Annotated in this window: 210 protein-coding genes and 5 tRNA genes (2 of these 215 only partly in view); 58 read left to right on the top strand and 157 right to left on the bottom strand. The window is 69.3% G+C overall.

Annotated features, from left to right (window positions below):
• From dop to K3888_RS04180, 3 genes are all read right to left on the bottom strand, one after another.
• Positions 1-842 carry the 5' portion of a depupylase/deamidase Dop gene (gene dop, locus K3888_RS04190; protein WP_230928964.1) on the bottom strand. 667 nt of this gene lie to the left of the window's left edge, so the window shows 842 of its 1,509 coding nt (coding positions 1-842); the start codon lies at positions 840-842; its stop codon lies off the left edge, out of view.
• On the bottom strand, positions 839-2,476 hold the full coding sequence (arc, locus tag K3888_RS04185) for a proteasome ATPase (protein WP_443652043.1): 1,638 nt from the start codon (positions 2,474-2,476) through the stop codon (positions 839-841). Before arc ends, dop begins: the two co-directional genes overlap by 4 nt.
• 166 nt (positions 2,477-2,642) lie before the next feature.
• Complete coding sequence (locus K3888_RS04180) at positions 2,643-3,482, bottom strand: tRNA (adenine-N1)-methyltransferase (protein WP_230928962.1); 840 nt, start codon at positions 3,480-3,482, stop codon at positions 2,643-2,645.
• A 115-nt stretch (positions 3,483-3,597) separates the two neighbouring features.
• On the opposite strand from K3888_RS04180, the gene K3888_RS04175 reads away from it, so the two are divergent.
• A complete protein-coding gene (locus tag K3888_RS04175) occupies positions 3,598-4,500 on the top strand; it encodes a RecB family exonuclease (RefSeq protein WP_372459531.1) in 903 nt (300 codons plus the stop codon).
• The gene (locus K3888_RS04170) at positions 4,497-5,264 is read left to right on the top strand and encodes a thioesterase family protein (protein WP_230928960.1); all 768 of its coding nucleotides are present in this window, start codon (positions 4,497-4,499) and stop codon (positions 5,262-5,264) included. Before K3888_RS04175 ends, K3888_RS04170 begins: the two co-directional genes overlap by 4 nt.
• A 115-nt stretch (positions 5,265-5,379) precedes the next feature.
• Here K3888_RS04170 and hisG read toward each other — a convergent pair whose 3' ends face one another.
• The 4 genes from hisG to metH all read right to left on the bottom strand — a co-directional run bounded on the left by hisG (position 5,380) and on the right by metH (position 10,951).
• Positions 5,380-6,231 carry an ATP phosphoribosyltransferase gene (hisG, locus tag K3888_RS04165; protein WP_230928959.1) on the bottom strand — a complete coding sequence of 284 codons (852 nt, stop codon included), beginning with the start codon at positions 6,229-6,231 and terminating at the stop codon, positions 5,380-5,382.
• A 46-nt stretch (positions 6,232-6,277) separates the two neighbouring features.
• Complete coding sequence (locus K3888_RS04160; protein ID WP_230928958.1) at positions 6,278-6,541, bottom strand: phosphoribosyl-ATP diphosphatase; 264 nt, start codon at positions 6,539-6,541, stop codon at positions 6,278-6,280.
• Positions 6,538-7,254, bottom strand: a complete 717-nt coding sequence (locus tag K3888_RS04155; RefSeq protein ID WP_230928957.1) for an HAD family hydrolase — start codon at positions 7,252-7,254, stop codon at positions 6,538-6,540. Before K3888_RS04155 ends, K3888_RS04160 begins: the two co-directional genes overlap by 4 nt.
• A gap of 136 nt (positions 7,255-7,390) precedes the next feature.
• Positions 7,391-10,951: a methionine synthase gene (gene metH / locus K3888_RS04150; RefSeq protein WP_230928956.1), complete on the bottom strand. Its 3,561-nt coding sequence runs from the start codon at positions 10,949-10,951 to the stop codon at positions 7,391-7,393.
• 50 nt (positions 10,952-11,001) lie between these two features.
• On the opposite strand from metH, the gene K3888_RS04145 reads away from it, so the two are divergent.
• Positions 11,002-11,928, top strand: coding sequence for a PAC2 family protein (locus K3888_RS04145; protein WP_230928955.1), 927 nt, complete (start codon positions 11,002-11,004; stop codon positions 11,926-11,928).
• A 6-nt stretch (positions 11,929-11,934) separates the two neighbouring features.
• Here the strand turns inward: K3888_RS04145 and mshC are convergent, their stop codons facing one another.
• Genes mshC through K3888_RS04120 form a run of 5 tightly spaced genes read right to left on the bottom strand, consistent with a single transcriptional unit; the run spans position 11,935 to position 16,226 of the window.
• Positions 11,935-13,188 (bottom strand): cysteine--1-D-myo-inosityl 2-amino-2-deoxy-alpha-D-glucopyranoside ligase, encoded by a 1,254-nt coding sequence (gene mshC / locus K3888_RS04140; RefSeq protein WP_230928954.1) that lies wholly within the window; start codon positions 13,186-13,188, stop codon positions 11,935-11,937.
• A gap of 27 nt (positions 13,189-13,215) precedes the next feature.
• A complete protein-coding gene (locus tag K3888_RS04135) occupies positions 13,216-13,995 on the bottom strand; it encodes an SCO1664 family protein (RefSeq protein ID WP_230928953.1) in 780 nt (259 codons plus the stop codon).
• Positions 13,992-14,579 (bottom strand): DUF3090 domain-containing protein, encoded by a 588-nt coding sequence (locus tag K3888_RS04130; protein WP_230928952.1) that lies wholly within the window; start codon positions 14,577-14,579, stop codon positions 13,992-13,994. Before K3888_RS04130 ends, K3888_RS04135 begins: the two co-directional genes overlap by 4 nt.
• Before the next feature lie 55 nt (positions 14,580-14,634).
• A complete protein-coding gene (locus K3888_RS04125; protein WP_230928951.1) occupies positions 14,635-15,339 on the bottom strand; it encodes a histidine phosphatase family protein in 705 nt (234 codons plus the stop codon).
• Positions 15,340-15,380: 41 nt separating this feature from the next.
• Positions 15,381-16,226 (bottom strand): undecaprenyl-diphosphate phosphatase, encoded by an 846-nt coding sequence (locus K3888_RS04120; protein ID WP_230929088.1) that lies wholly within the window; start codon positions 16,224-16,226, stop codon positions 15,381-15,383.
• A gap of 186 nt (positions 16,227-16,412) precedes the next feature.
• Here K3888_RS04120 and K3888_RS04115 point away from each other — a divergent pair, with 186 nt between their 5' ends.
• Both K3888_RS04115 and K3888_RS04110 read left to right on the top strand, forming a co-directional pair.
• A complete protein-coding gene (locus tag K3888_RS04115; protein ID WP_230928950.1) occupies positions 16,413-17,441 on the top strand; it encodes a YncE family protein in 1,029 nt (342 codons plus the stop codon).
• Between the two features lie 37 nt (positions 17,442-17,478).
• Entirely contained in the window at positions 17,479-18,558 is a 1,080-nt protein-coding gene (locus K3888_RS04110) for a quinone-dependent dihydroorotate dehydrogenase (protein ID WP_230928949.1), read from the top strand.
• Between the two features lie 26 nt (positions 18,559-18,584).
• On the opposite strand, the gene K3888_RS04105 is transcribed toward K3888_RS04110, so the two are convergent.
• Positions 18,585-19,127 (bottom strand): YbhB/YbcL family Raf kinase inhibitor-like protein, encoded by a 543-nt coding sequence (locus K3888_RS04105; protein ID WP_230928948.1) that lies wholly within the window; start codon positions 19,125-19,127, stop codon positions 18,585-18,587.
• A 190-nt stretch (positions 19,128-19,317) separates the two neighbouring features.
• Here K3888_RS04105 and K3888_RS04100 point away from each other — a divergent pair.
• The 4 genes from K3888_RS04100 to K3888_RS04085 all read left to right on the top strand — a co-directional run bounded on the left by K3888_RS04100 (position 19,318) and on the right by K3888_RS04085 (position 22,635).
• A tRNA-Leu gene (locus K3888_RS04100) sits at positions 19,318-19,403 on the top strand.
• Between the two features lie 186 nt (positions 19,404-19,589).
• Entirely contained in the window at positions 19,590-21,038 is a 1,449-nt protein-coding gene (locus K3888_RS04095) for an SDR family oxidoreductase (RefSeq protein ID WP_230928947.1), read from the top strand.
• Positions 21,032-21,553, top strand: a complete 522-nt coding sequence (locus K3888_RS04090) for a mycothiol transferase (RefSeq protein ID WP_230928946.1) — start codon at positions 21,032-21,034, stop codon at positions 21,551-21,553. The genes K3888_RS04095 and K3888_RS04090 overlap by 7 nt, the downstream gene beginning before the upstream one ends.
• Positions 21,550-22,635 carry a nucleoside hydrolase gene (locus tag K3888_RS04085; RefSeq protein ID WP_230928945.1) on the top strand — a complete coding sequence of 362 codons (1,086 nt, stop codon included), beginning with the start codon at positions 21,550-21,552 and terminating at the stop codon, positions 22,633-22,635. The genes K3888_RS04090 and K3888_RS04085 overlap by 4 nt, the downstream gene beginning before the upstream one ends.
• A gap of 17 nt (positions 22,636-22,652) precedes the next feature.
• Here K3888_RS04085 and K3888_RS04080 read toward each other — a convergent pair whose 3' ends face one another.
• On the bottom strand, positions 22,653-23,690 hold the full coding sequence (locus K3888_RS04080; RefSeq protein ID WP_230928944.1) for an NAD(P)/FAD-dependent oxidoreductase: 1,038 nt from the start codon (positions 23,688-23,690) through the stop codon (positions 22,653-22,655).
• Between the two features lie 167 nt (positions 23,691-23,857).
• Between K3888_RS04080 and K3888_RS04075 the strand changes: the two genes are divergently transcribed.
• Complete coding sequence (locus K3888_RS04075; RefSeq protein WP_230928943.1) at positions 23,858-25,291, top strand: acyltransferase family protein; 1,434 nt, start codon at positions 23,858-23,860, stop codon at positions 25,289-25,291.
• 123 nt (positions 25,292-25,414) lie between these two features.
• The gene (locus K3888_RS04070; RefSeq protein ID WP_230928942.1) at positions 25,415-26,209 is read left to right on the top strand and encodes a class I SAM-dependent methyltransferase; all 795 of its coding nucleotides are present in this window, start codon (positions 25,415-25,417) and stop codon (positions 26,207-26,209) included.
• A 144-nt stretch (positions 26,210-26,353) separates the two neighbouring features.
• On the opposite strand, the gene meaB is transcribed toward K3888_RS04070, so the two are convergent.
• The 3 genes from meaB to K3888_RS04055 form a co-directional block, all read right to left on the bottom strand.
• Complete coding sequence (meaB, locus tag K3888_RS04065) at positions 26,354-27,373, bottom strand: methylmalonyl Co-A mutase-associated GTPase MeaB (protein ID WP_230928941.1); 1,020 nt, start codon at positions 27,371-27,373, stop codon at positions 26,354-26,356.
• 80 nt (positions 27,374-27,453) lie between these two features.
• Entirely contained in the window at positions 27,454-29,745 is a 2,292-nt protein-coding gene (gene scpA, locus K3888_RS04060) for a methylmalonyl-CoA mutase (RefSeq protein WP_230928940.1), read from the bottom strand.
• A 1-nt stretch (position 29,746) separates the two neighbouring features.
• Complete coding sequence (locus K3888_RS04055; RefSeq protein WP_230928939.1) at positions 29,747-31,492, bottom strand: methylmalonyl-CoA mutase family protein; 1,746 nt, start codon at positions 31,490-31,492, stop codon at positions 29,747-29,749.
• Between the two features lie 232 nt (positions 31,493-31,724).
• Here K3888_RS04055 and K3888_RS04050 point away from each other — a divergent pair, with 232 nt between their 5' ends.
• Positions 31,725-32,360 (top strand): TVP38/TMEM64 family protein, encoded by a 636-nt coding sequence (locus K3888_RS04050; protein WP_230928938.1) that lies wholly within the window; start codon positions 31,725-31,727, stop codon positions 32,358-32,360.
• Here the strand turns inward: K3888_RS04050 and K3888_RS04045 are convergent.
• On the bottom strand, positions 32,344-33,156 hold the full coding sequence (locus K3888_RS04045) for a DUF3097 domain-containing protein (protein ID WP_230929087.1): 813 nt from the start codon (positions 33,154-33,156) through the stop codon (positions 32,344-32,346). The genes K3888_RS04050 and K3888_RS04045 overlap by 17 nt on opposite strands.
• Before the next feature lie 76 nt (positions 33,157-33,232).
• On the opposite strand from K3888_RS04045, the gene K3888_RS04040 reads away from it, so the two are divergent.
• Positions 33,233-34,060: an Rv1486c family protein gene (locus K3888_RS04040; RefSeq protein ID WP_230928937.1), complete on the top strand. Its 828-nt coding sequence runs from the start codon at positions 33,233-33,235 to the stop codon at positions 34,058-34,060.
• A 10-nt stretch (positions 34,061-34,070) separates the two neighbouring features.
• Here K3888_RS04040 and K3888_RS04035 read toward each other — a convergent pair whose 3' ends face one another.
• From K3888_RS04035 to K3888_RS04000, 8 genes are all read right to left on the bottom strand, one after another.
• Positions 34,071-35,114, bottom strand: coding sequence for a ferrochelatase (locus K3888_RS04035; RefSeq protein WP_230928936.1), 1,044 nt, complete (start codon positions 35,112-35,114; stop codon positions 34,071-34,073).
• A 1-nt stretch (position 35,115) separates the two neighbouring features.
• Positions 35,116-35,955, bottom strand: a complete 840-nt coding sequence (gene inhA / locus K3888_RS04030; RefSeq protein ID WP_230928935.1) for an NADH-dependent enoyl-ACP reductase InhA — start codon at positions 35,953-35,955, stop codon at positions 35,116-35,118.
• Position 35,956: 1 nt separating this feature from the next.
• Entirely contained in the window at positions 35,957-36,688 is a 732-nt protein-coding gene (gene fabG1 / locus K3888_RS04025) for a 3-oxoacyl-ACP reductase FabG1 (protein WP_230928934.1), read from the bottom strand.
• Between the two features lie 67 nt (positions 36,689-36,755).
• Entirely contained in the window at positions 36,756-37,736 is a 981-nt protein-coding gene (locus tag K3888_RS04020) for a VWA domain-containing protein (RefSeq protein WP_230928933.1), read from the bottom strand.
• Entirely contained in the window at positions 37,733-38,710 is a 978-nt protein-coding gene (locus tag K3888_RS04015) for a DUF58 domain-containing protein (RefSeq protein WP_230928932.1), read from the bottom strand. The genes K3888_RS04020 and K3888_RS04015 overlap by 4 nt, the downstream gene beginning before the upstream one ends.
• Positions 38,707-39,771 carry an AAA family ATPase gene (locus tag K3888_RS04010; protein WP_372459525.1) on the bottom strand — a complete coding sequence of 355 codons (1,065 nt, stop codon included), beginning with the start codon at positions 39,769-39,771 and terminating at the stop codon, positions 38,707-38,709. Before K3888_RS04010 ends, K3888_RS04015 begins: the two co-directional genes overlap by 4 nt.
• Before the next feature lie 141 nt (positions 39,772-39,912).
• Entirely contained in the window at positions 39,913-41,472 is a 1,560-nt protein-coding gene (locus tag K3888_RS04005; RefSeq protein WP_230928931.1) for an NlpC/P60 family protein, read from the bottom strand.
• 348 nt (positions 41,473-41,820) lie between these two features.
• On the bottom strand, positions 41,821-42,360 hold the full coding sequence (locus K3888_RS04000) for an Rv1476 family membrane protein (protein WP_230928930.1): 540 nt from the start codon (positions 42,358-42,360) through the stop codon (positions 41,821-41,823).
• A 242-nt stretch (positions 42,361-42,602) separates the two neighbouring features.
• Here K3888_RS04000 and K3888_RS03995 point away from each other — a divergent pair, with 242 nt between their 5' ends.
• From K3888_RS03995 to K3888_RS03975, 5 genes are all read left to right on the top strand, one after another.
• On the top strand, positions 42,603-45,410 hold the full coding sequence (locus K3888_RS03995) for an aconitate hydratase (protein WP_230928929.1): 2,808 nt from the start codon (positions 42,603-42,605) through the stop codon (positions 45,408-45,410).
• Positions 45,411-45,502: 92 nt separating this feature from the next.
• Positions 45,503-46,072, top strand: a complete 570-nt coding sequence (locus tag K3888_RS03990) for a TetR/AcrR family transcriptional regulator (RefSeq protein WP_230928928.1) — start codon at positions 45,503-45,505, stop codon at positions 46,070-46,072.
• Positions 46,073-46,095: 23 nt separating this feature from the next.
• Positions 46,096-46,938 (top strand): aldo/keto reductase, encoded by an 843-nt coding sequence (locus K3888_RS03985; RefSeq protein ID WP_230928927.1) that lies wholly within the window; start codon positions 46,096-46,098, stop codon positions 46,936-46,938.
• A 60-nt stretch (positions 46,939-46,998) separates the two neighbouring features.
• Positions 46,999-48,369, top strand: coding sequence for an MFS transporter (locus K3888_RS03980; RefSeq protein WP_230928926.1), 1,371 nt, complete (start codon positions 46,999-47,001; stop codon positions 48,367-48,369).
• Complete coding sequence (locus tag K3888_RS03975; protein ID WP_230928925.1) at positions 48,366-49,880, top strand: pyridoxal phosphate-dependent decarboxylase family protein; 1,515 nt, start codon at positions 48,366-48,368, stop codon at positions 49,878-49,880. Before K3888_RS03980 ends, K3888_RS03975 begins: the two co-directional genes overlap by 4 nt.
• 42 nt (positions 49,881-49,922) lie before the next feature.
• On the opposite strand, the gene K3888_RS03970 is transcribed toward K3888_RS03975, so the two are convergent.
• Positions 49,923-50,672, bottom strand: a complete 750-nt coding sequence (locus K3888_RS03970; protein ID WP_230928924.1) for a GAP family protein — start codon at positions 50,670-50,672, stop codon at positions 49,923-49,925.
• 103 nt (positions 50,673-50,775) lie between these two features.
• On the opposite strand from K3888_RS03970, the gene K3888_RS03965 reads away from it, so the two are divergent.
• The gene (locus tag K3888_RS03965) at positions 50,776-51,987 is read left to right on the top strand and encodes an ATP-grasp domain-containing protein (RefSeq protein ID WP_230928923.1); all 1,212 of its coding nucleotides are present in this window, start codon (positions 50,776-50,778) and stop codon (positions 51,985-51,987) included.
• A gap of 52 nt (positions 51,988-52,039) precedes the next feature.
• On the top strand, positions 52,040-53,395 hold the full coding sequence (locus K3888_RS03960) for an alpha/beta fold hydrolase (RefSeq protein WP_230928922.1): 1,356 nt from the start codon (positions 52,040-52,042) through the stop codon (positions 53,393-53,395).
• Here K3888_RS03960 and K3888_RS03955 read toward each other — a convergent pair.
• The 3 genes from K3888_RS03955 to K3888_RS03945 all read right to left on the bottom strand — a co-directional run bounded on the left by K3888_RS03955 (position 53,376) and on the right by K3888_RS03945 (position 56,404).
• The gene (locus K3888_RS03955; protein WP_230928921.1) at positions 53,376-53,723 is read right to left on the bottom strand and encodes a hypothetical protein; all 348 of its coding nucleotides are present in this window, start codon (positions 53,721-53,723) and stop codon (positions 53,376-53,378) included. The two genes, K3888_RS03960 and K3888_RS03955, sit on opposite strands and share 20 nt — an antisense overlap.
• Before the next feature lie 137 nt (positions 53,724-53,860).
• The gene (locus K3888_RS03950) at positions 53,861-55,492 is read right to left on the bottom strand and encodes an ABC-F family ATP-binding cassette domain-containing protein (protein ID WP_230928920.1); all 1,632 of its coding nucleotides are present in this window, start codon (positions 55,490-55,492) and stop codon (positions 53,861-53,863) included.
• Positions 55,493-55,621: 129 nt separating this feature from the next.
• Positions 55,622-56,404, bottom strand: coding sequence for a thioesterase family protein (locus tag K3888_RS03945; protein WP_230928919.1), 783 nt, complete (start codon positions 56,402-56,404; stop codon positions 55,622-55,624).
• A 37-nt stretch (positions 56,405-56,441) separates the two neighbouring features.
• On the opposite strand from K3888_RS03945, the gene K3888_RS03940 reads away from it, so the two are divergent.
• Positions 56,442-57,611, top strand: a complete 1,170-nt coding sequence (locus K3888_RS03940; RefSeq protein ID WP_230928918.1) for a lycopene cyclase family protein — start codon at positions 56,442-56,444, stop codon at positions 57,609-57,611.
• Here K3888_RS03940 and K3888_RS03935 read toward each other — a convergent pair.
• From K3888_RS03935 to K3888_RS03905, 7 genes are read right to left on the bottom strand one after another with little or no spacing between them, the layout of a single operon-like run.
• Complete coding sequence (locus K3888_RS03935) at positions 57,608-58,078, bottom strand: metal-sulfur cluster assembly factor (protein ID WP_230928917.1); 471 nt, start codon at positions 58,076-58,078, stop codon at positions 57,608-57,610. The genes K3888_RS03940 and K3888_RS03935 overlap by 4 nt on opposite strands.
• A gap of 6 nt (positions 58,079-58,084) precedes the next feature.
• On the bottom strand, positions 58,085-58,534 hold the full coding sequence (gene sufU / locus K3888_RS03930) for a Fe-S cluster assembly sulfur transfer protein SufU (RefSeq protein ID WP_230928916.1): 450 nt from the start codon (positions 58,532-58,534) through the stop codon (positions 58,085-58,087).
• Positions 58,531-59,790 (bottom strand): cysteine desulfurase, encoded by a 1,260-nt coding sequence (locus tag K3888_RS03925; protein ID WP_230928915.1) that lies wholly within the window; start codon positions 59,788-59,790, stop codon positions 58,531-58,533. The genes sufU and K3888_RS03925 overlap by 4 nt, the downstream gene beginning before the upstream one ends.
• An 18-nt stretch (positions 59,791-59,808) precedes the next feature.
• Positions 59,809-60,579, bottom strand: a complete 771-nt coding sequence (gene sufC, locus K3888_RS03920) for a Fe-S cluster assembly ATPase SufC (RefSeq protein WP_230928914.1) — start codon at positions 60,577-60,579, stop codon at positions 59,809-59,811.
• Between the two features lie 54 nt (positions 60,580-60,633).
• Positions 60,634-61,842 (bottom strand): Fe-S cluster assembly protein SufD, encoded by a 1,209-nt coding sequence (sufD, locus tag K3888_RS03915; protein WP_230928913.1) that lies wholly within the window; start codon positions 61,840-61,842, stop codon positions 60,634-60,636.
• A gap of 5 nt (positions 61,843-61,847) precedes the next feature.
• Entirely contained in the window at positions 61,848-63,299 is a 1,452-nt protein-coding gene (gene sufB, locus K3888_RS03910) for a Fe-S cluster assembly protein SufB (protein WP_230928912.1), read from the bottom strand.
• Complete coding sequence (locus tag K3888_RS03905) at positions 63,296-64,033, bottom strand: helix-turn-helix transcriptional regulator (protein ID WP_230928911.1); 738 nt, start codon at positions 64,031-64,033, stop codon at positions 63,296-63,298. Before K3888_RS03905 ends, sufB begins: the two co-directional genes overlap by 4 nt.
• Before the next feature lie 163 nt (positions 64,034-64,196).
• Between K3888_RS03905 and mptB the strand changes: the two genes are divergently transcribed.
• From mptB to K3888_RS03885, 4 genes are all read left to right on the top strand, one after another.
• Positions 64,197-65,780, top strand: a complete 1,584-nt coding sequence (gene mptB / locus K3888_RS03900; protein ID WP_230928910.1) for a polyprenol phosphomannose-dependent alpha 1,6 mannosyltransferase MptB — start codon at positions 64,197-64,199, stop codon at positions 65,778-65,780.
• A gap of 25 nt (positions 65,781-65,805) precedes the next feature.
• Positions 65,806-66,741 (top strand): ABC transporter ATP-binding protein, encoded by a 936-nt coding sequence (locus tag K3888_RS03895; RefSeq protein ID WP_230928909.1) that lies wholly within the window; start codon positions 65,806-65,808, stop codon positions 66,739-66,741.
• The gene (locus tag K3888_RS03890; RefSeq protein WP_230928908.1) at positions 66,738-67,529 is read left to right on the top strand and encodes an ABC transporter permease; all 792 of its coding nucleotides are present in this window, start codon (positions 66,738-66,740) and stop codon (positions 67,527-67,529) included. The genes K3888_RS03895 and K3888_RS03890 overlap by 4 nt, the downstream gene beginning before the upstream one ends.
• 125 nt (positions 67,530-67,654) lie before the next feature.
• The gene (locus tag K3888_RS03885; protein WP_230929085.1) at positions 67,655-68,551 is read left to right on the top strand and encodes a COX15/CtaA family protein; all 897 of its coding nucleotides are present in this window, start codon (positions 67,655-67,657) and stop codon (positions 68,549-68,551) included.
• A gap of 117 nt (positions 68,552-68,668) precedes the next feature.
• On the opposite strand, the gene K3888_RS03880 is transcribed toward K3888_RS03885, so the two are convergent.
• Positions 68,669-70,042: a hypothetical protein gene (locus K3888_RS03880; RefSeq protein WP_230928907.1), complete on the bottom strand. Its 1,374-nt coding sequence runs from the start codon at positions 70,040-70,042 to the stop codon at positions 68,669-68,671.
• 114 nt (positions 70,043-70,156) lie between these two features.
• On the opposite strand from K3888_RS03880, the gene K3888_RS03875 reads away from it, so the two are divergent.
• Entirely contained in the window at positions 70,157-71,125 is a 969-nt protein-coding gene (locus K3888_RS03875; RefSeq protein WP_230928906.1) for a quinone oxidoreductase family protein, read from the top strand.
• An 85-nt stretch (positions 71,126-71,210) separates the two neighbouring features.
• On the opposite strand, the gene K3888_RS03870 is transcribed toward K3888_RS03875, so the two are convergent.
• The gene (locus K3888_RS03870; RefSeq protein ID WP_230928905.1) at positions 71,211-72,119 is read right to left on the bottom strand and encodes a heme o synthase; all 909 of its coding nucleotides are present in this window, start codon (positions 72,117-72,119) and stop codon (positions 71,211-71,213) included.
• A gap of 283 nt (positions 72,120-72,402) precedes the next feature.
• Here K3888_RS03870 and tkt point away from each other — a divergent pair, with 283 nt between their 5' ends.
• Genes tkt through pgl form a run of 5 tightly spaced genes read left to right on the top strand, consistent with a single transcriptional unit; the run spans position 72,403 to position 78,882 of the window.
• Positions 72,403-74,511, top strand: coding sequence for a transketolase (gene tkt, locus K3888_RS03865; RefSeq protein ID WP_230928904.1), 2,109 nt, complete (start codon positions 72,403-72,405; stop codon positions 74,509-74,511).
• A complete protein-coding gene (gene tal, locus K3888_RS03860; RefSeq protein ID WP_230928903.1) occupies positions 74,508-75,617 on the top strand; it encodes a transaldolase in 1,110 nt (369 codons plus the stop codon). Before tkt ends, tal begins: the two co-directional genes overlap by 4 nt.
• Before the next feature lie 41 nt (positions 75,618-75,658).
• Positions 75,659-77,188 carry a glucose-6-phosphate dehydrogenase gene (gene zwf / locus K3888_RS03855; RefSeq protein WP_230928902.1) on the top strand — a complete coding sequence of 510 codons (1,530 nt, stop codon included), beginning with the start codon at positions 75,659-75,661 and terminating at the stop codon, positions 77,186-77,188.
• A complete protein-coding gene (locus K3888_RS03850) occupies positions 77,185-78,105 on the top strand; it encodes a glucose-6-phosphate dehydrogenase assembly protein OpcA (protein WP_372459524.1) in 921 nt (306 codons plus the stop codon). The genes zwf and K3888_RS03850 overlap by 4 nt, the downstream gene beginning before the upstream one ends.
• Positions 78,106-78,159: 54 nt before the next feature.
• Positions 78,160-78,882 (top strand): 6-phosphogluconolactonase, encoded by a 723-nt coding sequence (gene pgl, locus K3888_RS03845; protein WP_230928900.1) that lies wholly within the window; start codon positions 78,160-78,162, stop codon positions 78,880-78,882.
• A gap of 129 nt (positions 78,883-79,011) precedes the next feature.
• On the opposite strand, the gene secG is transcribed toward pgl, so the two are convergent.
• The 41 genes from secG to K3888_RS03640 form a co-directional block, all read right to left on the bottom strand.
• A complete protein-coding gene (gene secG / locus K3888_RS03840) occupies positions 79,012-79,245 on the bottom strand; it encodes a preprotein translocase subunit SecG (protein ID WP_230928899.1) in 234 nt (77 codons plus the stop codon).
• Between the two features lie 126 nt (positions 79,246-79,371).
• Positions 79,372-80,157 carry a triose-phosphate isomerase gene (tpiA, locus tag K3888_RS03835; RefSeq protein WP_230928898.1) on the bottom strand — a complete coding sequence of 262 codons (786 nt, stop codon included), beginning with the start codon at positions 80,155-80,157 and terminating at the stop codon, positions 79,372-79,374.
• 27 nt (positions 80,158-80,184) lie between these two features.
• Complete coding sequence (locus K3888_RS03830) at positions 80,185-81,402, bottom strand: phosphoglycerate kinase (RefSeq protein ID WP_230928897.1); 1,218 nt, start codon at positions 81,400-81,402, stop codon at positions 80,185-80,187.
• A gap of 137 nt (positions 81,403-81,539) precedes the next feature.
• Positions 81,540-82,556, bottom strand: coding sequence for a type I glyceraldehyde-3-phosphate dehydrogenase (gap, locus tag K3888_RS03825; RefSeq protein WP_230928896.1), 1,017 nt, complete (start codon positions 82,554-82,556; stop codon positions 81,540-81,542).
• A gap of 119 nt (positions 82,557-82,675) precedes the next feature.
• Positions 82,676-83,659, bottom strand: a complete 984-nt coding sequence (whiA, locus tag K3888_RS03820) for a DNA-binding protein WhiA (protein ID WP_230928895.1) — start codon at positions 83,657-83,659, stop codon at positions 82,676-82,678.
• 23 nt (positions 83,660-83,682) lie between these two features.
• Complete coding sequence (locus tag K3888_RS03815) at positions 83,683-84,672, bottom strand: gluconeogenesis factor YvcK family protein (RefSeq protein ID WP_230928894.1); 990 nt, start codon at positions 84,670-84,672, stop codon at positions 83,683-83,685.
• A gap of 7 nt (positions 84,673-84,679) precedes the next feature.
• A complete protein-coding gene (gene rapZ, locus K3888_RS03810; RefSeq protein WP_230928893.1) occupies positions 84,680-85,567 on the bottom strand; it encodes an RNase adapter RapZ in 888 nt (295 codons plus the stop codon).
• Positions 85,557-87,638 (bottom strand): excinuclease ABC subunit UvrC, encoded by a 2,082-nt coding sequence (gene uvrC, locus K3888_RS03805; RefSeq protein WP_230928892.1) that lies wholly within the window; start codon positions 87,636-87,638, stop codon positions 85,557-85,559. The genes rapZ and uvrC overlap by 11 nt, the downstream gene beginning before the upstream one ends.
• Before the next feature lie 6 nt (positions 87,639-87,644).
• On the bottom strand, positions 87,645-88,196 hold the full coding sequence (locus K3888_RS03800) for a PH domain-containing protein (protein WP_230928891.1): 552 nt from the start codon (positions 88,194-88,196) through the stop codon (positions 87,645-87,647).
• The gene (gene ribH, locus K3888_RS03795; protein ID WP_230928890.1) at positions 88,193-88,669 is read right to left on the bottom strand and encodes a 6,7-dimethyl-8-ribityllumazine synthase; all 477 of its coding nucleotides are present in this window, start codon (positions 88,667-88,669) and stop codon (positions 88,193-88,195) included. Before ribH ends, K3888_RS03800 begins: the two co-directional genes overlap by 4 nt.
• Entirely contained in the window at positions 88,666-89,946 is a 1,281-nt protein-coding gene (locus tag K3888_RS03790; RefSeq protein WP_230928889.1) for a bifunctional 3,4-dihydroxy-2-butanone-4-phosphate synthase/GTP cyclohydrolase II, read from the bottom strand. The genes ribH and K3888_RS03790 overlap by 4 nt, the downstream gene beginning before the upstream one ends.
• Positions 89,947-90,021: 75 nt before the next feature.
• Positions 90,022-90,645 carry a riboflavin synthase gene (locus K3888_RS03785; protein WP_230928888.1) on the bottom strand — a complete coding sequence of 208 codons (624 nt, stop codon included), beginning with the start codon at positions 90,643-90,645 and terminating at the stop codon, positions 90,022-90,024.
• On the bottom strand, positions 90,645-91,724 hold the full coding sequence (ribD, locus tag K3888_RS03780) for a bifunctional diaminohydroxyphosphoribosylaminopyrimidine deaminase/5-amino-6-(5-phosphoribosylamino)uracil reductase RibD (RefSeq protein WP_230928887.1): 1,080 nt from the start codon (positions 91,722-91,724) through the stop codon (positions 90,645-90,647). Before ribD ends, K3888_RS03785 begins: the two co-directional genes overlap by 1 nt.
• A 2-nt stretch (positions 91,725-91,726) precedes the next feature.
• Positions 91,727-92,395, bottom strand: coding sequence for a ribulose-phosphate 3-epimerase (gene rpe, locus K3888_RS03775; protein ID WP_230928886.1), 669 nt, complete (start codon positions 92,393-92,395; stop codon positions 91,727-91,729).
• A 99-nt stretch (positions 92,396-92,494) separates the two neighbouring features.
• Positions 92,495-94,018, bottom strand: a complete 1,524-nt coding sequence (locus K3888_RS03770) for an RsmB/NOP family class I SAM-dependent RNA methyltransferase (RefSeq protein ID WP_269074743.1) — start codon at positions 94,016-94,018, stop codon at positions 92,495-92,497.
• A complete protein-coding gene (gene fmt, locus K3888_RS03765) occupies positions 94,015-94,968 on the bottom strand; it encodes a methionyl-tRNA formyltransferase (RefSeq protein WP_230928885.1) in 954 nt (317 codons plus the stop codon). Before fmt ends, K3888_RS03770 begins: the two co-directional genes overlap by 4 nt.
• Before the next feature lie 2 nt (positions 94,969-94,970).
• Positions 94,971-95,525, bottom strand: a complete 555-nt coding sequence (gene def / locus K3888_RS03760) for a peptide deformylase (protein WP_230928884.1) — start codon at positions 95,523-95,525, stop codon at positions 94,971-94,973.
• Between the two features lie 85 nt (positions 95,526-95,610).
• Positions 95,611-97,656, bottom strand: coding sequence for a primosomal protein N' (locus K3888_RS03755; RefSeq protein ID WP_230928883.1), 2,046 nt, complete (start codon positions 97,654-97,656; stop codon positions 95,611-95,613).
• 43 nt (positions 97,657-97,699) lie between these two features.
• A complete protein-coding gene (gene metK / locus K3888_RS03750; protein ID WP_230928882.1) occupies positions 97,700-98,932 on the bottom strand; it encodes a methionine adenosyltransferase in 1,233 nt (410 codons plus the stop codon).
• 78 nt (positions 98,933-99,010) lie between these two features.
• Complete coding sequence (gene coaBC, locus K3888_RS03745) at positions 99,011-100,255, bottom strand: bifunctional phosphopantothenoylcysteine decarboxylase/phosphopantothenate--cysteine ligase CoaBC (protein WP_504766132.1); 1,245 nt, start codon at positions 100,253-100,255, stop codon at positions 99,011-99,013.
• Positions 100,252-100,536 (bottom strand): DNA-directed RNA polymerase subunit omega, encoded by a 285-nt coding sequence (gene rpoZ / locus K3888_RS03740; RefSeq protein ID WP_230928881.1) that lies wholly within the window; start codon positions 100,534-100,536, stop codon positions 100,252-100,254. Before rpoZ ends, coaBC begins: the two co-directional genes overlap by 4 nt.
• 90 nt (positions 100,537-100,626) lie before the next feature.
• A complete protein-coding gene (gene gmk / locus K3888_RS03735; protein WP_230928880.1) occupies positions 100,627-101,226 on the bottom strand; it encodes a guanylate kinase in 600 nt (199 codons plus the stop codon).
• 7 nt (positions 101,227-101,233) lie between these two features.
• Positions 101,234-101,557 carry an integration host factor, actinobacterial type gene (mihF, locus tag K3888_RS03730; protein WP_182633042.1) on the bottom strand — a complete coding sequence of 108 codons (324 nt, stop codon included), beginning with the start codon at positions 101,555-101,557 and terminating at the stop codon, positions 101,234-101,236.
• 418 nt (positions 101,558-101,975) lie between these two features.
• Positions 101,976-102,827, bottom strand: a complete 852-nt coding sequence (gene pyrF / locus K3888_RS03725; protein WP_230928879.1) for an orotidine-5'-phosphate decarboxylase — start codon at positions 102,825-102,827, stop codon at positions 101,976-101,978.
• Positions 102,824-106,186 (bottom strand): carbamoyl-phosphate synthase large subunit, encoded by a 3,363-nt coding sequence (gene carB, locus K3888_RS03720; RefSeq protein ID WP_230928878.1) that lies wholly within the window; start codon positions 106,184-106,186, stop codon positions 102,824-102,826. The genes pyrF and carB overlap by 4 nt, the downstream gene beginning before the upstream one ends.
• Entirely contained in the window at positions 106,186-107,397 is a 1,212-nt protein-coding gene (carA, locus tag K3888_RS03715; RefSeq protein ID WP_230928877.1) for a glutamine-hydrolyzing carbamoyl-phosphate synthase small subunit, read from the bottom strand. Before carA ends, carB begins: the two co-directional genes overlap by 1 nt.
• Positions 107,394-107,942 (bottom strand): PH-like domain-containing protein, encoded by a 549-nt coding sequence (locus K3888_RS03710; RefSeq protein WP_230928876.1) that lies wholly within the window; start codon positions 107,940-107,942, stop codon positions 107,394-107,396. Before K3888_RS03710 ends, carA begins: the two co-directional genes overlap by 4 nt.
• On the bottom strand, positions 107,939-109,255 hold the full coding sequence (locus K3888_RS03705; protein WP_230928875.1) for a dihydroorotase: 1,317 nt from the start codon (positions 109,253-109,255) through the stop codon (positions 107,939-107,941). The genes K3888_RS03710 and K3888_RS03705 overlap by 4 nt, the downstream gene beginning before the upstream one ends.
• Complete coding sequence (locus tag K3888_RS03700) at positions 109,252-110,193, bottom strand: aspartate carbamoyltransferase catalytic subunit (RefSeq protein WP_230928874.1); 942 nt, start codon at positions 110,191-110,193, stop codon at positions 109,252-109,254. The genes K3888_RS03705 and K3888_RS03700 overlap by 4 nt, the downstream gene beginning before the upstream one ends.
• A complete protein-coding gene (gene pyrR / locus K3888_RS03695) occupies positions 110,190-110,780 on the bottom strand; it encodes a bifunctional pyr operon transcriptional regulator/uracil phosphoribosyltransferase PyrR (RefSeq protein WP_230928873.1) in 591 nt (196 codons plus the stop codon). The genes K3888_RS03700 and pyrR overlap by 4 nt, the downstream gene beginning before the upstream one ends.
• Before the next feature lie 69 nt (positions 110,781-110,849).
• Positions 110,850-111,452 (bottom strand): transcription antitermination factor NusB, encoded by a 603-nt coding sequence (gene nusB, locus K3888_RS03690; protein WP_230928872.1) that lies wholly within the window; start codon positions 111,450-111,452, stop codon positions 110,850-110,852.
• 2 nt (positions 111,453-111,454) lie between these two features.
• Positions 111,455-112,018, bottom strand: coding sequence for an elongation factor P (efp, locus tag K3888_RS03685; protein WP_230928871.1), 564 nt, complete (start codon positions 112,016-112,018; stop codon positions 111,455-111,457).
• A gap of 73 nt (positions 112,019-112,091) precedes the next feature.
• Positions 112,092-113,192 carry a M24 family metallopeptidase gene (locus K3888_RS03680; protein WP_230928870.1) on the bottom strand — a complete coding sequence of 367 codons (1,101 nt, stop codon included), beginning with the start codon at positions 113,190-113,192 and terminating at the stop codon, positions 112,092-112,094.
• On the bottom strand, positions 113,189-114,316 hold the full coding sequence (gene aroB / locus K3888_RS03675; protein ID WP_230928869.1) for a 3-dehydroquinate synthase: 1,128 nt from the start codon (positions 114,314-114,316) through the stop codon (positions 113,189-113,191). Before aroB ends, K3888_RS03680 begins: the two co-directional genes overlap by 4 nt.
• Positions 114,317-114,484: 168 nt before the next feature.
• The gene (locus K3888_RS03670; RefSeq protein ID WP_230928868.1) at positions 114,485-115,036 is read right to left on the bottom strand and encodes a shikimate kinase; all 552 of its coding nucleotides are present in this window, start codon (positions 115,034-115,036) and stop codon (positions 114,485-114,487) included.
• On the bottom strand, positions 115,033-116,235 hold the full coding sequence (gene aroC / locus K3888_RS03665; protein ID WP_230929082.1) for a chorismate synthase: 1,203 nt from the start codon (positions 116,233-116,235) through the stop codon (positions 115,033-115,035). The genes K3888_RS03670 and aroC overlap by 4 nt, the downstream gene beginning before the upstream one ends.
• 58 nt (positions 116,236-116,293) lie before the next feature.
• Positions 116,294-117,145, bottom strand: a complete 852-nt coding sequence (locus K3888_RS03660) for a shikimate dehydrogenase (protein ID WP_308281885.1) — start codon at positions 117,143-117,145, stop codon at positions 116,294-116,296.
• A 16-nt stretch (positions 117,146-117,161) separates the two neighbouring features.
• Positions 117,162-118,271: an endolytic transglycosylase MltG gene (locus K3888_RS03655; protein ID WP_230928866.1), complete on the bottom strand. Its 1,110-nt coding sequence runs from the start codon at positions 118,269-118,271 to the stop codon at positions 117,162-117,164.
• A gap of 156 nt (positions 118,272-118,427) precedes the next feature.
• Positions 118,428-118,928 (bottom strand): Holliday junction resolvase RuvX, encoded by a 501-nt coding sequence (ruvX, locus tag K3888_RS03650; protein WP_230928865.1) that lies wholly within the window; start codon positions 118,926-118,928, stop codon positions 118,428-118,430.
• Positions 118,925-121,585, bottom strand: coding sequence for an alanine--tRNA ligase (alaS, locus tag K3888_RS03645; RefSeq protein WP_230928864.1), 2,661 nt, complete (start codon positions 121,583-121,585; stop codon positions 118,925-118,927). The genes ruvX and alaS overlap by 4 nt, the downstream gene beginning before the upstream one ends.
• Before the next feature lie 127 nt (positions 121,586-121,712).
• A complete protein-coding gene (locus K3888_RS03640; protein WP_372459522.1) occupies positions 121,713-123,080 on the bottom strand; it encodes a replication-associated recombination protein A in 1,368 nt (455 codons plus the stop codon).
• 170 nt (positions 123,081-123,250) lie between these two features.
• On the opposite strand from K3888_RS03640, the gene K3888_RS03635 reads away from it, so the two are divergent.
• A complete protein-coding gene (locus K3888_RS03635) occupies positions 123,251-124,561 on the top strand; it encodes an alkaline phosphatase family protein (protein WP_230929080.1) in 1,311 nt (436 codons plus the stop codon).
• A 101-nt stretch (positions 124,562-124,662) separates the two neighbouring features.
• On the opposite strand, the gene aspS is transcribed toward K3888_RS03635, so the two are convergent.
• On the bottom strand, positions 124,663-126,459 hold the full coding sequence (gene aspS, locus K3888_RS03630) for an aspartate--tRNA ligase (protein WP_230928863.1): 1,797 nt from the start codon (positions 126,457-126,459) through the stop codon (positions 124,663-124,665).
• 229 nt (positions 126,460-126,688) lie between these two features.
• Between aspS and ypfJ the strand changes: the two genes are divergently transcribed.
• Complete coding sequence (gene ypfJ / locus K3888_RS03625) at positions 126,689-127,603, top strand: KPN_02809 family neutral zinc metallopeptidase (RefSeq protein ID WP_230928862.1); 915 nt, start codon at positions 126,689-126,691, stop codon at positions 127,601-127,603.
• Between the two features lie 69 nt (positions 127,604-127,672).
• On the opposite strand, the gene hisS is transcribed toward ypfJ, so the two are convergent.
• Together hisS and K3888_RS03615 are read right to left on the bottom strand one after the other, a co-directional pair.
• Positions 127,673-128,953, bottom strand: a complete 1,281-nt coding sequence (hisS, locus tag K3888_RS03620; RefSeq protein WP_230928861.1) for a histidine--tRNA ligase — start codon at positions 128,951-128,953, stop codon at positions 127,673-127,675.
• 45 nt (positions 128,954-128,998) lie between these two features.
• Positions 128,999-129,664 (bottom strand): MBL fold metallo-hydrolase, encoded by a 666-nt coding sequence (locus K3888_RS03615; protein WP_230928860.1) that lies wholly within the window; start codon positions 129,662-129,664, stop codon positions 128,999-129,001.
• Positions 129,665-129,870: 206 nt separating this feature from the next.
• Between K3888_RS03615 and K3888_RS03610 the strand changes: the two genes are divergently transcribed.
• A complete protein-coding gene (locus tag K3888_RS03610; protein ID WP_230928859.1) occupies positions 129,871-130,794 on the top strand; it encodes a peptidylprolyl isomerase in 924 nt (307 codons plus the stop codon).
• A 60-nt stretch (positions 130,795-130,854) separates the two neighbouring features.
• Here K3888_RS03610 and K3888_RS03605 read toward each other — a convergent pair whose 3' ends face one another.
• The 18 genes from K3888_RS03605 to thrS all read right to left on the bottom strand — a co-directional run bounded on the left by K3888_RS03605 (position 130,855) and on the right by thrS (position 149,007).
• Positions 130,855-133,218, bottom strand: a complete 2,364-nt coding sequence (locus tag K3888_RS03605; protein ID WP_230928858.1) for a RelA/SpoT family protein — start codon at positions 133,216-133,218, stop codon at positions 130,855-130,857.
• A gap of 48 nt (positions 133,219-133,266) precedes the next feature.
• Positions 133,267-133,824, bottom strand: a complete 558-nt coding sequence (locus K3888_RS03600) for an adenine phosphoribosyltransferase (RefSeq protein WP_230928857.1) — start codon at positions 133,822-133,824, stop codon at positions 133,267-133,269.
• Positions 133,821-134,882: a protein translocase subunit SecF gene (secF, locus tag K3888_RS03595; RefSeq protein ID WP_230928856.1), complete on the bottom strand. Its 1,062-nt coding sequence runs from the start codon at positions 134,880-134,882 to the stop codon at positions 133,821-133,823. The genes K3888_RS03600 and secF overlap by 4 nt, the downstream gene beginning before the upstream one ends.
• A complete protein-coding gene (secD, locus tag K3888_RS03590) occupies positions 134,879-136,579 on the bottom strand; it encodes a protein translocase subunit SecD (protein WP_230928855.1) in 1,701 nt (566 codons plus the stop codon). The genes secF and secD overlap by 4 nt, the downstream gene beginning before the upstream one ends.
• Before the next feature lie 78 nt (positions 136,580-136,657).
• The gene (gene yajC, locus K3888_RS03585) at positions 136,658-136,972 is read right to left on the bottom strand and encodes a preprotein translocase subunit YajC (RefSeq protein WP_230928854.1); all 315 of its coding nucleotides are present in this window, start codon (positions 136,970-136,972) and stop codon (positions 136,658-136,660) included.
• A 94-nt stretch (positions 136,973-137,066) separates the two neighbouring features.
• A complete protein-coding gene (gene ruvB / locus K3888_RS03580) occupies positions 137,067-138,155 on the bottom strand; it encodes a Holliday junction branch migration DNA helicase RuvB (RefSeq protein WP_230928853.1) in 1,089 nt (362 codons plus the stop codon).
• Positions 138,155-138,757, bottom strand: coding sequence for a Holliday junction branch migration protein RuvA (gene ruvA, locus K3888_RS03575; protein ID WP_230928852.1), 603 nt, complete (start codon positions 138,755-138,757; stop codon positions 138,155-138,157). Before ruvA ends, ruvB begins: the two co-directional genes overlap by 1 nt.
• Entirely contained in the window at positions 138,754-139,413 is a 660-nt protein-coding gene (ruvC, locus tag K3888_RS03570; RefSeq protein WP_230928851.1) for a crossover junction endodeoxyribonuclease RuvC, read from the bottom strand. Before ruvC ends, ruvA begins: the two co-directional genes overlap by 4 nt.
• Before the next feature lie 61 nt (positions 139,414-139,474).
• Positions 139,475-140,227, bottom strand: coding sequence for a YebC/PmpR family DNA-binding transcriptional regulator (locus tag K3888_RS03565; protein WP_230928850.1), 753 nt, complete (start codon positions 140,225-140,227; stop codon positions 139,475-139,477).
• An 84-nt stretch (positions 140,228-140,311) separates the two neighbouring features.
• A complete protein-coding gene (pdxT, locus tag K3888_RS03560; RefSeq protein ID WP_230928849.1) occupies positions 140,312-140,926 on the bottom strand; it encodes a pyridoxal 5'-phosphate synthase glutaminase subunit PdxT in 615 nt (204 codons plus the stop codon).
• On the bottom strand, positions 140,923-141,813 hold the full coding sequence (locus K3888_RS03555) for an acyl-CoA thioesterase (RefSeq protein WP_230928848.1): 891 nt from the start codon (positions 141,811-141,813) through the stop codon (positions 140,923-140,925). The genes pdxT and K3888_RS03555 overlap by 4 nt, the downstream gene beginning before the upstream one ends.
• A gap of 243 nt (positions 141,814-142,056) precedes the next feature.
• A complete protein-coding gene (pdxS, locus tag K3888_RS03550; RefSeq protein ID WP_308281879.1) occupies positions 142,057-142,956 on the bottom strand; it encodes a pyridoxal 5'-phosphate synthase lyase subunit PdxS in 900 nt (299 codons plus the stop codon).
• 117 nt (positions 142,957-143,073) lie between these two features.
• On the bottom strand, positions 143,074-143,667 hold the full coding sequence (locus K3888_RS03545; RefSeq protein WP_230928847.1) for an NUDIX hydrolase: 594 nt from the start codon (positions 143,665-143,667) through the stop codon (positions 143,074-143,076).
• The gene (locus K3888_RS03540; RefSeq protein WP_230928846.1) at positions 143,657-144,772 is read right to left on the bottom strand and encodes a glycosyltransferase family 4 protein; all 1,116 of its coding nucleotides are present in this window, start codon (positions 144,770-144,772) and stop codon (positions 143,657-143,659) included. The genes K3888_RS03545 and K3888_RS03540 overlap by 11 nt, the downstream gene beginning before the upstream one ends.
• A 7-nt stretch (positions 144,773-144,779) precedes the next feature.
• The gene (locus tag K3888_RS03535; RefSeq protein ID WP_230928845.1) at positions 144,780-145,688 is read right to left on the bottom strand and encodes a phosphatidylinositol mannoside acyltransferase; all 909 of its coding nucleotides are present in this window, start codon (positions 145,686-145,688) and stop codon (positions 144,780-144,782) included.
• Complete coding sequence (gene pgsA / locus K3888_RS03530; protein ID WP_230928844.1) at positions 145,685-146,329, bottom strand: phosphatidylinositol phosphate synthase; 645 nt, start codon at positions 146,327-146,329, stop codon at positions 145,685-145,687. The genes K3888_RS03535 and pgsA (K3888_RS03530) overlap by 4 nt, the downstream gene beginning before the upstream one ends.
• Positions 146,330-146,344: 15 nt before the next feature.
• Entirely contained in the window at positions 146,345-146,836 is a 492-nt protein-coding gene (locus tag K3888_RS03525) for an HIT family protein (protein WP_230929078.1), read from the bottom strand.
• Positions 146,837-146,922: 86 nt separating this feature from the next.
• A complete protein-coding gene (thrS, locus tag K3888_RS03520; protein WP_230929077.1) occupies positions 146,923-149,007 on the bottom strand; it encodes a threonine--tRNA ligase in 2,085 nt (694 codons plus the stop codon).
• Positions 149,008-149,163: 156 nt separating this feature from the next.
• On the opposite strand from thrS, the gene K3888_RS03515 reads away from it, so the two are divergent.
• Positions 149,164-149,826 carry a DsbA family oxidoreductase gene (locus K3888_RS03515; protein ID WP_230928843.1) on the top strand — a complete coding sequence of 221 codons (663 nt, stop codon included), beginning with the start codon at positions 149,164-149,166 and terminating at the stop codon, positions 149,824-149,826.
• 84 nt (positions 149,827-149,910) lie between these two features.
• Here K3888_RS03515 and K3888_RS03510 read toward each other — a convergent pair.
• Positions 149,911-149,985: transfer RNA gene (locus K3888_RS03510), tRNA-Val, on the bottom strand.
• Positions 149,986-150,364: 379 nt separating this feature from the next.
• Between K3888_RS03510 and K3888_RS03505 the strand changes: the two genes are divergently transcribed.
• From K3888_RS03505 to K3888_RS03495, 3 genes are all read left to right on the top strand, one after another.
• A tRNA-Gly gene (locus tag K3888_RS03505) sits at positions 150,365-150,437 on the top strand.
• Between the two features lie 50 nt (positions 150,438-150,487).
• Positions 150,488-150,561, top strand: a tRNA-Cys gene (locus K3888_RS03500).
• Between the two features lie 28 nt (positions 150,562-150,589).
• Positions 150,590-150,664, top strand: a tRNA-Val gene (locus tag K3888_RS03495).
• Positions 150,665-150,680: 16 nt separating this feature from the next.
• Here K3888_RS03495 and K3888_RS17560 read toward each other — a convergent pair.
• Positions 150,681-151,085, bottom strand: coding sequence for a glycosyltransferase (locus K3888_RS17560; protein ID WP_308281884.1), 405 nt, complete (start codon positions 151,083-151,085; stop codon positions 150,681-150,683).
• Here K3888_RS17560 and K3888_RS03485 point away from each other — a divergent pair.
• The gene (locus tag K3888_RS03485) at positions 151,050-151,583 is read left to right on the top strand and encodes a GNAT family N-acetyltransferase (protein WP_230928841.1); all 534 of its coding nucleotides are present in this window, start codon (positions 151,050-151,052) and stop codon (positions 151,581-151,583) included. The genes K3888_RS17560 and K3888_RS03485 overlap by 36 nt on opposite strands.
• 26 nt (positions 151,584-151,609) lie before the next feature.
• On the opposite strand, the gene zapE is transcribed toward K3888_RS03485, so the two are convergent.
• Positions 151,610-152,626 (bottom strand): cell division protein ZapE, encoded by a 1,017-nt coding sequence (gene zapE / locus K3888_RS03480; RefSeq protein WP_230928840.1) that lies wholly within the window; start codon positions 152,624-152,626, stop codon positions 151,610-151,612.
• A 51-nt stretch (positions 152,627-152,677) separates the two neighbouring features.
• Between zapE and K3888_RS03475 the strand changes: the two genes are divergently transcribed.
• Genes K3888_RS03475 through msrB form a run of 4 tightly spaced genes read left to right on the top strand, consistent with a single transcriptional unit; the run spans position 152,678 to position 156,686 of the window.
• The gene (locus K3888_RS03475) at positions 152,678-153,481 is read left to right on the top strand and encodes a dihydrofolate reductase family protein (RefSeq protein WP_230928839.1); all 804 of its coding nucleotides are present in this window, start codon (positions 152,678-152,680) and stop codon (positions 153,479-153,481) included.
• Positions 153,478-154,992 carry an alpha/beta hydrolase gene (locus K3888_RS03470; RefSeq protein ID WP_230928838.1) on the top strand — a complete coding sequence of 505 codons (1,515 nt, stop codon included), beginning with the start codon at positions 153,478-153,480 and terminating at the stop codon, positions 154,990-154,992. Before K3888_RS03475 ends, K3888_RS03470 begins: the two co-directional genes overlap by 4 nt.
• Positions 154,993-155,045: 53 nt before the next feature.
• On the top strand, positions 155,046-156,242 hold the full coding sequence (locus K3888_RS03465) for a glycosyltransferase family 87 protein (RefSeq protein ID WP_230928837.1): 1,197 nt from the start codon (positions 155,046-155,048) through the stop codon (positions 156,240-156,242).
• Between the two features lie 9 nt (positions 156,243-156,251).
• Positions 156,252-156,686 (top strand): peptide-methionine (R)-S-oxide reductase MsrB, encoded by a 435-nt coding sequence (gene msrB / locus K3888_RS03460; protein ID WP_230928836.1) that lies wholly within the window; start codon positions 156,252-156,254, stop codon positions 156,684-156,686.
• A gap of 78 nt (positions 156,687-156,764) precedes the next feature.
• Here the strand turns inward: msrB and hemQ are convergent, their stop codons facing one another.
• Genes hemQ through hemE form a run of 3 tightly spaced genes read right to left on the bottom strand, consistent with a single transcriptional unit; the run spans position 156,765 to position 159,949 of the window.
• Complete coding sequence (hemQ, locus tag K3888_RS03455; RefSeq protein WP_230928835.1) at positions 156,765-157,460, bottom strand: hydrogen peroxide-dependent heme synthase; 696 nt, start codon at positions 157,458-157,460, stop codon at positions 156,765-156,767.
• 3 nt (positions 157,461-157,463) lie between these two features.
• Positions 157,464-158,849: a protoporphyrinogen oxidase gene (hemG, locus tag K3888_RS03450; RefSeq protein WP_230928834.1), complete on the bottom strand. Its 1,386-nt coding sequence runs from the start codon at positions 158,847-158,849 to the stop codon at positions 157,464-157,466.
• Positions 158,849-159,949 (bottom strand): uroporphyrinogen decarboxylase, encoded by a 1,101-nt coding sequence (gene hemE / locus K3888_RS03445; protein WP_372459530.1) that lies wholly within the window; start codon positions 159,947-159,949, stop codon positions 158,849-158,851. The genes hemG and hemE overlap by 1 nt, the downstream gene beginning before the upstream one ends.
• Before the next feature lie 122 nt (positions 159,950-160,071).
• Here hemE and K3888_RS03440 point away from each other — a divergent pair, with 122 nt between their 5' ends.
• Both K3888_RS03440 and K3888_RS03435 read left to right on the top strand, forming a co-directional pair.
• A complete protein-coding gene (locus K3888_RS03440) occupies positions 160,072-160,659 on the top strand; it encodes a DUF3000 domain-containing protein (protein ID WP_230928832.1) in 588 nt (195 codons plus the stop codon).
• Positions 160,656-161,894, top strand: a complete 1,239-nt coding sequence (locus K3888_RS03435; protein ID WP_230928831.1) for an HRDC domain-containing protein — start codon at positions 160,656-160,658, stop codon at positions 161,892-161,894. Before K3888_RS03440 ends, K3888_RS03435 begins: the two co-directional genes overlap by 4 nt.
• A 48-nt stretch (positions 161,895-161,942) precedes the next feature.
• On the opposite strand, the gene dxs is transcribed toward K3888_RS03435, so the two are convergent.
• The 3 genes from dxs to K3888_RS03420 all read right to left on the bottom strand — a co-directional run bounded on the left by dxs (position 161,943) and on the right by K3888_RS03420 (position 167,250).
• Positions 161,943-163,820, bottom strand: coding sequence for a 1-deoxy-D-xylulose-5-phosphate synthase (dxs, locus tag K3888_RS03430; RefSeq protein WP_230928830.1), 1,878 nt, complete (start codon positions 163,818-163,820; stop codon positions 161,943-161,945).
• Between the two features lie 119 nt (positions 163,821-163,939).
• Positions 163,940-165,262 (bottom strand): class I SAM-dependent RNA methyltransferase, encoded by a 1,323-nt coding sequence (locus K3888_RS03425; RefSeq protein ID WP_230928829.1) that lies wholly within the window; start codon positions 165,260-165,262, stop codon positions 163,940-163,942.
• On the bottom strand, positions 165,259-167,250 hold the full coding sequence (locus K3888_RS03420; protein ID WP_230929076.1) for an APC family permease: 1,992 nt from the start codon (positions 167,248-167,250) through the stop codon (positions 165,259-165,261). The genes K3888_RS03425 and K3888_RS03420 overlap by 4 nt, the downstream gene beginning before the upstream one ends.
• Positions 167,251-167,364: 114 nt before the next feature.
• On the opposite strand from K3888_RS03420, the gene K3888_RS03415 reads away from it, so the two are divergent.
• Complete coding sequence (locus tag K3888_RS03415; protein ID WP_230928828.1) at positions 167,365-168,027, top strand: potassium channel family protein; 663 nt, start codon at positions 167,365-167,367, stop codon at positions 168,025-168,027.
• 76 nt (positions 168,028-168,103) lie between these two features.
• Positions 168,104-168,763, top strand: a complete 660-nt coding sequence (locus tag K3888_RS03410) for a potassium channel family protein (RefSeq protein ID WP_230929075.1) — start codon at positions 168,104-168,106, stop codon at positions 168,761-168,763.
• Here the strand turns inward: K3888_RS03410 and K3888_RS03405 are convergent.
• The gene (locus K3888_RS03405; protein ID WP_230928827.1) at positions 168,738-169,598 is read right to left on the bottom strand and encodes a hypothetical protein; all 861 of its coding nucleotides are present in this window, start codon (positions 169,596-169,598) and stop codon (positions 168,738-168,740) included. The two genes, K3888_RS03410 and K3888_RS03405, sit on opposite strands and share 26 nt — an antisense overlap.
• 47 nt (positions 169,599-169,645) lie before the next feature.
• Here K3888_RS03405 and K3888_RS03400 point away from each other — a divergent pair, with 47 nt between their 5' ends.
• Both K3888_RS03400 and hrpA read left to right on the top strand, forming a co-directional pair.
• Positions 169,646-169,834, top strand: coding sequence for a hypothetical protein (locus K3888_RS03400; RefSeq protein ID WP_230928826.1), 189 nt, complete (start codon positions 169,646-169,648; stop codon positions 169,832-169,834).
• Between the two features lie 34 nt (positions 169,835-169,868).
• Complete coding sequence (gene hrpA / locus K3888_RS03395) at positions 169,869-173,783, top strand: ATP-dependent RNA helicase HrpA (protein WP_230928825.1); 3,915 nt, start codon at positions 169,869-169,871, stop codon at positions 173,781-173,783.
• 9 nt (positions 173,784-173,792) lie between these two features.
• On the opposite strand, the gene nrdR is transcribed toward hrpA, so the two are convergent.
• Both nrdR and K3888_RS03385 read right to left on the bottom strand, forming a co-directional pair.
• A complete protein-coding gene (gene nrdR / locus K3888_RS03390) occupies positions 173,793-174,248 on the bottom strand; it encodes a transcriptional regulator NrdR (protein ID WP_230929074.1) in 456 nt (151 codons plus the stop codon).
• A gap of 111 nt (positions 174,249-174,359) precedes the next feature.
• The gene (locus tag K3888_RS03385; protein WP_230928824.1) at positions 174,360-174,851 is read right to left on the bottom strand and encodes a hypothetical protein; all 492 of its coding nucleotides are present in this window, start codon (positions 174,849-174,851) and stop codon (positions 174,360-174,362) included.
• A 230-nt stretch (positions 174,852-175,081) separates the two neighbouring features.
• Between K3888_RS03385 and lexA the strand changes: the two genes are divergently transcribed.
• On the top strand, positions 175,082-175,750 hold the full coding sequence (lexA, locus tag K3888_RS03380; protein WP_230928823.1) for a transcriptional repressor LexA: 669 nt from the start codon (positions 175,082-175,084) through the stop codon (positions 175,748-175,750).
• A 54-nt stretch (positions 175,751-175,804) separates the two neighbouring features.
• On the opposite strand, the gene hflX is transcribed toward lexA, so the two are convergent.
• Positions 175,805-177,253, bottom strand: a complete 1,449-nt coding sequence (gene hflX / locus K3888_RS03375; RefSeq protein WP_230928822.1) for a GTPase HflX — start codon at positions 177,251-177,253, stop codon at positions 175,805-175,807.
• Between the two features lie 73 nt (positions 177,254-177,326).
• Positions 177,327-178,211 (bottom strand): diaminopimelate epimerase, encoded by an 885-nt coding sequence (gene dapF / locus K3888_RS03370; protein ID WP_230928821.1) that lies wholly within the window; start codon positions 178,209-178,211, stop codon positions 177,327-177,329.
• Between the two features lie 119 nt (positions 178,212-178,330).
• On the opposite strand from dapF, the gene K3888_RS03365 reads away from it, so the two are divergent.
• Positions 178,331-180,511 (top strand): malate synthase G, encoded by a 2,181-nt coding sequence (locus K3888_RS03365; protein ID WP_230928820.1) that lies wholly within the window; start codon positions 178,331-178,333, stop codon positions 180,509-180,511.
• Positions 180,512-180,612: 101 nt separating this feature from the next.
• On the opposite strand, the gene K3888_RS03360 is transcribed toward K3888_RS03365, so the two are convergent.
• The 3 genes from K3888_RS03360 to K3888_RS03350 are packed head-to-tail and all read right to left on the bottom strand — an operon-like array spanning position 180,613 to position 183,052.
• Complete coding sequence (locus K3888_RS03360) at positions 180,613-181,359, bottom strand: IclR family transcriptional regulator (protein ID WP_230928819.1); 747 nt, start codon at positions 181,357-181,359, stop codon at positions 180,613-180,615.
• On the bottom strand, positions 181,356-182,309 hold the full coding sequence (gene miaA, locus K3888_RS03355; RefSeq protein ID WP_230928818.1) for a tRNA (adenosine(37)-N6)-dimethylallyltransferase MiaA: 954 nt from the start codon (positions 182,307-182,309) through the stop codon (positions 181,356-181,358). Before miaA ends, K3888_RS03360 begins: the two co-directional genes overlap by 4 nt.
• Positions 182,306-183,052: a class III extradiol ring-cleavage dioxygenase family protein gene (locus K3888_RS03350; protein WP_230928817.1), complete on the bottom strand. Its 747-nt coding sequence runs from the start codon at positions 183,050-183,052 to the stop codon at positions 182,306-182,308. Before K3888_RS03350 ends, miaA begins: the two co-directional genes overlap by 4 nt.
• A 256-nt stretch (positions 183,053-183,308) precedes the next feature.
• On the opposite strand from K3888_RS03350, the gene K3888_RS03345 reads away from it, so the two are divergent.
• Complete coding sequence (locus tag K3888_RS03345) at positions 183,309-184,700, top strand: DUF349 domain-containing protein (RefSeq protein ID WP_230928816.1); 1,392 nt, start codon at positions 183,309-183,311, stop codon at positions 184,698-184,700.
• Between the two features lie 87 nt (positions 184,701-184,787).
• Here the strand turns inward: K3888_RS03345 and K3888_RS03340 are convergent, their stop codons facing one another.
• The 9 genes from K3888_RS03340 to pgsA (K3888_RS03300) form a co-directional block, all read right to left on the bottom strand.
• On the bottom strand, positions 184,788-185,369 hold the full coding sequence (locus K3888_RS03340; RefSeq protein WP_230928815.1) for an Rv2732c family membrane protein: 582 nt from the start codon (positions 185,367-185,369) through the stop codon (positions 184,788-184,790).
• Entirely contained in the window at positions 185,357-186,889 is a 1,533-nt protein-coding gene (gene miaB, locus K3888_RS03335; protein WP_372459529.1) for a tRNA (N6-isopentenyl adenosine(37)-C2)-methylthiotransferase MiaB, read from the bottom strand. Before miaB ends, K3888_RS03340 begins: the two co-directional genes overlap by 13 nt.
• A gap of 62 nt (positions 186,890-186,951) precedes the next feature.
• On the bottom strand, positions 186,952-187,569 hold the full coding sequence (locus K3888_RS03330) for a regulatory protein RecX (RefSeq protein ID WP_230928814.1): 618 nt from the start codon (positions 187,567-187,569) through the stop codon (positions 186,952-186,954).
• A gap of 5 nt (positions 187,570-187,574) precedes the next feature.
• Positions 187,575-188,678, bottom strand: coding sequence for a recombinase RecA (gene recA / locus K3888_RS03325; protein ID WP_230928813.1), 1,104 nt, complete (start codon positions 188,676-188,678; stop codon positions 187,575-187,577).
• Positions 188,679-188,903: 225 nt separating this feature from the next.
• Positions 188,904-189,098: a DUF3046 domain-containing protein gene (locus tag K3888_RS03320; protein WP_230928812.1), complete on the bottom strand. Its 195-nt coding sequence runs from the start codon at positions 189,096-189,098 to the stop codon at positions 188,904-188,906.
• A gap of 70 nt (positions 189,099-189,168) precedes the next feature.
• The gene (locus tag K3888_RS03315; protein WP_230928811.1) at positions 189,169-189,996 is read right to left on the bottom strand and encodes a PspA/IM30 family protein; all 828 of its coding nucleotides are present in this window, start codon (positions 189,994-189,996) and stop codon (positions 189,169-189,171) included.
• A gap of 99 nt (positions 189,997-190,095) precedes the next feature.
• Positions 190,096-190,410, bottom strand: a complete 315-nt coding sequence (locus K3888_RS03310; RefSeq protein ID WP_230929072.1) for a helix-turn-helix domain-containing protein — start codon at positions 190,408-190,410, stop codon at positions 190,096-190,098.
• A gap of 71 nt (positions 190,411-190,481) precedes the next feature.
• Positions 190,482-191,021, bottom strand: coding sequence for a CinA family protein (locus K3888_RS03305; protein WP_230928810.1), 540 nt, complete (start codon positions 191,019-191,021; stop codon positions 190,482-190,484).
• Positions 191,018-191,605: a CDP-diacylglycerol--glycerol-3-phosphate 3-phosphatidyltransferase gene (gene pgsA / locus K3888_RS03300; protein WP_230928809.1), complete on the bottom strand. Its 588-nt coding sequence runs from the start codon at positions 191,603-191,605 to the stop codon at positions 191,018-191,020. The genes K3888_RS03305 and pgsA (K3888_RS03300) overlap by 4 nt, the downstream gene beginning before the upstream one ends.
• Positions 191,606-191,681: 76 nt before the next feature.
• Between pgsA (K3888_RS03300) and K3888_RS03295 the strand changes: the two genes are divergently transcribed.
• On the top strand, positions 191,682-191,963 hold the full coding sequence (locus tag K3888_RS03295) for a YciI family protein (RefSeq protein WP_230928808.1): 282 nt from the start codon (positions 191,682-191,684) through the stop codon (positions 191,961-191,963).
• Between the two features lie 32 nt (positions 191,964-191,995).
• On the opposite strand, the gene K3888_RS03290 is transcribed toward K3888_RS03295, so the two are convergent.
• The 22 genes from K3888_RS03290 to rimP all read right to left on the bottom strand — a co-directional run bounded on the left by K3888_RS03290 (position 191,996) and on the right by rimP (position 217,466).
• Positions 191,996-194,929 carry an FtsK/SpoIIIE family DNA translocase gene (locus K3888_RS03290; RefSeq protein ID WP_372459521.1) on the bottom strand — a complete coding sequence of 978 codons (2,934 nt, stop codon included), beginning with the start codon at positions 194,927-194,929 and terminating at the stop codon, positions 191,996-191,998.
• A 63-nt stretch (positions 194,930-194,992) separates the two neighbouring features.
• A complete protein-coding gene (locus K3888_RS03285; RefSeq protein WP_308281878.1) occupies positions 194,993-195,673 on the bottom strand; it encodes a TIGR03085 family metal-binding protein in 681 nt (226 codons plus the stop codon).
• Between the two features lie 10 nt (positions 195,674-195,683).
• A complete protein-coding gene (locus tag K3888_RS03280) occupies positions 195,684-197,930 on the bottom strand; it encodes a ribonuclease J (protein ID WP_230928805.1) in 2,247 nt (748 codons plus the stop codon).
• Entirely contained in the window at positions 197,927-198,874 is a 948-nt protein-coding gene (gene dapA, locus K3888_RS03275; RefSeq protein WP_269074738.1) for a 4-hydroxy-tetrahydrodipicolinate synthase, read from the bottom strand. The genes K3888_RS03280 and dapA overlap by 4 nt, the downstream gene beginning before the upstream one ends.
• Before the next feature lie 82 nt (positions 198,875-198,956).
• A complete protein-coding gene (thyX, locus tag K3888_RS03270; RefSeq protein WP_230928804.1) occupies positions 198,957-199,709 on the bottom strand; it encodes an FAD-dependent thymidylate synthase in 753 nt (250 codons plus the stop codon).
• Positions 199,710-199,745: 36 nt separating this feature from the next.
• Positions 199,746-200,198, bottom strand: coding sequence for a flavodoxin family protein (locus K3888_RS03265; protein WP_230928803.1), 453 nt, complete (start codon positions 200,196-200,198; stop codon positions 199,746-199,748).
• Entirely contained in the window at positions 200,195-200,647 is a 453-nt protein-coding gene (locus tag K3888_RS03260) for a hypothetical protein (RefSeq protein ID WP_269074788.1), read from the bottom strand. The genes K3888_RS03265 and K3888_RS03260 overlap by 4 nt, the downstream gene beginning before the upstream one ends.
• A 37-nt stretch (positions 200,648-200,684) precedes the next feature.
• On the bottom strand, positions 200,685-201,434 hold the full coding sequence (gene dapB, locus K3888_RS03255) for a 4-hydroxy-tetrahydrodipicolinate reductase (RefSeq protein WP_230928801.1): 750 nt from the start codon (positions 201,432-201,434) through the stop codon (positions 200,685-200,687).
• A gap of 36 nt (positions 201,435-201,470) precedes the next feature.
• Positions 201,471-202,817: a M16 family metallopeptidase gene (locus tag K3888_RS03250; RefSeq protein ID WP_230928800.1), complete on the bottom strand. Its 1,347-nt coding sequence runs from the start codon at positions 202,815-202,817 to the stop codon at positions 201,471-201,473.
• A gap of 100 nt (positions 202,818-202,917) precedes the next feature.
• Positions 202,918-205,188 carry a polyribonucleotide nucleotidyltransferase gene (locus tag K3888_RS03245; RefSeq protein WP_230928799.1) on the bottom strand — a complete coding sequence of 757 codons (2,271 nt, stop codon included), beginning with the start codon at positions 205,186-205,188 and terminating at the stop codon, positions 202,918-202,920.
• A gap of 357 nt (positions 205,189-205,545) precedes the next feature.
• Complete coding sequence (gene rpsO, locus K3888_RS03240) at positions 205,546-205,815, bottom strand: 30S ribosomal protein S15 (RefSeq protein WP_230928798.1); 270 nt, start codon at positions 205,813-205,815, stop codon at positions 205,546-205,548.
• Positions 205,816-205,927: 112 nt separating this feature from the next.
• Complete coding sequence (locus K3888_RS03235; protein ID WP_230928797.1) at positions 205,928-206,890, bottom strand: bifunctional riboflavin kinase/FAD synthetase; 963 nt, start codon at positions 206,888-206,890, stop codon at positions 205,928-205,930.
• 23 nt (positions 206,891-206,913) lie between these two features.
• Complete coding sequence (truB, locus tag K3888_RS03230; RefSeq protein WP_230928796.1) at positions 206,914-207,825, bottom strand: tRNA pseudouridine(55) synthase TruB; 912 nt, start codon at positions 207,823-207,825, stop codon at positions 206,914-206,916.
• A complete protein-coding gene (locus tag K3888_RS03225) occupies positions 207,822-208,631 on the bottom strand; it encodes a 4'-phosphopantetheinyl transferase family protein (protein WP_230928795.1) in 810 nt (269 codons plus the stop codon). The genes truB and K3888_RS03225 overlap by 4 nt, the downstream gene beginning before the upstream one ends.
• Positions 208,628-209,554: a metallophosphoesterase family protein gene (locus K3888_RS03220; RefSeq protein ID WP_230928794.1), complete on the bottom strand. Its 927-nt coding sequence runs from the start codon at positions 209,552-209,554 to the stop codon at positions 208,628-208,630. Before K3888_RS03220 ends, K3888_RS03225 begins: the two co-directional genes overlap by 4 nt.
• Positions 209,551-210,948, bottom strand: coding sequence for an MATE family efflux transporter (locus K3888_RS03215; RefSeq protein WP_230928793.1), 1,398 nt, complete (start codon positions 210,946-210,948; stop codon positions 209,551-209,553). Before K3888_RS03215 ends, K3888_RS03220 begins: the two co-directional genes overlap by 4 nt.
• Complete coding sequence (locus tag K3888_RS03210) at positions 210,932-211,912, bottom strand: DHH family phosphoesterase (RefSeq protein WP_230928792.1); 981 nt, start codon at positions 211,910-211,912, stop codon at positions 210,932-210,934. Before K3888_RS03210 ends, K3888_RS03215 begins: the two co-directional genes overlap by 17 nt.
• Positions 211,909-212,367, bottom strand: coding sequence for a 30S ribosome-binding factor RbfA (gene rbfA / locus K3888_RS03205; RefSeq protein ID WP_230928791.1), 459 nt, complete (start codon positions 212,365-212,367; stop codon positions 211,909-211,911). Before rbfA ends, K3888_RS03210 begins: the two co-directional genes overlap by 4 nt.
• A 115-nt stretch (positions 212,368-212,482) precedes the next feature.
• Positions 212,483-215,326 carry a translation initiation factor IF-2 gene (gene infB / locus K3888_RS03200; protein WP_230928790.1) on the bottom strand — a complete coding sequence of 948 codons (2,844 nt, stop codon included), beginning with the start codon at positions 215,324-215,326 and terminating at the stop codon, positions 212,483-212,485.
• 69 nt (positions 215,327-215,395) lie between these two features.
• The gene (locus tag K3888_RS03195) at positions 215,396-215,794 is read right to left on the bottom strand and encodes a YlxR family protein (RefSeq protein ID WP_230928789.1); all 399 of its coding nucleotides are present in this window, start codon (positions 215,792-215,794) and stop codon (positions 215,396-215,398) included.
• Positions 215,795-215,937: 143 nt separating this feature from the next.
• Positions 215,938-216,924, bottom strand: a complete 987-nt coding sequence (nusA, locus tag K3888_RS03190) for a transcription termination factor NusA (RefSeq protein ID WP_230928788.1) — start codon at positions 216,922-216,924, stop codon at positions 215,938-215,940.
• Entirely contained in the window at positions 216,921-217,466 is a 546-nt protein-coding gene (rimP, locus tag K3888_RS03185; RefSeq protein ID WP_230928787.1) for a ribosome maturation factor RimP, read from the bottom strand. Before rimP ends, nusA begins: the two co-directional genes overlap by 4 nt.
• A gap of 104 nt (positions 217,467-217,570) precedes the next feature.
• On the opposite strand from rimP, the gene K3888_RS03180 reads away from it, so the two are divergent.
• Both K3888_RS03180 and K3888_RS03175 read left to right on the top strand, forming a co-directional pair.
• Positions 217,571-218,044: a hypothetical protein gene (locus K3888_RS03180; RefSeq protein WP_230928786.1), complete on the top strand. Its 474-nt coding sequence runs from the start codon at positions 217,571-217,573 to the stop codon at positions 218,042-218,044.
• Positions 218,041-218,445: a DUF4439 domain-containing protein gene (locus K3888_RS03175; protein WP_230928785.1), complete on the top strand. Its 405-nt coding sequence runs from the start codon at positions 218,041-218,043 to the stop codon at positions 218,443-218,445. The genes K3888_RS03180 and K3888_RS03175 overlap by 4 nt, the downstream gene beginning before the upstream one ends.
• On the opposite strand, the gene K3888_RS03170 is transcribed toward K3888_RS03175, so the two are convergent.
• Positions 218,446-220,197, bottom strand: coding sequence for a proline--tRNA ligase (locus K3888_RS03170; RefSeq protein WP_230928784.1), 1,752 nt, complete (start codon positions 220,195-220,197; stop codon positions 218,446-218,448).
• Positions 220,198-220,255: 58 nt separating this feature from the next.
• Between K3888_RS03170 and K3888_RS03165 the strand changes: the two genes are divergently transcribed.
• Positions 220,256-221,005, top strand: a complete 750-nt coding sequence (locus K3888_RS03165) for a YaaA family protein (protein WP_230928783.1) — start codon at positions 220,256-220,258, stop codon at positions 221,003-221,005.
• A gap of 155 nt (positions 221,006-221,160) precedes the next feature.
• On the opposite strand, the gene cobA is transcribed toward K3888_RS03165, so the two are convergent.
• Both cobA and mqo read right to left on the bottom strand, forming a co-directional pair.
• Positions 221,161-222,387 carry a uroporphyrinogen-III C-methyltransferase gene (cobA, locus tag K3888_RS03160; RefSeq protein ID WP_230928782.1) on the bottom strand — a complete coding sequence of 409 codons (1,227 nt, stop codon included), beginning with the start codon at positions 222,385-222,387 and terminating at the stop codon, positions 221,161-221,163.
• A gap of 136 nt (positions 222,388-222,523) precedes the next feature.
• Positions 222,524-224,026, bottom strand: a complete 1,503-nt coding sequence (mqo, locus tag K3888_RS03155) for a malate dehydrogenase (quinone) (RefSeq protein WP_295651885.1) — start codon at positions 224,024-224,026, stop codon at positions 222,524-222,526.
• Positions 224,027-224,179: 153 nt separating this feature from the next.
• Between mqo and K3888_RS03150 the strand changes: the two genes are divergently transcribed.
• A complete protein-coding gene (locus K3888_RS03150) occupies positions 224,180-225,211 on the top strand; it encodes an alpha/beta hydrolase (protein WP_230928781.1) in 1,032 nt (343 codons plus the stop codon).
• Between the two features lie 5 nt (positions 225,212-225,216).
• Positions 225,217-226,617 (top strand): mycothione reductase, encoded by a 1,401-nt coding sequence (gene mtr / locus K3888_RS03145; protein WP_230928780.1) that lies wholly within the window; start codon positions 225,217-225,219, stop codon positions 226,615-226,617.
• 78 nt (positions 226,618-226,695) lie between these two features.
• Here mtr and K3888_RS03140 read toward each other — a convergent pair whose 3' ends face one another.
• The 5 genes from K3888_RS03140 to K3888_RS03120 all read right to left on the bottom strand — a co-directional run.
• Entirely contained in the window at positions 226,696-228,174 is a 1,479-nt protein-coding gene (locus K3888_RS03140) for a flavin-containing monooxygenase (protein ID WP_230928779.1), read from the bottom strand.
• Positions 228,175-228,278: 104 nt separating this feature from the next.
• Positions 228,279-229,154: a type I methionyl aminopeptidase gene (map, locus tag K3888_RS03135; RefSeq protein WP_230928778.1), complete on the bottom strand. Its 876-nt coding sequence runs from the start codon at positions 229,152-229,154 to the stop codon at positions 228,279-228,281.
• A gap of 112 nt (positions 229,155-229,266) precedes the next feature.
• Positions 229,267-229,410, bottom strand: a complete 144-nt coding sequence (locus tag K3888_RS03130) for a hypothetical protein (protein WP_230928777.1) — start codon at positions 229,408-229,410, stop codon at positions 229,267-229,269.
• Complete coding sequence (locus K3888_RS03125; RefSeq protein WP_230928776.1) at positions 229,410-229,847, bottom strand: hypothetical protein; 438 nt, start codon at positions 229,845-229,847, stop codon at positions 229,410-229,412. Before K3888_RS03125 ends, K3888_RS03130 begins: the two co-directional genes overlap by 1 nt.
• A gap of 144 nt (positions 229,848-229,991) precedes the next feature.
• A protein-coding gene (locus tag K3888_RS03120; RefSeq protein WP_230928775.1) for a GNAT family N-acetyltransferase crosses the window boundary here: on the bottom strand, positions 229,992-230,686 show its 3' portion. Its footprint extends 160 nt past the window's final position; the window shows 695 of its 855 coding nt (coding positions 161-855); the start codon falls outside the window, past its right edge; the stop codon is at positions 229,992-229,994.

The raw sequence follows: 230,686 nt of genomic DNA, 5'->3' as shown, positions 1-230,686 counted from the left end.
ACGCCGGCCTCGATCGCGTCCAGCACCAGGCAGGTGGTGCCGATCTTGAGGTAGGTGGACAGCTCCGCCATATTGGCGTCACCGATGATGACGTGCAGGCGTCGCCACGTCTCGTCGGTGGCGTGCGGCTCGTCGCGGGTGTTGATGATCCCGCGGCGCAGCGTGGTCTCGAGCCCGGTCAGAACCTCGATGTAGTCGGCCCGCTGGGAGATCTGGAACCCGGCGGTCTGCCCTTCCTGGCCGATGCCCACCCTGCCCGCGCCGGTGTACACCTGCCGCGACAGCAGGTGGGTGGCCAGACTGAGGGTCAGCGCGTCGAAGTCCACGTCGCGACGCACGAGGTAGTTCTCGTGGGCGCCGTACGAGGCGCCCTTGCCGTCCACGTTGTTCTTGTAGAGCTTGAGCTGCGCGTTGTCTTCCGTGGCCGAGGACTCCGCGCCGGCCCGGTGCATGATGACCTCGCCCGCCTTGTCCCAGATCACGGCGTCCCGCGGCGAGTCGACCTCCGGGGCCGAGTACTCGGGGTGGGCGTGATCGACGTAGAAGCGCGCGCCGTTGGTGAGCACCCGGTTGGTCACACCGAACTCGCTGGGGTCGTACGCCCGGGCGATGCCGAGGTCGAACCCGCGGGCGTCCCGGAGCGGCGACTCGGACTGGTAGTCCCAGCGCGCCTCGTCGGCGCCGCCCGCGCCCTCACCGGGGTCGGTGTAGGCCTTGATCACCTGGGTCGAGGTGACGACCGAGCTCAGCAGCGGCTGGCCCACGGCGACGATCCCGAACTCGATCTCGGTTCCGATGATTCGGCCGCGCACGGGGCCGGTCGGGCGGGCACTCGCGTTCATGCGCTCTCTTCCCTGTTCGGCACGGTGACCTCCACGACCCGCTCGCCACGAACGCCGGTCAGGCGCGCCCATTCCTGCGGGTTGGAGGTGCCCGGCAGGTCGGTGTTCTCCGCGAACTCGGCCTCGACGGCGTCCAGGAAGTCGTCCGTGGTCAGGCCCTTGCCGGTGCCGTGCACGATGTCCTTGATCGCGAGCTTCTTGGCGCGGTCCACGATATTGCGCAGCATGGCCCCCGACGTCAGATCTGCCAGGTACATCGAGGCGCGGCGGCCGGAGGCGAACACCAGGTGTGCGTACGTGGTCGAGACATCACGGGTGTAGAGGCGCTCGGTGACGCGCTGGATCAGAGCCGCCACGTGTTGGTCGGCGGCGGCCCCCGCCATGTCGTCGGGGTCGAAGCGCAGATCGGTGGTGACGTACTTGCCGAGGATGTCGATCGCCGCGTCCCGGTCCGGGCGGTCGATCCTGATCTTCAGGTCCAGCCGGCCCGGGCGCAGGATGGCCGGGTCGATCATGTCCTCCCGGTTGGAGGCGCCGATCACGATGACGTTGCGCAGGTCCTCCACGCCGTCGATCTCCGCGAGCAGCTGCGGGACGATCGTGGTCTCCATGTCCGAGGAGACGCCCGATCCACGGGTCCGGAAGATCGAGTCCATCTCGTCGAAGAAGACGATCACCGGATTACCCTCGGTGGCCTTCTCGCGGGCCCGCTCGAAGATCGAGCGGATGTGCCGCTCCGTCTCGCCCACGTACTTGTTGAGCAGCTCGGGGCCCTTGATCGACAGGAAGTACGAGTTGGGGTACCGGCCGTCGTCCACGTCGTCGCCCCGCGACACCGCCGCGGCCCGGGCCAGCGAATGCGCCACAGCCTTGGCGATGAGCGTCTTGCCGCAGCCGGGCGGACCGTAGAGCAGCACGCCCTTGGGCGGCGCGAGATGGAACTCGCGGTACAGGTCGTGGTGGATGAACGGGAGCTCGATCGCGTCGCGGATCTGCTCGATCTGCTGGCCGAGCCCGCCGATGTCCGAGTAGTCCACGGTCGGGACCTCCTCGAGCAGGAGCTCGTCGACCTCCGCCTTGGGCACCACCTCGTACGCCACGGCCGCCTTCGGGTCCACCAGGACCGCGTCACCGGGCCGCACCGGTGCCGGGTGGTCGGAGGTCCGGCCGCCCCGGAGGTGATCGGCCAGGTGCACGATGTGTTCCTCGTCGTTCCCCATGACGACCCGGGCACGCAGCCCGTCCGCCAGGACGTCGCGGAACATCGCGGTGACGCCGGTGGTGGGCAGCGCGGACGAGGCCTCCAGGACGGTCAGCGCCTCGTTGAGGCGGACCGTCGTGCCGACCGTGAGCGTCGCCGGTTCCACGCCGGGCGCGAGCGTCAGCAACATGCGGCGGCCGGAGGCCATGACCTCGACGGTGTCGCCGTCCACCGGCTTCGAGAGAACGACCCCGTAGGTGCTGGGCGGATTGCCGAGCCGCTCGACCTCGCCCTTGAGGGCCTCGAGCTGGTCCCGGGAGTCCTTCAGCAGCTCCGCGAGACGCACGTTGCGGGCGCCGAGGGCATCGATCTTGACCGCCTTCTCGCGATCCGACCGGGCCCACTCGTCGGCCGCCTTGCGCAGCCGCACCAGCTCCGCCCGGTCGACCGAGACCCGATCATCACCCTGTCCGGCCGGGGAACGTCCCTCGGTCACGCGATCACCTGCCCTCCGGTTCGCCGACGAGACCCCTCGTCGTCGTCACCTCCACCCTATCGCCGCGGTGAGGCGCGGGCGCGCCGGCCAGGCTGTTATCCGATCAGCCCTTTCCGGCGCGGCGTTTGGGCTTGAGGGTGGTCACACCCTCGGCGAGGCGACGCGCGGTCACCAGGAACGCGGTGTGGCCCTGCATACGGTGCTCGGGGCGCACGGCCAGACCCACCACGTGCCACCCGCGGTTGATCGACTCCCACGCGCGGGGCTCCGTCCAGCACTGCTGGCGGCGCAGGCCCTCCACCACATCCGACAGCTGCGTCGTGGTGGCCACATAGACCACCAGTACGCCGCCCGGGACCAGGACGTCCTTCACCGTGGGCAGGCACTCCCACGGCGCCAGCATATCCAGGATGACCCGGTCGACCTGACCGTCCAGCTGCTCGACCGACGTCTGTGCCAGATCCGCAACCCGCAGATCCCAGTTGTCGGGCAGGTCGCCGTAGAAGGTGCGGACGTTGCGTTCGGCGTGTTCGGCGTGGTCCTCGCGGATCTCGTAGGAGAACACCCGGCCCGACGGGCCGACCGCGCGCAGCAGCGAACACGTCAGCGCGCCCGAACCGGCTCCGGCCTCCAGGACGCGTGCGCCCGGGAAGATGTCGCCCTCGTGCACGATCTGCGCCGCGTCCTTGGGATAGATGACCTGGGCGCCACGGGGCATCGACAGCACATAGTCGGTGAGCAGCGGCCGCAGTGCCAGGTAGTCGGCGTCCTTGGTCGAGGTGATGATCGACCCCTCGGGCGCACCGATGAGATCGTCATGCTTCACCGCGCCGTGATGGGTGAAGAACTCCGCCCCCTCGACCAGGACGACGGTGTACTTGCGCCCCTTGGTGTCGGTGAGCTGCACGCGGTCGCCGATCGCGAACGGGCCGGATCGCTGCACTGTGGACCTCCAGGGTGACGGTGGGGGCCGGATGTCCGACCGGTTGTCTACCCTGCCAGGTGTGATTGATCCCCTCGAAATCGGTGACGGTAACAATGTGGGCGCCACCCGCGACATCGGCGGGGCCGAGGACGCCGGTGGCACCGGCCCGGTCGTCCCCGAGCGCAAGCCGCTGGCGCTCTCGGCCTCGCGCGCGTCGGACTTCCAGCGGTGCCCCCTGCAGTACCGGTTCCGTGCCGTGGACCGGATCCCGGAGCCCAAGACGCGCGCTCAGGTGCTCGGCACGGTCGTGCACTCCGTGCTCGAGGAGCTGTACGGACTCGAGCAGTCGGAGCGGGCCCCGCAGCGTGCCGCGCAGTTGGTGCCCGGCGCCGTGGAGCGCTTCTACGATGTCGAGGGCGGCGCGGAGGTCGTCCCGCTCGCGGGGCGGGACGAGTTCCAATCCGATGTCGCCGCGATGGTGGCCGGGCTCTACGGCGTCGAGGACCCGCAGCGCTTCTCCCCCGCCTCGTGCGAGCAGTACCTCGTCACGGCCACCTCCGCCGGCACCCCGCTCCACGGTTACCTCGACCGCGTGGACCTGGCGCCGACCGGTGAGGTGCGGGTGGTGGATTACAAGACGGGCAAGCCGCCGCACCCGCGTTTCCAGGACCAGGCCATGTTCCAGATGCGGTTCTACGCGCTGATGTACCAGCGCATCCACGGAGTCCTGCCCGCCCAGCTGAAGCTGATCTACCTGAAGAACGGCAGCTGGCTCACGCTCACACCGGATCTGGCCACGATGGTCGAGACGGAGTCCACGCTGGACGCCCTGTGGACGGAGATCGAGGAGGCCGGCAGGACCGGGGACTTCCGCCCCCGTACGTCGAAGCTCTGCGGCTGGTGCGATCATCAGGCGTTGTGTCCGGCGTTCGGGGGGACCCCGCCGGAGTACCCGGGCTGGCCCGGGTCGCGAGTGGTGCCGGTCGATGCCCCGAATCTGCTGGCCGGTGATCAACGAACCGAGGAGCGGTCATGACGGAGGCCTATTACGAGCGGCTGGGTGCTGAGGACGACTGGGAGGTGTTCCGGGCGTCCGAGCACACCGTGAGCGCGTGGGGGCCGGAGCTCCAGCACGGGGCGCCGCCGTCGGCCATTCTCACCCGCGCCATGGACCGACTCGAGGGAACCGACGGGACCCGCATCTCCCGGATCGCGGTGGACCTGCTGGGCCCGGTACCGCTCGGTGAACTGCGGACGCGGGCGCGGATCGCGCGCCCGGGCAAGCGGATCCAGCTCGTCGAGTCGGAACTCGAAGCGGGCGGCCGCGTGGTGGCCCGCGCCAGCGCGTGGCGGATGCGTGCCGGGGACACCTCGGCGGTGGAACAGACGGTCGACAGCCCACGGGTACTGCCCGCGGCCGACTTCGACAGCTCGTTTTTCACCCGGTGGACCAGCGGATACATCGACTCGCTGCAGATTCGCGGTGCCGAGGACGGAATCGTGTGGGCGCGCCCCCGGTATCCGCTGGTCGCCGGCGAGACCATGTCCCCGGTCGAGCACGTCATGTGCATCGCGGACATCGCCAACGGGGTCGGAGCGGTGCTGGAACCGACCGAGTGGCGCTTCCTCAACACCGATCTCGTCACGCACCTCCATCGCCTGCCCCGGGGCGAGTGGATCGGGGTGGACGCCCACGCCTCGATCGGACCCGACGGGGTCGGTGCGACGTCCGGAACGCTCTATGACGAGTCGGGCGCGCTCGGGCACACGCTCCAGGCATTGCTCATCGAGACGGTGTAGATCCCTGCCGGCGGGCGCCGTCGGAAGGGGCTGGGAAACCGGACAGCCCCGGAAGGCCTGACGCGTGGCGTCCGGTCCTCCGGGGCTGACGGCGATTCCCCGAGGGTTGTTGGCGTCAGCCCATCCGGCAGGAACGGATGTCGGTCGCGATGATCGACTTCGCGCCGGCCACGGCGAGTTGGTCCATGATCGAGTTGACCCGCTTGCGCGGCACCATCGACCGCACCGCTATCCACGCCGGGTCCGCCATCGGCGAGACCGTCGGCGACTCGAGGCCGGGCGTGATCGTCGAGACCTCGTCGAGCAGTTCACGAGGGCAGTTGTAGTCGAGCATCATGTACTGCTGCGCGAACACCACGCCCTGCAACCGCGCCCGCATCTGGGCCATCGCCGGCGACACATCGGCGTCGATCCGCGAGATGAGCACACCCGAGGAATCGCACAGGATGTCGCCGAACGCCTCGAGTCCGTGGACCTTGAGGGTTCGACCGGAGCCCACCACGTCTGCGATGCAGTCCGCCACGCCCAGCTGGATGGAGATCTCCACGGCGCCGTCGAGACGGATAACCTCGGCCTCGATCCCGCGGTCGGCGAGATCTCGTCGGACGATGTTGGGGTACGAGGTGGCGATCCGCGAGCCCGCGAGACGCTCGGCCGACCAGCCTTCGCCGGCCGGGCCCGCGTAGCGGAAGGTCGAACGGCCGAAGCCCATCTCTAGCAGTTCGTCGACCTCGGCCATCGAGTCGGCCGCGAGATCCCGGCCGGTGATACCCAGATCGAGACGGCCGGAGCCGACGTAGACGGCGATGTCCTTCGGGCGGAGGAAGTAGAACTCGACATCGTTCTCGCGGTCGATCAGCGAGAGATCCTTGCTGCCCTCCGGCCGGCGGCGGTACCCGGCCTCGGAGAGCATCTCGGAGGCGGACTCGGACAGGGCGCCCTTGTTGGGCACTGCGACGCGCAGCATGGTGGCTCCTGGGAATAGGTGCGTAGGGGTGGGCGTGGGTGACGGTCTACAGATGTCGGTAGACGTCTTCGAGGCCCAATCCCCGCTTGAGCATCATGACCTGCGTCCAGTAGAGAAGCTGGGAGATCTCCTCTGCCAGTTCGGCGTCCGACTGGTACTCCGCTGCGATCCAGACCTCGCCGGCCTCCTCGATGACCTTCTTGCCGAGGTGGTGTACGCCCTTGTCGAATGCGGTGACGGTCCCGGAGCCCTCAGGGCGCGCGGCGATCCGCTCGGACAGTTCGGCGAACAGCGAGTCGAAGGTCTTCACACGCCCGATTCTCCCACAGCGACAGCGGCGGGTGTCCCTGAGGTGAGCGTGTGCAGTGCGGAGACCCCGACACCCACGAGTGTCGGGTAGGTGTGTGCGCCGGTCACGTCGGGCTGACCATCAGTGGACGGCACGTACAGCACGCGGCAGCCGGCGGCCACGGCGGCGGTGGCGCCGGTGACGGAGTCCTCGATCGCCACCGAGGAGCGGGGGTCCACACCCAGACGCGCGCAGGCGAGGAGATAGGGGTCCGGCGCGGGCTTCGCGTCGGGGACCATGCACCCGGTCACCACCACGTCGAATCGCGACCGGTTGATGAACTCGAGGGGCACCTGCGCCACGTCTGCCGTCGTGTTGGTGACCAGCGCCACCGGAGTTCCGGTCTCCGCGATCTCCGCGAGGAGCTCCTCCGCCCCGGGTCGCCACCTCATGTCGGTCCGCATCAGTTCGGTGACGCGTGAATTGAGCCGGTGCGCGAGACGATCGAACTCCTCCCCCTCGATCCGGTGGCCCGTGTATTCACCGAGGATCTCGAAGAAGCCATGCAGCGAGTTTCCGAGCGTCCGCTCTCGATTCGACTCGTCCAGCGGGCGCCCCATGTGCTCGGCGAGCTCATAGACGGCGACGTCCCATAGTCGTTCGGTGTCGACGAGGGTCCCGTCCATGTCGAGACAGATGGCGGACGGGGCACGATCACACGCGATGCTGGTCACGGCCTACTGTCTACCCGAACGCCCGGGCCCCGGGAGCGACCGTGCGCGGACGGGGGCATGCCCACTCCCCCGGCGAGCACGCGGAAACGACGACGCGGCCCGGACCGCTGTGGGTCCGGGCCGCGTCGCACACCGATCAGGTGTTGAAGTACTTGGCCTCCGGGTGGTACAGCACGAACGCATCCGTGGACTGCTCGGGGTGCAGCTGGAGCTCCTCGGACAGTTCGACTCCGATCCGCTCCGGCTGAAGCAGGTCGATCACGACCTTGCGGGACTCCAGATCCGGGCACGCCCCGTAGCCAAAGCTGTACCTCGCGCCGCGGTACTTCAGGTTGAAGTACTCATCGATGCTGTCCGGGTCCTCGGCGGAGACGGCACCCTCCGGCAGTCGGAGCTCGTCGCGGACGCGGCGGTGCCAGAACTCGGCGAGGGCCTCGGTGAGCTGGACGGAGAGGCCGTGCACCTCGAGGTAGTCGCGGTAGTTGTCGCCCGCGAACAACTCGTTGGCGAAGTCCGCGATGGGGGTGCCCATCGTGACCAGCTGGAACGGGAGCACGTCGACCACACCCTCCGCCTGGCACCGCTCGCGGGATGCCAGGAAGTCGGGGATGGACAGGAATCGTGGTCGCTGCTGACGGGGGAAGGCGATCTTGTGGATCACCTCGGCGTCCGGCCGTGGTTCGGCCAGCACCCAGATCTCGTCGCCGACCGAGTACGCCGGGAAGTACCCATAGACCACGGCGGCGTGGGACAGGATGCCCTTGGTGGTCAGGCGGCTGATCCAGTCCCGCAGCCGCGGACGGCCCTCCGTGGCGACCAGCTCGTCGTAGTCGGGTCCGTCGCCGCCGCGGGTGCCGCGCAGTCCCCACTGGCCGAAGAAGAGTGCGCGCTCGTCCAGGTGGCCGGCGTAGTCGGCGACCGGGATGCCCTTGGCGATCCGCGTTCCCCAGAACGGCGGCGTCGCGATGGGCTGATCCGCCGCCACGTCCGACCGCTCCGGGACGAGCACGGGCTCGGCCTCCGCCGCGCGCTTGGCCGCGATCCGCTCCGAACGGGCGCGGCGCTCGCGACGCTCGGCGGCCTTGGCCGCGGACTCCGACGACTCGGCCATCGGGACACCGGTGCGCTTGGAGGTCATCACCTCGTCCATCAGACGCAGGCCCTCGAACGCGTCGCGGGCGTAGAACACGTCGCCCTTGTACATGTCGGCCAGGTCGACCTCGACGTACGCGCGCGTCAGTGCGGCTCCGCCCAGCAGCACCGGGAACTCGTCCGCGATCCCCTCCGTGTTGAGCTCGGACAGATTGTCCTTCATCACCACGGTGGACTTCACGAGTAGACCGGACATGCCGATCACGTCGGCCTTGTGCTCGCGGGCCGCGGAGATGATGTCCGCGATCGGCTGCTTGATGCCGATGTTGACGACGTCGTAACCGTTGTTGGACAGGATGATGTCCACCAGGTTCTTGCCGATGTCGTGGACGTCGCCCTTGACCGTCGCCAGAACGATCCGGCCCTTGCCGTCCTCGTCGCTGGCCTCCATGTGGGGCTCGAGGTGGGCGACCGCGGCCTTCATCGTCTCCGCGGACTGCAGCACGAACGGTAGCTGCATCTGCCCGGACCCGAACAGCTCGCCGACGGTCTTCATGCCGTTCAGCAGGTGCTCGTTGATGATCTGCAGCGGCGGGATCTGCTCCATCGCCGCGTCGAGGTCCGCCTCGAGGCCCTTGCGCTCGCCATCGACGATGCGTGCGGCAAGGCGCTCCATCAGCGGCATCGCCGCGAGTTCGGCGGCCCGGGCGTCCTTGGCACTGGCGGCGGAGACTCCCTCGAACAGCTCCATGAACACCTGGAGCGGGTCGTAGCCCTCGCGGCGGCGGTCGTAGACCAGGTCCAATGCGACCTCACGCTGGCGCTCGTCGATCTTGCTCATCGGCAGGATCTTGGAGCTGTGCGCGATCGCCGAGTCGAGGCCGGCCTGGATGCACTCGTGCAGGAACACGGAGTTGAGGACCTGACGGGCCGCGGGGTTCAGGCCGAACGAGATGTTCGACAGACCCAGCGTGGTGTGGATCGCCGGGTGCGCGTCGGTCAGTCGTCGGATGGCCTCGATCGTCTCGATACCGTCGCGACGCACCTCTTCCTGACCGGTGGATATGGGGAAGGTCAGGCAGTCGATGATGATGTCGTCCTCGGCCACCCCCCAGTTCGCGGTGAGGTCGGCGATGAGACGTTCCGCGATCTCGAGCTTGCGGTCCGCGGTGCGCGCCTGGCCCTCCTCGTCGATGGTGAGTGCGACCACGGCGGGACCGTGCTCGGCGACCAGACGCATGATCTTCTGGAACCGGGAGTCCGGCCCGGCACCGTCCTCGTAGTTCACCGAGTTGACCGCGCAGCGGCCGCCCAGGTGCTCTAGGCCCGCCTTGATCACCTCGGGCTCGGTGGAGTCGAGCATGATCGGCAGCGTGGAGGCGGTGGCGAAGCGGCCCGCGAGTTCCGCCATGTCGCCGGCGCCGTCGCGCCCGACGTAGTCGACACAGAGATCGACCATCTGGGCGCCGTCGCGCATCTGCTCCTTGGCGATATCCATGCAGGTGTCCCAGTCGGAGGCCAGCATGGCCTCACGGAACCGCTTGGAGCCGTTGGCGTTGGTGCGCTCGCCGATCATGATGATGCCGGCGTCGGCCCGCATCGGCGTGGAGGTGTAGAGCGAGGAGACGGCATTGATCGGCTCGACGGACCGCTCGGCCTTCGTGCGGGACAGGACCTGCTCCCTGAGCCGCGTGATGTGCTCGGGAGTGGTGCCACAGCAGCCACCGACCATCGTCAGGCCGAACTCGGAGACGAAGTCCGCGACCTGGGGCCCGAACTCCTCGGCACCGAGCGGGTAGACCGCACCGTTCGGGCCGAGCTCGGGCAGGCCGGCGTTGGGCATGACCGACACCGGGATCTCGGCGTGCTGGGACAGGTAGCGCAGATGCTCCACCATCTCGGACGGGCCGGTCGCGCAGTTGAGCCCGATCATGTCGATACCCAGGGGCTCGAGCGCGGTGAGGGCGGCGCCGATGTCCGAGCCGAGCAGCATCGTGCCGGTTGTCTCGATGGTCACGTGCGAGATGATCGGCAACCGACGGCCGGCGGCGGCCATTCCGTCTTTGCAGCCGAGCACGGCCGCCTTGACCTGGAGCAGGTCCTGGCTGGTCTCGATCAGGTAGGCGTCGGCGCCGCCGCGGGCGAGGCCCTCGGCGGCCTGGGCATAGGCGCTACGGATCTCCTCGAAGGTGGTCTGACCGAGCGAGGGCAGCTTGGTGCCCGGACCGAGTGACCCCAGGACCATGCGAGGGGTCCCGTCCTCGGACGGGCCCATCTCGTCGGCGACCTTGCGGGCGATGGCCGCCCCCTTCTCGGCGAGCTCGCCGATCCGGTCGACGATGTCGTAATCACCGAGGTTGGACAGGTTGCAGCCGAAGGTGTTGGTCTCGACGAGGTCGGCGCCGGCCTCGAAGAATGCGCGGTGGATGTTCTCGACGACGTCGGGCCGGGTGGCGTTGAGGATCTCGTTACAACCCTCGAGGCCGAGGAAGTCACCGTCGACGGTGAGGTCGACAGCCTGCAACATCGTGCCCATCGCCCCGTCGCCGATCAGCACCCGCCCGCGAGCGGCATCCAATAAGGGCGAATCGAAATCGACAGACATGGGCCCCAGTGTATGGGTGAGGCGGAATCGGACGTACGTAGGCTGTACTGATGACTGTCGAATGGAGTCCTGACGGGCATCTGGATCTGGAGAGCCCGGTCATGATCGTGGCCTTCGAGGGCTGGAACGACGCCGCGGATGTCGCGACCGGGACGATCGAGCATCTCGCCCTCAACCTGGAGGCGCGGGAGATCGCGGAGATCGGCGGCGACGAGTTCTTCGACTACCTGGATCAGCGCCCTGTCATCCGGCATTCGGGCGGGGTGTCGCGGTCGATCGAATGGCCGCGCATCGTCGTGTCCGCGTGTCGTCCCGATGGCGTGGCCAATGACGTGTTGCTCGTCCGCGGCCCGGAGCCGGCATTGAGGTGGCGCACGTTCGCCTCCCAGTTCGTCGACCTCGTGGACACTCTCGGGGTGTCCCAGGTGGTTCTGCTCGGGGCGTACCTGGCGGATGTCCCGCATACGCGTCCGGTGCCGCTGACCGGCACCGCGTTCAGCCGTCAGCGCATGTCGTCGATGGGGGTCGAGGCCTCCGACTACGAGGGGCCCACCGGGATGACCGGGGTGCTGCAGCAGATGCTGACCGAGGCAGGCGTCCCCACCCTGAGCCTGTGGGCGGGGGTCCCCCACTACGTGGCGTCGCCGCCCAATCCCCGCGGCACGGAGGCGATGCTGTCCTGGCTCGCGGAGAACCTCGGCATGGCCGTGACGATGGACGCCCTCCGGGCGCAGTCCAGGACCTGGGTGGAGAAGGTCGACACCGCCGCGGGCGAGGACGAGGACCTCCGTGACTACATCCGCTCCCTGGAGGAGCGGATGGACGAGGAGAACGAGATCGACCACGGGGACGACCCGGAGCCGGACCGGGGACGTGCCTCCAGCGGCGAGGCGATGCCGCTCGTCGACGGCGACGCGATCGCGGCGGAGTTCGAGCGCTTCCTGCGCGGGGACCGGGACGAGCCAGACGCGGGCTGACGCGGGTCAGCCCGCGTCTGCACGGACGCCCAGCAGGGTGTCCAGTGCGGTGGAGATCAGCTCTCCCGCCACGGGGTCGGTCGATTCCCCGGCCAGCGTCGCCGCCGCCCAGGAATCGATCGCCTCGAGAGCGCCCGGGGTGTCGAGGTCATCGGCCAGCCGCTCCCGCAGGATCGCGACAGTGGCACGGGCATCGGCACCGGCGCCCCGGGCGATGGCGGCGTTCCAGGTCGAGTAGCGGGCGCGGGCCTCGTCGAGGATCTCAGCGGACCACGAACGGTCGGTGCGATAGTGGCCGGCGGCCAGCCCCAGCCGGATGATCGCCGGGTCCACGCCCTCCTCGCGCAGTGCCTGCACGCGGACGAGGTTACCGAGCGACTTGCTCATCTTGACGCCGTCGAGGCCGATCATCGCCGCATGTACGTAGAACCGGGCGAAGGGACGCTCGTCACAGGCGGCCTCGGCGTGGGCAGCGGAGAACTCGTGGTGTGGGAACGCCAGGTCGCTGCCCCCGCCCTGGATGTCGAAGTTCATCCCGAGACGGTTGCGTGCGATCGCAGAACACTCGATGTGCCAGCCGGGGCGCCCCTGACCCCACGGCGAGGGCCACGTGGGCTCACCGGGTCGCTGCACCCGCCACAGCAGGGCGTCCAGGGGATGCTCCTTGCCACTGCGGTCCGGATCGCCCCCGCGCTCGGCGAATGCAGCCGCCATCTCGTCGTCGTCATATCCCGACTCGTAACCGAAATCCGGCGTCGCTCGATGGCGGTAGTAGACATCCGAGTATCCGTCGACCTCCGGGTCGATGCGGTAGGCGTGCCCGCGCTCGATCAGCTCGCCGACCATCTCGACCACCTCGTCGATCGTCTCGGTGGCGGCCACGTACTGCTGTGGTGGGAGGACGCGCAGCGCCTCCATGTCGGCACGGAACCGATCCGTCTCGGCGTCGCCGAGCTCGCGCCAGTCCACGCCGTCGCGGCCCGCCCGCTCGAACAGCGGATCGTCGACGTCGGTCGTGTTCTGGACGTAGTGGACGGCATGGCCCGCGTCCAGCAACTGTCGGTAGACCAGATCGAAGGTCAGGTACGTCGCGGCGTGACCGAGATGAGTCGTGTCATACGGGGTGATCCCGCAGACGTACATCCGTGCGAGAGGCCCGGCCGCCACCTCACGGACCGCACCGCCCGCGGTGTCGAACAACTTGAGGGGAACGCCGTCGCCGGGAAGTGAGGGGACGACAGGCGAGGACCACGAGTGCATGGGGCCGAGTCTAGAGACCCGGCCGGATCAGAAGAGCGGCCAGGGTAAGGGGTAACCCGGGCCCGGGACGGGGAACCGCCCGTCGGTGAGGAGCCCGTCCACGCGCCTGGCCAGCGCATCGATCTCGTCGGACGAGAGCAGGTGTGTCAGTCGGCTCGCGAGGCCGCCCTCCCGGGCCAACTCCCCGGCGAGACCCGTCAGGTCCGCCACGTCACCCCCGACGAGGGGTTGACCGGCCCACCCCCACAGGACGGTGCGGACCTTCGGGTCCACATGGAACGACAACCCGTGGTCGATCGCCCAGTAGCGACCGGCGCGGTCGACCAGGACGTGGCCGCCCTTGCGGTCGGCGTTGTTCACCACGAGGTCGAGCAGGGCGATACGGCGAAGTCTGTCGTCGGTGTCGTGGGCGACGACGACCTCCTCGCCCCGGGAGCCCTCACCCCGGAGGACCACCGCGCGGCCCTCCGGAACCGAGTCGACCGGATGGACATCCACGGGGTCGTAGGCGCCGCCCACGCTGTCGCGTTCGTCGATCCACCGCTGTGCCATCCCCCGGCCACCCGGGCCGTGTGCCGTGACCGTCTCGGGGATCAGATCCCACCCCAGAGCTGCGGACACCACAAAGGCCGCGACCTCCCGGGCCGCGAGGCTCCCGTCCGGGAAATCCATCAGGGGCCTCTCCCCCGCCGACGGCTTGTACACCCATCCGTCTCCGTGCTGATCCACACAGCGGTACACGGCGTTGCTGCCGGACGGGATCCGGTGCTGGACGGTGAGTTCGGGGCCGGCAGACGATCTGGTCACGGATCGATGAGCTCGGTCAGTGCCTCACCGGATCGTGGACGGTAACCGTTGAGCCGGACGCACAAGTGGCCGGTGGTGTCGATCGGCTCACCACACAACGGGCAGGGCTCGCGGCCCGCGGAGACCACCTTGTCGCTGCGCAGGACGAACTGCCGGGCGCGCTGCGGGGTGAGGAACACGCGGAGTGCATCGGGTGCGTCCTCGGAGTCCGACAGCACCACCGACTCGTCCGTGGCCGACGGGTCGATCGCCAGGAGCTCCACGACGACCTGGCCCCTGTCGCCGTCCCAGCCCAGACCCATCGTGCCCACGTTGAACTCGGGGTCGACCGGCATCTCTAGCGGGTCGAGGTCATCGACCATTCCCCCCGCCGGTGGTACCGAGAAGTCGGACTTGCTGGCGATCTCGTCGAGCAGATCCCCCATCCGGTCGGACAGGATTTTCGCCTGTTGCTTCTCACACCTCACGGTGATGGTGCGTCCGGACTCCGTGGCCTGGACGAAGAAGACCCGCTCGCCGGGCTGGCCGACCGTGCCCACCACGAACCGGCTCGGCTCGCGGAACTCGTGGACTGCCCTGCTCATGCCGGTCGTCTCCTCGTGTCGGTGTGTGGATCTGTGCGGGTGGTGGTGCGGTTCATCAGGGTACGTTCCCGCCCGGCACGGCATCGGATTCAGAGTGCCCGTCGGTCGGGGTGCCCACGTGTCCAGCCGGGTCGCCGTGAAGACCGGTCAGGTCGCCGCCGGTGTCGTTGACCCGGAGCACGAACGGGCGATGCGGGGTGTACCGCACCACCGAGAGGGACGCCGGCTCCACGACGATCCGTTGGAACTGGTCCAGGTGCATCCCGTACGCGTCGGCCAGGACCGACTTGATCACGTCGCCGTGGCTGCAGGCCACCCACAGCACATCCCTGCCTGCCTGCTCGGCGAGGTGCCGGTCATGGCGACGGACGGCGTCGACGGCCCTGGTCGCCATGGCCGCCAGCGACTCGCCCCGCGGGAACACCGCGGACGAGGGATGCTGCTGTACCACCGACCACATGTGTTCGGAGGCGAGTTCCTTGAGCGGCCGCCCGGTCCAACTCCCGTAGTCGACCTCGGTCAGACCGTCCTCGATCACGGGATCCAGACCGAGGGCGCCGGCGAGCGGTTCTACCGTCTGGCGGCATCGCATGAGCGGGGATCGGACGATCGCCCCGACCGGGAGTCCGGACAACCGACCGCCGAGCTCGGTCGCCTGGGCGAGGCCCGTCTCGTCGAGTCCGACCCCCGGCGTCCGCCCGGCGAGAGTGAGCGCGGTGTTGGCGGTGGAGCGGCCGTGCCGGAGCAGGATGACGGTCATAGGAGGCAGATTACCGACGCGGCATCGATCAGGCGGTCACGTCAGGTCGCGGGGATGGTGCCGGTGGCGAGCAGGCCCATGACCAGCAGGCCGAGAATGATGCGGTAGCCCGCGAACCACGCCAGCGAGTGCTTCTGGACGAAACGCAGGAGCCAGGCGATCGCGGCGTAACCGATGACGAAAGCGATCGCCGAGCCGACCAGTAGCTGGACGGCGCTCGCCGACTGTCCGACCGACGGCTCGAACGCGTCCGGAAGACTGAACAGCCCCGAGGCGAGCACGGCGGGAATGGCGAGGAGGAACGAGAACCTCGCCGCCGCCTCGCGGGACATGCCCAGGAACAGACCGGCGGAGATGGTGCCGCCCGAGCGGCTCACCCCCGGGATGAGCGCGAGGCATTGGGCCAGGCCCATCACGATCGCGTCCTTCATCTTCAACCCGGCAAGGGACTTTCCGTCGACGGGACGGTTCTGCCTGCCGACCTTCTCCGCGAGGAGGAACACGAAGGAGAAGAGGATCAACACGATCGCGGTGATCCAGAGGTTCCGCGCGGCGTCCCGGATGAGGTCCTTGCCGACGAACCCGATGATCGCGATCGGGATCGAACCCACGATGACGAACCACCCGAGGCGATAGTCCGGGTCGTCGCGACGCGACGAGTCGAACAACCCTCGGAACCACGCCACGAGGATTCGGACGATGTCCTTGAAGAAGAAGACGAGGACCGCGGCCTCGGTGCCCAGCTGCACCACCGCGGTGAACGACGCTCCGGCGTCGGCCCCGAACCACCAGGTCGAGAAGATCCGGAGGTGGCCGGAGGAGGAGACGGGGAGGAACTCGGTGAGTCCCTGGAGCGCTGACAGCACGATGACCTGGATCCAGGACATGCCTTCCAGCGTCGGTGCGGCGAGGACCGTTGTGTTCACGGTGCGGCTCTTTCTCCTAGAGGTCGGGCATGGGCGGGGTCACGACGCACACGTGTGCCGGTCGCACGCCGTGAGGGTAGTCGCCCGGCCCTGATCGGCGCCTGGTGACCTGCGTGGTGGACAATAGAGCGCGTCGAAAGGAACACCGTGACCCGTCGTGTCCTCCGCCGATCAGGCGTGCCCGCCGCACTTCTCGCGCTCGTTGTGGGGCTCTCCGCCTGCTCGTCCGCAACCAGCCAGCTCGAGGAGGGTCAGCTCGCCCAGGGCAGCGCGGCTCCGGCGGAGTCCCCGCAGGTCTTCGAACCCGAGGGCGGAGAGCTCGTTCCGGTCCCGGGATCGGTCCGGGCGGTCGTGGCGGTCGGTGATCGGGTCGCCGTCCAGTCGCAGACCGGGCGCGACCTCCAGATCGGCCGTGTCGACGGCACCAGGTGGATCCCCGAGCACTCCGTCGAACTCCCCGCGGACGCGGGTACCGCCACCGGGGGTGACGACGGGTCGTTCGTCGTCCCCTACCCCGACGGCGTCGTGGTGGTCTCCCCGGAGGGGCGGTCGAGGCAGATATCCGGGATTGGGCCTGTCACCGCCGCTGCGGTCACGCAGGAGGGGAAGCTGATCACGGGCACCGCAGAGGGGGAGGTGGTGATCCGCGACGCCGAGGGCGTCGAGGAGACGCGGCTCGAGGGTCTGACCTCGGTGGACTCACTCACCGTGGCACGGGACGGGTCGGTCACCGCACTGAGTCGTACGGACACCGTGATCGCCTCGATCGACCCGTCCGAGGAGGTCGCGGGCCCGCTGCTGCGGGCCGGACGCGGGGCCGGGATGATGAGCGACCTCGGGGAGGGGTCCCTGGTCGCCTCCGACACCGTGGGGAACACGCTCCTGGTCTATTCGACCTCCCCGGTGCGGCTCCATCAACAGTTCCCCGTCGGGGCTGCTCCGTGGGCGGTCGCCGAGGACCCCTCCCGGTCCGTCGTGTGGGTCACCTCTACCGGGACCAACACGGTCCAGGCGTACGATCTCGGCGACGGGATCGGTGTGCTTCGCGCGGAGATCCCGACGGTGCGCCAGCCCGAGGCCCTGGCGGTCACCGACTCCGGCACCGTGGTGGTGGGGTCCGCGGATGGCGCCGGGCTCCACCTGATCCGTCCGAACCTGGCCGGCCCGGCCGGCTGACCTTCGCCGACCGCAGACGTCTCACCTGAGGAGAACCGTGTACGCGCTGCTCAAGAAGCTGCTGTTCCGCTTTCCCGCGGAGCGGATCCACCACCTGGTGTTCGGTCTGATCAAACTCCTGACGCTGATCCCGCCGCTCGGGTCCCTTGTCCGGCGGATCCTCGGGGTGCGCGACCCTGTTCTCTCGCAGGAGGTGCTCGGCCGCACCTTCCCCGGCCCGCTAGGGCTGGCCGCCGGGTTCGACAAGAACGCTGCCGCAGTCGATTCCTGGGGCGCGATCGGGTTCGGGTTCAGTGAGGTCGGCACCGTCACGGCCTCCGCCCAGCCCGGCAATCCCGCCCCCCGTCTGTTCCGGCTGGCGGAGGACCGCGCGATCCTCAACCGGATGGGGTTCAACAACCACGGGGCCGGAAACGCGGCCAACAACCTGCGCCGACGACGCAGCAGCGATCCCGTGGGCATCAACATAGGCAAGACGAAGGTCGTCCCCGCGCAGGACGCGGTGCGTGACTACGTCGCCTCCGCGACCATGCTCACCGGGCTCGCCGACTACCTGGTCGTCAACGTCAGTTCCCCCAACACGCCCGGACTGCGGGACCTGCAGGCCGTCGAATCGCTGCGGCCCATCCTCGCGGCGGTACGCGACGTGGCGACGATTCCGGTCCTGGTGAAGATCGCTCCCGATCTCGACGACCGGGACATCGACTCGGTGACCGATCTCGTTTTGGAACTGGGTCTGTCCGGGATCGTCGCGACCAACACCACGATCTCGCGCGACGGGCTGCGCACGCGCGCGACAGACGTCGAGGCGCTGGGCGCCGGCGGCATCTCCGGGGCACCCGTCGCCGCACGCTCGCGTGAGGTGCTCTCGCGCATCTACTCCCGGGCCGGCGGCAGGATCGTCATCATCTCCGTGGGCGGGGTCGAGACGCCGGAGGACGTCTGGGATCGGATCACCCACGGTGCGGATCTCGTGCAGACCTACACGGGATTCATCTTCACCGGCCCGTCACTGCTGTGGGGGTCCAGCCGCCTGGTGGCACGACGCCTCCGCCAGGGCGGGTACAGCTCCCTGGCGGAGGCGGTCGGGTCGGCCGTGCGCTCCGGGCCCAGCTGATCGCTGAGCCCGCGCAGCGCGCCGTCTTACTGCTCGTAGAGCGCGGTGGTGGTTCCGCGGGCGAGGCCCTGGCCGAACAGATTGAAGCCGAGGAAGGCGCACGAGGCGTCATCGCCGAGTTCGATCACGTCCCCCACCGCATGGACGGCGAGGATGTAGCGGTGCGGTCCGTGGCCGGCCGGGGGCGCCGCACCCACGAAGCCCTTGAAGCCCGCGTCGTTGCGCAGCACGACGGCCCCCTCCGGCAGCCCCGAGACGTCGCCCGCGGTGCACGCCCCCTCCGGGAGGGACGTCACGTCCGCCGGGATGTTGGCCACGGCCCAGTGCCAGAATCCGGAGGCCGTCGGTGCGTCCGGGTCGAAGACGGTCACGGCGTAGCTCTTCGTGCCCTCGGGGCCTGCACTCCAACTCACCTGGGGTGACTTGTCCGCACCTCCCTCCACGCCCATGACGCCGCCCAGCTGCGCCGGTGCGAGGGTGGCGCCCTCGGCGTAGGACTCGCTGTTCACCTCCAACAACGGCAGATCCGGTAGTGCGAGGTAGGGATCGGGCACACGGAACTCGGTCATCGTCATCCTCCTGAATCGGACTCCACCGGAGGGTGTCCTCCAGCCGGTCACGTCCCTGTCTACCAGCGATGACCGGGACGCGCCGGGAGGATCCGGCGCCCGATTTGGTCAGCGGATCAGGCATCGGCTAATGTCATTCCTCGCACGGCCAAGGCGGGGAGATCCCCGCACCGGCGGAGCAGGTGTGCAAGCGCGAGTGGCGGAATGGCAGACGCGCTAGCTTGAGGTGCTAGTGTCCTATTAACGGACGTGGGGGTTCAAGTCCCCCCTCGCGCACACTGTGTCGAGACAGTAGAAGGGCCCCGGATCCGATTGGATCCGGGGCCCGCTCTCGTTTCGAGGGGATTCCCGGGCTGCGGCTCACGGGGACGTGGCAACACCGGTGTAGGACCGGAGTGACGGGGGCCGCACCCGCGGCGCTCGGTTTAGGGTCCGGCGACGTGGTCGTCGTACCGTGTCCTGGTGACCGGCATCGATCCAGACGACTTCGACACCTTCCTACAGGTCCTCGACCAGGCGGCGGCGCTCGACGTCGATCATCCCGACTCGATCCGCGTGCAGCGGTCGGTGGGCCACATGTTCAAGCTCCTCAAGAAGACCCGACGCTCCGAGGTGCGCCGCGCACGTCAGGAGGCCGACAAGGCGGTCATCGAGGCCACCGCGACCGGCTCGCCCACCCGCATCGACGACGAGACGGCCGGTATCCGCCTCGTCTCCACCACCCCGGGCGCCGTCGCGGGCCATCTGCAGCGCGCGATGGCCTGCTACGTCTGCAAGCAGCGCTTCACCCGCGTCGACGCCTTTTATCACCAGCTGTGTCCCGACTGCGCTGCCGCCAACCGGGCCCGGCGCGACCCGGCGATGAACCTGACCGGGCGGCGCGCGCTGCTCACCGGTGGTCGTGCGAAGATCGGCATGTACATCGCGCTGATGCTGCTGCGCGCTGGTGCGGACGTCACCATCACCACCCGCTTCCCCCGCGACGCGGTGCGCCGTTTCGCGAAGATGGACGACTACGCGGACTGGGCCGACCGGATCCACGTGATGGGCGTGGACCTGCGTGACCCGGCGCAGGTGGTGGCGCTGGCCGACGAGGTCGCCGCCGCCGGACCGCTGGACATCCTCATCAACAACGCGGCGCAGACGGTGCGCCGCTCCCCCGGCTCCTACTCCGGACTCGTGGAGGGTGAGAAGGCGCCGCTGACCGGCCGGGCCGCGGACATTCCCATGGTGACGATGGGACGCACCTCCGAGCTCCACCCCGCCGCCCTCATGGGTGGCGAATCGGCCCTCATCGGCAGCGCGGAGGCCGAACGGGAGGCCGACCACATCGCGACCCTCGCGCTACAGGCCGGGTCGTCGTCCCTCGAGCGGATGGCCGCGGGCACGGCCATCGACGCGGGCGGGCTCCTGCCGGACGTGGTGGACCACAACAGCTGGGTGGCGACCGTCGAGCAGGTCGAGCCGATGGAGATGCTCGAGGTGCAGCTGTGCAACTCGGTGGCGCCGTTCATCCTCGTCTCCCGCCTTCGCCCCGCGATGGCGGCGTCGAAGGCGCGGCGCAAGTACGTCGTCAACGTCTCGGCGATGGAGGGCCAGTTCTCGCGCCGCTACAAGGGGGCCGGCCACCCGCACACGAACATGGCCAAGGCGGGCCTGAACATGCTCACCCGCACGTCCGCGGAGGAGATGTTCGCCGAGCACGGCATCCTCATGACCGCCGTCGACACCGGCTGGATCACCGACGAGCGCCCGCACGTGACCAAGGTCCGCCTGCACGAAGAGGGCTTCCACGCGCCCCTGGACCTGGTCGACGGCGCCGCGCGCGTGGTCGACCCGATCGTGCGCGGCGAGGCCGGCGAGGACCTGTACGGCTGCTTCCTCAAGGACTTCGAGCCGAGCCCGTGGTGAGCGTGGACCCCGCTGCCGCCGCCGCGCACCTGGTGCTCGGCGCCGAGGTCGTCCCGGGCATCCGGTCCGCTATCGCCGACCTCGGTGGGGACGGGCCCGGCACGCTGGTCCACGTGGCGCCGACGGGCCCCGGGTCGAGGTGGCCGTCGAACAGCGCAGCCACCCTCGTCCACCACCTGTGCGGGGTGGTCACCTCGTGGGGCGCGGCCTGCCTGGGCGCCGAGGAGGTCGTCCGTGACCGGGCCGCGGAGTTCGAGTTCGCCGGGCCGGTGGGGCCGGAGCTGGACCGGCTCGCCGATCTGGTGGACCGGCTGCCCGGATGGGCGGCGGCCGCCCGCGACCGCGGGACCCTTGCGCACCCCACGGGGACGGCGTTCGACGTGGAGGCCGCGCGCCGGGCGGGGACGCTGACCGTCGACTGGGTGCTCGCGCACATCCTGCACGACGTCGCCGGGCACCTGGGACACCTCGAGGTGACGCGGGACGTGCTGCTGGACCGCGCGCCGGGCCCGTGAGCCGGCCCCCGACCCCGGTCCTGCTCGACTGCGACCCCGGCATCGACGACGCGCTGGCGATCGCCTACCTCGTGGCCGAGCACCTGGCCGGGCGTATCGAACTGGTCGGCGTGGTCTGTACGGCCGGCAACGTGGGGCTCGACGACACCGTGGCCAATGCGCTGGCGTGGCTGGACCTGGCCGGTGCTCCCCCGCTTCCGGTCTGCGCTGGTGCGGCCGGTGCGATCGCCGTCCCGCACGTGTTCACGCCCGAGACGCACGGCCCCCGCGGTGCGGGGTACGCCGTTCTCGAGGTCGGGACCGGGGCGGAGACGGCGACGAAGGCGACGACGGGAGCGCCTGGAATGACGACGACGACGAGGCGCGCCGATCCCCGCGACGGAGCCGAGCTCTGGGTGGACGCCGCACGCGCTCACTCCGGCGAGCTTGTGGCGATCGTGACCGGCCCCTCGTCCACGCTGGCCAGCGCGCTGGCGGCGGAACCCGCGTTGCCCGGACTGGTGGGCGACCTGGTGGTGATGGGCGGCACGTTCCGTGGCCATCCGGGCAACACGACTCCCGTCAGCGAATGGAACGTGGACGTCGACCCGGAAGCGGCCGACGCGGTGTCTCTGGCCTGGGAGGACGCTAACAACGCTCACGCACGCGTCCGGGGGCCGCTGTGGTGCGGGTTGAACCTCACCGAGCGGGCGGTGTGGACGCCGGAGCGGTCCGCGCGACTGGTCGCGGCGGCGGACACGTCATTGACGCGGGCGTTGGCCGAGGCGCTGCGGTTCTACTTCGAGTTCCACGAGTCCGTGGGCGAGGGGTACCTGGCGCAGGTGCACGACCCGTTCGTGGCCTGGCTGGCCCTGCATCCGGACGCGGTCGAGTCCGTACCGGCGAGCGTGCGGGTGGAGTGCCGCGGTAAGCACACACGCGGGATGACCGTCGAGGACCGGCGCGGTCACCGTGGGCGGGCGCCCAGCGCGCGGATCGCGACCGACGTGCGCACGCCGGGTGGCCCGAGCGCGGTGCTGGACGACATCTGCGCGGCGATCGCCTCGCTCGCCGGGTCGGGCTCGACGGGCGGACCGGGCTGAGTCAGTCGGTCGGCCTGTCAGTTGGTCGGCCTGGTGAAGTTCCGTGTCGGAGGCGCCGGGTTGGGGACGTCGGCGACGGTCGCGTGCCCGCGCAGTGAGGTCGCGCACGCCACGCCGGCCGCGGCGCCGGTGCCCACGGCAATCGGTACCAGCTGCAGTCCGGTCACGATATCGCCGGCGGCGTACACGCCGTCGACGCTGGTCAGTTGCAGCGCGTTGACGACCAGCCCGCCCTCGTCGTCCGTCTCGCAGCCCAGGGACGTGGCGAGTTCATTGGTCGGGTGATGCGCGTAGGAGAAGAACACCCTCGACCCCGCGATCACCCTTCCGTCGGCGAGCCGCACACCGTCCAGTGCGTCCGGTTCCCCGACCAGTTCGCGCGCGACGCCGTCGATCACCTCGATCTGGTGCTCGGCGCAGGCCGCGCGCTGATCGTCGTCGAAGGACGGGTCGGAGTCGCTCTCGGTGATGATCACGACCTCGGAGGCCCAGTCCAACAGTTCGGACGCATACGCGGGTATGTGTGCGCCGGCGCCGAGCACGATGACCCGCCGGCCCGCAGCTGTGAGGCCGTCACAGGCCGGGCAGTGGTGCACGTCGACCCCGTAGTGCTCGTCGATACCCGCGATGTCGGGCAGTCGGTCGCGCACCCCGGTGGCGAGGACGATCCGCTTGGCGGTCACGATGAACTGACCATCACCGTCAGAGGGGGCGATCCGGGCGACGAACCGGTCGTCGGAGTCCTTGATCAGACTGGTGACGGCCCCGCCGAGCCGGCGGACCGTCGGGTACTCGTCGAGACCTGTGTTGATGTCGGTGTAGAACTCGGCCGGAGTGGTGGGGCCGGTGCCGAGCATGCCGTGGATTCGCCGGGCCGAGAGATTCCGCTGAGCCCCGGCATCGACGAGCACGGTCGAGCGCTGGTACCGGCCCACCCAGGTGGCAGCGGACACCCCGGCCGGCCCGCCGCCCCCCACGAGAACGTCCACGGCGTCGGCCACCGCGTCGCTCGTGCCGGTAACGCCACGGTCGGCCTCGCCGGAGTCGTCGGTCATGGGCACTCCGATCTGGGGAGGGGTGTTGCCACCCTAGCGGGTGGCCGCCGGGCGGAACTAGAACCGGTGTTAGGCTCCTGCGGATGTGCCGGGCGGCCTGTGGAGGTGCCCGGGCGCTGGCGTCGTCGCACTTCGCCGTCGTCCCCTTCACCGCCCCGGGAGAGTCCATGAGGTCCGTCGCCGCCGCTCTGATCATCGTCGCGGGCGGGGCGTTCGCTGCCGGGGTCTCCACCCGGCGCGCGGCGGTGGTCCGGGGTGAAGTGGAGCCGCTGACGGCCTCGGTGCGAACAGCCGTGACGAACGCGAGAGAGAGCGTCCGCGGGTCCGTGCGACGCCGGGTGCGGCAGCGGGCGGAGTCGGCGGTGCCCGCGGCCGGGCCCCGCGTGGCGACGTCAGGCGGAGTCGGCCCGGCGACGCCGATCGCGGGCTCGTGGCGGCCTGTGACCGAGCAGGGGAAGACGGGCTCGGCATCGCGGCGGCCCGCGGGCGCCCGTGGCTTCGTGCCCGCACTCGAGGGCATCCGGGGCCTGGCTGCAGTGGGGGTGCTGACCACCCACGTCGCGTTCGTCACCCGGTCGTCCTCGGGGTCGCCACTCAAGCGCGTCTTCGGGCGTCTGGACCTCGCGGTGGCGGTGTTCTTCGCCAAATCAGGATTCCTCCTGTGGCGCACCCACGCCTCCCATGCCCGTCGGGACGAGCCCGGGACGGCCCGGCCGACCAGAGAGTATCTACGCTCCCGGTTGGTCCGGATCATGCCCGCGTACGTGGTGCTGGTGGCCGCCGCGATGCTGTTGCTCAAGCAGAACCACGTCAACGGCCCCACCTCTTGGCTGGTAAACCTCACCCTCACGCAGATCTACACCTCCGAGTTCCTGGTCGCCGGGTTGACCCACGCCTGGTCCCTGGCCGTGGAGATGGCGTACTACCTCGCCTTCCCCGTCCTGTGGACCGCGATGAAGGGTCTGCGCGGCAACGCCGCCGGTTGGCGGATCCCCGTGATCGCGGCGTTCGGCGCATCCGGCCTGGTGTTCCCGATGCTCCCCTGGCACGGACTCGGAATTCTGCCGCCGTATGTCAACGAGCAGATCCTGCCGCCCGCGTTCACTGCATGGTTCGCCGCCGGCATGCTGCTGGCCGAGGTGGCGACTGCGCCTCCCGGAACCCTCGTCCGTCTCTGTCGTGACCGTCTGGCCCGGTGGGGCTGGTGGGTCGTCGGCGGTGCGGCACTGGTGGCCACCACCGTGCCGGCGTGGTTCTCCGAGGGCTTCGTCCACCCCGGCCCCGTCGAGTTCGCGGCGCGCACCGGGCTCGCGGGGGCGATGGCGTTCCTAGTGCTCGCGCCGGTGGTCCTGGCGCCGGAGGGCACGCGGTTCCCGGTATTGGAATCGGCGCCCCTGCAGAAGGTCGGCGCGTGGTCGTACGGGATCTTCCTGTGGCACCAGCTGGTCCTGCTGGCCTCGTTCCCCCTGACCCGTACGCCGTTGTGGGCCCGCCGGATGTCCGTCATCTGGCCGGTCACGGTGGCCGGTTCGCTCGCTGCGGGCGCGGCGAGTCACCGCTTCCTCGAGGAGCCCGCGCGTCGGGCACTCGAGCGTCGCTGAAGCGCCCCCCGATCTCGGACCTCCGCCGGTGAGGTTCACCTATCGCGATAACTATAGGTCAGGGTAGCCTTCCCTAAAGAAGGCCTGCCTTGGTGGGCGCTGACGCAGACGAAGGGACCTCCCATGACCTCCAGCCCGCCGCTCCCCCAGCACGAGCGCGACTCAGAGTCCGTCGCGGGCCACTGGCTTCTCGCCCGGGTGGGCAAGAAGGTCCTACGCCCCGGCGGCCGCGAGTTGTCGGAGTGGATGGTCCACGCATCCACGGTCACCGGCAAGCGCGTCGTCGAGTTCGCGCCGGGCCTGGGCCTGACCGCGTCGCTGCTGCTGGACGAGTCCCCGTCGTCCTACACGGGGGTCGACTCCGACCCGGAGGCCGTCGAGGTCACGCGTTCCGCCATTGGCGGACGGGGTGCCATGGTCGTGGCCTCCGCGCAGGAGACCGGCCTCGAGTCGGCGTCAGCCGACGTCGTGGTGGGCGAGGCGATGCTCACGATGCAGGGCGATTCGACCAAGAAGCAGATCGTGGACGAAGCCGCCCGTGTGCTCGACTCGGACGGCCGCTACCTCGTTCATGAGCTGTGTCTGGTTCCCGATGACCTGGACGACTCGATCAAGACCGAGATCCGCAAGGACCTGGCCCGGTCGATCCGCGTCAACGCACGCCCGCTCACCGTCTCGGAGTGGAGCGAACTGTTCGAGACAGCCGGATTCGAGGTGGAGGCCACCGAGCTCCGCCCCATGGCGCTGCTCCAGCCGCGGCGCATGCTCGCCGACGAGGGCGTCGTAGGCCTCGCCCGGATAGTTCGCAACCTCCTCCGTGACGCCGACGCCCGAAAGCGGGTGCTGGCGATGCGCAAGACCTTCACCACCCATGACGAGCACATCAGCGCTGTCGGGTTCGTCCTGCGCAAGCGCTGACCCGCCCCGCTGCCCCCGGCTCTGCTGCATACCGGGACTCATGGCACGCCGTGCATGCCAGCATTCCTCGCTGTGCGTGTTGTGTACAGGCGCTGGCGCGGATGCCAGGGGTGGGACGAGGCTCGACCGGAAACGTGCGCGCGGTCAGGAGTCGAACGCGTCGATGATCGCCTGGGCCGCCAGCGCCGCCGTGAGGGTGCCCTCGCGGACCTGCCTCTCCACGTCCGTGGCGGTCTTCCGCACGTCGGGATCGGCCTCGAGCCGCGCCATGAGCGTGTCGCGCACCATCGACCAGGTCCACTCGACCTGCTGCCGTGCACGACGGCCGGCCACCTCCCCGACCTTGTCCATCTCGGACTGATGCCGTTGCACGGCGTCCCAGAAACCGTCTAGTCCGTCTCCCTCGAGACCGGACATGGTGAGGACCGGGACCTTCCACACCGCATCGGCGGGGCGGACCAGCCGGAGCGCGGCGCCGAGTTCACGCGCGGCCCGCTGGGCGTCCTTGACGTGCGGTCCGTCGGCCTTGTTGACGGCCACCAGGTCCGCGAGCTCGAGCACGCCCTTCTTGATGCCCTGCAACTGGTCGCCGGTGCGCGCGAGGGTGAGGAACGTGAAGCAGTCGACCATTCCGGCGACGGTGACCTCGGACTGGCCCACGCCGACGGTCTCCACGAGGATCACGTCGAAACCGGCGGCCTCCAGCAGCACCATCGACTCCCGGGTCGCCTTGGCGACGCCGCCGAGGGTTCCCGACGTCGGAGACGGCCGGATGTAGGCGCGAGGCTCCGTGGAGAGCGTCGCCATCCGGGTCTTGTCCCCGAGGATCGAGCCACCGGTCCGGGTGGATGACGGGTCGACCGCCAGGACCGCGACCTTGTGTCCCTGCTCGACGAGGTACAACCCGAACGACTCGATGAACGTCGACTTGCCGACCCCCGGTACCCCGGTGATCCCGATCCGTAGCGCGCCGCCCGAGTGGGGCAAGGCCCCGAGCAGGAGTTGCTGCGCCTTCTCCCGGTGCGTCGGGTTGGTGGACTCGAGCAGCGTGATCGCCCGGGCCAGAGTCGGGCGGCGATCCTCGAGGACGCCCGCCAGCAGGGCGTCGACGTCGATCTCACGACGCGGGCGCGGACCGGTCGCCGCCGGGACCGGCCCGCGCACCGTACCGGTGCCCAGGGTGGTGGACAGACTGCCCGAGAGATTGCCCGACCCCGCGGGGTCGGGTCCGGAGCCGAGGCGGGTCAGGACCCCACCTCCGTGCCGGCCTCCTCGCCCGAGGCGGTCAGCTCGTGCCCGAGCTCGCCCGCCAGCGAACCGAGCAACTCGATCGCGGCCTCCGCGATCACGGTTCCGGGCGGGTAGATCGCGGCCGCGCCGGCATCGTAGAGCTCCTGGAAGTCGCCCGGTGGGATGACACCACCGACGGTGACCATGATGTCCTCACGGCCCACCTCGGCCAGCGCCGCGCGCAGCGCCGGGACCAGCGTGAGGTGGCCGGCGGCAAGCGAGGACACACCCACGACGTGGACGTCGGCGTCGGCGGCCTGCTGGGCCACCTCCTCCGGTGTCTGGAACAGGGGGCCCATGTCCACGTCGAAGCCGAGGTCGGCGAACGCGGTGCCCACGACCTTCTGGCCGCGGTCGTGGCCGTCCTGACCCATCTTCGCCAGCAGGATGCGGGGACGGCGTCCCTCCTGCTCGGCGAAGGAGTCGGCCATCTGCATGGCCCGGGTGACGTTGTCCACGGCGCCCTCCTTGGTGACCTCCTGCCGGTACACACCGGACAGGGTCTTGATCTCGGCCTTGTGTCGACCGTAGACCTTCTCGAGAGCGTCCGAGATCTCACCGATACTGGCCTGGGCCCGGGCGGCGTCGATCGCGAGCGCGAGCAGGTTGTTCTCGAGGTCGCTGCTGGGGCCGCCCGAGGCGGCCTCGGTCAGGCGGGCGAGGGCGGCCTGGCAGGCCTGCTCGTCGCGCTGCGCACGGAGCTTCTCGAGCTTGGCGACCTGCTCGGCGCGCACCCGGGAGTTCTCGACCTTGAGGACCTCGATCTCCTGGTCCTCGTCGACGACGTACTTGTTGACGCCGATGACCGGCTGGCGGCCGGAGTCGATACGGGCCTGCGTGCGGGCCGCGGCCTCCTCGATACGCAGCTTGGGGATGCCCTCCCCGATCGCCTGCGCCATGCCGCCGGCCTCTTCGATCTCGAGGAGATGGAGCCGGGCCTTGTCGGCGAGCTGAGCCGTGAGCCACTCGATGTAGTAGGAGCCCGCCCACGGGTCGATCGGCCGGGTGGTGTTCGACTCCTGCTGCAGGAGCAGCTGGGTGTTGCGGGCGATTCGTGCGGAGAAGTCGGTCGGCAGCGCGAGCGCCTCGTCAAGGGCGTTGGTGTGCAGAGACTGCGTGTGGCCCTGCGTGGAGGCCATCGCCTCGATCGCCGTGCGGGCGACGTTGTTGAACACGTCCTGGGCGGTCAGCGACCAGCCGGAGGTCTGCGAGTGGGTACGCAGCGACTTGGACTTCTCATTCTTCGGACCGAACTTCTCGACGAGCTCGCTCCACAGCAGGCGGCCGGCACGCAGCTTGGCGATCTCCATCGAGAAGTTCATACCGATGGCCCAGAAGAAGGACAGCCGCGGCGCGAACTTGTCGATGTCGAGTCCGGCCTCGAGCCCGGCGCGGATGTACTCGACACCGTCGGCCAGCGTGTACGCGAGCTCGAGGTCGGCCGTCGCCCCGGCCTCCTGGATGTGGTAGCCGGAGATCGAGATCGAGTTGAACCGCGGCATCTTCTGCGAGGTGTACGCGAAGATGTCCGAGATGATCCGCATCGACGGCTTGGGCGGGTAGATGTAGGTGTTGCGGACCATGAACTCCTTGAGGATGTCGTTCTGGATGGTCCCCGCGAGCTGCTCCGGCGTCACCCCCTGCTCCTCTGCCGCCACGACGTAGAACGCCAGGATCGGTAGCACCGCGCCGTTCATCGTCATGGACACCGACACCGCCGACAGGTCGATGCCGTCGAACAGCTCACGCATGTCGAGGATGGAGTCGATCGCGACGCCGGCCATACCGACATCGCCCGCCACGCGCGGGTGATCGGAGTCGTAGCCACGGTGTGTGGCCAGGTCGAACGCGACCGACAGGCCCTTCTGGCCGGCGGCCAGGTTGCGACGATAGAAGGCGTTGGACTCTGCGGCGGTGGAGAAGCCCGCGTACTGGCGGATCGTCCACGGCTGGTTGACGTACATCGACGGGTACGGCCCGCGCAGGAACGGGGCGGCGCCGGGCACGGTGTCCAGCGGGAAGGGGGTGACCTCGTCGCCTGCGGCCTCCTCGGTCGCGGCGCCGGCCGTGCCCTTCTCCACGCCGTCACGGTCGGCCTTGGTGTACACGCGCTTGACGTCGATGCCCTCCGGGGTCTCCCAGTGTGCGTCTGCGGCGACGCCGCCCTCGACCGCGGTGCCCGCGGCCTCGGTGTCGGCGGCGGCCTCGCGGAGGGGGGCGGTGCTGAAATCGGGGAAGGTCGTCATCTCACTTCACTCCCAGTTGGTCGAGGAGGGTGGACAGGGCGGCGACGGCGTCGATGCCGAGACCCAGGTACCCGTCGGGGCGGTCGGTGGCGTCGGCGGGGAAGCCCTTCTCGGCACCCGCGAGGTACACGGTCGTCACACCGGCGGCGCGCAGGGCGGCGACGGCATCCGAGCCCTCGGCGGCGTAGCGCTTGTCGGCGCCACAGATCACGGCGACCTCGGCACCCTCGCGAGCATCGGCGTACTGACCAGCCTCGGTGACGCCCGGGTTGCGGGCCTCGATTCCGCCGGCGGCGAGAAGGTTGGCGACGAAGGTCACGCGGGGCGTGGTCTCCGCCTGCGGGCCGAGGCCGGCGACGAGGACCGTCGGACGCGATCCGGTTGATTCGAGATGGGCGTCGGAGCGGTCACGCAGGTCCTCGAAGGCGCGACCGTAACGGTAGCCCCCGCCTCCTCGACGGGACTCGTCGAACGCGGGCTCACCGAGGTTCGGGAACTCCGAGACACCGGTGATCGGGGCCTTGCGGTGCGCGATGTCGGCGTCACGGGCGTCCCGGACCCGGGCGATGGACTCGGCCACGGAGCCGGAGCCGATCGCGGCGGTGAGGCCGCCCGCGGCTTCGATGGTCTGCAGGACGGACCACGCGGCGTCGGCAAGCGAGTCGGTGAGCGACTCGACGTACCAGGAGCCACCGGCGGGGTCCACGACGTGGCCCAGGTGGGACTCCTCGAGAAGCAGCAGCTGGGTGTTGCGGGCGATGCGGTCGGCGAAGGAGCGGGACGTGCTCTGGAGACCGCCGGGAACCGAGGCGTCGAACGGCAGGACCGTGACGGAGGTGGCACCGCCGACGCCCGCCCCGAATGCGGCGAGCGTGGTGCGGAGCATGTTCACCCACGGGTCGCGACGCGACATCATCGCAGAGGAGGTGACCGCGTGCTGCGCGGCGCCGCCGGCCTCCGGGGCGCCGAGGAGCTCCGCGGCACGGGCCCACATGAGGCGACCGGCCCGGAACTTGGCGATCGAGGCGAACTGGTCGTCGGTCGCGGCCAACCGGAACGAGATCTGGCGGAGGGCGGCGTCGGCGGACATTCCCGCCGAGATCAGGGCACGCACGTACTCGAGCCCCGCCGCGACGGCGTAGGCGAGCTCCTGGGCGTCCCCGGCGCCCTCGGCGTGGAACACGGTGCCGTCAGCGACGAACGTCCGGATGGTCTCCTCGCGCTCTGAGACCCGGGCGGCCAGACGCACGGCGGCGTCCAGTCCGATGGAGCCGACCCCGGCGTAGGCGGCGGTGACCGGGGCGGCACCCAGATCGGCGACCACGGCCGAGCGGTCCTGCACCCCGTCACCGGCGGTCCGGCGCTGGTCGAGTAGTTCGAGGTAGGCCTCGGCGACCTCCACCAGATCGGTTCCCGACTCGAAGGTCACCGGCGCCAGATCCAGGTAGACGTCCTTGAGGACGGCGGCCAGATCGGCGGCCTCGACGGTGAGCCACAGTGCCGAGACACCCTGCTCGAGCTGGTCGAGGATCCGCGTGTTGACCTGCGAGACGTCGCCGGTGGCCTCGACGCGGGCACTGACGTGCCAGCCGTTCTCCGGAAGTCCCGCACGGTTCCCGCCACGGACGTAGGGGAACTCCCCCGGCGCCGGACGCTCTGCAATCTCGTCCGCCCGCGTGTACAGCGGGTTGATCTCAATCCCGTCCCGCGTGGTCGCGATCAGCGAACGCCAGGCGTCATCGGGCATGTCGGCGTGATCCTTGCGGGCGGCCTTCGCGAGGACGGCTCCCACAGATGCGTACCAGGAGTGAAGGTCAGGACCTGGGGTCGGACTGGTCACCGGTACCTCGTTCTCTTGTGGAGTGAAGGGGGTCACCTCGGGACTCTAGTGCAGCGCTTCACACCGCAGGAACACGCCCTGGAGTGCGGGGAGTCCTCGGGGGGAGAACCCCGGGGCCTGTGGGGCTACAGTCATCCCGGTGCGCGGACGGGTGATCGGTTGGGTGGTGGCGGTCGTTGTCGTCGTCGTCCTCGCGACCCTCGTCCCCGTCCCGGGGCTGGAACAGCTCCGCTCCTGGGCGGGCCAGCTCGGACCGTGGTTCGCCCCGGCGTTCTTCGCGGCGTACGCGGTGGTCACCGTCGTGCCGGTCCCCCGCTCGACGTTCACCTATTCGGCGGCGGTGCTCTTCCCGCCAGCCGTGGCCATACCGTGGTCCCTCGTGTCGACCGGCATCGCCGCAGCGCTCGCCTTCGAACTCGTGCGGCGGCTCGGACACGAACGCACCGCGGCACTGCGCGCCGACCCGCGGATCGCGAAGGTGGACGCGCGCCTGCAGCGCCGGGGTTGGCTGTCGGTGGGCAGCCTGCGACTCGTCCCGGTTGTGCCGTTCTCGGTCGTCAACTACGCCGCCGCGCTGACCTCGATCCGGCGACGGCAGTTCCTGCCGGCGACCGTGATCGGCAGCGCGCCCGGCACGGTCGCCGCGATCATGCTCGGCAACTCGCTCACCGCGGGCGAGGGCACCGCGGCATTGTGGGCGACCGCCGGGTTCGCCGCGGTGGGCCTGGTGGGGATGGCGCTGGATGCGCGGATGCCGGTCACGCGGGCTCCGTGACGAAATCCACCAGTCTTTCCACCGCGCCGAGCAACGTCGGCTCGACGTCGCGGTAGCTGCTGACCGACGACAGCACGTGACGGAACCCGTCGGCGGGCTCGCCCCAACCCAGGCGGGAGCAGATGCCGGTCTTCCAGTCCTCGCCGCGGGGGACGACCGGCCATTCGCGGATACCGACGGCGGCGGGCTTGACCGCCTGCCAGATGTCGACGTACGGGTGACCGGTCACCAGGACGTCCCCGCCCAGCCCGGCCACGATCCGCGACTCCTTGCTGCCCTCGACCAGGTGGTCCACCAGGACACCGAGGCGCGCCTGCGGCGTCGGGCCGAAGTCGGCCACGAGCCCGGGCAGGTCATCGATGCCGTGGAGCGGCTCCACCACGATGCCCTCGACCCGGAGGTCATGGCCCCAGATCTTCTCCACCAGCGCCGCGTCGTGGATTCCCTCCACCCAGATCCGGCCCGCACGGGCGGTCCGGGCGCGGAGTCCCTCGACCTTTCGCGAACCCGACGCCGTCACCGCGGGCCCGGTGGCGGCCCGGGGCGCGGGCTTGCGCAGTGTCACCGGTGAGCCGTCGAGGAGGAACGCCGACGGTGTAATGGCGAAGAGGCGAACCCGGCCGTGTCGGTCCTCGAGCTTGACGAACTCGCCGTCGTAGCTCCGGTCGAAGCCCACGACCGCGCCGCAGAACCCGGACCCGGCGTCCTCGACGACCAGATCCCGCTCGGCGTCCACGACGGGGACCTGCGGGCGGCGTCGCCGCGCAGTTCCGGACAGGACATCGGAGCCGTACATATCAGCCATGGCGTGACACCGTAGCCGCCGCGACGACGATCGGGGCGGTGGCGCACCGGCGGTAGGATCGATCGTCATGTCACGACCCCTCGCCACCAGTACCGCGCTCTCCCCCGCGTGGGCGCTGCCCCTGCACCTGCTGCGCACCGCGTGGGCGGACCAGCCGTTCGATGCCCTGAGCTCGTACGTCAGCGGCCTCGCCCAGTCGCACCTGGTCGAGATCGTCGGTGAGCCGGTCGCGGGGCTCGCCGACGTGGGCCCGGCGGCCGGGGCTGTGGGGATGCTGCCGGACATCGTGCGGCACCTGCGCCGTGTCGGCGCCTCCCACCCCGCCGCGGAGATCCTCTCGCTCCTCACCACCGCGCCCGGCGACTCGTCGAGCCTTCCGCCCGTTCCCGCGGTGCGTGCCGATGTGGCGGAGGCCGGTTGGGGCGTTCTGATCCGGGATCCGCAGAGCCGCGAGGGGCTGTGCCTGACCTGTGTGCGGCCGCATGTCGACGTCCTCCGGTGGCGGATCCGGGGCGTCGCAGACTGCCCGGTGGCGCCCCAGCCGGCCGGGCCGTCGGAGGCGTTGTACGAACTCGGCCGCGCAGTGGTGGACGCCGCCGAGCTCATCGAACGGTCCGCGGCCGCTCAGGGGGTGGGCGCCGCCGGCCCGATAGACGTGCACGCAGCCATCACCCGCGTTCCCGCGGGACTGCCCGCGCGCGTGCTCGAACTCGTCGATCGCATCGACAGGGTCGAGGCGATCACCTCGCTCGCCCTGGCCCGGCCGGGGCTCGGCGTCGACCCCGCGACGCGCGAGCCGATCCTGCGCCGCCTGGTGGCGGTGAAGGACGCGGCGCGTCGGTCCGCCGTGGCGGCCGCCGGCGAATCGGCGCTACGGGAGTGGGGACCCCGCTGAACGTCACTGTTCAGCGGGCGCAGCACCCGATCCCGCAGCGGGCCCCGTCGCGGTTGCGACCGAGCGCGGGAACGCTGCCCGGTCGTGGCTGCGTGGTGCCGGACTCGACCTCGTCGAGCAGCTCGACGACCATCCGGGCGAACTCCCGGCTCGGGCCGGGCGTCGCACAGCGGGTGACGGTCACACCCAGCTCGCGGACCTCGTCCACGAGCTCGGTGTCGAGGTCCCAGATGACCTCCACGTGATCGGAGATGAACCCGATCGGGACGACGACGACATCGCGGACGCCGCGACTGGTGGCGAGATCACGGACGTGGTCCACCACGTCCGGCTCGAGCCACGGGACGCCCGGCGGCCCGGAACGCGACTGCCACACGACGTCGTACTCCGCCACTCCGGCCGCCTCGGCGACGAGCCGCGAGGCCTCCTGGACCTGACGGCTGTAGAGGTGGCCGCCCAGCGCGGGCGGGCCAGCCACCTCGTCGGCCGCATCGGGGACGGAATGGGCGGTGAAGACCACCCGCGCACCCGGGACCGCGGCGTCGATCGCCCGGCGCAGATCCGCGGCGAAGCGCTCCACGAACAGCGGGTGGTCGTAGAACTGGCGTAGCCGGATCATCGTGGGCGCCCCCGCGACCTGCTGGCGGACGCGCTCGATGTCCTCGTTGTACTGGGCGCACCCGGAATAGCCGCCCCATGCGGAGGTGGCGAACACCGCGGCGTGGCGAACCCCGTCGGCCACCATCCGGCGGACGGTGTCCTCGGCCATCGGCGTCCAGTTCCGGTTGCCGAAGTACACCGGCAGGTCGCGTCCCTGATCGGCCAACTCGGCCTCGATGTTCGCGATGATCTCGCGGTTGAGGTCGTTGATAGGGCTACGCCCGCCCAGGTGCCGGTAATGCGTGGCCACCTCTTCGAGCCGCTCCCTCGGGATACCGCGACCCCGGGTGACGTTCTCGAGGAACGGGATCACGTCCTCCTGCCCCTCGGGGCCGCCGAAGGACAGGAGCAGCAGTGCGTCCACCGGGCCCCCGGCCGGGTTCGGGTCTGTCACGTCACTGTCCCTGTTCGCTGAACGACACGGTGCCGGCGCCACCGTCGGCATAGACGACGGTGCCGGTGGTCGCCGCCATCAGATCAGAGAGCAGGGCGACGGCGGTGGTGGCGACTGCGGTCGGGTCCTCGACGTTCCAGCCGAGGGGCGCCCGTCGCGCCCACTCCCCCTGCATCTGGTCGAGCTCCCCGCCCGGACCGAGCGCATCACCGGCGATCGCCTTGGCGGCGAGGGTCTTGATCGGCCCAGCTGCGATGAGGTTGGAGCGGACCCGATCCGGCCCCAGCTCCCGGGCGACGTAGCGGTTCACTGCTTCGAGAGCGTTCTTGGCGACCGACATCCAGTTGTAGAACGGCATCGAGAACCGCGGATCGAAATCCAGTCCGATGATCGACGCACCCGGGTTCAGGAGCGGTCGAACGGCCTTGGCCAGGGACGCGTAGGAATAGGCGGAGACCTCCAGCGCCACCGCCACGTCCTTCCACGGGGCGTCGAGGAACGGGTCGCCGAGACAGCTCGGCGGAGCGAAGCCGATCGAGTGCACCACGCCGTCCAGTGAACCCGTGTGCTCTCGGACCCGGTCGGCCAGAGCCACCAGGTCCTCGTCGCTCTGCACGTCCAGCTCGACCACCGGCGGGCGCTCCGGAAGTCGCTTGGAGATGGCCTTGACGAGCGACGGCCGTCCGAACGCGGTGAGGATGACCTTCGCACCGTGGAGCTGGCAGTGCTTGGCGATGTGGAAGGCGATCGACGCGTCGGTGATGACGCCGGTGACGAGGATCGTCTTACCGGCGAGCAGCCCGGTGCCCGCGCCTGTGTTGTCGGTGTCGGTCCGGCTCATGTCAGTGCCCCATTCCCATTCCGCCGTCGACCGGGATCACGGCCCCGGAGATATAACCGGCGTCGTCACCGGCGAGGAAGCTCACGGCCCCGGCGACGTCGTCCGCCGAGCCCTTGCGGCCGAGCGGGATCGCCGCGACCGCGAGCTCCTGCGTCTTGTCGTCGAGGTCCGCGGTCATGTCAGTGTCGATGAAACCGGGGGCCACGACGTTGGCCGTGATGTTGCGCGAACCGAGTTCGCGGGTCAGCGACCGGGCCATGCCGATCAGCCCGGCCTTCGAGGAGGCGTAGTTGACCTGGCCCGCGGTGCCGGACTGCCCGACCACCGAGCCGATGAAGATCATCCGCCCGAACCTGGCCCGCAGCATCCCGCGCGATGCGCGCTTGGCGACCCGGAACGCCCCGGCGAGGTTCGCTTCGACCACTCGTGTGAACTGCTCGTCCTTCATGCGCATCAGCAGCGTGTCGTCGGTGATGCCGGCGTTGGAGACGATCACCTCGACGGGCCCGAATTCCGCCTCGACCGCGGTGAACGCGGCATCGACCGAGTCGGCGTCGGTGACGTCGCACCGGACCCCGAACAGTCCCTCGGGGGCGCCGGAGCCGCGGTGGGTGACCGCGACCCGGTGGCCGTCCGCGCGGAGTCGTTCGGCGACCGCCCTGCCGATCCCGCGGTTACCGCCGGTGACGAGGACTGTCCGTGGCGCGGTGTCGCGCCTGCTCTCGGAAACCATGTGTCCACCCTAGCGAGCGGCTCCCCCGGGTCGGACCGCGAGTGCTCCGGTTACGCAGGGGTCGGTGTCACGGGATACGCCTGTGTGCGGTGAGCGAGCCGGCGGCGGCGAGCATCGCCAAGAGCGAACCGGCGATGAGCCACGGCCGGGAGGCGTCCGCCTTCTTCCACTCGTATCCGATCTGCTCCTCGAGGGTCCGGTAGACCGAGTCGAGCTCCTCGAGGCTGGAGGCGGTGAAGAAGTCGCCGCCGGACAACTCGGCGATGGTCTCGAGGGAGGCGTCATCGACCGGCACCGGCTGCGGGCGTCCCTGGATGTCGACGGTGCCGTACATGGTGCCGAACGAGATCGTGGACACGGGGATCCCGGCCTCCGCGGCGCGCTCGGCCGCGGTGAAGGCGCCCCGTTCCTCGGTCGGCTGTGCGGGGACCGTCTCCTTGCCGTCGGACAGGAGCACGATGCGCGCCGGCGGCGCCTGATCCGGGCCGCCGAGGCTCTCGGTGAAGGTCGTGATGGCCTGGGTGGCGGTGTAGATGGCCTCGCCGGTGGCTGTCCGCTCGTCGAGACGTAGTCGTTCGACCGCGCGCACCACGGGGCCCCGGTCGGTGGTGGGTGCCACGAGCATCGAGGCTGTCCCGGCGTACGAGACCAGGCCGAGGTTGACGCCCTGGGTGAGGTTGTTGGCGAAGGTCGTCGCCGCCTGCTGCGCGGCCTCGAGCCTCGACGGGGCGACGTCGGTGGCCTCCATGGAGAGGGAGACGTCGACGACGAGCATCACCGTCGCCCGGTTACGGGGGACCTTCTGCTCCTTCTGGGGTCCGGCCATCGCGATCACGAGACTGACCATCGACAGGATGAGCAGCACCGCCGGGACGTGCGTGAACCACCGCCGCCCCCGGGTGTTCACCGACCGGAGGACGCCGAAGTTGCCGAAGCGGACCGTCCTGCGCTTCTTGGACCGCAGGGCGATGATGTACCCGATCGTGATGGCCAACGGCGCGGCGAGCAGGAGCAGCCACAGCGGGTGCTGGAACTCGGACAAGCTCATGGGGTCGCCTCCTCCGCAGGCTGTTCACCGGGCAGGTCGCGGTCCAGGTTCTCCCCGGTGGGCAGCCCGCCCTGCCTGCGGACACCGACGAAGTCGATCACGTCACGGACCCAGTCGCGGTCGGTGCGCAGCGCCAGGACGGGGGCGCCGCAGCGGCGTAGCGCTGTGTGAACCGCGGCGCGATGCTCGGCGGCCGCACGCCGATAGTCCGCCGCGAGAGCGTCGTCCACCTCGAGTTCGAGGACCTCTCCGGTTGCGGGATCCTGCAGCAGCGCGACGCCGACGGCCGGGAGGGCGATGTCGAGTGGGTCGGCCACGTGCACGGCCAGGAACTCGTGACGGGTGCCGAGGAGGCGGAGCGAGCGTTCCCAGTCGATCTCGGACAGGAAATCCGAGATCACCACCACCAGTCCGTGCCGACGCGCCGCGTTGCGGACGGCGTGGAGGCAGTCGACGAGCGCACCTCCCGGTGCGACCTCCGGAGCGGAGCGGGAGACATCCTCGAGCAGCCGCCGGACGTGGTCCCGCCCCCCGGTGGCGCGCAGTACGCGGGGCCGACCGTCACCGGTCAGGATCATGCCCACCCGACTGCCGCCACCGGCGGAGAGGAATCCGACCGTCGCGACAGCGGCCTCCACGAGCCGGCGCTTGGCGCCGTACCGGCCCTCGATGTCCAGCGACGCGGACAGGTCGACGACGAGCCACGTCTCCAGCTCGCGGTCGGCGATGGTCTGGCGGATATGCGGGATGGTCGTCCGGGCGGTCACGGACCAGTCCATCGTCCGCACGTCGTCACCGGGCTCGTAGGCGCGGGCCTCCCCCGGCTCGGTACCGGGGCCGGGGAGCAGACCCCGGTGATCACCGTTGAGGACACCGTCCAGTCGCCGTGTGACGAGCAACTCGAGCTGGTTCAGGGCGGCACGGGACGACACGTCGACCCGGTCGTCGCGCCGATCCTCCTCCGCGGAGGTCACGGCGAGGGCGGCGGGCCGGCCTGGGCCGGGACCGCGCTGATCTGCGGCAGCGGGACGGCCTCGAGCACCCGGCGGACGACCGTGTCCGCGGTGATCTCGTCAGCGAGCGCGTCGTAGGTGAGGACGAGCCGATGGCGCAGGACGGCGGGGAGGACATCGACGATGTCCTGGGGCACCACGTAGTCGCGTCCGCGGACGAGAGCGAGGGCGCGCGCCGCGGTGACCGTTCCCAGGGTGGCTCGGGGCGAGGCGCCGTAGGCGAGCCACCGGGCCACGTCCTCGAGTCCGTGGCGCGCGGGCTCGCGTGTCGCGATCGTCACGCGCACCACGTAGTCGACGAGTGCGTGGTGGACGAAGACCTCGCGTACGGACGCTTGCAGTCGCTGCAGCGCGTCCACACCCAGGATCCGGGTCGGCTCCGGTGGGGTGGCGCCCATCCGGTAGACGATCTCCCGCTCCTCCTCTGGACTCGGGTAGTCCACGACGAGCTTGAACAGGAACCGGTCGCGCTGCGCTTCGGGGAGTTGGTAGACACCCTCGCTCTCGATCGGGTTCTGGGTGGCCATGACCAGGAACGGTGACGGCATGGGGAACGTCTGTCCGCCGATCGAGACATGCCCTTCGGCCATGACCTCCAGCAGCGCCGACTGGACCTTGGCGGGGGCGCGGTTGATCTCGTCGGCCAGCACGAAATTGGCCAGGATCGGTCCGAGCTCCACTTCGAACTCCTCGCGGCCCTGCCGGTAGATCCGGGTGCCGACGATGTCGGCGGGCACCAGGTCCGGGGTGAACTGGAGGCGCCGGAAGGACCCGCCCACCACCGTGGCGAAGGTCTCCACCGTCAGGGTCTTCGCCACGCCCGGCACACCTTCTAGAAGGATGTGTCCGCGGGAGAGCAGACCGACGAGGATCATCTCGATGAGCCGGTCCTGGCCCACCACGACCTTCTTGACCTCGTAGACCGCCCGCTCGAGCAGCCGCGCGTCCTCGGCCGCGGAGGCCGCGGATCCGGCGGGAGGCTCGCCCTGGGACGTCAACTGGTCGGGGTGGGTATCGCTCACCGCGGCGGGCTCCTTCGCATGATCGGATGATCCGGTCGCCCGGGGCGCTGCCGCCGGGCGGGCATGGGGACGACCCTACCGGGATGCGCCTGCCACCGACCGGTCACCGTCGCCCGGCGGGCGCGTCACCGCGGTGCGGCGTCAGACCAGTCGGACGGCCATCGGGCTGATGCCGGCCATACGGACGGGCGAGATCTTCACGACGTCGCCGGACTGCGGTGCCTCGACCATCTTCCCGTCGCCGAGGTAGAGGGCGACGTGCCCGGGCCAGAACAGCATGTCGCCGCGCTTGCGATCGGCCACGGGAACTTGCGGTCCCGCGGTGTACTGGTAACCGGTGTAGTGCGGCAGCGCCTTCCCGACACCTGCGAACGCGTAGATCATCAGTCCGGAGCAGTCGAAGCCGACCTTGTTGTAGTCCCCGTGACTGTCCGCCACACCGCCGTCGCGGATGCCCTTGGTGGGACCGTTGGCGTCGCCGCCGCCCCAGGCGTAGGTCACGCCGAGCTGTGACAGCGCACGGTTGACGACGGTCTCCACGCGGGCCGAGCTCGACGGTGTGCCGGCGTCGACGCCGCCGTTGCCCTGGCCCGGCCTGCTCGGGGCGGCCGGGCCGTCGGCGAGTGAGCCGAAGTCGGCCGCGCTGATCGCGTCGGCGACCTGCTGGACGATGGCCTCGGTGTCGCCGTTGATGCCGGCGTCCACGGCTGCCCCGACACTGCCGGCGTCGATCGCCCCGCCCGCAGCACGGGTGAGCTCATCCGAGGACCCGCCGGCGAACTGCCGGATGGCGCCGAGATCGAGGTGGGAGGGCAGGGCAAAGGCGATGTCAGCCGCCTGCCGGCCGGCTTCGGGCTGGTCGGCGAGCGCACGGACGGCCTGTTCGCGCATCGCGGTCTCGTCGACGGTGACCTCGTTCGCGCCGCCTGTGGCGGGCCCCGCCGGGGACGCCCCGGCGGCGGCGAGTGCGGTCTGCTGTTCTTCGAGGTCGCGGGTGAGCTGCTCGACCTCTGATTCGAGGGTGGTGACCTCGCTCGAGACCGACGTGACCTGGGCCGCTGCACCGTCACGGCGAGCCGAGGCATCGTCGTATCGCTGCGCTGCCGCCTCCCGGGCGCCGAGCGCTTCGCTCTCTCTGCGGGCGGCCTCATCGGCGGCGGCGACCATGTCGCCCACCACGCTCCGCTGATCGGCTGCTGCCCGCTGCAGGTACTCCTGGCGAAGGCCGGCGTCGGCCGGGCCGCCGGGGTCGAGTAGCGCTGATGCGGCGCCCGGGGCGGTGCCCTGGCGGTGTAGGAGCCGCGAGTAGTCGTCCAGGGTTCCGCGCGCCGACTCGACACCCGACTCGGCTTTCTCGCGTTCGGTCACGGTGCGGTCGACATCCGCGATGGCGCGATCGAGGTCGACGCGGGCCATCTGCAGATCAACCAGCGATTTGTTGACGTCCTCGCGCGCGACGGCGATCCCCTCGCGCTTCGCATCGAGACGAGCTGTGGCGTCGGCGACCGCACGGATCAGACCACTGATGTCACCCGGGGCGACCCGGGCGGCTTCCTGGGCGGTGGCGACAGGTACCTGGACGACGGCGGTGCCGGTCACCAGGACGAGAGCCGCGGCGACGGCGGCGCGCCCGGGCGCACGGCCGAGGCTTCTATGGTTGCGCACCCCACGGGTGCGCCGCAACGAATGGTCGGGCTCCACGTTTCACCTTCCGCTGACCGCACCGGGGTGCGGCGTCTCGCGCGGCCCGTTCGACGGGTCGCGTGCCCGAGTCGGTGGAGGACGTCCCGTGATGCCTTCCCCTGCGCCACTGGAGTCACAACCGGCTCGGTAGAATCTATGGTTCCTTAAGCACCGTAGGTCACAGCGAGCACATGTGAAACATCAGGCGGCAAAATACACTGCTGTAACTTGAAAAACCGGTTTCGCGACGGCGTGTCGCCGTGGATGTGGTATCGGTGGCCGTGCCTTCGGCGGCGGGCGAAACGCGGCGGGGCGGCCGTGCAGCGGCCGGTCGTGAACGCGGAGGTGAGACGTGCTCCGGGTGGGTCAGCGGCGTCGGCGGCGCAGGACCGTGGCGAACGCGATCACGGCCACGATGGCGAGGACGAGAGTGATCGCGGTGAGTGCACCCCAGGCCGGGGCGGGGGCGGCAACCTTGTGGGCGAAGACCGATGCCGAGGCGACCGGATCGAACTCCTCCCATGCGTCGTCCTGCCCTGCCTCGAGACGGTGGCGCGGGATCGTGTCGCTGGAGCTGCCCACGAATGCCGGCGTCCGGACGAAGATGGTGCCCTCGAACTCCTCGTTGAGGAACGCCGCCAGATCCCTGGCGTCGGTGTATACGGCGGCGGGCGCCTCGGTGTAAACGACCTTCAGGTCGAGGCCGCGACCGGCCGCGTCGTCCACCACGGTGCGGAGCCCGTCGACGAACGGCTCCGGCGCGGCCACCCCGTCGTCCGCGAGGTCGGCGACGACGGCCTGGTAGTCGAGCCAGTACGGGACCTCGCCCAGCTGCAACGACAACAGGGGCTCGTCCACATAGGCGAGGGTCGTCACGGCGTCATCGGGGTCGTCCACGTCGGACATGGTGCCACCTCGTCGTCGTCGTCCGGGAGCGCACGCGCCGAACGGCGTCAGATCCGGTACCGCTCCCCACGTTCGGGCGTGCCGGACGCTAAACAGGACGAGCGTACTGCTAAATTGGTGGTCGCAGACCGGGCAGAGGGTCCACAATGGATCCTGTGTCCGACCCGGCGTCGCCCGAAGTACGACACAGGCGACACCGGGAGGGATGACTAACCGACATTCACACCACGAGTGGAGCTGACGTGACAGCAAGCATTGACAGCTTTGGCGCCAAGGGGACCCTTGAGGTCGGCGGCGAGGCCTACGAGATCTACCGCCTCTCGGCGGTCGAGGGAGCCGAGAAGCTCCCCTATTCCCTCAAGGTACTGACGGAGAACCTCCTTCGTACCGAGGACGGCGCCAACGTCACCAAGGCGCACATCGAGGCGCTCGCCGGCTGGGATCCGAGCGCCGAGCCCGACACGGAGATCCAGTTCACGCCGGCGCGCGTGATCATGCAGGATTTCACCGGCGTGCCGTGCATCGTCGACCTGGCCACCATGCGTGAGGCCGTCGAGACCCTCGGTGGCGATCCGGACAAGGTCAACCCGCTCGCGCCCGCCGAGATGGTCATCGACCACTCGGTGATCATCGAGTCGTTCGGCGGACCGAACTCCTTCGAGAAGAACGTCGAGATCGAGTACCAGCGCAACGAGGAGCGGTACCAGTTCCTGCGCTGGGGCCAGGGCGCCTTCGACGACTTCAAGGTCGTCCCCCCGGGGACCGGCATCGTCCACCAGGTCAACATCGAGTACCTCGCCCGCTCGGTCATGGTGCGGGGCGGCCAAGCGTACCCGGACACCTGTGTCGGCACCGACTCGCACACGACCATGGAGAACGGGCTCGGCGTGCTCGGCTGGGGCGTCGGCGGCATCGAGGCCGAGGCCGCCATGCTGGGCCAGCCCATCTCGATGCTCATCCCGCGCGTCGTGGGCTTCAAGCTCACCGGCTCGATCAAGCCGGGCGTCACCGCGACCGACGTGGTGCTCACCATCACCGAGATGCTCCGCAAGCACGGTGTGGTGGGCAAGTTCGTGGAGTTCTACGGTGCGGGTGTCGCGGCCGTGCCGCTCGCCAACCGCGCCACCATCGGCAACATGAGCCCGGAGTTCGGTTCGACCTGCGCCATGTTCCCGATCGACGGCGAGACCATCGACTACCTGCGCCTGACCGGTCGCGACGAGGAGCAGCTCGCCCTCGTCGAGGCCTACGCCAAGGAGCAGGGCATGTGGCTCGACCCCGAGGCCGAGGAGCCGGTGTTCTCCGAATACCTCGAGCTGGACCTGGGCGAGGTCGTGCCGTCCATCGCCGGCCCCAAGCGCCCGCAGGACCGCATCGAGCTGTCCGACTCCAAGAGTGCGTTCCGCAAGGACATCCACAACTACGTCCACAGTGGCAGCGGGAACGACGATGTGCGCGACATGGTCGCCGAGGGCGGGGCCACCCCGCCCGTTCCCCACGGCGCCAAGCTGTCCTTCGCGGACGACGGTTCCGTGCGTGCCGACGCCTCCGTCGGGTCCGACGGCCGCCCCTCGCTGCCCGTGCCGGTCGCGATCGACGGCGGCGAGGAGATGATCCTGGACCACGGCATCGTCACGATCGCCTCGATCACCTCGTGCACCAACACCTCCAACCCGTCGGTCATGATCGGCGCCGGTCTGCTCGCGCGCAAGGCGCACGAGAAGGGCCTCACCGCCAAGCCGTGGGTCAAGACCTCCATGGCCCCGGGCTCGCAGGTCGTCACCGAGTACTACGAGCGCGCCGGCCTGTGGCCCGACCTCGAGGCGCTCGGCTTCTACCTGGTCGGCTACGGCTGCACCACCTGCATCGGCAACTCGGGTCCGCTGCCCGAGGAGATCTCGTCGGCGATCCAGGAGTACGACCTCACCGCCACCGCGGTGCTGTCCGGTAACCGCAACTTCGAGGGCCGGATCAACCAGGACGTCAAGATGAACTACCTGGCGTCCCCGCCCCTGGTCATCGCGTACGCGATCGCCGGCACGATGGACTTCGACTTCGAGGCCGACGCCCTGGGTAACGACAAGGACGGCAACCCCGTCTACCTCAAGGACATCTGGCCCTCCTCCGAGGAGATCGAGTCGACCATCAAGGCCTCCATCTCCTCCAAGGAGTACACGGAGAAGTACGCCGACGTGTTCGCCGGTGACGAGCGCTGGCGTGGCCTGAGCACTCCGGACGGCAAGACCTTCGAGTGGGACGACAAGTCGACCTACGTGCGCAAGGCCCCGTTCTTCGACGGCATGGAGATGGAGCCGGACCCGGTCTCGGACATCAAGGGCGCGCGCGTCCTGGCCAAGCTCGGCGACTCGGTCACCACCGACCACATCTCGCCGGCCTCGACCATCAAGCCGGGTACCCCGGCTGCGCAGTACCTCGACGCGAACGGCGTGGAGCGGAAGGACTACAACTCCTTCGGTTCGCGTCGTGGCAACCACGAGGTCATGATCCGCGGTACCTTCGCCAACATCCGTCTGCAGAACCAGCTGCTGGACGGTGTGTCGGGCGGCTACACCCGGGACTTCACCCAGGAGGGCTCGCCGCAGGCGTTCATCTACGACGCCGCCCAGAACTACGCCGAGCAGGACATCCCGCTCGTCGTGCTCGGCGGCAAGGAGTACGGCACCGGCTCGTCCCGTGACTGGGCCGCCAAGGGCACCCGCCTGCTCGGCGTGCGTGCCGTGATCACCGAGTCGTTCGAGCGTATCCACCGCTCCAACCTCATCGGCATGGGCGTCATCCCGCTGCAGTTCCCCGAGGGCGAGTCGCACGAGACCCTCGGCCTGGACGGCACCGAGTCGTTCGACATCTCGGGCATCGAGGAGCTGAACAACGGCACCACGCCCGAGACGGTCAAGGTCGTGGCCACCAAGCAGGACGGCGGAACCGTCGAGTTCGACGCCAAGGTGCGCATCGACACCCCGGGCGAGGCGGACTACTACCGCAACGGCGGCATCCTGCAGTACGTGCTGCGCAACATGATCAAGGGCTGATCCCCTCTCACATCGACGGCGGTGTGTGGTCGACCTGCTCGATGCGGGGCGACTGCGCACCGCCGCGGTGTATCTGAAGGAAGGTGACTGACATGCCCAGGGTCAGCCAGGACCACATCGACGCACGACGTCGCCAGATCCTGTCAGGAGCGCGCGGGTGCTTTGCGGAGTACGGGTTCGAAGGTGCCACCGTGCGCCGGCTGGAGGAGGCCACCGGGATGAGCCGGGGTGCGATCTTCCATCACTTCGACGACAAGGACGCGCTCTTCCTCGCGCTGGCGGACGACGATGCCGCGGCGATGGCAGCTACCGTGGCCGAGCAGGGGCTGGTCCAGGTGATGCGGGAGATCCTCGCCGACCCGCTGGAGTTCTCCTGGCTGGGCACTCGGCTGGAGATCGCCCGGCGGATCCGCACCGACCCCGAGTTCCGCGAGCGCTGGACGGACCGTCAGGCGGAGGTCGATGCCGCGATCGTCGCCCGGCTCCGCGAGCAGAAGGCCTCGGGCCGTATGCGCACTGACATTCCCGCCGACGTGCTACGGGTCTATCTCGACATCGTGTTGGACGGTCTCATCACCCACCTGGCCACCGGGCGCGGCACCGACCACGTGGCCGAGATGCTGGATCTGGTGGAGGCGTCGCTCCGCGTCACCCGCGACTGAGATGTCGGCGTAGGTTGGGGTGCATGAGCACCACGGAGCCGCAGATCCCGACCATCCTCCTCGACGACGGGCGTGCGATCCCGCAGTTGGGGTTCGGCACGTTCCAGGTCCCGCCCGAGGACACGGAGAGGGTGGTGTCCCTCGCGCTCGAGGCCGGGTACCGGCACCTCGACACCGCGCAGATGTACGGCAACGAGGAGGGAGTGGGGCGCGCTGTCGCGGCCTCGGGTCTGGATCGCGCGGATCTGTGGGTCACGACCAAGCTCAACAACCAGTTCCACGAGAAAAATGCCGCGCGCGAGGCCACCGAGCGTTCACTGGAGGCCCTCGGCGGTCGCATCGACCTGTACCTGGTGCACTGGCCGCTGGCCATGCACGAGGACGTCGCCCGGGTCTGGGAGGTCATGGAGGAGATCAAGGCCGACCTTCCCGTCGACTCGGTCGGTGTCTCCAACTTCACGGACGCGAACCTCGCGCGGCTGGCGGAGGCCGGCCTGAGTACGCCGGTCGTCGACCAGATCGAGTCCAACCCCTACTTCGTCAACGACGAACTGCGGGAGTCCTGCGCCGCCCGCGGGATCGCGGTGGAGGCCTGGAGCCCGCTGGCCCAGGGCACGGTGTTCGGTGATCCCCAGCTCGAGGCGCTGGCACGACAGGTCGATCGCAGCGTCTCACAGGTGGTCCTGCGCTGGACCGTGCAGCGCGGTGACATCGTCTTTCCCAAGTCCTCTGATCCGGCACGGATGCGCGAGAACCTCGAGGTGTTCGATTTCGAGCTGACCGAGGAACAGATGGCCTCGATCTCGTCGTTGCACAACGGGTCCCGATCGGGCCCGGACCCGGACTCCTTCGACTGGCGCGGCTGAGCCCGGCGGGGGGCGACGAATCGCGCTCGCCGGGGCCGCGGAGCGGCCTAGAGTCATGCCATGCCCACCTCCGATGCGGGCGCGCCCGGCCACGCGCCGCCGGACCGCTCCACGACCGCGCCCGTGCTGGCCGCCTACGCGGCGGGCAGCCTGGGCACCGGGGCGTTCGGCACGCTGCCCGGGCTGGTGTTGGCGTACTACCTCACCGATTCGATCGGGGTCGCCGCGGCGCTGGCCTCGGTTCTGGTGCTGGTTCCCAAGCTGATCGACGTTCTGGCGTACCCGCTCATCGGCGCGCTCTCCGATCGGGCCTCGCACAGCACCGGTTTTCGCACGGGGCTGATGCTGTTCGGGGCACTGGCGCTACCGCTGCTGTTCATCGCCACGTTCTCGGCGCCGGCGGACTGGAGCACGGGCGCCGCCGGCCTGTGGGTGATGGGTTTCTTCCTCGCGGCATCGCTGGCGTACTCGTGCTTTCAGGTGCCGTATCTGGCGCTGCCGGCCGAACTGACCGACGACTCCGCCCGTCGCGTGACGCTGCTGGCCTGGCGTGTGGCCGTGCTGGCGGCGGCGATCCTCGTCTCCGGCGGAGGCGGCCCGGCCCTGAGGGACGCCGCGGGTGGTGGCGCGCGCGGATATGTGGTGATGGCGATCGGTGTCGCCGCCCTGATGTTGCTCGGGATGCTGTGGTCCACGTTCGTCGCAGGTCGCCGCACGATCATGCGTGCCGACGCCCCCGCCCGGAATCTCGCCTTCGCCTATCGTGACGGAATCGACGCGCTGCGGGCGACCCGGCCGTTCCGACTGCTGGTCGCGGTGTTCTGCCTGCAGGCGGTGGCCACGGCGGTGATGCTCGCAGGTGGGCAGTACGTGGCCACGTATGTACTCGGAGACGAGTCCGCGCTGACGGGTCTGTTCCTGGCGCTGGTCGGTCCCGCGCTGGTGGTGATGCCCTTGTGGACCCGTCTGGCTCACGCGCGGGGGAAGGTGCGGGCGCTCGCAGCGTCGACCGGACTGTTCACCGTGGCCGCGCTGTTGTTGATCCCCGCCGGGTTCGCGCCCGGGGCGTGGGTGCACGTTCCGGTGGCGCTGGCGGGGGTCGCCTATGCGGGGATGCAGGCCCTACCGATGTCGATGCTGCCCGACGCGACCGACCTCGACCGTGCGTTGGGTGGTCGGCGACGAAGTGGCGCCATGAGCGGACTGTGGACCGCATCCGAGACCGGATCGATGGCACTGGGCCCGGTTCTCGTACTCGCATTGCTGGCAGTCGGTGGCTTCCGTTCCGGCAGGGTGGACGAACAGCCGGGGTCGGCGGTCTGGGCGATAGTCCTCGCCTTCTCACTGGTTCCGGCGCTGCTGGCGGGCGCCAGCCTGCTGATGATCCGTGCGCTGGGTGACTCCTACCCCCGATGGACGGAGAGAGCATGAGTTCCGATTCCCTGACCACCCGGGTCATCGACCGCGGCGAACACGCGCTCGCGCGACTGGCGGCCTTTCGGGAGGAGGATCCACCGACCACCGGCGGTCGGGTTCTCTCCTACGTATACGACTCGGGTCTACCGGAGTTGGACGACCTCGCGATCCGGGCCGCGCGCCTGGCTCATGGCGTGAACGGGCTGGACCCCACCGTCTTCGCCTCGGTCGCGCACATCCACAAAGGGATCGTCGCGCGAATCAGAGAACTTCTCAACGGCGATGACGGGGTCTTCGGCACCGTGACCTCGGGAGGGACCGAGAGTTGCCTCCTGGCGTGCCTCGCTGCCCGCGAGGTCATGGGCCGTGCCCCCGGGGACGGTGGGACGATCGTCGCGCCGGTGAGCGTGCATGCCGCGTTCAGGAAGGCCGCGCACCTGCTGGGCCTGCGATTCAAAGGCGTCGAGGTGGACCCGCGCAGTGGACGAGCCGCGGCAGCGGACCTCCTCGCGGCCGTCGATGAGGACACGGTGCTCGTCGTGTGCTCGGCTCCCGCCTATCCCAGCGGCGTGATCGATCCCGTCGCGGAGGTGGCGGCCGGACTCGAGGCTGCCCATGACGCCCGGATCGGTCTGCACGTGGACGCGTGCCTCGGCGGCCTCGTGCTCCCCCACTGGCCGGCCCCGCCGGGACGGACGGCGCCGGGGTGGGATCTACGTCTGAAGAGGGTCACCAGCATCTCTGCGGACCTGCACAAGTACGGGTTCGCACCCAAGGGAAGCTCGGTGCTGTTGTCCCGGGGAAGGGCACGGCACCGCGCCTCGTGGTTCGCGACCGTCGACTGGCCGGGGTACCCGGTCGTCAACCCCACCCTGGCCGGGTCCAAGCCTCTCGAACCCGCGGCGGCGGCGTGGGTCGTGATGGAGGCACTCGGCGAGGAGGGGCAGTCCGAACTGGTGGCGCGCACGGCCCGGGCCACCGACGAACTCCTGGAAGGGCTGGGCGCCATCGAGGGGCTGGCCATCCTGGATCGCGACCCCGGTCCGATCATCGCGGTGGCGATCGACGAATCAGTTCCCGACGATCGACGCGTTCATCCTCACCTGTGGGCGGATGCGTGCGGGCGTCTCGGCATAGCCGTACAGGCACAGCCGGCGTTCCGTCAGGAGCGGGGCACGTTGCCGTCGTCGTCGCACCTGACCATCACCCCCGTGACCCACCGGATGGTCGAGGAGATCCTCCGGGTCGCGGTCGTGGCGGCGGACGACGTCCGCGGCCTGGCAGCCCCCGCCCCACCGCCGGGATTGGCCGGCGTCCTGGACGCCCTCGGGTCCGGGGACCTCTCCCCGGCGGACGTGCTCGCACTGCCCGAGGACGACGTCCACGCGATGGTCGTCGATGTTCTGACCGGTGACGACGATGACGAGGCCGGGATGGCGACACTGATCGCCGCGATCGAGCGCCTCCCTGACGAGGTCGGGTCGCGGCTCGTCCGCGCCTATCTCGCGGCTGTCACGGAGGCGTGACAATGCGATCCGCGCATCGCCGAGGTGGGCTCGATGGCCGGTTCAGTGATGGCCGAACAAGGCGAGGGCGAGCAGGATCAGACCCACGATCACCATGACCACCACCGCGACGAGCCGTGAATCCCACGCCAGCATCCGGTCGTACGTCGCCGTGACCTTCCGCGTGGCGGCGGGGAAACGCGACCACACCCAGGCCAAGAGCACGAAAGGTGCGATCAGCGACACGAGGAAGACGGCGTAGACAAGGAGTCTGAGCGCGGGATCGGAGCTGACGCTCTCGACTGCCCGCCCGACCAGATAGGTGATCGGCAGGGTGGTGAACCCGACCACAGACGAGGTGGCTCCGAGAACGAACAGGCTGGTGGCCTTGGAATTCTGACGAGAATCGGGAGCCGGGTGGGACGTCGGACCGGACGCTCCCGCGGCGCCGTCGCGAGCTGTCGGGGCGGAGGCAGGAGCGGGCGCCAGACGAGCCCATACGGCGATCGCGCCCGCGGCAACCAGAACGATCACGCCGACGACCAGGTCGACCGCCCGATCCTCCACCACGGCGTACGTACGATGCTGGACCCGCGAGACCAGGTTCGCGGGATTGAGACCGTGGACGACCAACACCAGAACCGTCGCCCCGGTCATCACCCCGGCAAGCAGCGCGGCGAGTCCGGACCGGACACTCCGGCCACGCGCCAGCGTGTCGGCGGTGGCCCCGTAGAGCACCGGGTTCATACCCAGGGCGAGTCCCAGACCGACGAGCGTCGGTACAGCGGCGAACCAGGTCGTCACGTGCGTCATCTGCGCTCGCTCCCTTCAGGGGCGGTTAATACTCAAGGCGGAAGTGGACCCGCCGGTTCACAGTTAACCTAAGCGCATCAAACCCCACGTCGAGAGGTCGGCAATGCGCGTACTCGTCACCAGCTCCAGGAACACCTTCGCCCTGGACATCATCCGCAAGCTCGGCAGTCGTGGCCACACGATCGTGGCCGCGGACACCTACGGCGGTGCGTCGGGCAGCCACTCGAAGTACCTCGCGGGTCATGCGGTGACGGCCTCTCCCCGATACGACACCGATCAGTTCATCGCGGATGTGAACAAGATCGTCGCGGAGTACGACATCGAACTGATCATCCCGACGTTCGAGGAGGCCTTCTACCTCGCCGCCCGGGCGGCGGACCTGCCCGAGAGCGTGACACTGTTCGCCGGGAAGTTCGCGAAGCTCGCACGACTGCACGACAAGGCCAGTTTCCAGCGACTGGTGGAGGAAGCGGCTGTGCCGATCCCCGAGACGGTCGTCGCGACGGATCACGACTCGCTGACGGCCGCCATCGCCAGGTATCCCCGCTACTTCGCCCGGGCGGCGTTCTCGCGTGGCGGTGTCGCCCTCCTGACGAACACCGGGCCGCTGGCCGGGAAGATGACCGTGGAGGAGTGCCACCCGACCGAGGATCAGCCCTGGTTGGTCCAGCCGTTCGTGGACGGCCCGATGGTCTGCACCTACAGCACCGTCGTCAACGGCCGGGTGACCTCGCAGTGCACCTATCGGGCGCCGGAACAGTGGGCGCACAGTACCGGCATCGCGTTCCTGGCCGTGGACAGCACCGACACCCTCGATTACACGCAGCGCATCATCGACGCGCTCGATCCGACTTTCACGGGTCAGCTCTCGTTCGACTTCGTGGACAACGACGGTCAGCTCTACGCGATCGAATGCAACCCCCGTCCGACCAACGGCGTGATCCTCCTGGAAGCGGACCAGTTGGAGCAGGCACTCACCGGAGAGAATGCGGAGACGTTCGTCGTCGAGCCCGGCGTGGAGCGCCAGATCAGCCTGGCAGTGCTCGCCGATGCGTTCGCCGAGCCGCTCAAGCACCTGCCGATCTCGCTACACGACCTGACCCACGTGAAGAACGTGGGCGCCGGGTGGCACGACTCCATCGCGATGATGTGGAGCCCTGCCACCCTCGTCCACGGCGCCAAGCTCAGTCGCGGCCAGCACGAGGCCGTGCTCGAGGCGTTGGGCGACGACATCGTGTGGAACGGTGAGCCGATCAGCGGGATGACCGACGAGGACGCGGCCCTGCTCGAGGACGTTCACGAACAGAGGGTCTGACGATCTCCTCGATTCCTGCCACGGTCATCCCCCACCGAGGATCGGTGCGGGGATGACCGTGCGGAGCGGCCTTCTGCGCGCGTTGACAGCGCGAACTACGGGCCTCGACCGGGTCAGACGCCCGGCGGACGAGACCGGCCCCGCCTTCGATCTGGCCTATGTCCGAGTCGGTCCGCGGAACGGAGCGCCCCCGCTGGTCGTGGTGCCCGGAGGGCCCGGGCTCGGATCGGTGGTGCCCTACCGGTCGTTCCGACGGCGGGCCGCGAGCCTCGGACATGACGTGATCATGATCGAGCACCGCGGCGTCGGGCTGTCCCGGGTCGACCTCACCGGCCGGGACCTGCCGATGTCGGCGATGTGGATCCGGGCGGTCGTCGACGACATCGCCGCCGTCCTGGATCGCGAGTCGGTTGAGTCGGCGTTGCTGGTCGGGTCGTCCTACGGCAGCTACCTCGCCTCGAGTTTCGGTGCGCTGCACCCCGATCGTGTTGCCGCCATGGTGTTGGATTCGGCATTGCAGTCAGCGGCGGACATCGACGTCGAGCGGAGAGCGGTCAGATCGCTGTTCTGGGACGCCGACACCCACATCGCCGCGGACATCCGGCGGTTGCACGCCGACGGGGTGGGCGGGCGCGAGCTCCTCGATGTCTCCCGCGCGGTATACGAACTCGGCGGGCCGGAGCTACTGGGCCCGCTGCTCCGCGCGCAGGTTCGTCGTCGCGGCGGTGTGGCGTGGCGGACTGTGGAGACCTACGCCTCCCGGGGCGAGTCGATCGTCCACGTCCCCGGTGTCTACGAGTTCGACCCTGTCGGGGCGATCGGGTTCCGCGAACTGGGGTACGGGGCCGAGGCGGACGGACTGCCGCTGGATCCGGCGCTCACCTACGCACCGCTGGCGCCCACGTTCCCGACCTTCGAGGCGGAGCCGATGAACCTACAGTCCGCAGCCACCGGATTCACCTGGCCGATAGTGCTTCTCGCCGGTGATCGGGACCTGCGCACCCCGCCCGCGATCGCCGAGCGGGTGGCGTCGGCAGCCCCGGACACGACGCTGGTTCACATCGAGAACGGCCACAGCGCGCTGGAGACCCACCCCGAGGCCCTGCTCGCGGTGGCCGGGTCGCTGGCCGCAGGGACACACACGCAGCTCGAGCAGCAGGCGGTGGAATTGAACCGGCTTCCTCGCCGGGGGCTCGCCGCACGATCTCCGGCGCTTCTCGCAGCAATGGTTCGGGCAGGGCTCGGAGACGGTGGCTCGATCACATCGCCGGCGGCCAGCGCCGAGCCGGCCGGCGCATACCCCGGTCGGGTCTGGGCGACCGAGCCAAATGAAGCAACGCCCCCGGACGTGATGTCCGGGGGCGCGCGACGCCGAGACCTTCGAGGTGTCAGACGAACACCGCGATGATCACGTTGAGGATGGCGAGAAGGCCCGCAGACACCGCCAGAGTGCCGGTGCTGCCGGGAGCCTTGGCCTCCTTCTTGGTGCCGACGATGGCGAGCACCAGGATGACGATCGCGATGACCAGCTTGATGCCGATCTTCATGTGATTCACGTCGGCATCGTTCATCTCGTTCAGTCCGACGAGGATGAGGCCGGTGACGACCTGAAGGATGGAGCCGTGGAGAATTGCCTTGTTGACCGCGGGCGCCTTCATCGTGGCCATCCAGCCACCGATGATGCCGGCGAGACCGACGAAGTGCAGGATGAGAACTATCTTGATGGCGATGTCCATGCCCTCATAGTCTCAGGGCAACCACACTGCGCAGGAGGTAAGGGTCTGCTAAGTGTCGGAGGCTACACATCGCGTGGCCAGCTACGCACGCTCACGCCAGTTCGACGGTCACACGCGCGAACGTGGCGTTCGCACGCTCACGCCAGTTCGACGATCTCCATGTACTCCTGGCTCCACAAGTCCTCCGTGCCGTCCGGCAGGATGATCACCCGCTCGGGCTCCAGCGCCTCCACCGCACCCGGGTCGTGTGTCACCAGAACCACGGCGCCCTCGTAAGTGCGCAGCGCATCGAGGACCTGCTCACGCGAGATCGGGTCGAGGTTGTTCGTCGGCTCATCGAGCAGCAGCACGTTCGCGGCCGACGAGACCAGCCCGGCGAGCGCGAGGCGGGTCCGCTCACCGCCCGACAGCGTGCCGGCCGGCTGATCGAGTTGCGGACCGGAGAACATGAACGCGCCGAGCAGTCCCCGCAGGTCCTGCTCCCCCGCATCCGGGGCGGCGTGACGGATGTTCTCCCACACGCTCGTGGACATGTCGAGGGTGTCGTGCTCCTGCGCGAAGTAGCCGACCTTCAGACCATGGCCGGACACCACGCCGCCCTCGCCGTCGGTGCGCTCCACCCCGGCCAACAGCTTGAGAAGGGTCGTCTTGCCGGCGCCGTTGTACCCCAGCACCACAACGCGGCTACCGCGGTCGATGGCCAGGTCCACCCCGGCGAACACCTCGAGCGAGCCGTACATCTTGGTCAGGCCCTTGGCGAACATCGGCGTCTTGCCACACGCGGCGGGCGTGGGGAACTTGATCCGCGCCGCCTTGTCGGCCACCCGGACCTCGTCGAGATCGTCGATCATCGCATCGGCGCGACGAATCATCTGCTTGGCGGCCGCCGCCTTGGTGGCCTTCGCCCCGAGCTTGGCGGCCTGCATCTTGAGCTGCGACGCCTTCTTCTCCGCGTTCGCCTTCTCGCGCCTGCGCCGAGCCTCATCGGTGGCGCGGGCGTCGAGGTACTTCTTCCACCCCATGTTGTAGGCGTCGATCTCGCCGCGGACGGCGTCGAGGAACCACACCTTGTTCACGACGGCCTCGAGGAGTTCGACGTCGTGGGAGATGATGATCAATCCGCCCTCGTGCTTCTCCAGGAACTGGCGCAGCCAGGTGATGGAGTCGGCGTCGAGGTGGTTGGTCGGCTCGTCGAGGAGCAGCATCGTCCGCGACTTGCCGGCGCCGTCGGACGCGGCGAACAGGATCCGTGCCAACTCCACGCGTCGACGCTGTCCGCCGGACAGCGTTCCCAGGTTCTGGGTGAGGATGCGGTCCTCGAGCCCCAGGCTGCTGCAGATGCGGGCGGCCTCGCTCTCGGCCTCGTATCCGCCGCGCGCGGAGAATTCGTCCTCGAGCCGACCGTATCGACGGACGGCCTTGTCCATCGCCGCATCGTCCGGGGCGTCGACCATCTGCGCCTGCGCCGTGGCCATATCCGCCATGAGCACGTCGAGTCCGCGGGCGGAGAGCACGCGGGACCGGGCCAGCTGGTCCATGTTGCCCTCGCGGGGATCCTGCGGGAGGTAGCCCACCTCGCCGGAGCTCGTGACGGACCCCGCGTAGGGTTCACCCTCGCCGGCGAGGATCCTCATCGTCGTCGTCTTTCCCGCGCCGTTACGTCCCACCAGGCCGATCCGGTCGCCGGGCTGGACCCGCAACGAGGACCCGTCCATGTGGAGCAGGGTGCGTACGCCGGCGCGCACCTCCAGGTCGTCGATGGTGATCACGTGCGCGGGTACCTCATTTGTTCTCGGGGGGTTTTCGGGCCGACTCGCAAGTCTACCGGCGCTCCGAGCGCGGCGACGAGTCCGGTGACCTGGGTCTCCGCGCCGACGTCACGGGCCGCCGGCAGGGGGTCACCCCGAGCGTCGCCCGTACAGGTTCTGCACGCACCGCCCGAGGCTGCCGTGGTCGTCGGAGATCCTGGTGTCGGTGAGGACGCCCTGCTCCGGTGAGCCGATCGTCTCGGTGTCGAGGTGGACCCACCCGGGGCCGGGATCGCGGTGCAGCGACACGACCAGGTCGCAGTTGATCGCCGGGTGGGTCAGCGGATCACTGCCCATCGACACGCCGCTCGAGGAGTCCGCCACCACGACGGTGTGCTGCCAGCCGGTCATGGCCTCCCCCTCGATCAGGTCCGCGCGGGAGCGGCCCCAGGCCCGGGTGGGGCCGAGTTCGTCACCGCTGCCGGAGACGAACGCGAAATCCACCACCGACAGGTATCCGTCCTGATAGGCGTAACTCATCATCGCCCCACGCTCCAGGACATCGGGAGCCGGCGGTCCCGCATGTGTGCCGACGGTCGGAAAATCCGCGGGCGTGCGGCGCATCCGCCATCCCCGGGCGACGAGCGCGGGCCGGCCGTCGACAGACGCAGTGGCCTCGAGCAACTCGACGCTGCGCCCGGGCCGGATCCGGTGCACCTCGATGTCCAGTGGTGCGATCGGCACGGGCCCGAGTACGTCGACCGACAGCCGCGCCAGCCGCACCTCGGGCTCGGCCTCGAACTGCTCCAGTGCCCGTACCAGCAGCGCACTCGGGGGTCCCGCGTGCTGCGATTCGGCCGACCAGGGGCCGGCGGTCAACGGCGTCGACTCGAATCGTCCCCGGTCAACCTGCTGGTAGAACGAACCGGTCATGGGACTCCTTCGGGCGACGGCGGTAGGGTCGATCCCCATGGATGCTACGGGTGGCGGGCTGTTCGACGTCGCGATCGTCGGCCTGGGTCCGGCCGGTCGTGCGCTGTCCTCCCGGTGCGCGGGCGCCGGACTCACGGTATTGGCGGTGGACCCGGCGCCGGATGCGGTGTGGCGTCAGACCCTGTCGCTGTGGGCTGATCAGGTTCCCCCGTGGCTAAGCGAAGACGCCTGTGGCACCGACGTTCTCGCGCACCGGGTGTACGGCCCCGCGATGTACTCCCCCGAGCGGGCGGTCCTTGAGCGGGAGTACGCGGTACTCGACACCGAGGAGTTGCACGCGGCCCTGCCGCTCGGCCCCGGGGTCACCGTCGAGCGTGACACCCTTGACGACTCCGGGGTGCTCGCCCTCACCGAGCGGGCGCATCGTGTCGTGGACTGTCGCGGCGCCGGTGGCCAGCGCAACCGTGGACCACTACAGACCGCCTACGGGATCGTCGTGGAGGCCGACGCCGCGGCGCCGGCCCTCGGCGGTGAGTCCGCGCTGTTCATGGATTGGCGCTCCGACCACGACGACGACGAGGCCGGCCCCGGATTCCTGTACGCGATACCCGTGGGCCCGGGCCGTGTCCTCCTCGAGGAGACCTGCCTCGCCGGGTGGCCGGCCCCGAAACCTGCCGTCCTCGAGACCCGCCTGCGCTCGCGGCTGCGGCGTCGGGGCATGGACCGGGCCGCGCTCGACGAGCCGCTCGCGGTGGAGCGTGTACGCATCCCGCTCACGTCCCGCGCCCGCTACGCCGCGAACTTGCGGGTCGAGGCCTTCGGCACCGCCGGTGGGTACGGTCACGCGGCGACCGGCTACTCGGTCGCGGCCGCGCTCGGAGCGGTCCCGGGGGCGGTCGTGGCATTGGGCACCGGCCGGCCGATTCCTGAGCCCCGCTCCCCGCTGACCACCGCCCTGCACTCCCTGGGACTGCGGGCGCTGTTGCGCGCGGATCACGGAACGGTACGGGAACTGTTCTCCGCCTTCGGCAGGCTGAAGTCCTGTAAGCAGCGGTGGTTCCTCGACGCGGCCAGCCCGTCGTATCAGGTGGGATCGGCGATGTGGGGCATGTGGGCCGACATGCCGGTACAGCAGAAAGCCGGCATGATCGCCGCGGTCCTGAAGAAGGATCCGCGCGACCATGCCGGCTCGTCGGGTTCTGACTAGACGGTGAACCCGATGGCGCGGAGCTGCTCGCGGCCGTCGTCGGTGATCATCTGGGGGCCCCACGGCGGCATCCAGACCCAGTTGAGCTCGAGCTCGTTGACGAGATCCGAACCGACGGTGGCGCTGCGCGCCTGGTCCTCGATCACGTCGGTGAGCGGACACGCGGCGGACGTGAGCGTCATGTCCACGCGTGCGATGGTCGACCCCTCGGTCTCGCCCGGGCGGACCCAGATGTCGTAGACCAGGCCCAGATCGACGACGTTGATGCCGAGCTCGGGGTCGACCACGTCACGCATGGCCTCCTCGAGATCGGCCACCAACGCGAGGTCGTCCTCGGACTGCTCCGGCCGGTTGGGGTCGGGCCGGAACTCGCCGTTGTAGGCGGTGCCCGGGTCCGTGTCGTTCTCCGCCCCCGACATCGGATCGTCGACGGACGGGTCGTTGGCAGGTGTCATCTGCTCGGTCATGTCACATCACTCCTGGTGTTCGGTCTGTTGTGCGAGGGCGTCCTTGAACGCCATCCAGCCCAGTAGGGCGCACTTGACGCGCGCCGGGTAGCGGGACACCCCGGCCAGTGCCACGGCATCGTCCAAAAGTTCTTCGTCGCCCTCGTCCTGGCCGCGGGACGAGATCATGGCGTGGAACGCCTCGAAGATCTCGAGGGACTCCGAGACAGGCCTGCCGACCAGCAGTTCGGCCATCATCGACGTGGAGGCCTGGCTGATCGAACAGCCCTGGGCGTCATAGGAGACGTCGGCGACCGTGGACTGGTCGTCCGAGAGCTGCAGGCGCAGCGTCAACTCGTCACCACAGGTCGGATTGACGTGGTGCACCTCGCACCCGAAGGGCTCCCGCAGCCCGCTGTGTTGCGGGCGGCGGTAGTGGTCGAGGATCACTTCCTGGTACATCTGCTCGAGTTTCACAGATTCTGACCTCCCACGCCGAAGAACTCCTGCGCCCTGCGCAGCGACCGCGCGAGCACCTCGACCTCGTCGAGCGTGTTGTACAGCGCGAACGAGGCACGGACCGTGGACTGTACCCCGAGTCGCCGATGGAGCGGCCACGCGCAGTGGTGCCCGACCCGCACGGCCACGCCGTCGTCGTCGAGAACCTGGCTCACGTCGTGGGCGTGGATCCCGTCGACAACGAAGGAGACGGCCCCGCCGCGTGACACCATGTCCGTCGGGCCGACGATCCGGACGCCCGGGATCTCAACGAGTGCGTCGATCGCGGCCACGGTCAGCGCCTCTTCGTGGCGGGCGATCGTCTCCATGCCCACCCCCTCGAGGTAGCGCACGGCGGCGGCCAGGCCCACGGCCTGCGACACCATCGGCACGCCGGCCTCGAAGCGCTGCGGGGGGTCCGCGTACGTGGACTCCGCCATGGTCACCGTGGCGATCATCGATCCCCCGGTGAGTACCGGAGGCATCGCCTGCAGGAGCTCTCGACGCCCGTAGAGGACGCCGATCCCGGTGGGGCCGAGCATCTTGTGGCCCGAGAACGCCGCGAAGTCCACACCAAGGGCGTGGAAGTCGACGGCCATGTGCGGCACCGACTGGCACGCGTCCAGCACGACGAGCGCGCCCACCGCCCGTGCCGACTCGACGACGCGTGCGACGTCGGTGACCGCACCGGTCACGTTGGACTGGTGGGTCACGGCCACGACCTTGACCGCATCGGTCAGCCGGACCGAGTCGAGGTCGATGCGTCCGTCATCGGTGACGCCGTACCAGCGCAGGGTGGCGCCGGTGCGCCGGCACAGCTCCTGCCACGGAACGAGGTTCGCGTGGTGCTCGAGCTCGGAGATCACCACCTCGTCCCCCGGCCCGAGCGCGTACTCGCCGAAGCGGGGGTCCCCCAGGGCGAACGCGACGAGGTTCAGGGCCTCGGTGGCGTTCTTGGTGAAGACCAACTCGTCGACGTCGGCGCCGACGAACCGGCCGATATCGGCGCGGGCGCCCTCATAGGCGTCCGTCGCCTCCTCGGCCAGCTGGTGGGCGCCACGGTGCACGGCCGCGTTGGAGTGCAGGAGGAACTCCCGCTCCGCGTCGAGCACCTGGACGGGGCGCTGCGAGGTGGCCCCGGAGTCCAGGTACACCAGGGGCTTTCCGTCACGGACGGTCCGGTGCAGGATCGGGAAGTCTGCGCGGACCGCGGTGAGATCGAGAGTCGTGGTCATGGTCTCCCAGCTGTCTGATCAGGCGTTCGCGGGCGTCAGGTACTTCTCGTAACCGTTCGCCTCGAGCTCGTCGGCCAACTCGGCGCCACCGGAGGCGGCGACACGGCCGTCGACGAACACGTGAACCGTGTCGGGCTTGATGTACTGCAGGATCCGCGTGTAGTGCGTGATGAGCAGGATCCCGCCGTTCTCCTCCGCCTTGTAGCGGTTGACGCCCTCGGAGACGACGCGCAGGGCGTCGACGTCCAGGCCGGAGTCGGTCTCGTCGAGGACGGCGATCTTCGGCTTGAGGAGGTCGAGCTGAAGGATCTCGTGGCGCTTCTTCTCACCGCCGGAGAATCCCTCGTTCACGCTGCGCTCGGAGAACGCCGGGTCGAAGTCCAGGTCGGACATGGCCTCCTTGACCTCCTTGACCCAGTGGCGGAGCTTGGGGGCCTCACCGCGCACGGCGGTGGCCGCGGTGCGCAGGAAGTTGGCGGTCGAGACTCCGGGGATCTCGGTCGGGTACTGCATGGCCAGGAACAGGCCGGCGCGCGCCCGCTCGTCGACCTCCATCTCCAGGACGTTCTCGCCGTCCAGGGTGACGGTTCCGCCGGTGACCTCGTACTTCGGGTGGCCGGCGATGACGTAGGCCAGGGTCGACTTGCCGGAGCCGTTCGGGCCCATGATGGCGTGGGTCTGGCCGGACTCGATGGTCAGGTTGACGCCCTTGAGGATCTCGACGGTCTCCGGGGCGTCCTCGGTGGCGGCGACGCGGGCCGTCAGGTCCTTGATCTCGAGAATGGTCATTTCAGTGCTCGCAATCTGTGTGAAAGGTCTTGGGGAATTACTCGGGGCCGGACGTCAGATACCGGAGGACTGCAGCTCCAGCTCGACGGCCTCGGTGATCCGGTCGCGAACCTCGGGCACACCGATTCGGTTGATCACCTCGCCGAAGAAGCCGCGGACGACGAGGCGTCGTGCGACGTCCTCGGCGATACCGCGCGACATGAGGTAGAAGAGGTGCTCCTCGTCGAACCGGCCGACGGCGCTGGCGTGGCCCGCGCCGGCGATCTCACCGGTCTCGATCTCGAGGTTCGGCACCGAGTCCGCACGCGCCCCGTCGGTCAGGACGAGGTTGCGGTTCATCTCGTACGTGTCGGTGCCGAGCGCCTGCGACCGGATGAGCACGTCACCGATCCAGACGGTGTGCGCATCCGGCAGGTTCGACTTCGCGTCGCCCTGGAGGGCGCCCTTGTAGAGGATCCGCGAGGTGCAGTTCGGGACCTCGTGGTCGACGAGGAGACGGTGCTCGATGTGCTGCCCGTCATCCGCGTAGTACAGACCGTTGAGGTGGGCCGTGCCGCCGGGTGCGGTGTATCGGACGGACGGGGCGATTCGTACGACCTCGCCACCGAAGGTGACGGCGGTGTAGGTCACGGTGGCGTCGCGGCCGACCTGCAGGTGATGGCCGGCCAGGTGCACCACGTCGTCATCCCAGTCCTGGATGAGCACGACCTCGAGGTGGGCGGAATCGCCGACGATGAACTCGGCGTTCTCGGCGATGGTGCCGCCGCCGCGCTGATCGACCACGAATGTGGCGTTGGCGAACGGCTCGAGACGGACCTGCGTGTGGCCGAAAGCGACGTTGCCCTCGCCCGGGCCGTCGACGGTGACGTAGACGGGATCGTCGATCACCTTGTTCTTGGCCACGGTGATGATGGTGGCCTCGTCCGCGGCGGTGAAGGCCTGGGCCGCGACCCGATCGCGGGGCGCACCGGCCTCGCCGACGCGCTTGTCACCGGTGGTGACGGTCTCGACGGTCAGTCCGTCCTGCTCGGCGAGGGAGACGAGGATCCGGCCGGTGGCCTCGACGTTCGAGCCGTCATGGATTCCACGCAGGCGCCGCAGCGGAGTGAACCGCCAGATCTCGTCCTTGTGGCTCGGGACCTCGAAGGCGCCTACGTCGAAGGAGGAGAACTGGTCGCCCTTCGTGGCTCCGACGGGGATCCCGTAGCGGTCGGTCACCGGGGCCGGCGCGGACGCCGGGGTGGGGGTGGTGGTGTCGGTCATGGTGGTCAGCCCACCGATCCTTCCATCTGCAGTTCGATCAGGCGGTTGAGCTCGAGGGCGTACTCCATCGGCAGTTCCTTGGCGATGGGCTCCACGAATCCGCGGACGATCATCGCCATGGCCTCTTCCTCGGCCAGGCCGCGGCTCATGAGGTAGAACAGCTGGTCCTGGCTCACCTTGGAGACCGTGGCCTCATGCCCCAGCGTCACGTCATCCTCGCGGATGTCGATGTACGGGTAGGTGTCCGAGCGGCTGATGTTGTCCACCAGCAGCGCGTCGCACTCGACGTTGGACTTGGAGCCCTTGGCGCCGGGGTTGATCTGGATCAGCCCGCGGTAGGCGGAGCGCCCGCCGCCGCGCGCCACCGACTTGGAGACGATGTTCGACGACGTGTTGGGCGCCAGGTGCAGCATCTTCGAGCCGGTGTCCTGGTGCTGGCCCTCGCCGGCGAACGCCACGGAGAGGACCTCTCCCTTGGCGTGCTCACCGGTCAGCCACACGGCGGGGTACTTCATGGTGACCTTGGAACCGATGTTGCCGTCGATCCACTCCATGGTCGCGCCCTCTTCGGCGCGGGCACGCTTGGTCACCAGGTTGTAGACGTTGTTCGACCAGTTCTGGATGGTCGTGTAGCGGCAGCGACCGCCCTTCTTGACGACGATCTCCACCACGGCCGAGTGCAGCGAGTCCGACTTGTAGATCGGCGCGGTGCAGCCCTCGACGTAGTGAACGTAGGCGTCCTCGTCGACGATGATCAGTGTCCGCTCGAACTGGCCCATGTTCTCGGTGTTGATGCGGAAGTAGGCCTGCAGCGGGATGTCGACGTGCACGCCCTTGGGGACGTAGATGAACGAGCCGCCCGACCACACCGCGGTGTTGAGCGCGGAGAACTTGTTGTCGCCCGACGGGATCACCGAGCCGAAGTACTCCTCGAAGTACTCAGGGTGCTCCTTGAGGGCGGTGTCGGTGTCCATGAAGATGACGCCCTGGCTCTCCAGGTCCTCACGGATCTGGTGGTAGACCACCTCGGACTCGTACTGCGCCGCGACACCGGCCACCAGACGCTGCTTCTCGGCCTCGGGGATGCCGAGCTTGTCGTAGGTGTTCTTGATGTCCTCGGGCAGGTCCTCCCAGCTGGTGGCCTGCTTCTCGGTCGAACGGACGAAGTACTTGATGTTGTCGAAGTCGATCCCCGAGAGGTCGGAACCCCAGGCCGGCATCGGCTTCTTGTCGAAGATGCTCAGCGCCTTGAGTCGCTTCTCGAGCATCCAGTCGGATTCGTTCTTCTTGGCGGAGATGTCACGCACGACCGCCTCGGAGAGTCCACGCTGCGCGGTGGCACCGGCGTCGTCCGAATCGTGCCAGCCATAGTTGTACTGACCGATGGAGGCGATCCGCTCCTCGTCGGTGGTCGGCTCGGTGACGTCGGCCGTCACCTGGTCTGGGGTGATGGTCATCGCACTGTCCTTTCGGCGGTCGAAGCCGGCGCGGGTGCGCCGGCCGGTGCGGGGATCGTGGCCGCGAGGAACTCCGCGGACACGGTCCCTGTCGGGATGTTCGTGGTGCAGGCGCAGTTGCCGCCCGCAATGGTCGCGAGGCGCTGGACGTGGGTGCCCACTATCTCGGACACCACCTCCTGCTCGGCCTCGCACAGTTCCGGGAAGCGAGAGGCGACGTTCCAGACCGGGCAGTGGTGCTGACAGACCTGCAGGCCGGTCCCCACCTCCTCGACGGACGAGGCGTATCCGGCCTCGGACAGCGCGGACGCGATGTCGGACGCGGCGCGTTCGACATCGTGCGGCCCCTCAGCTGGTCGGATATGTCCGATCACCGAACGGACGCGCTCCCGGGCGAAGTCGATGACCGCCTCGGAGCCGCCGATCCGGCGCAGCGCCGTGAGTGCCTCGACGGCCAGGTGATCGTACCCGTGCTTGGCCGTGCTGCGTCCGGAGGCCGTGACCTGGAAGGCCTTCGCCGGCCGGCCGCGGGTTCCGGCCGGACGCGTGTGCGCGGGCTCCACCTCGCCGACCTCGACGAGGTTGTCGAGGTGTCGTCGGACGCCTGCGGCGGTGAGGCCGAGTTCGCGTCCGATCTCCGTCGCGGTGAGCGCTCCTCGGGCGAGGAGGAGTTCACGGATCGCCGAGCGCGTGTCCGGGCGTGCGCTGGTGTCGTACGCGTGCTGCACGCTCATGCGTCACTCCCTTCCGGTTATGCTCGTTGCGCCCCGAGTGGGACGCACCACCTGATATTACGCAACAAACTTGTGTCGGAAATATTCCCCCACCCCCGGGCGCGTCCGACAGGGGTGGTCGAGGGTGGTCCGACGGCGCCTGCGGTGGAGGAAGGTCGGGACAGTGGCACGCGAATTCCCCCTACGCGGCGCGGGTGCGGTGGCCGCCCGGTTGCACACCGCGGAGTTGTCCACCGGCTCGCCGATGTCCGCCGAGATGGCGCGGCTCCGGCGCATCCGGTTGATCGGGACCACCGCTGCGGTCGCGATGGCGGTCGGTGCGCTGGGCGCCGGCGCGTTGCCCGTGCTGCAGAACCCCGCTGCGGGGGAGCGACTGTTCGGTCTGTGGCTCCGACTGCAGCAGTCCTCGATGACGGTCGTCATGGCGGGAATGGTCGTGGTGGTCATCTGCTGGCTGCTGCTCGCCCCGTACGTCCTGGGTCGGGACAGGCGCGGGCGACTCAGCGGGCGGATCGACCGGGCGACCCTGGACCGCATCATCGCGTCGTGGGCGTTGCCACTGGCGGTGGCCCCACCGATGTTCAGCAAGGACGTCTACAGCTATCTCGCGCAGGGGGCGATCGGGAACTCGCAGGACGATCCCTACGCGCTCGGCCCCGTGTCCGCTCTGGGCACCTCGCATGCCCTGACGATCAACGTGCCGGACATCTGGCGTGATACCCCGAACCAGTACGGACCGCTGTTCCTGGGCGTCCAGAAACTCATCCACGTCATCACGGGCGAGGAGGTCGTGCCCGCCATCATCCTGCACCGCGTGGTGGCCGTGATCGGCATCCTCATGCTCGGCTGGGCCGTCCCCCGCCTCGCCGAGTACTGCGGGGTCTCGGACGTGGCCGCGTTGTGGTTGGCCGTGGCCAACCCGCTCGTCCTGTTCCACCTGGTCTCGGGCATCCATTCGGAAGCGCTCATGATGGGGCTGCTGGCGATCGGGCTCGTGCTGGCGCTGCGGGCCGTCGAGGCCCCACCGGGTCGACGCACCACCGCCATGTTCGTCCTCGGCACGGTCCTGGTGACCGGGTCGGCGTTGGTGAAACTGCCGACCGTGGTCGCGCTCGGGTTCGTCGGGATGGCGCTCGCGCGACGGTGGGGTGCGGGGTGGCGCGCCACCGTCAGGGCGGCTCTCGCGATGCTCGCGGTGAGCGGGGTGACCACCGGCGTCGCCATGCTCGTGACCTCCTCGGGGCTGGGATGGATCACCAAGCTGGGGGCGGCCACCTCACTGCGGAGCTGGCTCTCGCCTCCCACCGCTCTCGGCGTGATCGCCGGAGGAACAGGCCAGTACCTGGGGTTGGGCGATCACACCGAGCAGATCCTCGTCATGGTGCAGACCGCGGCCCTCATCGCTGCCGCGGCGTTCACGGTGCGCATGCTGTTCGCGGTGCAGGCCGGCCGGATGAACCCGGTGGGCGGGCTGGGCGTGTCCATGGCCGCGATCGTCCTGTGTTTTCCCGTCGTCCACCCCTGGTACGTACTGTGGGCCCTCGTGCCCCTGGCCGCATGGGCGTCGCGGATGGAGTTCCGCATCCCGGTGGTGGCCGTCAGTGCGGTACTCGCGTGCTTCACACTCCCGCCCGGCGCCGGCCTGCCCCCTTTCGTGACAGTCCAGGCCTGGGCTGCGACGGTGGTGACCGTTCTGATCGTGCTCGTCGCCCTCTTCCGGTGGCCCGGGCTGTTGCGCTACCGCTAGACGCGTCGGCCTACAATCGGCAGCCGTGACCCCATCGACCCACTCCACCGCGCTACAGGTCGAAGGACTTGTCAAGACGTTCGGCACCACCACTGCCGTCGCCGGCCTGGATCTGACCCTCGAACGCGGTCAGGTCATGGCCCTGCTCGGGCCCAACGGCGCGGGCAAGACCACCACGGTCGAGATCTGCGAGGGCTTCCTCCGCCCGGACGCCGGGAACGTACGGGTACTGGGGATGGACCCCGTCACCGATCGTCAGAGTGTCCGAAACCGGATCGGCATGATGCTGCAGGGCGGAGGGGCGTATCCCGGGGTCCGCGCCGGTGAGATGCTCCGACTGGTGGCCGCGTACTACTCCGACCCCCTGGACCCGGACTGGCTACTGGACGAGCTCGGACTGAGCGATCACGTCAACACGCCGTACCGACGGCTGTCGGGCGGCCAACAGCAGCGGCTCTCCCTCGCGATCGCCGTCATGGGCCGGCCCGAACTGGTATTCCTGGACGAGCCGACCGCCGGGCTCGATGCCCAGGCGCGACTCGCGGTCTGGGACCTGGTCCGGGCGCTCCGCGCTGACGGGGTGGCGGTCCTGCTCACCACCCATCTCATGGACGAGGCCGCGGCGCTCGCCGACGAGGTGGTGATCGTCGACCGCGGGCGGCAGGTCGCCGCCGGCAGCCCCGCCGAACTCGAACGGGACGGCACGACCGAAGGCGTGACCCTCGTCGTCGACACCGACGTGGCCCCGTCCCTCCTCGACGGCGTGCTCGGGCCGGACCACACCGTCACGGCCGGCAGCGCCGCCGGCGTGCTCGAGGTCGACGGCCCTGTCTCACCGGAACTGATGACCGCGCTGTGCACCGCACTGGAGCGGGCCGGCGTCCAACTCACCTCCCTGGCCACACGGACCAGGAGTCTCGAGGAGGTCTTCCTCGACCTGACCGGACGGGATCTGCGATGAGCCACCCCCAGACCGCGCACAACCGGTTCGCCCCCGGTACCTTCGCCCGGCCCTCGGCCCCGGCACCGGTCCGACGCATGGCCGCCGCCCAGACCCGTATGGAACTAACCCTGTTCCTGCGCAACGGAGAGCAGCTGCTGGTAGCTCTCATCATTCCGCTCGCCGCGCTGATCGCCCTCGTCGCGATCGACTTCGGGGCCGTCCCGGAACCTCGCGTCGACCACGCGATCACCGCGGTTCTGACGATGTCGGTGATGGGGACCTCGTTCACCGGGCAGGCGATCGCCGTGGCCTTCGACCGCAGGTACGACGCGCTGAAGCGGCTCGGGGGCACGCCACTCCCGCCGGCCGTCATCATCGCCGGGAAGATCCTGGCCACGCTCATCCTGGTGGCCGGGCAGACGGTCATCCTCGGCGCGATCGCCATCGCGATGGGGTGGCGGCCCTCCCTCGCCGGTGCCCTGGTGGGCGCGGTGATGATCGCGGTCGGATCCGCCGCCTTCTCGTCGATGGGCCTCCTCCTGGGCGGCACGATGCGTGCCGAGATCGTCCTCGGACTGGCCAACCTCATCTGGTTCGTGCTCATCGGAGCCGCGGGACTCGCGATCGGGGTGGTCGACCTTCCCACCCGGGTCGCCGACCTCCTCGTCGTCGTCCCCTCCTACGCGCTGACCGACGCGCTCCTCACCGCCGACAGCGGCGGCCTCCCCGCGCTCGCCGCGGCGTTCCTGCTCGGCTGGACCGTCGTGTGCGGCTGGTTTGCCGTACGTCACTTCTCGTTCACCTGATAGCAGACCCCGACAGCTCGCGGCCTAGAATCGGGAACGTGACCTCGACATCGCGTGCCCCGTCCTCCGGAACCCCGGCCGAGACCACACCAGCGAAGCCCGGAGGGCTGCTGTCCAGGCTGCCGATGCCGTCGCTTCGGGTCCAGAAGGGCATCGCCCTGGCGAACGTCTTCGCCCAGATCGGCATCATGACGACCGGCGTCACAGTCCGCGTCACCGCGTCCGGGCTCGGCTGTGAGACCTGGCCCCGTTGTAACCAGGACAGCTTCGTCCCCGTCGCCGGCGCGGCTCCCGCGCTCCACCAGGCCGTCGAGTTCGGTAACCGCCTGCTGACGTTCGTGCTGGTGGCCGTCGCCGTCGCGCTGATCCTGGCACTCCACCGCGCAGGGCGGCGCCAGGACCTTCTCGTGCTCGCCTGGCTGATGCCGTTCGGCATCGTGGCCCAGGCCGTGATCGGCGGGATCACCGTGCTCGCCGGGCTGGCCTGGTGGACGGTCGCTCTACACCTGCTGCCGTCGATGTTCCTGGCGTGGTTCGCCGGGATAGTCTTCGTCCGGGTCGGCGAGGAAGACTCCGCGCCCGCCCGACGCGTCATCCCCAGGCCGCTGACCTGGCTGACGGGGCTGTCCGTGGTGCTGCTCGCCGGCGTACTCGTCTCGGGCACGATGGTCACCGGCGCCGGGCCACACGCCGGCGACGCCCGTATCGGCGCTGCCGACCGACTGCAGCTGCCCATCCAGTGGTTGGTGCATTTCCACGCGGAGCTGATGATCGGATACGTCTGCCTGCTCATCGGACTGCTCGCGGGCCTCATCGCACTACGTACCCCGGGCCCCGCCGTCCGGCGTGCCGCGATCCTCATCGGTCTGATCGCCGCCCAGGCGGTCATCGGTATCACCCAGTACCAGCTCGGTGTTCCCGAGCTGCTGGTGATCATCCACGTCACGCTCGCGGGCGCCATCACCGCGGTCACCGGGGCGCTGTGGGCCGCCGGGAGCATCCGGGATCGCATCACCGCCTGATCATCTCCCGTCCGATCGCATTCGGGATGATCCCGGCTGCCGGCCGGATACGCCGCCGGACGGTACGACGACGGCGACCCCGCCTGGTGGCGGGGCCGCCGTCGATTCGTATTCCCTCTAGAGCAGTGACCCGGAGCCGGCCATACGCTTCCAGTGGCCGGCCGGGACGTCGGCCCTGGAGACGAGCTCGCGGGTCCAGTCAGATCCGGTCAGGCCCTGGATGCCGTCGCGAACTGCTTCGGCCTGGGACAGCGTGTCAACCATGACATCGCCCATCACACCGTCGGCGCCCACGAGGGTCACACGGACACCCCGGCGGCCTGTCGGCTGCAGGACGACGTCCGCCGTACCGCCGTGGCGGGACAGGAACCTGCTCACGAGCTTGGCGGCCCTGGCGGGAGGAGTCGGAGCGGCGGGAGTCGGTGTCGCCTCGATCTTCTCCGAGGCGGCCTTCTCGACCGATGCGGTGGACGCGGAGTCCTCGGCGGCCTCCTTCTCCGGCTCGCGGGCGGGCGCCTGTGTGGCGGATTTCGCCGCCGCCTCGTCTGCCTGCGTCTCATTCGCGGTGGCGTCAGCCTTGTCATCATCGGTCGACGATGCTGCGGCAGCGCCCGCCGCCGCAGCGCCGGTCGCTGCGGCACCGCCGCCCAGGGTCAGCCCGCCGGACTTGCCCCCGCCGGGGGCCTTGGCGCCGGAGCCACCACCGAGAGTGAGGCCACCGGCCTTCCCGCCGCCCGGGGCCTTCGCGGCAGTGGTCCCGGCGGTCGCCTCCGACGACTGCTCCACTGCCAGCGCCGCCTCGGCGGACTCGGCTGCCGGCGCTTCGGTGGGCGCTCCTACGTCAGCGGGCGCGCCGGTCTCGGCCTCGGCGTCCCCACCGGGGTCGGCCGCACCAGCACCCGCAGCCGCGGCGGCGCCACCGCCGAGAACGAGCTTGCCCGCGGATCCGCCGCCGGGTGCCTTGGCCTTGGACCCGCCGCCCAGCTGGAGCCCCCCGCCGGTGGTGGTGGCGGGCTTCGGTGGGCCGGCGTCAGCAGGCGTCTCGCCTGCCGGTGCCTCGGTGGTGGGCTCGGCGGCATCGTCGGCTGCCGATGTGGTCTTCGCCTCGGTGGCAGGCTCCGCCTCGGCCGCCGAAGCGGGCTTCGGAGCGGGCGCCGCGCCCTCGGACTCCGTGATACGCGACCCGTGGAGCGTCGATGTCCCACCACCGGGTGCCTTCGGGGCGCGGCGTCCAAGTGAGATAGCGCCGCCAGCAGCCGCCGCTGCAGCAACAGGAGCTGCCGCTGCGGTCGCGGTATCGGAGGTCGTCGACTCCGGCGCCGCAGCCTCAGCCGCCTCGGCCGACGCCGCGGTCCCCGCCGTCTTCTCGGCGGGAGCCGCTGGTGCCGCAGCCGCGGCTGCCTCGCCGGACCCGCTGGTGACGATGGCGGGCCAGCCGGTCGCCCTGACGTGCGGTCCCCCGGCGTACTGGGAAAGGATCTGCAGGCTCATACGAGGTACCTTATCGCCTCGGCCCTCCCCCGCAGTCCGCCACTCCCGTCCCCCGACCGGAGAGGTGACGATCCTTCCCTGCGAGATCTTCCATGGATCCGGATACTGGGCGATATGCGAGCCATTCAGATCGCCGAGCACGGCGGCCCCGAGGTCCTCACGCCCGTCGAGATCGATGTGCCGGTGCCCGGGCCGGGTGAGGTGTTGGTGCGGACGACGTCGGTGGGTGTGAACTACATCGATACGTACCTCCGTGAGGGCACCTACCCGCGAGATCTGCCGTTCATCCCCGGAAGTGAGGGCGCGGGGGTGATCGAGGCGGTCGGCCCGGACGCGACGGATCTGGTGATGGGCGACCGCGTGGCCTGGTGTCAGGTCCCGGGCTCCTATGCGCAGTACGTCGTGGCACCGACCGACTCGCTCGTGGCGGTGCCCGAGGGGGTCGACGACGACGTCGCCGCCTCGATGCTCCTTCAGGGCCTGACAGCGCACTACCTCATCTCCGACACGCATCGGGCGACGGAAGGTGACACCGTCCTCATCACCGCGGGTGCCGGCGGGGTTGGACAGTTGCTCATCCAACTCGCCGTGAGTCGCGGCTTCCGCGTCGTCGCTACCACCTCGACCGCGGCGAAGGCCGAGCTGTGTCGCGCACTCGGTGCGGATCACGTTCTGCTGTACCCGGATGCGACGCCGGAACGTGTGCGTGAACTCTCGGAGGGTGGTGTGGCAACCGTGTTCGACGGGGTCGGAAAGGACACCTTCGATGACAGTCTCGCGTCGCTGGCCCGCAGGGGGTCGATGGTTCTCTTCGGTGCTGCGAGTGGTCCCGTGCCGCCGGTTGATCCCCAACGGCTCAATGAGGCCGGATCGGTGTTCCTGACCAGGCCGACGCTGGCCGACTACATCGCGTCCACGGAGGAATACCGCGAGCGGGCCTCCGAGGTCCTCGAGGGGATAGTCGACGGCTCGTTGCGCCTGACCGTAGGCGCGCGGTTCGGTCTGTCCGAGGCTGCGGAGGCACACCGGGCCCTGCAGTCCCGGGGCACGACGGGCTCACTGGTTCTCGATCCGACCCGGTGAAAAGGCCCGGCCGGAGACCCTGTCGGGTCTCCGGCCGGAACGTGGAGTGGGATCCCAGGCGCTGCTCCGGGATCCCTGTGGCCGATCAGAGGATCGGCAGCATCTCCGAGATGGTCTGCAGTCCCAGGACGGCGTCGATGGACAGTGCGACGAACACCCCCGCGAGGTAGTTGTTCGACAGGATGAACAGCTTCAGCGGCTTGACCTCGATGCCACGGCGAACGCCTGCCTCCAAGCGGTGCGCCATCACGATGAACCAGACACCGAAACCGAGGGCGCCCAGTGCGTACACCCATCCCGCCGCGGGGACGAGGGCCAAGGTGCACAGGACCGTGACCCAGGTGTAGATCGTGATGCGCCTGGTGACTCCCTCTTCGGACATGACCACCGGCAGCATCGGGACGCCGGCAGCCTTGTAGTCCTCCTTGTAGCGCATCGCGAGCGCCCACGTGTGGGGCGGAGTCCAGAAGAAGATGACCAGGAACAGCATGACCGCCTGCCACCAGTTGTGCGGCTGGCCCTCGGGCAGGTGGTCCGTGATGACCGCCCAAGACACGAACACCGGCATGCATCCGGCGGCGCCGCCCCAGACGACGTTCTGCGCGGTGCGGCGCTTGAGGATCATCGAGTAGACGATCACGTAGAAAAGGATCGTGATGAGGATGAAGAAGGCGGCGAGCCAGCTCTTCGCCAGCAGCCCCAGCCAGAGCATGCTGGCCACACCGAGCACCAGGCCGAAGATCAACGCGGCGCGACGTGTGATCGCGTGGCGGGCCAACGGGCGCCGCTCGGTGCGCTTCATCACCTGGTCGATGTCGTAGTCGACGACCATGTTGAGCGAGTTCGCACTCGCCGCCCCGAGCCAGCCGCCGACGAGGGTCAACAGCACCAGCGAGAGGTGGATGTGGCCGCGGTCGGCCTGCAGGAGTGCGGGGATCGCCGCGACCAGGAGGAGTTCGATGACCCGCGGCTTGGTGAGGGCGATGTATGCCATTACCACGTCGAGGACGCGGGAGGGTCCGCCGGACCGAGCCGGCCGCCCCGAAAGCGCGGGAGGAGAGACTGACGGCCCCCCACTCCGGGTCGGGGTGGAATCGTGCACCGTAACTCCTTGCCGCAGACGTGAACGCACTACTCGGCCGATACTACGTGCCGCCCTCGGCGTCCGCGAAAGAGCGGGGGCGGGGACCGGGCGACCCCGGCCGCTGCCGACCACTAAGGTGGTGGACGACATACGCGCGGATCCGCGCCGCACCCTCGACCCGGGAGAACCACAAGTGACCAGCGCGTCGGAGATCACCGAGCTCACCACCGCCCGCCACCCGTCTGATTGGACTGAACTGGACACCCGAGCCGTGGACACCGCGCGTGTCCTCGCCGCAGAAGCAGTGCAGAACTGCGGCAGTGGCCATCCGGGCACCGCGATGAGCCTGGCTCCCCTGGCGTACACGCTCTACCAGCGTGTGATGCGGCACGACCCGGCCGATCCGAAGTGGATCGGCCGTGACCGTTTCGTTCTCTCCTGCGGGCATTCCTCGCTCACCCAGTACGTGCAGCTGTACCTGGCGGGATTCGGGCTGGAGCTCGACGATCTGAAGGCGCTGCGTACGTGGGGCTCCCGCACCCCCGGGCACCCGGAGTGGAACCATACCGACGGTGTGGAGATCACGACCGGCCCGCTCGGCCAGGGGCTCGCCTCGGCCGTGGGCATGGCCATGGCGGCCCGGTACGAGCGTGGCCTGCTCGACCCGGACACCCCCGCGGGCAAGAGCCCGTTCGACCACTTCATCTACGTGGTCGCCTCCGACGGTGACCTCCAGGAGGGCGTCACCGCGGAGGCGTCGTCGCTGGCAGGGACCCAGAAGCTGGGCAATCTCATCGCGGTGTACGACGACAACGAGATCTCGATCGAGGACGACACGAAGATCGCCTTCAACGAGGACGTCGCCGCCCGGTACGAGGCCTACGGCTGGCACGTCCAGACCGTCAACGGTGGCGAGGACGTCGAGGCGATCGAAGAGGCGATCGCCAACGCCCGTTCCGTCACCGACAGGCCCTCGCTGATCGTCCTCCGCACGATCATCGCCTACCCCGCCCCGAAACTGATGAACACGGGAGCGTCCCACGGCGCCGCCCTAGGTCAGGAGGAGGTCGATGCCGTCAAGACGGCCCTGGGTATGGGCGGCACCGAGCCGTTCACAGTGGCCGACGAGGTGATCGCGCACACGCGCGGCGCCCGTGACCGTGGCGCTAGGGTCCATGCGCAGTGGAGCGACATGTTCCACGCCTGGGCCGAGGCGAACCCCGAGCGCAAGGCGCTGTTCGACCGGCTCTACTCCGGCGCGCTGCCTGAGGGCTGGGACGCCGGGCTCCCGACCTGGGAGGCGGACGGGAAGGGCGTGGCCACCCGCAAGGCCTCGGCCGCGGCCATCCAGGCCCTCGCGGCCACCCTCCCTGAGCTGTGGGGTGGCTCCGCGGACCTCGCCGGATCCAACAACACCCCGATCAAGGGTGCGGACTCCTTCGGACCCACCACCATCTCCACGGACACCTGGACCGCGTCCCCCTACGGGCGGAACCTCCACTTCGGTATCCGTGAGCACGCGATGGGTGCGATCCTCAACGGGATCGCCCTCCACGGCCCCACCCGGCCGTACGGCGGGACGTTCCTCATCTTCAGCGAGTACATGCGGCCGGCGGTCCGGCTGGCCGCCCTCCAGGGCAGTAACGCGTACTACGTGTGGACACACGACTCGATCGGCCTCGGCGAGGACGGGCCCACGCACCAGCCCGTCGAACAGCTGGCCGCGTTGCGCGCAATCCCCGGCCTTGCGATCCTGCGTCCGGCCGACGCCAACGAGACGGCAGCCGCGTGGCGGGCCATGCTGATGGCCCTCGACGGACCCAAGGGCCTGTGTCTGACCCGTCAGGACGTTCCGGTTCTCGAGGGCACAGCCGAGTCGGCGCGCGAGGGCGTCGAGCGCGGTGCGTACGTGCTCGCGGAGGCGTCCGCAGGCCTCCCCGAGGTGATCCTGATGGGCACAGGTTCCGAGGTGCAGCTCGCGGTGGCCGCGCGCGAGGTCCTCGAGTCCGAGGGTGTGCCGACCCGGGTCGTCTCGGTGCCGTGTGTCGAGTTCTTCGATCAGCAGGACGCTGAGTACCGCGAGTCCGTGCTGCCCCGCGCCGTTCGCGCCCGTGTCTCGGTCGAGGCGGGAATCGCGATGCCGTGGTATCGCTTCCTCGGTGATGCCGGCCGGGCCGTTTCCCTGGAGCATTTCGGTGCCTCGGCGCCCTATCAGACCCTGTTCACCGAGTTCGGGATCACCGCCGACGCGGTGGTCGCGGCCGCGCGTGAGTCGCTCGCGGCTGTTGCCGAGGAGGCATGATGACCAACGCTAATCTCGCCGCGCTCAGCGCTGCCGGCGTATCCGTCTGGCTCGACGATCTGTCGCGCCAGCTCATCGGGTCGGGTGAGTTGGCATCGCGGATGTCGACCTACTCGGTGGTGGGCGTCACCACCAACCCGGCGATCTTCCAGTCGGCTCTGTCCGATTCGTCGGCGTACGAGTCGGCTCTCACCGAGGCGGTGGCCGCCGACCGCGACGTCGATGCGGTCCTCCGTGCGCTCACCACCGCGGATGTCCGCGATGCGTGCGATGTCCTGGCGGACACCTTCCGGTCGACCGGCGGTGTCGACGGACGAGTGTCTCTCGAGGTCGATCCGCGACTCGCGGATCAGACCGAGGCCACGGTCACCCAGGCCGTGGAGCTCGCCGACGTCGTGGACCGCCCGAACGTCATGATCAAGATTCCCGCCACCGCGGCCGGGCTGCCGGCCATCACCGAGGTGATCGGTAAGGGTATCGACGTCAACGTCACGCTGATCTTCTCGGTCGATCAGTACCGCGAGGTCGCGCAGGCGTACATCGCCGGTCTCGAACGGGCAGCGGAGGCAGGTCATGACCTGTCGACAATCCACTCGGTCGCGTCCGTCTTCGTCTCCAGACTCGACACCGAGATCGATTCACGTCTCCCGGAGGACTCCGCGCTGCGGGGGCAGGCCGGGCTCGCGAATGCGCGTCTGTGCCAGGAGGTCTACGACGAGCTGTTCGATCCGTCCGGGCGTTTCGGCGCACTTGCTGACCGCGGTGCTCGCCCGCAGCGCCTGCTCTGGGCCTCGACCGGCGTCAAGGACCCCGCCTACCCCGACACGCTGTACGTGACGGGGCTGGTCACGCACGGGACGGTCAACACGATGCCCTTCGCCACCATGGAGGCGTTCGCTGATCACGGGGTACTAGAGGGCGATACCGTTCGTGGCTCGGCTGCTGCCTCCCGTGCGACCCTCGACGCCCTCCGCGCGGACGGGATCGACCTCGACGAGGTCTTCGCGCTGCTCGAGCAGCAGGGCGTGGAGAAGTTCGTCACGGCGTGGGACGCCCTGTCGGACACCGTGAGGTCGCGGATCGACGAGATCCCGGCGGGTTCGTGAGCGAGTCGGCCCCAAGGCACCGCCCCGGTGCGGTCGGCTCCGTGGCTCCGGAGCCGACCAACCCACTACGCGATCCGCGAGACCGACGTCTCCCCCGGATCGCCGGCCCGTCGGGCCTGGTGATCTTCGGCGTCACCGGTGATCTGTCCAAGAAGAAGCTGATCCCGGCGGTGTACGACCTCGCCAACCGCGGCCTGCTTCCCCCCGGCTTCTCGCTCATCGGTTTCGGCCGTAGGAAGTGGTCGAGCGAGCAGTTCGCGGAGTTCGCGCGCGAGTGCGCGCGGGAGAAGTGCCGGACCCCGTTCCGCGAGGACGTGTGGGACCAACTCGCCGCCGGACTGCGGTTCGTGACCGGAACGTTCGACGACGACGAGGGCTTCGATCGCCTCGCGGACGAGTTGGGAGTGCTGGAGTCAGAGCGTGGCACAGCCGGGAACTATGCGTTCTACCTGTCGATTCCCCCGGACGACTTCCCCACGGTCTGTCGGCACCTCGACCGGACCGGCGCCACCAGGGGTCCGGACGGGTCCTGGCGACGGGTGGTGATCGAGAAGCCGTTCGGTCATGACCTCGACAGCGCGAGAGAACTGAACGACGTGGTGGGGGCGGTATTCCCGGAGGACTCCGTCTTCCGGATCGACCACTACCTGGGCAAGGAGACCGTCCAGAACATTCTGGCCCTCCGGTTCGCGAACCAGCTGTTCGAGCCCGTCTGGAATGCCAATCACGTGGACCACGTGCAGATCACGATGGCCGAGGACATCGGATTGGGTGGCCGCGCCGGCTACTACGACGGGATCGGAGCGGCACGGGACGTCATCCAGAACCACCTCATCCAGTTGATGGCGCTGGTGGCGATGGAAGAACCGACCGACTTCTCCGCAGCAGCACTCCGTGCGGAGAAGACCAAGGTCCTGGAGTCGACTTCCCTGGCGCTGCCCATCGCCGAGACCGCTGCGCGCGGTCAGTACTCGGCCGGGTGGCAGGGCTCCGAGCACGTCGTCGGGCTCAAGGAGGAGGAGGGGTACGACCCCTCGTCCACCACCGAGACGTACGCCGCGATCACGCTCGAGGTCCACAATCGGCGATGGGCTGGCGTGCCGTTCTATCTGCGCACCGGCAAGCGTCTCGGACGCCGCGTCACCGAGATCGCCGTGGTGTTCCGCCGCGCCCCGCACCTGCCGTTCGACGCGACCATGACCCAGGAGTTGGGCCAGAACGCGCTTGTCATCAGGGTTCAGCCCGACGAGGGGGTCACGCTCCGATTCGGCTCGAAGGTCCCCGGGACGGCTATGGAGGTCCGCGACGTCAACATGGACTTCGCCTATGGCGAGGCGTTCACCGAGTCCTCCCCCGAGGCGTACGAGCGTCTCATCCTCGACGTCCTCCTGGGCGAGCCGTCCCTGTTCCCCGTCTCCCGAGAGGTCGAACTGAGCTGGATGTTGCTTGATCCCGTGCTCCGGGAGTGGGCGTCGCAAGGAACCCCTGAGCAGTACCAGGCCGGAACGTGGGGGCCGGAGGGCGCCGACGAGATACTGGCCCGTAGCGGCCGGGTATGGAGGCGACCGTGATCATCGACCTTCCCGACACCTCCACGCGGGAGATCGCCAAGAAGCTGGTGCAGATCCGTGAGGAATCCGGCCTCAGCACCATCGGCCGCGTCCTCACGCTCATCGTGCTCACCGACCATGTCCGTGGGAGCGAAGCGGCGATCGATGCCGCCAACGAGGCGAGCCGCGAGCACCCCTGTCGCGTGATCGTGGTGATCCGCGGACGCCGCGCCGACGGTGATCGCCTCGACGGACAGATCCGGGTCGGTGGAGACGCCGGCGCGGCGGAGGTGGTCGTGCTGCGGACCTCCGGCGGCCTGGCATCGCAATCGGCCGCGATCGTCACTCCTCTGCTCCTGCCCGACACCCCCCTGGCGGTGTGGTGGCCCCGGCACTCCCCGACCCTGTTGTCCGAGGACAAGGTCGGGCGGCTGGCACGGCGTCGCATTGTCGACTCCGACACGGAGGGGCACCCGACTGACGCGCTGGTCAAACGTGCTGCGGGCTACTCGCCGGGCGATACCGATCTGGCGTGGGCACGGATCACCCACTGGCGGTCGCTGCTCGCCGCAACGCTGGACCGCCCGCCGTACGAGCCCATCACGGCCGCCACGGTCTGCGGTCCCGAACGCGCCGCATCGGTCGACCTGGCCGGCGCGTGGCTCGCGTCCCGCCTGGAGATCGACGTGCACCGCGCGGTGGGCCCGTCGATGGTCGTCCTCGAGCGCGCCTCGGGATCGATCGTGCTCAAGCAGGTCAGCCCCACGGCAGCAGAGCTTCACATCACCGGACACTCACCCACCCGGGTCGCCCTGGTCGGTCGTAGTATCGCCGACTGCCTGGCGGAAGAACTCAGACGCATGGATACCGACGGGGTCTACGCCGACGCGCTGGCCAACTTCGATCGGGTCATCTACACCTCAGCCTCGGTCCGCTGACGCAGATCGCGGCCGCGGGCAGTACGCCGAATCACGCCCACGACAGGAGCACCGATGTCAGACATCCGCCATCTCGTCCATCCGGACATCGACAGCCTCGCCGCCGCCGCGGCGCAGGCCGTCACCGGCCATCTCAACGAGCAAATCGCCGCCACCGGTCAGGCTGTCCTGTCGCTGACCGGTGGGAGCGCGGGCGTCAAGACCGCAGCGGCGCTGGCCGACGCGGACATCGAGTGGGAGCGGGTCACCATCTACTTCGGTGACGAGCGATTCGTTCCCGCTGACGACCCCGAGCGTAACGACGGCCAGATCGACGACGTCCTTCTCGATGTCTTGGGCGGACGGCCCACGGTGCACCGCTGGCCCGCACGCGGCGCGGAGCACGACGATGTCGATGCCGCGGCGAGCGCGTTCCGCGCCGCACACCCCATGCCCGCCGGGGACGAGACGCTGTTCGATGTGACGCTTCTCGGGATGGGGCCCGAGGGACACATTGACTCGATCTTCCCCCACACCCCGGCGGTCGCGGAGAGCGAGCAACTGGTGGTGGGCGTGCGCGACTGTCCCAAGCCGCCGCCGGAACGGCTCACGTTCACCCTTCCCGCCGTTTGCCGGTCGCGGCACGTGATCGTGGTGGCCACCGGAGACGGCAAGGCCGAAGCGGTCGCCCGCGGCATCGAGGGCGCGGATCCGGTGGACTGGCCGGTCGCGGGAGCGCGGGGCGTCGTTACCACGACGTACCACCTGGACGGGCCGGCTGCGTCGATGCTGTCGTGAGCGGGACCCGCCTCACGCGGGAGTGCAGGAAATGACGAACGGGGTGCGTGACCTTCCGATCACGGAAGGAGACGCACCCCGTTCGTTTGCGCGGGCAACCGCGCGCGGTGTGTGTCGGTGACCGGGAGGTCAGCCGAACCGAACCACGAGCCCCATCGCGATGATGCCGATCAGCCAGAGGACGGCCACGATCACGGTGACACGGTCGAGGTTCCGCTCCACGACGCTCGATCCGGACAGGCTCGACTGGACACCGCCGCCGAAGAGCGAGGACAGACCGCCACCCTTGCCGCGATGCAGCAGGATGAACAGCATCAACAGCAAGCTGGAGATGATGAGGAAGAGGTCCAGGGCGAGCTTCATGTAGAGATCGTGCCTCACGTCAGGTCGGGCGGTCAGATAGCGACCGCTCCAGACTACCCGGTCGGATGTTCATGGCGAATCCCGGCGCGCCCGGGCCCGAGGGCCGGACGCGCCGGGAAGGATGTATCAGGGCAGCGGGCCGCCGGCGGCGATCGCCGAGAGCTGCGCGAACTCATCCGGCTTGAGGGACGCGCCGCCGACGAGGCCGCCGTCGACGTCCGCCTGCTCGAGCAGTTCGCCGACATTCGAGGCGTTGACGCTTCCCCCGTACAGAACGCGCACCTTCTCAGCGATCTCGTTGTCCGCGAGCTCGGCCAGTGCGGCGCGGATCGCGGCGCACACCTCCTGGGCGTCCGCAGCCGAGGCGGTCTTTCCGGTGCCGATTGCCCAGACCGGCTCATAGGCGATCACGGTGCCGGCGAGCTGCTCCCTGGAGAGGCCTGCGAGCGATCCCCTGAGCTGGTCGACCACGTACGAGACGTGCTGACCGGCCTCGCGGACGTCCAGCTTCTCGCCGACGCACACGATCGGCGTCAGACCGTGCTTGTGGCTGGCCGCGGCCTTGGCGGCGACGAGCTCATCGGACTCCGCGTGGTAGTCGCGACGCTCGGAGTGCCCGACCACGACGTAGGTGCAACCGAGCTTGGCGAGCATCGCCGCCGAGACCTCGCCGGTGTACGCCCCGGATTCATGGACCGACACGTCCTGCGCGCCGTAGGCGAAACCGAGCTTGTCGCCCTCGATCACGATCTGGACGCCGCGGATATCGGTGAAGGGCGGGATGAATGCCACATCCACCTTCTCGAGGTACTTCTCGGGCAGCGCGAAGGCGACCTTCTGCACGAGGGCGATGGCCTCGAGATGATTGAGGTTCATCTTCCAGTTGCCGGCGATGAGCGGGGTGCGTGCCATGTTCTCTCCTGTTGTCGACGGTCGGTGTCAGTTGCCGCGCTCGAGCGCGGTGACCCCGGGGAGTTCCTTGCCCTCGAGGTACTCCAGCGAGGCGCCGCCACCAGTGGAGATGTGGGAGAAGTTCTCCTCCCCCAGGCCGAGGGTGCGGACCGCCGCCGCGGAATCGCCCCCGCCGACGACCGAGAACGCGCCGTTCCTGGTGGCCTCGATGATGGACTCGGCGACGCCGCGGGTGCCGGCGGAGAACGCCTCGAACTCGAACACGCCCATGGGGCCGTTCCAGAACACGGTCTTGGCGACGGAGAGCTTCTCCGCGAAGGCGGTGACCGACTCGGGTCCGATGTCCAGGCCCATCTTGCCGTCCGGAATCGCGTCGGCGGGCACGGTGGTGTGCGGTGCATCGGCGGCGAACCCGTCAGCGGCCACGACGTCCACGGGCAGGCTGATCACGTCCCCGAACTTGGCGAGCAGGTCCTTGCAGGTGTCGATCATCTCCTCCTGGAGAAGTGATGAACCCACTCCGTGGCCCTGCGCCGCGAGGAAGGTGAAGCACATGCCGCCACCGATGACGAGCGTGTCGACCTTCGGGGCGAGTGCTTCGATGACGGCCAGCTTGTCGGAGACCTTCGAGCCACCCAGCACGACGGCATAGGGGTGCTGGGGATCGCCCGTCAGGTCGGCCAGGACCTCGACCTCGCTCTGGACCAGATCGCCCGCGTAGGCCGGGAGCAGCTTGGCGACGTCGTAGACGGAGGCCTGGGCGCGATGGACCACACCGAAGCCGTTGGAGACGAACGCCCCGTCCTCGCCGACGAGCTCGGCCAACTCGGCCGCGAACGCGGCGCGCTCCGACTCGTCCTTGCTCGTCTCGCGGGGGTCGAAGCGGACGTTCTCGACGAGCAGCACATCCCCGTCGGTCAGCCCGTTCGCACGCTCGCGGGCGTCGGCGCCCACCACGTCACCCGCGAGCTGCACGTACCGTCCCAGTTCGTCTCCGAGCTTCTCGGCGACCGGCGCCAGCGAGAACTCGGGATCCGCCTGGCCCCCGGGGCGTCCGAGGTGAGCGGTGATCACCAGGGCGGCGCCGCCGTCCAGCAGTGCGTTGAGTGTGGGCAGCGAGGCCGTGATGCGTCCGGCGTCGGTGATGGTGTTGCCGTCGAGCGGGACGTTGAGGTCGCAGCGGACGAGGATCTTGCGACCCTCGACGCCGGCCTCGAGCAGGTCCTTGAGCGTGCTCACTGCCATGGGGTGGACTCCTCCGGGAGGTGCTGTGTGGTGGTGGGTGGTGGGTGATGCCGGACCGGGCCCGGCCGGAACGCTGTGGACGTCCCGGGGCCGGGCCCGGTGGTGGTGCTCGTGGCTCTTCGTGGTCTTCCGACCCGTCAGAGTGACTTGCCGACGAGGCCGATGAGGTCGGCGAGGCGGTTGGAGTAACCCCACTCGTTGTCGTACCAGGAGGCGATCTTGACCTGGCCGTCGATCGCCTTGGTGAGCGGCGCGTCGAAGATCGACGAGTGCGGATCGGTGACGATGTCCGAGGAGACGATCGGGTCCTCGGTGTACTTGAGTATGCCCTTCATCGGACCCTCGGCGGCAGCCTTGACGGCGGCGTTGACCTCGTCGACCGAGGCCTTCTTCTCGAGCTCGACCGTGAGGTCGGTGAGCGAGCCGGTGGGCAGGGGGACGCGCACGGCGTAGCCGTCGAACTTGCCCTTGAGCTCGGGAAGGACCAGTGCGACGGCCTTCGCGGCACCGGTGGAGGTGGGCACCATGTTCAGTGCAGCGGCGCGGGCACGACGGGGGTCCTTGTGCGGGGCGTCCAGCAGGTTCTGGTCGGCCGTGTACGCGTGGACGGTGGTCATCAGGCCCTTGATGATGCCGAACTCGTCAGACAGGACCTTGGCCACCGGGGCGAGGCAGTTCGTGGTGCAGGAGGCGTTGGAGATGATGGTCTGCGAGCCGTCGTACTGGTCGTCGTTGACGCCCATGACCACGGTGAGGTCCTCGCCGGAGGCGGGGGCCGAGATGATGACCTTCTTGGCGCCACCCTCGAGGTGGCCGCGGGCCTTCTCGGCGTCGGTGAAGATGCCGGTCGACTCGACGACGACGTCGACACCGTAGTCGCCCCACGGCACGGAGGCGGGTCCCTCCTTGACGGCCAGGGCGCCGATCTTCGTACCACCAACGGTCAGCGACGAGTCGTCGAAGGTGACGTCCTTGCCGAGACGACCGAGCGTCGAGTCGTACTTGAGGAGGTGAGCGAGCATGTCGTTCGTGGTCAGGTCGTTGACGGCCACGATCTCGATGTCCGTCTTGCCTTCGGCCTTGAGAGCCTCCACCGCGCGGTAGAAGTTGCGGCCGATACGTCCGAATCCGTTGATGCCTACGCGCACGGTCACTTCGATGTCTCCTTATTGGTGGTGCGAGAACGCTGGACGTCACCGGGGCCGGGTACAGCCCGGGGACGTGATCCAGACTACCCGCCGCCGTCCGGCGCTGTGCAGGGTCCTACCGGCGGTCAGGCGTCGTCGAGCATGTCCTCGGTGACGACGGACTCGGTGTCCGGGATACCGAGTTCGGATGCCTTGCGGTCCGCCATGGACAACAGGCGCCGGATCCGGCCCGCGACGGCGTCCTTGGTCATCGGCGGGTCGGCGAGCTGACCGAGTTCCTCGAGCGAGGACTGCCGGTGCTGAACCCGGAGTTCGCCGGCGGCCAGCAGGTGATCCGGGACGTCCTCGCCGAGGATCTCCAATGCCCGCTGGACACGGGCGGCCGCCGCGACGGCGGCGCGCGCCGAGCGACGCAGGTTCGCGTCGTCGAAGTTGGCGAGCCGGTTGGCGGTCGCACGCACCTCGCCGCGGGAGCGGCGCTCCTCCCAGACTTCCCGGGTGGCCGTGGCGCCCATCCGGGCGAGCAGGATCCCGATCGCCTCGCCGTCGCGGATCACCACGCGGTCGCCCCCGCGGACCTCGCGGGCCTTGGCCGTCACGCCGAGTCGGCGCGCGGCGCCGACCAGGGCCATCGCCGCCTCGGAACCAGGTGCCGTCACCTCGAGGGCGGACGACCGGCCGGGCTTGGTGAGTGAACCGTGGGCGAGGAACGCGCCCCGCCATGCGGCCTCGGCCGCGGTGACGGGGCCGCCCACGACGGCGGCCGGCAGGCCGCGGACCCCGCGCCCGGCACCGTCGACCAGTCCGAGCTGGCGGGCGAGGTCGGCGCCGCGGTCGATCACCCGGATGACGAACTTCCGCGCGGCCCTGCCACCGGATCCCCCGATCGGGTGAATCTCGCAGGAGACGCCGAAAAGGGAGTCGAGCTCGGCGGCCAGGCGGTCGGCGATGTCGCCGGAGTCGACCTCCGATTCGATCACCAGGCGGCCCGACAGGACCTGCAGGGTTCCCGCGAACCTCAGGATGGCGGCGACCTCCGCCTTCCTGGTCTCCGAGCTCCCCACCGGGACCCTCACCAGTTCGGACTTGACCTGCGCGGTCAGCGACACTCCCTGCTCCTTCATTCTTGTGTTCACTCGCCCGCAGGTGCGGACGTCGAGGCGGCCAGCACGGAGGCCAGCAGTACCGGGTCGTGGACGGCCATCATGGTCCCATCCGCCCGGGTCCGCGCGATCTCCGCGGTCACGACCCGGGCCCCCAGTCCTGCGGCGGCGCGTTCGAGGTGCTCACGTTCGGTCGCGCTCAGCGGCATCCGGGGGTCGACCAGGACCGAGTCGAAGTCGATGTCGGGCGCATGCTGGCGCAGGACGTGCAGGTGCTGCTCGGCGGAGAAACCCGCCGTCTCCCCCGGCTGCGGTGCGAGGTTGAGGACGAGCACCTTGGTCGCGGACGTGCGGGCCAGTGCCTCGGCGATCTCCCGGATCAGGACGTTGGGGATCACGCTGGTGAACCAGGAGCCTGGCCCGAGTACGACCAGATCGGCGGTGTCGATCGCCTCCACCACACCGGCGGCGGCGGGCGGGTCGGGTGGGATGAGCCGCACCCGGCGCACACTCCCCGGCGTGGTGGCCACCGCGACCTGTCCGATGATCGTCCGCACGACGCGCGGATCGGCCTCGAGTCCCACCACCTCCGCGGCGATGTCCAGCGCCACCGGTGACATCGGCAGGACGCGGCCGTCCACACCGAGAATCGACCGCACCGCGTCCAGAGCCTCTATCGGATCACCGAGAAGCTCCCACAGGCCCGCGAACACCAGGTTGCCGACGGCGTGTCCGGCGAGCGCACCGGTGCCCCCGTACCGGTGCTGGAACAGGCGGGTCAGACGGTCGTGTTCGTCGTCTTCCCTGGCCAGGGCGCAGAGTGCCATCCGCAGGTCGCCGGGGGGCAGGATCCCGAGCTCACGTCGTAGCCGCCCCGAGGATCCACCGTCATCCGCGACGGTGACCACCGCGGTGACGTCGTCGGCGACGAGCCGCGCCGCCCGGAGGGTGGCGGACAGTCCGTGTCCCCCGCCCAGTGCGACCAGCGATGAGACCCGTGAGGTGCTGCCTTCGGTCATGACCGACTCATTCCCGACCGAGGTCGCGGTGGCGCACGTGGACCTCGACCGCGTCCAGTGCGCTCAGGCGTCCGGCCAGCGACTCGGAGATCGCGACGCTCCGGTGCTTGCCGCCGGTGCAGCCGACGGCGATCGTCATGTACCGCTTGCCCTCGCGCCGGTAGCCCTTCATGGCCAGGCGGATCATGGTCTCGGCCGATCGCAGGTATTCCTCGATCGACTCGTCGGCCAGCACATAGTCCTGCACCGGTTTGTCGCGCCCGGTGTGCGGCTGCAGCTCGGGGATCCAGTGCGGGTTGGGCAGGAAGCGCATGTCGAGCAGCATGTCGACGTCCACCGGGACGCCGTATTTGAAGCCGAAGGACTCGACGGTGAGGTGGAAGTCGAACCCGAGGTCGCCGAAGGGCGTCTCCAGCCGGTGTCGTAGGTCGTGGACGCTGAGGGAGGAGGTGTCGACGACGACGTCGGCCCGGCCCCGCAGCCCCTCGAGGATCCGTCGTTCACGCACGATCCCGTCCACGAGCCCGCCGCCGGACTGCAGCGGGTGGGAGCGGCGGACGTTGTTGAAGCGGCTGACCAACGCCTCGTCAGAGGCCTCGAGGAACAGGATGCGGCCGCCCGCGGAACCGTCGAAGTGGCCCAGCAGGTCGTCGAGGTGCTCGTCGAAACCGATGCTGCGGGTGTCGACCACCATGGCAAGACGCTGCGGGCCGGTCTCGGATTCGCTGATCCGCTCCAGAAAGTCGCTCATGAACGACAACGGCAGGTTGTCCACCACGTACCAGCCGAACTCCTCGAGAACCTTGGAGGCCGTGCCCTTACCGGCTCCGGACATCCCGCTGATCAGGAGTAGTTCGCGTTTGTCCCCGCCGTCGACCATCGTGTCACCTCGCATCGTCTGTGCCGTTCTGATCGGTCCCGCCCTCGCTCTGTGCGGTCGAGTCTGTCACGCTGGCGGCGGCCGTGTCCGTGTCCCGGGCATCGGCGCCGAGCACCGAGCGTATGGCGGCCGCGACGCCGGGGCCGATCCCGGGTACCGCGCACAATTGCTCGGTCGAGGCCTTCCGCAACGCCGAGACGGTGGGGAACGCCTCCGTCAGAGCTGCACGGCGTGAGGGGCCCAGACCGGGGACGTCGTCGAGCACGGAGGCGGTCATCCGCTTCGATCGTGCGCCGCGGTGCGCCCGGATCGCGAAGCGGTGCGCCTCGTCCCGGAGTCGCTGCAGGAGGAACAGGCCCTCACCGTGTCGGGGGAAGATCACTGGGTATTCCTCTCCGGGGAGCCAGATCTCCTCGAGGCGCTTGGCGATTCCGATCACCGGTACGTCGTTGACCCCGAGTTCTGACAGCACCTCGGCGGCGGCTTCGACCTGGGGCCGCCCGCCGTCGACGACGTACAGCTGCGGTGGGTAGGCGAACCTCCGCGCCGGGGTCGCTCTCGCATCGGGGTCCGACTCGTCGTCGACCGGGCCGTCGGTCTCGTCGGGGGTGAGAGCGGGGTCCTCGTGGTGACGGCGGAACCGTCGCCGGGTCACCTCCGCGATGCTGCCGACGTCATCCGACCGGCCGTCGCCGGCGGCCTCTCGGATCCGGTAGAGCCGGTAGTCGCTCTTCCTCGCCATGCCGTCCTCGAACACCACCAGCGAGGCCATCACGTCGGTTCCCTGGATGTGCGAGATGTCCACACACTCGATCCGTAGCGGTGCGGAATCGAGCTCGAGAGTCTCCTGGATCTCCTGCAGCGCGGCGGAGCGGGCCGTGAGGTCCCCGCTCCGGCGGAGCTTGTGCTGGGTGAGCGCTTCGACGGCGTTGCGATGGACCGTCTCGGCGAGGGCACGCTTGTCCCCGCGCTGCGGGATCCGCAGTGACACCCGTGAGCCCCGCAGACCCGACAACCAGTCGGTCAGCTCGTCCGAATCCTCTGGCAACGCCGGAACGAGTACCTCGCGGGGTACGGCCGCGGCGATATCACCGGACTCGGCGGCCTCGGCGAGATCCGCCTCGCCGCCGTAGAACTGCGCGAGGTAGTCGGAGACGACACCCGGGACGGCCTTCTGTGCGTCGAAATGCCCCTCGTCGTCGACACCATGGGAGTGTTCGACGACCCAGCCGCGCTGGCCACGGATTCGTCCCCCGCGGACGTGGAACACCTGAACCGAGACCTGGAGCTCGTCTGCCTCCACGCCCACCACATCCGCATCGGTACCGTCACCGAGGACGACAGCCTGCTTCTCCATCGCACGTCTCATCGCCCCGAGGTCGTCGCGCAGGCGGGCGGCCCGCTCGAAATCCAGATCCGCGGAGGCTTCGAGCATCTGCTTCTCGATCCGACGCATGATCGCGTCGGTCCGGCCGGCCAGGAAGTCGATCAGTTCGTTGACGATCTCCCGGTGCTCGTCCGGGGTCACCCGGCCGATGCAGGGGGCCGCACACTTGTCGATGTACCCGAGCAGGCAGGGCCGTCCGAGCTGTGCCTGACGCTTGTACACCCCCGCCGAACACGACCGCACCGGAAAGACCCGCTGCAGGGTGTCGAGGGTGTCGCGGATCGCCCAGGCGTGGGAGTAGGGCCCGAAGTAGCGGGTGCCGGGACGGCGCGGGCCGCGGTAGACGTAGGCCCTCGGAACCTCCTCGCCCACGGTCACGGCGAGCATCGGGTACGTCTTGTCGTCGCGGTAACGGACGTTGAACCGCGGGTCATACTTCTTGATCCAGGTGTACTCGAGCTGGAGCGCCTCTACCTCTGTTGAGACGACCGTCCACTGGACGCCGGCCGCCGAGGTCACCATCTGCCGGGTCCGTGGATGCAGCAGCGTCAGGTCGGCGAAGTACGAGCCGAGTCGACTGCGGAGGTTCTTGGCCTTGCCCACATAGATGACACGACCGTGCTCGTCACGGAACCGGTAGACCCCCGGCTCCGTGGGGATGGAACCGGGGGCCGGACGGTAGCTGCGCGGGTCGGCCACTGCGGATCAGCGGTCTGCGACGGTCTCGGGGTCGGCCGCGGACGGCTTGTGCACGTGGACGACCTCGCGGAGGCGGGACATGGCCGTCACCCCGTCAGCGCCGTCAAAGGTCTGGATCGCCCAGATCCCCACGTGCTCGTAGGCCGGCAGCTCGAGCCGCGGCCAGTAGCTCGAGCGGGGGAAGGTGAGCCCGACGACGTCCTCCCACGGCCACAGACGCGAACGCAACGGGCCGGTGATCTCGACGCCGGGAGCGCCGGCACGGACACGGATGCGGAGCAGGGTGAGCAGCACCCCGGCGAAGATGAACCCGGTCACCACGAACGCGAGCTGGTCCGGAACGCCGACCGTCACACCGGTGTCGCCCCGGACGAGGATGATCGCCCAGATGACGTGGACGATGACGACCACGACGGCGAGCCCGACGACGATCTGGCGCATACGCGCTGGGCGGTGGTCGAATTCCCAGATGTCGGCCGCGCTGGCCGCGGCGGCGGCACGCGCGCCCGGCGCGGAGCCGGAGCCCGCGGCGTCTCCGCCCATGGACTGTCCGCTCATCGTCCGCTCCTGAGGTCCCGGAGCACGACGGCGGAGCCGAGCGCCGCGGCGACGGCCTCTCCACCCTTGTCCTCGACGGCGCCCTCGTGACCATCACGATCGCGGGCCTGCTGTTCGGTGTCGGTCGTGAGCACGCCGTGGGCCACCGGGGTGGACTCGTCGAGCGCGATGCGGGTGAGCCCGTCCGTCACGGACCCGCAGACATAGTCGAAGTGCGGGGTCTCGCCCCGGATGACGACGCCGAGCGCCACGACGGCATCATGTGTCCGGGCGAGCTCCTGGGCCACCACCGGCAGCTCCACCGCGCCGGTCACTCGGGCCACGGTCACCGCGGCCCCCGCAGAGCCCGCCACGTCCAGTGCCCGATCGAGCAGCTGTGTGCAGATCTCGTCGTGCCAGGTCGCGGCGACGATACCGAGCCGCAGTCCCTGAGCGTCGGGGATCACCAGCTCAGGCCTACCGCTGCCGCTCATCGCAGATCCTCTCCGTCGTGGTCGGTTCCGGGTGCATCGGTCGGGGTCTCGTCGATCTCGTCGTCGAGTCCCTCGAGCAGATGCCCCATGCGGTCGCGTTTGGTGCGCAGGTAGCGAAGGTTCTCCGGCGTGACCGCCGTGGGCGTCGGAACCCGCTCGACGACCTCCACGCCGCCGTCGCGGAGTGCGTCGGCCTTCGCCGGATTGTTGGTCATCAGGCGCACCCGGCTGACACCGAGGTTACGCAATATCTGGGCGGCGAGGCTGAAGTCGCGGGCGTCGGCCGGCAGACCGAGATCGAGGTTCGCGTCGACCGTGTCGCGGCCCTCGTCCTGCAATTGGTAGGCGCGGAGCTTCTGGACCAGGCCGATCCCCCGGCCCTCGTGACCGCGCATATAGAGCACCACTCCCCTGCCCTCTTCGCAGACCGCGGCCACCGCGGCGTCGAGCTGGGGGCCGCAATCGCAGCGCAGTGAGTGGAAGACGTCCCCGGTGAGACATTCGGAGTGGATCCGCACGGACACCGGTTCGTCGCCCGTGATGTCGCCGGCCACCATCGCCACGTGCTCGACACCGTCGAGGACGTCGCGGTACCCGTGCGCGGTCATGGTGCCGGACGGGGTCGGGATGCGGGCGGCGGCCTCGTGCACGATCTGGATCTCGTGCGCCCGGCGCCACGCCTGGAGCGCCTCGATGGTGATCAGCGCGAACCCGTGTTCATCGGCGAACCGTCGGAGCTCGGGGGTGCGGGCCATGGTCGTGGGATCGTCCTCGGACACGAGTTCGCAGATCACGCCGGCCGGGCGCAGCCCGGCGAGCCGCGCCAGGTCCACGGCGGCCTCCGTGTGGCCCGGGCGGGTGAGCACACCGCCGGGCCGGGCGCGCAGCGGGACCACGTGGCCGGGCCGGGTGAAATCCCCCGGCACGGTCTCGCCCGACGCGAGCAGCCGTGAGGTGCGTGCACGGTCCGAGGCGGAGATACCGGTGGACACGCCTGTCCGGGCATCGACGGTCACCGTGTAGGCCGTGTCGTGACGATCCTCGTTGATGGCGCGCATGGGCGGCAGGTCGAGGCGCAGACAGTCCTCGGCCTCGAGCGCCACGCACACGTACCCGGACGAGTACCGGACGAGGAAGCCCATGAGCTCCGGGGTCGCGAGCTCGGCGGCGAAGATCAGGTCGCCCTCGTTCTCACGGTCCTCGCTGTCCACGACGACCACGGCCTTCCCCGCCGCGATGTCGGCGATGGCGCGATCTATGCCGTCGAAGATGGTCACTGCTTCGGGTGCTCCTGTGTCTGATCGTGTCCCGCGCGTCGGCCGCGGGCGCGGGCTCAAGTATGGCGCATCAGGTCAGCCGGCCCCGCCACCGCGTCCACCGAGCAGCCTCTCGACGTATTTGGCGAGCACGTCCACTTCCAGGTTCACCGTGTCTCCTGCGGCCAACGCCCCGAGGACGGTCGCCTCGAGCGTCGTCGGGATGAGGGACACCTCGAACCACGGCTCGGTAGCGCCGGCGTCACTGACCGCGGAGACGGTGAGCGAGGTCCCCGAGACCGTCATCGACCCCTTCTCCACCACGTACTTCGCGAGCGCGGCCGGCAGCGAGAAGCGGACGACCTGCCAGTGTTCGTGCTCGACCCGGCTGAGCAGCTCGCCGGTGCCGTCGACGTGCCCCTGCACGATGTGGCCACCGAACCGGGCGTCGGCGCGCATCGCCCGCTCGAGGTTGACCCTGTCGCCGGGGGCGAGCGTCCCGAGAGCGGTGCGGTCGAGGGTCTCCGCCATCACGTCGGCGTCGAAGGTCTCGCCGGGGGTGTGTTCGGTGACCGTGAGGCAGACACCGTTGACGGCGATCGAGTCGCCGTGCCCGGCATCCGAGGTCACGACCGGGCCCCGGATCCGCAGGCGTGCCGAGTCCCCCATCCGTTCGACGGATTCGAGCGTGCCCAGCTCCTCGACGATTCCGGTGAACATCAGCGGGGTCCTTCCGTCTGCGCGGCCGGTGATGCCGCGGTGTGTCGATCTGTGGTCATCCGTAGGTGCACGTCGACGCCCAGTGTCCTGGACTCGAGCACGGTGAAACGATGCGCCTCGAGGAGGGTGGTGACACCGGCCCCGGCCACCGCGCACAGCCCGTCGCCGAGGACGAGGGGCGCCAGGTACGCGTCCACCTCGTCGACCAGCCCGGCCGCGAGGAACGCCCCGGCCAGGTGCGGGCCCCCCTCGATCAGGACGTGCTGGACGTCACCGAGCATGTCCAGCGCCGCACCCGGGTCCCGCGTCGCCAGGTGGCGGAACCGCCCGTCGGTGCCGCGCACCCGGGCATCCCGGGGCACGTCCGTGAGCCCCATGACGGCGCGGAGTGGTTGCCGTGGGGCGGACGAGCCGTCGTCGAGGCGGGCGGTCAGTGCCGGGTCGTCGGTGCGGAGCGTCCCTGACCCGACGACGACGACGTCCATCTCCTGCCGTCGGGCATGTGCGTGTCGCCTGGCCTCGGGCCCGGTGATCCACATGCTGCTCCCGTCGGCCGCCGCCACTCTACCGTCGAGGCTGGCCGCGTACTTCCAGGTCACGAACGGCCGGCCCCGGGACTGCCGGTGGAGCCACGCCTTCAGTGGGCCCGACCGGGCGGCTGCCGTCTCGTCGTCGTCGACGCGTACGGCGTCGACTCCCGCCCGCCGCAACGTCTCCGCCCCGCCGGCCGCATCAGGCGTCGGATCCGGCACCGCATACACCACCCGTACGATCCCGTCCTCGATCGCCCGCGTCGTGCAGGGGCCGGTACGGCCGTGATGCGAGCAGGGTTCGAGCGTGACCACCAACGTCCCGCCCCGGGCCCGGGGCCCGGCTTCGTCGAGCGCCACGACCTCGGCGTGCCGGCCTCCCGCGGCCTCGGTCGCGCCGCGTCCGACGATCGCGCCGGCGGCGTCGAGCACCACGGCACCCACCGGGGGATTGGGCGTCGAGACCCCGAGCGCCGACCGCGACGCCGCCAGCGCTTCGGCGAGTGCCGCCCGCTCGCGTTCCCGGCCCGCGCCCGGGGATCCAGCCATGGTCACGCCCGGGCGCCCAGAGCCTCCGCGCGCAGGGTCTCGACCTTCGCGTCGGGGTCGGGCGCGCCGTAGACGGCCGATCCGGCGACGAAGACGTCGACTCCCGCCGCGGCGCTCTCACCGATCGTGGCGGAGTCGATCCCGCCGTCGATCTGGATCAGCACGTCGAGCCCACGACGATCGATCTCCGCACGCAGGGTGCGGACCTTGTCGAGCATCCCGGGCATGAACCTCTGGCCACCGAAGCCGGGCTCGACGCTCATCACGAGAACCAGGTCGACATGGTCGAGAAGCTCCAGGTAGGGCTCGACCGGGGTGCCCGGCTTGAGGGAGATCCCCGCCCTGCAGCCCCGTGCGTGCAGCAGCTCGGCCACGCCCGCGGGGTCGTCGGTCGCCTCCACGTGGAAGGTGACGTTGTACGCGCCGGCGTCCACGTAATCGCCGACCCAGCGGGCCGGGTCCTCGATCATGAGGTGGCAGTCCATCGGCTTGCCCGTGACCGCGCCGACCGCCTTGGCGACCGGCGCGCCGAAGGAGAGATTGGGGACGAAGTGGCCGTCCATCACGTCGACGTGGATCCAGTCGGCGGACGGGATCCGCTCGATCTCGCGGTCGAGACGGGCGAAGTCGGCGGACAGGATCGACGGCGCGATGAGCGGCTGGTACGACATGCCGTCCAGTCTAGGCCGCGCCTACGGCTGCTTCGATTCTCGCCCGCCGCCCGTGCCCGAAAGAGACGTTCGTGCTGTCGCTCAGCCGAACACCCCTGATCAGGCGACGCGGCGCAGCGCGGCCATGAACATCGCGTCCGTCCCGTGCCGGTGAGGCCAGAGCTGGGCCCACGGCCCGGTACCGAGACCCTCGATCGGCTCCACGCAGATCCCGGCCAGCACCTCCTGCACGTCGAGCGTCTCCACGTCCGCCCGCCGTCCCGCCTCGCGGACCACCGACACGGTCTCCGACAGGTGCGGCGAACACGTGGCGTACAGCACCACCCCGCCCGGCCGGACCAGATCCAACGCCGAGTCGAGGAGCGCGCGCTGCAGCGACACGAGCTCGGGAACGTCCCCCGCGGTCTTGCGCCAGCGCGCCTCGGGACGACGACGCAGAGCCCCCAGTCCCGAGCACGGTGCGTCCAGGAGCACGCGATCGAACCCCGGCTCGAGCCCCGGCTGCCGGCCATCTGCGGTGTGCACGGTGACCGGGAGATCCTTGGTCGCCTCACGCACCAGACCGGCACGGTGCTCGGACACCTCCACCGCGGTGAGTGAGGCGCCTTCGATCTCCGCCAGCGCCCCGAGCAGTACGGCTTTACCGCCCGGGCCCGCGCACAGGTCCAGCCAACGTCCACCGTCCTCGCCGAGGACCGGCGCCCCGGCGGCAGCCAGCGCGACGAGCTGGCTCCCCTCGTCCTGAACCGCGGCCATGCCCTCGCGGACGGCGTCGAGGGATCCCGGATCCCCGGAGTCCAGGTGCACGGCGTACGGAGACAGTCGCCCTTCCCGTCCGCCTGTCACCAGTGCCAGCTCCTCGCCGGTGATCGCGCCCGGGCGCGCGGCCAGATGAACCCTGGGCCTCGCGTCGTCCGCCGCCAAGAGTTCGGGAAGCTCGCCTGCCGCGGAACCGAGTGACTCGGCGAAGGCCCGGGCGATCCACTCCGGGTGCGCCGTGCCGATCGCCATCCGGGCGATCGGATCCGTCACCGCCTCCCGGAGGGTGTCGATCCACTCCTCGGTCGTGCGCGCCGCGATCTTGCGCAGGACGGCGTTGACGAATCCCCCCGCGCGGCCCAGCCCCTCGGTCCGCGCGGCTTCCACGGTCGTATCGACCGCCGCGTGGGCACCGATGCGGGTGAACAGCAACTGGTACGCACCGAGCCGGACCAGGTCCAACACGGGAGGGTCGATCTCGTCGACGGAACGGGATGCCGCGAGTGCGATGATGCGGTCGAGTAGGCCCTGCGCACGCAGGGTTCCGTAGGTGAGCTCCGTCGCGAGGGCGGCGTCCCTCGCGTCCAGCCGGGCCCGGCGCAGTCCGGCCGGGAGGGCGAGGTTCGCGTACGCGGACCGTTCCCGCACGGCGGTCATGACCGCCAGCGCAACCGACCGGGCGTCGGGGCGGGGCGCCTGCGGCTGCGGACGCTTGTTCTGGCCCGGACCCTGCGGACTCCGCCGCCCTTGCGCGCCGTCCCGGCGCGTTCCCTGACCACCGGCGCCGCCGCGTGGACGCTGTCCTGAGCCCTTGCCGCGGCCCCGACGCGACTGTCCCCGGCCGAGTGAATCGTCGGCGCTCATTCGAAGACCGTCCCGGACTCGAGCCTTGCACCGCGCACCCAGTCCAGCGCCTCCATCATCTTTTTGCCCGGAGGCTGCAACTTCTCGATGAGAATCGGGGCCGACGCCGTCCCCACGAGGAACGCTCGTTTGTCCCACCGGATACGTCCCGGTGCGAGTGAGGACTCAGACCCCATGGCCTCGAGCTCGGACTGATCGGCCGGGCGCGCGACCCCGATCTTGACTCGCTCGCCCCCCATGGTCGTCCACGCGCCCGGAGCCGGGGTCACGGAGCGGATCTGACGATCCACCGCGATGGCCGGATCCGTCCACCGCACGCGGGCGTCAGCGACGGTGATCTTCCCCGCGTAGGACGCGCCGTCCTGCGGTTGCGGCTCGGCGCGCAACCGCCCGGCCTCGATTCCGTCGAGGGTGGCCAACAACAACCCGGAGCCCGCATCGGCCAATCGGCCCAGGAGCTCCCCCGCCGTGTCGCGCGGCCGGATGGTCTCGGTCATGGTCCCCAGCACCGGCCCGGTGTCCATGCCCTCGTCGAGTCGGAAGGTCGTGGCACCGGTGACCTCATCCCCGGCCGCGATCGCGGCGTTCACGGGGGCAGCGCCCCGCCAGGCCGGCAGTAGGGAGAAATGGAGGTTGATCCACCCATGCGTGGGGATCTCGAGCACCGGCCGGGGCACGAGGTGGCCGTAGGCGACCACAGGTGCCGCATCCGGAGCCAGTTCTCGGAGACGCTCACCGAACTCGGGGTCGCGGGCACTGGGAGGTGTCAGGACGTCGATGCCCGCGGCATCCGCCGCCGCAGCGACGGGGCTGCGGGAAAGACCCCGTCCCCGCCCAGTCCTGGCGTCCGGCCGGGAAACCACCGCCACCACGTCGTGTGCATCGCTGTCCAACAGCGCCCTGAGCGAGGGGACCGCCACCTCCGGCGTCCCGGCAAAGACGAGCCGCATGATTATCTCGCCCCCGTCGTCTCGGACAGTTGATCATGGACAACGCCCGCGCTGATCCCGGCACTGCCGAACCAGGAGGACGAGCGGATCTGTGCCATGGCCGACCTCCTCTGCTCGGGAGCGAGGCGCTGGAGGAACAGGATCCCGTCGAGGTGATCGGTCTCGTGTTGGACGGCCCTCGCGAGGATGCCGTCGGCCTCGAAGCTCACCGGCCGGCCACGGAGGTCGCGGCCTCTCGCTCGGACGCGGGCGAATCGCTCCGTCGGCTCGGACACCCCGGGGATCGACAGGCACCCCTCGTTCACGTGGGTCCTGTCGTCACCGATCGGCTCCCACTCCGGGTTGACGAGATGTCCTTCCCGGCCTCCACAGCTGTAGACGAACACCCGGATGGACAACCCGATCTGTGGAGCCGCCAGCCCGGCGCCGTCCTCGTGGCGGACGGTGTCCATCAGGTCCGTCACCGCCCGCTCCAACCTGTCATCGAAGGACGTGACCGGGTCGGTCGGAGTCCGGAGTACCGGGTCGCCGAAGAGCCGGACGGGAAGGACAGGCATGCGTATCTGGTCTCCTCGCGAGCACTGGTGGTGGTGACGGTCCATTCTAGGGGCAATCCAGCAGACCGAACGAGCGCCGGTACGGTCAACCGATGTGGACCGGGTCCAGCCGCACGCGGACCGGCTCTGAACTGCGCCTGCCGGATCGACCGACCACGAACGCCCGCACCTCGGTGACGACCACGGGGAGGTCGGCGGGAGGGATCCGTAGCAGTAGTCGTTCCGGATCCTCGATCTGCTCCTGACCGGGAAGCTCCTCACCCTCAGGGAGGTCCACCGGGCCCAGTACCTCGACACGATCGATGAGCCGGAAGCCATCGAGGAACTCGGAAAGCGCGGTCGCCGGGCCGTCGACGGCGATCATGTGCACCGCCGGCGGGAACCCCACCTCGGCCCGGTCCGCCAGCTCACGCTCCGCCCAGGCCTGCGGAGCCCATCTCACCAGCGCCTGCGACACCGGCGATTCGGAATCCGCCGACAGAAAGATCCGGCCACCTTCCTCGGCGGGGCGGACCAGGCCCGCCGCGCCGATCCAGAGCCTCAGTGCCTTCTGGACCGCACGCAGGTCAGGCCTGCCGAGCAGGGCCCACGAGTCGAGTAGTAGCGCGGCGCCGTACCCCCCCTCGGCGACCGGTTCAGCCCCCGGGGTCGACACGATGATCGCAGGGGCGGCGGGGACGGAATCGAGGGTCTCTCCTCCCCTACTCGTCCGCACCCTCACCCCCGGGAACATCCGTCCGAGTTCCTCGGCGGTCCTTCCGGCGCCGACCACGCCGGCACGAAGCGCCCTGGACCCACACGCGACGCACCGGAATCCGGTCTCCGGTGCGCCACACCAACCACACGCGAGATCCACCGGCCCGTAGACCTCGTCCATGCGGCCGGCCCTGATGGGGCCGTTGCACCGTCGGCACCGCGCGGGCGCCCGACATGAACCGCACAGCAGGGTGGGGATGTAGCCCTTACGCGGAACCTGAACCAACACCGGCGCATCCACGTCGAGCGCCTCCCGCGCCATGGTGAGCGCGACGGCCGGCAACCTGGTGCGACCCCCGGCCACGTCCCGCGCCTGGATCGGATCGGCATCGGTCACCGCGATGACCCGGGGAGCGAGTTCCCTGATGAGACCCGTCCGCGGACGTACCTCGTGGGCCCAGCCCGACCGGACGTACTCCGCGACCTCCGGCGTCCGGTCGACAGAACTGAACATGAGCGGGGTCTCGTCGAGAAGTGAACGCTGAACCGCCACTTCACGCGTATGCGGGTACGGCGCCCGCGGCTCGACGAAGGAATCGTCGCCGTCATCGTGCAGGACGATCAGACCGAGTTCCGGAAGCGGGGCGAACACCGCGCTCCGGGTGCCCACGACGATTCGCGCATGGCCCCGGGTCGCCCTCAGCCAGCGCCGGTAGCGCGCGGAAGGGCCGACACCCGCGGACAGATCCGCGACGAGATCCCGGCCGGCCGCTCCTCCCCCCACGGCCGCCCGGCACGCCTCCGTGAGACGGTCGACATCCCGCTGGTCCGGAACGATCAACAGAACCTGCAGGCCCCTGCGTCTGACCGAGTCCGCCAGCGACGCCAGAGCCGTGGCCCAATCCCGGCCGGGTGGGGCCGTCCAGACCGCTCGCGCGGGGATCCCGGCGGTGGCGGCCTCGAGGAACCTGGAGACCATCGGGTGGTCGTCCCAGCCCTCGGGGAGCTCGACCGGGCCCGTGGTCACCCCGAGCGGCTCGAGGGGCTCCGGCACGGACTTCTCCGCGGCGGCGTGTCGCGGAGGGACCGCCAACCGGATGACATCCGAACGCATGCCCATCCACCGGCGCGCGACCGCCTCCACCAGCTCGAACAACGCGGGCGTGAGCACCGCCTCCGGCGAGACGACGCGCTCCAACCACGCCAACTCGCCCCGATGCTCCGACTCCCCCGAACGCGCGATGACGAATCCATCGACCAACCGACCGGCGAAGCGAACCCGCACACGCGTGCCCGGCAGTGCCTGCCCAGTCAGGGACTCGGGCACCAGATAGTCGAACTCGCGGTCCAGATGCGGCACCCCGAGCAGAGGCAGGACCCGGGCCACCGGGGCGTCAGCCGCCGGGGCCCGGGTCGCTGGCCGTGTGGTCGTCACGTAGGGGATCCTCGCATCCCGCTACGACAGACGAGAGGTCGAGTCAGATCCCCGCGGCCTTGCGCAGCTCGTCGACACGATCGGTCCGCTCCCAGGGGAGGTCGATATCGGTACGGCCGAAGTGCCCGTAGGCAGCCGTGGGTGCGTAGATCGGCCGCTTGAGGTCCAGATCCCGGATGATCGCACCCGGACGGAGATCGAACACCTCCGACACGGCCTGCTGGAGCGTGTCCAGGGAGACCTTCTCGGTCCCGAACGCCTCGACGAACAGGCCGACCGGAGCGGCCTTGCCGATCGCGTACGCGACCTGTACCTCGACACGCTCGGCCAGCTCGGCGGCGACGATGTTCTTGGCGACCCAACGCATGGCGTACGCAGCCGACCGGTCCACCTTGGACGGATCCTTGCCCGAGAACGCGCCGCCCCCGTGGCGGGCCATTCCGCCGTAGGTGTCGACGATGATCTTGCGGCCGGTCAGGCCGGCGTCACCCATCGGGCCGCCCAGGACGAACCGGCCGGTCGGGTTCACCAGGAGCCGGTAATCGCTCTGGTCGATCGCCAGGGCGGCTTCCTCCGCCAGTACGGGCTTGATCACATGCTCGGTCAGGTCATCGCGAAGCGTGGTCTCCAGATCGATCCCGTCCGCATGTTGGGTCGAGATCACGATCGTGTCGAGCCGGACCGCCTTGTCGCCGTCATACTCGACGGTGACCTGGGTCTTGCCGTCCGGACGCAGGTAGGCCAGAGTGCCGCTCTTGCGGACCTCCGTGAGGCGGCGCGACAGTCGATGCGCCAGCGCGATCGGCAGCGGCATCAGCTCAGGGGTGTCCGAGCAGGCGTAGCCGAACATCAGACCCTGGTCACCGGCGCCCTGACGCGCGATCTCGTCCTCAACGGACCCCACCGACGTGCGGGCCTCGTGTGAGGTGTCCACTCCCATCGCGATCTCGGGCGATTGCTGTCCGATCGAGATCGAGACACCACAGGAGATGCCGTCGAAACCCTTGTCGGACGAGTCGTAGCCGATCTCGACGATCTTGTCGCGAATCAGCTGGGGGATCTCGACGTACCCGGTGGTCTTGACCTCGCCGGCCACATGGACCTGGCCGGTGGTGACCATTGTCTCCACGGCCACCCGGGCCGCCGGGTCCTGCTCCAGCATCGCGTCCAGAATCGCGTCTGAGATCGCGTCACAGATCTTGTCCGGGTGCCCCTCGGTCACGGACTCGCTGGTGAACAGCCGACGTGCCTGCGTCACAGTGATTCTCTCTTCCATCGTCGGATCGCGTGCGGTCGTCGCCGACCGCGTGAGAACAGACTAGTCGGTGCGTCCCACGTCACTGCGCGCGGTCCTTCAGCGGGACCGTTCCACCACCGCGTCGAGGATGCGCCCGGCGAGGACGTCCTTGCTCGCGCGGTCGACGAGTATCTCCCCGCCGTCGGAATCGAGAATCCAACCCCCGTTGTGGTCTCTGCCGAATGTGGTGTCCCGACCGACCTCGTTGACGACGAGGAGGTCGCACCCCTTCCGGGCCAGTTTCGCCCGACCGTGCTCGAGGACGGACCCGGACGCGTCACCGGTCTCCGCGGCGAAGCCGACGAGCAGACACGAGGTGGGCACCTCGCCGCGGCCGCGCGCGGCGACGAGATCGGCGAGGATATCGGGGTTGCGCTCGAGTCGGATCTCGGCCGGTTCCGCGCCGGTCCCCTTCTTCAATTTCGATTCCGACACGTGACTGGGCCGGAAATCGGCCACTGCGGCCGCCTTGATCACGACATCGGCCGTGGCGGCCGCGCGCAGCGTCTCTTCGCGGAGCTCCCGGGCCGATTCGATCCTCACCTCGGTGACCGCGGGCGGTGTCGGGAGATCCGCGGAAGTCACCAGTGTCACCTCGGCGCCCCGGGCGACCGCGAGTGCTGCCAGCGCATGTCCCTGTTTTCCGGAACTGCGATTCCCGAGGAATCGAACCGGGTCGATCTCCTCACGCGTCCCGCCGGAGGTGACGACGATGTGTTTTCCGGCCAGGTCCCAGGGAAGCGAACCGCCGTCGAGGAGCAACCGCGCCAATCGGGCGATGTCGGCGGGCTCGGGCAGCCGTCCCGCGCCGGTATCCGCACCCGTGAGGCGGCCGCGGGCCGGGGGCATCACGTGGAGTCCGTCTCCGCGCAGGGTCTCGACGTTCCGCTGCGTCGCCGGGTGCTCCCACATCTCGGTGTGCATCGCCGGAGCGAGCAACACCGGGCCCCTGGCGGTCAACAAGGTGGAAGTGAGCAGGTCATCAGCGCGGCCGGACGCCGCACGGGCCATCAGATCCGCCGTGGCGGGGGCGATGACGACCAGATCGGCCTTCTGCCCCAGTGCGACGTGGCGGACGGAGGGCACATCCGAGAACACACCGGTGGACACCGGGTTCCCCGACAGTGCCTCGAAGGTGGCGGCCCCGACGAAGTTCAGGGCCGCCTCTGTGGGGACGACGTCGACGTGGCAACCGGACTCGGTGAGGAGCCTGATGAGGCCACAGGCCTTATAGGCGGCGATCCCGCCTCCGACGCCGACGACGACACGCATCGCGCGTCTGTCGTCCCCCTCGGGGGTCACTCGCCCTCGGCGCAGTCGAGAAGGTCGGAGTGGAGTTCGCGAAGGGCGATGGTCAGAGGCTTCTCGTGCAGACCGGGATCGACGAGCGGTCCGACGTACTCGAGGATCCCCTCTTCGATCTGGTTGTAGTACGAGTTGATCTGCCGAGCGCGCTTCGCGGCGAAGATCACGAGTGCGTACTTGGAGGACGCCCGCTCGAGAAGCTCATCGATCGGGGGGTTGGTGATGCCGATCGGGGTGTCGTACAGCGGGGTGGCCGCTGCGGCCTCGGTGGTGACCACTATGGGTTCTCCTCTGGGTACAAGCCTGGGTGATGCGGGAAGTTTCGGCCCTCGCCCGGGCCACACTGACGTGGTACCCGGGCGACGGCACTAGCCGACCAGCAATGATACCAATTGATCGACTGCGGTTTCGAGTTCGTCGTTGACGACGACCTCGTCGAACTCGCCGCGGGCGTCCATTTCGACCTTCGCGGTCTCGAGGCGGCGCGCCACGACCTCGTTCGGCTCCGTGCCGCGACCGCGAAGCCGCTGCTCGAGTTCCTCCCAGGACGGCGGGGCCAGGAAGACCGTTCGCCCCTCCGGGATCGACTCGCGGATCTGGCGGACGCCTTCGAGGTCGACCTCGATGAGAACCGGCCGCCCCGCCTCCAGCGCCTCGTGGACAGGTTCGGCGGGGGTGCCGGACAACTGGAGTCCGCGATGGATCTCCGCCCACTCGAGCATGCGGCCCTCGGCTACGGCGTCCCGGAACTCGTCCGTCGACACGAAGAAGTAGTCGTGCCCGTGGACCTCACCGGGTCGCGGGGCCCGGGTGGTCATCGAGACGCTGAAGTAGAGATCCGAGACGCGCTCGCGAAGGCGGGCTACAACGGTTGACTTGCCGACAGCGGAGGGGCCGGCCAAGACGATCAGCCGGCCCCTCATCGCCGTCGTCTCCGGGTTGTTCGCCCCGGGCGACGGTGTGTTCATGCGTCGATCAGTCGACCGTGAAGTCGAACCGCTCGAGCAGCGCGCGGCGCTGGCGGTCACCGAGACCACGCAGGCGACGCGTGGGCGCGATCTCCAGCTCGGTCATGATCTCCTGAGCCTTGACCTTGCCGACCTTGGGCAGAGCCTCGAGCAGCGCCGAGACCTTCATCTTGCCGAGGATCTCATCGGTCTCAGCGTCCTTGAGCACCTGCTTGAGGTCGGTGCCGCCGCGCTTCAGGCGCTCCTTGAGCTCAGCCCGGGCACGACGGGCCGCAGCCGCCTTCTCCAGAGCAGCAGCGCGCTGCTCATCGGTCAACTGGGGAAGGGCCACAATTCCTCCGTCTCGTTCGTGTGTGTCTCATGACTCACGCGGATGTCCAAGGTAGGACACCAGCGTCTGGTGTGCGGTGACCGTCCCCGGCGCGTCCGCGGGCTGCGGATCGTTCCGGAAGCGGGCGCTCCCTCGTGCTCACCGTACCCGGGCGGTACCGCCTCCCTGGCGGAGCCGGCGACCGCATCGGGCCTGATGACCTCAGCAACAGTACGCGGCCGGTTGGCCGTGCACCCGCACGGGGGCCCGTGTGGAACCCTGCCTGACATGCGGTTTGACGTTTTGAGGTTAGAGGCAGACTAGCCCTGCATGCTCGTGGATGCGACTCGAAACGCCTGAAAACTGCAGTCGATACTCTCGTCGGCGCCCCGGCGGCCGTTACCGCTGTGAGAGGTGGGTACCGAGAGGAAGTCGGTGCTCAGGGGGCGTCGGCGAAGCTGAACTGCCCCGAGAGATCGGTGACGACAGCACGCATCGCGCCGACGTCGGGGCCCGCCCGCAGGACGTGCCGGGAGACGTTCACCAGGGTGGCGGGCAGTGCCGGGCCGGCGATTCGTCGCACGTCCGCGAGTGTGCCCCCCTGCTCCCCCACCCCCGGCATGAGAACCGGGCCCCGGAGCCGCTCGAGGACGGGCGGGTCCGCGACCGTCGCACCGACGACGACGCCGAACGAGCCCACGTCATCCGGGAACGCACCGAAGTTCCGACGCCCGATCTCGTCGACCACCGACTGCGCGACGGTTCCATCGGCCCCCGCCGCACCCTGGAGCCCTCCGGCCTCCGGATTCGACGTACGTGCCAGCACGAACAGCCCGCGTCCGGTCGAGGCTGCGGCGTCGAACGCGGCATCCAACGACCCCACCCCGAGATAGGGCGACACGGTGAGCGCGTCACACGCGAGCGGTGATCCGTCGGCGAGCCACGCCCGAGCGTATCCCGCCATGGTGGACCCGATGTCGCCGCGCTTGGCGTCGGCGACGGAGAGGGCTCCCGCCGTCGTGATCGAGGAGAGCACCTCCTCGAGCACGGCGATACCAGCGGAACCGTGCTCCTCGAAGAACGCCACCTGGGGCTTGATCGCGGGGACGAGGTCGCCGAATGCCTCCAGCGCGCGTCTGGAGAACTCGGCGACGCCGGCCGGGCCCACCCCCAACCCCCAGGCCTCGAGCAGCGCCGGGTGCGGATCGATTCCCACGCACAGGTTCCCGCGGTCGGCGACTGTGGACCGGAGACGAGCACCGAACGAGGCCCGGGAGCGGGTTTCGGTCATCGCGTGGCGAACCACGAATGCAGCTGCTGCAAGGGGCTGACCGCCACGTCGCCCTGACGCATCGCTTCGATGCCGTGCACCGCGGCGGTGGCACCCTGAACGGTGGTGACGCACGGGACCCGGCGCGAGATCGCAGCGGAACGGATCTCGTAACCGTCCGCGCGCGTCCCGCCCGTCGACGAGGCGATGTTCAGGATCAGGTCGACCTCGTCCGCGTTGATCCGATCGACGATGGTCCGAACCGGCCCTCCGTCGGCGTCGACCGGTCCCGCGCCCGACTCGGTGAGCTTCGCGACGGTCTCGCATGCGATTCCGTATCGGCGGAGCATCAGAGCCGTGCCCTCGGTGGCCAGGACGGTGAACCCGAGAGCCGCGAGGCGCTGGGCCGGGAACACCATCGAACGCTTGTCGCGGTTGGCGACGGAGACGAAGACGGTGCCCGACGTCGGCAGGACGCCTTCCGCGGAAAGCTGGCCCTTGGCGAAGGCCACGGCGAAGTCCGGGCCGATTCCCATGACCTCGCCGGTGGACTTCATCTCCGGGCTGAGGAGGGAATCCACGGTGTCCCCCTCCGGGGTGCGGAAACGGTTGAACGGCAGAACCGCTTCCTTGACCGCGACAGGGGCGTCGGACGGCAGCGAGCCCCCGTCGCGGTCCGCGGGCAGCAGACCTTCCGCACGCAGGTCGGCGATCGACTCGCCCATCATGATGCGCGCGCAGGCCTTGGCCAGGTGGACACCCGTCGCCTTCGACACGAACGGCACCGTGCGGCTGGCGCGCGGGTTCGCCTCGAGGACGTACAGAATGTCGTCCTTGATCGCGTACTGGACGTTCATCAGACCCTTGACGCCGATTCCGAAGGCGAGCGCCTCGCTCGAGCGGCGAACCCGGTCGATGTCGTCCTGACCCAGGGTGATGGGCGGGAGCGCACACGCCGAGTCGCCGGAGTGGATCCCGGCCTCCTCGATGTGCTCCATGACGCCCCCCAGGTAGACCTCGGTGCCGTCGCACAGCACGTCGACGTCGATCTCCACCGCGTCATCGAGGAAGCGGTCGACGAGGACCGGGCGGTCCGGGCTGATCTCGGTGGCGCGATCGATGTAGGACCGGAGCGACTCCTCGTCGTACACGATCTCCATGCCACGTCCGCCGAGGACGTACGAGGGACGGACGAGCACCGGGTAGCCGATGTTCCCGGCGATCTCGGTGGCCTCGTCGGCGTTGATGGCGGTGCCGAAGGCGGGCGCCGGCAGGCCGGCCTTGACGAGCACCTCGCCGAATTCACGGCGGTCCTCGGCGAGGTCGATGGCGGACGGGCTGGTCCCGACGATCGGGACGCCCGCGTCCTCGAGTTGCGCGGCGAGACCCAGAGGCGTCTGGCCGCCGAGCTGGACGAGCACGCCGGCCACGGTCCCGGACTGCGACTCCGCGTGGTAGACCTCCATGACGTCCTCGAACGTCAGCGGCTCGAAGTACAGACGGTCGGCCGTGTCGTAGTCGGTGGAGACGGTCTCCGGGTTGCAGTTGACCATGACCGTCTCGTAGCCGGCCTCGGAGAGCGTGAGCGCGGCGTGGACACACGAGTAGTCGAACTCGATGCCCTGGCCGATCCGGTTGGGGCCGGAGCCCAGGATGATGACCTTCTCGCGCTCGGTCTGCGGGGCCACCTCGGACTCGGCCGCAGGGTCCAGTTCGTAGGTCGAATAGTGGTACGGCGTCTTCGCCTCGAACTCGGCCGCACAGGTGTCGACCGTCTTGTAGACCGGTCGGACCCCGAGCCGGTGACGCAGCCGCTGAACGCCCTCGGCGCCGGCGAACTCGGGACGGAGCGCCGCGATCTGGGCATCGGAGAGGCCGTTGTGCTTGGCCCTGCGCAGAAGACTCTCATCGACGACCGGGACGTCGACGATCTCCCGGCGGAGAGCGACGAGTTCCTCGACCTCGTACAGGAACCAGGGGTCGATCGACGAGGCCTCGTGGACCTGCTCGACCGTGGCACCCAGGCGCAGCGCGAGTTCGACGTCGTACATGCGGCCCTCGGTCGGGCGACGCAGGTCGTCGAGAACAGCCGCCACATCCGTGGACCGACCCGGGGCGATTGCTTCGTCGGTCAGGGTCCAGAATCCGGCGGCCTTGGTCTCGAGCGAGCGCATGACCTTCCCCAGCGCCTCGCGGTAGTTGCGTCCCAGGCTCATGGCCTCGCCGACCGACTTCATCGTGGTGGTCAGCGTGTCGTCGGCTCCGGGGAACTTCTCGAACGCGAAGCGCGGTGCCTTCACCACGACGTAGTCGAGGGTGGGCTCGAAGCTCGCAGGGGTCTCGCCCGTGATGTCGTTGGTGATCTCGTCCAGTGAGTAGCCGATGGCGAGGCGCGCCGCGATCTTCGCGATGGGGAAGCCCGTGGCCTTGGAGGCCAGCGCCGACGAGCGGGACACACGCGGATTCATCTCGATCACCACGAGACGGCCGTCCACCGGGTTGATCGCGAACTGGATGTTGCACCCACCGGTGTCCACGCCGACGGCGCGGAGGATGTCGATGCCGATGTCCCGCATGTTCTGGAACTCGCGGTCGGTGAGCGTCATGGACGGCGCGACGGTCACCGAGTCACCGGTGTGGACGCCCAGCGCGTCCACGTTCTCGATCGAGCAGATCACGACGACGTTGTCCTTGTTGTCGCGCATGAGCTCGAGCTCGAACTCCTTCCACCCGAGGATCGACTCCTCGATGAGGACGTTCGCGGTCGGCGAGGCGGCGAGGCCGCCGCCGGCGATCCGCTCGAGGTCGTCCATGGTGTAGGCGAGGCCCGACCCGAGGCCGCCCATGGTGAAGGACGGACGCACGACGACCGGCAGTCCGAGCTCGGCGACGGTCGCGTGCACCTCCTCCATGGTGTGACAGACCGCGCTGCGGGCGGACTCCCCACCGACACCGGCGACGATGTCCTTGAACATCTGACGGTCCTCGCCCCGGTTGATGGCCGGGATGTCGGCGCCGATGAGCTCGACGTCGTGTTTGGCGAGGATCCCCTGCGCATCGAGCTGCATCGCGGCGTTGAGGGCCGTCTGACCGCCGAGCGTCGCCAGGACGGCGTCGACGGGGTGTCCCTCGGCCGCTTCCTTGGTGAAGATCTTGTCGATGTACTCGGGGGTGATCGGCTCGACGTACGTGGCGTCGGCGAACTCCGGGTCGGTCATGATCGTGGCCGGGTTCGAGTTGACCAACGTGACCCGCAGGCCCTCGGAGCGCAGGACGCGGCAGGCCTGTGTTCCCGAGTAGTCGAACTCGCACGCCTGCCCGATGACGATCGGGCCGGAGCCGATGACGAGGACGTGGTTGATGTCTGTGCGGCGGGGCATCAGAGGGCGCCCTTTCTGGTGTCTGCGGAACCGGCGTCGGACGAACCGAGCAGGTCGACGAAGCGGTCGAAGAGGTTGGCGGCGTCACGCGGGCCGGCCGCGGCCTCGGGGTGGTACTGGACGGAGAACGCACTGCCGTCGGCGAGCGCGACGCCCTCGACGGTCCCGTCGTTGGCGCAGATGTGGGTCACCTTCGCCGATCCCCACGGCGTCTGCCAGGTCTCGGACTCGGGTGCACGGAGCGCGAAACCATGGTTCTGCGAGGTGATCGCCACGTTGCCGGTGGCCTTCTCGATCACGGGGATGTTGGTTCCCCGGTGGCCGAAGCGCATCTTGTAGGTCTCCAGGCCCAGTGCGCGGCCGAGGATCTGGTTACCGAAGCAGATGCCGAAGAACGGGATGCCCTGGCTCAGGACCTCTTTGGTCAGGTGCACCGCGGCGTCGGCGGTCGCGGGGTCGCCGGGGCCGTTAGACAGGAACACGCCGTCGACGTCCAGGTCGAGCACATCCGCCAGCGTCGACGAGGCGGGGATGACGTGAACCCGCACACCGCGCTCGGCGAGCATCCGCGGGGTGTTGGACTTGATTCCCAGGTCCAGCGCGGCAACCGAGTAGCGTGCCTCACCCTCGGCGGGATCCACGACATAAGCACTCTCCGTGGTGACCTCGTCAGAGAGGGACGCCCCGGCCATGGATTCCTGCGCACGCACGGTCGCGACCATCGACTCGTCGTCGGCCAGGTCCTCACCCGAGAAGATGCCGGCCTTCATGGCGCCCCGGTCGCGGATGTGCCGTACGACCGCGCGGGTGTCGATGTCGGCGACGCCGATGATCCCCTGGGCGATCATCTCGTCCTCGAGTGTGCGCTCCGCGCGGAAGTTCGAGGCGCGTCGCGACAGATCACGGACGACCAGGCCGGACACCCAGATCCGACCGCCTCGGTCCTCGCCGTCGAGGAGCGACTCGCCGTCTTCGTCGTTCCAGCCGGTGTTACCGATCTGGGGTGCGGTCGTCACGACGATCTGCCGGCAGTACGACGGGTCCGTCATCGTCTCCTGGTAGCCGGACATCGCCGTGGTGAAGACAGCCTCGCCGAGCGTGGTGCCGCGAGCGCCGAAGGCGGTGCCGCGATGGATGCGTCCGTCCTCGAGGACGAGCGCGGCGGGCTCGCGTGCTCCTGGCTTCGCGGGCGTGTTGTTCTGCGATGTCACTGCTTCTCCTCGGTGGTGGAGGTCGGGGTGTCGGTCCGGTCGGAGGGCGCGGCGTCACCGCGGAGCGCCTCCCAGCGCGGGTAGCTGTCTTTGTCGTCGGCCCGGAAGCCCGAGTCGATGACCGTGCGTCCACGGGGTGCGGTGACCTGCCACCGGGCGGCGAGGATGCCTCCGCCGGGGACGGTCTTGTTCGCCAGCGCGGAGGTCCGGCGCACGCCGATCAGGTCGGCGCGGGGAATCCACACCACGTCGGTGGCGAGTTCGAGGAGTAGCCCGCCGGTGTATGCCGTGAGAGTCGCGGCCGAACGGTGCCCGAGCGGCGGGCGCGCGATCCTGGCCTGCCAGTCCCCGGCCACCGTGCTCCCGACGTAGACGCCGGTCAGCGGTCCCAGCACCACGGCGCCGGGGTCGGCGGGGGGCTGCGGTAGCGAGTCGAACAGGCCCGCCTGCGACCGGCTGCGGTTGCGCCATCCCAGCGTCATCAGACCGATCAGGAGGAGCAGCAGGACGATCATCACGAGCGCTGTCCAGAAGTCCTGGTTCATGCGAGTGCCTTCCCGTCGCGGCTGGTCATGCGCCCGTGGTAGACGGTGCCCACCACCCTCGCCGCGAATGTCATCCCCTCGTAGGGGGTATTGGCGGACAGGCTGGCGAGGTCCTCGCCGATCACCGTCCAGGAGGAATCGGGGTCGACGACGGCGAGGTTTGCGGGCTCTCCCACCTCGATCGGTCGCCCTTGGTCTGTGAGACCGGCGATCTCGGCGGGTCGAACGCTCATGACGCGGGCGAGATCACGCCAGGTCATGTCGCCGGAATCGATCAGGAGTGCGGCGACGATCGGGAGCGCGGTCTCGAGCCCCAGCATTCCCGGGCGGGCCGCGGCGAACTCACAGCACTTCTCCTGTGCTGCGTGGGGTGCGTGATCGGTCGCGACGCAGTCGATGACCCCGGAAACCAGCGCCTCGCGGAGCGCGCGGGCATCGTGTGCCTCACGAAGCGGGGGGTTGACCCGGTAGACGCCGTCGTAGGTCTCCAGTCGCGAGTCGTCCAGCAGTAGATGATGGGGGGTGACCTCGGCGGTGATCGAGATGCCCTGGGATTTCGCCCACGCGAGCAGTTCCACAGTCCCGGTCGTCGAGGCGTGACAGATGTGCACACGCGCGCCGGCGTCCCGCGCCAGGATCGCGTCACGGGCGACGATGGACTCCTCGGCGGACCGGGGCCAGCCGGTGAGACCGAGGCGTGCCGCCGTCGGACCCTCATGTGCGACGGCGCCACGGGTGAGCCGCGGCTCCTCGGCATGCTGGGCTATGAGGACACCGAGCCCGGCCGAATACTCGAGGGCCCGACGCATCACCAGCGGGTCGTATACGCACATGCCGTCGTCCGAGAAGATCTTGACCTTCGCCGCACCGTCGGCCATCTGCCCCATCTCTGTGAGCTGCTCGCCCTTGAGTCCGACGGTGACTGCTCCGACAGGATGGACGTCGCACAACCCGACCTCGCGCCCGATCCGCCACACGGAGTCGGTGACCGTCTGGTTGTCCTGAGGTGGCTGTGTGTTGGCCATCGCGAAGACGGCGGTGTAGCCGCCCAGTGCTGCGGCCGCGGACCCCGAGGCGATGGTCTCGGTGTCCTCGCGGCCCGGCTCGCGCAGGTGCGTGTGCAGATCGACGAAACCCGGGAGGAGGACCGCGCCGTCGAGATCGTGTACTTCAGCGTCGGCGGGGGCCTCCTCGCCGGCGCCGGGCCCGAGCGCCGCGATGCGTCCGTCCCGGATGAGGACGTCTACGGGGTCCCCCTCGCCGTAGGGACGGACCCGACGCAGCAGCAGGGTCGGGGATTCGGGGACGGTCACTCGGTGGTTCCTTCCGTTCCGACGAGAGTGTGGAGGAGAACAGACATGCGGAGGTGGACGCCGTTGGTCACCTGCTGGAGGATCGCCGAGGACGGGGCATCAGCCACGTCGAAGCCGATCTCCATCCCCCGGACCATCGGCCCGGGGTGCAGGACCACGACATCCTCGCCCAGCCGAGCGGCGCGAGCGGGTCCCAGCCCGTAGCGCACCGCGTACTCGCGGGCGGACGGGAAGAATCCGCCGTTCATCCGCTCGGCCTGGACCCGGAGCATCATCACCGCGTCCGCGCCGGCGAGTTCGGCGTCCAGATCGGTGGACGCGCGGACGGGCCAGCCGTCCACGCCCACGGGCAGCAGGGTCGGCGGGGCGACGAGGACCACCTCGGCGCCGAGAGTCGACAGGAGCAGTGCGTTGGAGCGGGCCACGCGCGAGTGCAGGATGTCCCCGACGATCACGACCCGACGACCCTCGATGCCCCCCAGCCGCTCCCGGAGGGTCATCGCATCGAGGAGAGCCTGGGTCGGATGCTCGTGCATCCCGTCACCGGCGTTGATCACCGACGGCCCGACGCCGCCCGGAGACACCCATCGTGCGATCTGCGTGGACGATCCGGAGGCCGGGTGCCGCACGATCAGTGCGTCGGCGCCGATCGCCGTGAGGGTCAGGGCGGTATCGCGCAGTGATTCGCCCTTCTGCACGGAGGAGGCACTCGCCGACACGTTGATGACGTCGGCGCTCATCCACTTGCCCGCGGTCTCGAACGAGACGCGGGTCCGGGTGGAGTTCTCGTAGAACACCGTGAGCACGGTCTTGCCGCGCAGGGTCGGAAGCTTGCGCACCTCGCGGCCGAGGAGCGTCTCTTTGAGCCTGCCGGCTTCGTCGAGGATCGACAGCGCCGTGTCCCGGTCGAGCTCGGCGGCGGAGAGCAGGTGCTTCATCGGTTCTCCTCCGGGGCGGGGCGCCGGAGTACCACCGCGTCGACCCCGTCGATCTCGCTCAACTGCACCGACACCCCCTCATCCCGCGACGTGGGGACGTTCTTGCCTACGTAGTCCGCCCGGATGGGTAGTTCGCGGTGGCCCCGATCGACCAGCACGGCCAGTTGGACGCGGGCGGGGCGGCCGAGATCCCGCAGCGCGTCGAAGGCCGCGCGGATCGTCCGCCCGGAGAACAGGACATCGTCGACGAGGATGACGGTCGCGCCATCGATGCCCTCGGCGGGAACCCTGGTCGGGTTCATCGGCCTGTGCGGACCGCCGGCCAGATCGTCGCGGTACAACGTGACGTCGATCGATCCCGCATGGACGGCGACTCCGCTGAACTCGCGGATTCGATCCGCCAGCCGGGCGGCCAGTGGGACGCCGCGCGTGGGAATACCGAGCAGAACGACGGAGCCCGCATCCGGGGAGTCCGCGGCGGTACGTTCAATGATCTGATGGGCCAGGCGGGACACCGTCCTGGCCACGTCTTCGGACGTGAAGAGTGACACCGAGTTCGCGTTCGTATCCGAACGTTCAGCGCTCACCGATCACCACCTCCTTGTCCGCCTCACTGGACGGCTCGTTAAAGGGATAGTTTTCGATACCGAACTCTATCAGTCCGCGGTCCCCGCTCCGGGCTCGGCGGAAGTGGCCTCCGACACGTCCTCCGACACCTCGGGATCCACTTCCGCAGTAGCCTCGGCCGACTCGGCCGCCGACTTCGCACCCGACGATGCCTCCAGCACCGAGACCGCCTGCTCGGCAGCCCGGATGTGCTCGGCGAGGCCGGCGATCCGGTCCAGGACGGCATTGACGTAAGGCACCGACTTCTCAGCGGACAGATCCGACACGAGCAGAACCGACTGATCGATCACGATGGCCGATTCGACCTGCTCGGTCCCGAACAGCAGCTCCCAGGCACCTGCACGGAGTACGGCACGGTCCACCGCGGGTAGACGCTCGAGCGTCCACTCACGTAGGTGCTCGGAGATCATCGAATCGAGCCGGTCCAGGCGCTCGGCGACGCCTGTCACGATCTCCATGGTGAACGGTGCGACATCGTGGAACTCCTGGGAGTCCTCGCCCATCCGGCGACGCTCCTCAGCGAGTTCGACGACATCGGCATCGCGCAGCTCCGCCTCGAACAGGAGCGAGACGGCGCGCCTGCGCGCCCGGTACCGGGACCCCCGGCTCCGGTGATCGACCTCTTCCGACATGATCAGTCGTTCACCCGGCTGAGGTAGTGGCCGTCACGGGTGTCGATGCGCAGCTTGTCGCCGGTGTTGATGAACAGCGGAACCTGGACCTCGGCACCGGTCTCGAGGGTCGCCGGCTTGGTGCCGCCGGTCGACCTGTCACCCTGCAGGCCCGGATCGGTGTGCTGGACGACCAGGTCGACCGCGACCGGCATCTCGGCGAACAGCGGCAGGCCCTCGTGCATCGAGACCTGGACGCTGGTGTTCTCGAGCAGGAAGCGCGCGCCGTCCCCCATCACGACCGGCGAGACGTTGATCTGCTCGAAGTCCTGCTCGTCCATGAGGACGTAGTCCTCACCATCGCGGTACAGGAAAGTCATGTCCCGGCGGTCGACGGTGGCGGTCTCCACCTTCACGCCGGCGCTGAACGTCTTGTCGATGTTCTTGCCGGAGACCACGTTCTTCATCTTGGTCCGCACGAACGCTGGGCCTTTGCCGGGCTTGACGTGCTGGAACTCAACGATCTGCCACAGCTGGCCCTCCTCTTTGAGGACGAGACCGTTCTTGAAGTCGGCGGTGGACGCCATGGTGGATACTCCTTCGAAAGTCGTCCGCGGGCGGCCGGGAGAGCTGCCTCGCGGATAGTCGTGGATCTGGCCCTCAGAGAACGCTGAAGGCCTTCGAGGTAGTCGTCAGGGACCTGCCGCCACCGCCGCTGACGGCCACGGTGTCCTCGATTCGGATCCCGCCGAGGTCCGGAAGATAGATTCCGGGCTCGATGGTGATCACATCGCCGTCGGACAGTGTACTCGTGGACCTGCTGGACACAGCGGGCGCTTCATGCACGTCCAGCCCCACACCGTGCCCCAGGGAGTGACCGAAGTAACCGCCGTAACCCGCGGAGTCGATGATGCCTCGGCTGACCGCGTCCAGATCCGAGCAGGCGATCCCCGGCCGGACGGCCGCCACACCGGCGAGTTGCGCCTCGAGTACGACGGTATAGGCGTCGATGAGTCGGTCCGGCGCCTGTCCCAATGCCACGGTCCTCGTGCAGTCAGACGAATATCCCCCGACCATCGCGCCGAAGTCGATCACCACGAGTTCGCCGTCGGCGAGCAGACGGTCTCCGGGGACATGGTGCGGGTGTGCGCCGTTGGGGCCACTCGCCACGATCGTCTCGAACGCTACTCCGTCGGAACCCGCGCGGCGCATGGCGTGCTCGAGGTCGGCCGCCACGTCGCGTTCGCTCCGACCGGCTGCGATCGCGCCGCTGGTCAGCAGGTGTGTCCAGGCATCATCGACGACACCACAGGCTCGTTCGATGAGGGCGACCTCGGAGTCGTCCTTTCGCCGACGGACCTGCTCGACCACGCCACTGGTCTCGATCACCCGGGTGTCGGGGGCTCCGGTGTCGGCCAGTGTCCGCCGCAGCGCGGATGCCCCCGTCAGGGTCAGCTCGTCCGCCTCCACTGCGAGCGGTGCGTCAGCCGGGCCCCGGCGGCGGCCCAGAACACCGCTCACGTACTCGCGCGAGATCACGTGTCCGACATCCGGGGCCTGCTCCACGACCTGCAGTTCGTACCGCGAATCCGTGCACAGCACCGCCTGCCCGTCGGTCTCGACCAGGACCGCCCCGCCCGAACCACGGAACCCGGTCAGATAGGCGATGTTGCGTGGATCGGTGACCAACAGAGCGGTGGCACCGGTATCCACCAGTGCTGCTCCGACCGCCTCCCTCCGGTCCGAGAACCGCGCGGTCACAGCAGGATCCCCCCGCCGCTCGGCTTCCGGCCCTCTGAAATGGCGGCGTAGGCGGCGGTCATCAACGTGGGATCCGGTGCCTCCATACGTGAGGGCCGCGCCAGCCCGTCGAGAACGACAAGTCGGAGGAAGCCGGAGTGGTTCTTCTTGTCCCCGGCCATCAGTTCGAGCAGGCGCGGAAACGCGTCCTCGTCATAGCCGGTCGGCAGACCGATCGAGGACAGGATCGACCTGTGGCGATCCGCCGTCGCATCGTCCAGCCGCCCGGCCAGTCGGGCCAGTTCGGCCACGAAGCACATCCCGACGCTGATCGCGCCACCGTGCCGCCACCGGTACTGCTCGCGCCGCTCCACGGCGTGGCCCAGGGTGTGCCCGTAGTTGAGGATCTCGCGGAGCCCGGATTCCTTCAGATCCTGGCCGACCACGTCCGCCTTGACCTGGACGCTGCGGCGGATGAGGTCGACGATGATCTGGCCGCCCGGGTCCAGTGCGGCCTCGGGGTCCGCCTCGATGAGATCGAGGATCTCGGGGTCCGCGATGAAGCCGCACTTGACGACCTCGGCCATTCCCGAGATCAACTCGTTGCGCGGAACGGTCTCCAACGTCGCGGTGTCGATGAAGACCGCTGCCGGCTCGTGGAAGCTGCCCACGAGGTTCTTCCCGGCGTCGGTATTGATGCCGGTCTTTCCTCCGACAGCCGCGTCCACCATCGCCAACAGCGTGGTGGGGATGTGGATGACGCGCACGCCCCGCATCCAGGTGGCGGCGACGAACCCGGCGAGATCGGTGGCTGCGCCGCCGCCCAGGCTGACGATGGTGTCCTTGCGGTTCACCCCGATCTGCCCCAGCACGTCCCAACAGAATCCCGCCACGGCGAGATCCTTGCCCGCCTCGGCGTCGGGGATCTCGATGCGGTGTGCGTTGACCCCCGCCTCTTCGAGCTTCTCGCGGACCGCCTCGGCGGTCTGTGCCAGCGGGGGCTGGTAGAAGATCGCGACCGTCCGAGACGTGGAACAGGCCTCGATGATCTCGGGGAGCAGGCCACGGCCGATGACGACCGGGTACGGAGACTCCGAACGCACCTCCACGACTACGGGCTCATTGGTGTTCGATTCGTGGTTCATCTGCAGCTCCCGCTCGTCGCTTGTCGCCGTCTCCGGCTCGTCTCAAGGTGAATATGTGGGCCCCGGCGGTCCCGGGCCGTCGCCGTTCGGACAGTTCGCCGACCGGCCCGCTCCCGATGCTCGGCCCGGGCGCCACGCCCAGGCTAGGGGGAATGGCCGGGCCCCCGGTCACGGCCGCCGGCCTCTCCGCCTCGGATGCGGGTCACCGGACTCGAGCCTGTCGACGATGTCCGCCACCACCTTGCCGGAACTACGGCGTTCCGAGCTGACCGTGGTCCACGCGACCTCGCGGTACAGGGGCGAGCGTTCCGTGAGCAGCGTCTGGTAGCGAGCGGTCGCGTCACCCCCTGCGAGAAGTGGCCGGCCCGGCCCACGCGATCGCCGGACGCCCTCGGCCACACCGATGGTCAGGTGCACCACCTTCAGGCCCCTCAGCCGATGTCGCGTCGCCTCGGAGAGCACCGCGCCACCGCCGAGTGACAGGACGCCCTCGAATGATTCGAGCGTCTCGCCGATGACGCGCTCCTCGATGCGACGGAACTCCGGCTCCCCGCCGGTCGCGAAGATATCGGCGATGGAGCGGCCCTCCGCGTCCTCGATCAGGTGATCGGCGTCGCGGAAGGGGACGTCGAGACGGCGAGCCAGCTTCCGTCCGATGGTCGTCTTGCCGGCACCGGGCGGCCCCACGAGCACGGCGACCGGTCGTGCCGGGACGCTCATGCCTGGTCCGTCGTCCAGTTCAGACGCTCGGCCACCGCGGCACGATACCCCTCGACGTTCCGGCGGGTCTCGCCGAGCGAATCGCCACCGAACTTCTGGAGCACGGAACGGGCCAACACCAGCGCCACCATCGACTCGGCGACCACACCTGCGGCCGGGACGGCGCAGACGTCGGAACGCTGGTGAATCGCGGTCGCAGCGGATCCGTCCGCCATGTCCACAGTGCTCAGCGCGCGCGGAACAGTGGAGATCGGCTTCATGGCGGCGCGCACCCGTAGCGCCTGTCCGTTGGTCATGCCGCCCTCGAGACCACCGGCACGGTTGCTGCGACGCTCGACGCCGCCGGCGCCCCGGTCCATCTCATCGTGCGCGACACTTCCGCGGCGACGGGCGGTCTCGAAACCGTCACCGACCTCGACGCCCTTGATCGCCTGGATGCCCATGAGCGCACCGGCGAGTTGCGCGTCCAGGCGCTCCGCCCCCGACACATGGGATCCCAGGCCGATGGGGAGACCGTGGACCACCACCTCGACGACACCACCGAGCGTGTCACCGGCCTTCTTGGCCGCCTCGATCTCGGAGATCATCGACTCCCCCGCCGCAGCACCGAACGCCCGCACGGGGCTGGCGTCTATCGCCTCGAGGTCGGAGAAGTCGGGCTCGGCACCGACGTAGGGATCCGAGGCGCCGATCGAGATCACGTGGGAGAGCACCTCGACGCCCAGTACGTCGCGCAGCAGCGCGCGCGCCACCGTGCCGGCGGCGACACGGGCCGCGGTCTCCCGGGCGCTGGCGCGCTCGAGAACCATCCGGGCGTCGTCGAAGTCGTACTTGAGCATCCCGGAGAAATCGGCGTGGCCGGGACGCGGGCGGGTCAGGAGCGCTGCCCGCGCCTTGTCGTCGATCGACTCGGGATCGACCGGGTCGGCAGACATGATCTGCTCCCACTTCGGCCATTCGGTGTTTCCGACCTCGATCGCGATGGGCGAGCCCATCGTGCGACCGTGTCGCACACCGCCGAGGACGCGCACCGCGTCGGCCTCGAACTTCATCCGCGCGCCACGGCCGTACCCGAGACGACGCCGCGCAAGCTGCGCAGCGATCTCCTCGCTCGTCACCTCCACGTCGGCGATGACGCCCTCGATGATCGCCACGAGGGCCTGGCCATGGGATTCTCCGGCGGTGGTCCACTTCAGCACGTCGCCGATCATCCCATGACCTCGTGTCTCCGAGCACATCAGGCCCGCCGGAGAGGCCTCAGCGACCGAGTGCCTCCGCGAGCGCGGCGGCCATCTCGTCCCGAGGGGCGGGCAGCCCGGTGAACAGTTCGACCTGACCGAAGGCCTGATTGAGCAGCATCACGTCCCCGCCCACCACCGGGATCCCGGCTGCCGCCGCGACGGCACCGGCGGCGGTGGGCCACGGGTCGTACAGCACGTCGAAGAGGCGACGCGAACGGGAGACCAGGTCGACGATCTCCCTGATCCCCGGCTCGGGAACCGTGTTGACCAGGACATCGGCGTCCGCGATGGCCGCGGGCAGCGACGCGTCGCCGAGGAGGACCGTGGTGACCTCCAGCCCGAGTTCGCGCCCACAGTCGGCGGCGGGACCGGAATTGTCCCGACGTGAGGCCAGGACCACCTGGGCGGCGCCCATGTCGGCCAGGCCCGCCAGAACCGGACGTGCGGTCCCGCCGACTCCGAGAACGACCGCCGACGGCGAGGCGGGCAGGTCACCGAACGCGGCGAGCGCGCCCGTCACGCCGTCGACATCCGTGCAGTCGGCGAACCAGCCGTCGTTCCGCCGGACGAGCGTATTGGCGCTCCCCACGATCCGAGCGCGTTCGCTCACCACCGAGGCGTGTTCCAGCGCCGCGAACTTCCCCGGCATGGTGACCGAGTAGCCGATCCGATGACCGGGCGAGTCGTCGACGACGGCAGGGAGCATCGCCTCGTCGCAATCGATCCGCTCGTACGTCCAGCCCTCCAATCCGAGGGCGCGGTAGGCCGCTCCGTGCAGGACCGGTGAGAGAGAATGATCCACGGGGTGGCCGAGGACCGCTGCCGACCGCGGCCCCCCCGGCGCGACCGGGCCCTCGCCCGCCCCAATGACGTCGGGCGGCAGCTCAGCGCCCACTTGCCAGGACCCCGTTCGCGATGGCCTCACTCTGGTTGCGTTCGTGCTCCGGGTAGTCGTCGGCGAACCTGGTCGTACCCTGCATGTCGACCGTGACGAAGTAAAGCCAGGCGCCTTCGGCCGGGTTCTCCATCGCACGCAGCGCGTCGAGCCCCGGCGAGCCGATGGGGCCGTACGGCAGCCCGTCCATCGCGTAAGTGTTCCAGGGCGTGGCCGCCGCGCGATCGTCGTCGGTCGTGGCGATCTCCTGATCGGCGAGCGCATAGTTCACCGTCGAGTCGAACTGGAGCTGCATCGGCTCGGCCAGACGGTTGAGGATGACCCGCGCCACCTTGTCGAAGTCCTGGAGAGTGCCCTCCTTCTCGACGAGCGAGGCCGAGGTCAGCAACTGGTACGGCGTCAGACCGATTCTCTCGGCGGACGGAGCCAGGCCGGTGGCGTCGTAGGACGCCGTGGAGGACTCGATCAGCTGCCGGAGGATCTCCGCGGGTTCACCGTGCGGATCGATGTTGTGCACGCCGGGCGACACCAGGCCCTCGAGGCGACGAACCGGATCAGGAGCCGCCTGGACCTCGTTGATCGCCCAGGCCGGGACCCCCAGCGCAGCGGGGTCGATCTGGACCGCGGCGTCCACGATCTCCTGCGGCTGTCGGCAGGCGGGCTCGCTGTCCGGCGAATCGAGGTCACGGGTACACGTCGCGTCCGCGATCAGGGTGTAGATCCCCTTCTCCGTACCACCACCGACGACGACGGTGTCCAGAAGACGGCCACCGGGCTTGACGTCGATGAATCCGACACGGTTCTCCGGATCCGACAGCGCCTCCACCGCGGCGGCGGCACTCATCTCCTGCTGCACCTGGTAATAACCCGGCTGGATGCCCTCTACAGGCGTCCCGGCGGCCGCGGCGGTGAACGCCCGCGTGCTCGCGATGGCGCCGACGTCGTAGAGGCGGTCGCCCACCATGCCCAGTGAATCGCCGGCCTCGACGTGCAATAAGGCGTTCCCGGTGCCCGAACCGTCGAAATCCGGAGCCGCGCCGGTCTGGTTGTTGATATTGCGGAATGCCATGAACCCGAATGCCAGGACCACTCCGATCACGGCCGCCAGGAGGAGGAACCGGGTGGTACCCCCCGTGCGTGGTCGTCCTCGTGCCGCAGACATCATGCTCCTCGGTCAGGGATTAGAGGGAGCTGTCCCGCGGACAGCATCGTGCTCGGCGGCGAGTTTATCCAGCCCGCAGGTGCGACACGCCGATCACCCTCGGGCGCGCCGCGACTCGATCCAGGCCTGGAGCAGGACCACGGCCGCCGCCTGGTCGATGACATCGCGCTGTTTCCTGGTGTTTCGGCCGGCTCCATGGAGCGCGGCTCCCGCGGTCACCGTGGTGAGCCTCTCGTCCACGAAGTCCACCGGCAGGCCCGGGGACGACGTGGACAGAGCAGCCACGAACGAGCGGGCCATCGCGGTGGAGGCGGTCTCCCGCCCCTTCAGCGAGGTCGGTAATCCGACCACCACCCCCACCGCGTCGTACTCCTCGACGAGGTCGGACAGACGGCGGATCTCCGCCCCCCAGCCCGGGTCCCCGTCGACGACCCGGATCGTCTCTACAGGAGTGGCGAGGATCCCGTCGGGGTCGCACGAGGCGACCCCGATCCGGGCGGTCCCCACGTCGAGACCCACTCGGCGACCCCGCGTCCATCCCGCCGCCGGGGTCACGTCGCTCCCGCCGACAGGGCCGTGGCCGGCGGCGCTCACACGGCGTCCTGGACAGCGGTGCGCAGCGCCGCCACCGCAGCGTCGATCCCGGCCGGGTCAGTACCCGCGCCCTGGGCCATGTCGGGCTTTCCTCCGCCGCGAGCCCCGAGCGCCGGGGCGATGGCCTTGACCAGGTCGCCGGCCTTGAGACCCCGCTCCTGCGCGGTCGTGGTGACGGCGATGACGAACGGCACCTTCTCCTCGCCCGGAGCCGTGAGCAACACGACGGCGGGCTCGGAGCCGAGTCGACCCCTGAGGTCGGAAGCGAGCGTCCGGAGGTCGCCGGCAGCGGCCCCCGGCGCGCTATGGGCGAGGAAGCGGACCCCGCCCAGATCCTCCGCCGCGGCGGCGAGGCCAGCGGCCTGGGCGGCGAGCTGGGCGGCACGCAGCGCATCCAGCGACTTCTCGGCCTCACGCAGTCTCGCGGCCAGCGCCGCCACGCGATCCGGTACCTCGTCGGTGGGAGCCTTGAGCGACGTGGCGAGCCCGGACACGAGCGCCCGCTCCTTCGCCTGGTGGCGGTAGGCGTCCATACCGACGAAGGCCTCGACGCGACGGATGCCGGAGCCGACGGAGGACTCTCCGAGCAGGCTCACCGGGCCGATCTGCGTCGAGTTCGCCACGTGGGTGCCGCCACACAGCTCCATCGAGAACGGCCCGCCGATCTCGACGACCCGGACCTGAGACCCGTAGTTCTCCCCGAACAGGGCCATCGCACCCATCCGCTTGGCCTCGTCCAGCGAGGTCTCCACCGTGTTGACGGTGTAGTCCGCATCCACGGCGGTGTTGGTGACCTCCTCGACCTGTGCGAGGACATCGGAGGGAATCGAGCCGCTCCAGTTGAAGTCGAACCGCATGTACCCGGGCTTGTTCAGCGAGCCCGCCTGAACGGCCTCCGGCCCGAGGATCTGGCGCAGCGCGGCGTGGACGAGGTGGGTGGCCGAATGGCCCTGGGTGGCGCCCTTGCGCCAGTCCCGATCGACCGCGGCGGTGACGAGCTGCCCCGCCTCCGCCTGTCCGGCGGTCACGACACCCTTGTGAACCCAGAGCTTCTTACCGATCTTCTGCACGTCGTCGACGCGCATCTGGAAACCGGCGGTCGAGATGAGCCCGCGGTCGCCGATCTGGCCGCCCGACTCCGCATAGAACGGGGTGCGGTCGAGCAGGAACTCGACCTCATCGCCCTCGCTCGCCACCGGCACGGAGACGCCCCCGGAGACGATGCCCAGCAGCGTCGCCTCGTCGGACAGGTCCGTGAACCCGGTGAAGACGGTCTCCCCGGCGTCGAGGAAGTCCCGATACACCGACAGGTCCGCGTGCGCATGCTTCTTGGCCCGCGAATCTGCCTTGGCCCGGGCACGCTGCTCGGCCATGAGAGACCGGAATCCGTCCTCGTCCACCTCGAGGCCCGCCTCGGCCGCCATCTCCAGCGTGAGGTCAATCGGGAAGCCGTGGGTGTCATGCAGGGCGAATGCCTGACTCCCCGAGAGGACCGCGGCACCGGAACCGCGGGCATCCTCCGCCGCGCGCTCGAACAACTGGGTGCCGGACTCGAGAGTCTTGAGGAACGCCGCCTCCTCGGCCACCGCGATCCGTTCGATGCGGTCGTAGCCCGCGATCGTCTCCGGGAACGAGGGGCCGATGGCGTCACGGACGGTTGCCATGAACTCGGCCATCGTCTCCGTGGACGCACCGAGCAGGCGGACGGAGCGCACGATGCGACGAAGCAGCCGGCGGAGGATATACCCGCGGCCCTCGTTGCCCGGCGTGACCCCGTCGGAGATCAGCATGTACGCGGTGCGCGCGTGATCGGCGATCACCCGGAACCGCACGTCCGCGGCGCTGTCCACGCCGTATCGCGCGCCCGACAGGCGCTCGGCGGTATCGATCACCGGACGCAGCAGGTCGGTCTCGTAGACGTTCTCCACCCCCTGGAGCAGGAACGCGACGCGCTCCACGCCCATGCCGGTGTCGATATTCTGCTTGGGCAACGGCCCGAGGATCTCGAACGCGTCCTTGCCCGTGCCCTCGCCGCGCTCGTTCTGCATGAACACGAGGTTCCAGATCTCGATGTACCGGTCCTCGTCCGCCTCCGGGCCGCCCTCGACCCCGTATGCCGACCCGCGGTCGTAGAAGATCTCCGAGCAGGGACCGCAGGGTCCAGGGACGCCCATCGACCAGTAGTTGTCCGCCATCCCACGACGTTGGATCCGGGCCTCCGGGAGACCGATCACATCACGCCAGATACTGAAGGCCTCGTCGTCGTCGAGATAAACGGTGACCCACAGCAGAGCCGGATCGATCCCGAACCCGCCCTCGCCGGCGGACGAGGTGAGCAGCGACCACGCGTGGCGGATCGCCCCCTCCTTGAAGTAGTCACCGAAGGAGAAGTTACCGGCCATCTGGAAGAACGTGTTGTGCCGCGTGGTGATGCCGACCTCCTCGATGTCGAGGGTGCGCACACACTTCTGGATGGATGTCGCCGTGGCGTAGGCGGGGGTCTCCTGCCCGAGGAAGTACGGCTTGAACGGAACCATGCCCGCGTTCACGAACAGCAGATTGGGATCGTCGAGAACCAGCGACGCACTGGGGACCTCGGTATGTCCGGCCTTGACGAAATGGTCGAGAAAACGGCGCCGGATCTCATGGGTCTTCACTGGGGAGCCTCGCTGGGGTCTACGAAAGGACGTATCGGTCGACTCACCAGACTACCGCTGACGCCGTGAACGACCGAGATGCGCGGGGCCGCGGCCGGCAATACCGTGTCCGCCCGGCTCTTCGGCCCTACGACCCGCCCCGGGTGATCGAGCGCAGCTTGGCCAGGCGGGCCGCGAGTTCACGCTCATGGCCGTGACCGCTCGGCGCGTAATAGTCCCTGCCCACCAGTTCGTCGGGCGGGTACTGCTGCGTGGCGACACCGGCCGGTGCGTCGTGTGCATACCGGTATCCCACCCCGTTGCCCAGGCCTTTCGCGCCCGCATAGTGCCCGTCCCGCAGGTGCTTGGGCACCTCACCCACTCCCCCCGCCCGCACGTCGGACATCGCGGCATCGATCGCGGAGATGATCGCATTGGACTTGGGCGCCGTCGCGAGGTGAACCGTCGCCTGGGCCAGGGCCAGCCGACACTCGGGTAGGCCGACCTTCTGGACGATCTCCGCGGCCGCGGTTGCTGCCAACAACGCCGTGGGATCGGCCATCCCGATGTCCTCGCTCGCGTGCACCATCAATCGGCGGGCGATGAAGCGGGGGTCCTCGCCGGCGACCAGCATGCGGGCGAGATAGTGCAGCGCGGCATCCGCGTCGGACCCGCGGATGGACTTGATGAACGCGCTCGTGACGTCGTAATGCTGGTCACCGTCGCGGTCGTATCGCACCGGGGCCGAATCCAGGCTCAGCTCCACGATCTCCGGCGTCACTGAACCGTCCTCCGCGGCGCCGGCGGCGGCCTCGAGGATCGTGAGACTACGACGGGCGTCCCCTCCGGCGAGGCGGACGATGTCAGCGACCGCCTCGTCCGTGACGTCCACCTGCCCGCCCAGACCTCGCTCGTCCGCCACCGCGCGACGCAGTACGGTCTGCACCCCCTCGTCGTCGAGTCCCCGGAGTTCTGCGATGAGCGATCGGCTGAGCAACGGGGCGATCACCGAGAAGTGGGGGTTCTCCGTGGTCGCGGCCACCAGTAGAACGATCCCGTTCTCCACGGCGGCCAGGAGCGCGTCCTGCTGACTCTTGGAGAACCGGTGCACCTCGTCGATGAACAGGACGGTGCGTTGACCGTGGATCTGGCGCGTCCGGGCGTCGTCGATCACCGCGCGGACGTCCTTGACCCCAGCGCTCAGCGCCGACAACGCCACGAAATGCCGACCCGACGTGCTCGCGACCAGGTTCGCCAGAGTCGTCTTACCGGTGCCCGGCGGGCCGTACAGGATCACCGATGAGCCACCGCGGCCCTCGACCAGGCGTCGAAGCGGCGAGTTGTCCCGCAGCAGGTGGTCCTGACCGATGACCTCCTCGAGCGCACGTGGCCGCATGCGGACGGCCAGCGGTGCCGAAGGGTCGACGACCCGCCCCCCGCTGAGCGGGGAGCCGTAGCCCGTCCCGGCCACTCCGGGCGACCCGGGCGTGGCGAACAATCCGGCCTCGTCAGTCACACGGTCAGGCTACCGGGCCGCTCCGACACGCCACGGCCCCGTGCCCGACAGGTGAACGTTGGTCCAACTATCGGACGGAACGCTTCCGCAGATGACGCCCATGCGCTTGACTGGAGCATCGGACCGGTGACCCCATGTTCACCAGTGACAGGAAAGACACCCGCGAGACCATGTGCCAGATCGATCGCCACCATTCCCCCCGGGACCTCACGACCATCACGCGGCGAACCGCCCTCGCCGCGGGCGGTGCCGGGTTGCTCGCCGCGGTCGGTGCGACCGTCCTCGGTACGCCGGCGAAGGCGTGGGCCCGACCCACTCGCCCGGTGGCCGACGACCTGGACCTGTACGTGATCGTCACCGACGGGATGAATCCGGGCGAACTCAACCCCGCCCAGGCACCCACGCTGAACCGGTGGGCCGAGCACGGCACGCGTTACACCTCGGCGCAGGCCCACATGATCGCCGAGACGCTCCCGAACCACGCCGCGATGATGACCGGGGTCTTCCCTGACCGCAACGGCGTGCCCTCCAACAGTATCTGGGACCACGCGGCCGGTGAGGACCGGACGATGGACCGGGTCGATGACATCACCTACCCGACCGTTCTGGAGCGGGTCCGGGTCGAGGCGGGCCTGACGACCGCGAGCGTCCTGAGCAAGGACTACCTGCACGGCATCTTCACCGGCCGGGCCTCTGTGCAGTGGGCACCCTTCCCGCTGGTCCCCATCACCGATCACTCGTTGGACGAGTTCACGGTCGAGGCGCTCAAGCGGACGGTGACCGACCACAACCCACGGTTCACGTTCGTCAACCTCGGCGACATGGACCGGTTCGGGCACATGGACCTCACCGGTTACTCCCTCCGCGCCGCGCGGAACCAGGCCGTGTGGAACTCCGACCACAAGCTCTACCAGTTCGAGCGCTTCCTGCGGGACACCGGACGCTGGGAGCGTTCGGTGATCATGGTCCTGGCCGACCATTCCATGGACTGGTCGGTGCCGGAGAACGTCATCAGCGCCCAGGGCGCACTCGATGCCGACCCGGCGCTGCGTGGACGCTTCGGGATCGCCCAGAACGGGGGCGCCGACACCTTCACGTTCCTCGGCGACCCGGCCGAGCGCGACGCCGCGCTGGCCCGACTCCGACAGGTGGTCGCCGGGATCCCGGGCGTCAAGAGCCTGTACGACCCCGCCGATCTGCGTCTCGGCGACCGCGCCGGCGACCTGGTCGCCACCTGCCACCCGGGTTGGCGTTTCTCCGATCCGACGCCGCTGTCCAATCCGATCCCCGGCAACCACGGTCACGAGGTGACATTGCCGATCCCGTTCTTCATCAGCGGCGGCCACCGGATGGTGCGCCACGGCCAGGTGATAGACCGCCCGGTCACCACCCGCGACGTGGCCCCGACGGTCGCCCACCTCTTCGGTCTGAGCCACGACGACATGGACGGCTCCCCGGCGGTCGAGGCCTTCGACCTCTGACATCGCGCAGCGGAGCCGCCCCAAATCCTGCGGTAGACGACGAACCGCCCGCCACCCCGGGGCGTCCGGGTGGCGGGCGGTTCGTTCCCAGGGATGCCTGATCAGGATTCGACGGGAGCCTGAGTCTGCTGGCCCCGCGGCGCGGGCTTGGCGTCGATCCCCGACTCCTTGCGTTGCTGGGTGGTGATCTCGGCCGGCGCATCGGTCAGCGGGTCGATCCCGCCGCCCGACTTCGGGAACGCGATCACGTCGCGGATCGAATCGGTGCCGGCGAGCAGAGCGCAGATGCGGTCCCAACCGAACGCGATGCCGCCGTGCGGCGGGGCGCCGTAGGAGAAGGCGTCCAGGAGGAAGCCGAACTTCTCCTGCGCCTCCTCCTGCGTGATGCCCATGACGCCGAACACCCGCTCCTGGATGTCCTTACGGTGGATGCGGATCGAGCCACCGCCGATCTCGTTGCCGTTACACACGATGTCGTAGGCGTAGGCCAGAGCTGACCCCGGATCCGTGTCGAAGGTGTCGAGGTGCTCGGGCTTGGGCGACGTGAACGCGTGGTGCACCGCCGTCCAGGCGCCGGAGCCCATGGCCACGTCGCCGGCAGCGGTGGCGTCGTCGGCGGGCTCGAACATCGGGGCGTCGACCACCCAGGTGAAAGCCCACCTGGTGGGGTCGATCAGACCGAGCTTGTCGGCGATCTCGCCGCGAGCCGCGCCCAGTAGGGCCCGCGTGGTCTTGACCGGGCCGGCACCGAAGAAGATGCAGTCTCCCGGCTCCGCCCCGACGTGCGCGGCGATACCGGCGCGCTCCGAGTCCGAGAGGTTCTTGGCCACGGGGCCGCCGAGTTCGCCGTCCTCACCCACGAGGATGTACGCGAGGCCCTTGGCTCCGCGCTGCTTGGCCCACTCCTGCCAGGCGTCCAGCTGACGACGCGGCTGCGACGCCCCGCCCTTCATCACGACGGCGCCGACGTACGGTGCCTTGAATACCCGGAACGGGGTATCCGCGAAGAACTCGGTGCATTCGACGAGCTCGATCTCGAAGCGCAGGTCCGGCTTGTCCGAGCCGTAACGGCGCATCGCCTCCTCGTAGGTCATACGAGGGAAGGGAGTCGAGATCTCGTAGCCCGCGGTCGCCCACACGGCCGTGAGGATCTCCTCGGCCAAGGCGATCACGTCGTCCTGGTCGACGAAGCTCATCTCGACGTCGAGCTGGGTGAACTCAGGCTGCCGGTCCGCGCGGAAATCCTCGTCGCGGTAGCAGCGGGCCAGCTGGTAGTACTTCTCCATCCCGGCCACCATGAGCAGCTGCTTGAACAACTGCGGAGACTGCGGGAGCGCGTAGAAGGTGCCCGGCTGCAGGCGCGCGGGGACCAGGAAGTCGCGGGCGCCCTCGGGAGTGGACCGCGTCAGGGTCGGGGTCTCGATCTCGACGAAGTCATTCCGCGCCATGACACCACGGGCCGCGGAGTTGACCTTCGAGCGCAGACGCAACGCGGCACCCGGGCCCTCGCGGCGCAGATCGAGGTAACGGTGACGCAGGCGCGCCTCCTCCCCCACCTCGTCATCGAGCTGAAACGGAAGCGGGGCGGCCTCGCCGAGGACCTCGAACGAGGTAACGTCGATCTCGATCTCACCGGAATCGAGGTTGGGGTTCTCCGAGCCCTCCGGGCGACGGTCCACCACGCCGGTGACGGCGACACAGAACTCGTTGCGGAGACGATGGGCCCGCTCGGCGACCTCCTCGGATCGGAAGACCACCTGGCAGACGCCGGAGGAGTCGCGGAGATCGACGAAGATCACCCCGCCGTGGTCCCGGCGGCGCGCCACCCACCCGGCCAAGGTGACGGTGGCCCCTGCATCGGCGGCTCGGAGCTGGCCGGCGGAATGGGTGCGCAGCACTACGGTGGTCCTCTCGTCGGGGAAGCAAAATGTGTTCGATGAGCCAGGGGACGGTCGACGACGCCGACAGTCCGCCGCCAGCCCGGACGCACCACAGTCTACGTCCACCACCCGAATCGGCCCGTGCCGGCTGCACACAGGGTGTACCGCACAATACTGTGAGGCCCGACAGCGCGGGGTGGCGACGGCTCGGAGGACCGGGCGGCCCACGCGAGGGAGGGCGGAGGCCATGACATTCAGGCAGAGCGGCCGGCTGGACACCAGCGGTGTGTCAGGTGGTGGCCGAGGAGGTCGGGGTGGCCGGGGGGTGGTGATCGGTGGCGGTGTCGGCGGCATCGTCGTCGTCGTCATCGCCCTTGTCCTGGGCGTGGACCCGGCCCAGCTGGGCCTGACCGAAGGCGGTTCCGACGAACAGGGACAGAACTCCTCATCGGCGGAGCAGTTCCAGACCCACATCGATCAGTGCGATCTCCAACAGGCGAACTCCGACACTATCTGCAGGATCGTCGCCACCACCGAGAGTCTCGAGGACGTCTGGACCGCCGAACTACCCGCCCAGGTCGGCATGAACTGGGTCCAACCCCACACCAACATCTTCACCGGCCGCATCAACACCGGCTGCGGCGCAGGCTCATCCGACGTCGGGCCCTTCTACTGCCCCGCGGACCAGGAGGTCTACATCGACCCGGCGTTCTTCGACGACGTCCTGGTCAGGCGCCTCGGCGGTTCACCGGACGGCGCGGCCCAGATGTACGTGGTGGCGCACGAGTTCGGCCATCACCTGCAGACCATGCTCGGCGACATCCGACGATCTCAGCAGGATCCACGCGGCCCCTCCTCCGGCGCGGTACGCGTGGAACTGCAGGCCGACTGCTACGCCGGGCTGTGGGCGCACTACGCCACGTCAACCCCCGCGCCCGGAGGGCAGCAGCCCCTCCTCGAGAGCCTGACCGAGCAGGACGTCGACGCGATCATCCAAACCGCGGAGGCGATTGGCGACGACCACATCCAGAAGTCCGGCGGCGCACGCGTCGATCCGGGCTCGTGGACCCACGGCTCGTCCGAGATGCGACGGCAGTGGTTCGTCACGGGCTACCAGCAGGGGTCCGTGGCCGCCTGCGACACGTTCAGCGCGCAGTTCTGAACGAGGTGATTCACAACGACGTGGCGCCGCCTGCTCTGCCGGGGAGGCAGCACAGGCGGCCACGCATCGTCAGGCGCCGAGCAGTCCACGAACGTGATCGACCACGGAATCGAGCGGCACCGCGTGCTGCTCCCCCGTCGACATGGTCTTGACCACGGCGGTTCCCGCGGCGAGTTCGTCCTCACCCACGACGATCGTCACCGCGGCTCCGGACCTGTCGGCGGCCTTGAAGGAGCCCTTCATCCCGCGGTCCCCATAGGCCATGTCGGCGCGTACCCCGCCCCGACGGAACTCCGCGAGGACCGGCACGAGCGCCGACTTCGCCGCGGCGCCCAGGGCGACCCCGTAGACGTCCACCCTGCCGCCGGCCGTCGGATCGAGGCCCTCCGCCTCGAGCGCGAGCATCGTGCGGTCCACGCCGATCCCGAACCCGATCCCGGACAGGTCCTGGCCGCCCAACTGCGCCATCAGACCGTCGTAGCGACCGCCACCGCCGATCCCGGACTGTGCGCCGAGACCGTCATGGACGAACTCGAAGGTGGTCTTGGTGTAGTAGTCCAATCCCCGCACCATGCGGGGGTTGACCACGTACGGCACCCCGAGCGCGTCGAGGTGGGCCCGCACCGAACCGAAGTGCTCCGCGCTCGAGTCCGACAGGTGATCGATCATCAGCGGCGCGTCCTCGAGCTGGACGCGGATCTCGGGACGTTTGTCATCGAGAACACGGAGTGGGTTGATCCGGGCGCGCTCGCGGGTGGCCTCGTCCAGCTCCAGCCCGGCGAGGAAGCTCTGGAGCCGCTCCCTGTACTCGGGGCGGCACGTGTCGTCGCCCAGTGAGGTCAACTCCAAGCGGAACCCGGTCAACCCGAGCGAGCGGAACGCCTCGTCAGCGACCGCGATCACCTCGGCGTCGAGCGCCGGGTCGTCCACACCGATGGCTTCGATCCCCACCTGCTGCAGCTGGCGGTAGCGGCCGGCCTGCGGACGCTCGTAGCGGAAGAACGGACCCGCGTAACAGAGCTTCACCGGTAGCTGGCCTCGATCCAGGCCGTGCTCGATCACCGCGCGCATGACGCCCGCGGTGCCCTCCGGTCGCAGAGTCACGCTCCGCCCGCCCCGGTCGGAGAAGGTGTACATCTCCTTGGAGACCACGTCGGTGGACTCGCCGACGCCCCGCGCGAACAGGGTCGTCTCCTCGAAGACGGGCAACTCGATATGGCCGTAGCCTGCCCTGCGCGCCGCATGCGTGATCGCGTCCCGCACGGCGACGAACGCCGCCGACGTCGGCGGCACGTAATCGGGCACGCCCTTGGGCGCCTTGATGGCGGTCTTCTTCTGGCTACCGGTCACGGGTCGAAAATCCTCGGCTCTCTCGTAATGCGGGGATGGCGGTTGCTACAGGTCTCGCAGGAACGGGTTCGAGCGCCGCTCACGACCGATCGTGGTGGACGGGCCGTGCCCGGGCAGGACCACGGCGTCGTCGTCCAACACGAGGAACTTCTTGGCGATGGACTGCATGAGCACCTCGGTGTCCCCGGCCGGCAGGTCGGTTCGGCCGACGCCGTCCTGGAACAGCACGTCACCACCGAGGACCACCATGCGAGGCCCCTGCTCGCTCTCCACCAGGATCCTGAACGACACCGAACCCGGACTGTGCCCGGGGACATGGTCGACGTCGAAGACCATCGAACCGAATGTCAGGGAGTCACCGTCGAATACCTCGATCACCTCGGCGGGCTCAGTGAACTCCGCGCCCTTGAGCATGGCCGACAGGTCCAGAGACAGTCCCTTGGCCGGATCTGACAACATCTCCCGGTCATCCGGGTGGATGTAGGCGGGCACCCCGTAATGATCGGCGACCTGCTGCGCGTTCCAGATGTGGTCGAGATGACCGTGGGTCAGCAGCACGGCCCGGGGCCGCAGACCCGCCTCGGAAACCTGCTGGCGGACCTGCGCTTCGGAATCCTGACCCGGGTCCACGATCACGCAGTCCCCGGAATCGTCGGACACGATGTAGCAGTTGGTCTGGAACATCCCCGCGGGGAAACCGACGATCTGCACGTCACGTACTCCTCTTCTCGCATCACCCACGACGTGTGACGCGGAGCTGGGGGCCAACGGACCGCGACACCGGAGTGGTGTTCGGTCATCTCAGCCCGACCTGGTAGACAAGGACCCTGGGCTGGAGCGTCACGGCTTCCCGGGGGAAGTCACCTAGGACGATCCAGCCGACCGTTCCAGCCTAGTCCAGGTACCCAGGAGGGTCTGTGTCCACCAACCAGGAACGTCGAGCCGAGGCACGCCAGCGCCTGCGCGAGCAGATGGAGGCCCAGGCACGCCGTGAGAAGCAGCTGAAGATCGCTGCGGCCGCCGTGGTGGTCGTGGTGCTCCTCGGGATCGTCGGCTTCGTGGTCTGGAACAAGGCCGAGGAGGCCCGCGCCGAGAAATACGCGGCGAACTGGATCTCCTGCGAATACCCGGAGGACACGGCGGCGCCGGAGAAGATCGACCCCGCCGAGTACGAGGACCAGGGGCCCGAGGTCGTTGCCGAGGTCGAGCGGTTCAACGAGCAGGTCGACGAGATCGGTGAGAGCAAGCGCGACGGCGAGGCGCCCACCGGGGACCAGCCGCGTCGGGGTACCGCCGAGATCACCATCACCACCAACAGCGGGGAGATCCCACTCCGGCTCGACCGTGAGGGCGCCCCGTGCAACGTCGCGAGTTTCGTCTCGCTGTCTGAGCAGGGTTTCTTCAACGACACCGAATGTCACCGTCTGACCGTCGCCGAGGAGGGCGCGGCCCTGTCCGTCCTGCAGTGTGGCGATCCGACCGGCACGGGCCTGTCCGGGCCGGGATACACGGTGGCCGATGAGCCGCCCACCGATCTCGCCGTGGCCGACGACGGTTCGGGGATGTCGGTCTACCCGCGCGGCACGGTCGCCATGGCCAAGTCGCAGGCGCCGAACAGTGCCGGCAGCCAGTTCTTCCTGGTCTACGAGGACTCAATGCTCCCCGCCGAGTACACGGTCATGGGAACGATCAGTGAGTCCGGCCTCGAGGTACTCGACAAGATCACCGACGCGGGCGTGAAGAGTAACGACCCGTCGAACGCCGACTATCAGCGGCCGAAGAGCGCGGTCGAGATCGAGAAGGTCACCGTCGGCGCCCAGGAGGGCCTGCCTGAGGAGTGATCGGGCACCGGAGACAGGACGGTCCTCAGCTTCTGAGTTGGGGACCGTCCTTTTCTCGTCTCAGTTCGAGGTCATCCGGCTGACGTCGAAGACACCCTCCACCCGCCTGACGGCGCCCAGGACGTGGCCCAGGTGTTTGGGATCGGCCATCTCGAACGTGAACCGGGAGATCGCCACCCTGTCATCGCCGGCGGTCTGCACCGACGCGGACAGGATATTGACCTTCTCGTCGGCGAGGACCTTGGTCACGTCCGAAAGCAGGCGATGACGATCGAGGGCCTCCACCTGGATCGCCACGAGGAAGACCGCGCCGGGCTGTGGTGCCCACTCGACCTTGACGAGCCGCTCGGGTTCACGATGTAGATCGGAGGCATTGGTGCAGTCGGTCCGGTGAACACTGACCGTGCCGCCCCGGGTGATGAAACCCAGGACCTCGTCACCGGGAACCGGCATACAGCACCGAGCGAGTTTCGCGTGGACGTCCTCGACACCGCCGACCAGGACGCCGGCGCCCGCAGGCGCGGATCGACGCGGGGCGATGGTCTTGTCCCGCGACCTGTCGGCGAGTTCCTCGGTGACCTCATCCACCCCGCCATGGGCTGCGACGAGTCGTCCGACGACGGTCTTCGCCGAGACGTGATGCTCGCCGATGGCCGTGTAGAGCGCGGTGACGTCGGCGAAGCCGAGCTCGCGGGCCACGCCGGCGATCGTCTCGTTGGAGAAGACGCGGTGAACGGGAACGCCGCCGCGTCTGACCTCACGGGTGATGAGGTCTTTGCCCCTCTCCAGAGCCTCCTCGCGGCGCTCCTTGGCGAACCACTGCCGGATGGAGCTCTTGGCCCGGCCGGAGACGACGAACTTCTGCCAGTCGAGGCTCGGGCCGGCATTGGGGTCCTTGGAGGTGAACACCTCCACGACCTCGCCGTTCTCGAGAGGCCGTTCGAGGGCGACGAGCTTTCCGTTCACGCGCGCACCGATACACCGGTGCCCGACCTCGGTGTGCACGGCGTAGGCGAAATCGACCGGCGTCGCACCCACCGGAAGGTTCACCACGTCCCCCTTCGGGGTGAAGACGAAGATCTCCTTGCTGGTCATCTCGAACCGCAGCGAGTCGAGGAACTCACCGGGATCCGCGGCCTCTCGCTGCCAGCTCAGCAGCTGGCGCATCCACGCCATATCGTCGAGTTCGGCCTGGTCCCCGTGGTGCTTACCCCGCGTCTCCTTGTACCGCCAGTGCGCCGCGATGCCGTACTCGGCGTTCCGGTGCATCTCGTGGGTGCGGATCTGGATTTCGAGTGGTTTGCCGTCCGGGCCGATCACTGTGGTGTGCAGAGACCGGTAGACGCCGAACCGAGGCTGCGCGATGTAGTCCTTGAACCGACCCGGCATGGGCTTCCACGTGGAGTGGACGACACCGATCGCCGCATAGCAGTCCCGCACGTCCTCGCACAGGACGCGGATGCCGACCAGGTCGTGGATCTCGTCGAACTCGCGACCGCGGACGATCATCTTCTGATAGATCGACCAGTAGTGCTTCGGGCGTCCCTCCACCGTGGCCTCGATGTGGGCTTTCTCCAGCTCTGCGTTGACCCGCCCGATCACGGTGCCCAGGTACACGTCCCGGCTCGGCGCGCGATCGGCGACCAGCCGGACGATCTCCTGGTACTTTTTGGGCTCCAGGATCGCGAATGCGAGGTCCTCGAGTTCCCACTTGATCGTGGCCATTCCGAGCCGATGCGCCAGCGGCGCGATCACCTCGAGCGTCTCGCGAGCCTTTTTGACCTGCTTCTCCGGCGGGAGGAAACGCATCGTCCGCATGTTGTGCAGCCGGTCCCCCACCTTGATCACCAGCACACGGGGATCGTGCGCCATCGCGATGATCATCTTGCGGATCGTCTCCGCCTCCGCGGCTTCGCCGAACTCGACCTTGTCGAGTTTGGTCACGCCGTCGACGAGGTGCGCGACCTCTCCGCCGAAATCCGTGGACAGCTGCTCAAGCGAGTAGTCGGTGTCCTCCACGGTGTCGTGAAGCAGGGCGGCCACGAGTGTCGTGGTGTCCATCCCCATCTCCGCGCAGATGGTCGCGACGGCGAGAGGGTGGGTGATGTAGGGGTCGCCGGACTTCCGGTAGACGCCTGCATGTTGTTTGTCGGCCAGCGCGTAGGCCCGGGCGAGTAGGCCGACGTCGGCCTTCGGGTGGTGGACCCGATGGACCCGGACCAGCGGCTCGAGAACCGCGGGCGTCGACGTGATGGCCAGACCCGACGTCAGGCGCCGAGCCCAGCGAGCCCTCACCCGACGACTCGCCGATGGCTTGGTGCCCGGAATCACCGGTAGCGGCTGGGTGGTGGGTTGCGGCTGTCCGGCCGCGCCCTCGCGTGCCGCGCGGCCGGTCTGAGCGGCGGGGTCCGGTCGTTGCGTCATGCCCGCCTCCTCCCTGAGCATCGAAGTGCCGCGCCCAGCGGCCGGGTGTTACGCGACCGTGAGGCAGGTCAGCGATGTGTCGGCCAGTCTATCCCGACCTCCGAGACCCGGAACCTCGAGAACGACGGAGAGGCCGGCGACGGTAGCGCCGCAGTCGTCCAACAGACCGACTGCCGCGCTGAGCGTTCCTCCGGTCGCCAGCACATCGTCGACGACGAGAACGCGCTTGCCGCTGAGATCGAGGCCGTCAGCGGGCAGTTCGAGGGTCGCAGCCCCGTACTCGAGCTCGTAGGACCGTGAATGCACCGGCGGAGGTAGCTTTCCGGCCTTCCGTATCGCGAGCACACCGGTATGCAGACGCACGGCAACCGCACCGGCGAGCAGAAAACCTCGCGCGTCCAGCCCCGCAACGTAATCGATGGATCCGACCTCGTGTCCTGCGGCCAGCCCTCGCACGACCGCATCGAAACCCTCGGGGTCCGCGAGGACCGGGGTGAGGTCACAGAACTGGACGCCGGAGGAGGGAAAGTCCTCTACGCGGCGCATCAGACGTTCAACAGCTGAACTGATCGCCGGGGAGACAGCTGTCAGGGGGGACTCGGTCATGCGAGCGCTTCCGCCTTCTCACGTCGGGCCAGCACCTTCGTCGTCTGGCGCTTGATCTCGGGATCGCGTTGCTTGAGCGTCACCAGGAGCGGTGTCGCGAGGAAGACCGACGAGAAGGTACCGGTAACGATACCGACCATCTGCACGATCGCCAGATCCATGAGGGTGCCCACGCCCAGGATCCACACCGCGATGATGACGAGCGCCAGGAGCGGGAGGATGCCGATGACGGTGGTGTGAATGGACCGCATGAGTGTCTGGTTTACACCGAGGTTCGCTTCTTCGGCATACGTGCGACTCGCGGTGTGTTTGAGCCCGCGGGTGTTCTCCTCGACCTTGTCGAAAACGATCACCGTGTCATACAGGGAGAATCCGAGGATCGTCAGCAATCCGATCACGGTGGCGGGAGTCACCTCGAAACCGACGATCGAGTAGATCCCCGCGGTGGTGACCATGTCGAAGAGCAGGGCCACGATCGCGGCCGTCGCCATCTGCCACTCGAATCGGAAGGCGATGTAACCGAAGACGATCACGAGGAACACTGCGAGCGCGATCAGGGCCTTCTGGGTGACCTGGCCGCCCCAACTCTCGCTACGCGCGGAATCGCCGATGGCCTCCACCGACGTCTCGCCGGCCGCGGTGACGGGCTGGAACTCCTCGAACATCGCGTTCTTGGTGGCCGCGATCTCGTCCGTGGACAGGAAGCGGGTTTCCACCTCGACGATCCGTGCATTGCCCGTGCCGACGATCTGCACCATCTCGGGCTCTTCGCCCAGCGATTCCTCGACCACCGCGGCGACGCGGTCCTTGTCGATCTCGCCGGCGGGCATGGTGAGTTTCGTGCCGCCGGCGAAGTCGATGCCGAAGCTGAAACCACGTAGCAGGATGCTCGCGAGACAGACCGCGACGATCACCAGGGTGAGGACGTAGAACCTACGACGGTTACCGACCACCTCGAACGCACCGGTGCCCGTGTAGAGACGGTTGAACAGGCTGTCGTTCGAGTCGTGCTCTGCCGGGGCGCCGTCGCCGGGCGCGGCCGTGGTGGACGTGCTCATCGGCGCTCCTCCTCATCATCGGTGCCGGGAAGGCGCGGGGTTCCGGTGGCGGTGGCCCCGACGGGCCCCTGGATCGTGGCGGTGACGCCCCGTCCACGAGCCTGCTCGGCCTTCTTCTCCTCGCGGCGTTCGATACGCCGCCGTTCAGCGGCGGCGGCCTGCAGGTTCGCCATGCGACCCATACCGTTGGCCCAGGGCTCGGAGAAGAGGTCCTTGGTCGAGGCCAGGTAGACCAGCGGCCATGTCACGGTGAAGGCCACGAACACATCCATGACCGTCGTCAGGCCCAGGGTGAACGCGAACCCGCGCACCTCGCCACTGGCAAGCAGGTAGAGGACCACCGCGCCGATGAGGCTGACCATGTTTCCGGTGACGATCGTCCGGCTCGCGCTCTTCCATGCTCTCGGAACCGCCGATCTGAATCGGTGTCCGTCCCGGAGCTCGTCCTTGATGCGCTCGAAGAACACGACGTAGGAGTCGGCGGTCATACCGATGCCGATCACGAGTCCGGCGATACCGGCGAGGTCGAGGCTGTAATCGACCGTGTATCCGAGGAAGACCAACATCCCGTAGGTGAGGAGGAAGGACAGGGCCAGCGAGATGAACGCGAGCACGCCGAGCAACCGGTAGAACACGACCGAGTAGATCAACACCAGGAGGAACCCGATCGCGCCGGCGAGAAGCCCCGCCTCGAGCGAGGCCAGGCCGAGCGAGGCCGGCACGTTGTCGACGTTCGGGTCCTCGAAAGAGATCGGGAGGGCGCCGTACCGGAGGTTGCCGGCGAGCGTCGACGCCTCGTCGGTCGAGAACTCGCCCGTTATCGAGGTTGCCGAACCGACCGGGGTCACACCCTGGACGACCGGCGCACTGATCACCTCGCCGTCGAGGAGAATCGCGATCTGCTTCTGCAGGTTCTCCTGGGTCAGACGCGACCAGGTGGCACTTCCCTGCTCACCCGGGCCGGCGTTGAACCGGAAGGAGACCTCGTTCTTGCCCGCCTGCTGACTGAACCCGGAGCTGACGGAGTCTTTGACGATCTGCTGCCCGTCCAGGCGTTTGCCGTCGTCGGGCTCTCCGACGAGGAGCGGCACCGGACCGAGTACGTACTTCCCGGTCTCCCCGCACGCGATCAACGCCTGCGCAGGATCATCGAAACCCGCGAGGACATCCCGCTCCGGACAGCGGAACGTGGCGAGCGACTCCGTGAGCTCCTGGGGGTCGCCCTGACGCACTTCTCGAGCCTCGGCGACCTCCCGGGCCACGGCCTCGCTGTCCCCCTTCGCTGCGGGCACCGGTTCACGATCGCCCGGCTCGACGGGCTGGAACTGGATGACCGGTCGAATGGTCAGCTGCGAGGTGGTTCCGAGATCTCGGGCCTGGCTGGAGTCCTCCCCGGGAACCGTGAGCACGATGTTGCTGCCCTCGATCACCACGGAGGTTCCGGCGACGCCCAGGCCGTCGACGCGGTCTCGGATGATCTCCTGCGCGAGCTGGAGATCAGCCTCGGCCGGCTGTCCCTTGGGGATCAGCGTCACGCGCGTCCCGCCCTGGAGATCGATCCCCAGTTTCGGGGAGAGCCCCCGGTCCGCCACCGCGAATGAGGCGACGAAGATGATGAACAGAGCCAGGAAGAAGATGGCGAGTAACCGCCATGGCCTCGGTCTCGCGTCCGCGCGCCGGGGACGTACTGGTGTCACGGGGAACTTCCTTGCGTAGGTGACTCGGTGGCCGACGGCTGACCGGACGGCCCTATCACCCTACTTCCGGGTAGGGCCTTACAGAGAACTCGAGTCGTCCGATCCGGAATCTGTCCCGGTATCCGTCGATCCGGCGGTGTCGAGCTTCTCCCGGATCACTCGCCGGTCCCAGACGGTCTTGACGCCGGGCGCGATCTCGAGCCCGACGGCCTCCTCGTCGATCGACGCGATCGTCGCGTGGACGCCGGAGGTCGTGAGCACCCGGTCACCGACCGTGAGGGAGTCCTGCATTTCGCGGAGTGCCTTCATCGCCTTCCGCTGTTTGGAACTCTGCAGGAACATGAGCACGATCAGCACGACGATCATCAACGGCAGAAGCAGTTCAAGTCCCATGGGGTCCTCCTGGTACGGACCCGGCGCTGGTGCAGGCCCTGTCAATTATGGTCCGGATGGCGGACGGTCTCGTCCGAGGATGCCAGCCGCGGGCTCACCGTGCCGAGTCGGGTCCCCCGTCGACCTCCATACGAAGCATGGGCTGCCCGCTCCCCCGTTCCGGACGCGCCATGCCCATGTGGTCCCACGCCGCCGCCGTTGCCACCCGGCCTCGTGGCGTGCGCGCGAGAAGGCCGGCTCGCACGAGAAACGGTTCACACACCTCTTCCAGCGTGGTGGCTTCCTCACCGACGGCAACCGCCAATGTGCTCAGTCCGACAGGGCCGCCCTCGTGTTGAACCAGCAGGGCTCGCAGTACGGCCCTGTCCAACCTGTCAAGCCCCAGTTGGTCGACCTCGTAGACCTCCAGTGCCGCGCGGGCGACCGGGACGGTGATCTGGCCGTCGGCCCGCACCTCGGCGAAATCCCGGACTCGCCGCAACAGGCGGTTGGCGATTCGCGGGGTGCCCCGCGACCTGCCGGCCACCTCGAGCGCCGCATCGGGGTCGACCGGGATGGCCAGGATGTCAGCAGCCCGTGTCACGATCCGTGCCAGATCCTGATCGGTATAGAAGTCCATGTGCGCGGTGAAACCGAACCGGTCACGAAGCGGCCCGGTCAGTGCGCCGGATCTGGTGGTGGCGCCGACGAGGGTGAACGGCGCGATCTCGAGAGGAATCGAGGTGGCGCCCGGCCCCTTTCCCACCATGATGTCGATCCGAAAATCCTCCATCGCGAGGTACAACATCTCTTCCGCGGGCCGGGCGATCCGATGGATCTCGTCGATGAACAGCACGTCGCCCTCGATGAGGTTCGACAGCATGGCCGCGAGATCCCCGGGACGTTCCAACGCGGGGCCCGAGGTGATGCGGAGTGAGCCGCCGAGCTCCGCGGCGACGATCATCGCCAGGCTCGTCTTGCCCAGGCCGGGCGGGCCGGAGAACAACAGGTGATCCGGCACGACGCCACGCCGGGTAGCGGCGGTCAAGACCAGGTCCAGCTGCTCCCGGACCGTCTCCTGGCCGATGAACTCGCCGAGGTTCCGCGGGCGCAACGCCCCCTCGACATCCGTGTCGAACGGGGTGAGTGCGGCAGTGAGCCCGGACTCCGGTTCGCCACCCGATTCCTCGAACGGATCCGTCATCAGCGTTTCCCGAGCGACTTGAGCGCCATCCGGAGGGCTTCTGTAGGACCCAGGCCCGGATCGGAGGCCAACACCGCGGTGGCGGTCTTGTCCGCCTCTGCGGCGGAGAACCCCAGTCCCTCGAGCGCCTCGGCCACCTCGGTCGCGGCGGGCACCGCGCCACCGCTGCCGTCGGCCGAAGCCCCGCCTGCCTCGCCGGGAAGCGGGCCCACCTTGTCCTTGAGTTCGAGAACCATGCGTTCCGCTGTGCGTTTGCCGACGCCCGGGACGCGGGTGAGCGCCTTGACATCACCGGAGCCGAGCGCGCGGACCAACTCGTGCGGCTCGAGAGTGGCCAGGATCGCCAGCGCCAGTCGCGGCCCCACGCCGGACACGGTCTGAACAGTGAGGAAGAGTCCCCGGGCCTCCACCGAGTCGAACCCGTAGAGCGTCAGCGAGTCCTCCCGGACCACGAGTTCGGTGTGGAGCATGCCCTCCGAACCGCGGCGCAGCCCGGTGAGCGCCGCCGGCGTCGCGTGCACCAGGACCCCGACCCCGCCGGTCTCCACGACACAGCGATCCAGACCGATCTCGGCCACCGTTCCTCGGATCGAGGCGATCACCAGCGGACTCCCTTCGTTCGAGCCATTCCCCGGGCGGCTGCCCGGGCACGTTCCTGGTCCGCGGCGGATCCCCGGCCCCGGGTCCCCCGCGACGCGGCCGATTCACGCGCCACCGCGACCTTCGCCTCGAAACCTGCACGGGACCGCGCCACCTGCGCGTCCAGCGAGGCGACACGGCCCTGCATCGGAGCCCGCCAGCTGTGGCACACGGCCAACGCCAGCGCGTCCGCCGCATCGGCCGGACTGGGCGGCTTCTGCAGTCCCAGGATCCGGGTGATCATCAGCGTCATCTGCTTCTTGTCCGCGCGCCCACTCCCGGTGATGGCGGCCTTGACCTCCGACGGTGTGTGGAACGCCACCGGGATGTCCCGGTACGCCGCGGCGAGCGCGACCACGCCGGCAGCCTGCGCGGTGCCCATCGCCGTGGACACCTGGTTCTGCGCGAAGACCCTCTCGATCGCCACGACGTCCGGCTTGTGGACGTCCATCCATTCGTCGGCGACCGTGTGCACCGCCCGCAAACGCCGCTCGAGTGGCTCGTCCGCGGTCGTCCGCACCACGTCCACGTCCAATGCGGTGACAGCCCGACCCGGCGCGGTCTCGATCAGCGCGAGACCGCACCGGGTCAGACCCGGGTCCACACCCATGACGCGCATAGCGCCCCCTCCACGACCGGCGGTAGAACCTACGTTCGAGACCCTACCAGTGGTCCGGACGTCAGGCGTCGAGGGCCGCCAGCACGTCGTCGGGGACGTCGATGTTGGTGAAGACGTTCTGGACGTCGTCCGAGTCCTCGAGCGCGTCGATGAGCCTGAACACCTTGCCGGCGCCGTCGGCGTCGACGGTCACCTCCACCGAGGCCCGGAAACCGGACTCGGCCGACTCGTAGTCGATCCCGGCGTCCTGGAGAGCGGTACGCACCTGGACGAGGTCGGTGGGCTCGCAGACCACTTCCCACTGGTCCCCGAGGTCGTTGACCTCCTCGGCGCCGGCCTCGAGGACCGCCAGGAGCACGTCGTCCTCTGTCAGCTCCGCTTTGTCCAGCACGATCTCGCCCTTGCGCGCGAACAGGTACGCGACCGAGCCGGGATCGGCCAGGTTGCCGCCGTTGCGGGTCATGGCGGTCCGCACCTCGCCCGCGGCACGATTGCGGTTGTCCGTCAGACATTCGATGAGCATGGCCACACCGCCCGGGCCGTAGCCCTCGTACATGATGGTCTCCCACTCGGCGCCGCCCGCCTCCTCGCCGGCGCCGCGCTTGCGGGCGCGCTCGACGTTGTCCGCCGGGACGGAGTTCTTCTTCGCCTTCTGGATGGCGTCGAAGAGAGTCGGGTTGCCGGTCGGGTCGCCCCCGCCGGTGCGGGCCGCCACCTCGATGTTCTTGACCAGCTTGGCGAAGAGCTTGCCGCGCTTGGCGTCGATCGCCGCCTTCTTGTGCTTGGTGGTGGCCCACTTGGAATGGCCTGCCATGTGTTTTTCCGCCCTCCGGGGGTGTCTGGGTCCGGGGCCCGCATGTCCGCGGGCTCCGGCGCGAGGTCTCGCTGACCGCCCAGTCTACGAGGTCGCGGCCCGTGCCATGTCGAGGAAGTACCTGTGTACTCGAACGTCGTCGGTGACCTCGGGGTGGAACGAGGTGGCCAGCGCATTGCCCTGACGCACCGCGACCGCGTGGTCGCGTCCGTCGGACGCCCGGACCCGGGCGAGTACTTCGACGCCCGGGCCGACGGTCTCGACCCACGGGGCACGGATGAACACCGTCCGCAGTGGTTCCGACCCGAGAGGGTCGACGACGAGGTCGGCCTCGAAGGAATCCACCTGGCGGCCGAAGGCGTTCCGCCGGACGGTCATGTCGATGGCCGAGAACCAGGTGGCGTCGGCCCGGGTGTCCACGACCTGCGAGGCGAGCAGGATCATCCCGGCGCACGACCCGTACACGGGCATCCCGGCGCCGATCCTCTCGGCCACCGGTTCATACATCTGGTAGACGTCGAGCAGTCGGCTCATCGTGGTCGACTCGCCACCCGGCAGGACGAGGCCGTCGACGGCGTCGAGTTCCGACTGCTTCCGGACCGGGATCGCGCGGGCGCCGACCTCCTCGAGATGGCGGATGTGCTCGATCACGGCGCCCTGGAGGGCGAGCACGCCGATCGTCGGTGCGGACCGGCTCATTCGCCGGAGGCCGGGGCGTCCGACCTCTTCCCGCGGGACAGATCCACAGGGAAGGACTGGGCGCCCGGCCGGAGGCGGCGGGACAGCCCTTCCTGGGTCACCGCGGCGACAAGGCGTCCCTGACGGTCGAAGATGCGGCCCTGGGTGAGCGTGCGCCCGCCGGAGGCCGAGGGGGACGTCTGGTCGTAGAGCAGCCAGTCATCCGCGCGGAAGGGGCGCATGAACCACATGGCGTGGTCGAGGGACGCATCCTGGGTGGGCTCGCCGGGGTGCGGGATCTTGGCGGAGCCCAGAAGGGTCATGTCGGACATGTAGGCCAGGGTGCACACATGGAAATTGGGGTCGTCGGGCAGTGTGTCGACGCAGCGGAACCAGACCCGCTGCTGGGCGGCCAGCGACGAGAGGGTCTCCATGCGGTCCCGCGGCACGATGCGGATGTCCCACTGCGCCCACTCCTCGACGAACACCCGATGGGTCTCGTCGAGATCCTCGATCGTCGGAACGGCGATCTCCTCGGGATCGATCACCCGCGGCATCGAATCCTGGTGCTCGATGCCCTCCTGGGCGATGAGGTGGAACGACGCCGACATCGAGAAGATGGGTTCGCCCTCCTGGATCGCGGTGACCCGCCGGGTCGCGAAGCTGCGGCCGTCCCGGAGGCGGTCCACCTGGAAGACGGTGGGAACGTCGGGGATGCCGGGCCGGATGAAGTATCCGTGGAGCGAGTGGACGTGCTTGTCGTCTTCGACGGTGCGGACCGCCGCGGTCAGGGTCTGTCCTGCCACCTGCCCGCCGAAGGTGCGTTGGAGGTTCGTGGTGATCGCCGGACCCCGGTAGAGGTCACGGTCGATGCGCTCGATGTCGAGGATGTCCTCGATCTTGTTCACCGCCGCTCACCCGCGCTTCCCGGGGAGCCGGCGCGGTTCGGGCGGACGGTCGATCGCGAGCCCGCCGCCGGGCGACGGGACCGGACCCGGGGCAGGGTCCACAGGGGGGCTGCATGCATGGACAGATCCTAGCGCTGCGGGTACCCACCGCGGTCACGTGTGTCCTGTAGACGAGATCACCCCGGCGGCTCCGGGAATCGGAGCCACCGGGGTGGTTCTGCGAGCACACTCAGCCGGGGCTGATCACCAGCCGCGCTCGGCGAGCCGGTGCGGCTCGGGGATCTCGTCGACGTTGATGCCGACCATGGCCTCACCGAGCCCACGCGAGATGTCGGCGAGAACCTTCGGGTCATCGAAGGAGGTGGTGGCCTTGACGATGGCCTTGGCCCGCTCGGAGGGGTTGCCGGACTTGAAGATGCCGGAGCCCACGAACACGCCCTCGGCGCCGAGCTGCATCATCATCGCGGCGTCGGCCGGGGTGGCGATACCGCCGGCGGTGAACAGCACCACGGGCAGCTTGCCGGTCTCGGCGACCTCCTTGACGAGCTCGTACGGCGCCTGGAGCTCCTTGGCGGCCACGTAGAGCTCGTCGGCCGGCAGCGACTGCAGCCGGCGGATCTCACCGCGGATGGTGCGCATGTGGGTGGTGGCGTTGGAGACGTCGCCGGTACCGGCCTCACCCTTGGAGCGGATCATGGCCGCACCCTCGGTGATGCGACGCAGTGCCTCGCCGAGGTTGGTGGCGCCACAGACGAACGGCACCTCGAAGTCGAACTTGTCGATGTGGTTGGTGTAGTCGGCCGGGGTCAGCACCTCGGACTCGTCGACGAAGTCCACGCCGAGCGCCTGCAGGACCTGCGCCTCGACGAAGTGGCCGATGCGGGCCTTGGCCATGACCGGGATGGAGACGGCCTCGATGATGCCGTCGATCAGGTCGGGGTCGCTCATCCGCGCCACGCCACCCTGGGCGCGGATGTCGGCGGGAACACGCTCGAGGGCCATGACGGCCACCGCGCCGGCGTCCTCGGCGATCCTGGCCTGCTCGGCGGTGACGACGTCCATGATGACGCCGCCCTTGAGCATCTCGGCCATGCCCCGCTTCACGCGTGCGGTTCCGGTGGTGTTCTCGCTCGACTCGCTCACGAATAGGCCTTCCTGGCTCAGACGACGTGTGATAGACGTCCAGTGTAGGTCGCCCTCACCCGGACTCTCCAACCGCCGCCCTGGCCGGCTCCCGCTCGTTGATCCGGCCGCCTCGCCTCACCCCGCTGGTGCCGGTGCGTCGACCAGTTCCACGTAGTCGGGCATCGGCGCGTGACCGGCGAGCCGGAGCCACCGGACGAGGGCCTGCTCGCGCAGGCTCCGCGTGTCCCGGACCGCGTCGTTGTAGAAGCGCCGCGCCATCGCGACGCGGTCGGTGACGTCGTCGAGCTCGGCTTCCAGGTCGTCGGGCAGCGCGGCCGTCTCGAGCCCCGCGAGGATCACGCCGAGTCTGTTCTCCGCCAGCTCGGCATCTGGCGAGGAGCCGACGAGGTCGTCGTCACGCGCCGGGCGGCGGCGGTCGGGAGCCGGGGCGGGATCGACGCCGACCACCTCGCCCGGGAGGTGCGAGCGCGCGTCCGCCAACGCTCGGGTCAACCGCTCCGCGCAGGCCGGGTCCCGGGCCGCGAGGTCCCGCGCGACAGCCGCACCGACGGTGTGACGGCGCTCGAGGACCCCGATGAGAGACGCCCGCGCGAGGTCGGTGCGGATATGGAGACGGTCCAGGCGGTGCGCGGTCAGGTAGGCGCCGAGCATTGCGGCGAGGACCAGGACGGCGACGACGACGAGAAGCACCACGAGCTCACCGGACACGGATCGTCTCCCCCGGCCCGCGGATCGTCTCGTACACCCGGATCACCCTGTCCGCGACGACCGGCCAGTCGTAGTCCCGCACAGCGACACTGCCCTGCGCACGCAGGTCCGCGCGGCGGTCGTCGTCGACCAGCACGCGCGTCAGGGCCTCCCCGAGGGCTTCCGGGTCGCCGACGGTCGCGAGCTCACCGCATTCGCCGTCCCGCAGGACCCGGCGAAACGCGTCGAGATCGGCCGCCACGACCGCGGTGCCGGCCGCCATGGCCTCGACGAGAACGATCCCGAAGCTCTCCCCGCCGAGGTTGGGTGCGCAGTAGACGTCGGCGGCGGCCAGGACCGCGGCCTTGCGGGCGTCGTCCACGCGACCGAGGAAGTCCACGGACATACCTCGGGGAAGGCGTTCCCGTAACGCCATCTCGTCCCCGTCCCCCATGATGCGCAGACGCAGGTCTGGAACCGAGTCGAGAACATTCGGCAGCGCGGCGACCAGGACGTCCATGCCTTTCCTGGGTTCGTCGTAGCGGCCGAGGAATGCGATGGTGGGCTCGTCCGCGAGCTCCGCCGACGCGTCGACCCCGGCGAAGGCGCCCACATCGACACCGTTGGGGATCTCGACCGCGTCCGAGCCGAGCGCCTCGATCTGCCAACGCCGGGCCAGGGCCGAGACCGCGATCCGGCCGCGGACCTTCTCCAGCAGCGGCGCGAGCACCGCGTCGGAGGCCTCGAGGATCATCGAACTAGTGGTGGAGGTGTGGAACGTGGCGGTGATGGGCCCCGAGGCCATGGCCAGAGCGAACATCCCGACCCCGGGCGCGTTGGGTTCGTGGATGTGCAGCACGTCCAGCGGTGCCTCGCGGAGCCAGTTGCGGGTCGCCCGCCACGTCGCCGGGCCGAAGCTCAGGCGTGCCACCGAGCCGTTGTACGGGATCGCGACCCCGGGCCCGGTGAGTGTCATCCCGGGAGCGGGGGCGTTCCCCGGCCGACCAGGTGCGAGGATCCGGACGTCGTGCCCGCGACGGCGAAGCTCCTGGGACAGGTCCACCACGTGGGCCTGGACGCCACCGGGCGCGTCGAACGAGTACGGGCAGATCATGCCGATGCGCACGGCCGGATCAGCCCTCGAGCTTTTCTCGACGCTCGGCCGACAGGTCGTCGAGCCACAGCGGCTGGAGCATGTGCCAGTCGTCGGGATTGCGGGCGATGCACTCGGCGAACCGGTCCGCCATCGACTGCACGGCCGCCTCCACCCCCGCGGACACGTCGATAGGCGGGTGGACCCGGATACGCATCGACTTCTCGTCCGGATACCAGAACTCGGCCACCAGCAGCGGCGCCCCGGTCTCGACCGCGAGCTTCGCGGCGCCCGCGGGCATCCGGGTCGGGGCCCCGAAGAATGTGACCGGCACGCCGGTGTGCCGCAGGTCCCGCTCCCCCGGCAGACAGACGATCCCCCCGCCCTCGAGGACCTTTCTGAGCGCGTCGAACGGCGGGACCGGGCCACCAGTGAGCGGATAGATGGTGAAACCCAGGCTCTCCCGGTACTCGAGAAAGCGTTGATACAGAGCTTCGGGTCTCAGGCGTTCGGCGACCGTGGCGAAACCGCCGTAGCGCCGGGCGAGCCAGGTGCCGCCGAGGTCCCAGTTGGCCGAGTGCGGCAGGACCACGACCACGCCGCGGCCCCGGGCGAGGGCGCCGTCCAGATTCTCGATTCCGTCGACGGTCCGGTCCATCTGCTGCGCGACCGCCTCGCGGTCCATGGAGGGCAGCCGGAACGCTTCCCGCCAGTAGCGGGCGTAGGACCGCATCGAGTCCCGGATCAGCTCGTCCGGGACGTCGGCGGGGGGTACGCCGAGGACGCGGGCGAGGTTCTTGCGCAACTGCGAATCGGGGCGCTGCCGGCGGGCCGCGAGATCCGCGCCCGCGCGGAACAGCCCTCGGGAGAGCCCCTCCGGCAGAGCCCGGACGACCGCCCAGCCGGCGGCGTAGCCGTAATCGGAGAGCGTCTGGCCCACCCGACTCATCGGTCACCGACCGAGGCCGGGCCCTCGTCCGCCACCCGGGACAGGTAATCGGAACGGCCGCCCAGCACACGCTGGATGACCGTGATGAGGCTGCCCACCGCGACCACCGTGACCGCCGCCTCGAGGGCCCACGGGACGCCGAGTCCCTCGAGCCCCGCGCCGACGAGGACGATCACCAGCCGGTCCGCCCGCTCCATCAGCCCGCCCGGGGTGCGCAGGCCGCCCGCATCCGCCCGGGCTTTGGAGTACGAGACCACCTGGGACAGGACCATGCAGGCCAGCAGCATGATCAGGGCGAACCGGTTGGTCGGTTCGGTGTCGACGACCCACCACACGAGGGCACCGAGGATCACGCCGTCAGCCACGCGGTCGGACACCGCGTCGACGAGAGCGCCGTACGGCGAGCCGCCGTCGCCGGCCCGCGCGACGGCCCCGTCGACCAGATCGAGAAGAGTGCACACGCCGATGACGATCGCGCCCGCGAACAGATGGCCGGTGCCGAAGAACCCGACCGCCGCAGCGCAGGTCAGGACCAGGCCCGTGAGCGTGATCCCGTTGGCCGTGACGCCGATGCGTACCAGGAAGGCGGCAACGGGGTGCGCCACCTTCGTCACCCCGGACCGTCCGTACTCGCTGAGCATTCTTCTCCCCGCTTCTCAGGTGTGGTCGAGCCCGGCAGGCGTCGTGGTCCACGCGTCAGCGAGCAGCTGACGGGTCTGCTTGAGTAACTGCGGCAACACCTTGGTACCGCCGGTCACGGTGATGAAGTTGGCGTCGCCGATCCATCGCGGCACGACATGTTGATGCAGGTGCTCGGAGAGCGAGCCCCCGGCGGCGCTGCCGAGATTCAACCCCACGTTGAACGAGTCCGGATTCGACACGGCCTTGATGACGCGGAGCAGATGCTGGGTGTACGACATGAGCTCGCCGGCCTCGTCGTCGTCCAGATCCTCCAGGTCAGCCACCTTGCGGTACGGCACCACCATCGCGTGACCCGGGTTGTACGGGTAGAGGTTCAGGACCACGTACACGTGCTCGCCCCGGGCGACCACGAGCCCGTCCTCGTCGCTCATTCGCGGAATGTCCAGGAACGGCTCCCCGGTCATCCCCTCGGCCGGCTCCGACCGGGTCTCGGCGATGTAGGACATCCGGTAGGGCGTCCACAACAACTGGAGACGGTCCTCGCCCACCCCGTACTGGCGATAGGTCCCGGTGGATACCGGACCGCCGCCCGTCACAGCCGCTCCGCGGTCGGGGCGTCGTTACGCTGCGACGAGACCCAGTGCTGGATCTTGTCCATCGCGGCGTTGCGCGAAACCCCGTTGAGCTGCGTGCCATCCGGGAACCGGAAACTCACTGCGCCGGCCTCGACATCACGGTCGCCGGCCAGCAACATGAACGGCACCTTACCGGTCGTGTGGTTGCGGATCTTCTTCTGCATCCGCTCGTCGGAGGTGTCCAGCTCGGCCCTGATTCCCCGGCCACGCAGCTCGTCGATGATGTCCTCGAGGTGCTTCTCGTGCGCATCCGCGACGGGGATGCCCACCACCTGCACCGGCGCGAGCCACGCCGGGAACAGCCCGGCGTAGTGCTCGAGCAGCACCGCGAAGAACCGTTCGATCGATCCGAAGAGCGCACGGTGGATCATCACCGGGCGCTTCTTTGTGCCGTCGGCGGCGTTGTAGGTCAGGTCGAACAGCTCCGGCAGGTTGAAGTCCAGCTGCACCGTCGACATCTGCCAGGTGCGGCCGATCGCGTCGCGGGCCTGGACCGAGATCTTGGGGCCGTAGAACGCCGCCCCGCCCGGATCCGGCACGAGCTCGAGGCCGGAGTTCGTGGCCACGCGCTCGAGGGTCTCGGTGGCCCGCTCCCAGAGCTCGTCGCCGCCCACGTACTTCTCGGGGTCCTTGGTGGACAGCTCGAGATAGAAGTCGTTCAGCCCGTAGTCGCGCAGCAGGGAGATGATGAACGAGAGCACCGAGGCGATCTCGCCTTCCATCTGCTCCTCGGTGCAGTAGATGTGGGCGTCGTCCTGCGTGAATCCGCGCGCGCGGGTCAGGCCGTGGATCACTCCGGACTTCTCGTAGCGGTACACCGTGCCGAACTCGAACATCCGCAGCGGGAGCTCGCGGTACGAACGGCCCCGCGAGTCGAAGACGAGATTGTGCATCGGGCAGTTCATGGGCTTGACGTAGTAGTCCTGCCCCGGCTTGGTCTCGTTGCCATCCGCGTCGTACTCCGCGTCCACGATCATGGGCGGGAACATGCCCTCGGCGTACCAGCTCAGGTGCTGGGACTTGCGGAACAGGTCGCCCTTGGTCATGTGCGGGGTGTTGACGAGTGAATATCCCGCAGCGAGGTGCCGCTTGAGGGAGTGCTGCTCCATCTCGTTGCGGATGATGCCGCCGCGCGGGTGGAACACCGGGAATCCCGAACCGATCTCGTCGGGGAAGCTGAACAGATCCAGCTCCGTGCCCAACCGCCGGTGGTCGCGCTTCTCGGCCTCGGCGAGGCGGTCGAGGTAGGCGTCCATCGCTTCGGTGCTCTCCCACGCGGTGCCGTAGATGCGCTGGAGGCCTGCCTTGCTCTGGTCGCCGCGCCAGTAGGCCGCCGAGGAGCGGGTGAGCGTGAACGCCGGGATGAACTTGGTGGTGGGCGTGTGCGGGCCGCGGCACAGGTCCGACCAGATGACCTCACCGGTGCGCGGGTTCAGGTTGTCGTAGGCGGTCAGCGAGCCGGCGCCGACCTCCATGATCTCGGAATCCGCCAGGGCCTCCGCCCCCTCGGAATCGCCGGCATCCGCGCGACCCTTGTCCTCGACGAGCTCGAGCTTGTACGGCTCCCCGGCCAACTCCGCGCGGGCCTCGTCGAGCGAGGCGTACTCACGACGGGAGAAGCGCTGGCCGGCCTTGATGATCTTCTTCATCCGCTTCTCGAGGTCCTTGAGGTCCTCGGGGGTGAAGGGCTCGGTCACGTCGAAGTCGTAGTAGAAGCCATTCGCGATCGGCGGACCGATGCCGAGCTTGGCCTCCGGGAACTTGTCCTGAACGGCCTGCGCGAGCACGTGGGCACAGGAGTGGCGGATCACCGAACGGCCGTCCTCGGAATCGGCGCGGACCAGGTCCACCTCGGTGTCCGCCTCCGGCGCCCAGGACAGGTCGCGAAGCGCGCCCTCGGGGTCCCGGACCACAACGATCGTCTCGGGGCCGCTCCTGGACTGCAGCTCACGCTCGGCGAGGATCTTCCCGGCCGGCTCCCCCGCCGGGATGACGGTGGTCACGGTGGCCGCACCCGTCACGTCGACATCGGCTTCCGGCATGCGGTTCTCGGACACGGGGGGCGATCTCCTCGGCAGTGGACGTCGGGCGGAGTGAGCCGCCCGGGCTGACATCCCGGAACGCGGACGGACCGGGGCCGGTCCATGCTACCCGGGCTGTCACGGAATCCCGGATCACCACGGGGTGTTGCACCCGACATGCGCATCGATATCTGGTCCGACGTCATCTGCCCCTTCTGTTGGATCGGGAAACGCCACCTGGAGCAGGCGCTGGAGTCGTTCCGGGCCAGCCACCCGGACGTTCCGGTCGAGGTGGTGTGGCGTGCGTACGAACTCGACCCCGCGTCGCCGAAACTCACCGCGGGCGAGCGGGGCGAGAGCAGTGCGCAGATGCTCTCCCGTAAGTACGGGACGCCACTGGCCGACGCGGAGGCCGGGCAGGAGCAGATGGCCGAACGCTTTCGTGATCTCGGATTGGAGTTCAACTGGCGGTCTGCACAGATCTGCTCGACGTTCGACGCTCATCGACTGTCCGCGCTCGCCAGCCGACACGGCCGCTCGGACGTTGTTGACGAAGCGGTGCGCCGAGCCCACTTCACGGAGGGACTGGCGGTCTCGGATCCGGACGTCCTCCGGCAGATCGGGCTCGAGGCCGGGCTCCCCTCGGATGAACTCGACGCCCTGCTCAGCGGAGAGGACTACGCCGATCAGGTCCGGAAGGACATCGAGACCGCCCGCGAGATCGGCGTGCGGGGCGTGCCGTTCTTCGTCCTCGATGGCCGGCTCGCCGTGAGTGGGGCCCAGCCCGTCGAGGTGTTCTCCCGGGCGCTCGAACAGGCACTGGCGGGCAACGAGTCCTGACCTGACGGAGGCGGCGGGCGAAAGCGAGTCCGCGAAACCGACGAACCCCTCCCGGGCTGACCGGGAGGGGTTCGGTGACTTGGGTGGTGGTCCTAACTGGGTTCGAACCAGTGACCTCTCCGGTGTGAACGGAGCGCTCTTCCGCTGAGCTATAGGACCGCACTGTGTCGAGGCGTTCCCGCCTTGGCACTCGAACACTGTAGCAAGCGTGATCCCGGACCCCAATTCGACCCCGTGATGCCGCGGCTGTCCGGGTTCGGCAGCTCATCCGATGCGCGGCCCGTGGCGTCCGGTACGTGCCCGGCGACCGGCCCACGGTTGGTGCGCGCCGCTCGCCACGGCTGTAGTGGAAGTGCACCGAGCGTTGCACGCACCCCGGAATTCAGGAGCCCCACGCGTTCATGACCCCAACCCTGCGCATATCCGCTGTTTTTGCAGATCACACCCCATATCCGTCCCCCGATTTGTGTTCTCCATCCGGGGTCGGCTAATGTTCTTTCTCGCAGCCCGGAGCGCCTACAGCGAACCGGAACGCAGTGCGGATGTGGCGCAGCTGGTAGCGCATCACCTTGCCAAGGTGAGGGTCGCGGGTTCGAATCCCGTCATCCGCTCGGAGGGATCGAGGAGTCAGGTTGTCCTCACCAGGCTCGATACCTTTTGCGGTGGAGTGGCCGAGTGGTGAGGCAGCGGCCTGCAAAGCCGTCAACACGGGTTCGATTCCCGTCTCCACCTCCACGTCGGAGTGATCCGGCAGGAGATACCCGCGCGATTAGCTCAGCGGGAGAGCGCTTCCCTGACACGGAAGAGGTCACTGGTTCAATCCCAGTATCGCGCACCACACAGAACGCCCCGGCTCAGCCCGGGGCGTTCGTCATTTCTCGGCAACGGGCGGATTCTGGCAGTCGTTGCCACCCCGTCGCAGGCGTCAGCGCCCCGGCCATCAACTCCCTCCGTGCCGGGTCGGCGAACAACTCCGCCAACGCATTCGCGAGCTCATCGGGATCCCTGGGGGCGACAAGGACACTGATGCCCTCACGGAGGTACTCCGCCGCTCCCCCGTGATCGGTGGCGACCACCGGCCGCCCCGCGGCCATACACTCGAGAACCCCGAGCAGGCCCGCCTCGGGAGGTACTGATGCGGATACCGCGACGGCCCACCGGTCGCGCACCTGACTGCGCTCGACGTGCCCGAGGAACCGACCCCGGCGACTAGGGTCGTGGACGTGACAGTGTCTGTTCGCCCCGCGTGCCCCGACGATGTTCCCGCCCTCGCCGACCTCGCTGCACGGACGTTCCCTCTGGCGTGCCCGCCCGGGTTGGCCGCGGCCGCCATCGACGCCTTCGTCGCCGAGAACCTCAGCGAGGCGGCCTTCGCCGAATACCTCCGGGCCCCGGGGCATACGGTGCTGGTCGGCCTCGACAAGGACGGCGAGGCAAGGGCGTATGCCCTGATCGTCGACGGTACGGGGATGGATCCGGAGTGCGCGTCGGTGCTCACGGGCCTGTCCACGGTCGGGGTGAGCAAGTTCTACGTCGACCCCGCATTGCACGGCCTGGGCGTGGCCGGGGTGCTGCTCGACGCCACGGTCGCCACAGCGCGGCAGGCCGGTGCATCAAGTCTCTGGCTGGCGACGAACGTCGACAACGCCCGGGCCCGCGCGTTCTACGTCAGGAACGGCTTCGCCGAGCGCGGGACACGCGTCTTCACCGTCGGCGGCACTGAGAACAACGACGTGGTGCTGGAGAAGCCCCTGTAGGAAGTGGTCCCGCAGGGCGGCCCGGTTCAGCCGCCGACAGTGTCGAAGCGGGACAGCGCGAGCAGTCGAGAGGTGGCCCGTAGGTACTTCTTTCGGTAACCGCCGGCCACCATCTCGTCAGTGAAGATCGCATCGAGTTTCATCCCGGAGTTGCGTACGGGAATACCGGCGTCGTAGAGACGATCCGCGAGAACAACCAGTCGTAGCGCGATGGACTGGTCCGGGAGCGGCTTGACCCCGCTCAGACACACGCGGTTGACGCCGTCCACGAGCCGGTTGTACTTGGATGGGTGCAGGGTCGCGAGGTGCTGGCACAGCTCGTCGAAATCGTCCAGGGTCGCTCCCGGCACCGCCGCGGCATCGGCGGCGAGGGCCTCGTCGGACATCGGTTCGGGAGCCGGCGGCAGGTTGCGGTGCCGGTAGTCCGGGCCGTCGACGCGGATCGAGTCGAAGATGCCGGACATCTTGCGGATCTCCCGCATGAAGTCCTTGGCCGCGAACCTGCCCTCCCCCAGCTGTTCGGGAAGGGTGTTGGACGTGGCGGCGACGCTCACGCCGGCAGCGGTCAATTCCGCCAGAAGACGCGAGACCAGCATCGTGTCACCGGGATCGTCCAACTCGAACTCGTCGATGCACAGGACGGAATGTCCGGACAGTTCCTCGACCGCCCGGTTGAAACCTAGCGCGCCGACCACATGCGTCAGCTCCACGAACGTCCCGAACGCCTTGGGTGCGGGACAGTCGTGGTAGATCGAGGTCAGCAGGTGGGTCTTGCCCACGCCGAACCCACCGTCGAGGTAGATGCCCGTCCCCTGCACGACCTTCGGACGACGGCCGAAGAACCCCTTCTTGGGCGCCCGACGCGCGGTGACGGTCTCGGCGAACTCGCGACACGCCTTGACCGCCGCGGCCTGCGAGGGCTGGGCCGGGTCAGGGATGTACGAATCGAAACTCACGTCGTCGAACATCGTCGGCGGCACCATCTGGGCCACGAGCTGATCGGCGGGGACCACCGGGGTGACGTCTACGAGGCGGGAGACCATGGGCAGAGCCTATCGTGGGGGAACCCCACGTCAGAATGGAGGACATCCGAGGTGCACAGCACGCGACCCGCCGTGTTCGACGACGACCCCGCGGCCCTGCATGTCCTGTGGCACGCGTTGGATCCCGAGCCAGGCGGCCCGGATGTCCGGATTCGTGCGGTGATGATCTCCTCGGTGGACGGAACCACCGCCGTCGACGGACGAAGCGGACCGCTGGGGACCCCCACCGACCGACTGGTCTACGACGCGATGCGCGCACGCGCCGACGTCGTGCTGGTCGGCTCCGGAACCGCCCTCGCAGAGGGCTACGGCCCCGCCCGGATCGCGAATGTCTGGGCGGACCGCAGGCCACGCCCGGCCCCGCCGGTCCTCGTCCTCACCCGTTCGCTTCCCGGCGATTTGATCGCGCAGTGTGGCTCGGCCGGCGGCGGACTGGAGATCGCGGCCGCCGCCACCACCCCACGGGATCGGGTCGACGCCGCCCGCGAGGCGGGTGTGACGGTCCACGTCATGCCCGACGGGCCCTACGCCGAGGCCCTGCGCACACTCCTTCGTGACCTCGGAGCGCGCGAGGTCGCGTTCGAAGGTGGCCCTCGCCTGCTCGGGGAGTTCCTGACACAGGGCCTGGTCGATGAACTCGTGCTCTCGCTGGCGCCGGAGATCGTCGTGGGCGGTCGGGGCCCGGGGCTGGTGACCGCAGTCGAGCCCCGGCGCGTGCCGATGCGCGTGGCGACCGCGTTCACATGCCCCCGGGGCGGTCTCTACACTCGGTGGGTCGTCGGTCACGCCCCGACGGATGTCGGGGGCACCGGCAGCGTCGATCGGGCCGACAGGGCGGACGAGGCGAACGGATGAGGCACACGCGAGCGGGTCGACTGGTCACCGCCGGACTGACGGTTCTCTTCCTGGCCGCGACGGCGTGCGCACCTCTGCCGGCCACCGGCCCACGGCTGGCCACAGGTGACGACCCCCGCTCGAACGGCGAGACGGAAACCGACGACAGTGGCCCACCGGAACGACCGGAGTGGCTCGCCCCGGAGTCCGAACCCGAGTGGGTGAACTGCGGCGATCGCGGTATCAGCGGGATCCCGGAGACAGTATCCGCGCGGTGCGGACTCGCCGGGCAATCACCCTCGATCCGTCTGTCGTCGACCGCTACGCCGGACGACGCGGCGCCCCTCGTCGTCGTCACCGGCCCCGAGACCCCCGCATCGGAGCTGGCTCCCCGCCTGGTCGCCTCCGGTACCGAGCTGGTCGACAGCCGGCCGCTCGTCGTCGTCGACCACCGCGGCCGCACCGACGCCGCAGGTGCGTGCCTGACATTCGCAGCGCGCCGAACCCTCGACGGCCTCGCCGATGCCGCCATCGATCCCGGCTCGCCCGAGCTCCGCGGCGAGCTGGCCGACACCTCCCAGTCGTGCACGGACGAACTCCAGGAGCGCGAACTCGACTACGGCGCCGTGGGCGCGGCGCAGGACCTCGAGGTACTCCGCCAGCACTGGGACGTGCCGGGGCTGGCGATCCTCGGCATCGGGACAGGCACACGGACCGCGCTGGCCTACTCCTCCACCTACCCCGACAGGCTGTCGCTCCTCGCGCTGGACTCCCCGGCGCCGGACGACGGCGATCAGGAGGGCACCACCCGGGCCGCCCTCGCCGGATCCGACGCTACCCTCCGACTGTGGGCATCCTCGTGTACCCGACCGGAATGCGGGCCCGGCGACGCCGACCAGAAGGTCGAGGCGGTCTCCGCCGCGCTCGACAGCGCGCGGGAACCCCTCGCCGACATCCCTGCCGCGCTGCTCTCGGACGTTGTCCGCTCCGCGCTGGGCGATCTGTCCGGCGCCTCCGCGCCCGAGCCCTCCGGCGGTGACATCATTCTCGGCGACCTCGTCACCGCGGGGCCCGGAGACACTCCCGAGAGCGTGCGGGGGCGGGCCGAGACGCTGAGTCGGTCCTCCCTCCCCTACGTCGCCGGCTGTTCCGACCTGTCGCAGCGCGTTCCCGTCAGCCGGGTCGAAGAACTCGAGGCGGAATGGGCCGACACACCGCCGTTCGGAGAGATCCTCGCCGCCCAGCTCTCCGCGTGCTCCACCTGGCCCGTCCCGGCCCCGATGCCATTGCGGGTCCCGCCCACCGTTCCGGTTCTCCTGCTGGCGGGTATCGCCGATCCCGTCGCCGGCGCCGCCTACCTCGAACCCACCGCGGGCCGACTCACCGCTGCCGGCGCCACCGAGGTCCGAACCGTCAGCTGGGGGGCTCCCGGTTCAGCGGTGATGCTGCACTCCGGCTGTGCGCGAGAGGCGCTGACGACCTTCCTCGACGACCCGGCGGCAGCCGAGAAATCAACCGCCTGTCCGTCCTGACGAACCGGAGTGCCTCACCCGGGGGCAGGGGCCCGGGCGGTAGCCTGCTCAGCGTGCCGCTGCCCACCCGAAGCTCGACGACCGTGCCCCGCATCCTCGCCAATGTCCTCTGGCCACTGGCGATCATGACGGTGATCCACCGTGTCCTGATCAGGGCCGTCAACGGCGCGATCACCAACGATTTCGCCACGGTGTACGCCGCCACCCGGCGCTTCCTGGCAGGCGAGCCCGTCTACTCCGAGAACCTGCTCACCGTGCAGCCGCACTACCTGTACGCCCCGAGTGGGACGTTGCTCCTGTCGCCATTCGGGGTGATCGACAACTACACGATCTCCAGGTGGCTGTTCATCCTCATCAACACCGCGGCGATCATCGCCGCGTTGTGGCTGCTCATGAGAATGTTCGACCTCGACGTGAAATCGTTCGCCGCCCCCGCCATCCTGCTCGCGGCGTTCAGCACCGAAGCGGTGACCAACACGCTGGTGTTCACGAACATCAACGGCGTGATCTTCCTCTGCCAGGCCGCGTTCCTGTACATGCTGCACACGCGGCGTCTCTGGTGGGCAGGTGTCGCGATGGGGCTGTCGCTGGCCGTCAAGCCGATGCTCGCCCCGCTGCTGGTACTGCCGTTGATCCGTAAGCAGTGGCAGCCGTTCGTGGGCGCGCTGGCCATCCCCGCGGCCGCGATGGCGGCGGGATGGGCGCTGACGGTCGACGCCTCCCGGTACCTCGACACCACCACGCCGTACATGGGGCAGGTGCGTGATTACTACAACAGCTCGATCGCCGGTCTCGGCGTCTACTACGGCGTTCCCGAGCCGCTGATCCTGGCCGCCCGGATCCTGGTCGTCGCAGCGACCCTGCTCGCGGTGTGGCTGTTGCTGGACTACCGGCACAACAACGAGGTGCTGTGGCTGGCCACCACCTCGGGAGTCGTCCTGGCCGGCGTGTTCCTCGTGTCCACGCTCGGTCAGATGTACTACTCCATGATGCTGATCCCGCTCATGCTCACCGTGGTCCTCAAGGGGTCCCTTGTGCGGACCTGGCCCGCCTGGCTGGCGGCGTACGCGTTCTTCTTCCCGGACAACTGGGAGTCCGTGCGCTGGCCCTATTACGGCCGCGTCATGGAGTTCGCGCACCCGACGCTGGGCTGGCTCCTCATCCTCGCCACGATCCTGGTCGTGCTCCTGTGGCGCCGCGCGGCCCCTGGCCGGCACGAGCGGATCGCACCCGCCGCCACGTCGGCGTAGCCTGCGGTCATGAGCGAGTCCACCGAAACCAACGCCCCGCAGCCGAACTTCACCCTCGACGACGCCGAGTGGCGCCGCCGGCTGACCCCCGACGAGTATCAGGTCCTGCGCCGCGCGGGCACCGAGCGGCCCTTCACCGGCGAGTACAACGACACCAAGACCGAGGGCGTCTACCGCTGCCGCGGCTGCGGCGCCGAACTGTTCCGTAGCGAGGGCAAGTTCGAGTCCAGCTGCGGTTGGCCGTCGTTCTTCACCCCGCTGGCCGGCGACTCGGTGATCGAACGCGTCGACGACTCCATGGGGATGCGCCGGATCGAGGTGCTGTGCGCGAACTGCCACGGCCATCTCGGGCACGTCTTCGAAGGCGAGGGCTACCCCACCCCGACCGACCTGCGCTACTGCATCAATTCCCTCAGCCTGACGCTCGAGCCGACACAGAACTGATCCGCGCCCGCGCGACCGGAGACGAGCAGAGCCCGCCGGGGTCGACCCCGGCGGGCTCTGCTGTCTCCCCGGCAGGTATCAGGGCATCGTGGTGGCGAGCTTCTCGGCGGTCACGCGCGGCCCGGTGAAGAACGGGATCTCCTCGCGCACGTGGCGCCGGGCCTCGGTGGCGCGCATCTCGCGCATGAGGTCGACGATCCTGTCGAGCGCGGGCGCCTCGAACGCCAGCAGCCATTCATAGTCACCCAGCGTGAACGCGGGGACGGTGTTGGCGCGTACGTCCGGGAACTCGCGGGCGGCGCGGCCGTGGGCGGCGAGGATCTGGCGACGCTCCTCGTCCGGCAGCAGGTACCACTCGTAGGAGCGGACGAACGGGTAGACCGAGATGAACGCACCGGGCTCCTCCTCCGCGAGGAACGCCGGGATGTGGCTCTTGTTGAACTCCGCCGGGCGGTGCAGGGCCGTGTTGGACCAGAACGCGGTGCTGGCCTTACCCAGCAGGGTGGTGCGGCGGAACTCGTTGTAGAACCCCTGGAGGTCCTCGATGTGCTCGGCGTGGGTCCAGATCATGAAGTCGGCCTCGGCGCGCAGTCCGGAGACGTCGTACATTCCGCGGACCACGACGTCGGTGTCCTCGTACCCGGCGAGGAACTTCTCGAGATCCGCGGCCACCGCGGCCCGGTCCTCCCCGAGCTGCCCCGGCGTCACGGTGAAGACCGAGAACATCAGGTAGCGAAGAGTCGAGTTGAGCTTGGAGTAGTCAAGGCGTGCCATGGCTCAATCCTGCCACTTCCCGGCCAACCGGCGGGCCGCGGCCCGGGCCGACCCCACACAGGAGGGCACGCCGACCCCCTCGGTCGCACCGCCGACGAGCTCGACTCCCGGGAGATCCTCGGCGAGACGGCCGCGGATTCCGGCGATCAGCGCATCGTGACCCGGGCCGATCTCGGCGAGGGCGTTGTCCCAGCGGCGCACCCGCGAGTGCAGGACGGTGGGGGTCGATCCGCACACCCCGGCCAGCGCGGAGACCGCCATCCGGACCAGTGTGAGGTCGTCCGTTGCGAGTATCTCGTCGTCGTCGAGCCTGCCGAAGGACACCCGCACCAGGTGGCCGCGCCGGTCGTCCAGGTGTGGCCACTTGCGGCTCGAGAACGTCATCGCCTTGAACGGAACGGGTTCGTCGGTGGCGACGAGCACCCCGGATCGTGCGGGCAGGTCGAGGGAGCGGTCGACCTCGAGCGCCACCACCGCCGAGGAGGCGGTGCGGATCCCCGACAGCGCCCGAACCGCGTCGTCGACTCCCCCGGCCGCGGTGAGGAGCGGCGCGGCGAGCGGGACCGGGACCGCGACGACGACGAGGTCGGCCTCATGCGTCCACGGACGACGATCGTCGGACCCGACCAGCGCGTATCCCCCGCTGTCCCGTCGGATCGCGGTGCACCGTGCCCCGGTCACCACCCGCGCCCGGGACGCACGAACGAGCGCGTCCACGAGGGCGCGGTAGCCACCGGACAGGGTGGCGAACACCGGGCCGGGGGTGCGGTGCGCGGTGAGATCCCTGGCCGCCGCGGTGAGGTTGGGTGCCCCGCGGTCCAGCGCGTCGGCCAGGCCGGGCACCACCTGGCGCAGCCCCAGCCCCACGCTGGGCGCGGCGTACACGCCCCCCAGCATCGGGTCGACCAGACGTGCCACCACCGCGGCACCGAAGCGGTCGGCGACCAACCTGCCCAGGGGGACGTCGCCGCCGGGGGCCCAGTCGAGAGGCAGCTCCGGCTCCCGCGCCGCCCGCTCGACGTCCGCCGGCCGGAGCACCCCGGACAGTGTCGACGCGTCCGAGGGCAGACCCATCAGCGTGCCGGCCGGCATCGGGACGAGACGTCCGCCGGTGAGGATGGCGGGACCGAGGGTCCCGGGATGCCGCAGTTCGTGTGTCAGTCCGAGCTCGGCGACGAGCTCCGAGGCCTCCGGGCGCCTGCCGATGAACGCCTCGGCACCGAGCTCCATGGGGCCGGACGGGAAGGCGGCGGTATCCAGGCAGCCACCGGGCGACGGAGACGCCTCGAACACCGTGACCCGGGCGCCCGGGAGGTCCCGGGACAGCTGATAGGCGGCCGTCAGCCCACTGAGGCCGCCACCCACCACGGCGACGCGTGGGGCCGCCACTACTCGGCGGTCAGCTCGTGGACGAGCTCCACGACGTGGGTCACCGCCGTGGGATCGGTGCTCGGCAGGACCCCGTGTCCGAGGTTGAACACGTGGCCGCGCGCGCCGGCCGCCCGCGCACGTCGTCCCTCAGCCACGATGCGCGTGACCTCGGCGTCGAGGGCCGAGCGATCGGCGAAGAGCATCGCCGGGTCGAGGTTTCCCTGGAGGACCTTGCCCGGCACGCGGGTGGCGGCGTCATCGAGCGGGATCCGCCAGTCCACGCCCACGACCTCCGGGCCCGCCTCGCCCATCGCGCCGAGCAGTTCGCCGGTGCCCACGCCGAAGTGGGTGCGCGGGACGCTCGAGACCACGTCATCGGCGAAGATCCGGGTGGAGTGCGGCAGCACCAGTGAACGGTAGTCGCGCTGCGTGAGCGCACCGGCCCAGGAGTCGAACAGCTGGACCGCGTCCACGCCGGCGCCCACCTGGGCACGCAGGAAGACCGTCGTGAGGTCGGCGATCCTGGACATGAGATCGTTCCACAGGTCCGGACGCGAGTACATGAGCGACTTGGTGTGCTCGTGGTTACGGCTCGGCCCCCCTTCGATCAGGTAGGACGCGAGCGTGAACGGGGCGCCGGCGAACCCGATGAGCGCGACACCCGGGTCCAGCTCGCCGATGATGAGGCGGACCGCCTCCTCGATCTTCTCCAGCCGGTCCGGGGTCAGTTCGGGGAACGCCGCGATGCCCGCCTCGTCGCGGATCGGCTCCGCCACCACCGGGCCCACGCCCGGGACGATGTCGATGTCCACACCGGCCGCGGCGAGCGGGATCACGATGTCGGAGAAGAAGATCGCTGCGTCCACGCCGTGGCGACGCACCGGCTGGAGGGTGATCTCACACGTCATCGCCGGATCGAAGCACGCCTCGAGCATGCTCGAGGTGCCGCGCACCTGCTTGTACTCGGGCAGCGATCGCCCCGCCTGGCGCATGAACCACACCGGGGTGTGGGGGCCGCCCTTGCCGGTCACCTCGTCGAGGTAGGGGCCGGTCCCCGGGCGGCGGCCGATGGCCGCGGCGCTGGTCGGGGCGTCGCCGGAGGGAGAGGTCGAGGGCATATCGGAGTTCAACACGCCCTCCATGGTCCCATGAACAGGCCGGGGAGGGCGGCCAGCCCACCCCGATGGCTGACGGCGCGCCTCCGGAGCACGCCGCCGGGCGGTGACTAGCGTGACGCCCTGTGAGTACATCGGTCAATGACGGCGAGCCGGAGGTCTTCCAGGAGGCGGTCGAGTCCCTGTCGCGGCTCGAGGTGCGCCCCGAGATCTCGGTCGGGCCGATCCGTCCCCCTCAGCGGCTGGCGCCGTACAGCCACGCTCTGGGCGTCGAGATCATCCCGCCCTCCGGAGACGACATCCCGGAGTTCTCCGACGGTGACGCGTTCGGCCGTCTGATCCTCCTGCACGACCCGTCCGGCGACGACGCGTGGGACGGCACCCTCCGGCTGGTGGCCTACATCCAGGCCGACATGGAGGCCGCGCTCGCCGGCGACCCGCTCCTGCCGCAGGTCGCGTGGAGTTGGCTGACCGAGGCACTCGACGAGGAGGCGGGGCCGTATACGGCACTGGGCGGCACCGTCACCAGCACCGCGTCGGTCCGCTACGGCGATATCGCGGGCCCTCCCCAGGCACACCAGCTGGAACTCCGGGCCTCGTGGACCGCGCTCGAATCGGACCTCACCGGCCATGCGTCCGCCTTCTGCAAGACTCTGGCCCTCGCCGCCGGTCTGCCTCCCGTCGGCGTGACGTCGCTGCATCGTCGCGCGTGAGTGGCCGACGCAGGGGTGAGACCCCGCCGGGAGCGGCGCCGCCGCCGGCCGAGTACGAGTTCGTCGACGACGACGCGGGACTCGATGCGGTCGCGGGGGCGCTGAGCGCGTCGTCCGGCCCGGTGGCGGTGGACGTCGAACGGGCCTCCGGGATCAGATACTCCGAACGCGCGTTCCTGCTCCAACTCCGGCCCGCCGACGGGCCCGCAATGCTCGTCGACCCCGAGACCCCGGGCCGCACCGTCGGTCCGCTCGCCGATCTCCTGTCCGACCGCCCGCTGTTGCTGCACGCGGCGAGCCAGGACCTGCCCTCCCTGCGCGAGCTCGGGATCACCCCCTCGTCGTTGGCCGACACCGAGCTCGCCGGGCGTTTCCTCGGAACCGAGCGGGTCAACCTCGGCGCGATGATCTCCGAACATCTCGGCATCGGTCTGGCCAAAGCACATTCGGCCGCCGACTGGTCCCGTCGACCGCTGCCCGCGTCCTGGCTCGACTACGCGGCCTATGACGTGCTCTTCCTCCACGAACTGGCGGACGCCGTCCTGCCACGTCTCGATGATCTCGGTCGGCGCGACTGGTACGAGGCGGAGTGCCGCTATCTCGTCGAATCCGAACCTGCACCCGCCGCACCCGAGCCGTGGCGTCGCCTGTCGCGGCTCACCTCGCTCCGGGATGTGCGCCAGCTCGCGCGGGCGCGGGAGCTGTGGATGGCTCGGGACCGTATCGCCGAGGACCGGGACATCGCCCCCAAGCGACTCCTACCCGACGCCGCGATCGTCGAGGCCGCGCGCATCGGCCCGGCCAGCAGATCAGCTCTGCTCGAGATCGACGGTTTCGACGGGCCACACCGTCGGAGGATGGCCGGTGACTGGCTGGAGGCTCTCGAATGGGCCGAGGGGCTCGGTCGTGCGGACCTCCCGTCCCGTCAGGGACCCCGCGGCGAGCATCCGCCCCACGCGTCCTGGAAGCGTAACGAACCGGAGGCCGCCACTCTGCTCGAGCTGGCCCGCGCCCGGATCGGTGAACTCGGCGACGAGCTCGGACTGGAGGCCGGCCTGCTGTTGAAGCCCGCCACACTGCGACTGTGGGTGTGGCGGGCCGCCACCACTCGTCCCGGGGACGACGGCGAACTACTGGACGACGTCCTCCGGGGCGAGGAGGCCCGGGACTGGCAGCGCGAACTCACCTCCGCGCCCCTACTCGAGGCGGTTCGGGAGTTCCGGGCGACGAGCTGACCCGCTCGGCGCCGCGAGCTCACACGACGTGGAGCGGCTCGCCCTCGGTCAATCGGCGAGTCGCGCCCGGATCGAGGCCGCGATCCCCTCACCGGTGAGCCCGGCGTCGGTCAGGATCTCTCCCCGCGACGCGTGGTCCAGGAACTCCTGCGACAGTCCCAGCGACATCCGGTCGACCCGGACGCCGGCTGAGTCCAGCCGCGCACAGACCGCGGACCCGACCCCACCGTGGAGACCGTTGTCCTCGACCGTGACGACCAGGCGGCGGCCCCGGGTGGACCCGACGAGCGAGTCGGACACCGGGTAGACCCAGCGCGGGTCGACCACGTCGACGCCCAGTCCGTCCGACTCGAGCTCGCGCGCCGCAGCGATGGCCGGGGCGACCATCGAGCCCACAGCCACGATTAACACGTCCGACGAGCCCGGACCGTGGACACGGTCCACGCCGTCCTCCGAGGTCGCCAGCGCCGGGATGGACTCCCCGACCGAGCCCTTCGGGAAGCGCACGACCGTCGGCCCATCGGTGACGTCCACCGCCTCACGCAGTTCCTGGCGCAGCGTCACGTCGTCGCGCGGCGCGGCCACCCTGATGCCCGGCACGATCCCGGTCAGGGACAGGTCCCACATCCCGTTGTGGCTCGCGCCGTCCGGGCCCGTCACGCCCGAACGGTCGAGGACCAGGGTCACCGGCTGTCCGAGCAGGGCGACATCCATGAGCAACTGGTCGAAGGCCCGGTTGAGGAAGGTCGAGTAGACGGCGACGACGGGGTGCAGCCCGCCGAGCGCCAGGCCGGCGGCGGACGCCACCGCATGCTGCTCCGCGATTCCGACGTCGTACATCCGGTCCGGGAAGCGGTCGCCGAAGGCGGTCAGCCCGGTGGGCCCCGCCATGGCGGCCGTGATGGCCACGACGTCCTCCCGTTCCGCGCCGATGGCACAGAGCTCGTCGGAGAACACCGAGGTCCAATCGACGGAGGACGAGGTGGACAGCGGCTTGCCGGTCTCGGGGTCGATAACCCCGGTGGCGTGCATCTGGTCGGCTACATTGTTCTCGGCGTGCACGTAGCCCATGCCCTTGCGGGTCACCGCGTGCACGATCACCGGGCCGCCGAAGTCCTTCGCCAGTCGGAGCGCGGCCTCGGTGGCGGCCAGATTGTGGCCGTCGACCGGGCCGATGTACTTGATCCCGAGGTCGGCGAACAACTCCTGGGGTGAGACCGCGTCCTTGAGGCCGGCCTTGATGCCGTGGAGCACGGAGTACACGGCCTTGCCCAGGAGCCCCTTCCGAGAGGTCAACGCCGTCTTGGTGCGGTCCATCGCCTTCTCATAGGCCGGCTGCAGTCGCAGGGCGCCGAGCCGATCGGCGATCCCGCCGATGGTCGGCGAGTACGAGCGTCCGTTGTCGTTCACCACGATCACCAGGGGACGGTCCTTCGCGGCGGCGATGTTGTTCAGCGCCTCCCAGGCCATCCCGCCGGTCATCGCACCGTCGCCGATCACGGCGACGACCGTCCGGTCAGAGTGGCCGCGCAGGGCGAAAGCCTTGGCGAGGCCGTCCGCGTAAGACAACGACGCGGTGGCGTGCGAGGACTCCACGATGTCGTGTGGGCTCTCGGCGCGGCACGGGTAGCCCGAGAGACCGTTCCGCGTGCGCAGTCCGTCGAACCGGTACTTGCGGCCGGTGAGCATCTTGTGGACGTAGGACTGGTGGCCGGTGTCGAACACGATCGGGTCCCGCGGTGAATCGAACACGCGGTGCAACGCGACGGTGAGTTCGACGACGCCGAGGTTCGGGCCGAGATGCCCGCCCGTCGCCGCGACCTTGCGGATGAGGAACTCTCGGATCTCGCCGCACAGCCGGCTCAGCTGGTCGGGGCCCAGGCCCCGCAGATCGGACGGGCCGTCCACCTCATCGAGCACGCTCATTGCTGTCGACCGCCCCTTTCCTGACCTTCACCCCGCTGGGTCGAACGGCCAGTCTACGGGCTGCTGACGCGGGAGCCCTCCCGTGGTCGGCAGTCTGAGGCCCTCATCACGTACGACGATCAGTTCCGGCCGGGCGCGTCCAGCACCGCGATCCCCTCGACGTGGTGGGTCCCCGGGAACGCCGCCACCCCACGGAACTCGCGCAGTGAACACCCGGCGGAGACGAGAACCCCCACATCACGCGCGAGACTGGCCGGGTCGCAGCCGACGTGGACGACCCGCGACCTCGCGGTCCGGGCCACCGTCTCCATCACCGGGATGCCGGCGCCGCCCCGCGGCGGGTCGAGGATCACGACGTCAGGCCGTTCGAACGGATCGGTCTCGTTCCCCGGCTCGAGGAAGGTCTCGACCCGCGAACGCACGGTGCGGATCCCGCCGTCGGCGCCGAGCGCCGCCTCCGCCGCGGCGAGCGCATCCGGCGCGGATTCGACGACCGTGATCCGGGCGTCCGGCGCGGCATCCAGGGTGGCCGCCGCGAAGACTCCGGCGCCGCCGTACAGGTCCCACACCACCGGGGCCCCCGACACCCCGGTCGCGCCTGCCACGGCCGCACGGACGACGTCGCTGTAGTGGGTGGCCGCGGACCGGTGGGCCTGCCAGAACGCGTCCACCGGCAGGTGCCACCGACGTTCCCCTACACGCCGGACCATCGTCCGCCCACCGACGACGTGCTCCCAGCCCCGGCCACGGGCCTGGCGGGCCCGAGCTCTCGTCGCCGCGGAACGGGCCGCGTTGCGCCCCTGTCCGCGGGGCCGGTCCTCTGTTACAGCTCGATGGGCCACATGGATCGCACCCTCGTCGTCCAGGACACCCAGTATTTCGCGATCCGGGCCGATACCCGCCGAGAGCACCGCGTCGAGCAGACGTGGATCCGACTGGCTGCAGGGCTCCGTGATCACGTCCCGGGAGCGGGCGCGGCGCACTCCGGGGCGCCCATCGGCGCCCGTGACCCACCGTGCGGTCGTGCGCCACCCCGTCGTGGCGGGGTCGCCGGCGGGGAGATCGACAGGAACCGGCGAGTGGGGGATCCCGATACGGCCGATCCGGGCCGCCTGCTCCTCGAGGACCCGACCCGCCAGGTCTCGGGCGGCGGGGCCGTCGATATAGCTCCAGTCACAGCACCCGGCGCCGGCCGCAGCCGCCTCACACACCGGCCGCACCCTGTCCGGCGACGGTTCCAGCACCTCGCGAACGGTCCCGCGGCAGAAGCCCTTACCCGGGTCGTCGTCGACGACGACCTCCACCAGCTCGGCGGTGAGCGCGCCCCGACAGAAGATCACGCGACCGGAGTGCCGCGCGACGAACTCCCCGCCGTGCGCCGGCCCTTCCACCCGCACCCGGAGAACCTGGCCGGTCCAGTCGATCGATTCCCTGACAGTCATTGCGCCTCCGGTTCACGCCAGCGTCCGACGATCGGCTCGTCTCGGGCCTGCTCCGCGCGGCCGTCTGACGAGGACAACTGCCACGGCACGCTGGTCACCATGACACCTCGCTCGTAGAGCAGGCGGGATTTGAGCCGCAGCGCGCTCTGGTTGTGGAGGAACTGCTCCCACCAGTGCCCGACGACGTACTCGGGGATGTAGACGATCACCACGTCCCGCGGTCGCTGCTCCCGCAGTCTCGTCACATAGTCCACCACGGGCCGGTTGATCTCGCGGTACGGGGACTCGACGACCTTGAGCGGCACCTGGATCCCCCGGTCCTCCCACTCTCGCACCAACGCTCGCGTATCGGCGGTGTCGATGTTGACGGTGAGCGCCTCGATAGTGTCTGGCCGGGTCGCCCGGGCGTAGGCCAGTGCCCGCAGCGTCGGCAGGTGCAGCTTGGACACCAGGACCAGACAGTGGGTCCGGCTGGGCAGTACGACCTCCCACGACGAGTCGTCCAGCTCCCGCGCAACGGAGTCGTAGTGTCGGCGGATGAGTTTCATCACCACGAACAGACCCATCATCCCCAGCACGGCGATATAGGCCCCGGACAGGAACTTGGTGGCCATGACGATCACCAGGACGCTCGCCGTCAGCACCATCCCGGTCGCGTTCACGATCCGAGCGCGCCTGACCCCCCTACGCACCGCAGGGTCCTCCTCATGGCCGAGACGCCGGTTCCAGTGCCGGATCATCCCCCACTGGCCCAGTGTGAACGCGACGAAGACCCCGACGATGTAGAGCTGGATCAGCTCCGTGACCTGCGCGTCGAAGACGATCACCAATGTCGCGGCGGCCACGGCGAGCAGCACGATGCCGTTGGAGAACGCGAGCCGGTCGCCGCGGGTCGCGAGCTGGCGGGGCAGGTACTTGTCCCGCGCCAGCACCGACGCCAGCATCGGGAAACCGTTGAAGGCCGTGTTCGCGGCGAGCACGAGGATGAGCCCGGTGGCGCCCATGATCACGTAGAAGACCAACGGAACGCCGGCGAAAACGGGCTCGGAGAGCTGCGCGATCATCGTCTTCTGCCGGTAGCCCTCGGGAGCGCCGAGCAGTTGGGCGCCGGGATTCTCGGCGATCTTCACGTCGAGGCGGCGGGCGAGTTCAATCAGACCCAGCAGGAACGAGACCGCGAGCACCCCGAGCATGCCCAGGGTCGCGGCGGCGTTGCGTGCGCGCGGCTTGCGGAACGCCGGTACGCCGTTGTGAATGGCCTCGACCCCGGTCAGGGCCGCACATCCGGACGCGAACGACTTCGCCACGATGAACACCAGCGCCAACCCGGTGATCGACAGGCCGTCCGGCGTGACGAGCGTGAAGCCCGCGGACTCGGCGTTCAGATCCCGCCCGAGTACTTCGACCTGGAACAGGCCCCACGCCACCAGACCGGTCATCGCCGCCATGAACGTGTACACCGGGATGGCGAACATCGCGCCCGATTCGCGAACCCCCCGCAGGTTCACGGCCGCCAGTCCCGTGATCGCCAGGACCGCGAAGAGCACCTCGTGATCGTGGACGAACGGTATCGCCGAGCCGATGTTCTCGGCGGCCGCGGCGATCGACACCGCCACCGTCAGCACATAGTCGATCAACAGCGCGGCCCCCACGCCGAGGCCGGCGTTGGGCCCGAGATTGACCGTCGCGACCTCGTAGTCACCACCACCCGAGGGATACGCCCGGACGTTCTGCCGGTAACAGGCGATGACGACGACCATGACGATCGCGACCGCCAGCCCGACCCACGGAGTGAACGCGAGCGCGGACATCCCGCCCATCGAGAGCACGAGGAAGATCTCCTGCGGCGCGTATGCCACGGACGACAGCGCGTCGGAGGCGAACACCGGCAGGGCTATCCGTTTACGCAGGCGGGTGGCCCCGATCGTGTCACTGCGGAACGGACGACCCACGAGCAGCCGCTTGGCTCCCACGGAGACCTTGGAGATCCTGGACACCGACACATCGTATGACCCGCACGCCATCTCGGACAGCACCGCGGGCGGGCAAGTAGCGTAACCGGATGGACGCACGCGGTGTGCGCTGTGAGGAGTGAGACCGCCATGAAGGTCGTCATCATGGGGTGCGGGCGCGTCGGCGCGGCGCTCGCGACCGAGTTGGACGCCGCCGGGCACGACGTGGTGGTGATCGACCACGAGCCGCGGGCTTTCGGCCGCCTGTCCGAGGACTTCACCGGTTTAACCGTGACCGGCACGGGCTTCGACAGGGACGTGTTGGAGGGCGCGGGTATCCGCGACGCCCATGCCTTCGCCGCGGTGTCATCGGGCGACAACTCCAACATCATCGCGGCGCGCGTGGCACGCGAGACGTTCGGCCTCGACCGGGTCATCGCCCGGATCTATGACGCCGGGCGCGCCGAGGTCTACGAGCGCCTCGGTATACCCACCGTCGCCACCGTCCCGTGGGCGACCGGCCGGCTGGTGCGGTTCATCACCGCGGGATCCAGCCCGGTGCTCTGGCGGGACCAGACCGACTCTGTGTCACTCGTGGCGATCGATGCGCCGAAGGAGTGGGTCGGGTCGTCGGTCGACGCGCTCGCCCGCGCGGCAGGTGGACGGGCTGTGACCCTCACCCGCTTCGGCGAAGGCCGTCTACCGAACGCGGACACCCTCGTCCAAGCCCAGGACATCGTGCACCTCGCGGTCCCCTCCGCCACGGTCGCCGAGCTCAACGCATTGCTGAGACGAGGTCCCGCCGATGTCTGAGAACCAGATCCCCGACTACGCGGACGGGACCGGACTGCTCGACGAGTCGCCGATCCCGCCCGCCCGTCCCGCGATCATGACGGTGGTCGTGGCCGGCGCCGGCGTCGTGGGCCGATCGATCGCGCGGGAACTGCTCGCCAGTGGCCACCACGTGATCCTCGTCGACAAGGACGCCTCGGTGTTCGAGGCCGATCCCGTCGACGGTGCCGATCTGCACACCGGGGACGCCTGCGAGCTCAGTTTCCTGTCCCGGCTGGGAGTCGAGGACGCGGACGTGGTGGTGGCGGCGACCGGGGACGACAAGGCCAACCTGGTGGTGAGCCTGCTCGCCACCACCGAGTTCGCCGTCTCCCGGGTGGTCGCCCGGGTCAACAACCCCCGTAACGAGTGGCTCTTCGACGAACGCTGGGGTGTGGACGTCGCCGTGTCCACCCCGCGGCTCATCGTGTCGATGGTCGAGGAGGCGGTCTCCGTCGGCGACGTGGTCCGTCTGATGACGTTGCGCCGCGGTGGGGCGAATCTCATCAGCGTCACGCTCCCCGAGCAGACGCCGCTGGCCGGCCGGCCGGTCAACCGCGTCAGCTTCCCCCGCGATGCCGCTCTGGTCGCGATCCTGCGCGGCGGGCGTGTGATCGTCCCCGCCCCGGACGTCCCGTTCGAGCCCGGTGACGAGCTGCTCATGGTGGCATCCGAGGAGGTTGAAGCCGAGCTCAGCGAGGTGGTGCTCCGGGGCTGACGGTCACCGCGATCTCACGACCGTATCCCCACCCCGGGGCGAGCGGGAGGCTGTCACCGCTCCAGAAGCGGCCGGGGTCGTACCAGCTGGTGTCCCCCGCCGGCAGCAGGATCCCCATCTCCTCCAGTGTGGCTCCGACGACCTCGGCACAGTACGCCGCCTCCAGACGTCGGGCCGGCCCCCGCGCGAGAGCCGGCCCGCGTGCCCCGGCCCCGTCTGCTTCAGCGGTCGCAGCGGAGGCAGCCGCTTCTGTCCGCGAGCGCCGAAACCTCGGAAGCGGAGAACAGCCCCGGCGACCGTCGGGATTGCCGGCGTCGTCGTCGTCCCTCTCTCCGGGTTTCCTCCCGCACTGTCCGGCCCGGCCGCCAACCCCCTCGTCGGCGCCGACGTCCCCACTCCTCCCTGCCGCCCACCTGCCCCGTGCCCATCGCGCGGCGAGGCGTCCTGCCGACGGAAAAGACACGCCGTTCAGGCGGGCGATCGACTCGAGCAACGCGTCCTCCTGCCCGGGGCCGACCTCCGGACTGATCTGCCGGAACCACGCCCGCTGACCGTACGGGCCGGCCCACTGGCGGACCGCGGCCTCGAGGTCGTGCAGCTGAACACCCCGCTGGCGACGCCCCGTCCACACATCGGGCAACGCCCGGCCCATCTCCGCGTGCCACATCAGGGGCGGCATGTCCTCCAGCACCACCGCTATCCCGACGTGGTTCACAGGCGCGTTGGTCAGTGTCTGGATGAGCCTGTCGGCGGTCGAGCGGCCACGGAACACCCACAGGTCCCCGGTCCTCGTCCGTTCGGTGGCGGCCGCCAGGGGCACGGTGTCGACGGTCATGATGAGATCCTGCCAGGCCGTTACCAGTCCCCGCCTACAGTTGTCGCATGGCTCCTCGTGGACGGCAGTGGCTCAAGGTGGTCGGCGCGGCGGGCATGGCCGGAGTCGCCGCAACCGGAATCCTCGCGGCACGCTCCGAACGGCGGCGTCGAGCCTACGAGCCGGACGAGATCCGCGAACGGCTCCACGAACGCTACGCGCGGGTCCAATCCCGCCGGGAGAGCGGCGGCGACTGACCACCGCGCGAGGGGCTATATCCTTGCGGGCACCATGTCCTCGTCTTCCGCGCCCTCCACTGAGCTCCGCCGGGCCCGCCACGACCTGCTCGCTCGGCTCGACGAGGTCGGCACCCTCGACGCCCACCGGCTCCGGCCCCGCATCCGCCGCGCCCGCGCAGACCAACTGGCCGAGCTCACCGAGCGCGTCGACATGGCCGCCGAGCGGCTCCGGCGTCGGGCTGACTCGATCCCGATCCCCGAGTACCCCGGGCAGCTGCCGGTCAGCACCCGCAAGGACGAGATCGCAGAGGTCATCCGCGGCAACCAGGTGGTGGTGATCGCCGGCGAGACCGGCTCGGGTAAGACCACGCAAATCCCCAAGATCTGCCTCGAACTGGGCCGCGGTGTCCGCGGGATGATCGGTCACACACAGCCGCGCCGGCTCGCCGCCCGGTCGGTCGCCGAGCGCATCGCCGAGGAGCTCGGTGTACAGATCGGCGGTCTCGTCGGCTCCGCCGTGCGCTTCGACGACCGCACCAGCCCGGAAACCGCGGTCAAGCTGATGACCGACGGCGTGCTGCTCGCCGAGATCCGCCGCGACCGGCTGTTGCGCGCCTACGACACGATCATCATCGACGAGGCGCACGAGCGCAGTCTCAACATCGACTTCCTGCTCGGCTACCTCAAACAGATCCTGCCGAAGCGCCCCGACCTCAAGCTCATCATCACCTCCGCGACGATCGACCCCGAGCGGTTCGCCCGCCACTTCGCCGACGCCGGGGGCCGGCCCGCGCCGGTCATCGAGGTCTCCGGCCGCACCTACCCCGTCGAGATCCACTACCGCCCCCTACAGGTGGAGCAGGGCGACAGGGTGATCGATCTCGACCCACTGGACGGGCTGGCTGACGCGGTCTCCGAACTGCTCCGGGAGGACGACGGCGACGTCCTGGTGTTCCTCTCCGGCGAGCGCGAGATCCGCGATGCCGAGGAGGTACTGCGCGGACGTCGGTTCAAGAACACCGAGATCTTCCCGCTGTTCGCCCGACTCACCGCGGCCGAGCAGCAGAAGGCCTTCCGCGCCCATTCGACGCGCCGGGTGGTGCTCTCGACCAACATCGCCGAGACATCCGTCACCGTGCCGGGCATCCGCTACGTCGTGGACACAGGCCTGGCCAGGATCTCCCGCTACTCCACCCGCACCAAAGTCCAGCGGCTGCCCATCGAGCCGGTATCGCAGGCCTCCGCCGCCCAGCGCTCCGGTCGCTGTGGCCGTGTCGCGGACGGGATCTGCATCCGCCTGTACTCGGAAGACGACTTCGAATCCCGGCCCGAGTTCACCGACCCGGAGATCCTCCGGACCAACCTGGCGTCGGTGATCCTGTCCATGGCCGACCTCGACCTGGGGCCGGTGGATGACTTCCCGTTCGTGGAGCCACCGGACCGCAAATCCGTCCGGGACGGGATGACGCTGCTCACCGAACTGGGCGCCCTTCGCATCGACGACGACGAGCGGCCTCATCTGACGAAGGTCGGCCGCGAGATGGCGGTCCTCCCCCTCGATCCGCGACTGGCCAGGATGGTCGTGGAAGGCCACCGGAACGGGTCTCTCGGCGACATCCTCGTCGTGGTGGCGGCGCTCACGGTGCAGGACGTGCGCGAGAGACCGGCAGAGGAACGGGACAAGGCCGATCAGCTGCACCGCCGGTTCGCGGACAAGAGCTCGGACTTCCTCGGCTACCTCAATCTGTGGCGCTACATCACCGAGCAGCGGCGCGAGCTGTCCGGCAGTGCGTTCCGCAAGATGTGCAAGGCAGAGTACCTGCACTGGCTGCGCATCCGTGAGTGGCAGGACCTCACCGCCCAACTGCGGAGCATGTGCCGCGAACAGGGCTGGCGCCCGCCCTCCGAGCACGCCGTCGAGGACGATCTCCACAAGGCGATCCTGGCGGGACTACTCACCAATGTGGGAGTGCGCGACGAGGACCCACGCGAGTTCCGCGGCACCCGCGGGATCCGGTTCCAGGTGTTCCCGGGCTCGGACCTGGCCAGGAAGCCGCCGCGCTGGGTGATGGCATCCGAACTGGTCGAGACCTCTCGGCTCTGGGCGCGAGATGTGGCGCGAATCGACCCGGCATGGATCGAGCAGTTGGGCGAGCACCTGGTGCGCTCGCAGTACTCCGAACCCCACTGGTCCGACGCCCAGGGCGCCGCCATGGCATACGAGAAGATACTCCTGCTCGGCTTAACGGTTGTAGAGGCGCGGCGGATCCTGCTCTCGCGGGTCGATGCACCGTTGGCGCGGGAGATGTTCGTGCGCCACGGGATCGTCGAGGGCAGATGGACGACGCGGGTCCCGGCGATCATCGACAACGCGAGGGCTGTCGAGCAGGCCCGGGAGCTGGAAACCCGTAGCCGTCGGCGTGACCTCGTGATCGACGACGAGGCGCTGGTCGGGTTCTACCTCGAGCGCCTTCCCGCGGACATCACCTCCGGTCGGCACCTCGAATCATGGTGGAAGAAGAAGGGCCACCGCGATCCCGCTGCGCTGCGCCTGACCGACGAGGACATCCGCACCGCGGAGAAGGCGCCGAATGCCGCCGCTTTTCCGCCGTTCTGGCAGCAGGGTGAGCGTCGCTTCGAACTGCACTACGAGTTCGAACCCGGTGGCGCCGCGGACGGGATCACGGTCCGTATCCCGCTCCCGCAGCTCAGTTCCGTGACCGCAGCGGGGTTCGAGTGGCTCGTCCCGGGGTTGCGCGAGGAGCTCTACACCGAGATGCTGCGGACGCTGCCCAAGTACCTACGGCGGATGTGCTCGCCACCGGCCGAATACGCCGGTCTGTTGCTGGACGATGTCAAGCCTCGCTCGGCCCCTCTGCCCGTCGCGTTGGCGAAGGCGCTGTCGACCCGGATCGGGACCACCGTGGATCCGAGAGAGTTCCGACCGGAGCAGTTACCTGATCATCTGCGTGTCAGGTTCGAGGTCGTCGACGGCGACACGGTGGTCGACGCGGGGACCGACCTCAGAGCACTGCGTTCCAGACTCACCGACAAGGTCCGTTCCACCCTCAATCGACGGCTGATCCCCGACGACGGGCCGCACCACGAATGGACTGCCGACACGATCGGTGATCTGCCTCCCTCGGTGACCGGGTCGGTGGACGGCGTCGAGGTGACCGTCTATCCCGGCCTGCGGGTCGCGACAGACGGCATCCACCGGGTCGCGTGCACCACCGAGGAGGAGCGCCGGGCGACCCAGACCAAGGCCGTCCTGTCCTTGATGACCGCTGATCTCGTCGCACCGTCGTCGATCCTCCGGGGGCGCCCGGTCGAGCAACGTCTCGCCCTCAGCCAGTATCCGTACGGCGGCATCGATGCTCTGATCTCGGATGCCTCTCTGGCCGTGTGCGCTCGACTGATCGCGGCCCGACAGGGAGCGCCGGTACTCGAGGTCGCTGATTTCCAGGAACTACGTGCCACCGCGCGGGCCGAGGTGCCGGGGGCTGTCGCCACCTCCATCTCGACCGTCGTGACAGCGTTGGTCCGGGCTCAGCAGGTCTCGGCACGCCTCGCGGAGTCCCCGCCCACGCTCGCTGACACTGTTCGCCCCTCCCTGGAGTATCTGACCGGTAAAGGGTTCCTGGCCCGGCATCCCGCGTCCGTGCTGCCGCATCTGGAGCGACATGTCCGAGCCGTGTCGATGCGTCTGGATCTGGCGGAGAAGGCGCCGGGGCGCCACGCCGAACTGTCGGCACGGCTTGCCCGCGCGGAGTCCACGGTCGAGGAGGCGTGTGCTGTGCTGCGCGCGCGGCCGGGTGGCGCCAGAGCGATCCGCGACCTGCGGTGGATGCTGGCGGAATACCGGGTCGGGCTGTTCGCCCAGTCGCTCGGTACGGCCCAGTCGGTATCGCCGGAGCGGATCGACAAGGCTGTCAGGGCCGCACTGTCCCAGAAGTCCTCGCGTTGAGCCGGCCGGCTATCGAGTGTCGCGGCGCTCTTTGAGAGCGATGATCTCTCGTTCGAAATCGTCTGCCGAACTGAATTGCTTGTATACGGAGGCGAACCTCAGGTACGCGACTTCGTCCAGGTCCTGCAACGGCCCCAGGATGGCGAGTCCGATTTCGTGCGCAGGGACCTCGGAGGCGCCTCGTGCGCGCACCGCGTCCTCGACCTGCTGCGCGAGCCTGCGGAGCGCGGTTTCCTCCACAGACCTCCCTTGGCATGCACGGCGCACGCCTCTGACCACTTTGTCGCGGCTGAAGGACTCGGTCACTCCATTGCGTTTGAGGACCGTCAGCAGAGGCGTCTCGAGAGTGGTGAACCTGTGCCCGCATTCCGAACACTCGCGACGGCGTCTGATCGCCTGCCCCTCGTCGACGGACCGGGAATCGATTACCCGGGAGTCCTCGTTGTGGCACGTCGGGCAGTACATTCCCGTTCCGCCCTTCATTGACCGGATCTCACGTCCCCAGGTGAACTGCTCACCGGGACGGAGACGGACCATGTGCCGTCTCTACTCCAGTCTAAGAGGCCGACCAACCGATCACGCGTAGGCGGGCCCGCCGAGGAAGGCCAGCGCCAGGAGCATCGCAATCCCGAAAAGGACTCCACAGACGACCAGCGCCCACGTCGGCACGTCATCCACCACTCCCACGGGCGCCGTCGCCGGCGCCTGCACCTCGCACGCGCGCACAGACCCCGCCGATCTGACCACGATCCGACGACCGGGCGCGACCGGGGCAGCAGAAGTCGAGCGACCCCTCGCCAGCGATCGGTCGAAGGCCACACCCCGGCCCTGCGCCGACCGGCGTGCCGATACCGGCCGCACGCGATCCGTGACCACAGCCCCACCGGCAAGTCGGCCCTTCGAACGGACCACCGGCCGGGTACGTGAGGCGACGGGCGGCAGAGCGGACGCCGGCCGCCCGCCCCGGCCCCCCGAGTCCCGGACCGGGCCGACGCCGTGTTCCCCTGCGCAGACCTCGGTCCAGCTCCGCGTGAGGTGCGCGTGCGACTGAAGTTCCTGAACGGTCATGGTCACTCCCTACTCGACAAACTGTGCGACACACAATCGCACGTTTGTGTGTGTTATCCGAAACACCTGTTCGAACTCGAACACTGCCTAGAGTTGTATCACGCGACTCCGACAGAGTCACCACCCGAGCGCGAAATTCTTCGAACAGGTGTGTGGCGCTTCGTTCCCGGCCCGTCTAGGGTGTAGACACAGAGAGACGTCGAACATCCATTCGCCGAAGGGACATCGCGATGCCGAAACCGGACTTCGAGGCGCTCACGCCTCGTCAGAAGAACGTGCTGCTACATATCCACGACACCGTGAAGGACCGTGGGTATCCGCCGAGCATCCGGGAGATCGGCGATGCGGTGGGGCTGCAGTCCACCTCCTCCGTCGCGCATCAGCTCCGGACCCTCGAGAAGAAGGGCTTTCTGACCCGGGATCCCCACAAGCCGCGGGCGGTCGACGTGCATGGCGTCCCGGGCCAGAAGTCGCGGGGTCGGCGAGCGCCCACCCCGCCTGAGGGGCGCCCGTCCGGGGCAACGGAGCCGGTCTATGTTCCCGTGCTGGGGCGCATCGCCGCCGGGGGGCCGATTCTGGCTGAACAGGCGGTCGACGAGGTGTTCCCGCTACCCGCGGACCTGGTGGGTTCGGGGGAGTTGTTCATGCTCAAGGTGGTCGGCGAGTCGATGATCGACGCCGCGATCTGCGACGGCGACTATGTGGTGGTCCGTCAGCAGAACGTGGCCGACAACGGCGAGATCGTGGCCGCGATGATCGATGGGGAGGCCACGGTCAAGACCTTCCGGAAGGACGAGACGGGCGTCTGGCTACTTCCTCACAATCCCGCGTTCAGCCCCATCCCCGGCGAGCATGCGACGGTGCTCGGCAAGGTTGTGACGGTCTTCCGCAAGATGTGACGTTCACGAGAAGTCCCCAGTCCGGCCCGCGCCGCCTGGTCCCGGAACCCGGGCTCAGGCGGCGCCGCCGTGTGTGCCGTCGGTCAGGAACTCGGACACCTCGCCGGCCACAGACTGGGGTAGCCGCACCGTGATCCTCGTGCCCTCCTGCGTGTGCGCCTCAGCGAGAACCGCGCCCTCCGCGTGCACCCGGGAGATCACCTCACCCCGCCGGTAGGGCACGAGCAACGTGACCTCGGTGTCACCGGAGGCGATGATGTCCATGATCGCCCCGAGGAGCTCGTCCATCCCCTCCCCCGTCGCGGCGGACACGAACACGCCGTCCGGAACCGCGTGATGCAGCTCGGTCAGCACCAACGGGTCTGCCGCATCGATTTTGTTGATCACGACCAACTCACGGGGCCGCTCGGCGCCCTGCTCCTCGACGACGTCGTTGATCACCCTGCGCACCGCTTCGATCTGGTGCAGCGGCATCGGATCCGAGCCATCAACCACGTGCAGGAGCAGTTCCGAATCGACGACCTCTTCCAGAGTCGATCGGAATGCCTCAACGAGTTGCGTGGGAAGGTGTCGGACGAAGCCCACGGTGTCGGTGAACACGACCGTTCTGCCGTCCGGGAGATCTGCACGCCGGGTCGTGGGGTCCAGGGTGGCGAACAGCGCGTTCTGAACGAGCACGCCGGCTCCGGTGATCCGGTTCAGGAGACTCGATTTACCGGCGTTCGTGTACCCGGCGATCGCGATCGACGGCACCGGGGTGGCACGACGGCGGTGACGCTTGGTGTCGCGAGCCTGCTTCATCCCCTTGATCTCGCGTCGCAGCTTCGCCATCCGCTCACGGATCCGGCGGCGGTCGGTTTCGATCTTGGTCTCGCCGGGACCGCGCAGGCCCACGCCACCGTTGCTGCCGGCGCGGCCACCTGCCTGCCGGGAGAGCGACTCGCCCCAACCCCGCAGCCTCGGAAGCATGTACTCCATTTGGGCCAGCGAGACCTGCGCCTTGCCTTCGCGGCTCGTGGCGTGCTGGGCGAAGATATCCAGGATCAATGCGGTTCGGTCGATGACCTTGACGTTCACGGCCTTCTCCAGCGAGATCAGCTGGCCCGGGGTCAGCTCACCGTCACAGATCACCGTATCCGCGCCGGTGGCGGCGATCACATCCTTGAGCACGCTCACCTTACCGGAACCGATGTACGTCGACGCATCGGGCTTGTCCCGGCGCTGGATCAGCGCGTCGCACACGTCGGACCCGGCGGTCTCCGCGAGTTGGGCGAGCTCGGCCATCGCCGCGTCGGCCTGGGTGGACGAGCCCTCGGTCCACACCCCGACGAGCACGACCCGCTCCAGTCGGAGTTGCCGGTACTCGGCATCGTTGACGTCCTGCAGCTCTGTGGACAGACCCGCGACCCGGCGCAGCGAGGAGCGTTCCTCGAGCTGCAGTTCGCCGATGGAGGGGTCGAGGTTACGTAGTGGGCGGTCCGCCGCCCTGGATTCGTTAGTCATTCCCGGCCATCATCTCATACCAATCCCGGTCATGCCGCCGGGCGCCGACCCCGGGATAGACGGAGAACGTGCACTACGACCTCCGGAATGTGCCCTCCGCGACGAGTACCGACGGGCCGGTGAGCGTGGATCCGCTCTCGGTCAGGCCGACGGCGACCTCCCCGCCCGGCACCGTGACGACGACCTCGCCGGCGGTCCGGCCGGCATCCGCGAGCGCGGCCACCGCCGTGGCGACGATCCCGGTCCCGCACGACATCGTCTCGCCCGCCCCACGTTCATGGACCCGCATCGAGACGCGGCCCTCCCGCATGGGCGTCGAGATCTCCACGTTGACCCCTTCCGAAAAGAAATCCGTGTCGAACCCCGGTTGGCGGTGGAGGGGAAGCGCCGCAAGCGTTTCACCATCGAGTCCGGGCACGACACAGGCGAGGTGGGGATTGCCCATGTCCACCGCGATCCCGGCGAACGTCCGATCCCCGACCTGCACTGACGACAGACCGAGAAGCTCCGGCTGCCCCATATCGACGCGGACCACCGCACGATCTCCGCGGTGTTCGAGGATCCGGGCCGGTCGCGGCCCGGAACGGGTGCCGACCCGGACCTCTCCCGTCTCCGCGCGGCCGGTCGCGACCAGCGCGTGGGCGAACACCCGGACCCCGTTGCCACACATCTCGGCGATGGAGCCATCGGCGTTGCGATAGTCCATGAACCAATCCGCCTCGCGCACCCCGTCGGGCAGTTCGGACAGGACCGCCTGTTCCACCAGCGCCCCTGCGGTGGCGATCCGCAGGATCCCGTCCGCTCCGATACCCGCGCGGCGGTCGCACAGGGCACGCACGAGATCGGAGTCGAGTTCGAGCTCGGCGCGGTCGTCCGGCAGTAGAACGAAATCGTTCATGGTGCCGTGCCCCTTGATGAACGTGATCTCCGCCGGAGCCACCGACCTGTTCTGCGCCATGGGCCGAATCCTACCCAGAGGGCCCGGCGTTCCACACTGTGGAAATGCCAGATGAAGCCGTCAGAGGCGCCAACTAGAGTCTGAGCCGAGAACGATCCCCTAACAGGAGGAGAGCATCGATGTCCGATCGCATCACCGTCGGCGGAATCCAGGTCGACAAGGTCCTGTACGACTTCGTCAATTCGCAGGCGATCCCGGGTACCGGGGTCGACCCCGACGCGTTCTGGGCAGGCGCGGCGGCGATCTTCACCGACCTCGCGCCTCGTAACCGGGAACTTCTGGGGGTGCGCGACGAACTGCAGTCGAAGATCGACGCGTGGCATCAGGAGCACCCGGCCCCGATCGATCCCGCCGCGTACAAGACGTTCCTCCGGGAGATCGGGTACCTCGTCCCCGCGCCCGAGTCCGTCTCGGTGAAGACCGCAGGCGTCGACGAGGAGATCGCGACGATCGCCGGCCCGCAGCTCGTGGTGCCGATCACCAACGCGCGCTTCGCGATCAACGCCGGCAACGCGCGGTGGGGTTCGCTCTACGACGCCCTCTACGGCACCGACGCCATTCCGGAGTCCGATGGTGCGGAGCAGGGTAGCTCCTACAACAAGGTGCGAGGCGACAAGGTCATCGAGTGGGCCCGCGAGTTCCTCGACGACGCGGCCCCGCTCGAGACCGGCAGCCATGTCGGCTGCACCGGCTACGCGATCGTCGACGGCGCTCTGCAGGTCACGCTCTCCGACGGGTCGACCACCGGACTCCGGGACGCGGCTCAGTTCGTGGGCTATCTCGGCGATGCCGGGTCGCCGTCGTCGGTTCTCCTGCGCAACAACGGTCTCCACATCGACATCGAGATCGATGCGGATTCCCCGATCGGCTCGACCGACGCCGCCGGCGTGAAGGACGTGACCCTGGAGTCCGCGGTCACCACCATCATGGACTTCGAGGATTCGGTCGCCGCCGTGGACGCCGAGGACAAGACCCTCGGGTACCGCAACTGGCTGGGGCTGATGAAGGGCGATCTGTCCGAGGAGATCTCCAAGGGCGGCAAGTCCTTCACCCGTGTCCTCAATGACGACCGGGTGTTCACCTCACCGGACGGCACCGGAGAGGTGCGCCTGCACGGCCGTTCCCTGCTCTTCGTCCGGAACGTCGGGCACCTCATGACCAACCCGGCTGTCCTGGACGCCGAGGGCAACGAGCTCCCCGAGGGCATCCTCGACGCGCTCGTCACCGCTCTCGCCGGTATCCACGGCATCGCCGAGGGCAACGAGCGTGGCAACAGCCGTTCCGGCTCGATCTACATCGTCAAGCCCAAGCAGCACGGCCCTGCCGAGGTCGCGTTCACCAGCGAGCTGTTCGGCCGTGTCGAGAAGCTCCTGGGCCTTCCGGCCAACACACTCAAGGTCGGCATCATGGACGAGGAGCGCCGCACCTCGGTCAACCTCGCGGCGTGCATCGCCGAGGCCACCGAGCGCGTCGTGTTCATCAACACCGGCTTCCTCGACCGCACCGGCGACGAGATCCACACCTCCATGGAGGCCGGCCCGATGATTCGCAAGGCGGAGATGAAGTCCGCGCTGTGGATGAGCGCCTACGAGGACTTCAACGTCGACACCGGCCTGGCCTGCGGTCTCCGCGGTCGCGCCCAGATCGGTAAGGGGATGTGGGCCAAGACTGATCTCATGGCCGAGATGCTCGCCGAGAAGATCGGCCAGCCCGAGGCCGGGGCCAACACCGCCTGGGTCCCGTCGCCGACGGGTGCGACCCTGCACGCCACGCACTACCACCGCGTGAACGTGATGACGCGCCAGGAGGAGATCCTGTCCGGCGGCCCGCGCGCCTCGGTGGACGAGATCCTCACCGTGCCGCTGGCGCCCAGCACGGACTGGACGGACGCGGAGAAGAAGGAGGAGGTCGACAACTCCTGCCAGACAATCCTCGGCTACGTGGTGCGCTGGGTCGAGCAGGGCATCGGCGTTTCCAAGGTTCCGGACATCCACGATGTCAATCTCATGGAGGACCGCGCCACCCTGCGCATCTCCTCGCAGCTGCTGGCCAACTGGATCCGCCACGGGATCGTCTCCGCCGAGTTCGTCGAGGACTCCCTGCGCCGCATGGCCGAGATCGTCGACGGCCAGAACGCCGGAGACGACGCGTACCGGAACATGGCTCCGAACGTCGAGGAGTCCATCGCCTGGCAGGCCGCCCGTGAGCTCGTCCTCGAGGGCACAACGCAGCCCTCGGGCTACACCGAGCCGATCCTGCACCGGCGCCGCCGCGAGTTCAAGGCCGCCAACGGTCGGTGACCGCCGGGGCCGGTGACCACCACGGCCCCGCGCGATCGGCGATCCACGCGTAACGAGAGCCGGCCGTCCACCCGGGTGGACGGCCGGCTCTCGTCGTCAGGTCACGGGTTCAGCCCGGCCACCGCCGCACGCAGGATCCCCACAGCGGCGTCGCGGCGATCGGAGGTGAACCGCGCCTCGGGGCCGGATGCGGACACCGCGAACGAGGCGGCGCCCTCCCCCACGGCTATCGCCACGCACCGTACCCCCTCCTCCTGCTCGGATTCGTCGGTCGCGAAACCCGAGCGACGGATCCGGTCGAGTTCGGCGATCAGCGCGTCGGGGCGAACGATGGTCGTCGAGGTGTAGCGACGCATACCGGCCCGACCGAGCATCGCGCGGACCTCGTCGTCGTCGTCGCCCGCCACCAGCGCCTTCCCCACGGCGGTGCAGTGGACCTCCACCCTGCGCCCCACCTCGGTGAACATCCGCATCGAGTGCGGGGAGGGCACCTGGGCGAGATACACCACTCCGTCCCCCTCGCGGACGGCCATGTTCGCGGTCTCGCCTGTCCCGGCCACGATTGCCCGCAGAACCGGCTCGGCCCATTCCAGGGTCGCGCGCCGGGCGGCGTCGCCGACCCGCTGAAGGCGGGGGCCCAACAGGTAGTCGCGCCGCGCATCACGGCGCAGGTGTCCGCTCTCGGCGAGCGTGCCGCACAGACGGTGGGCCGTCGCGGCGGCCAGGCCGGTGTCGGCGACCAGGTCACCGAGGGACGCGCGCCCCCCGCGCAGTGCGAGGGCGTCCAGCAACGCGAAGGTGCGATCCACGGACTGGACGCGGGGCCTGCCCGCACCGGGCTCGCTCATCGTCGGGCCTCCTCGAGAGTCTTCAGGGCGGCACGCAACGGCCCGCCGGGGCGCGCCTGCCCGCCAAGGGTGTCGGTGTCGATCCAGTGGATCCGGTGGTCACGGCCGAACCACGACCGCTGTCGCCGGACGTAGCGGCGGGTGCCGATGAACGTGCGCTCCTCCGCGCTGGCGGCCCCGGCTTCGTCGATACCCAGGTCGTCGTCCATCTCGTCGAGTACCTGCGCGTAGCCGATCGCGCGACGCGCGGTGACGCCGTCCCGCAGGCCCACGCCGACCAGCCCCCGCACCTCGTCGACCAGTCCGTCGGCGAACATCGCGGCCGTGCGCGCTGCCAGTCGCTCGTCCAACTCGGGCAACCCGCACCGCAATCCGATGATCCGGGTCCCCCACCGGGGCTCGCCGATGGTCGGGCGGGAGGCCGAGAACGGGCGCCCGGTGATCTCCACGACCTCCAACGCCCGGACGGTGCGACGCGGGTCGGTCGGCAGGATGGTGCGGGCCGCCTCGGGGTCGATACGGGACAGTTCTTTGTGCAGCGCGGCCACCCCGATCTCCTCGAGCCGGCGCTCGTACCGCGCCCGCACCCGCGGGTCGGTGTCGGGAATGGACCAGCCGTCGATCAGCGCCTGCAGGTACATCATCGAGCCACCGCACAGGATCGGCACGTTCCCCCGTTCGCGGATCTCGGAGATCTCCTGCTCGGCCTCATCACGGAAATCGGCGACGCTGGCGGTCTCGGTCACGTCGAGGACGTCGAGGCGGTGGTGCGGGATCCCCCGACGCTTGCCCGGGGGGAGCTTGGCCGTGCCGATGTCCATACCGCGGTACTGCTGCATGGCGTCGCAGTTGATGACCTCACCGCCGAGGGTCTCGGCCAGCCCCAGGGCGATCTCCGATTTACCGGTGCCGGTGGCGCCCACCACCGCGATCGGGGTCGTGTCGGTCACCGCGGGCCCCCGTCGTAGGCCGCGCATCCCGTGGCGGACGAGCCGGCGGCGGATGTCGCACGGGACGGGATCGGCTCCCACCGCGCGGCGTGGTAGCCGACGCCGAACGGTGCCCAAGAAACCGTGTCGACCGCGGTGCGGTCCCCCACGAGCCCGGCGAGGGCCAACCAGGAAGGGCGGCTCCACCACCCCACCTCGGCCGACGCGGCCGGGCCGGGGTCCGGGAGGGCGCCACCGTCGCGCAGCCACGCGGTGAGTGCGGCGTCGAGAGCCACCCCGCGAGGGTCCTCCGGGACGGGCGCGCGGGGGGTCAACGAGGCGGGGCCATCCGCGACGACGACGACGAGAGCGTCGCCGCCGGACACCTTCACCGGTGTCGAGTTCGCGATCCGACCCTGCTCATCCACCGCCTCGAACGTCCGCGGTAGCCCCGAGCCCGCCCGGTCGAGCATCCACCACGCGATCAGTGCCGCATCGGGCACGCTCCCCTGCGGGGCCGACGGGGCGCTCGGACGTCCGACTCGAACGTCGGCGCCCCACCGACGCAGGGACGAGCTGACGTCCTGCAGGGTCCTGCGCTGCGGGTCGGTGCCCACCACCACGACGCGTGACGCTGAGACGGACGCCCGCCGGAGCTGTTCACACAGCATCTCGACCTCACGGGTGCTCTCCACGGCTGCTGCGCCGGACAGCTCGGGCACCAGGACCGGTGCACCGGGGATCAGAACGACGGGACTGCTCACATCAGGGAACCCTACTGGCCCCCCCGGCGAGGGTCTTCCGATGCCACACGGGGCGTGTGGCCGGGCGTCCCCGCGGCCCGCCTCTCCGGCGGAGTCGCACGACTATCCGGCGCCACGTACAGATACAGCCGACGAACGTGGCTGCGTTGGTACACACTAGGAGGATGCCGGCCCGGTGGCGGGACGGCGAGGCGATGACCGGGATGCCAGCCCGGCGACGGTGCCGTGATACGCGGCAGAAGGAAACGAGGACCACATGAGCGACCAGTCACCCACCGCCACGAGCGGTCAGGAGTCCGGAGGGACGTCGCCGACCCCCGGGCCCGGGACCCGTCCCGGGCCGCGCCCGGGAGCCCCTTCCCCCGCCGCGATGGCCCGGAAGGCCACACCGAGCCCTGCCCCGGCAGCGGAAGCCAAGGCCACCCGCGCCTCCGATCCCGCCGAATGGGGTCGGGTCGATGAGTCGGGCGCGGTATTCGTCAGGACCGCTGACGGTGAACGTCAGGTCGGCTCGTGGCAGGCGGGGGTCCCGGCCGAAGGGCTGGCCCACTTCGGACTTCGTTTCGATGATCTCGCCGCCGAGGTCTCCCTCCTCGAGACCCGCCTGGACACACATCCCCAGGACGCCCGGAAGACTCGCGCGTCCGCTGAGGTCCTGGCCGAACAGATCCCCACCGCCGCCGCGGTGGGCGACCTGGACTCACTCGCGGTGCGGGTGGCCGCAGTGGTCGAACGTTCGGGTGAGGTCGAGGCCCGGGCTCGTCAGCGCAAGGACGAGCAGCGCTCCGCGGCGATCGCCCGCAAGGAGGAACTAGCGTCCGAGGCCGAGGAGATCGGCGCGTCGTCGACCCAGTGGAAGGCGGCCGGCGACCGGCTCCGGGAGATCCTGGACGAGTGGAAGACGATCCGTGGTATAGACCGGAAGACCGACGACGCACTGTGGAAGCGGTTCTCCAAGGCGCGCGAGGCATTCAACCGTCGCCGCGGTTCCCACTTCGCCGAACTCGATCGCAACAGGGCATCGGTGAAGCGGGTCAAGGAAGAACTGGTCGAACGAGCCGAGGCCATGTCCGGCTCCACCGAATGGAACGACACCGCCACCTCGTACCGGCGGCTCATGGACGAATGGAAGGCGGCCGGCCGGGCACCGCGTGAGGCGGATGATGCCCTGTGGAAGCGCTTCAAGGCCGCGCAGGACACCTTCTTCGACGCCCGGCACGCCGCCGCCGCCGAACGCGATGCGGAGTTCGAGGTGAACGCCGAGGCCAAGGAGGCTCTCCTCAAGGAGTACGAGGGCCGGATCAAGCCCGGCACCGACCTGGCCGCCGCCCGCGCGACCCTGCGCGAACTGCAGTCGCGTTGGGAGGAGATCGGGAAGGTTCCCCGCGATCGGATGGGTCCGCTCGAGAACCGGATCCGGGCGATCGAGAAGTCGGTTTCGGAGGCCGCCGACACCGAGTGGCGTCGCACCGATCCGGAGGCCAAGGCCCGCGCGGGGCAGTTCTGGGACCGGGTCCGCGACTTCGAGGAGCAGGCGGAGAAGGCCGAAGCCGCGGGCAAGAGCAAGGACGCCGACAAGGCACGCTCCCAGGCCGCCCAGTGGCGGGAGTGGGCGGAGGCCGCGGAGAACGCCGTCGACACGCGCTGACCGGGTCAGCGATACGCGCCGGCCGATGACGAAAGGGGGCGGGGTGCCAGGCACCCCGCCCCCGTCGTCATCTCTGCCCAGATCAGATCAGAGGCCGTCCCCGCTGCGCGCGTTCTCTTCCAACTGGCGCTGCTCAGGCGTGCGCGTCCAGAGCACCCCGGCGAGAGTTCCGATGAGCAGGAACAGCAGGATCTCACTCAGGTACATTCCGATACCCGGGCCTCCGAACCCCTGGAAATCCGGGTCGGGCCCGCGTCCGGACTGACGGAGCCAGATTGCCAGGATCCCGTAGACCGCTGACACGCAGGCGGCACTCCATGCGACTCCGGCCGCCCACCACTTCTGGGTGAGGATCATGAGTGCGCCGAACCCGATCGTGCCCACGGAGTACAAGAGTACGAAGATGTGTGAGGGCAGGGAGGTCCACTGATCGGCGGCCGCGTCCGTGAAGAACAGCACGTCGATACCGCGGACCCCGTCACTGTGCGGCAGGAGAAGCACCGCGGCGAGGATGACGATGAGCACCGTGGACGCGAGGTAGGCCCGGCCGATGACGAGCGTCCGGCCGAGCACCCGGTCCTTGCGGCGCATCTCTGATTCCGCGTTTCGGGTTACTTCCATGATCCCGGCGATGGGATCGGGGCGGTCCGCATTACTCACGTGGGGCATCCCTTCTCAATGACGTCGTCGACCGCGACGTCTCGACGCAATGTGGGCAGTCCGAGGCCGACGCCGATCGGCGGGGTCTCGGGCTTCTCCCCCGCCTCGTGCCGGTCGCCGGCGCGGGTGGCGCGGTAGCTGAGCACGCCGTCGTCGGCGAGCAGGTGGTGTGGGGCCGCAGCCGTGACCCGCGTGGTGATCACGTCTCCCGGGCGGACGCGATCCGCGTAGTCACCGGTCGGCGCGAAGTGCACTAGTCTGCCGTCGCGCGCTCGCCCCGTCATCCGCGCGGTGGCGGCATCCTTGCGTCCCTCGTCGGCGGTGACGAGGACCTCCACCACCCGGCCGACGCGGGCCTGGTTCTCCTCCAGCGTGATCCGCTCCTGGAGCTCGATGAGTCGCTCGTACCGCTCCTGGACGACGGCCTTGGGGATCTGGTCCTCCATGGTGGCGGCCGGGGTCCCCGGGCGCGGAGAATATTGGAAGGTGAACGCGCTGGAGAATCGCGCCTTCTCGACCACGTCGAGCGTCGCCTGGAAGTCCTCCTCGGTCTCCCCGGGGAAGCCCACGATGATATCGGTGGTGATCGCGGCGTCCGGCATCGCGACGCGGACCCGGTCCAGGATGCCGAGGAACTTCTCCGAGCGGTACGACCGTCGCATCGCGCGCAGTACGCGGTCGGAACCGGACTGCAGGGGCATGTGCAGCTGCGGGCACACGGTAGGAGTGGACGCCATCGCCTCGATCACATCGTCTGTGAACTCGGCAGGGTGCGGCGAGGTGAAACGAATCCGTTCGATCCCCTCGATCCGACCTGTGGCGCGAAGCAACTTCGCGAATGCGCCCTTGTCCGAGGGCTCATCCGGGTCGTGGAACGACCTGCCGTAGGCGTTGACGTTCTGGCCGAGGAGGGTCACCTCGATGACCCCCTCGTCGGCGAGGGCCTGGACCTCGGCGAGGACCTCGCCCGGCCGGCGGTCGACCTCTTTGCCACGTAGCGAGGGAACGATACAGAACGTGCACGTGTTGTTGCAGCCGACCGACACCGACACCCAGCCCGCATAGGCCGAATCACGGGTCGCCGGCAGAGTCGAGGGAAAGTGCTGAAGAGACTCAGCGATCTCGACCTCGGCGCGCTCGTTGTGCCTCGAACGCTCGAGCAGGGTCGCCAGATGGCCGAGGTTGTGGGTGCCGAACACCACGTCCACCCAGGGCGCCCGCGAGACGACGACGTCCTTGTCCTTCTGCGCCAGACACCCGCCGACGGCGATCTGCAGGCGCGGGTTGGCGTCCTTCCACGGGCGCAGATGCCCCAGCGTTCCGTAGAGTCGGTTGTCGGCGTTCTCACGCACCGCGCAGGTGTTGAAGACCACAAGGTCCGGAAGGGCGCCGGTCACCGGGTCGGCCTCCCCCTCGAAGGGGATATAGCCCGCCTCTTCCAGGACCCCGGACATCCGTTCGGAGTCATGGACGTTCATCTGGCATCCGAAGGTGCGCACCTGGTAGGTCCGCTGATCGGCGCCGTCCACCGGGGCGTCCCCGGGCGCCTGCTGCAGGTCGGTCACGAGAGAATCCACGCAGGCCAGGGTACTCAGGACGAAGCGTGGGCCGCCAACTCGGCATCCACCACGGCCATGGCCAGCCCCGTGGGATAGCCCCGCCGGGCGAGGAAGGACACGAGTCGACGCCGTTCGCCGGCGCGAGCCGGTCCGCTGGCCGCGCCGGCAGGGCGTCTCGACAAACGAGCGCGCACGAGTTCCGTGGCCTGCAGACGTTCATCGGAATCGTCTATATCGGCCACCGCGTCGGCGATGTGGGCCTCTGCGACGCCCTTGTCCCGGAGCTCGCGTTCCAGGGCGCCGCGGGCTCGACCCCGCCGCCGCCGACGACCCCGCACCCATTCCGCAGCGAACTCCGCGTCGTCGATCAAGCCCCACACCCGGATGCGGTCGATCGCCTCGTCGATCGCCTCTGCCGGGTGTTCCTTCTCGGCCAGACGCCCACGTAGCTCATGCTCACTACGTGGCCGGTAGCGGAGTAACCGCAGTGCCGCCGTTGCCGCCTCGTGCGCCTCCGGAGCGAGCGGAGGCAGGTCCGACGATCCCGAGGGCCGGGCCTCGACCGCCGCTATTGCCGCCCGGAGCTCATCCGCATCGAGCTCCGGGCGCTGACCGGTCGCGCGCTGCCCTTCCGGGCGCGTCCGATCCATCGGCATCAGAACTCGACGGGCACCACGTCGATCGGGGCGTCCTCGTCGGACTCCGCCTCGATCTCCGCGATCTCGGCCCCCGCTCCGATATTGAGCTTGTCCAGGATCTTCCGCTCGATCTCGTCCCGGACGGCCGGGTTCTCCTTGAGGTAGCGGCGCGCATTCTCCTTGCCCTGCCCCAGCTGGTCCTGACCGTAGGTGAACCAGGAACCGGACTTCTTGATGAAGCCGTTCTCCACGCCCATGTCGATGAGCGAGCCCTCGCGGCTGATGCCCTCGCCGTAGACGATGTCGAACTCGGCGATCTTGAAGGGCGGCGCGACCTTGTTCTTGACGACCTTCACCTTGGTGCGGTTACCGACCGCGTCCGCACCGTCCTTCAGCGTCTCGATGCGACGCACGTCCAACCGCACCGAGGCGTAGAACTTGAGCGCCTTACCACCGGTTGTGGTCTCGGGCGAGCCGAACATCACGCCGATCTTCTCGCGGAGCTGGTTGATGAACACCGCGGTGGTCCCGGTGTTGTGCAGGGCGCCGGTCATCTTTCGCAGGGCCTGACTCATGAGGCGGGCCTGGAGTCCGACGTGACTGTCGCCCATCTCGCCCTCGATCTCCGCGCGCGGCACGAGCGCCGCAACGGAGTCGATCACCAGGATGTCGATGGCTCCGGATTTGACGAGCATGTCCGCGATCTCGAGCGCCTGCTCGCCGGTATCCGGCTGAGAGACGATGAGGTTGTCCGTATCCACGCCGAGCTTGCGGGCGTACTCCGGATCGAGTGCGTGTTCCGCATCGATGAACGCCGCGATACCACCGGCGGCCTGGGCATTGGCGACAGCGTGGAGGGCCACGGTGGTCTTACCCGAGGATTCCGGACCGTAGATCTCCACGACACGGCCACGGGGGAAACCGCCGACCCCGAGCGCCACGTCCAGCGACAGTGCGCCGGAGGGGATGACCTGGACCGGCGGCCGATTGTCGTCACCCAACCGCATGACGGAGCCCTTGCCGTAGGCCTTGTCGATCTGGGCCAGGGCCAGTTCGAGTGCCTGCTCACGATTCTGCGCGGCGCCGGGCTTGCCCGCGCCCGCCTTGGCCTTAGCTGCCATGTGTCTGCTCCGTTCGTGCTCGACCTCCGGCGCCTCGCCGATCGGTCTGTGTGGTTTCACCCGCGGACGCTACGGGTCGGGTACGACACGAAGCGCCATACGGGGCCCGGCGACCGTCTCCTGTGGACTGGTGACGTCCTGTGGACAGCGGGGACCCGCCGTCATCCGCGTTCCAGTGTAGGGGAACGTCTGTTCGACGTCGAACGACACGCCGCACACATGGCGCTAGCGCAACTGTTCGGGAACGTCGAACTCGTCACAGAGCGCGAGCCAGACCTGCTTGACCGATTGTCCTCCATCGATCGCCTCATGGGCGGTACGGCCGCCACACGCGGCCAGGTGGTGCGTCCGCACGAGGTGGTCCGCACGGAGTTCGCCGAAGGCCTCCACGGTTCTGGCGTGGAACTCGGTCAGTGTCACCCGCTGCCCTTCCCTGCTCGGACGACAACGGGCCGCCGGCGAACCCGCCGACGGCCCGTGTGCCTCCAGATCACTGCTGTTCGGTCTGCGCCTGCTGCTGGGGCGGTGTGGCCGGCTGCGCCTGGCCCTGTCCGAGCTGACCGGCGGCGCCGCTACCCTGCCCGAGCTGGCCGCCCTCCGCCTGCATCGACGCCCGGATCTGCTCGAGCCGACTGTGGCCCGCCATCTGCGTGGACGCCTGCTCGATCTCCATCATCCGGCCCTGGACCGAGTTCTGGGCGAGCTCCGCGGAGCCGAGCGCGTTGGCGTAACGCTTCTCGATCTTGTCGCGGACCTGATCGAGATTCGGGGTGTTACCACCTGACGACAGCTCCGACATCGACTGCAGGGAGGCACTGACCTGCTCCTGCATCTTGGCCTGCTCGAGCTGGCTGAGTAGCTTGGTACGCTCTGCGACCTTCTGCTGCAGCACCATGGCGTTCTGCTCGACGGCCTTCTTCGCCTGCCCGGCGGCCTGAAGCGACTGATCGTGCAGACCCTTGAGGTCCTCCACGTTCTGCTCCGCGGTGACGAGCTGCGCCGCGAACGCCTCGGCGGCGTTCTCGTACTCGGTGGCCTTCTGCACGTCGCCGTTCTGACCGGCCTGGTCGGACATCTGCAGCGCCTGGCGGGTAGACCCCTGGAGTTTCTCGATGTCCGCGAGCTGCCGGTTGAGTTTCATCTCGAGCTGGCGCTGGTTACCGATGACGGCCGCGGCCTGCTGTGACAGCTGCTGGTGCTGACGCTGCGCGTCGGCGATGGCCTGCTGGATCTGCACCTTCGGATCGGCGTGTTCGTCGATCTTCGAATCGAACAACGCCATGAGGTAGCGCCATGCCTTGGAAAACGGATTGGCCATCGCTGCGTTTAGTCCTTCTGCCGATTCGGACGACGGGTCTGTTCTACGGTACCGAACGCCGTCATGGGTGGACCACCTGGAGTTGTCCCGGAAAGGGAATCAGGCTGCGAGCACGGGCTCGGTGAACGTGCCCGGTGGCGAGACCTCCAGCGCCGCGCGGATGAGGATCTCGCCGAGCGACACCTCCAGCGCTCCGGAGATCGACGCCAGCAACTCGCTGGAGGCCTCCTTGCGCCCCCGCTCGATCTCCGAGAGATATCCGGGGCTGACCCTCGCCGCGTCGGCCACATCCCGCAGGGTCCGACCCGACTCCCCGCGCAGGCCACGCAGGACCGTCCCGAGGGTCTCGCGCAACAACGGCGGGGCGCTCGGCTGGTCGGGGCGGGGCAGCGTGGTCATCTGGATGTTCGGCATCACCGGGTACAACGCGTCACCTTCCGGATTCGTTCCCACTTTCCCGATCCACGTCGCAGGACGACCGTTCATCAATCCCGCCCCCCTTCCCCGCCGGCCGGGCGGGCGCCGCCCGCCACCTCGGTGACCAGCGACATCGCCGCGTCGCACGCCTGGTCGCGGATCCGCCGTCGATCACCGGCGAGCGCCAACCGCACCGACCAGGTCTCACGACCGGGGACGCGCACCCCCACGAACACGGTGCCGACCGCACGACCCTCCTGCTCGTCGGGGCCCGCCACCCCGGTCAGCGCGAGTCCGACGTCCGCCCGGCAGCGGGCCGCCGCGCCCGTGGCCAGCGCCCGGGCGGTCTCCGCGGACACCGCTCCGTGCCGGTCCAGGACGCTCTGCGGCACGTCGGCAAGCACGTGCTTGAGGTCGGTCGCGTAGACCACGAGCCCGCCCCGTAACACCGCGCTTGCCCCGGGTACGTCGGCGATCGTGGCGGCAACGAGGCCGGCTGTCAGCGACTCGGCAGTGGCGATTGTCCAGCCCCGGGCCTTCAGCGTCCCGACGAGTGCCTCCTGCACGGACGCCTTCCCCGGCCCCTCGACCGCCCCGGGCACGCTCATCGGCCCCGCGCCGCGGCCTGCCGGGCCTTGACCACGTAGTCGATCCCCGTGTAGACGGTCAGCACCACCGCCACGCCGACGATGAGCCACTCCAGTGGCCACACCCAGTAGGGCAGCGGCAGGATGAGCAGCCCGACGCCGAGTGTCTGCGTGACGGTCTTGAGCTTGCCGCCCTTGCTCGCCGCCACCACGTGGTCGACGCCGAAGAAGCGCCAGAGCGTGATCCCGACTTCGCGCACCAGGATGACGACGGTGACCCACCAGAACAGTTCGTGGACGAGAGAGAGCGAGATCATCGCCGCGGCCATGAGTGCCTTGTCCGCGATCGGGTCGGCGATCTTGCCGAAATCGGTGATGAGACCGAGCCTGCGCGCGAGGTAGCCGTCTGCGTAGTCGGTCAACATCGCGATGGCGAACACGCAGAACGCACCGATCCGCCACCAGGCGTCCTGGGCGCCCGCCACGAAGAACACGACGAGGAAGACCGGGACCAGGATGATCCGCAGCACTGTGAGGAGGTTCGCGATGTTGAGAACCGGGACCTCGGCGGTGGGGCTGCCTTCGCCAGTCGTGGAGGTAGTCACCTCTTCACCTTAGCCAGAGCCGCCCGCCTACCCTTGACGGCACAGCCAGCCCACCCGCACCAGAGGGAGACCCCACATGCCGCTCTTCGCCGTCACCTACCGCTACGAGGCCGCACAGACCGACGAGCGGGAGGCGAACAAGCCCGCGCACCGCGAATGGCTGGCGGCCCGGGTCGAGGCGGGCTCGATCCGTACCGTGGGTCCGTTCGTGGACGGCTCCGGTGCGTTGCTCCTGGTCGAGGCCGACGACGACGAGTCCGCACGCGCACTGATCGCTCAGGACCCGCACTGCGTCCGGGGCGTGGTCCCGGAGATCACGGTCCGGGAATGGATGCCCGTGTTCGGTGCGCTGGCCTGAGGGCCCGCCCCGGACGGCGACGGCCGGGGCGGTCAGCCGACGGGCGACTCCACGGGATCGCCGATCTCGGAGTGCTCCCCTGTCGGGTCGTCCGCATTCTCCTCCGGCGGGGTGCCGCCCTTGATCATCCACAGAACGGATGCCAGCTCCTCGGGCCGGACCAGAACCTCGCGGGCCTTGGATCCCTCGGACGGCCCCACGATGTCGCGGGACTCCATCAGGTCCATGAGCCGGCCGGCCTTGGCGAACCCGACGCGCAGCTTGCGCTGCAGCATCGAGGTGGAGCCGAACTGGCTGGAGACCACGAGCTCGACCGCTGCCAGCAGGTCATCCAGATCGTCGCCGATATCCGCGTCGATGTCCTTCTTGCCATCGTCCTTCGACTCGGTGACGGACGTGTCGTACTCGGGCTCCGCCTGGTTCTTGGCGTAGTCGACGACCTCCTGGATCTCCTCGTCGGTGATGAACGCGCCCTGCATGCGGACGGGACGTGAGGCGCCCATCGGGATGAAGAGCCCGTCGCCCATGCCCACGAGCTTCTCGGCGCCGGGCTGGTCGAGGATCACCCGCGAGTCGGTCAGCGAGGAGGTGGCGAACGCGAGACGGGACGGCACGTTGGTCTTGATCAGACCGGTCACCACGTCGACGGACGGTCGCTGGGTCGCGAGGACCAGATGGATGCCGGCCGCGCGGGCCTTCTGGGTGATGCGCACGATCGCGTCCTCGACGTCCCGCGGTGCCGTCATCATGAGGTCCGCGAGCTCGTCGACGACGGCCACGATGTACGGGTACGGGCGATACTCCCGCTGGCTGCCGGGCGGCGTGGTGATCTCCCCGGACTTGACCCGGTCGTTGAAGTCGCTGATGTGGCGCACGCGCGTGGACTTCATGTCCTGGTAGCGCTGCTCCATCTCCTCGACCAGCCAGGCCAGCGCGGCGGCGGCCTTCTTGGGCTGCGTGATGATGGGGGTGATCAGGTGCGGGATCCCCTCGTACGGCGTCAGCTCGACCATCTTCGGGTCGATGAGGATGAGCCGCACCTCGTCCGGCGTCGCGCGGGCGAGCAGCGACACCAGCATGGAGTTCACGAAGCTGGACTTACCCGAGCCGGTCGAACCCGCGACCAGAAGGTGCGGCATCTTGGCCAGGTCGGCGGTGACGAAGTCGCCCTCGATGTCCTTGCCCAGCCCGATCAGGGTCGGGTTGTGCTTGGTCGCGGTGCCCGGGTCGGTGAGCACGTCGGCCAGACGCACGAGCTCGCGGTCGAGGTTCGGGACCTCGATACCGACGGCGGACTTGCCGGGGATCGGTGCCAACAGACGGACGTTGTCCGTCGCGACCGCGTACGCGATGTTCCGGTGGAGAGCGGTGATCTTCTCGACCTTCACGCCCGGGCCGAGTTCGACCTCGTAGCGCGTGACCGTGGGCCCCCGGGTGAACCCGGTGACCGCGGCGTCGATCTTGAACTGCTCCAGGACGCCCTGGATCGCCTCGATCATCTGATCGTTGGATTCGCTGCGTGCCTTGGGCGGATCCCCGGCCGTGAGCAGGTTCAGCGGCGGCAGTGAGTAGTCGATGCCGCTGAGAAGTTGGGTCTGGGAGTCCAGACGCTCGTCCTCCGTCTCCGAAGCGGTGTGCGTCGATGGAGAGTTGGTCTGCGGAACCGCTGAGCCGCCCCCGGCCTGCTCACCCTTGGCCTGCGCGGCCTCCCCGCGCGTCGATGTGGCCCGGGCCGTCCGCCCGCCACGCGCACCATCCGCACCCGCGGGCGCCACGGCGGACGGCACCGTGGTCGATTCAGTATCCGCCTCGACGTCGCGGGCTGCAGCAGCGGCCGCCGCACCACGACGGGGGGCAGCGGGCGCGTCTGCGCGACCCCCGACGTCAGCGGACAGCTCGGCCGTGGCCGCCGCCGGGCCGCGCCCACCGCTGGCCGGCGGCATCTCGACGGTTTCTCCCGTGGTGGGGGTGTCTGTCCACGTAGCCACACGGCGCCGGGACGAGCGGCGGGCGGCGGGGCGTTCCGACTCCTCGTCCGCCGAGCCGACGGTCTCCGCGATCGGGTAGGCGGTCGTGGCCTCGTCCTCCCAGGCGTCGTCGTCGTAGTACTCGTCCACGATGTCGCCGCTGCCGTCCCAGCCGAAGAAGCCGCGGACCATGCCCGGTATCTCCCGGGCGGGGCGCCCCGCCATGACGAGGGCACCGAAGGCCACGATCAACACGAGGAGTGGGACGGCGACGAACACCGACAGACCGGCCTCGATGCCGCCCCCGACGATCCGACCGAGCACTCCCCCACCGGACCGCACGCCCGCCGGATCGCTCGGCGACCCCGCGGCGAGGTGCCAGAGTCCCAGCACACCGAGCGCGGACACGATCGTCCCGACCAGCCACCTGGAGTGGACGTCGGAACGTGGCTCGCGCGCCATGATGAGCACGCCCCAGCCGCCGATCAGCAGCGGAAGAAGGGCACCCGGGGTGCCCACCACGGTGCGGATACCCGTATCGATCCACTGCCCGATCGGCCCCGCAGCACGAAACCACACCGCGCCGGCGAAGATGATCGCCACACCGATCAGGACCATTCCGAGACCGTCGCGCCTGTGGGGGGGCGGCGCCTTGTCGTCGTCGTCGGAACCCCCGCCCAGGCCACGGACCCCGTGCCCTACGCCCTTCGCCAGGGCCGACCAACTCCCACGGAGACCACGGCCGACCGCACCGAAGGCGCCGGAGGTCCGTTCGGGAGCAGCGGACGAGGCCCGCGCGCCGCCGCGCCCGTTCCCACGGTTCGTGGTCCGGTTCCCGGACTTCGGCGTCGAGACCACCGCACCACGCCGCGCACTGCCGCCCCGGGACTTCGGGGTGGTGGACGTCGCCGAACGCTGCGCGGCGGATTTCGACGCGGGGCGTCGGCCGCCGGGCGCACGGGTGGATCGCGTGCTCGAGGTGGATGCCATGGGGGTCACTCTAACGTCTCAAGCAACACTGGTAACAGCAGCCACACAGTCCGGGTGTATCCCGAAGGCGACCTACACGCTCCGTCCGACCGCATCGAGTGCGTCGATACCGCGCTGAGCACCGGATACTTCGACGTCCACGCGGTCTCGTCCGAATATCCACAGGAGCAACTCGACGGGCTCGGCCACGACGGTCACCAGGGGCGCCAGCGCCGCCCCTGTCGACACCGGAGCCGCAGCGGTCGCCGCCCGGGCGTCGACCCCGGGGCGCGGGGTTGACGGGCCCCGGGGGACGCTCAGGTCGATCCGCGCGGGAACCTTCCTCAGCCTGCTCCGGGACACAATCGTGGCGAGCGTCCACACCCGCGCGAGGTCACGGCTGTCGAATTCGCGCTTCGACCAGCCTTCCCCGGCGCGACGCACGTCCTCGTGGTGGACCAGGTACTCCGCGGTGTTGGCCAGGCTGTCGGCCAGACGTAGTGGCGAATACCACGGTGGACCGGACGCGATCGAGTCGAGCAGCTCCTCCCACGGGCGCTGCGACTCGCGGAGACGAAGCGTCTCGAGCCGCGCGGACAGTGCCGGTAACACCACCCCCGCCGCCGCGTCCGGCCGGGCCTCACGCACGACGAGGTGTGCCGCCAGATCCCTGGCCGTCCATCCTTCACACAGGGTGGGCGCATCCGGGCCCGTGTCGCGCATGGTCTCCACCAGCGCGACACGTTCCCGGCGGGCGAGGGACCGACGATCCACCCCCACCGGATCAGCTCTCGGCGACCGCGGAGGTGATGACCGTGGGGACGATCATGGGCTTACGACGCCACTTGTCGGAGACCCACCGGCCCACAGTGCGGCGGACCGCCTGCGCCAGGCGGTACGGATCGGTCTCGCCTTCGCCGGCGAGGTCCCACAGCGCGTTCTCGACCAGCTCCACCACGGGCGCCAGCGCACCGGGCTCATCGGTGAAGCCCTTGCCGATGATCTGCGGCTTGCTCACCGGACGGCCCGTGCGCGGATCGACGACCACGGTGGCGACGATGAATCCGTCCTCAGCCAGCGCCGTTCGATCGGCGAGCACCGTGTCGCCGACGTCTCCGGTCGAGAGACCGTCGACGTAGAGGTTGCCGACGGGCACCTGCCCGACCACTGCGGCTTGACCGTCGATCAGGTCGACGACGACACCGTTCTGCGCCAGGACCACGTTGTTCTCGGGCACACCTGTGGCGACCGCCAGCGCCTTGTTGGCCCGCAGGTGGCGCCATTCGCCGTGGACCGGCATGGCGTTCCGGGGCCGGACGGCGTTGTAGATGAACAGCAGTTCGCCGGAGTATCCGTGTCCGGACACATGGATGTTCGCCTCGCGACCGGTGATGACCTCGACACCCATCTGCGACAGGCTGTTCATCACCCCGAACACGGCCTCCTCGTTGCCGGGGACCAGCGACGACGAGAACAGCACCGTGTCGCCCTCACCCAGGTTGACCTGACGGTGCTCACGGCGGGCCATCCGCGACAGACCGGCCATCGACTCGCCCTGGGTACCGGTGGTCACCACGACGAGCTTCTCCGGCGGGAGCTTGCCCGCGGAGTCCATGTCCACGATGACCCGCGAGGGGTCGGTGAGCAGCCCCATCTCGAGCGCGATCTCCATATTCCGGAGCATCGACCGGCCGTTGAGCGCGACCTTGCGGCCGGCCGCCGCGGCGGCGTCGACGGCCGACTGCACCCGGTAGACGTTCGAGGCGAAGCACGCGACGACGACGAGCTTGCGCGCATCCGCGATCAGTCGCTCCAGGGCGGGTCGCACGCCCGCCTCGGACGGGCTGATGCCCGGAGTGGTGGCGTTGGTCGAGTCCACCAGCAGCAGGTCGATACCCTCGTCACCGAAGCGCGACATCTTGGGCAGGTCGGTCGGCCGCTTGTCCGTCGGCAGCTGGTCGAGCTTGATGTCGCCCGTCATCATCACCGAGTTGCCGCCGGCCTTGATGACGACGCCGAGGCATTCCGGGATCGAATGGTTGACGTCGAAGTACCGCACCTCGAAGGCGCCGAACGACGAGATGCTCGACTCGTCGACCTCATGGAACACCGGCTTGATGCGGTGCTCCCGGCACTTTGCCGCGACGAGCGCGAGGGTGAACTTGGAGCCCACGACCGGGATGTCCGGACGCAGCTTGAGCAGGAACGGGATCGCGCCGATGTGATCCTCGTGGCCATGGGTCAGCACGAGCGCCTCGACCTGGTCCAGGCGGTCCTCGATGTGGTCGAAGTCCGGGAGGATCAGGTCGACGCCCGGCTCCGTTGAACTCGGGAACAGTACTCCGCAGTCGACGATGAGCAGCTTCGAGTTGTACTCGAAGACGGTCATGTTGCGCCCGATCTCGGAGATGCCGCCGAGGGCGACGAGCCGCATCGCCCCCTTGCGCGCCTTCGGCGGGCTGGGCAGCCGGACGGTCATGTCCGCGCCCTGCATGGTCTTGACGCCGCCGAAGTCGGCGGTCGACGAATCGCCGCGTCCGCGGCCGCGGCCACGGCCGCCCCGGTTGCGTCCGCCGTTCTGCCCGCCGGAGCTCTTACCGCCGCCGTTCTGCCCGCCGGAGTTCTTACCGCCGCCGTTCTGCCCGCCGCTGTTCTGACCGCCCGACCGCTGCCCGCCGTTGTCATGTCCGCCGGAACTCTTGTCGTCCCGACCGGACGAGCCACGGTTGTCGGACGACGAGCCGCGACGACCGCGCGACCCGGACTTCGACCCCCCGTCCGCATCCTGGCCGGACGTGTCACGGCCGCCGCGGGGCTGTCCACCCGCGTCCTGCTGGTTGGTGTGCTGCTGCGACTCCTCCCGGGGCGCCTTGTTCTCAGCGGAGTGCTGCTGGGACGGACGCTCCTCGGAGGCGGCATGGGTCGGTTCGGTGAACTGCACGGCGGTCACCGGTGCCGGGGCACCCGTGGGACGACCGGCTGCGCGACGCGAACGGCCGCGACCGCGGTTCTGTGAGGAACTTTCTGTCATGTGGTGACTCCTGCTCTGCGGAGCAGCGCCGCCAGGGCGTCGCGCTGCTCATCGGTTGGTGGTAACTGCGGGAGTCGCGGCACACCTGCCGGGATCCCGAGAAGTTCTAGTCCTGCTTTGGACATCGACACGCCTCCGAGCGCCCGCTGGGCGTCGAAGAGCGGGAGGAGTCCGAGGTTGATGCGACGGGCCGTCTCGATGTCTCCGGCGAGGTAGGCCCTGCGGATCTCCACGAGTCGTGACGCGGCCACGTGACCGATCACACTGACGAATCCGGTGGCCCCCACGGCCAACCACGGGAGGTTGAGTTGATCGTCTCCCGAGTAGTAGACGAGGTCGCAGTGCGACATCACGGTCGCCGCGTCGTGAAAATCGCCCTTCGCGTCCTTGACCGCCACGATATTCGGATGGCCGGACAGCCCGATGAGGGTGTCCGCCTGGATGGGGACCACCGACCGTGGCGGGATGTCATAGAGCATCACCGGCCGGTCGGTGGCATCCGCGATCGTGCGGAAGTGAACGTCCAGGCCGGCCTGTGTCGGCTTGGAATAGTAGGGCGTCACCACGAGCAGTCCGTGCGCACCCGAGGCCGCGGCCTGGCGGGCCGCGTGAACGGAGTGGGCGGTGTCGTAGGTGCCCACCCCTGCCACGATCGTCGCCCGGTCTCCCACTTCCGCCAGGACGGTCTCGAGGACCGCTGTCTTCTCGGCGTCAGTGGTGGTGGGCGACTCCCCCGTGGTGCCGGACACGACGAGTCCGTCGCATCCTGAGTCCACGAGATGTCTCGCGACACCGGCGACGGCCTTCAGGTCGACATGCCCGTCGCTCCCGAAAGGCGTGACCATCGCCGTGAGGACCGTCCCGAAGGGCGCGGGTCGCGCTGTTTCGGCGGGGGGCCGGCCGGTACCGGCCGACTCTGCTCCCCCTGCGGTCACGTGTGTCATGGTGTCCCAGGGTACCCGCAGAACCACACGGATCCCGATTCAGACCCGGCGTTCGGGTGATTGATCGGGACCGCGGTCCCCGTCATCCTTCGAGCACGTAGGGGCTGACGGCGATTTCCGAACCGTCGTCGAGCGTCGCGATCTCGAAATCGGAGAACACCGCGGGCGCCACATCCCGGAGTTGGCGTAGGACGTCGATAGCCAGACCACGGATCTCGGTATCCGCGTGTTCGGTCGCCCGCATCCCGATGAAATGCCGCCACGACCGGTAGTTGCCGGTCACGACGATGCGGGTCTCGGTCGCGTTCGGCAGCACCGATCTGGCCGCCTGCCGGGCCTGCTTGTGTCGGAGCATCGGGTTCGGGACGTCCGCGAAGCGTTCCTCCAGCTTGGCCAGCATCTCCGCGTACGCCTCACGCGATGCGTCGGTCGCCCGCCTGAAGATCTCGACCAACTCGGGGTCATCGGCGATGGCGGGCGGCGGGACGACCTTCGAGTCATGCTCCGGGACGAAGCGCTGGGACAACTGACTGTAGGAGAAGTGACGGTGACGGATCAGCTCATGGGTGCACGAACGCGAGATGCCTGTGATGTAGAAGGTGACGTTGGCATGTTCGAAGACCGAGAGGTGTCCCACTTCGAGAATGTGCCGGAGGTAGCCCGCGTTGGTCGCGGTCCGCGGATTCGGCTTGTCCCAGCTCTGGTAGCAGGCCCGGCCGGCGAACTCCGCCAGCGCCGAACCGCCCTCGGCGTCAGTCTCCCACCCGAGATCCTCGGGAACGGTGAACTGGGTGCGCGCGACCATGCGGACCTGCCGCCGGACGAGCTCGGACATGATGGGACTCCTTTTGCTGACGGGCTGTACTGACGCTCAACCGAGTAGATGCGCGGCAACGGTGGCCGCGACCTCGGCCACCGTGTCGAGGTCGTCCCGCCCGAGCTCACCGATGAGCTGCGTGGCCGGGGCGACCGCCTGCAGCGCCCACCCGGTCGTGATCTTCTCGACTGAGGTCACCGCCCCTGCGGTGTCGTTGTCCCCGTGGACGCAGAGCGCGTACGGGCGACCGCTCACTGCTCCCTCGCAGGTGTAATACGTGCGATCGAAGAAGTGCTTGAGCGCGCCCGACATGTACCCGAAGTTGGCAGGAGTGAGAAATACGTAGCCGTCGGCCCGCAGGACGTGATCGTCCGTCGCCGCGAGCGCGGGGACGGACTCCACGGCGATGTCCTCGAGCTCGGGGTGGGCCATGCCGGTTTCGATGGCTTCCACGATCCGGCGCAGCCGCGGTGAAGGCGCGTGGTGGACCACCAGGACGGAGCTCATGGCCTGCTCCCCTGCGCCGCCCGCTCGGCCTCCAGCAGATCCATGGCGACCCGCATCACCTCGCGGGCGCGGAGGCGATCACCGGCGTGGTCATAGGCACGGGCCAGCCTGTAGTTCGTACGCCAGTCCCCGGGGGAGGCCTGGTACTCTGCGCTGACCTGGTCGAACAGCGCGTCCGCCGCTTCGTGCCGGAGCCGCCCCGACGGGCGGTGATCCAGATCCGAGATGTCGAGTTCTATCCCCTCGGCAGCTGCCGCTGCCGAGATCCGCTGCAACTGGAAGCCGTTGCGCAGGATGGCCCAGGTCGCCCACGCGCCGACCGCGGTGAGCAGGATGATCCCCACGCCGAGACCCTGCATCGCGAGATGTTCCGATGTCGCGATCATCGACCAGCCGAGGAAGATCAGGTAGCCGAAGGCCACCAGCAGACCTGCTGCGGCGAGGAACATCACCAAGGGCTTGACGAACCTGTCCACGACGGTCGACCTACAGGTCCATGAAGGTGTCGAGGCCCACGGTCAGCCCCGGCGCGCTGGCGATCGAGCGCACTCCGAGCAGCACGCCCGGGGCGAATGACGTCCGGTCCAGGGAGTCATGACGGATCGTCAGCGTCTCGCCCTGGGTTCCGAACAGCACCTCCTGGTGGGCGACCAGTCCGGTCACCCGGACCGAGTGGACCCGCACGCCGTCGACGTCCGCGCCCCGTGCCCCGTCGAGTCCGGTGGAGGTGGCGTCGGGCGACGCGCCGAGGCCCGCCGCGGTTCGTGCGGCCCCCATCATGGCCGCGGTCCGCTGAGCGGTCCCGGACGGGGCGTCCGCCTTGTTCGGGTGGTGGAGCTCGACGATCTCGGCCGACGGGAAGTACTTGGCGGCCTGGACGGCGAACCGCATCATGAGGATCGCGCCGATCGCGAAGTTCGGAGCCACCAGGACCCCGGTTCCGGGGCTGGACTCGAGCCGGCTACGCAATGCCTCGAGTCGCTCCTCGGTGAACCCGGTGGTTCCGACGACGGCGTGGATCCCGTTGGCGATGCAGAACTCGAGGTTGTCCATGACCACGTCCGGGTGGGTGAAATCCACCACGACCTCGGCACCGGAGTCGACCAGTGATCGCAGGGCGTCACCCTGGTCGACCTCTGCCACGAGTTCCATGTCCTCGGCCTCGCGTACGGCATCGCAGATCGCCGTGCCCACCTTGCCGCGTGCGCCGAGCACTCCGACCTTCGTCACCGTCATCGTCTCCTTCGTCGGTCGTCAGGACTGCTTCCCAGACTATCGGCAGAGGCCCGCGATCAGCCCAGCCGCGCCGCTGTGGGGCATGCCGGGCCCGACCGCCGCCAGACACCAGGGCGACGACTCGCCGTTCCAGTAGCCCACGACGTCCTCACGGGTCACCGCGAGCAGCCTGCCCATGGACTCGGATACGGGGACCACCGTGTCCCGGTCCAGCAGGTGTCGACCGATCCGGGCCATCCGGGACAACGGATCATCGAGCCCGAGCCGTATCGAGCCGGTGAGATGGCCGATGGCGCGGTCGACCTCGCCACCGGTCGGAGGGTTCGCGGCCATGCCCGCGACCACCCGTCTGATCTCGTCGCCCAGTTCGTCCGCACGGCCGGCCGCACAGCCGGCCACCACGGATACCAGACCCGTACGGCGGAACTGGTCCATCGAGGCGTACACGGAGTACGCAAGTCCGAGGTCCTCCCTGATCCGCTGGAAGAGTCGCGAGCTGAGTCCGCCGCCCAGAACCGCGGCGGCGATCTGTGCCGCCGCACGGTCACGATGGTCTCGAGCAGGGGTGCGTCGGGTGAGAGCGAACAGAACCTGCTCGGACTCCTCGTCCTGCCCCGTCACCACGGGCTCCGTCGCCCACCCGTAGTCGGTAGCACTCGCCTGGGAGGCCACACCGTTCACCGTGTGTGCGCAGTAGACCATCGAGGCGCCGCTCGCCGCGTCGACCGCGCTCTCGTCTCGTCCGACAGCGGTCGGCAACGGTCCGTCGGCGATCCACTGCATCAGAGCCTCGTGATCGACCCGCCCGGCGGCGGCGACCACCACGTTCCCGGACCGCAGGATCCGGCGGTGGAACGCGCTCAACGTGGCGGCGTCGAGGGCAGCCACCGACTCCTCGGTCCCGATGATCGCCCGGGCGAGCGGATCCACACCCAGCACCGCGGTGGCGGAGAGTTCGCATGCGAGGTCCTCGGGATCGTCCGCACGACCGGCGAGCTCGTCGAGCACCACGTCGCGTTCGACTTCCACGTCCTCGGGATGGCACAGACCATTGGCGACCACATCGGTCAGGACGTCGACCGCATCGGCCAACCCGTCCGCGGGCACGTGGACGTGATAGCAGGTGTGCTCTCGGCCGGTGAAGGCGTTGAGGTCTCCGCCCAGGAGGTCGATGCGTTCGGACAGCTCTCGCCCGGAGGCGGTGGCGGTGCGCTTGAAGAGGACGTGTTCCAGGAAATGGGCAGCGCCGTGCTCCTCGGGCCGCTCCTCCGCCGAACCGGAGCCGATCCAGATCCCGACGGCGGCGCTGTGGCACCAGGGCAGATGTTCCGTCACGACACGGATGCCGGGTAGTGACCGGTCCACACGAATCGCGGTCTGCACGTCATCGACCCCCTCTTTCGCTGACGAACGAGGCACGCACCCCGGACCCGGGGTGCGTGCCTCGTGGGTGCCGGGTCGCGTGGCGCGGCCCGGCCGGCGATCAGTCGTCGCTCGCGGAATCCGCGGCCTGCTCCGCATCGTCCGACACGGGGATGAGGCTGATCTTCCCGCGGTTGTCGATGTCCGCGATCTCGACCTGCATCTTGTCGCCGACGTTCACCACGTCCTCGACCTTGGCGATCCGCTTGCCCTGGCCCAGCTTGGAGATGTGAACCAGCCCGTCACGACCGGGCAGCAGGGACAGGAACGCGCCGAACGGCGCCGTCTTGACGACAGTGCCCAGGAAGCGCTCGCCGACCTTGGGCAGCTGCGGGTTGGCGATGGCGTTGATCTTGTCGATCGCGGCCTGTGCGGAGTCTCCGTCGGTCGCGGCGATGTATACCGTGCCGTCATCCTCGATCGAGACGTTGGCGCCGGTCTCCTCCGTGATCGAGTTGATCATCTTGCCCTTGGGCCCGATGACCTCACCGATCTTGTCGACGGGGACCTTGATGGAGATGATGCGCGGAGCGAACGGGCTCAGCTCGTCCGGCTCGTCGATGGCCTCGGCCATCACGTCGAGGATCGTCAGGCGGGCCTCACGGGCCTGCGTGAGCGCACCGGCGAGGACCTCGGACGGGATGCCGTCGAGCTTGGTGTCGAGCTGAAGAGCGGTGACGAACATGCCGGTCCCGGCGACCTTGAAGTCCATGTCACCGAACGCGTCCTCGGCCCCGAGGATGTCGGTGAGGGCGACGTAGCGACGTTCCGACTCCCCGGCCGCGTTCTCTACCTCGTCGGAGACCAGGCCCATCGCGATGCCCGCGACCGGCGCCTTGAGGGGCACACCGGCGTTGAGCAACGACAGGGTCGAGGCACAGACCGAGCCCATCGAGGTGGAGCCGTTCGATCCGAGGGCCTCGGACACCTGACGGATGGCGTACGGGAACTCCTCGACGCTGGGCAACACCGGCACCAGGGCACGCTCCGCGAGCGCGCCGTGGCCGATCTCGCGACGCTTGGGCGAGCCCACGCGGCCGGTCTCACCGGTGGAGTACGGCGGGAAGTTGTAGTGGTGCATGTAGCGCTTGCTGGTCTCCGGACCGAGCGAGTCGATCTGCTGCGCCATCTTGACCATGTCGAGAGTGGTGACGCCCATGATCTGGGTCTCGCCACGCTCGAACAGGGCCGAGCCGTGCGCGCGCGGGATGATCTCGACCTCGGCGGACAGGGCGCGGATGTCCCTGATGCCACGGCCGTCGATACGGAAGTGATCGGTCAGGATGCGCTTGCGCACGATCGACTTGGTGAGCGACTTGAAGGCCGCCCCCACCTCGCCGAGACGGTCGGCGAAGCGCTCGGCGAGCTGCTCGAGAACGGTCGCCTTGAGCGCGTCCGTCGCGTCGTCGCGCTCCTGCTTGTCGGCGATCTGCATGATCTCACCGAGCTTGGTCTCGGCGACCTCGGCGACCGCCGCGTAGGCGTCGTCCTGGTACGGCGGGAACAGCGGGAACTCGCGCGGGGCGCTGGGCGAGGCGGTGGCCAGCGCCTGCTGGGCGGCGCACAGCTCGGCGATGAACGGCTTGGCGGCCTCGAGGCCCCGGGCCACGACGTCCTCCGTCGGTGCCTGGGCGCCACCGGCGACCTTCTCCAGCACGTTCTCGGTGGCCTCTGCCTCGACCATCATGATCGCGACGTCGGCGGTGTCCCCTGAACCGACGACACGGCCGGCGACGACCATGTCGAAGACCGCGTCGGAGAGCTGCTCGACGGTCGGGAAAGCGACCCACTGGCCGGCCGGGTCTGCGGCGGTGGGGATGAGCGCGATTCGCACGCCGCCCACCGGGCCCGAGAAGGGCAGCCCGGACAGCTGCGTCGAGGCGGACGCGGCGTTGATGGCCACCACGTCGTAGAGGTCCTCGGGATCGAGGCTGAGTACGGTCACGACGACCTGGACCTCGTTGCGGACGCCGTCGGCGAACGTCGGGCGCAGCGGCCGGTCGATGAGGCGGCAGGTGAGGATGGCGTCCGTGCTGGGACGACCCTCGCGCCGGAAGAAGGAGCCGGGGATGCGGCCGGCCGCGTACATCCGCTCCTCGACGTCCACCGTGAGCGGGAAGAAGTCGAAGTGCTCTTTGGGGTGCTTGCCCGCCGTGGTGGCGGACAGCAGCATCGTGTCGTCGTCGAGGTACGCGACGACCGAGCCGGCGGCCTGCTGCGCGAGCCGACCGGTCTCGAACCGGAGTTCGCGGCGACCGAAGTCACCGTTGTCGATGGTGGCGACGGACTCGAAGACCCCGTCTTCGACCTCAACGGCCGTAATCTGTGACATAGAAAATCCTGTCGTGTGTCTGGTGAATGGGGCGCGCGGCGCAGGTGTGTCACCGCGGGCCACCGGGCAGCACGTCAGGGGGTCCCGGTACGACTTCGGTCTTCGATCGAAGCGGCCGGATCCGGCGCCTCATCTCATCGGGCGTCTTAAGGTTCCGGCAGCCACTACCGAGGACCGTCAATCGGACCTGTCGACCACCCCGGTACGTGCGCACCGGCCGGGTGCCAGGCTATCAGGGAAAACAGGCCGGGGCACCGGGGCGCACGGGCGCGCCGCCCCCGATGCGCCCGGCGGAAAGGACGATCCCCGCCCTGAAGTCAGGACGGGGATCGGAAAAAGTCTTGCGACCGAGAATACTCAGCGACGCAGGCCGAGGCGCTCGATCAGCGCACGGTAGCGGTTGATGTCGACCTTGGCGACGTACTTGAGCAGACGACGGCGACGGCCGACCAGCAGCAGCAGGCCACGGCGCGAGTGGTGGTCGTGCTTATGGGTCTTGAGGTGCTCGGTGAGCTGCGTGATGCGCGTGGTGAGAAGCGCGACCTGGGCCTCGGGCGAGCCGGTGTCGGTCTCGTGGATCCCGTACTCGGCCAGTACGGCCTTCTTCTCTTCGGTGCTCAGCGCCATGATGACTCCTGGTTGTTCCAGTCCGCAGATGATGTCAGGCCCCGCCGCCGCGGACCGCAGGAGGGCCGACGGGAGACGTTACCAGCCGGCGGGGCATGTCCCCAATCCGTGCTCAGGCGCCGAGGATGTCCCGGGTCCGTGCCACATCGCGGCCCATGGCGACCAGCAGTTCGTCGACGGAGGAGAACTTCTCCATGTCGCGGACGTGGTCGACGAAGTCGACGGCGGCGAGCCTGCCGTAGAGGTCCGCGGACTCGTCGAGGACGAAGGCCTCGACGCTGCGCGTGGTGTCGCCGAACGTGGGGTTGGTTCCGACCGAGATCGCCGCGGGGTACCGGCGCCCGGGCACGATCGAGCCGTCGACCGGCGCGTCATCGAGGACGGTGAACCAGCCCGCGTAGACGCCGTCGACGGGGACGGCCGTGTATTCGGGCAGTTCGAGGTTGGCGGTGGGGTAACCGAGGTCCCGTCCCCCTCGACCGGCGCCGTGCACGACGGGCCCGGAGACCCGGTGCGGACGCCCGAGGATCTCGGCGGCGGCCGCCACATCCGATCCGGCGAGCAGCTTGCGCACCCGACTCGAGGACACCGTCTCACCACCGTCCTCGAGCAGGTCGACCACCTCGCATTCGATCCCCCGCTCGGCACACAGTTCGCGCATGGTCTCGGGGGTCCCGACCGCGCGTCGGCCGAAGGTGAAGTTGCGTCCCACCACGACGGCGCGGCAGTCGAGGCCGTCGACCAGGACGTTGTCCACGAACGCCGCGGGCTCCCACGAGGCCATCTCCTCGTCGAACGGCAGCGCGAACACCGCCTCGACGCCGAACTGGCCCGCCAACTCCGCGCGCCTGCGGAGCGGGGTGAGCACCAGTGGGTGCGTCCCGGGTCGGACCACCTCGACCGGGTGCGGGTCGAAGGTCACGAGCACGGGGGCGGCCCCGAGGTCCCGCCCGAGGTCGACGGCACGATCCACCAGGCCGCGATGGCCACGGTGGAGTCCGTCGAACACGCCCAGGGCGACGGAGGAGCCGCCGTCGGGGATCACGATCTCGTCGAACGTCCGCCACAATTGCACGGCGACCACCTTACGCCCGCCGGTCACAGCCCGGCCGGTCGCATGACCACCACGGGGGAGGCACGCCTGCCGGACTCGGCCACGAGTGCCGCTACGCGCCCGTCTGGACCGACCGCGGCGACGACGCCGGTGTCGCCCCGCGCGTCGAGCCACCGTCCGTGCCGTAGCCCTTCGGCCTGCTCCGCGTCGATGTCGCGGCGGGGGAACGCGGCCAGCGCCGCGGCGTCGAGGTCGAGGGACAGTGCCGGGTCCTCCTCGAGTTGCTCCAGGGAGCGGGCCACGTCAAGTCCGAACGGCCCGACGCGGGTGCGCCGTAGGGCGATGAGGTGTCCGCCGACGCCGAGGGCCGCACCGAGGTCACGGGCGAGCGCCCGGATGTAGGTACCGGTGGAACAGTCGACGACGACGACGAGGTCGATCACCTCCCCACCACGCACCCGTTCGAGGACGTCGAATCCCGAGACGGTCACGCGGCGGGACCTGAGGTCGACCTCCTCCCCCGAGCGCACGATGTCGTAGGCCCGCCGTCCGCCGACCTTGATCGCGCTCACGGCGGAGGGAACCTGGTCGATCTCACCCGTCAGCGCCGCGACACCGGCGTCGATCGCCTCGTCCGTGACACCGGAGGCGTCGGTGGTGCCGGTGGTCTCCCCCTCGGCGTCATCGGTGGTGGTGGTCTGCCCGAGGCGGATCGTCGCCTCATACGACTTGGTCTCCAGCGCCAGCTGACCCAGGATCTTGGTCGCGCGCTCGATGCCCACCACGAGGACGCCGGTCGCCATCGGGTCGAGGGTCCCGGCGTGACCGACCTTGCGGGTGCCGAAGAATCGGCGCAGACGGCTGACCACATCGTGGCTGCTCATCCCGGCAGGTTTGTCGACCACCACGAGTCCGGGCTCGGGTGCGGGGCGGGAGTCTGGTCTGCGCGGGCTCACGGGCCCACGCTATCGAGACCGGCGGGCCGGAGCACGATCGCCGAGGCCACATAGCCGTCACGGACCACCCAGCGGCCGTGGAACTCGACCAGGTCCGGCCCCCCGTCGATCGCCCGGGGGTCGACGAGTATCCGGGAACGCAGGGCGCCGGCGAACACGGTGTGGCTGCTGTTGTCGTCGTCGTTGTTGTCGTGCTTGTTGTCGGCGCTGTCGCGGCCGTAGGCGCGGTCATTGGCACCGGCGTGGGCCCCGCCGCGGGGCGGGTCCGGCACCAGGGTGACGTGCGCGTCGGCGAAACCCAGCCATCGGCGGGTGAGCGGGAACCACGCCTTGTACGTGGCCTCCTTCGCCGTGAACAGGAGCTTGTCCCAGTGCACCGACGGCAGCTCGACGCCGACCGCGCGCACCCACGCCGCCTCCTCCGGCAGCGAGACCGCGTCGAGCACCCCCGCGGCGAGCGGTTCGTGCGGCTCCACATCGACCCCCAGCGACCTCACACGTCCGGCGGACCCGAGCGCGGCCGCGCGCAGGCCGTCGGTGTGGGTGAGAGTGCCCACCACCCCCGGCGGCCACACCGGCATCCCCTTCCCGCCCCGCACGATCGGCCCGACCGGCGATCCCAGACGGGTCATGGCCTCGCGGGCGCACGCCCGCGCCCAGGCGAAGTCCGCGCGGCGGGACGCGACCGCGTTGCTGATCTGCTCCGCCTCGACGGGGTACATCGCCGCCACCACGGCCAATTCATCCAGGCCCAGTTCGGCGTCGGTCACCGACACCACGTCCGGCGGCAGGATCTCGTGGATCACTGTTCGTCCTCCAGATACGGGCCGGGCTCCCCCGGCCGGGCGATACGCGGCATCCCCGACTCCCCTCGGACCCACCTGACCTGAGGAGCGGCCGGCGGCGGCAGGATCTGACGCGTCAACGGCTCGGGCCTGCCGCGGCCCTTCCACTCGCGCGGATAGCCCAGCGAGACCTCCTCGAAGCGGACCTCGTCGTGGATGGTCGTGCGCGGGATGTGCAGGTGGCCGTAGACGCACGCGGCGGCCCGGTAGCGGCGGTGCCAGTCCGCCGTCTGCTCGGTGCCGCACCACAGGGCGAAGTCCGGGTGCCGGAGGAAACGTGTGGGATCACGCAGCAGTGGCCAGTGGTTGATCAACACCGTGGGATGCGTGGGGTCGAGCCGGGCCAGGCGCGTGGTGGTGCCGACCAGACGGTCACGGCACCACGACGGCGCGTCCGGGAACGGGCTCGGGTCGATGAGGAACTCATCCGAGGCCACCACGCGCCTCTCGCGGGCACCCGCCAGGGCTGCCGCGGTGGGTTGCCCCGGGACCGGGGTCCACGAATAGTCGTACAGCAGGAACATCGGCACCACCCACGCCGGTCCGCCGGGGCCCGTCCACAGCGGGTACGGGTCTTCCGGGGTCACCACACCGATCGCCCGGCACTCCTCGACCAGCCGGTCGTACTTCGTGGGGGAACTGGTGCCCTCGTCGTCCCGGCCGATCCACAGCTCGTGGTTACCCGGCACCCAGAGCACCTTGCCGAACCGGCCGGCGAGCTGCGCGAGTGCGTCGCGGATATCCCCGGTCTTCTCCGCGACATCCCCCGCCACTATGAGCCAGTCCCCGGGGTGGTGCGGCCGGATTTCGTCCAGCACCCCGGCATTGCCACGGTGCCCGACGTGCAGGTCGGCCACCGCCCGCAGGCTCGGACCGGCGCTCATCGCGCCGCCTCCCGTTCGGACGAGCCGCCCGGAGTGGCGGAGCCGAGCACCATCCAGCGGTCCCCGCGCACCCGGATCGCCACGGCGATCAAGCGCATCATCACGAACACCCCCATCCCCCACCAGATGCCGACGAGGCCCCAGCCGAAGTGGCGGGTGGCCAGCAGCACCGGGAGGAATCCGCACAGCGCCGCGATCACGGTCGTGGTCCGCAGGTACGCGGCGTCCCCGGCGCCCAGGAGGACGCCGTCGAGGCCGAACACGACCGCCGCCGGCACCACCACCACCGACATCCCTATCAGGGCCACCACCAGGCGTCCGGCCACGTCCGGACCGCCGGCCAGGACGGCCGCGATCTGGTCGCGCAGCAGCACGGTCGCCAGCGCCAGGACCACGCCCAGCCCCAGCGACCACAGCACCACCGCGCGGGCCAACGCACGGCCGTGCGCGGCGAGTCCCGCCCCGAGCGCCGCACCCACCAGGGACTGCGCGGAGATCGCCACGGAGTCCAACACCAGCGCGTACAGCGCCCACAGTTGCTGGGCGAGATGGTGGGCGCCGAGCGAGGACACGCCCGCGGCCGCCGCGGCGGTTGTCGCGACGGCGAACGTGATCTGGAAGGACGCGGTCCGGATCACCAGATCGACGCCCATCCGCAGCTGGCTCACGATCACCGCGCGACGCGGCCGAAGGGAACCGGAGTGCTCCACGACGAGCGCCACGACGAAGCCGGCGGCCATGACGAACTGGCCCGCGAGGTTGGCCCAGGCACTCGCGATCAACCCGAACTCCGGGAACGGCCCGAGGCCGGGAACGAACACCACACAGCCGATGGTCGAGATACCGATGCCCAGTGCCACCAGCACGAGCGGTGTCCGTAGCCGCTGCACACCGCGCATCCAACCGTGGCCCGCCGAGGCGATGAGTATGAGCGGGATCCCCCACACCGCCACCCGCAACCACTCCGACGCTCTTGCGGCGACCTCCGCGTCGGAGGCGAGCACAGCCGTCAGCGGGCCCATCAGTGCCAGGACCGCGGCCACGACGACGGCGCCCACGGCCAGAGCGATCCACGTGGCCTGGACACCCTCCGCCACCGCATCGGAGCGTCGGCCCGCGCCGTGCAGCCGGGCCGCGCGCGCGGTGGTCCCGTAGGACAGGAAGTTCATCTGGGTTCCGAGCACCAGCAGGACGAGGGCGCCGACCCCGAGCGCTGCGAGATCCTGCGGGCCCTGGCGTCCCACCACGATCCCGTCGACCAGGAGGTAGACCGGCTCTGCGGCGAGCACCGGCAGGACGGGCAACGCGATCGACCACAGCCTCCGGCCGAGTTCCCCCACCCCGACGGTCGCTCGAGAGGAGTCCGCGGTCGAACGGTCAGCCGAGGAGCTCACGGAGCCTCTTCGAGATGCTCTCGAGGTCACCACTCATCGTGCATCCGGCCGCGGCCGGATGGCCGCCGCCGCCGAGAGCCGCGGCCACCTCCGAGACGTCGACAAGGCCCCGGCCCGGGCGGCCGTCGCGGGAACGAAGCGACACCGCCCACTCCTGCGGTCGGTACTCCTTGAGCAGCACCGCCACACACGCCTCCTTGACCCCACGCAGATGGGAGACCAGTGATTCGACGTCATCCTCGTCAGAGGTCGCGATGATCCGATGAGGCACGGCGAGCCAGACCGCTCCTCGTCCGCCCACGGCGGACACGTCGAGAGTGACCGTCTCGAGCAGTGCACCCAGAACCGGCAGCCACGAGAAAGAATGCGCGTCGAGGAGCGCGAAGCTCAGTTTCGACGACTCCGCCCCGGCCGCGAGAAGCTCACTTGCGGTCGCGTGGGCACCGGGCCCACCCCAGCGGAAGGAGCCGGTGTCGGTGACCAACCCGGCGTACAGGCTCGTCGCGGCTTCCGGGTCGAGTGGGTACCCGCCGGCCCGCAGCACGTCGAGGACGAGTGTGGCCGTCGAGGCTGCGTCGGGATCCAGCAGGATGTGGCTGCCGAAGCCGGGGTTCGACCGATGGTGGTCCACGACGAGGACCTCCGAGGCGGCCTCGGCGAGATGACCCCAGCGCCCGACACGGTCAGCGCTCGCGCAGTCGAGCGTCACCACCAGCCCGTCATGCGCGGGGACCTCGTCCAACGGGATCACGAACTCGGTCCCGGGGATCACCGCGAGAGCCTCCGGAACCCGGCCGGGGTCGAACGAGTGGTACACCGCCACCCCGGCGGCACGGAGTGCGCGCGCCAGGCCGGCGGAACTGCCGAGCGCGTCCGCGTCGGGACGGAGGTGACAGAGCACGGTCACCTGCCGGTGCCGCATCAGCACCTCCGCCGCCGCCCGGGCGTCGACCGGGATCGTCACCGGTCGTCGTCCTCCGCCTGCGCCTCCTCGGGCCGCCGGTACGGGTCCTCCTCCCCCGCCGGGCGGGCGCCCTCCGCCGCCCTCCGGACCTCCTCGTCGCTTGCGCGGGCCCTGGCGAGCAGCTCCTCCATGTGGCGAGCCGCATCGGGCACGGAGTCCAGCACGAAAGTCAGCTCCGGGGTGAACTTCACACCGGTCTGCTTGCCGACCATCGTCCTCAGCCGCCCCCGCGCCGTGGCAAGGGCGTCTTCCGCGGCCGCGAGGTCCGGCTCCTCGTCGAGCGTCTCGCCGCGGACGGTGTAGTACAGCGTCGCCACCCGGAGGTCGGGGGTGATGCGGGAATCGGTGATGGTCACGAACTCCAGACGCGGGTCCTTGATCTCGTTGTCAATCGCCGTGGCGACGATCTCCCCGATCCGCTTGCCGAGCCGTCCGGCGCGTCCTTTTCCGGTCATGGCGCTCCTCCTGAACATGGTCTGGTCGCACCAGGCGCGACCATTCTCCAACAGCATGCCGTGGGGGCAGGCCCGTTCTCCACGGAACCTGCCCCCACGGTCGTGACCGGCGACGTCAGTCGCGCGGCTTCTCCACGAGCTCGTACGTCTCGATGATGTCGCCGATCTTGATGTCGGAGTACGACACCGTCAGACCGCACTCGAAGCCCTCGCGGACCTCGGTGGCGTCATCCTTCTCGCGCCGGAGCGACGTGATGGTCATCTCTTCCTGGACGACGTTGCCGTCGCGGATGAGCCGGGCCTTCGCGTTACGCCGCATGATGCCGTCGAGCACCATACAACCGGCGATGTTGCCCACCTTCGAGGAGCGGAACATCTCGCGGATCTCCGCCTGTCCGAGCTGCTTCTCTTCGTAGATCGGCTTGAGCATGCCCTTGAGCGCAGCCTCGATCTCGTCGATCGCCTGGTAGATGATCGAGTAGTACCGGATGTCGACGCCCTCGCGGTTGGCCATCTCGGTGGCCTTGCCCTCCGCGCGGACGTTGAACCCGATGATCACCGCGTCGGACGCGGCCGCCAGGTTGACGTTGGTCTCGGTGACGGCACCGACACCGCGGTCGATCACCCGCAGCTGCACCTCGTCGTCGATCTCGATAGCCATGAGGGCCTCTTCGAGGGCCTCGACGGTACCGGAGTTGTCGCCCTTGATGATGAGGTTGAGCTGGCTCGTCTCCTTGAGATGCGAATCCAGATCCTCGAGGCTGATCCGGCGACGGCTGCGTGCGGCCAGCGCATTGCGCTTGCGCGCGTTACGACGGTCGGCGATCTGCCGTGCGGTGCGGTCCTCCTCGACAACCATCAGGGTGTCGCCGGCGCCACAGACACTGGTGAGACCGATGACCTGCACCGGACGCGACGGGGTCGCCTCGGTGACGTCGTCGCCGTGCTCGTCGACCATCCGACGGACGCGGCCGTAGGCGTCACCGGCGACGATCGAGTCGCCGACGCGGAGGGTACCGCGCTGGATCAGCACCGTGGCGACAGGGCCGCGACCGCGGTCCAGGTGCGCCTCGATGGCGACACCCTGCGCGTCCATGTCCGGGTTCGCCCGCAGGTCCAGAGACGCATCCGCGGTCAGGACGATCGCCTCGAGCAACGAGTCGATGTTCAGGCCCTGCTTGGCGGAGATGTCGACGAACATGGTGTCGCCGCCGTACTCCTCCGGCACGAGTCCGTACTCGGTCATCTGACCGCGGATCTTGTCGGGCTGGGCGCTTTCCTTGTCGATCTTGTTGACCGCCACCACGATCGGCACCTCAGCCGCCTGCGCGTGGTTGATCGCCTCGACCGTCTGCGGCATCACGCCGTCGTCCGCCGCGACCACGATGACCGCGATGTCCGTCGACTTGGCACCGCGGGCACGCATGGCGGTGAACGCCTCGTGACCCGGGGTATCGATGAAGGTGAGCGTGCGGTCGACGCCGTCCACCTCGGACGTGACCTGGTAGGCACCGATGTGCTGGGTGATGCCACCGGCCTCGGCCTCGCCGACCTTCGCGGACCGGATGCTGTCGAGCAGCCGGGTCTTACCGTGGTCGACGTGGCCCATGACGGTGACGACCGGGGGACGACGCTCGAGATCGTCCTCGCCGCCCTCGTCCTCACCGAAGGACAGGTCGAACGACTCGAGGAGCTCCCGGTCCTCGTCCTCAGGGCTGACGACCTGGACCTTGAAGCCCATCTCCTCACCGAGGAGCTGAAGGGTCTCCGGGGTGACCGACTGCGTGGCCGTGACCATCTCGCCGAGGTTGAACAGGGCCTGGACCAACTGGGACGGGTTGACGTCGATCTTGTCGGCGAAGTCGCTCAGCGACGCACCCTGGGCCAGCCGCAGGACCTGCCCGCGACCGTCCGGGAGCCGGACGCCGCCGACCTCCGGTGCCCGCATCGAATCGTATTCCTGACGCTTCTGCCGCTTCGACTTGCGACCACGCCGGGGGGCGCCGCCGGGGCGGCCGAACGCGCCCGCGGCACCGCCGCGGCCACGGCCGCCGCCACCCGGACGACCGCGGAAACCGCCGCCACCTGCAGCAGGAGCGCCGCCTCCACCGCCGGGGCGGAAACCGCCGCCGCCGGGACGACCGCCCGGGCCGCCCGGGCGACCACGGCCACCGGCGGGACGCGCGACCTGGCCGGGCATCTGACCCGGGTTGGGACGCGGCGGCATGTTGCCGGGAGACGGGCGGGGACCACCCTGGCCCGGGGCACCCGGACGCTGCGGCGGACGAGGACCACCCTGGCCCGGTGCGGGACGGGAGCCACCCGGGCGGGGGCCGGCCTGCCCCGGACCGGGGCGGGGGCCGGACTGGCCGGGTCCGGGGCGGGGTCCGCCCTGGGGACGCGGCGCCGGGGTGGTTCCGCTCGAAAACGGGTTGTTGCCGACGCGCGGGGTCTTGGGACCCGGCTTCGGCCCGGCCGGACGCGGTCCGGGAGCCGGGCGTGCCGATGCCGCCGGGGCCTCGGGCGCGGCCGGGGTGGGCCGAGCAGCGCCGGGCTTCGGCGCGGAGGTGCCTGGCTTCGACGCCGCATCAGCCGGCTTCCCGGCCTGGGCCGGAGTGGGCCGTGCGGCACCGGGCTTCGGGCCCGCGGCGGGTGCAGCGGGCTTGGCGGCCGACGCCGGCGAGGGCGCGGCGGTGCGCGGATCGGCGCCCGGACGGGGGCCGGGCTTACCCGCCGCGCCGGGCTTGGGCGCGGAGGTCGTGCCGGACTTGGCGGACGGGGCGGCGTCGTTGCCACCCGCCGGCGCGAGCGACTCACGAAGACGCCGGACGACCGGTGCCTCGAGCGTCGATGACGCCGACTTGACGAACTCTCCCTGATCGCGGAGTTTCGTCAGAAGTTCTTTACTGGTGATACCGAACTCTTTTGCCAGTTCGTGTACCCGGGGCTTGCCTGCCACTGCTCTCCTCACTGCGAGGTCTTCACGGCAGGGCTGGCCGCGCGACCTCGGTCTACATTCGATGGACGTTCATCGCTGGAGCTTCACGGTGTGCTCATCGTGTCTGGTCCGTTCCTTTTCTTGTGCTCCCCCTACCGGGCCGCTCGGCCGGCGGGTGGTGTCGTGCTCGAGACGCACCGCCTCGAGCACCCCCGAGACCGCATCCTGGGACACGTTCCCGGCGACTCGCAGCGACCTGATGAAGGCCTTGCGGTCGAGTGCTGTCCTGATGCACCGCTCGTCGCGATGCACCCAGGCTCCTCGTCCCGACGCCCTGCGGCGCGGATCGGGCGAGAGTGCAGCCGATCGCGGATCGTGGACGATCCGCAGGAGCCGGGAGTCCGAATCCCGGCCACGGCAGCCGACGCAGGTCCTTGTGGGACCCGCTGCCTCGACAGGGCCTTCGTGCTGGTCCTTACGTACCCGCATCCGGCCGCCTCGGTTTCTCGCCGCCTCGCCCGTACGGGGCAGGTGGACGTGAAGTCACTGTGACAACTGATCAGTCTACAGATAACGGGGTGTCGACACTAACGGCGCGCCCGACCGCGTGGGAGCGGGCCCGCGGCGTGCCCTCACTCGGCGTCGCTGTGGATATCGATGCGCCACTGGGTGAGACGATGAGCGAGCCGGGCGTTCTGCCCCTCCTTGCCGATCGCGAGCGAGAGCTGATAGTCGGGAACGACCACCCGCGCGGCACGAGTGGCCTCGTCCGCGACCGTCACGGAGATCACCTTGGCCGGGGAGAGTGCGTTACCGACGAACACGGTGGGGTCGTCGTCGTAGTCGACGATGTCGATCTTCTCGCCGCCCAACTCCGCCATGACCGCCCGCACCCGGGCGCCGTTGGGCCCGATGCACGCACCCTTCGCGTTGAGTCCGGACACGGTCGTCTCCACCGCGATCTTGGTGCGGTGGCCCGCCTCTCGGGCCACCGCGGCGATCCGCACGGAGGAATCACCGATCTCCGGCACCTCGAGGGCGAAGAGCCCACGGACCAGATCCGGGTGGGTGCGCGACAGCGACACCGACGCCCCGTGGGGGCCCTTGTGCACTCCCACCACGTGGCACTTGATCCGGTCGCCGTGCTCGTAGGTCTCCCCCGGAACCTGCTCCGCCGGCGCGATGGTCCCTTCGGTCCCCCCGTTCTCCGGGCCGATGTGCACGACGATGATCCCCTTGGCGTTGGCCCGGGAATCAGACTGGATGACGCCGCTGACGACCTCGCCCTCGCGGGTCACGAGGTCGCCGTAGATCTTCTCCGTCTCGGCTTCGCGCAGGCGCTGCAGGATGATCTGGCGGGCCGTCGCCGCGGCCACACGGCCGAAATCCGACGGGGTCGCGTCGAATTCACCGATGCGGTTGCCCTCGTCGTCGACCTCAGCGGCCATCACGGCCACGGTTCCGGCCTTGCGATCCAGCACGATCCGCGCGACACGGTGGGCGTCATCGGTCCGCTTGTAGGCGGTGAGAAGAGCGTTCTCCAGCGTCGAGACGAGATCGTCCAGGGGGATCTCACGTTCCTGCGACAGCATGTTCAGTGCCGCCATGTCGATATTCACCGATCTTCTCCTTCTCGCACGCCGCTCCCGGTCTGGCCCGGCTCCTGCAGCAGGTCGATCTCGTCCTGGGGGGCGGGCCGGAACTCGACCCTGATCACGGCGCTGGCCACGTCGTCCAACGCTACCGAGCCGACGTTGATCCCTCGACCAGACTTCGACACGATGCGTACCGTGCCGGCGGTCTCGTCCATCTCGCCGACCCGGCCGCGGGCCGGCCCCGTCGCGCCGTCGGTGTACTCGATGTCGACCTGGCGACCGTGGGCGCGACGCCAATGGCGGCGCTCGACGAGGGGCGCGTCGACGCCCCGGCTCGTCAACTCAAGGGTCACCGGCCGATCGGCTCCACCCCACTGCTCCGCGAGCGGATCCAGCTCGGTCGACAATGCGGCGAGGGTGTCCAGCGATACGCCCCCGTCGCCGTCCACGACGACGGTCACACGCCAGGTGGCAGCGCGTTCGTCCTCTCGGAGTTCCTCGAGGTCGAGTCCGCGGTCCGAGACCGCCTTACGAATGTGGGCCCTGTCGGGCTCGGGGACGATCACTGTGCTCCTGGTGTGCGGCTTTCGAGGGCCGGTCCGGATCACGGACGGGCCGAATCACTGTACCGCCTCCGCGCCTGATCCCCCGCCCCTGGCAGGATGTCGGGGTGCTCAGCTCCTCCTCCGTCGCGCTCTCGCGGCGCCGATTCCTGGCCGTGTCCTCCGGCGTCGTGGGTCTGGCGGTGGCCACCGGGTGCGCGGTCCCGACCGGTGACGACAGTCCCGACCCGATCCTCGAACTCATCCGCGCCGCCGAGCGCGACGCACGCGAGTTCGCCGCGGCGGACGCGTCCCACGGCGAGTACGCGGACGCCCTCCGGCGTCTCGCCGAGGTCCGTCGAATCCACGCCGAGCGCCTGGGGGAACTCGTCGACGACCCCGCGGCGTCGGGTACGGCGACCACCACGCCCCCACCCGGGGCCGCCGCGTCCTGCCCGCCTGTCGCCGAGGTCAGATCCCGGCTCCGCGGCGATGCCGAGCAGGCCGCGGACGTGGCGGTGGCCGCCGACGGGGCCAGGGCCGAACTGACCGGGTCGGTCTCGGCGGCGTGCACCGCGGCAGTGGAGGTGGAACTCTCGTGACGACTCCGGTAGGTCTGGCGGCAGAGGACGCGGCCGTCTACGGCTACGGACTCCTGCTGGCGACAGCGGATGGCTCGATCCAGGCTGCTGTCCGGCGTGAACTGGCCGCGCACCGTGCGCGCCGCGATGCCGCTGAGGAACTGTGGCCCGATTCCCCGCCCGCGCCGGTCGGATACCTCGCCGGGCCGGACACACCCACCGCCCCGGTGCTCCTCGCGATCCGGATCGAGTCGGACTGCTGCGAGGCGTGGCGGGCCCAGTTGGGCACCTCCGCGGAACCCGATCGCCGACTGTTCTGCCTGGACGCACTCACCGCCGCGGCGGTCCAGCTCGCCCGGTGGCGGACGTTGATCCCGGGCGCGCCGTTCGAGGCGCTACCCGGGTTCCCGCCGGCTACCTGATCAGCGCTCGGCGCGGACGAGGCGGATGATCTCCTCGGCGGCCCCGTCGACGGCGATCTGGATGACCTCACCGGTGGCCCGCTCACGCAGCTCCACCGTGCCCTCGGACCACCCGCGCCCCACCACGACGACCCACGGCACGCCGATCAGTTCCGCGTCCTTGAACTTCACCCCGGGCGACGCCTTACGGTCGTCGAAGAGGATCTCCAGCCCGGCCGTGTCGAACGCCTCCACGAGGGTGCCCGCGCCGCTGATGGCGGCCTCGTCCTTGTTCGCGATCACCACGTGCACGTCCGCGGGAGCGGCCTCGGTGGGCCACACCAGCCCCTTATCATCGGCGAACTGCTCCGCCAGCACCGCGACGAGACGCGAGACACCGATTCCGTAGGAGCCCATCGTCACGCGGGCGGGCTTGCCGTTCTCCCCGAGTACGTCGAACCCGAAGGCATCGGTGTACTTGCGGCCGAGTTGGAAGATGTGGCCGATCTCGATGCCACGGGCGAGCGTCAGGGTTCCGTGGCCACCGGGGGCGGGATCTCCCTCGCGGACGTCGGCCGCCTCGATCGTGCCCTCGGGCGTGAAGTCGCGGCCGCAGACCAGTCCGACGTAGTGCTTTCCCGCCGCATCCGCCCCGGTGATCCACGACGTGCCCTCGGCGACCCGCGGGTCCACGAGGTAGCGGACCTCGTTCGCCAGCAGGCCCCGGGGACCGATGTAGCCCTTGACCAGGAACGGGTTGGCGGTGAAATCCGCCTCCTCGAGCACCGCGACCTCGGCCGGCTCGAGCGCGGCCTCGATGCGTTTCATGTCGACCTCGCGGTCGCCCGGGACGCCCACACCGAGCAACTCCCAGTCCTTGCCCGGCTCACGGACCTTGAGCATGACGTTCTTGAGCGTGTCCGCCGCGGAGATGTCCCGTCCGAGGTCGGCATCGTTGGCCCACGCGACGAGGGTCTCGATCGTGGGAGTGTCCGGCGTGGAGTGCACGACGGCCTCGGGGAGACCGTCGAACGGAAGCGCCGCGGGCGCCGGGGTCTCGACGGCCTCGACATTGGCCGCGTACTCGCCGTCGGTCGACCGGACGAAGGTGTCCTCACCCGCGGCGGATACGGCGAGGAACTCCTCGGACGCGGAGCCGCCCATGGCCCCGGAGGTCGCCGTGCAGATCACGTAGTCGATGCCGAGTCGGTCGAAGATGCGCTGGTAGGCATCGCGGTGCGACTGGTAGGACCGCTCGAGACCGGCATCGTCGACGTCGAAGGAGTACGAGTCCTTCATGACGAACTCTCGCCCACGGAGGATGCCCGCCCGCGGCCGCTCCTCGTCGCGGTACTTGGTCTGGATCTGGTACAGCGTGACGGGCAGGTCCTTGTACGAGGAGTACTCGCCCTGGACGGTGAGCGTGAAGAGCTCCTCGTGGGTGGGGCCGAGCATCATGTCGTTGCCCTTGCGGTCCTTGAGCCGGAACAACGCCGGGCCGTACTCGGTCCACCGGCCGGTGGTCTCGTACGGCTCACGCGGCAGCAGCGCGGGCAGGCTGATCTCCTGCGCGCCGAAGACGTTCATCTCCTCGCGCACCACCTGTTCGATGCGGCGGAGCGTGCGCAGGCCGAGCGGGAGCCACGAGTACACGCCGGGCGCGACGCGGCGGACATAGCCGGCGCGCACCAGCAGTTTGTGGCTCAGCACCTCGGCGTCGGACGGGTCGTCGCGGAGCGTGCGCAGGAAAAGGTGGGACAGACGCGTGATCACGGTGGTCAAGCGTAGCCGCCCCGCGGCGCGCGCCCGTCCCGACGGTAGCCTCTGGCGGGTGCGCATCCTCCTCTCACCCTCCGAGACCAAGTCCGTCGGCGGCTCCGGGGTCCCCCTGGACCTGGCCGGACTGTCCCTGCCGTCCCTGACCGCGACCCGCCGCACGGTCGCCGATGCGCTGGTCGCGGTGTGCACGGACGATCCCGGCGAGGCCCAGCGCCTGCTCGGATTGAGTGACGCCCTGTCCGGCGAGGTGACGCTGGACGCCGAGCTGTGGACATCTCCCACCGCTCCGGCGCTGAGCCGATATACCGGGGTGCTGTACGACGCCCTCGACCAGGCCTCGTTCACCAAGGCCACCCGGGCGCGCGCCGAGGCGCGCCTGTGGATCGGTTCGGCGCTGTTCGGACTGGTGGCCGCCGCGGACCCCATCCCCCATTACCGGCTGTCGGCGGGCACACAGCTGCCCGGGTTGGGGACGCTCCGGGCGACGTGGCGTACCGCCCTCACCGACGCGGTCGCGGAGTGGGCGGAGGAGCTCGTACTCGACCTACGATCCGGTGGCTACCACCAGCTGGGCCCGGTGCCCGGCGCGGTGACCGTGGATGTGGTCACCGAGTACCCGGACGGCACCCGCAAGGTCATCTCGCATTTCTCCAAGCACCACAAGGGGCTGTTGGCGCGGACGCTCGCGACCTCTCGCGCCGAACTGTCGGATCTCGGTTCGCTACTGCGGGTCGCCCGCCGTGCCGGGCACGCGATCGAACGGACCTCGGACACTGTCCTGACCCTGGTCACGGAACCCTGAGGAAGAAGGACGACGACGACACCGGCGCCGCTCGGTAAGGCCGGACCCCCGACGGTCGCCCTACCGTGGTGACATCGTCGGAGGACAGGAAACCGACCTTTTTCCGGGCGCTCACAGCCCCGTGACACCCGAGTCGGGCGGCTGCGGTCCGCCCCTCAGGATTCGGACAGCACCTGCGGGAGCCCGGCCACCTCGCCCACCACCACGATGGCCGGAGGGCGGACGTCCTTCTCCGCCAGCACCGCCGTGAGCGTTCCGAGAGTACACCGGTGTGTCGCCTGACCTTCGAGGCTGCCGTCCATGACCACGGCAGCCGGGGTGTTCGCGTCCCTGCCGCCGGCCACGAGCGCCTCGGCGATCGCCGGCGTGTTCTTGACGCCCATCAGTATCACCAGCGTTCCGCGCATGCGCGCGAGCGCCTGCCAGTCCACGAGCGAGTCGGCGTGCCCGGGTGGGAGGTGCCCGGAGACGATCGTCGCCTCGTGCGTCATCCCCCGGTTGGTCACCGGGATCCCCGCCAGCGCCGGCACGGACAGCGCGCTGGAGACCCCGGGCACCACCGAGCACGGGATCCCCGCCTCCGCGCACGCCTGGGCCTCCTCATAACCGCGGCCGTAGAGAAACGAGTCGCCGCCCTTGAGTCGCACGACGAACTTGCCCTCGCGTGCCCGGTCCACCAGCACCTGGTTGATGGCCTCCTGCGCCATGGCACGTCCGTAGGGGATCTTCGCCGCATCGACGATCTCCACGTCGGACCGGAGTTCTGCGAGCGGACGCTGGGGCGCGAGCCGGTCGGCCACCACGACGTCGGCCTGCGCCAGCAGCCGACGGCCGCGGATGGTCATGAGGTCGTCCGCGCCGGGCCCGCCGCCGACCAGCGCCACGGTCCCGCGCAGCGTCTCGTCGAGTTCGGGCGACTCCGCAGCCGCCTCGCTCAGGGCGAGCGCCACCACGTCCCGCGCCTCCGCGGTCCGTGCCCGGTCCCCGGTGAGAACCGAGACGAGCATCTGGCCGCGACGGACGACCGCCGGGGTGACCGCGGTCCCGGAGCTCACCGCGTCCGAGCGGACGCAGAACGTACGCAGCTGCTCGGCCTCGGCGGCGACCCGGGCGTTCACGAGCGAGTCCTTGGTGGCCGCGACCACGTACCAGGCGCCTTCGAGGTCTCCGCTCCGGTACTCCCTGGGCTGCCACCAGATGCGGCCGGCATCGACCAGACCCTGCAGCGTGGGGGTGATCTCCGGACTCACCAGATGGACGGCGGCCCCGGACTCGAGCAGGACGGGAATACGCCTCTGGGCCACGGATCCACCGCCGATCACCACGACTCGACGGCCCTCCAGCTCCAGGCCGACGGGGTACGGGTTCACGGGCCGGATCATGCGGTCGATCCTATCGGCCCCTGATCGCGTTCCCCGCCCTGGGCCGCGGTGTCCGTGATGACAGACATCCCCCGACCTCGCGCGGACGCAGGTCGGGGGATGTGGCGTGGCGGCGCCCCGCGGGCGGTGCTGAGTGTCAGACCTTCTGGTCGAGCTTGAGCGTGCGGGTGGAGCGCTCGAACTGCTCGGTGAACAGCGTGGGATCCGCGGCCAGGTCGCGACCGAGCGAGGGGATCATCTCCTCAAGCGCAGGTGTCCACTCCGCGAAACGGGTCGGGAAGCAGCGTCGGAGCACGTCGACCATAGCGTCCACGGCGGTCGAGGCACCGGGCGACGCGCCCAGCAGGCCGGCGATCGACCCGTCCGCGGCGTTGACCACGGCGGTGCCGAACTCCAGGGTGCCGCCCCGACCACCGGGCTTGGGCTTGATGACCTGGACGCGCTGTCCGGCGACGACCTTCTCCCACTCGCCGTCCTGGGCCGAGGGCACGAAGTCGCGCAGGGTGTCGACACGGGCGCCGTGGTTCTTGGCGAGTTCGGTGACGAGGTACTTGACGAGACCCATCTCGGTGAGGCCGATATTGGCCATGGGCAGCAGGTTGCCGGCTCGGACGCTGCTAGGCAGGTCCATGAAGCTGCCCATTTTGAGGAACTTCGGGGTCCAGCCGGCGAAGGGGCCGAACAGCAGGCCCTTCTTGCCGTCGATGACACGGGTGTCCAGGTGCGGGACCGACATCGGCGGTGCGCCCACGGAGGCCTGACTGTAGACCTTGGCCTGGTGCTGCTCGACGAGTTCGGGGTTGGTGCAGCGCAGCCACTGGCCGCCCACGGGGAAGCCACCGATCCCCTTGATCTCCGGAATGCCCGACTTCTGCAGCAGGTGCAGGGCACCGCCGCCGGCCCCGACGAAGACGAACTTCGCGTCGACCGTGCGCTCGTCACCGGTGTGGCGGTTGGCCACGGTCAGGCGCCAGGTCCCGTCGGTGTTGCGCTCCAGATCTTTGACCTGGTTCTGGTAGTGGACCTCGGTCCCGGTTCGGGTGAGGTACTTGACCAACTGGCGGGTGAGGGCGCCGAAGTTGACGTCGGTGCCTCCCGCGAAATGGCTCAGCGCGAAGGGCTGCTCGGGCGAACGACCGCGCGCCATCAGCGGAACGAGACGCTCGAGTTCGCTGAAGTCGGTGGTGTGCTCCATCCCCGGGAACAGCGGGTGCCCGGCGAGCTTGTCGTATCGCTTGCGCAGGTAGTCCTGACCGTCCCGGCCGGTCACGAAACTCATGTGCGGCACCGGCCGGATCCACTCGGTCGGATCACCGAGCAGGGTGTTCTCCACCGCGTACGACCAGAACTGCCGGGAGACCTGGAACTTCTCGTTGACGCTCACGGCCTTGGTGATGTCGACGTCCCCGCTGGCGGTCTTCGGCGAGTAGTTGAGCTCGCACAGCGCGGAGTGTCCGGTACCAGCGTTGTTCCAGGCGTCGGAGGACTCCAACGCGGGCCCCTCGAGCCGCTCGTAGATCTGGATGTCCCAGTCCGGCTGGAGTCGACGCAGCAGGGCACCGAGCGTCGCGCTCATGGTGCCGGCGCCGATGAGCGCCACATCCGTCGTTCCGTGCTTTGCCACCTGGTCTGCAGTCACCGGCTACCCTCGCTCGTTGGTCGTGGACCCGAATTTCCAGTCGTCGCGGACCCCGGCGGGAGCCCGCGACCTGAGGGCTACAAGACTACTCACGGCCCGACCGGCAGGGCACACCGGTCCGGGGGCCGGCAACACCGGGCTAGGGTGGTCGCCGTGTCCAGTTCCCCTCCTGATCCCGCCGGGCGCTCCGGATCCGCCGCCGAGTGGGACCCCGACCTTCTCGGCCCGGCCTACCGGCGTCGTGAACTGCCGCTGGGGATGGACCCGGACGGCGAGGGGCCGATTTCTGCCACGCTGGTCCGGCATGAGGAGGCACCTGCGGATCCGGTCGCGGTCGTACTCGTGGTCCACGGGCTGTCGGACTACTTCTTCCACACGCACCTGGCGGAGTTCCTCGCCGCGCGGGGCATCGCCACGTTCGGGGTCGACCTGCGCAAGTGCGGCCGCTCGAGACGGGAGGGGCTGACGCCGCATTTCACCACCGACCTGGAGAGATACGACGACGAGCTCGATCAGTCGCTCGCGGTGATCGCTTCCGAACATCCCGGACTCCCCGTCGTCGTCGCCGCACATTCCACGGGCGGCCTGGTCGTTCCCCTGTGGCTCGCCCGCCGGCGTGACGGCGGTCGGCTCGACCCCGTCGTGGGACTGATCCTGAACTCGCCCTGGTTCCAACTCGATGTCCCGGACCGGACTCGAAGGATTCTCGACCCGGTCATCCGGACGATCGCGTCGGTGCGCCCCTACTACCGGCTCCCCCTGCCGTCCTCGGACCTCTACGTCACGAGCACGCACGCGGAGCACGACGGGGACTTCCACTACGACCTCACGCTCAAGCCCCCGGGTGGGGTTGGCGTACGTGCAGGATGGCTCGCCGCCGTCCGACGAGCCCAACGGCGTCTGCAGCGCGGCCTCGACCTGCCGCTGCCGGTGCTCCTGCTCCGGTCCACGGCCTCGTCGGTCGGCAGGCGCGGCGCGAGTGTCGACGTCGACACCGATCTCATCCTCGACGTGCGCTCGATGGAGCGTTTCGCCGACCGGGTGTCCGCCGACGTCACCGAGGTGCCCGTCGAGGGCGCGCGACACGATGTCTTGCTCTCCCGGCCCGACGTCCTCGAGGTGGTCTTCGACCGCCTGGGGACCTGGCTGGACCGCACTCTGTCCTCACCCACCAAGGAGTTCTGACCCCCATGACGCAGACCCCCTCGCGCCACTTCGACCTCATCGTGATCGGCACGGGTAGCGGCAACTCGTTGATCGACGAGTCCTTCGCCGACAAATCCGTCGCGATCTGTGAGAAGGGGTCGTTCGGCGGTACCTGCCTCAACGTCGGCTGCATCCCGACGAAGATGTTCGTCTACGCGGCGGACACCGCGACCTCCGTCGCGCACGCAGGGACCTACGGCGTCGACGCGACGTTGGACGGCGTGCGCTGGCAGGACATGGTCTCCCGGGTGTTCGACCGGCGCATCGACCCCATCGCCTCGAGCGGCGAGGACTACCGGCGGAACCGCTGCGAGAACGTCACGGTCTACGACGGTCACGCCACCTTCGTGGGACCCCGCACCATCGACACCGGCGCCGGCGAGATCATCACCGCCGACGAGGTCGTGATCGCCGCAGGCGCGCGGCCGTCGATCCCCGAGATCGTCACGGAGTCGGGCGTGGCGTACCACACCAGTGACGACGTGATGCGGATCCCCGAGCTGCCGCGGTCGATGGTGATCCAGGGCTCGGGATTCATCGCGTGCGAGTTCGCCCACGTGTTCTCGTCGCTGGGAGTGGAGGTCACCGTCATCGGCCGCTCGGGCGTCCTGCTCAAGCACCTCGACCGCGAGCTCGCCGAACGGTTCACCGAGAGTGCGCGCGGCCACTGGGACGTCCGGCTCGGGCAGCACATCACCGCCATGACCGCCACCGGCGAGGACAACAGGGGCGTGGAGATCACGTTCGAGGACGGCTCGACCTGCGCGGCGGACTCGCTGCTGGTCGCCACCGGCCGCACCCCCAACGGCGACCTGCTGGGGCTCGACTCCGCCGGGGTCGCCATGGACGGCGACCGCGTTCAGGTGGATGAGTTCGGCCGCACCTCCGCCGAGGGCGTGTGGGCCCTGGGCGACGTGAGTTCGCCGTTCCAGCTCAAGCACGTCGCCAACCACGAGCAGCGTGTGCTCGGACACAACCTGCGTCACCCCGACGACCTGCAACCGTTCCATCACGCGAACGTCCCGTACGCCGTGTTCACGTGGCCGCAGATCGCGTCGGTCGGCATGACCGAGGACGAGGCGCGTGCGGCCGGCCATGACATCACGGTCAAGACCCAGGACTACGGCGACGTGGCCTACGGCTGGGCGATGGAGGACTCGGTCGGCTGCTGCAAGCTCATCGCCGATCGGTCAACCGGCCACCTGCTGGGTGCCCACATCATGGGTGCCCACGCACCGTCCCTGATCCAGATCCTCATCCAGGGCATGGAGTTCGGGCTGACCGTGCCCGACATGGCCCGCCGCCAGTACTGGATCCACCCCGCGATGGCCGAGGTCGTCGAGAACGCGCTCCTCGGCCTCGACTTCCCCGACCGCGGCTTCTGACGCAGCCCGAAGGGCCGGCACGCCGTCTGGTGTGCCGGCCCTCGTCGTTGCCCGCGGCCGACGCCGCCGCGGCCCGGGTCAGCCCACGACGAAGTCGGACGGGTCGAGATTCCTCAACTGCTCGCGATACCGGAACGTGAAGCTCGGCCACTGCAGTGAGTTGCGTCCGCTGGAGTCGAAGTACCAGCTGGAGCAGCCCCCCTCGTTCCACACGGTCTTGGCGAGCTCCCGGTCCATACGGTCGGCGTACTCGGACTGCACATCTCCGCGGACCTCGATGGTCTTGTGGCGCGCCCGGTCCGACAGGTCGAGCAGCTTGCCGATGTGCTCGGCCTGGGACTCGAGCATGTACACGATCGACGAGTGCCCGAGGTTCGTGTTGGGCCCGTACATCAGGAACAGATTCGGGAAGCCGGCGACCGTGACACCGTTGTGTGCGCGCGGACTGCCGCCCCAGTGCTCGGCCAGAGTACGACCGTCCGCACCGGTGACGACCCGCGAGATGGGCGGCTCGGACGGCTGGAACCCGGTGCCGAAGATGATCACGTCGGCGGGGATCTCGGTTCCGTCGCCGGATACCACCCCGGTCGGCGTGACCGCGGACGCCGCATCGGGTACGAGCGTGACATCCGGCCGGGTCAGGGCGGGTAGCCACCTGCTGGTGAGCAGGATCCGCTTGCATCCGATCGAGAAGTCCGGGGTGAGTGCCTTACGCATCTTCCGGTCCCGCACATGGAGGAACAGGTAGAGGCGCGCGAACATCTCGTAGAACCGGAGGAGGAACTGCGCACGGGTGAAGACGACCACGTACAACTCGCGACCGAGGTAGATGCGCCCACGCACGATCCGCTGCAGCAGCGGGATCCGCGAATACCACCGCCTCCGGGACTCGGAGATGCTCCGGTCGAGCCGCGGGAGGACCCAGCCCGGCGTCCGCTGGAACACGGTCAGGTGTCTGGTGATCGGTGCGATCTCCGGGACGAACTGGACCGCGGACGCCCCCGTGCCCACCACCGCCACCCGTTTGCCCTCGAGCGGGATGTCGTGGCGCCACTGCGCGGAGTGGAAGACCTCTCCCTCGAAGTCCTCGAGCCCGGGGAGATTCGGAACGGAGGGTGCGGAGAGCGCTCCGGTGGCCGCGATGAGATGACGCGCACGGATCCGCCCCCTGCTCGTGTCGACGACCCACTGGGAATTCTCGGCATCCCACTTCGCCGATTCCACCTCACACGAGGTCACGAGGCGGTCCCGCAGCCCGATCCGGTCCGCCACCGACTTCAGGTACGCGAAGATCTCCGGCTGCCGCCCGAATGAGTGCGACCAGCCCGGATGGGCGTGGCGGGACAACGAGTACAAGGCCGTGGGCACGTCGCACGCACAACCGGGGTACGTGTTGTCGCGCCAGGTACCGCCAACGTCCTCGGCCCTTTCCAGCACGAGGAAGTCCCGGCCACGGCCGTCGCTGAGCAGCCTGTCAGCCATGGCGATGCCGCCGAAGCCGGCTCCCAGGACGAGGAGGTCGATCTGGTCCACGGGTCCGCTGCGGGTGTCGATCATGGTGGACAGTATGCACCCTGTTGTCCACTGGCGGGAGGACTTAGTGGGACATACGTCCAAATCGAATTCCGGGCCTCCTCGATGGCCGTGCGAGGAGCGGGACCTCAGCGCGCGGAGGGCAGCGTCAGGATCTCGTACCCGTCCTCGGTCACCACGACGGTGTGCTCGAACTGCGCGGTCCAGGCCTTGTCCGCGGTCGTCACGGTCCAGTCATCGTCCCAGACGTCGAAGCCCGGACCTCCGAGCGAGATCATCGGCTCCACGGTCAATGTCATCCCCGGCTCGAGGACCTCGGTTCGACTCGGGTCGTCGTAGTGGAGAACGACGAGACCGTTATGGAAGGTGGGGCCGACCCCGTGGCCGGTGAACTCCCGCACGACCGTGTAATCGAACCGGCGGGCGTACGACTCGATGACGCGGCCGATCACGTTGACCTCACGCCCCGGCCGGATGGCCTTGATCCCCCGGTTCATCGCCTCCCGGGTCCGCTCCACGAGGAGCCGGACCTCCTCGCGGGGCTCACCGGCGAAGAACGTGGCGTTGGTGTCGCCGTGCACGTCGTGGATGAAGGCGGTGACGTCGACGTTCACAATATCGCCGTCCTCGATGACCGTGCTGTCCGGGATTCCGTGACAGATCACCTCGTTGAGCGAGACGCAGGACGATTTGGGGAACGCCTTGTAACCGAGAGTCGACGGGTAGGCACCGTTGTCGCACAGGAACTCGTGCACCACGCGATCGACCTCGTCGGTGGTGGTCCCTGGGGCGACGGCCTCGCCGGCGAGCACCAGCGCGTCCGCGGCGAGCCTGCTGGCCACCCGCATGGCCTCGATCACCTCGGGCGGCTGCACCCACGCCTCGCCGTTCGCCTCGTCGACCCGGTCTCGCCACGCGTACTCCGGGCGCGGGATGGACTCGGGCACGGTGCGAATCGGGGTCGGCGTGCCGGGGACGAGGGGCGGACGGGTCGAGGCGGTCATGCCCCAAGGATAGGCGCGTTCCCGGGACCCGGCCGCACGCCCTCCTGCGACGCGACCCGGAACCAGCGGCATCCGGTCGTGACCGGACGGACACGGCCGGACGCGGGTGGGGTCACCAGATCACGAAGCACACCGAGGCGATGATCACCATCAGTCCGAACAGGACCATCGAGATCACCTCGCCCCGCGAGCTACCCGCCGGCTGCTGCCCGCTCCGGGGCTCGACCTCGGTGTCCGGGCTCTCGTGCGACTCCATCACATCACCCCCATCCGGTGGAGCTCGGAGACCATCGCCACCCCGAGGATGACGAACACGACGGCCATGAAGCCCGTGTACACCCAGCGGCGAGGGTGGTCCGCCGTCCAGAAGCGGCGCACACTCACGACGCCGTTGACGACCGCGATCACGCACAACACGATCCCGATCGGCGCCGCGACCCAACCGGAGAGGCTGAGCAGCGGGACGAGGATCGGGATCAACAGGTAGGTGATCAGACACCTCACGGCGGAGACGAGCACCGACGTCCGGAACGCACGGTGTGCGCCCGTGCTGGCGGACGGATCGAGTCCGTCGACGCGCAGCAGGCGCCGCATCACCCGGTCCGCTGCGGCATCCGACCGGAATCGCGGGTCACCGGCGACTCCCCCCGCGTCGTGATCCGGAGTGGCGCGATCGGTCTCGGGCGCGGTCATCGGCGGTGGCACCTTTCGATGTCGACGTCCGGGGCTGCGTGATCACTGCTCGAAGACCACTCGGCGTCGACGGGTTGACGGTTCGACTCGATTGTCCCACAACATCCCGGGACCGCCGAAGGCCCGGATCGTGCGGCCCACCCCTCACAGGAGGATCGTCGCGTAGTCGACCACGTCGACCATCCCGACCCGGCGGTACGCCGCGCGCGCGGGCGCGTTGGAGCCGTTGACCACCAGCGACGGGGTCAGCCCGCGGGACTGGAGGGCGCTACAGACTGCCGCCGTGCCACCGGCGCCCAGCCCTGTTGCCCGGAGTGCCGGCTCGACCCACACTCCCTGGATCTGCGCCACGCGCGAGGAGACCGCGGCGACGTCGGCCTTGAAGTACACCCGTCCCCGGTCGACACCGACCCAGGTTCTGCCGCGCGCCACGGACCGTGCCACGCGCCGCCGGAAAGGAGCGCCGGCCCCAACGGCGAACGGGTCGGCCAGCAACTCCTCTCGATACATGTCCGCGGCGGCCGCGAGTACCGGTTCGAACTCCTGCAACGTGGCGGGTCGGATCCCGTCCAGGACCAGGGTCGGATCGACCGGTGACCCCAGCGTCATCAGGAACTGCGCCGTCCGGTGCTCCCGGGCGGGGCCCCAGCCGCATCCCAGCGACGGCCACAGGAGCGCGACCTGGTCCCGACGGCCGTGTACCGACATCGGTCCGAGACCCATGTCGACCACGGCGCGGCCGAGCGCCGCGTGATCTTCGGCGTCCCCGGTGATCGGGAGAACAGAGTTGCCCACGAACACCAGCGACCGTTCCGGCCCGCCACGGGTGAGGAAGCGAC

It is taken from the genome of Dietzia aurantiaca, assembly GCF_021033825.1.
GTDB classification, from domain to species: domain Bacteria; phylum Actinomycetota; class Actinomycetes; order Mycobacteriales; family Mycobacteriaceae; genus Dietzia; species Dietzia aurantiaca.
The sequence above is the reverse complement of the archived record's forward strand: the minus strand, read 5'-3'. Positions and strand labels throughout refer to the sequence as shown.

Coding starts and splice junctions, on each gene's coding strand:
- dapB (WP_230928801.1), bottom strand. CDS start 201,434: ATGACGGTGACGAAGGTCGGAGTGCTCGGCGCACGCGGCAAGGTGGGC.
- mshC (WP_230928954.1), bottom strand. CDS start 13,188: ATGCACTCGTGGTCCTCGCCTGTCGTCCCCTCACTTCCCGGCGACGGC.
- K3888_RS03935 (WP_230928917.1), bottom strand. CDS start 58,078: ATGACCGAGCAGATGACACCTGCCAACGACCCGTCCGTCGACGATCCG.
- K3888_RS03220 (WP_230928794.1), bottom strand. CDS start 209,554: ATGAGCGCCGGTCCGAGCCTGCGGGCGGTGGCCGACCTGCACGTCGGG.
- K3888_RS03400 (WP_230928826.1), top strand. CDS start 169,646: ATGGCTCCTCGTGGACGGCAGTGGCTCAAGGTGGTCGGCGCGGCGGGC.
- K3888_RS03410 (WP_230929075.1), top strand. CDS start 168,104: ATGACGGTGGTCGTGGCCGGCGCCGGCGTCGTGGGCCGATCGATCGCG.
- K3888_RS04130 (WP_230928952.1), bottom strand. CDS start 14,579: ATGAGCAGGGCAGTCCACGAGTTCCGCGAGCCGAGCCGGTTCGTGGTG.
- K3888_RS03470 (WP_230928838.1), top strand. CDS start 153,478: ATGAGGCACACGCGAGCGGGTCGACTGGTCACCGCCGGACTGACGGTT.
- aroB (WP_230928869.1), bottom strand. CDS start 114,316: ATGAACCACGAATCGAACACCAATGAGCCCGTAGTCGTGGAGGTGCGT.
- map (WP_230928778.1), bottom strand. CDS start 229,154: ATGACCGCCTCGACCCGTCCGCCCCTCGTCCCCGGCACGCCGACCCCG.
- K3888_RS03960 (WP_230928922.1), top strand. CDS start 52,040: ATGACCGTGCGGAGCGGCCTTCTGCGCGCGTTGACAGCGCGAACTACG.
- K3888_RS03800 (WP_230928891.1), bottom strand. CDS start 88,196: ATGAGCGGACAGTCCATGGGCGGAGACGCCGCGGGCTCCGGCTCCGCG.
- thrS (WP_230929077.1), bottom strand. CDS start 149,007: ATGCCGGAAGCCGATGTCGACGTGACGGGTGCGGCCACCGTGACCACC.
- ypfJ (WP_230928862.1), top strand. CDS start 126,689: ATGACATTCAGGCAGAGCGGCCGGCTGGACACCAGCGGTGTGTCAGGT.
- K3888_RS03245 (WP_230928799.1), bottom strand. CDS start 205,188: ATGTCACAGATTACGGCCGTTGAGGTCGAAGACGGGGTCTTCGAGTCC.
- pyrF (WP_230928879.1), bottom strand. CDS start 102,827: ATGACCGAAACCCGCTCCCGGGCCTCGTTCGGTGCTCGTCTCCGGTCC.
- tal (WP_230928903.1), top strand. CDS start 74,508: ATGATGACCAACGCTAATCTCGCCGCGCTCAGCGCTGCCGGCGTATCC.
- hisG (WP_230928959.1), bottom strand. CDS start 6,231: ATGCTGCGCGTCGCAGTGCCCAACAAGGGCGCCCTGTCCGAGTCCGCC.
- ruvC (WP_230928851.1), bottom strand. CDS start 139,413: ATGCGCGTCATGGGTGTGGACCCGGGTCTGACCCGGTGCGGTCTCGCG.
- K3888_RS04045 (WP_230929087.1), bottom strand. CDS start 33,156: ATGTACGGCTCCGATGTCCTGTCCGGAACTGCGCGGCGACGCCGCCCG.
- recA (WP_230928813.1), bottom strand. CDS start 188,678: ATGGCAGCTAAGGCCAAGGCGGGCGCGGGCAAGCCCGGCGCCGCGCAG.
- K3888_RS03360 (WP_230928819.1), bottom strand. CDS start 181,359: ATGAGCGAGCCCGGTGCGGGCAGGCCCCGCGTCCAGTCCGTGGATCGC.
- K3888_RS03345 (WP_230928816.1), top strand. CDS start 183,309: ATGAGCGACCAGTCACCCACCGCCACGAGCGGTCAGGAGTCCGGAGGG.
- def (WP_230928884.1), bottom strand. CDS start 95,525: ATGCCTGTCCTTCCCGTCCGGCTCTTCGGCGACCCGGTACTCCGGACT.
- K3888_RS03140 (WP_230928779.1), bottom strand. CDS start 228,174: ATGATCGACACCCGCAGCGGACCCGTGGACCAGATCGACCTCCTCGTC.
- K3888_RS03700 (WP_230928874.1), bottom strand. CDS start 110,193: ATGAAGCACCTGCTCTCCGCCGCCGAGCTCGACCGGGACACGGCGCTG.
- K3888_RS03385 (WP_230928824.1), bottom strand. CDS start 174,851: ATGACCGTTCAGGAACTTCAGTCGCACGCGCACCTCACGCGGAGCTGG.
- K3888_RS04070 (WP_230928942.1), top strand. CDS start 25,415: ATGACCTCCAGCCCGCCGCTCCCCCAGCACGAGCGCGACTCAGAGTCC.
- K3888_RS03565 (WP_230928850.1), bottom strand. CDS start 140,227: ATGGCAGGCCATTCCAAGTGGGCCACCACCAAGCACAAGAAGGCGGCG.
- K3888_RS03635 (WP_230929080.1), top strand. CDS start 123,251: ATGTGCCAGATCGATCGCCACCATTCCCCCCGGGACCTCACGACCATC.
- sufC (WP_230928914.1), bottom strand. CDS start 60,579: ATGACCATTCTCGAGATCAAGGACCTGACGGCCCGCGTCGCCGCCACC.
- K3888_RS03985 (WP_230928927.1), top strand. CDS start 46,096: ATGAGCACCACGGAGCCGCAGATCCCGACCATCCTCCTCGACGACGGG.
- msrB (WP_230928836.1), top strand. CDS start 156,252: ATGAGCGAGTCCACCGAAACCAACGCCCCGCAGCCGAACTTCACCCTC.
- yajC (WP_230928854.1), bottom strand. CDS start 136,972: ATGGGACTTGAACTGCTTCTGCCGTTGATGATCGTCGTGCTGATCGTG.
- K3888_RS03980 (WP_230928926.1), top strand. CDS start 46,999: ATGCCCACCTCCGATGCGGGCGCGCCCGGCCACGCGCCGCCGGACCGC.
- K3888_RS04055 (WP_230928939.1), bottom strand. CDS start 31,492: ATGCCCGATGACGCCTGGCGTTCGCTGATCGCGACCACGCGGGACGGG.
- K3888_RS03905 (WP_230928911.1), bottom strand. CDS start 64,033: ATGAGCGTGCAGCACGCGTACGACACCAGCGCACGCCCGGACACGCGC.
- K3888_RS03945 (WP_230928919.1), bottom strand. CDS start 56,404: ATGACCGGTTCGTTCTACCAGCAGGTTGACCGGGGACGATTCGAGTCG.
- rpsO (WP_230928798.1), bottom strand. CDS start 205,815: ATGGCGCTGAGCACCGAAGAGAAGAAGGCCGTACTGGCCGAGTACGGG.
- dxs (WP_230928830.1), bottom strand. CDS start 163,820: ATGAGCGTGCTCGATGAGGTGGACGGCCCGTCCGATCTGCGGGGCCTG.
- K3888_RS03315 (WP_230928811.1), bottom strand. CDS start 189,996: ATGGCCAATCCGTTTTCCAAGGCATGGCGCTACCTCATGGCGTTGTTC.
- K3888_RS03605 (WP_230928858.1), bottom strand. CDS start 133,218: ATGACGCAACGACCGGACCCCGCCGCTCAGACCGGCCGCGCGGCACGC.
- K3888_RS03535 (WP_230928845.1), bottom strand. CDS start 145,688: ATGAGTCGGGTGGGCCAGACGCTCTCCGATTACGGCTACGCCGCCGGC.
- hemQ (WP_230928835.1), bottom strand. CDS start 157,460: ATGGCACGCCTTGACTACTCCAAGCTCAACTCGACTCTTCGCTACCTG.
- secF (WP_230928856.1), bottom strand. CDS start 134,882: ATGAGCACGTCCACCACGGCCGCGCCCGGCGACGGCGCCCCGGCAGAG.
- ribH (WP_230928890.1), bottom strand. CDS start 88,669: ATGAGCGGCAGCGGTAGGCCTGAGCTGGTGATCCCCGACGCTCAGGGA.
- pdxT (WP_230928849.1), bottom strand. CDS start 140,926: ATGAGCCGGTCCGCACCGACGATCGGCGTGCTCGCCCTCCAGGGCGCC.
- K3888_RS03890 (WP_230928908.1), top strand. CDS start 66,738: ATGAGCCACCCCCAGACCGCGCACAACCGGTTCGCCCCCGGTACCTTC.
- dapA (WP_269074738.1), bottom strand. CDS start 198,874: ATGACACACGTGACCGCAGGGGGAGCAGAGTCGGCCGGTACCGGCCGG.
- K3888_RS03965 (WP_230928923.1), top strand. CDS start 50,776: ATGCGCGTACTCGTCACCAGCTCCAGGAACACCTTCGCCCTGGACATC.
- K3888_RS03710 (WP_230928876.1), bottom strand. CDS start 107,942: ATGAACCAGGACTTCTGGACAGCGCTCGTGATGATCGTCCTGCTGCTC.
- K3888_RS03600 (WP_230928857.1), bottom strand. CDS start 133,824: ATGACCGAGTCCCCCCTGACAGCTGTCTCCCCGGCGATCAGTTCAGCT.
- K3888_RS03425 (WP_230928829.1), bottom strand. CDS start 165,262: ATGACTGTCAGGGAATCGATCGACTGGACCGGCCAGGTTCTCCGGGTG.
- K3888_RS03405 (WP_230928827.1), bottom strand. CDS start 169,598: ATGACCGTCGACACCGTGCCCCTGGCGGCCGCCACCGAACGGACGAGG.
- K3888_RS03785 (WP_230928888.1), bottom strand. CDS start 90,645: ATGTTCACCGGAATCGTCGAGGAGCTGGGCACGCTCGAATCCGTCGAA.
- K3888_RS04020 (WP_230928933.1), bottom strand. CDS start 37,736: ATGAGCTTGTCCGAGTTCCAGCACCCGCTGTGGCTGCTCCTGCTCGCC.
- tpiA (WP_230928898.1), bottom strand. CDS start 80,157: ATGGCACGCACCCCGCTCATCGCCGGCAACTGGAAGATGAACCTCAAT.
- K3888_RS03365 (WP_230928820.1), top strand. CDS start 178,331: ATGTCCGATCGCATCACCGTCGGCGGAATCCAGGTCGACAAGGTCCTG.
- K3888_RS03295 (WP_230928808.1), top strand. CDS start 191,682: ATGCCGCTCTTCGCCGTCACCTACCGCTACGAGGCCGCACAGACCGAC.
- efp (WP_230928871.1), bottom strand. CDS start 112,018: ATGGCGTCCACCGCCGACTTCAAGAACGGTCTCGTCCTCAAAGAGGAG.
- K3888_RS03310 (WP_230929072.1), bottom strand. CDS start 190,410: ATGCCGAACATCCAGATGACCACGCTGCCCCGCCCCGACCAGCCGAGC.
- hemE (WP_372459530.1), bottom strand. CDS start 159,949: ATGCCCTCGACCTCTCCCTCCGGCGACGCCCCGACCAGCGCCGCGGCC.
- K3888_RS03340 (WP_230928815.1), bottom strand. CDS start 185,369: ATGCCCCACGTGAGTAATGCGGACCGCCCCGATCCCATCGCCGGGATC.
- K3888_RS03670 (WP_230928868.1), bottom strand. CDS start 115,036: ATGAGCGTCCCGGCACGACCGGTCGCCGTGCTCGTGGGGCCGCCCGGT.
- rapZ (WP_230928893.1), bottom strand. CDS start 85,567: ATGCGAGGTGACACGATGGTCGACGGCGGGGACAAACGCGAACTACTC.
- K3888_RS03940 (WP_230928918.1), top strand. CDS start 56,442: ATGGATGCTACGGGTGGCGGGCTGTTCGACGTCGCGATCGTCGGCCTG.
- K3888_RS04080 (WP_230928944.1), bottom strand. CDS start 23,690: ATGACCGACGACTCCGGCGAGGCCGACCGTGGCGTTACCGGCACGAGC.
- ribD (WP_230928887.1), bottom strand. CDS start 91,724: ATGGCTGGATCCCCGGGCGCGGGCCGGGAACGCGAGCGGGCGGCACTC.
- K3888_RS03330 (WP_230928814.1), bottom strand. CDS start 187,569: ATGGATCGGACGCGCCCGGAAGGGCAGCGCGCGACCGGTCAGCGCCCG.
- pgl (WP_230928900.1), top strand. CDS start 78,160: ATGTCAGACATCCGCCATCTCGTCCATCCGGACATCGACAGCCTCGCC.
- K3888_RS03990 (WP_230928928.1), top strand. CDS start 45,503: ATGCCCAGGGTCAGCCAGGACCACATCGACGCACGACGTCGCCAGATC.
- K3888_RS03830 (WP_230928897.1), bottom strand. CDS start 81,402: ATGGCAGTGAGCACGCTCAAGGACCTGCTCGAGGCCGGCGTCGAGGGT.
- K3888_RS03195 (WP_230928789.1), bottom strand. CDS start 215,794: ATGCGGGTACGTAAGGACCAGCACGAAGGCCCTGTCGAGGCAGCGGGT.
- fabG1 (WP_230928934.1), bottom strand. CDS start 36,688: ATGGTTTCCGAGAGCAGGCGCGACACCGCGCCACGGACAGTCCTCGTC.
- mtr (WP_230928780.1), top strand. CDS start 225,217: ATGACGCAGACCCCCTCGCGCCACTTCGACCTCATCGTGATCGGCACG.
- K3888_RS03770 (WP_269074743.1), bottom strand. CDS start 94,018: ATGAGCGCCGACGATTCACTCGGCCGGGGACAGTCGCGTCGGGGCCGC.
- ruvB (WP_230928853.1), bottom strand. CDS start 138,155: ATGACGGATCCGTTCGAGGAATCGGGTGGCGAACCGGAGTCCGGGCTC.
- dapF (WP_230928821.1), bottom strand. CDS start 178,211: ATGGCGCAGAACAGGTCGGTGGCTCCGGCGGAGATCACGTTCATCAAG.
- K3888_RS03415 (WP_230928828.1), top strand. CDS start 167,365: ATGAAGGTCGTCATCATGGGGTGCGGGCGCGTCGGCGCGGCGCTCGCG.
- gmk (WP_230928880.1), bottom strand. CDS start 101,226: ATGAACACACCGTCGCCCGGGGCGAACAACCCGGAGACGACGGCGATG.
- K3888_RS03955 (WP_230928921.1), bottom strand. CDS start 53,723: ATGGACATCGCCATCAAGATAGTTCTCATCCTGCACTTCGTCGGTCTC.
- K3888_RS03875 (WP_230928906.1), top strand. CDS start 70,157: ATGCGAGCCATTCAGATCGCCGAGCACGGCGGCCCCGAGGTCCTCACG.
- hflX (WP_230928822.1), bottom strand. CDS start 177,253: ATGACTAACGAATCCAGGGCGGCGGACCGCCCACTACGTAACCTCGAC.
- secG (WP_230928899.1), bottom strand. CDS start 79,245: ATGAAGCTCGCCCTGGACCTCTTCCTCATCATCTCCAGCTTGCTGTTG.
- scpA (WP_230928940.1), bottom strand. CDS start 29,745: ATGACGACCTTCCCCGATTTCAGCACCGCCCCCCTCCGCGAGGCCGCC.
- K3888_RS04125 (WP_230928951.1), bottom strand. CDS start 15,339: ATGACCGTCATCCTGCTCCGGCACGGCCGCTCCACCGCCAACACCGCG.
- K3888_RS03815 (WP_230928894.1), bottom strand. CDS start 84,672: ATGACCGAAGGCAGCACCTCACGGGTCTCATCGCTGGTCGCACTGGGC.
- K3888_RS03885 (WP_230929085.1), top strand. CDS start 67,655: ATGCCGTCGCTTCGGGTCCAGAAGGGCATCGCCCTGGCGAACGTCTTC.
- K3888_RS04170 (WP_230928960.1), top strand. CDS start 4,497: ATGACGGAGGCCTATTACGAGCGGCTGGGTGCTGAGGACGACTGGGAG.
- sufD (WP_230928913.1), bottom strand. CDS start 61,842: ATGACCGACACCACCACCCCCACCCCGGCGTCCGCGCCGGCCCCGGTG.
- K3888_RS03125 (WP_230928776.1), bottom strand. CDS start 229,847: ATGACCGCGCCCGAGACCGATCGCGCCACTCCGGATCACGACGCGGGG.
- K3888_RS04120 (WP_230929088.1), bottom strand. CDS start 16,226: ATGTCCTGGATCCAGGTCATCGTGCTGTCAGCGCTCCAGGGACTCACC.
- pgsA (WP_230928844.1), bottom strand. CDS start 146,329: ATGCTCAGCGAGTACGGACGGTCCGGGGTGACGAAGGTGGCGCACCCC.
- K3888_RS03880 (WP_230928907.1), bottom strand. CDS start 70,042: ATGAGCCTGCAGATCCTTTCCCAGTACGCCGGGGGACCGCACGTCAGG.
- inhA (WP_230928935.1), bottom strand. CDS start 35,955: ATGAGCCGGACCGACACCGACAACACAGGCGCGGGCACCGGGCTGCTC.
- cobA (WP_230928782.1), bottom strand. CDS start 222,387: ATGATCCGGCCCGTGAACCCGTACCCCGTCGGCCTGGAGCTGGAGGGC.
- sufB (WP_230928912.1), bottom strand. CDS start 63,299: ATGACCATCACCCCAGACCAGGTGACGGCCGACGTCACCGAGCCGACC.
- hrpA (WP_230928825.1), top strand. CDS start 169,869: ATGTCCTCGTCTTCCGCGCCCTCCACTGAGCTCCGCCGGGCCCGCCAC.
- K3888_RS03280 (WP_230928805.1), bottom strand. CDS start 197,930: ATGACAGAAAGTTCCTCACAGAACCGCGGTCGCGGCCGTTCGCGTCGC.
- K3888_RS04145 (WP_230928955.1), top strand. CDS start 11,002: ATGACTGTCGAATGGAGTCCTGACGGGCATCTGGATCTGGAGAGCCCG.
- metH (WP_230928956.1), bottom strand. CDS start 10,951: ATGTCTGTCGATTTCGATTCGCCCTTATTGGATGCCGCTCGCGGGCGG.
- K3888_RS04000 (WP_230928930.1), bottom strand. CDS start 42,360: ATGTCCGACGTGGACGACCCCGATGACGCCGTGACGACCCTCGCCTAT.
- rpe (WP_230928886.1), bottom strand. CDS start 92,395: ATGTCGTACCAGCCGCTCATCGCGCCGTCGATCCTGTCCGCCGACTTC.
- metK (WP_230928882.1), bottom strand. CDS start 98,932: ATGGAAGAGAGAATCACTGTGACGCAGGCACGTCGGCTGTTCACCAGC.
- nrdR (WP_230929074.1), bottom strand. CDS start 174,248: ATGTACTGCCCGACGTGCCACAACGAGGACTCCCGGGTAATCGATTCC.
- K3888_RS03925 (WP_230928915.1), bottom strand. CDS start 59,790: ATGACCACGACTCTCGATCTCACCGCGGTCCGCGCAGACTTCCCGATC.
- K3888_RS04040 (WP_230928937.1), top strand. CDS start 33,233: ATGTCACGACCCCTCGCCACCAGTACCGCGCTCTCCCCCGCGTGGGCG.
- K3888_RS03970 (WP_230928924.1), bottom strand. CDS start 50,672: ATGACGCACGTGACGACCTGGTTCGCCGCTGTACCGACGCTCGTCGGT.
- K3888_RS03525 (WP_230929078.1), bottom strand. CDS start 146,836: ATGTCCTACATCGCCGAGACCCGGTCGGAGCCGGCCGAGGGGATGACC.
- K3888_RS04075 (WP_230928943.1), top strand. CDS start 23,858: ATGAGGTCCGTCGCCGCCGCTCTGATCATCGTCGCGGGCGGGGCGTTC.
- lexA (WP_230928823.1), top strand. CDS start 175,082: ATGCCGAAACCGGACTTCGAGGCGCTCACGCCTCGTCAGAAGAACGTG.
- K3888_RS03260 (WP_269074788.1), bottom strand. CDS start 200,647: ATGTTCCTCGCCGCAGCAGGTCTGCTGGTGGCCTTCGGCTACCTGATC.
- fmt (WP_230928885.1), bottom strand. CDS start 94,968: ATGCGGCTCGTCTTTGCCGGGACGCCGGAGGTGGCGGTCCCCTCGCTC.
- K3888_RS03130 (WP_230928777.1), bottom strand. CDS start 229,410: ATGGAGTCGCACGAGAGCCCGGACACCGAGGTCGAGCCCCGGAGCGGG.
- K3888_RS03870 (WP_230928905.1), bottom strand. CDS start 72,119: ATGGCATACATCGCCCTCACCAAGCCGCGGGTCATCGAACTCCTCCTG.
- K3888_RS03265 (WP_230928803.1), bottom strand. CDS start 200,198: ATGAGCTCCGTCCTGGTGGTCCACCACGCGCCTTCACCGCGGCTGCGC.
- K3888_RS03975 (WP_230928925.1), top strand. CDS start 48,366: ATGAGTTCCGATTCCCTGACCACCCGGGTCATCGACCGCGGCGAACAC.
- thyX (WP_230928804.1), bottom strand. CDS start 199,709: ATGTCCGAGCTCGTCCGGCGGCAGGTCCGCATGGTCGCGCGCACCCAG.
- carB (WP_230928878.1), bottom strand. CDS start 106,186: ATGCCCCGCCGCACAGACATCAACCACGTCCTCGTCATCGGCTCCGGC.
- K3888_RS03305 (WP_230928810.1), bottom strand. CDS start 191,021: ATGAGCGTGCCCGGGGCGGTCGAGGGGCCGGGGAAGGCGTCCGTGCAG.
- K3888_RS04105 (WP_230928948.1), bottom strand. CDS start 19,127: ATGACCGAGTTCCGTGTGCCCGATCCCTACCTCGCACTACCGGATCTG.
- zapE (WP_230928840.1), bottom strand. CDS start 152,626: ATGGTCTCCCGCCTCGTAGACGTCACCCCGGTGGTCCCCGCCGATCAG.
- nusB (WP_230928872.1), bottom strand. CDS start 111,452: ATGTCGGAAGAGGTCGATCACCGGAGCCGGGGGTCCCGGTACCGGGCG.
- K3888_RS03515 (WP_230928843.1), top strand. CDS start 149,164: ATGCGCATCGATATCTGGTCCGACGTCATCTGCCCCTTCTGTTGGATC.
- rbfA (WP_230928791.1), bottom strand. CDS start 212,367: ATGACCGGAAAAGGACGCGCCGGACGGCTCGGCAAGCGGATCGGGGAG.